The sequence below is a fragment of the Pseudomonas syringae group sp. 26L6 genome, from assembly GCF_032587815.1.
In the GTDB taxonomy this organism is placed as follows: domain Bacteria; phylum Pseudomonadota; class Gammaproteobacteria; order Pseudomonadales; family Pseudomonadaceae; genus Aquipseudomonas; species Aquipseudomonas amygdali.
This window is the reverse complement of sequence record NZ_JAWHPJ010000053.1, coordinates 40,437-271,122: the sequence shown is the minus strand read 5'-3', so window position 1 is coordinate 271,122 and position 230,686 is coordinate 40,437. Positions and strand designations below refer to the sequence as shown.

The following is a 230,686-nucleotide window of genomic DNA, read 5'->3' as shown; positions in this document are numbered from 1 at the left end:
CATTCTGGGCGGGCGGCCGATTCAATAACTGACTGGCCGAGACCAGACCGACATGGCGCTCTTCATCCCAGAAGTGCTGACGCCCTTCCAGTTGCAAAATATCATCCGGCTGCAAGTCGCGCATGCGCTCGATATGGGCCAGAGGGAAGGCATAGGCTTCTCCGCCCACTTCCACCACCAGGCTACGCACTACTGAAAGCGTCAGCGGCATTTCAATCCTGAAACGACTGCCCTCGCCCGTCCACTGCTGCAGCTCGACACTGCCGTGCATCTGGCGAACCATATGCTGCACAGCATCAAGCCCGACACCACGACCGGAAATTTGCGTGACCTTGTCGCGCATGCTGAAACCCGGCAGAAACAGAAAACTCAGCAGTTCCTCCTCGCTCAACTGCGCGGCGGTTTCTGCTGGCGAAAGCTTGCGTTCAACAATGCTCTGGCGCAAACGCTCCAGGTCTACGCCGCCACCGTCGTCACTCAACTCAACGACCAGCAAACCAGCCTGATGCGATGCCTGCAGACGAATCAGACCTTCAGGGTCCTTGCCCGACGCCGCGCGTTTTTCGGGCGACTCGATGCCGTGGTCCACCGCGTTGCGCAACAGATGGGTCAGCGGCGCATCAAGCTTTTCCAGTACATCGCGGTCGACCTGGGTCTTCTCCCCTTCGATCTGCAGACGTACCTGTTTACCCAACTCACGCCCCAGATCGCGGACCATGCGCGCCTGACCGTTCAGCACATCGGCGAAGGGCCGCATGCGGCAGGCCAGTGCGGTGTCATACAGCAGCTGCGCGCGCTGCGCCGACTGCCAGCCAAACTCATCCAGCTCTGCGGTTTGCTGGACCAGCACCTGTTGCGCCTGGGACAACAGGTTGCGTGCATCTTCCAGGGCTTTTTGCACATCAGCCGGGGGGCCTTCTTCGCCAAAGCTCGCACCCAGCACTTCAAGCGCGCGGTCGCTGCTGCTTTGCAAGCGTTTGAGGCGCTGCATACCGGCCAACAGCGGCTTGAGTCGCTGGGTCTCGACCAGCGATTTGCTGGACATGTCCAGCAGCCCGTTCAAACGCTCGGCAGTGACCCGCAATACACGCTCGCCGCCCTCGGCCACTCGACGTTCACGCAAGGGGGTAAAAGGTGCTTCCGGTTCCGGAGCCGGAGCCGGCTTGGCGGCGGACCTGGATGGCGGACGCGGCTCTGCTGTCAGTGGATCAGGGACAGGGTTGATTACTGGCTCAGCCCCTTGGGCTGAAGACTCAAGCTGCTGCATCGCGCTGGCCAGCAATGCGTCCGAGGCCGGGTCAGGCAGCGGCGTATTGACCGTGCGCGCTGCGCCAGCACCGGAGGCCAGCAGCGCGTTGAGCCTTTCAACATAACTGTCGATATCGGGCTGACCGACGCTATTACCGCCTGGCGTAGCGATACGCATCAACAGGTCAGTGCCGGACAGCAGCGCATCAATGTGCTCGGCCTGCAGCAATAGACGGCCTTCTTGCGCGCTGACCAGACAGTCTTCCATCACATGCGCAACGCTCACCCCGAAATCGACGCCGACAATGCGCGCCGCGCCCTTGAGCGAATGTGCCGCCCGCATGCAGGCTTCCAGCTGATCCGCCTGGGTCGGGTTACGCTCAAGCGCCAGCAGGCCTGCACTCAATACCTGGGTCTGCGCATCGGCTTCCAGCGTGAACAGTTCAAACAGTGAGGCGTCACGCATTTGATCTGGCGTCATGTAAGGCTCCGGTGCACCGCCGACAACAACTCTTCTTCGTCCAGCCAACGCAGGCTTCGGCCTTTCCATTGCAGAACGCCGCGAGTAAAACGGGCGTTGGCATGAGTACCGGACGCAGAAGCAGCTTCCAGCTCACGCTCGTCAATGGCGTGAATGCCGTCTACCTCGTCCACCGGTACCACGACCGGGCCGCCTTCAGCGGCAACGATCAACATGCGTGGAACCACCCGCGCCGACTGGTCACTCGCTGCATTGCTGTCCAGCCCTAGCAGCTCGACCAGCGATATGCACGCTACCAGAGCACCCCGTACGTTGGCGACACCCAGCATCGCACGCGAGCGCTGGTGCGGCAGCGAATGGATGGTCTGGCTGGGGGCGACCTCCGAGAGGCAGCGGGAAGCCAGCCCCAGCCACTCTTCGCCAAGACGAAATACCAGGATGGAGCGGGTCTGTATGTCCCGCAGCAATACAGAGCCCTGAAACTGCTCATGCGATTCCTGGGCCAGTGCGTAGCGGTCCAGCAGACGAGTGGCCGCCGCAGAATAAACCGCGCAGTTGCGACAGTGGATGTGCTCTCCAAGCAACGGGCAGGAACGATCACCGTGAATACCGATACGGTTCCAGCAGTCATCGATATCCAGGGCTTGGTCATGGGTAAGACTGGAAAAACCGGACACACCCGTCATCAATGGTTTCCTTGTTTATTCGCGCCACGTGCAGCGCGGTCCTGCAAGCGCCGGGCCCCGGCACTGTCGCCCTGGGCGGCCAGCAACGCAGCCAGTTGGGCCAGCGATTCGGAGTGCTGCGGTTGCAGGTACAACGCCTTGCGATAGAAACCCTGAGCCTGCGCCACGCTGCCTTCTACTTCGCTGAGCAGGCCCAGCCAGTAAAACACCTGTGCAACCGGCTCATGCTGTTGCAGATAGCGCTCGCAGGCAGCCCGCGCCTCGGCACTTTTGCCTTCGTTGGCCAGGCCGGCAATCCTGTCGAGCAGCGCCGAAACCTCGCTATTGCCAGTGACAGCAACCGGCTTGACGATGGGCGCAAACGCTGCGGACGTTCGTGCGACAGGTCGTGGCGCAGGCGCTCTGGCAGGTGCATCGGGGGCCGGGCGCGGTGCAACCGGGGCGGCTACCGGAGCCGGGGTCCAAGCCGGAGCCGGAGCTGTCGGTTCGATTGGCGCATGCCGGAAGGCAAATGATTGCGCAATACCGATCGAGCGCATGCCAATACCTGCCAGCAGGTTGCCCTCCGCCGGCCCGATGAACAGCAGGCCGTCTTCCCGGGTCAGTTGCTTGAGGACCTTGAACACATGTTGCTGGGTCTGCCGATCAAAATAGATCACCAGATTGCGGCAGAAAACGATGTCATAGGCGACCTGCGAAGCCAGTTTCGGATCGAGCAGGTTGCCAGCCTGAAAACTCACACAGGCGCGCACACTGTCGGCGATTTCAAACCCGTCAGCGACCGGGTTGAAATACCGCTCGCGAAAACCGGTGTCGCTGCCCCGGAACGAGTTCTTGCCATAGATGCCGTGCTCGGCCTTGGCAATCGAAACAGGGCTGATATCAATGGCATCAACCTTGAACTGCCTGGCATCGACTCCCGCATCGAATAACGCCATGGCAATCGAATAGGGTTCCTCGCCGGTCGAGCACGGCAGGCTGAGAATACGCAACGGGCGCACACCGGCAAGGCTGGCTATACGTTCACGGGCCAGCATGCCCAGTGTGACGAACGATTCCGGGTAGCGAAAAAACCAGGTTTCGGGAACGATCACCGCCTCGATCAGCGCCTGCTGTTCTTGAGGCGATGACACCAGAAGATGCCAGTACGCATCACTGTCGGGGCAATGGGCGGCCGTCGCACGCTGACGCAAGGCACGCTCGATGATCGCCTCGCCGACCGAGGTCACATCCAGCCCGATACGCTCCTTGAGAAAGCTGAAGAAGCGTGAATCGTCGACCTTCATGGCGCGTCCTCAAGCAGTTCAAGGTCGATTGGCGGCACCGGGTACAACAACTCGCGAACCGGCTCGCTCAACAGTTCCTGAACGTGAATCCATTGCAGCAGCCCCTGCTCATCCTCCCGAACCGGCCCCAGGTAAGGTGACAGGCGATTGTCCAGCCCGTACGCCTTGAACTGTGACACCGGGCAACGCAGCGTTTCGGTGGCCTGCTCCAGAATCAGCCCGAGTAATTGCGCCGGATGCGCGTCGTCGTGCCGATAATGCACCAGAACCATGCGGGTGCTGGTGCGCGAGCGCGCTGGCTGACCGGAGTTCAGCGCACTGATGTCAATCACCGGCACGATCTCGCCGCGATGGGCAAAGATCCCCGACACCCAGTGCGGAGCCTGGGCAATTGCCTTGAGTTTCACGCGAGGCAGGATCTCGGCAATCTCTGTCGCGTCCAGTGCATAGCGGTCTTCGCCGATGCAAAACAGCAGAAAGAGTTTGCTGGTGGTCAGTGGCGTGCCGTTGCGCCTCGGCGATTGATCCGTCATTGGAGTGTTCAGACCTTGAATCGCGAAACGCCACCGCGCAGCCCGACCGCGACCTGACTCAACTCGTCGATGGCGAAACTGGCTTGACGCAGAGACTCGACGGTCTGGCTGCTGGCATCCGCCAGTTGCACCAGCGCCTGATTGATCTGTTCGGCACCGGTAGCCTGAGCCTGCATACCTTCATTGACCATCAGCACACGTGGCGCCAACGCCTGTACCTGCTGAATGATCTGCGACAACTGCTCGCCGACCTGAGTGACCTCGAACATGCCACGGCGCACTTCTTCGGAAAACTTGTCCATGCCCATAACGCCTGCGGAAACCGCCGACTGGATTTCCCGCACCATTTGTTCAATGTCATAGGTGGCGACAGCGGTCTGGTCGGCGAGGCGCCGCACTTCGGTGGCGACCACCGCGAAACCACGGCCGTACTCACCCGCCTTCTCGGCCTCGATGGCTGCGTTAAGCGACAGCAGGTTGGTCTGGTCGGCCACCTTGACGATGGTAACGACGACCTGATTGATGTTGCCGGCCTTCTCGTTGAGGATCGCCAGCTTGGCGTTGACCAGGTTGGCAGCGCCCATTACCTGATGCATGGTGTCTTCCATGCGTGCCAGCCCCTGCTGGCCGGAACCGGCGAGAATCGACGCCTGATCTGCTGCCGAGGTGACTTCGGTCATGGTTCGCACCAGGTCGCGCGAGGTGGCAGCAATTTCCCGCGAGGTTGCGCCGATCTCGGTGGTGGTTGCCGCGGTCTCGGTAGCGGTGGCCTGCTGCTGACGGGAAGTCGCAGCGATTTCAGTGACAGAAGTCGTTACCTGCACCGAAGAACGCTGGGCCTGCGCAACCAGCGCAGTCAGCTCGGTCATCATGTCGTTGAAGCCGGTTTCGACCGCATTGAACTCGTCCTTGCGGGACAGGTTCAGGCGGGTGCTCAGATCTCCGGTACGCATGATGTCCAGAATCCGCACGATCAGTTGCATCGGTGCCATGATCGAACGCATCAGCAGCAACCCGCAGGCCGCAGCCGCCAGCACTGCCACCAGCAGCGACAGGATCATGCTGATCTTGGCAGCCAGCACGGCATTGACGATATTGGCGGTAGCCTGATCAGCCAACTGCTTGTTGGCGACAATCAGGTCGTTGAGCTGCTTGCGGCCCGTGAGCCAGACCGGGTTGACCTCGCCATAGAACTCGGCGCGCGCACCGGCATAATCGCCGCGATCATACTTGGCGTGGACCTCGGCAAGCATGCGCGAGTAGGCCTCGCGGCGTTTTTCAAAAAGCGCAAAACTGTCGCGGTCTGCGTTATCGAAAATGGACTTTTTGTAGCCGTCCATCTGCGCCTGCAGGTTCTCGTCAAAAGCCTGAAACTGGTCTTTTTCCTGCTTGGTCATCGCACGCGCTTCGCCTTCGGCAATCAGCTCCAGCGTACGGATATAACTTTCCCCCCACGCGCTACGCACCAGAGTGCTGTAGTAGACGCCAGGCAGCGCATCGAGACGGACCTCTTCCTCACTGGACTCGATGGACAACAGCCGTGAATAAGATACAACGACCATCAGCAGCATGATTGCGATGATGACGGCGAAACTCGCCAGAATCCGTTGGCGCAAAGTCCAGTTCTTCACAGTCAGCCCTCAAGAGTTCAACGACGGCATCGGGCCGTGTTCAAGAAGCGGACCGACGAGCGGTCCAAGCGGCGTGAGTATAGCCCAGCCGTCAACGGGTACACGGGGAATGAAAAACCAAATCATCGCACCTGCTCATTAACCCGCTTTCCTGCCTTCTTGTCGGCACTTGTCACCACTACTTGAACACAACACGTCAGGAACCTGTGCAGCCGATAAATAGTTAGCACTTGCCGGCCTGACCTCAAACGTAAGCTTTGTCGCCTGCTCACTCACGACAAGGCACTTCAATGCTGGACCAAACTTCGCCGGGCAAGGCACCTGCCGCCCCGCATGTGCAACTTATAAAAGATAAATCACCCCGATGGCTGCTTGACGCAGAACCGTCAACCCATGCAACTCTGCGCAAAACCTCCGGACGCCTCTTGCAATGGCTGACGAGCGCGCGCACGTCCAGCCTGGAGCAAGTCGATAAACTTCAGCAGCTCTATGCCGAGCATCGCCAGAATGAACAAAAGGTTCGTCCGACGCTTGATCGCCTCTCGACACTGGAAGACTTCGCGACCCCTCTTCTGACGGCGGCGATCAAGGACCGCTTCGGTCTGGACGTCGACGTCGCCCGGACCTGGCTGTTTCACGCCAGCCGGGCCAAGGTCGACCAGTCGTTCCTGGCGGCATCCCGAGACCCCATCACTCAAGCCAACATTGCCTTGAGGGCCGCCTGTCAGAGCCTGCTCAAGGCTGCGCTGCAGAATTTCGAAAAGTGGGAAACCGCGCCTGGCGCGATGGATTCGGACTCGGGCATAGAGGCTCAGGTGTTTTCCGCCTTTGAAATCATCGGTCAACAGATCGCCGGCCAGTCCTTGCCGATATCTGCGACCGGGTTCGCAGCGATGTGCCGCGAGCTGGACCTGGGCGGTAAATACCAGACCCACCTGGAGTCCGTCTTCAATGCACCTTCGACACCGGAAGAAACGGCGGACGCTGCGGCATCCAGGCTGCGCAAGGACTTCCTGAAACTTCAGTCATCGTCCATCCGGCTTCAACTGCAGATTGCCTCCCTGCAGGAACTTGTCAGCCCGCCATTGCAGGGCGCGTTACTGGATATTCTCGACGGCAAGCAAAACGTCCGGCTTGATAACAGGCCAGTCAACTGCAGCGTGCTGTGCCTGGGGGATGTCGAACTTGACGGCCCGTTCGTTATTGGCAAAGACCGCGACATGGCAACTCAGGCAGAAAAAATTGTCGTCTATATTCCAGACGATCCGGTTGCGCCATTGAAGGAATACGACTCGGTCGAGGCGTTTATAAACTCGTTGCGCGACCGGATGTTCATCGATGGATATCTGAATTTTTTCATGCGTTTCATACCGGCGCGCCATCGAAGTGCCTTGTTTGAAAAGCTGTCCGAGCGTCTGCACCCCAAAGTCAAGAAAGGGGGGTTCTTCGAGCGCCAGTGGCTGGAACGTGAAGCGGACCGAAACGCCCGGCTGGACCTGAGAGAGACTCCTCTGCAAGGCCCCTTGCCGGAGGCCCTGTACGATCGCAAACGTGCAGCGTTGAAGGACAATGCGCTGTTTCATGGCGTGCCAACGGCGGCGCAGGACCAGAAAACTGTCGACGAGCGTGTGCAGTACTTTAAGGACAAAGCCTTCGACGTCTTGAACATCGCCGCTTTTGTCGTTCCGGTATTGGGCGAAGTGATGATGGCCGTCACAGCCATTCAGTTGGCCCATGAAGTCTATGAGGGCATAGAAAGCTGGGCCAAGGACGAAAAACAGCAGGCGCTCGCCTACCTGTTCGACGTGGTGGAGAATATTGCCCTGATGTCGGCCCTTGGCGCTGCGGCGACGGGCTCAGCAGGCATACCTGCGATACAGGTGCCCGAGTTCGTAAACGGCCTCAAACCCGTGGAATTACCGAGTGGAATGACTCGTCTCTGGAAACCGGACCTGACACCCTTTAGCCATGACATCGTGCTGCCAAAGGGTCTGCTGCCCAACGCCACAGGCCTGTATACATGGCAAGGCAAGCAGTGGCTGCCACTTGAAGGACGCACCTATTCGGTGAGCCCTGCCCCGACCGGCGATGGTTATTTGATGGAGCACCCAAGCCGTCCGGACAGCTACCAGCCCGCCTTGCGCCACAACGGTGCTGGGGCCTGGTTGCATGAGCTTGATCGCCCGCTGGAGATGGAAGGCCTGACGTTGTTCCGACGGCTGGGATATTCCAGCGAAGCGTTCCCCGACAGCGCAGCCAGACGCATCATAAAAGTCAGCAACACACCTGAATCCGTGATGCGCCAGGCACTGGCCGAGCAGCGCCGCCCACCCGCATTGCTTGAAGACACAGCGCACCGCTTCAGGCTGGACCAGGAAATCGATCGTTTCATAGAGCAGATGGAAGCCAACGATGCAGACGCAGCAGCGCCTCTTCAACTTGAACTGCTGAGCCAAGACTCTGGCTGGCCGAACAATCGCGCGCTGGTGCTGGTGGATGCCCAAGGCAATACACTCCAGAAATTCGTCGCGGCGCAGCAGTCTGGCGCTGCTGCCCCCCTCGACATCCATATTCGTGCCGATCAGCCAGATGCCCTGCGCCAGGTCCTGGAAAAACTGAACAACATCGAAATCCGGACTCTGCTCAACGAAGAGTTCGGTGCGGGTCAGCCGGGCATCGCACCGCGGCTGATCGCTTTACGCGCACAATTGGTGGCGCGTGCCCGGACAACCAAAGCCTGGTTGTTCGAATCACGTTACCGCGCCCTGAAAGTCGCTGATACGGACGGCGCGCAAACCCTCCAGCAGGCGTTTTCCGGCCTGCCGCCGCTGATTGTCGAGGAATTGGCCAGCCACGCCTCGCCAGCCGAGCGGATACAACTCACTACAGAGCGCCGCGTACCCTTACGCATGGCCGAAGAAGCCAGTGCCTATTTGCAGCAAGTACGGCTGGCACGAGCCTATGAGGGCCTTTACCTGACCTCGGTATCCAGCGCAGATACCGATTGCCTTGCCCTGCACAGCCTTGAAGCCCTTGCGCAATGGCCTTCTCAGGTCAGGCTGGAGGTGCACAATCGCTTCTTTGGCGGCCAACTGCTCGACAGTATCGGGGCTCAGGAGGCTCCCGTTCGCAAGGTGCTGATCAAAGATGGCAATCGTTATGAGACACGTGACGCTGAAGATCAGCACCTGCACGGGCTGGACGATCTGTATTCATCCGTACTTCACGCCCTGCCCGATGCCGAGCGCAGCCAATTGGGTTTTGCCCATACCGGCCAGGGGCAGGCGCTGGAGGCTCTGCTTCAGGAAAACCCTCTGCCTCGCCAGACTCTCGCGCCACTGCTGAAAATGCAGGCGCTCAAACCCGGCTCCAAGTCTCCCATGCGTCTGGCCGATGGGCGCCTTGGTTATCCCTTGAGCGGTAACGGCAGAACCGACTGGCATATGACCGATGAAAGTCTGCTGGACAAGATCCGTTTGCTGGAACTGGAAGACGCGTTCCCCGAAGACATTCTCAGCCGCCTGCGCCACACAGGCAGGGATAATCGGGCTATCGATGAACGACTCAACAGCCTGCTGGGCGAGCAAATGATGCTGCGGGAAAGTCTTGACGCCTGGACCTTTGAAGTCGTGGCAATGCCCCCCATGAGTCAGGCGCATATCGATAGCCGGGCACGTATCAGCGAGGCGATCTGGAACCACTGGCGCATCAATAACCTGCCTGAAATCGGACGAACGCTTGAGCCACTGTACCTGCAGCAGGTATCCCTGACTGACTTCCCACGACACCTGCCAGATTTTGTATACGCGCGGGTGAGCGGACTCTATCTGGAGAATATCTCGATCGAACCCCGAGCGCGCCCAGGCGCAGAGCTTTCAACACCGGTAGCCACGGATCTGCCCAGACAGTTGACCAACAGCTTCGAACTTGGACACTTTCTGCAACGCTTCCCCCACACGCGCTCACTCATTCTGGTCGGCGAACCCGGCGCCGGTACGGATCCGCAGATATCGGCCTTCCTCAACCTGCCCCAGCAAGTGTCCAGTGTGCTGCCGCAACTTACTGAACTGGGACTGATAAACCAGAGCATTTTTCTGGATCAGGCGCAGATGGAGCACTTGCGCGATATGCCTGATCTCAGGTCGCTTAACCTCAGCGGCAACCGGCTGGTCAGCTTGCTGCCGATGGACCTTGGCTGGCTGCATCTTGACCGGTTGATACTGGAACGAGTCGGCATGCACCGCTGGCCTTCCTGGCTGACGGACATAATCCCGAACAATATTCGTGAGCTTTCGGTGGCTCATAACAACCTGACCGAACTGCCGGACTGGATCCTCGACAATCCCCTTAACCCCGAGCATCAGACCCTGATCGATTTGCGCGGCAACAGCCTGTCCAGGCATACGGTGATGCACGCACGCATCAATGAGGCTGTACCCGACTGTTCGTTTCGCTTCCTGATAGACACGCCGCTCGCTGTGCAAGCCGCTATAAACATGCAATTGCGCGAAGGTGCCGAATTATCTGCCGCGCTTGATCAGTGGACACATGCCTCAAATTCGCTGGCCATTACGAGTGAACGGACCATCGAAGCCCGCCGCGAGATCGGCAGGATACTGACTGATCACTGGCGAGCGTTCAGCCTGGGGCAAATCCACCGTCCACTGCGCCTGGAAAACCTTTCGCTGGCCGACTTTCCCCGCCAGCTGCCGGAGTTTTTCTATCGTCAGATACGCTATCTGCACCTGAGCAGAGTCACGGCCACGGGATCTGATCTGGACCAGCTGCTGCGCCGTATGACTGATCTGAGCTCACTGGTAATGAACAGGCATGTCGCACCGCTGCTGCAATTGCCTCCGGCGCTGCTTGAGCTTCCATCACTTCGTTCGCTATTGCTGATTGATCAGGGAATGGTCATCGAGCAAAAGCACATCGATTTCTTCAGCCGCATTCCGACGCTTGCAAGGCTGGAACTGGATGGCAACCGGATGGGTGCGATCAGCGATCTGTCTGCCCTTAACAATACCGCGCTCAACTGGCTATCACTCAATAACGTCGGATTAACCGAATGGCCGACCTGGGTGGATGACATGATTCCAGCACATCTGGGGACGCTCCTGCTGGAGGGCAATCTGATTACTGACTTGCCGGAGCATATTCTGGCCAATCCCGGCAGCGAATCTGCGCACACGGAAATAAGTTTGCTGAACAACCCGCTTTCCGAAGACAGCATGCGTCGAGCACATTTTTCAGAACGTTATGGACGCTCTTTCACCTTTGACATGGACCTGCCACCCGAACTCACAGCGATGGACTGGACGGAGCAGCATGATTCGGACTCATCGATATCAGACTACGAGTCAGAAGACAGTCGGGCATCGACTCCAGAGCCAGTGACTGCCGACCCCTGGCTGGACGACAGCAACCCGCTCAGCGCCACGCGGCGTGCGCTCTGGGAGCAACTGGAGATCAGCGACCACAACCGAAGGCTATTGGACCTGATCGGTTCGCTGCGCCACAGTGCCGACTATCGCAATACCGCCAGCCGGGCAGCACTGCAGGAACGCGTCTGGCGAGTACTCGGCGCGGTGAGTCAGGACCCTCAACTGGGAATGACCCTGAGTGCTATCGCCGAAGAACCACTCAGGCTGTTCCGTGACAACAACACTTGCCCGGACGGCATCCTGCTGGAGTTCAACCAGATGGAGGTGATGGTGTTCATTCGTCAGTCACTGCACGATGTTGTGCCGGAGCAGCGAGGTGCATTGCTGTACAGGCTGACAACCCGGCTTTATCGCCTGTCCGAACTGGATGCTGCTGCCCGAGAGCAGACCGGGGGCCGCGATGAAGCTGAAGTTCGTCTGGCGTATCGCATACACTGGGCAAGCGCGCTGGACCTGCCCGTACCACCGGAAGGCATGTTGTATCAGGCCCACGCCGCCATCAGGCCGGGTGAGTTCGAGACAGCCCTGCTTCGCGTGCAGTCCGGAGAACAAGGCGAACCATTCCTGCGCTTCGCCGAGCAGCAGGATTACTGGATCAACTATCTGCGCGAAACCCATGCCGGACGGTTCGATGCACTCGAACATCTTTACAGGACTGACCTGACCCGACTCACCGACGAATTCGAACAGCGCAACATCAGCCTGGACAATCCGGAATACGAAAGACGCATTCGGGAATTCGAAGCCAGCTTCAAGGCACAGCAAACAGTGCTGATAAGGGAGCTGACCAACGCCGAGGGGCTGGAGCATCATTGATGGCATGGGTCGCCTGACGCAAAGTGCGCCAGGCGGCCCGGCAGCGGACGTGGCAGCTTACTCGGCGCCCCGCACCTGTGCTTCCAGTTCGGCCTTGAGACCGGGCTCCAGTTTCAACTGCCGCGCCAGCTCATCGAGATAGGCGCGCTCCATGAAATGCTCTTCATCCACCAGCATGACACTGGCGATATACATTTCTGCTGCCATTTCAGGCGTGGTCGCAGCGCGAGCCACTTCTACCGGGTCCAGCGGTTTGTTCAGCTCGGCCTGAAGCCATTGCTGAAGCGCCTGATCGCTGTTCAATTTGCTGAACTCGCCCTCGATCAGTTCTCGCTCACGCTCATCTACATGACCATCGGCTTTTGCAGCGGCGACCAATGCACGCAGGATAGCCTGGCTGTGCTGCTCGGCTTCAGCCTCGGGCAAGCGATCAATGGTTTGCGGCTCACGCTGACCGACGAGGCCCTGACTGGACTGCCAGTTGTTATAGGCCTTATAGGCCAGTACGCCCAATGCCGCCAAGCCTCCGTAAGTCAGCACCTTACCGCCCATACCGCGCGAGCGTTTGCCGCGCAGAAGGCTCATGGCACCTGCAGCCAGCGCACCGCCACCGGCGCCGGACAGCAGACCGCCAAGACCGCTCTGAGAAGTCCCTTGGCCTTTACCGCCGCCGAGCAGACTGCCCAGACCATTGATCAATGAGTCGCTGCCCGAAGACTGCTTGGCGGATTTGCCGTTAGCCTTGTCCTGCAACATGCTTTGTCCGGATTTGAGCAACTGATCGAGTAAGCCACGCGTATTCACAGAAAGCCTCCTACAAGGTTTGTCAGATGAGTGATTGACCAACAAGTTGACAGGAAGTCACTGACTCAAGATTACCGGTGTGCTTCCGAATGTTACGATTCCCGGCCAGCCCCATTCATCCAATCATTCCCGATATCAGCGAAACACGTGCAACGCGCGGCTCTGATAAGGGGTCAATATCAGGGCAGCCGGTACGAAAAGCAGTTAAAAAGACTGCTCGTCCAGATCGATCAACCTTAAGTACACCCCTATGAACGCAAGACGCATGCCGTCAGGAGCTTGCCTGAAGTGATATCGCCCACTGGTTTCCCGACAGCTAACGGCACGGCTGCCGGGATTATCCGATCAAAGGACTGGAGCCAGACACCACTCGGCCCCATCGAGCATTGGCCGGTATCGCTGAAAAACACCCTGAATCTGATTCTGAATTCGCCGGAATCGATGTATCTGCTCTGGGGACCGGAGCTGGTGTTTTTCCATAATGATGCTTATACCCCCATCCTCGGCCCGCGTAAGGATAACGCCATCGGCGCACTTATTCCGGACCTCTGGGCTGATGTGTGGGATCAGGTCGCGCCACTGGTCATTGATGCATACGCCGGCAAGCCCTGCCATTACAAGGACATGCCACTGAGCATGGCGCGCTATGGTGAGGTCGAGCAGACATGGTGGTCATTCTCCTTCTCGCCGGTGATCGACGAGCAAGGGATGATCGTTGGCATGTTTTGCATCACCAACGAAACCACCGAGCATGTTCTCAGTCAGCAAGCGTTGCAGGACAGTGAGCGCGAACGCCTGAAACTGATCGAGGATCTGGTAAATCTGGAACGGCGGCAGACCGCCAGGCTGGCACAGCGGACCCTGGAGCTGGATACATTCTGGGAGATTTCCCCGGATCCGCTGGCGATACTCGATTTCAACGGCATTTTCCTGCGGGTGAACCCGGCCTGGACAGTACTGCTGGGCCACACTGAACAAGAGCTGCTGGGCAGCTCGATCATGAGCCTGCTGCATCCCGATGATGTGCGTAATACCGAGGATGCCCTGAAACACACCATCAATCATGTTTTGCCGCTGTTCGAGAATCGCTACCGGCATGTGGACGGGACCTATCAATGGTTCGGCTGGACCGCTGCGCCAGGCAATGGAATCATTTTTGCGCTGGGCAAGCACCTGACCCACGAGAAAGATCGCATCGAAGCATTGCGTATTGCCGAAGAAGCACTGATTCAAGCGCAGAAAATGGAAGCGGTCGGGCAGTTGACCGGCGGTTTGGCACATGACTTCAACAACCTGCTGATGGGCGTGACCGGCAACATGGAGTTGCTCCTGTCGAGGATCAGACAGGAGCGCTTCACGGAGCTGGATCGCTATATCAATGCAGCACTGGAGGGCTCAAGACGCGCAGCCTCCCTGACGCACCGCCTGCTGGCATTCTCGCGCCGTCAGACACTGGCCCCCAAGGCGACGGATATCGACCTTCTGGTGGCGGGCATGGATGAACTGATCCGGCGTACCGTGGGCCCTGCCATCGATATGCAGGTCATTGCTTCACGAGGGCTGTGGTCGACCCTGGTGGACCCGCATCAGTTGGAAAACTCGCTGCTCAATTTATGTATCAACGCCAAGGACGCCATGCCCGACGGCGGGCAGCTGCTGATTCAGACCGGCAACCGTCATCTGAATGCAGCCGCAGCGGCGAGGTATCAGTTGCCCGCAGGTCGTTACGTGGAGTTATGCGTCAGCGATACAGGCACGGGCATGGACAAAGATGTCATGGCACGGGCCTTCGATCCATTCTTCACCACCAAACCGTTAGGCATGGGGACGGGCTTGGGGCTGTCGATGATTTACGGCTTTGCACGGCAGTCCGGAGGCGGCGTCAACATCACCTCAAACGTTGGAGAGGGCTCGAAAGTCTGCATCCTGCTGCCGATGCATGAAGGTGAGCCTGAAGCGGTGGCACTTGAGGACAGCCCTCTACAAGTACCCGCACCTGGCATCAGCGATGAAACCATTCTGGTCGTTGATGACGAGCCCGCTGTGCGCCAGCTGATTGCCGAGTTGCTTGAAGACCTTGGCTATACCATTTTGCAGGCCGAGCGAGGTGCCGATGCTCTGACCATTCTGCAGTCCAAAGCGGCTATCGACCTGTTGATTACCGACGTCGGTCTGCCAGGCGGCATGAACGGTCGTCAGGTCGCAGACGCCGCCCGGGATGTTCGGCCCGACCTGAAAATACTGTTTGTGACCGGCTATGCTGAAAACGCGGCGCTGGCCCACGATACGCTTGAACCTGGCATGCATGTACTGCCCAAGCCTTTTGCCATAGCCGAACTGATCGGACGCGTCACCGAACTGCTGGAAGGCGAATAAAAATGAGCGCCCTGCGGCGCTCACTTATTGGCTGCTTCCTTGCGTAAATCGAACGGGCATCAATCCCGCAGATCAGACTCATGAATCGGCTGATCCCGGTGTGTGGCGCGTTGGTACTGTGCAGGCCAGGTCGCCAGACGCCCGCCCAGGTCTTCATCGGCACGCAGCGGCCAGTACGGATCACGCAGCAGCTCACGCGCAAGCAGGATGATATCGGCCTGCCCGGTACGCAGAATATGCTCTGCCTGGGCCGGATCAGTAATCATGCCTACCGTCCCTGTAGCGATTTCGGACTCTTTGCGAACCCGTTCGGCAAAACGCGTCTGGTAGCCGGGGCCAACCGGAATTTCTGCGTTGGCTGACGTGCCGCCCGACGACACATCGATCAGGTCGGTACCCAGCGCCTTCAGACGGCGCGCCAACTCTACCGTTTCATCAGCGTTCCAGCCGTCTTCCACCCAGTCGGTGGCGGACACGCGAACGAACAACGGCAGCTCTTCAGGCCACACTGCGCGCACCGCTTCGGTGACTTGCAGCGTCAGGCGAATGCGGTTCTCGAATGAACCACCGTATTGGTCAGTGCGCTGGTTGCTCAATGGCGACAGGAACTGATGCAGCAGATAACCGTGGGCCGCGTGAATTTCTACCACCTTGAAGCCTGCGGTCAGGGCGCGCCGTGCGGAATCGACAAACGCCTTGATCAGTTCCTGAATCTGCGTTTCGCTCAGTTGCACAGGCGCCGTGTGCTGCGGATCAAAAGCAATTGCCGAAGGCCCGACCGGAGTCCAGCCGCCTTCATTGAGGGAAATGCTGCCGTGCTTGCCAAGCCACGGGCGCCAGGTGCTGGCCTTGCGACCGGCGTGCGCCAGCTGGATGCCAGCCACCGCACCCTGAGCATTGATGAAGCGGGTAATGCGTTGCAGCGGCTCGATCTGTTCATCATTCCACAGCCCCAGGTCTTCGGGGGTTATGCGGCCGTCCGGCGTCACAGCCATCGCTTCAGTGATGACCAGGCCGGCGCCGCCAACTGCTCGGCTTCCCAGATGAACCAGATGCCAGTCGTTGGCCAGGCCGTCGACACTGGAATACTGGCACATCGGCGAGACTGCGATACGGTTGCGAAGGGTCAATTGGCGCAGGGTGTAGGGTTCAAGCAGCAGGCTCATGGCAACCTCTCGTAATGAAAAATCAGGTGTCCAGGCCCCGTTCATTCAATGAACAGGTTTTGCAGACAGTCTGTTGTCGACAACCCGGTAGCGAGAGGGGTTCCTGCTGATTGTCAGCGTGGCGCGATGTGCACCACCATCAACTGCACGGTTTCGTTGCCACGAAACTCGTTGAGGTCCAGTTTGTAGGCCAGTTCCACCCAGCGAATGTTGGGGTTGGGCCAGATGTCGCGGTCGACGCCGAACGCAATGCCATCGAGCTTGACGCTGCCGCACTCGGTCTTGAGCACCATCTTCAAGTGACGCTCGCCCACCACCCGCTGTTCAACAAGCTGGAATACGCCGTGGAACAAGGGCTCGGGGAAGTGCTGCCCCCAGGGACCGGCGTTGCGCAGTGCGCGGGCCAGTTCCAGATGGAATTCCTCGACGGCCAGCGAACCGTCAGACAGCAGACGTCCGGTCAGGTCCTGCTCGTCGAGCTGACGACGCACTTCAAGATCGAACGCTTCGGCAAATGCCGGGAAGTTCTCTTCAGGCAGCGAGAGACCTGCCGCCATGGCGTGGCCGCCGAACTTGCTGATCAGATGCGGATGACTGGCCGCCACAGCGTCCAGCGCATCGCGAATGTGAAACCCCGGCACCGAGCGAGCCGAGCCTTTGAGCACGCCCTCCCCGGCACTGGCGAACGCGATGGTAGGTCGGTGGTAGCGCTCCTTGAGGCGCGAGGCCAGGATACCGATGACACCCTGATGCCATTCGGCATCGAACAGGCACAGGCCGAACGGCATGGACTCCAGCGGCAGGTCCTTGAGCTGCGCGAGCGCTTCACGCTGCATGCCCTGCTCAATGGATTTGCGATCCTGGTTCAACTCGTCCAGTTGCACGGCCATTTCTCGCGCCAGTGTCGAGTCGTCGCAGAGCAGGCATTCAATGCCCAGGCTCATATCGTCCAGGCGCCCCGCCGCGTTCAAGCGTGGTCCGAGAATGAACCCCAGGTCAGTGGAGGTGATGCGCGAAGGTTCACGCCGTGCAACCTCAAGAATCGCGCGCAGCCCGGGCCGGGCACGGCCAGCACGAATACGCATCAGGCCTTGGTGCACCAGAATGCGGTTGTTGGCGTCCAGCGGCACGACATCGGCCACGCTGCCCAACGCGACCAAGTCCAGAAGCTCACCCAGGTTGGGCTGGGCACGCTGGTTGCTCTCGAACCAGCCGGTGTCACGCAAACGCGCACGCAAGGCCATCAACACATAGAAAATAACCCCGACACCGGCCAGCGATTTGCTGGGAAAGGTACAGCCTGGCTGGTTGGGGTTGACGATGGCGTCTGCCGCCGGAAGCTCGTGACCCGGCAAATGGTGGTCGGTGACCAGTACCTGCAAGCCTGCCGCCTTGGCAGCGGCCACACCCTCGACGCTCGAAATGCCGTTATCCACGGTGATCAATAGCTGAGGCTCGCGCTGCAACGCCACTTCGACGATTTCCGGCGTCAGGCCATAACCGTACTCAAAGCGGTTAGGCACCAGATAATCGACGTGCGCCGCGCCCAGCAGGCGCAGCCCCAGAACACCCACGGTGCTGGCAGTCGCACCGTCGGCATCGAAATCACCGACAATCAGCATACGCTGACCTTCGCGCAGCGCCGTTACCAGCAGATCTACCGCAGCATCGATTCCCTTGAGTTGCTGATAAGGGATCAACCGCGCCAGGCTTTTGTCCAGCTCGGCCTCGCAGGCCACGCCCCTTGCAGCATAAAGACGAGTGAGCAAGGGCGGCAGGTCGCCGAGAAACGGCAAGGTATCGGGCAATAGACGAGGTTCGATGCGCATGCGGGTCAGCTGATTCTCTTTGCAGTGTCGATGAATGTTTTTTCGATCGGAACCGGCGGCTGTCAGCCGCGTTCGCCCGCAAGCCATTGCAACTGGACTTCATGCTGGCCACGGTCGTCGGTGACGAACACCGTTCCTTCACTGATCATCACATCCCACTTGATGACCCGCGGCATATCCTTGGCCAGCACTTCCAGCACGTCCTGCGGGACGGCGGCAATATTGACGTTTTTCAGGTTCTTGATCGCCGGGATGACCTTGCCTTCCCAAACGCGCAAGCTGCCGTAGGCAAGCAGGCTGGTGCGTTCGGTGCGACGCGAGCACCAGGTCAGGCGGTCGGCATCCGGCTGTCCGACTTCAATCCAGTGCAGAACCCGATCATCCAGGCTTTTTTCCCACAGTGCGGGTTCGTCCACATCAGACAGGCCGCGACCGAACGACAATTGTTCGTTGTACCAGAAGGCATAGGCCAGCAGGCGCACGGTCATGCGTTCTTCAGTTTCCGAAGGATGGCGGGCAATGGTCTGTTTGACGCTCTCATACACTCCGCGATCGAGGTCGGTGAGGTTGAGTTCGAATTTGTAGGTCGTGGACGGCTGGGCCATGAACGGGCTTCTAGAGTCTGGAGGTAAGACGGCAAGTCTAACCGATGCCGGGCCTGTGAACGAACTTGCTCGCGCAGGGGATGCAATTGCTCCTGCTTGCGGGCTATACAAAAATCGATAGCCTGAAACAAAATTCTGATACAGATTGGCTTTATAGACGATCTGCTCCGAGTACCTGGATCCCGGCAAGGGACTGCCGAAGCACCTGAATGTGACGCCACAGGCGCAGCGCCACTCAAAGAGCTGCCACTCTACTCCAGTTTGCTGAATCTTTTTCGAGGATGAAACCAGCGAATGTCCCTTCCTGCCTCGTACTGCACAACGGCTCGATTGATGCTCGCCCTGTCGCTGGCTGCCCTGTCATGCGCCAGCCAGGCAAGGGAGACATTGACCTGGCTGATGCGCGACATACCACCTTCGACGATTTTTTCCGGGGTCATGCGCGGGCAAGGTGCCATTGATCAGCTCATGCCTTTGTTAACTGCGCGAATGCCCGAATACGATCACGTGCTAATGCGCGTCAATCGTGCCAGGGGCCTGCAGATGCTTAACGACGCCACGTCTCTGAGTTGTGATCCCACCATGCTGTGGACTGAGGAGCGAGCCAGAACCCTGCTCTTCTCCATACCGATCGGCGCCATATTCAGCAGCGGCCTGATTGTACGCAAGGAAGACATGTCGACGTTCGAGCCGTATGTCGAGGGCGGAAAAATCGACTTCGCGGCGCTCATGGCCAGCCGGGCGATCAAATTGGGCATAGTCGCCGAACGCAGCTATGGCGAACTGATCGACCATACGCTGCAAGGTGTCGACGAAGATGCGCTGGTGCTCCATTACGGTAACGATGCCACCGGCAGCCTTCTGCAAATGGAACGCCTGGGGCGCCTGCAAGCCTTTATCAGTTTCTGGCCGGAAGCACGCTATCAGGCCATGCAACAAGGTATCAGGCCGGATGAACTGGCCTTCTTGCCGATCAGGGGCAACCCCGCCTACCAATTCGTCTATATCAGTTGCAGCAACTCACCTGAAGGCAAAAAAGCCCTCGCACAGATCAACCGCGAGATGCGTACGTTGCGCGAAAGCAGCCTGATGGGCTTTTACGCGCAGTGGCTGGACCCCGAGCAACGGGCAAGCTACCTGGAAGACGTCAAAGCGCTGTTCGAGAAGAACTGACCACCTAAAAGAAACCCCGGGCAGAGGGGGACCTGCCCGGGGTAAACATGACCATGATGGTCAGTACGCCAACCTTCGATCACCGGAGCACAATGATCAAACCTGACGTAATGGATAGGAGTGCAACGAGCGCGTCAGGTTCCGAACTTGTTGACGCAAGCAAGACGACTGTTTAGCAACTGTTAAGCAAAAGACGGAGTGCCGATAAACGTTCGGCTGATTGCAGCATTACGCATCGCGGCAATGACGCAGGGTTCGATTCGACCTTCGGCGACCATCAAATCCCGGCGCAGGCCGTCTACCACATCGGTGAGCTGACGCTTGTCGCTCAGTTGATCAGCGCCGAATGTACGCTCGATCACACAGACGCCCGCTTTATCCTTAAGAGTCACCAGACGTTCGCCCCGAGTACCCGCCGGGCCAATAGTGGCCTGATAAGGAGCCAGCGCTTCGCTTAGCAGTAAGCTGATATTTTCCATCCGGATCACCACTCAACAGTTTGAATGCAAAGGTGCTAACCAATGACCGTCGGCGACAGCAGAAAGTTCTTTCTATCGCCTGATCACAGCACCGGTCTGTCATTTCGAGCATGCCTGTTGAATGTGACAAGGAAAAAACCGGAGGCCGATGGCGACAGGAAGTGGGCTTGTAGGAAAACTCAACATAATTACGCTACGCCTCCTACAAGGTGCCTATGCTATTGATCACTGCGTTAAACAACCCTGTCGTCTGTAATACCAGTCAGCCTTTTTGATGGAGCCACACCTTGAGCGATTCCACTGATCGCCCGTTGCGCGTCATCGTGGCTGATGACCACCCTATTTTTCTCATCGGCCTGCGTGTCGTACTGGAACAGGACAATCTGGCTACCGTTGTCGCCGAAGCCTGTAATCCGGATGAACTGCTACAGGTACTCGCGCGCCATCCCTGCGATGTGCTGGTGACTGATTTCATGATGCCGGTCGAACTGCAGAACGATGGCTTGCGTCTTGTGCAGCGCATACACCGGGATTTTCCGGCATTGCCGGTGATCGTTGTAACAACACTGAGCAATGCCGGACTTTTTCAGTCCATGCTGGACCTTAACGTGCGGGGCCTGTTGAGCAAGGCCAGTCTTGCCGGAGAACTGCCAGCTGCCATCAGGGGCGTGCAGCGCGGTGAGTTTTTTGTCGCTGATTCCGTGCGCAGGGTGCTGAGGGAAGCCCGTCAGTACGGCCCTGACGCGCTGTTGCCAGCAGAAAAGCTGTCGCCAAGAGAGCTGGAGGTGCTACGCCTGCTCTCGGCGGGTCATACTGTCGGCCAGATCGCTGCGCAGCTCAATCGCAGCAAACAGACTGTCAGCGCACAGAAAGTCGCAGCCATGCGCAAGCTCGGTCTGGCCAACGACGCCGCGCTGTTCATTTATTTGCAGGAAAGCGGCATGTCCTGAGGCCGGCCGTCTGTCAGCATGGCCTGCAGATGAGACTCGCGCTCGGCGGCCCAGCGCACCAACTCTGATGAAGGCATCGGACGCGCAATGAAATAACCCTGAATGGCCGGGTTGCCCAATGCCAGCAGGCTGTGAAAGTCGTCAATCGTTTCGACCCCCTCCACCACTACCGACATGGACAGCCGCTGTGCCATGAGCATGGCTCCAGCCACCACTGCAGACTTGCGCGCATCGTCGGCCATGCCACGTACAAACTCGGTCGGTATCTTCAACTCGCTGAAGGGCAACTGCAGGAGCCTGTCGATGTTCGAAGCGCCCATCCCAAAGTCATCAATAGACAATTTGCAGCCCTGCATGCATAACCTCAACAGGCCCTCCATCTGCCAGGTTTCCGGGCGGGCGGCATCCTGTTCGAGAATCTCCAGGGTCAGCGCAGTTGCCGGCACGCTGTGACGGGTGAGCGCCTGCATGATCTGCCCGGCGAAATCCGCCTGTTGCAGCACTTGCGGGTCGATATTGACCGCAACCGAGAGTACTTCGCCCTGCTCGCGCATGAACTGTGCAGAGAACTGCAGGGCCTGATCCAGCATACGCCAGGTCAACGCAACGGTCAGTTCCTCAGCTTCGATGGCGTCCATGAATCGTCCGGGAGCCAGCAAGCCATGTGTGGGGTGCTGCCAGCGGACCAGCGCCTCGACACCCAGCAACTTGCCCTGCAGATTCACCTTGGGTTGAAAATAGGCAATCCACTGTTCGGCAACAGACGCAACGTCTATGGGCATATTGTCTTTCGGATCAAACAACTCCACGGCAGACAGTGCCCCGAACGCACGCTTTACCGGTGACTGTGGTGCACTCCCGGCACGGCCTGGCCCGTACGCCTCAAGCAGGTCATGGAGTACAGCGGCCGAAGCAGGTTTTTGCACATACCCCAACACTTCCAAGCCTTGGCTGAGCGCCAGCTGCGCAACACCTTCCAGCACGCAGGCAGCTGAACTGCTGACGATGATCAGCGCCCTCGCCAACCCGTTTTCGGCCATAAAGCGGATCAGCTCAAGGCCGTCGGGGCCGTCCATCTGCAGGTCACAGATAGCAATGTCGACAGGACCACGGCTTTGCAGGGAAAGCCTCGCAACCTCAACGCTCTCGGCAGCCAGCACATCGAACACCTGATTGGCGTTGAGCATCTGGTGCAGAGCCATCAGCTGGAAAGGATGGTCTTCGAGAATCAGAACCTTGAGTGAGTGCACGGTCACGCCTACGGGAGTCAGAGCCAGCGGCTCAGGGGAACACTTACTGTAGCTCCTCCCGCACGCATGCCCCATAGGACATGTCCTAAACCCGGTAGCGATTAACGTTTTTTTTCAGCACGCATCAATCGCAAGCCGGTGCAATGTCGGGCACTGCCACCAATTGCAACTCGATATCAGCGCGCAGGCCGGTCATCGCAGCCTCCAGCGCCAGCCAGCGCTCAGGCACACTGGCCACACACTCAAGCCGCACACTTTCATCGAGCGCCGCGCACGCCTTGGCCAACGGCACTGCGTCAACCAGACTCGCCGCGCCCTTGAGCCGATGCAGGCAAGCGCTCAAGGCGTTCCAGTCATTTGCCAGCACCGCAGGCTCCAGCAAGGCGTGTTCATGCCTGAGGTTCTTCCACAACTCGCCCAACAACCGTTGCATCTGTTCCGGGTTGGCCCGGGTCATGTTTTGCAGCGTGCTGATGTCGAACGTCGGCTCACGTACCCGATCCGCCAGCTCCTGGGCCAGACGCGCCAGGGAAAGCGGTTTGATCAGCAGACCGTCCATCCCCGCCTGCTCACACCGTGCAGCCTCGTCACTCATTGCGTTAGCGGTACAGCCAATGACCGGGCAGCGCCGGCGCTGCTCTTTCTCTTCGATCTGTCGAATGGCTTCGGTCAATGCATAACCGCTGATACCCGGCATGTTGCAGTCGGTGATGACCGCATCGAACGGCTCTTCGCACCACCTCGACAGCGCAGCCTTGCCGTCTTCGACAGCCACCACCTGATGACCAAGAAACTCCAGCTGGCGGGTCAACACCAGCCGGTTGGCCGACATGTCATCGACCACCAACAAGCGAAGGCTGCGCGTATCCACAGGTGCATCCGGGACATCGCAGGAGGGCAAAACCGGCTCGCTCACCCTGACCAGCGGCAAATCGATGTTGACCAGCGTACCCTCGCCCGGCGAGCTGTGCAGGCTGATGTCGCCCTTCATCAACTCCACCAGTTGCCGGGTGATGCTCAGTCCCAGCCCGCTCCCGCCGTAATGGGCGGCAGTGTCATCGCTGGCCTGAATGAAGGGCTGGAATATCTGCTGTTGACGCTCTGGCTCGATACCTTCGCCACTGTCCTGGATAGCGATGCGTAGGCGAGATGAGTCATCCAGCGCCACCACCCTCAAGACGACCGACCCTTGCCGGGTGAATTTCAGGGCGTTGCCCAGGACGTTGTGCAGCACCTGACGCAGCCTCAGCGGGTCAAGCCAGTAATCGCCCTGAGCCTGTTCGGAAAATTCCAGCCGCAGTTCCAGGTCCTTTTCCCGGGCCTGCGCTGAAAAAAGCTCGATTACGCCCTCGAAAAGAGCCTGCAAGGATGTGACTGTCAATGACAACTGCATGCCGCCCGCTTCGATTCTGGCCAGATCAAGACTTTCGCCAATCAGTGCCACCAGCTCCGTAGCCGAGCGATGGGCGACCTGCAAGCCTTGCGACGGTGTATGCCCCTTGCGTAAAGCGTGTGCGCATTCCAGCTCCAGCAAACCGATGATTGCACCCATTGGGGTACGGATTTCATGACTCATGCTGGCCAGAAAGACACTCTTCGCCTCGTTGGCCTGAGCGGCCAGACGCATTGCTTCCTGGAGCTGCTGCTCAAGCCGCTTGCGCTCGGTGATATCGACCCAGCCGCCCAGCAACCCCTGCAGCTGTCCGTCGGCGGCGAAGAAAGGGACCGTCCATTGCCAGACGTCCATGCGTTTTCCGGACAGTTCAATGGTGCGGTCGGAAAAGACTGGCTGGTGATTTTCCAGCAAATTGAGGTAGTCGGTATGCATCTGCTCAGCCAATGCACGCGGTATCAGATTGACATCCGTAAGGCGTCGACCATTCATCTGCTCGAAACTGATGCCAAGGCTCTGCTCGTAGCTACGGTTGCAGGAAATCAGTCGTCCCTTGAGATCGCGAACATAAATCGGATTGGGGATACCATCGAACAAGGCGTGTTTGAAGGCCAGTTGGTCATTGAGCTGCCTTTCAGCCTTGAGGCGCTGGCGAATCTGCACCTTGAGGCGACTGCTCCAGACCAGTGACACCAGCCCGGTCAGTAAGGCCAGGGCCAGTACCCAGAATACCCACTGCGGTATCCGCCCCCAGAGCGAAGGCTGAGGCAGTGCCGAGCCCAGCCACTTCAAGCGGATAGAGCGCAACTCGGCCACCGGGAACTCTTCCAGCGCCTTATTCAGAATGCCCAGCAGTTCGGGCTGGGTCTTGATCACCGAAAACCTGTCGGGTGACCATTGGCCATCGACACTGCGGGCGACCTTCAGTTGCCCGGCCGGGAACAGGTAGGCACCTACTTCATTCTGAATGGTCGCGTCGGCAACACCGCTTTCCACCAGGGCTCGTGCCTGGTCGTAGGTGTCCACCAGACGCAGCTGGATCAAGGGGTGCTCGCGCCTGATCAGGTCCTCGAGCGCATGCCGGGCAGGCAGTGCCAGCACTTTACCGGCCAGACTGTCGAGCGATACTCGGGATGAGCGCTCGGAGCGCACCACGAACATCCAGCTGTTGCCTCCGAACGAATAGGTAAAGTCCAGAAACCGCCGACGCTCGGCATTTTCTGCAAGCGAGGTGTTCATCTCGGCAAGACCGGCACGCAGCACTTCAATGCTCTGCTGCGTGGAAGGCACTTCCTGATGGACAAACTGCAACCCGGTCATGCGTGAGATACGGGACAGCACATCTGCGTTCAGCCCCACCCATTGGCCATTCTTGTCTTTGTAGATGTACGGCGGATGCTGTGTGGTGGCGATGGTCACGCTCGGGTGCTTGAGCAGCCAGCGCCGCTCGGCACCGGTAAGGCGAATGCGTTGTCCCTCCACGTCAGCGCCCAGCCCCATCGTCCAGCGGCCGAGCACTTCACGACCGATCGACGGTTCAATACTGTCCAGCGCACGATTGATGAAGGTCAGCAAGCGCTGCTCATCGTCACGCACTGCAAAAGAAAACCCTACCGGAGGCAACCGGCTTTCGAACTTGATCTGCAATCCGAGATAAGGACGCAGGGCGGTGTAGGCCCGGACAATGACTTCGTTGCCGATAAAAGCGTCGACCTCGCCTTGGCTCAAGGCCTCTAGAGCACTGTAGAGGTTAGGCGCGATAATCAGCTCGCTGTCAGGATAAACGCGGTGAGCGACGTCCGAGTCGGCATAGCCATCAAGCAGCACAACCTTCTTGCCGGCCAGGCTTGGCGGCGGGCTCAGATCGTTGCCACGACCGACGACAACAGATCGGTCAGGCATGTATTCGGTTGAGAACGACAGCCCTTTCACGCCCCGCTCAAAGCCATTGGCGCTGGTCAGCAGGTCTATCTTGCCGTCGTGCAATGCCTCGATGGCCTCGTCACGCCTGGCAAACCCGGTCACCTGCACCGGAATGTTCAACTGGTCGCTGACCAACCCCAGATAGTCGGCACTGATGCCCTGATAACGGTTGCGGTCACTGGTGATATCAATCGGCTCGTAGTCGGCAATCGCAATGCCGACCCGAAGTACCTTGCGCTGATCTAGCCATGCACGATCCTGATCTGTGAGGGCCAGATCCGCTGAAGCCACGAAAGGGGCTGTCAGGGTAAACGGCAAGCTTTGCGCCGCATCGGCTGGCCCGACAAAAACCAGCGCCAACAACATGCATGCCATGCGCCATGCGCGGCCTCTCAATGTGCTGTCTGCCTCCCTGACTACGCTTTGCATGCTTGCCTGCTTCACTACAAATGACCCAACTCTATGGTTCGAAAACCAGCGAAGTTTGGCACGTAGAAACAGAAAGGCCCGCCAAGTGGCGGGCCTAAAGTTGTTACACGACGCTTCTGTCAGAGTGGTTTGCCGCGATTGCCATGCTGGCTGACAAATGCCTGTATGGCTTTCAGGTCATTTGGCAGCACAGTGCAGCGCTCGTCACGCTCGAACAAATCAGACAAATGTGCAGGTAGCTCAAGCGCTTTTCCTACACCGGCCTTCTCCACTGCCTCCGGAAACTTGACCGGATGCGCCGTACCCAGAATCACCATCGGCGTGTCCAGGCTGCGACGGCATTCGCGAGCAGCCTTCACCCCGATAGCGGTATGCGGATCAAGCAGTTCGCCGGTGCTGGCAAACACTTCAGCAATGGTCGTGCAGGTGTCCTCGTCGCTGACTGCCAGCGAATCGAACAGTTTGCGGGTTTCGGTCCAGCGCTCTTCTTCGACACTGAAACCGCCGCCCTGCCTGAACGTGCTCATCAACTCGGCAATGGCAGAACCGTTGCGACCGTGCATATCGAACAACAGGCGTTCGAAGTTCGACGACACCATGATGTCCATGGAAGGCGACAACGTAGCGTGCAGGGTTTCCTTGACGTACTGATTGCCGCTCATGAAACGGTGCAGAATATCGTTGCGGTTGGTGGCGACGATCAGTTGATTGACCGGCAGCCCCATGTTGCGTGCCAGGTAACCGGCAAAGATATCGCCGAAGTTGCCGGTCGGAACCGAGAACGATACCGAGCGCGCGGGACCGCCCAACTGCAGCGATGCATGGAAGTAGTAGACGATCTGGGCCATGATTCGCGCCCAGTTGATCGAGTTGACGGCGACCAGACGCGTGCCCTTCAGGAAGCCCTGATCGGCGAAGCTGGCCTTGACCATTTCCTGGCAGTCGTCGAAGTTGCCTTCTACTGCAATGTTGTGGATGTTGTCGCCAAAGATGGTGGTCATCTGCCGGCGCTGGACATCAGATACCCGATTGTTCGGGTGCAGAATGAAAATGTCGACGTTGTCACAGCGACGGCAGCCTTCGATGGCTGCAGAGCCGGTGTCACCCGAGGTAGCGCCGATGATCACCACACGCTCGCCACGCTTGGCCAGCACGTAGTCCAGCAAGCGGCCGAGCAATTGCAGCGCAAAGTCCTTGAACGCCAGGGTAGGACCGTGGAACAGCTCAAGTATCCACTCGTTGCCATTCAACTGACGCAACGGTGCTACCGCACTGTGGGCGAAGACACCGTAGGTCTCTTCAAGAATTTTCTTGAAATCGGCATCCGGGATGCTGCCAGCTACAAAGGGGCGCATCACCCGGAAGGCAAGTTCGTGATACGGCAAACCGGCCCAGGAAGCGATCTCTTCCTGAGTGAAGCGTGGCAGGTTTTCCGGCACATACAGACCGCCGTCGCTGGCCAGACCAGTCAACAGCACATCTTCGAAGTTCAGGGCCGGCGCCTGGCCGCGAGTACTGATATAGCGCATGGGATCAAACCTTTGGTTTGAGCTGAAAGCCTCAAGCTTCAAGCTCAAAACGACTGGCGTCTGACTTTGAGCTTGCAGCTGACGGCTCGCAGCTGATGTTAATTAAGATGTTCTACGCGAATACGAACCACCGGGCCAACCACGTCCTGAAGAGCTTCCAGGGCCTGAATGGCGTCATTGATGCGCTGCTCCACAACACGGTGTGTCAACAGGATCATCGGCACCAGACCATCGTGCTCCTCGACTTCCTTTTGCATGATCGACTCTATATTGATGCCGCGCTCGGACAGGATGCTCGCCACCTGGGCCAGCACGCCTGGGTGATCCTTTGCCTGGATGCGCAGGTAGTAGGCACTTTCACAGGCTTCGATCGGCAGAATCGGGTGCGCGGACAGCGAATCGGGCTGAAAGGCCAGATGCGGCACACGGTTTTCCGGATCGGATGTCATCGCCCGCACCACGTCCACCAGATCGGCCACCACGGAGGACGCCGTAGGCTCCATACCGGCACCGGCACCGTAGAACAGCGTCGAGCCGGACGCATCGCCATTGACCATCACCGCATTCATCACGCCGTTGACGTTGGCAATCAGGCGATCGGCCGGGATCAGCGTCGGGTGTACGCGTAGCTCGATGCCCTGGGCCGTGCTGCGTGCAACGCCCAGGTGCTTGATGCGATAGCCCAGCGCTTCAGCGTAGTTCACGTCGGCGGTGGTCAGTTTGGTGATGCCTTCGGTGTAGGCCTTGTCGAACTGCAACGGGATGCCGAAGGCAATGGAGGCCAGAATGGTCAGCTTGTGCGCTGCATCGATACCCTCAACGTCGAAGGTCGGATCGGCCTCGGCATAACCCAGCGCCTGGGCTTCGGCCAGAACATCCGGGAAGGTACGGCCCTTCTCGCGCATTTCGGTGAGGATGAAGTTTCCAGTGCCGTTGATAATGCCGGCCACCCAATTGATACGGTTTGCCGACAGCCCTTCGCGAATGGCTTTGATGACCGGGATGCCGCCAGCGACAGCTGCTTCAAAAGCAACGATTACGCCCTTTTCACGCGCTTTGGCGAAAATTTCGTTGCCGTGAACCGCGATCAGCGCCTTGTTGGCAGTCACTACGTGCTTGCCATGCTCGATGGCCTTGAGCACCAGATCACGGGCGATGCTGTAGCCACCGATCAATTCAACGACGATGTCGATTTCAGGGTTGGTCGCAACGGCAAACACATCACTGGTAGTAGGCGTACCGGCAATCTGGCAGTTGGGGTTTGGTGTACGAACCGCAATTTGCGCAACTTCGATTCCTCGCCCGGCACGGCGGGCGATCTCCTCGGCGTTACGCTGAAGTACATTGAAAGTACCGCCACCGACAGTACCCAGCCCACATATGCCTACTTTGACCGGTTTCACTGATGAACTCCCCGAAAAACAGCTGATGCTTGATCAGCCGTAAAATCCGCCGCATGTTGCCATGCGGCTACAAATGTGAAGAGGCGCCAAAAACACGGCCTCGTGTAGCGCATGCTCATATGAAGCATGCTGATGTGACAAAGCGTTATTTGGCGCCCATTGCCAGTTTGGCAACCTGAGCAGCAGGCTGATAGCCCGGAATCACCTGACCGTCGGCGAGGACAATCGCCGGGGTGCCGTTGACGCCGATCGACTGACCCAGCTCATATTGCTTGCTCACCGGATTGTCGCACTTGGCGGCCTTGATGTCCTTGCCGTCTACCATGCGGTCCATGGCGCTTTTGCGGTCCTTGGAACACCACACGGCCTGCAACTGCTCGTCACCCGGAGAACCCAGGCCTTGGCGCGGGAATGCCATGTAACGGACTTCAACGCCCATTTTGTTCAACTGCCCGACTTCTTCGTGCAGTTTGTGGCAATACGGGCAGGTAGTGTCGGTGAATACCGTGATGTGCGATTTGGTCTCGCCCACCGCCGGGTAGATCACCATTTCAGAAAGCGGAATGGCGTTGATGGTCTTGGCAATGGCCAGTCGCTCGGTCTTCTCGGTCAGGTTGACCGGCTTGCCGTTCTGCACCTGAAACAGGTAGCCCTGAACCACGAACTGGCCGTCGGCGCTGGCGTAAAGCACGCGACCGCCCTTGAGCTTCACTTCATAAAGGCCATTGAGCGGGCTCGGCGAGATGCTCTCGACCGGCAACTGCAATTCCAGCGAATCGAGGGTCTTGCGGATGGCCTGATCAGGGGCAGCATCAGCCAGGGCAGACATACTGAATGTGCCGGCCAGCAGTAAAGCGGCGGCAGCGAAAATCTGGGGCAAACGCATGGAAACTCCTATGACGACGGGCAGACTGGCGGCGGTCGAAAAAAGGGGCGCCAGCCTTGATATGCGAAACCGGCAAAGCCTACCACATAAGGCTCGCGGGGCCGACTCGGAGCGACGTAAGAAGCTTCGCAAAATACGTCGTGAGTCAACCGCGTGGATGATGCTTGGCATGCATTTCCTGCAACCGCGCCCGTGCCACATGGGTATAAATCTGGGTCGTCGAAAGATCGCTGTGTCCCAGCAACATCTGCACCACCCGCAAGTCAGCACCGTGATTAAGCAGATGGGTGGCGAAGGCATGGCGCAGGGTGTGCGGTGACAGGGATTTGCCGATGCCCGCAACCGTTGCCTGATGCTTGATGCGGTGCCAGAAGGTCTGCCGGGTCATCTGGTCGCCTCGGGTGCTGGGGAACAGTACGTCGCTGGGTTTCCCGCCCAGTAGCTCGTCGCGGGCACCGCGCAGGTAGCGCTCGACCCAGACGATGGCCTCTTCGCCCATAGGCACCAGCCGTTCCTTGCTGCCTTTGCCCATCACCCGCAGTACGCCCTGGCGCAGGTTGACCTGTTCCAGTGTCAGGCTGATCAGTTCGGTCACCCGCAGGCCGCAGGCATATAGCACTTCCAGCATGGCACGGTCACGCTCGCCGATAGCCTCACTCAGGTCGGGTGCTGCCAGCAGCGCTTCGACGTCGGCTTCGGAGAGTGACTTGGGCAATGGCTTGCCCAACTGAGGCATGTCGATCTGCAGGGTGGGATCGACGGAAATCAGCTTTTCGCGCAGCAGGTAGCGGTAGAAGCCACGTGCGCCGGACAGGAAACGCGCCGTGGAGCGCGGTTTGTAGGCATTTTCAACGCGCCACGCAAGATGATCGAGGATGACCTCGCGTCCGGCACTGGGCAGATCAACGTTGCGCTCCTGCAGCCAGCCATTGAACAACGCCAGGTCGCTGCGGTAGGAATCGCGAGTGTTATCGGACAGCCCCTTTTCAAGCCAGAGCGCATCCAGAAACCGGTCAATCAGCGGGTGGTCGATGGCAGCCATTTCAACTCAGTATGTGTGCGTGTACGCCAAAAACGAATTTTCAAACATCAGATAGCAAAAAGGCAGCCCGAAGGCTGCCTTTTTATGCATCGAAAAACTGTATCAGGACAGTTTTTCCTTGATGCGCGCTGCTTTACCGGACAGGTCACGCAGGTAGTACAGTTTGGCCTTGCGAACGTCACCGCGACGTTTCACAGCCATGCTGTCGATTTGCGGGCTGTAAGTCTGGAAAGTACGCTCAACGCCAACACCGTTGGAGATTTTACGAACAGTGAAAGCACTGTTCACGCCACGGTTACGCTTGGCGATTACAACGCCTTCGAATGCTTGCAGACGAGCGCGGTCGCCTTCCTTCACTTTAACCTGAACGACGATGGTGTCGCCTGGTGCAAAGGTAGGGATCTCTTTGGTCATCTGCTCTGCTTCGAGGGCAAGAATGATTTTGTTAGTCATGCTGGTGCTCCTAAGGTAATCCGTATGGATCGACCATCGATACGTTAACTATCGTCCCGCTCGCGGATGTATTCCGCCAGCAGCTTCTTCTCTTCTCCAGAAAGCGAGCGGCTTTCCAGAAGATCAGCGCGTCGTTCATAGGTCCGCCCAAGGGACTGCTGTAAACGCCAACGCCGGATGTGCGCGTGATTGCCACTTAGCAACACGTCGGGAACACGCTGATCCGCATACACCTCAGGTCGGGTGTAGTGCGGGCAATCCAGCAGACCGTCCGTGAAGGAATCTTCCTCCGCGGAGTCCACATGCCCTAAAGCTCCAGGCAGCAGCCGCGTAACCGCGTCAATCAGGACCATAGCCGGCAGCTCGCCACCGGAAAGAACATAGTCACCAATCGACCACTCTTCATCGACATGAGCATCAATAAAACGCTCGTCAATGCCTTCATAACGACCGGCGATGAGGATAATCGCTTCCTCCTGCGCCAGTTCGCGTACCGCAGACTGATTCAGCTGACGGCCTTGTGGCGACAGGTAAATAACCTTAGCCGCATCCCCTGCCGCTTGCCTGGCCTGAACCAGAGCATCTTCGAGGGGCTTGATCTTCATCACCATGCCAGGACCACCGCCAAATGGGCGATCATCCACAGTGTGATGGCGATCAGTGGTGTAATCCCGCGGATTCCAACAAGTCAGCTGCAACAGCCCTTGTTTCACCGCACGGCTGGTAATGCCGTATTCGCTGATGGCGGAAAACATCTCGGGAAACAGACTGATGACTTCTATGCGCAGGCTGGCCATGGCATTCAGAAGTCCGCGTCCCAATCCACCTTCATCTCGCCAGCAGCCATATCGATTGCCAACACACATTGCTCCGTATAGGGCAACAGGCGTTCACGATCATCCAGGCTACCCGCGCAGGGCTTTACAACCATTACATCGTTCGAACCGGTTTCGAGCAGGTGATCGATTTTCCCGAGCAGTTGCCCGAGTTGGTCGATGACCTTGAGGCCTTCAAGCTGGTACCAGTAGTACTCGCCATCGTCCAGATCAGGGAACAGGTTACGCGGCACGCAGATTTCGTAACCGGAGAGAAGACGAGCTTCTTCACGATCATCGAGACCTTTGAGCTTTGCTACCAGAAACTTGCTTTGCAAGCGTCCGCTGACCAGCTCCACCTGTTTCTCAACGCTGCCTTCGCGCCGAAGCGTCCAGGTTTTGTAGTCCAACAGGTTTCCAATCGGATCAGTAAAGGAAAAGACCTTCACTTCGCCGCGAACGCCATGAACCGAGTAAATCTTGCCAATGACGATCAGATCGTCGGCAGATGCAGGCGTCGCGTTCATAAGACTCAGGCCGCGGCCTTGGTCTTGTTGTGCTCTTTGAGCAGCTGGGCAACGCGCTCGGAAGTTTGTGCACCAACGCTCAACCAGTAGTTGACGCGTTCTTCGTTAACGGACAGACGGATTTCCTGACCACGGGCAACCGGGTTGAAGAAACCAACCTGTTCCTTGTGGGAACCGTCACGAGCGTTGCGGCTGTCGGTTACGGTCAAGTGGTAAAACGGGCGCTTTTTGGAGCCGCCAAGGGCAAGACGGATGGTTAGCATTGAACATCGTTCCTGTAGTCGGTGCTGCAAATCTAAGATGCACAGCGGGCATAGGTGCCCGAAAGGCCGCATATTCTAAGGAATATCCCGACTTTTGCAAATGTCTTTTTCCGGCGCCTATCGGCATGCCTTCCAGATTTGCGAGGGAGCTGTCGGTATGACAGCAGGTAAAAGCCCGCATAACGCGGGCTGACCGGGGGTCGCCCCCCGTGTGGGACGCGTGCAAAGAAGCTTGCACGCGACGCAATTACATTTTTGGCATGCCGCCGCCGGGGAGCATTCCGCCCATGCCGCGCATCATTTTTGCCATTCCGCCCTTGGCGGAGAACTTCTTCATCATCTTCTGCATCTGTTTATGCTGCTTGATCAGACGCCCGATGTCCTGCACCTGGGTACCCGAGCCCATTGCAATACGGCGCTTGCGCGAGCCGCTGATCAGGTCCGGGTCACGGCGTTCGCCAGGCGTCATCGAGTTGATGATGGCTTCCATCTGCTTGAACTGCTTCTCGGCCACGCCCTGGGCATTGCCCATCTGCGCAAGATTGACGCCGCCGATACTTGGCAGCTTGTCCATGAGACCGCCAAGGCCGCCCATGTTTTTCATCTGTTGCAGTTGATCGCGGAAGTCTTCGAGATCGAAGCCTTTGCCTTTCTTGAGCTTTTTCGCCAGTTTGTCGGCTTTATCCTTGTCGAGAGTCTGTTCAGCCTGCTCGATAAGGCTGAGCACATCGCCCATGCCAAGGATTCGCGAAGCGATACGATCTGGGTGGAACGGCTCCAGCGCCTCGCTCTTCTCACCCATACCGATGAACTTGATCGGCTTGCCGGTAATTGCACGCACCGACAGGGCCGCACCACCGCGAGCATCACCGTCGACCTTGGTGAGGATCACACCGGTCAGCGGCAGTGCATCACCGAAGGCCTTGGCGGTGTTGGCCGCATCCTGACCGGTCATGGCATCGACCACGAACAGCGTTTCAGCTGGCTTGGTCGCAGCATGCAGCGCCTGAATCTCGCCCATCATCTCGACGTCGACGTGCAGACGACCGGCGGTATCGACGATGACCACGTCAATGAACTTGAGCCTGGCTTCTTTAATGGCCGCCAGGGCGATGTCGACCGGCTTCTGGCTGATATCGGAGGCGAAGAACGTCACACCGATGTCGTTGGCCAGGGTTTCAAGCTGCTTGATGGCGGCAGGACGGTAGACGTCGACCGACACAACCATCACGGTCTTCTTCTTGCGCTCTTTAAGGAAGCGCGCCAGCTTGCCAGCGGTGGTGGTTTTACCCGCACCCTGCAGGCCCGCCATGAGGATGACCGCAGGCGGCGTGACATTGAGCACCAGATCTTCGTTGGCAGCGCCCATCAGGCTTTCGAGTTCGGCCTGGACGATCTTCACGAACGCCTGGCCTGGCGTCAGGCTGCGCGACACCTCGGTGCCGACGGCGCGTTCCTTGACGTTGTTGACGAAGTCTTTGACCACCGGCAAGGCGACGTCGGCTTCAAGCAACGCCATACGCACTTCGCGCAAGGTATCTTTGATGTTGTCCTCGTTCAGCTTGGCCTTGCCAGTAACATGGCGCAGCGTCTGCGAGAGGCGGTCAGTCAGGTTTTCAAACATGCGCGATCCTTTCAGGCTCTCGTCGAACCCCGGTTGATGCGGCCCGGCCCGTAATGCAGAAATGGCGCTCGGCGAGCCTGCGGCTTGAGCAGGTCGCGGATTATAGCGAAGACTCCGCCGCACGGACACCACGCAGTCTGCTTCTGTGGTCTTTCGTGATTTGCCGGTTATATGCCAAACTCAACGTCTTTTCAGGCCCGTCCATCAGGATCTATGTCCCCTTTGCCACCCAGCCTGCTTCCCAGCCTCGCCGCCGCCGTTCTGTACGCCGCTGCGACCGTCTATCAGAGCCTGCGCCTGAGCCAGGCCGTCAAGCCCGACAAGCGGCTGCTTTGCCTGCTCGGTACGCTGGCGGTGATCGCACACGCCATCGGTCTGTTTTCCCAACTGACGCATTCCGTCGGCCTGGGTCTGGACTTTTTCAACTCGGCCAGCCTGATCGCCGCGTCAGTGATCGTTGTGACCTTGATCGCCACGTCACGCATTCCGGTGGAAAACCTGCTGGTGCTGCTGTTCCCATTGGGAATGGTGACCGTGCTGCTCGCTCAGTTCGCCCCCAGCGGCACCGTACAGCCGATCATGGAAGAACCCGGCATCCTGAGCCATATACTGCTGTCGCTGCTGGCTTACGGAATGTTCACCATTGCCGTATTCCAGGCGTTGCTGTTGCTGTTGCAGGACTACCGACTCAAGCACAAGCACCCTTCCGGACTGATCAAGAACTTCCCGCCGCTGCAAACCATGGAAAGCCTTTTGTTCGGCTTCCTCTGGGCTGGCTGGACGCTGCTTTCGCTGTCGCTGATTTCCGGCTGGCTGTTCGTTGAAAACCTGTTTGCCCAGCATCTGGTGCACAAGACCCTGCTGGCTTGCCTGGCCTGGGTCGTATTCAGCGTACTGCTGTGGGGGCGCAACCGCCTTGGATGGCGAGGTCACAAAGCCATTCGCTGGACCCTGGGCGGCTTCTGCCTGCTGATGCTCGCCTACTTCGGCAGCAAGCTGGTACGCGAATTCATCCTGCACATCTGACGGGCCCTGATCATGGATAATCTGCCCCTTGGCCCACTGCTTGGCGTCCTCGCCCTCCTTATGCTCTGGGCTGGTCTGCTGACGTCAGTCGAAGCCGCGCACCACCAACTCAAGGCAATGCGCGCCGCCAGCCGTTCGGACAAGGCCGCGCCGCTTCCCGAGCTGGCGTTCAACCTGAACAGCCTGATCCTGGGCAATACGCTGATAAGGGTACTGATCACCGTAATCGCAACACTGATTGCTGCCAATTACTGGTTCTACAACGGCCCGACCGTGGCATGGCTGGGTACCGTGAGCGTCATGCTGGTGTTCGCCGAATACATACCGCGCCGCTTGGCGAACCGTCACCCTGTCTCGACACTGCTACTGGGCAATGGCGTATTGCGCATTCCAATGAAGATCGTCTGGCCGCTGGCCTACGTGTTCAACGTGCTCGCCAAGACGCTGCTGCGCCCGTTTTTGTCACGCCAAGTGCAGCAACAGGAGCAGAACTTTGAAGACGATGTGCAGAAAACCAACCGCCACGACATTGTTCACGAGCATTATCCGCGCGCCAGCGTGCTGTCGGGCATCCGCGCACTGGACAGCATAACGGTCAATGACATCCTGATACCGCGCAACGAGGTGGATGGCGTCAACCTTGATGATCCGATGGAGCTGATCATCGAGCGCCTGATCATTTCACGTCACACGCGCCTGCCGGTCTATCACAACGACATAAATCAGGTTCAAGGCGTCATCAATACACGCGACATCAGCCACCTGCTGCCCAAAGGTACACTGACCAAAGAGCAGTTGCTGGCAGTCTGCTACGAGCCTTATTTCGTTCCGGAAAGCACTCCGTTGCAGTTGCAGTTGCTGAATTTCCACAAACAGCAGCGCCGCCTCGGCGTGGTGGTTGATGAGTACGGGGAAGTGCTGGGTATCGTCACCCTTGAAGACATTCTTGAAGAAATCGTCGGCGAATTCGAAAGCGAGCAGCGGCTGGACAATCCCCACGTCAAGCAACAGGAAGACGGACGCCTTGAGGTAGAGGGTGCTGCATCCATTCGCGAACTCAATAAAAGCCTTGGCTGGCACCTGCCTTCGGATGGTCCGAAAACCGTTAACGGGTTGGTTACAGAAGCATTGGAAACCATTCCAGAGGCTCCGGTCTGCCTGAAAATAGGGCCTTACCGGCTGGAAATCCTCGAGACCGAAGACAATCGCGTCAAGCGCGTGGCCATGTGGCAGAACACCCTCGTTCGCACCTTCAAATAGATTTCTGCCTTCAAATAGATCCCGGCAACACCCTTGTCTCTCGACCCATTCGGGTTACTCTGCTCGACGCTTTACCCACAATCACAATAATGAATGCTAGCCGGAGCACGGTCCTTGCCGCCCGGCGAGTCGACAGCCAGGGAATCCGCATGACCAGCACCCCGCTCTCTCGCGAAAATAACACCGAGTCCGTAAAACCGGTGAATTCGGCAACCCGCGTCGCCACAGCCAGTTTTATCGGCACAGCTATCGAGTTCTACGACTTTTACGTTTACGCCACTGCCGCCGCGCTGGTGATAGGTCCGGTGTTTTTCCCGCAGACCTCAGGTACGGCGCAGATGCTGTCGTCATTTCTGACCTTCGGTATCGCCTTTCTCGCACGCCCGCTCGGGTCGGCGCTGTTCGGTCATTTTGGCGACCGGATCGGGCGTAAATCGACCCTGGTGGCGTCGCTGCTGCTGATGGGTATCTGCACCACGCTGATCGGCGTATTGCCCGGTTACGCGACTATCGGCGCGTGGGCACCGATTCTGCTATGTGTACTGCGCTTCGGTCAGGGGCTTGGCCTGGGCGGGGAATGGGGTGGCGCTGCGCTTCTGGCGACCGAGAACGCCCCGAAAGGCAAACGCGCCTGGTTCGGCATGTTTCCACAGTTGGGACCTTCAATCGGTTTTCTGGCCGCCAATGGCCTGTTTCTGGCACTGGCCATGACCCTGAGCGACGAGCAGTTTCGCGCGTGGGGCTGGCGAATCCCGTTTCTGCTCAGCGCCGTGCTGGTCATGGTCGGGCTGTATGTGCGCCTGAAGCTGGAAGAAACTCCCGTCTTCGCCAAGGCTATGGCCCGTCACCAACGCGTCAGCCTGCCGATCGTGGAAACCTTCAGCCAGCACTGGAGGCCAATGCTGCTTGGTGCAGCGTCGATGGTCGTCTGTTATGCGCTGTTTTATATCTCGACGGTGTTTTCATTGAGTTACGGCGTGGCCACGTTGGGCTATACCCGTGAAACGTTTCTGGGGCTGTTGTGCTTTGCGGTGCTGTTCATGGCGGCTGCCACGCCATTGGCTGCACTGGCAAGCGACCGCTTCGGGCGCAAGCCGGTACTGATTGTTGGCGGTGTGCTGGCGATTCTGTCAGGTTTCACCATGGAACCACTGTTAACCCACGGCAGCACTTGGGCTGTGGCGTTGTTTCTATGCATCGAGCTGTTTCTGATGGGCATTACGTTTGCCCCCATGGGCGCGCTGCTGCCAGAGCTGTTCCCGACACAGGTTCGCTACACAGGCGCATCGGCGGCGTACAACCTGGGCGGAATCGTCGGCGCCTCGGTTGCCCCCTTCTTCGCCCAGAAACTGGTGGCGATGGGCGGCTTGAGCTGGGTGGGCGGGTATGTATCTGCAGCTGCGCTGATCAGCGTGCTGGCGGTGTTGAGCCTGAAGGAAACTCGGGATAGGGATCTATAAGCCTCAAGCTGCAAGCAAGAGCACCACACTCCTGCTTGTAGCTTGCAGCTGCGCCCTTACAACTTTACGTCTACCGCTTGCGACGCTCGGGTCGCTTTGGCCCGCGCGGCTTCGATGGACTCGTCGCGAGCCAGGGCGACGCCCATGCGGCGTTGACCGTTGACTTCCGGTTTGCCGAACAGACGCAACGCGGTGTCAGGCTCGGCCAGCGCCGCGCCGAGGTTGGCGAAAGCGGTCTGAGTGGACTGGCCTTCGACCAGAATCACTGCGGAAGCAGATGGCCCGAACTGGCGGATCAACGGAATCGGCAGGCCGAGAATTGCGCGAGCGTGCAGGGCAAATTGCGACAAGTCCTGAGAAATCAGAGTGACCAGACCGGTGTCGTGCGGGCGCGGCGAGACTTCGCTGAACCACACTTGATCGCCCTTGATGAACAGCTCGACACCAAACATGCCACGACCACCCAATGCCTCGGTCACTGCCCTTGCAACACGCTCTGACTCCGCCAACGCTACCGGGCTCATGGCCTGCGGCTGCCAGGATTCCTGATAGTCGCCCTTCTCCTGGCGATGGCCAACCGGCGCGCAGAACGTGGTGCCACCGATGTGACGCACGGTCAGCAGGGTGATTTCGTAATCAAAGTCGATGAAACCCTCGACGATGACGCGGCCCTTGCCAGCGCGACCGCCTTCCTGCGCGTAATCCCAGGCTTTCTGCACGTCATCAGCGCTCTTGAGCAGGCTCTGCCCTTTGCCCGACGAACTCATGACCGGCTTGACCACGCAAGGGAAACCGAGGTCTTCGACAGCCTTGCTGTACGCCTCGAAGGTGTCGGCAAAGTGATAAGGCGAGGTCGGCAGTTTCAGCTCTTCGGCCGCCAGACGACGAATGCCTTCGCGGTTCATGGTCAGTTGCGCGGCGCGCGCGGTCGGAATCACGGTAAAGCCTTCGGCCTCAAGCTCAACCAGGGTTGCGGTGGCGATGGCTTCGATTTCCGGAACGATGAAATCCGGCTTCTCGGCCTCGATGACTGCACGCAACGCAGCACCGTCGAGCATGTTGATCACATGGCTGCGATGAGCAACCTGCATCGCGGGCGCGTTCTCATAACGGTCAACAGCGATCACTTCAACGCCAAGGCGCTGCAGCTCGATCACGACTTCCTTGCCCAGTTCGCCGCTGCCGCAGAACAGTACGCGAGTCGCGGTGAGCGACAGTGGAGTTCCGATTTGAGTCATCTCAGGTCCTCGTGAAGCAGATATCGAGGGCTGCCTGCCTTATGCAAGCAACCGCTGTGGAGAAAGGCGCGCAATTTACCACGAAGCCCCGGTAAATGGGCGCTCAGCCCGGACAAGCGTTGTTGCGCGCTCGCCAGGCCATGATCATCCAGACCAGGGTCACGCCGGCGAACTTCGATGCCAGCGCAGTGAGCACGACCGGTGCAGTCAGCGCGTCGATCATGCCGAAGAAGATAAAGGTATCCAGCGGGATGCTGAGTGCCGAGCTGATCCATAACCGGTCACGCAACGGGCGTCTGGTGATGCTGAACACCAGCCAGTCAATGCACTCGGAGACCGCGAACGCAGTGGCGCTGGCCAGGGCAATGGTCGGGTCGCTGGTGACATACGAAAGCACCAGCGCCACCAGCATGGCGATGATCGCGCCATGACCAAAGCGAATTTGCACCATATCGCGCAACACAAACACCAGCCCGCCCCAGGCAGACCAGATGATGTCCAGATGCGGCGCACTGGAGAAGGCGAAGTTGATCAGCACGACACTGCCGATGTAAGCGATCAGGAAAAGCATGGAGGGTTTGGGCCTGTGCAAGCGAGCGGCAATGATAGCAAACGCGGGCAAGGACCGTGCCCGGGCATAGGCGAAAGCGCTATTTCTGACGAAGATAATGCATCGACTGCACCGGCCTCTTCGCGAACAAGTTCGCTCCCACAACGCCCACGGATAACCTGTGGGAGCGAACTTGTTCGCGAAGGCTATATTCCAAACGCAGCAAATTCTTCTACTGCACCGGCCTCTTTACGAGCAAGTTCGCTCCTGTAAGGCCATGGGAACGTCAGCGTGCCCCGCCCACCGTCCACATCAACCCGCTGGCCCTGGCGCGCTCGTCGCACAGCCCCAGCACGACACGGCGCTCGTCGTTGCTCATCCGGCTCCACCGGGTGATCTCGTTCACGGTTCGCTGGCAACCGGTGCATATGTCCTGCTCATCGAGCGCACAAATGCTCACGCAGGGAGAACGGACCGGCTTTTCAATCGGGGTATCGGTGCTCATCACTCTTCCTGCACAACCAGGTCACGGGCGTAACGCTGGGCATTGTGTACGTAATGGGCGGCGCTGGCTTCCAGCATTTTCTTCTGCACGTCGGTGAGTTCGCGCACCACTTTGCCCGGAGACCCCATGACCAGCGACCCGTCGGGAATGACCTTGTTTTCTCCGATCAGCGAATTGGCGCCGATGATGCAGTATTTACCAATTTTCGCCCCGTTGAGGATGACCGCGTTGATGCCGATCAGGCTGTAATCGTCAACGCTGCAGCCATGCAACATCGCGTTATGCCCAATGGTCACACTCTTGCCGATGCTCAGGGGCGAGCCCATGTCGGTGTGCATTACTGTGCCATCCTGCACGTTACTGTTTTCGCCGATATGGATCAGCTCGTTGTCGCCACGCAACACCACGTTGAACCATACACTTGCTCCGGCTTCCAGCCTGACATTACCGATCAGCACCGCATTAGGAGCAACCCAGCTCTGCGGGTCGGTCTGAACACGGGATTCCCCCAGGCGATATTTCATGCAGCTTCCTCAGGCGGGTCGTACTCATGGGTACGGATTGTTATGAACAGCACTTCCTGTCGACAGCACTTCTGCAGCAAGCCACTCAGGTTCAGGTGGTCGAGCGTTCGGGCGGATGATGCAGACTGATTTTGGTGTCGTACAGCACATTGACCAGCTCGACGATCATGATCGCGGTAAGCCCCCAGATCTTGTAACCGCCGTAACGGTAACTGGGCACGTACCAACTGCGGCCTTCGTAATCGATGCGGTGCGTATGTTCACGGGTGTCCTGACGGAAGAACTCCAGCGGTACGCTGAACACCGCCGCGATCTCGCCGTCATTGGGCTGGTATTCGACAAAGTCAGGTATGACACCGACATACGGCGTGACTTTGATGCCATGTTTGGAGATGAGCGGGCTTAACGGGCCGACTACTTCGACCAGCCCGGGAGGCAGTCCGATTTCTTCCTCGGCCTCGCGCAGGGCAGTAAAAATCAGGTCCGGGTCGCCTGGATCGCGTCGTCCCCCCGGAAAAGCCACTTCGCCACCATGTGTCGACAGACCACTGGCACGCAAGGTCAAAATCAGCTCGGGTTGCTCACTGCGGGTGACAGGCACCAGAACAGCCGCCTCGGGGAATCGTCGATCCGAGTCGAGGGTTTCGGGCGTATGACTGACTACACGGCGAAGTAGCTCATCCAGCATGGGAAATCTCGATCTGTTGCCTGTCTGGCATCATGCACCAAAGCGAGGTTGCGCCCAACCCCTCGCAAGGCAACTCCTGTCACACAGAGGGTTGCCGAGCCGCAGCACGACAGGCCAAGATAGCGACTGCGTTCACTATCGACTGACCCCATGAAATTTTGCAGCCAGTGCGGCAACCCCGTTATCCAGCGTATTCCCGAAGGCGACAGCCGATTGCGGTATGTCTGCGAGCATTGTCACACCATTCATTACCAGAATCCGAACATCGTGGCGGGCTGTCTGGTGACGCTGGGCGACAAGGTCCTGCTGTGCCGCAGGGCCATAGAACCGCGCCTGGGCTTCTGGACACTGCCGGCAGGTTTTATGGAAAACGGCGAAACCATCGAACAGGCCGCGCGGCGCGAAACCATCGAGGAAGCCTGCGCCACTCTGACCGAGCTGCATCTGTACACGTTGATCGACGTTCCGCATATCAATCAGGTGCATGTGTTCTATCGGGCAGAAATGGCGACTGAGGCGTTTGCGGCAGGAATCGAGAGTCTTGAAGTGCAGTTATTCGACGAAGCCGACATTCCGTGGTCGGACCTGGCTTTCATGACAGTCGGACGTACCCTAGAATACTTCTTCGCGGATCGGCGTCGGCAGGTCTACCCGGTTCATACCAGCGCCCTTCCCCCGTCACGTCCGTTGCTGGACACCTGAAAGTCAGGGTCGCACACAATATCGGCGCTTTTTATAGAAAGAAGCACCTTCAGGGAAATCGTAATGCGCTGGTTGTTCGCCTTCTTTTGCATGTCATTCGTACCGCTTTCGCAGGCTGCGTTTACCCAGACCATCGTGCCCAAGGGCAGCGAACAGAAAATCATCAACAATAAAGTCATCAATACCGAGAGTATTGCCAGCAAGCCGATCGACAAGGTGCTGGTGCTCAAATCGGTTCGCCAGTTGCAACTGATCAGCGGTGGCGAGGCGCTGAAGACCTATCGAATCTCTCTGGGCAAGAACCCCAAGGGCACCAAATTGCAGGAAGGCGACCAACGCACGCCAGAAGGTTTCTACTGGCTCGACTGGCGCAAGCCCAGCAATAACTACAACCTGTCGATGCACATTTCCTACCCGAACATTTCGGACTCGGCACGGGCACGTCGCGAAGGCGTGAAACCGGGCAGCATGATCATGATTCACGGCACGCCGGTGGATGAAGAGTACCCGGAATGGTACTTCCACACGCTGGACTGGACCAACGGATGCATCGCGCTGAAGAACAACGACATGCGGGAGATATGGGATCTGGTGAAAGACGGGACGATGATCGAGATTCGGCCTTGATCATTGCAGCGAGCAGCCAAGATCAGACGCAGAGCGTCCAGAACGGCATGTCGACGCAGAGCATCGCACGATAGCTGTCAATCGTTTACATCGTGGGAGCGTCCGGGCGACGCGCCCAGCTTGCTCGCGAAGAGGCCAGTACAGCCCCTCAGAACTCTTCCAGCCGCCATACTTCGTAAGCAGGCGTTTCGTAGGGATGGCTCTGCTTAAGCGCCAACACTGCTTGCTGAATCAGATCATCAGCCACGACCAGCTCGACCTTCCATTCCTCCACCGATTCGACCACTCCGCTCTGCCCGACAAATGGCTGACTGCCATTCAGCGGGCGGAACTGGCCCTGGCCGAGCACTTGCCATGAACAGTGATCGTAAGCGCCGATTCGCCCTGCACCAGCAGCGAATACGGCGTTCTTGACCTCGTCCACATGGCTCGGCGGAACAAAGAAGGCGAGCTTGTACACGCGCCTTAGTTAACCCAGGCCCGCGCGTTGCGGAACATGCGCATCCAGGCAGCGTCCTCGTTCCAGTCCTCGGGACGCCATGAGTTCTGCACCGCGCGGAACACGCGTTCCGGGTGCGGCATCATGATCGTCACGCGACCGTCCAGGGTGGTCATGCCGCCGATACCGCGCGGCGAGCCGTTCGGGTTGGCCGGGTAGGTTTCAGTGACCTTGCCGTGGTTATCGACGAAGCGCAGTGCCACAGTACCGGACACATCCGCTTCAAGCAGCGCGTCGTCATTGCGGAACTCTGCGTGACCTTCACCGTGAGCGATGGCGATTGGCATGCGCGAACCGGCCATGCCTTGCAGGAAGATCGATGCCGACTCCTGAACCTGAACCATTGCCACGCGCGCTTCGAACTGCTCGGAGCGGTTACGCACGAAATGGGGCCAGAACTCGCTGCCCGGAATAAGCTCGTGCAGGTTGGACAGCATCTGGCAACCGTTACACACACCCAGCGTGAAGCTGTCGGCACGCTCGAAGAAGCCCTGGAACGCATCGCGGGCGCGGCTATTGAACAGTGCCGACTTGGCCCAGCCTTCACCGGCACCCAGCACGTCGCCATAGGAGAAGCCGCCACAGGCAACCATGCCCTTGAAGTCGTTCAAGTCGACACGACCGGCAAGGATGTCGCTCATGTGCACGTCAATCGCATTGAAGCCTGCGCGATCAAAGGCTGCCGCCATCTCGACCTGACCGTTGACACCCTGCTCGCGCAGCACGGCAACCTGAGGGCGGATGCCCGTCTTGATGTACGGCGCAGCGATGTCTTCGTTAACGTCGAAGCCCAGTTTGACGGTCAGGCCCGGATTGTCTTCTTCCAGCAGCGCATCGAATTCCTGATCAGCGCATTCAGCGTTATCGCGAAGGCGCTGGATCTGGTAGCTGGTCTCGGCCCACTGACGTTGCAGCAGACGGCGCTGGCCGCTGAAGACCGGCTCGCCATGGAAACTGATCGAGACTTCGTCGTTGTTGATCGGCTGACCGATCACCGCAACGCAATCTTCCAGACCGGCAGCGCTGAATTGCGCCAGCACCAGCGGAGTCGCGTCCTGACGCACCTGGATGACCGCTCCGAGCTCTTCGTTGAAGAGGATCGCGCTTAGCTCGGAAACGTTGTCGGCCACACCGTCGAGGTGCAGGTTCAGGCCGCAGTGACCGGCAAAGGCCATTTCCAGCGTGCTGACCAGCAGACCACCGTCGGAACGGTCGTGATAGGAGAGGATATGACCGTCTGAATTGAGGCCCTGAATCACGGCGAAGAAGGCTTTGAGGTCTTCAGCGTCATCGACGTCTGGTGCCACACGACCCAGTTTGCCGTGGGTCTGGGCGAGAATAGAAGCGCCCATGCGGTTCTGGCCACGGCCCAGATCGATCAGGATCAGGTCAGTGATGCCTTTATCCATGCGCAATTCAGGCGTCAGGGTCTGACGAATGTCGACCACTGGCGCAAAGCCGGTCACGATCAGCGACAGCGGCGAAGTCACGCTCTTCTCAGTGCCTTCATCGCTCCAGCGGGTTTTCATGGACATCGAGTCCTTGCCCACCGGAATGGTAATACCCAGCTCCGGACACAGCTCCATGCCCACCGCTTTCACGGTGTCATAAAGACGCGCGTCTTCTCCGGGATGACCGGCAGCCGACATCCAGTTGGCCGACAGTTTGATGTCAGACAGCTTTTCAATACGTGAGGCCGCAATGTTGGTCAGCGTTTCGCCGATCGCCATGCGGCCCGAAGCCGGAGCATCCAGAAGAGCCAGCGGCGTGCGCTCGCCCATCGCCATGGCTTCGCCCGTGTTGACGTCGAAGCTGGTCGCGGTCACGGCGCAGTCAGCCACAGGCACCTGCCACGGGCCGACCATCTGATCGCGAGCGACCAGACCGGTAATGCTGCGGTCACCAATGGTGATCAGGAAGCTTTTGCTGGCAACTGCCGGGTGACGCAGTACGCGTTGCACGCTTTCTTCGATATCCAGCGTGCTCGGGTCGAAGTCATCGCCGATCTCGGCTTCGCGCTCGACCGAACGGTGCATGCGCGGCGCCTTGCCCAGCAACACTTCCAGCGGCATGTCCACCGGGCTGTTGCCGAAATGGCTGTCAGTCACGGTCAATTGCGGCTCGGCAGTGGCCTCGCCGACAACCGCAAACGGGCAGCGCTCGCGTTCGCAGATGGCCTTGAAACGGTCGAAATCTTCGACGCCGACGGCCAGCACGTAACGCTCCTGGGATTCGTTGCTCCAGATTTCCAGCGGGGCCATGCCCGGCTCGTCGTTGGGCACGTTACGCAGTTCGAAACGCCCACCACGATCGCCATCGTTGACCAGTTCGGGGAAGGCGTTGGACAGGCCACCGGCACCGACGTCATGGATGAAGCTGATCGGGTTACGGGCGCCCAGCTGCCAGCAGCGGTCGATCACTTCCTGACAGCGACGCTCCATCTCAGGGTTTTCACGCTGAACCGAAGCGAAATCCAGGTCGGCAGAACTTGTACCGGTCGCCATCGAGGACGCCGCGCCGCCACCCAGGCCGATCAGCATTGCCGGGCCACCCAGCACGATCAGTTTGGAACCCACAGTGATCTCGCCCTTCTGGACGTGATCTTCGCGGATGTTGCCCATACCGCCAGCCAGCATGATCGGCTTGTGATAACCACGAACCTCATCGCCGTGCGGCGTGGTAATAGACTGCTCAAAGGTACGGAAGTAGCCGGTCAGCGCCGGACGGCCGAACTCGTTGTTGAACGCCGCGCCACCCAGCGGGCCTTCGATCATGATGTCCAGCGCGGTGACGATGCGCTCGGGCTTGCCGTATGGCACTTCCCAAGGTTGCACGAAACCGGGAATCTGCAGGTTGGACACGGTGAAACCGGTCAGACCTGCCTTGGGCTTGGCACCGCGACCGGTTGCACCTTCGTCGCGAATCTCGCCGCCGGAACCGGTCGCTGCGCCAGGAAACGGCGCAATGGCAGTCGGGTGGTTGTGAGTTTCGACCTTCATCAGAATATGCACCGGCTCCTGCACCGCGCCGTACTGGCGGGTTTCGGGGTCCGGGAAGAAGCGGCCGGCAACGTTGCCGACGATCACCGAAGCGTTGTCCTTGTAGGCGGACAGCACGCCTTCGCTGTGCATCTGATAGGTGTTCTTGATCATGCCGAACAGGCTTTTTTCCTGGCTCTGGCCGTCGATATCCCAACTGGCGTTGAAAATCTTGTGACGGCAGTGCTCGGAGTTTGCCTGGGCAAACATCATCAGCTCGATGTCGTGCGGGTTGCGCCCGAGACCGTTAAAGCTGGTGATCAGGTAATCGATTTCATCTTCAGCGAGGGCCAGGCCCAGCTCGACGTTGGCTTTTTCCAGCGCCGCGCGGCCGCCACCCAGAATGTCCACCGCGGTCAGCGGTTTGGGCTGGGCGTGGCTGAACAGGCTAGCGGCCTGCTCGTGATCGCCCAACACCAGTTGCGTCATGCGGTCGTGCAGGCTGTCGGCGATTGCCTGAGCCTGGGCCTCACTGAACTGACCTTCTACATAGAAGGCAATCCCGCGCTCGATGCGCTGGATTTTCGTCAGGCCGCAATTGCGGGCGATGTCGCTGGCCTTGCTCGACCAAGGTGAAATGGTGCCAAAACGCGGCAACACCAGAAACAGACGGCCGCTCGGCTCTTGAACCGGCACGCTGGGGCCGTATTTCAGGAGACGGTCGAGAACCTGCTGTTCTTCGCTGGTAAGAACGTCGTTGACGTCCGCGAAGTGGGCGAATTCGGCGTACAAGCCACTGACAGCTGAAACTTTTTGTTTCAGTTGTTCTAGTAATTTGCTGTGGCGGAAGGCAGAAAGGGCAGGAGCACCGCGCAGGATCAACATCTTCGGGACAGCCTCGAGAAGGGGGTGTGCTTTGAGGCCGCACATTCTAGCCTAAAGCGGGCCTTTGATCACCCAAAACGGCGGCATCGGGTGCGCCCGAATGTCGCTCCACGCAAAAAAAGCCTGAAAATGCCTGTAAAACCCCCTCGCCTATCAGACGCAGGCTTCACTGTCGAGATATGGCGCCCGGTGCGCTTTGCGTATACTGCACCGATGTTCTTCAGACCAGATTTCCGCCCACGTTGCGCCAAGTGGCTCATCGCAACCGGACTCTTCCTGATGCTCGGCGCCTGTGTGGAGAAACCCACCACACTGGAGCGAGTCAAGGAGGACGGCGTGCTGCGGGTGATCACCCGTAACAGCCCGGCGACTTATTTTCAGGATCGCAACGGCGAAACCGGCTTCGAATACGAGCTGGTCAAGCGTTTCGCCGATGATCTGGGCGTCGAACTGAAGATCGAAACGGCCGACAATCTGGACGATCTGTTCGACCAGATGAACAAACCGGGCGGCCCGGTCCTGGGTGCTGCGGGCCTGATCGAGACGCCGAAGCGCAAGCAACAGGCGCGTTTCTCGCACTCTTATCTGGAAGTGACCCCTCAGGTTGTCTACCGCAACGGCCAGTCGCGTCCCACCGACCCGGGCGACCTGGTGGGTAAACGTATCGTGGTCCTGAAAGGTAGCGCGCATGCCGAGCAGCTTGCGGCACTCAAGGCGCAGAATCCCGGCCTTGAATATGAAGAGTCGGACGCGGTCGAGGTCGTCGATCTCCTGCGTATGGTCGATGAAGGCCAGATTGACCTGACGCTGGTCGACTCCAACGAGCTGGCGATGAACCAGGTGTACTTTCCCAACGTGCGTGTAGCCTTCGACCTGGGCGAAGCCCGCGAACAACGCTGGGTGGTTGCACCGGGCGAAGACAACAGCCTGCTCAACGAAATCAACGCGTACCTCGACAAGGTCGAGAAGAATGGCACGCTGCAACGTCTGAAAGACCGTTACTACGGCCACGTCGATGTACTTGGCTACGTTGGCGCCTATACCTTTGCCCAGCATTTGCAGGAACGCCTGCCCAAATACGAGAAACACTTTCAGACATCGGCCAAGAAAGAACAGGTCGACTGGAGATTGCTGGCCGCCATCGGCTATCAGGAATCAATGTGGCAACCGGCCGTTACCTCGAAAACCGGTGTGCGCGGCCTGATGATGCTGACCCAGAACACCGCTCAGGCGATGGGCGTGACCAACAGGCTCGACGCGCGACAAAGCATTCAGGGCGGCGCAAAGTATTTTGCCTACGTAAAGGATCAGCTGGACGACTCGATTAAAGAGCCAGATCGCACTTGGCTAGCTCTCGCGTCCTACAACATTGGCAGCGGTCACCTCGAAGATGCGCGCAAATTGGCCCAGAACGAGGGGCTGAATCCTGATAAATGGCTGGACGTGAAAAAAATGCTGCCGCGTCTGGCGCAGAAGAAGTGGTACAGCAAAACGCGTTACGGCTACGCCCGAGGCGGCGAGCCGGTGCATTTCGTTGCCAACATTCGTCGTTATTACGACATTCTGACCTGGGTCACGCAGCCTCAGCTCGAGGGCAGCCAGGTCGCCGATGGCAACCTGCATGTTCCCGGTGTCGACAAGACCCAACCACCTGCGCCGCCTGCACCTGCTTCAGGCAGTAGCCCCGACAAGCCTGCGCTCTAGACGCCGCCCTGGTTTTTATCTGCATCCTTGGCAGCCCGGCGCATTCTGAAAAACTCGCTCAGCATTGCCCCGCATTCCTCGCTCAATACCCCGCCTTCAAACAGCACGCGGTGATTGAGAAAGCCCTGACTGAAGAATTGCCCCTGGCTTTGAACGATGCCTGCCTTGGGCTCAAGCGCGCCGTAAACCACGCGCGCCACCCGCGAATGCACGATCAACCCGGCGCACATGCTGCATGGTTCCAGCGTCACGTAAAGCGTACTGCCTGGCAGTCGATAATTGTCCAGCGCACTGGCGGCATCACGAATAGCGACCATTTCGGCATGCGCACTGGGGTCGCTTGCGCTGATCGGGCAATTGTAACCACGACCAATGATCTCGCCGTTCTGCACCACGACTGCACCGACTGGCACTTCGCCCAGCAATGCGCCTTGCGCGGCGAGCGCCAGTGCCTCGCGCATGAAGTCCTGATCCTTGCTGCGGTCGATGATTTGCGGCTGACGCATCACGACACCTCGATGGCGGCCATGAGACCAGTTTCCATGTGATCGATCACATGGCAGTGGAACATCCACACACCGGGGTTATCCGCCACCAGCGCAATCCGCGCCCGCTCGTTGCGGCCCAGCAAGAACGTGTCGGTAAAGTACGGGATGATCTTGCGCCGATTGGACGCGATCACCTTGAAACTCATGCCGTGCAAGTGAATCGGGTGTTGATACTGAGTCATGTTCTTCAATTCAAAGATGTAGCTCTTGCCCAACTTCAATTTGGCGATAGGCCGGTCGGCGCAAGTCTTGTCGGTAATGTCCCAGGCTTCGCCGTTGATCTGCCACAAGCTGGGCGGCTTGCCGTTGTCGGTGTTGACCGACATTGAGCCCACCCATTCGAAGTTGAAATTGATCTTCTCGGCGCTCTCCATATCCGGCTCGGCCACCGGATTGGCCGGCAGCTCAGGTGGCCATTGGCCGGGCGCGTCGTTATTGGCGACCGACCGAAACGTCCCCAGACGCACCGGGCCGTTACGCAATGAAATTTCCTCACCCGCAGGCGGTGCCTTGATTGCCAGACAGATGCGCATGCCCGGCCCCAGCCAGTACTCGTCGCCAAACGGCCGCGGCGTGACCGGGTTGCCATCCAGTGCATAAATCTGCACCTCGGCGTCCGGCAGGTTGAGGCGATAGGTGACGGTATTATCGAGGTTGAGCAAGCGCACGCGGGTAATCTGCCCAGCAGGCAATTCAATGACCGCCTGCGGAATACCATTCAATGTCGAAAGCCGACCCGCCGTACCTTCACGCGCCGCCTCACGCAGCACGCTGAACTCGGTAAACGCGCCAACTTCATCCACATGCCAGCTTTTCAGGCTGACCGTGCGCTCATGGGCGAAACCGGTGGGCTCGCGCTCTTCAACGATCAGCGGCCCGACCAACCCGCGGCCCAGCTCTTCGCTGCTGCTGACGTGCGGGTGATACCAATAGCTACCGGCATCCGGCACACGGAATTTGTAATCGAAATATTCGCCCGGCTTCACCGGCAACTGAGAAACGTATGGCACGCCGTCCATCTCCAGCGGCAAGCGGATGCCATGCCAGTGAATGGTCGTCTCGACCGGCAGCTGGTTGATGAAGCGCAAGCGCAACCACTCGCCCTGCCGCACCCGCAATTCGGTGCCCGGCGCAGAACCGCCAAACGCCCAGGCAGGTGTCTTGTGGCCAGAGACCAACTCTATATCCAGCGGTGCAGCGATCAGCACGAAGTCCGAACCCGCTTGCGACTCACGACGCCCCATCCAGTAACGCGAAGCACCACCCGCGCCAAGGCCGACTACAGCAAGACCGGCGATGCCTGTGAGGATCTGACGACGGGTAAAGGACATGAACGGCGGGACCTCGAAAACGACGACTGAGCGCATCTGCGAGCAAATGCGAGGGGCGAATACGATACACCTGCATTTGCGTAAAGATAAGGGTGGATACCACGAACTGAAGTTGAGGCGTAAAAAAGCCGGGCAAGGCAGTGACGCCCGCTCCGGCTTTTTGCATCAATTAACCGCGCTACGACTGACTAACCCGCTCCAGCCATTCGATATATGCCGGCTCTGCATCAGGCGGTACATTGGCGCGGTGACCCTGCAACTCTGCCTGCATGCCAAACCCTTTCCATATCAGCGGTGCGATGCGCGATGCCGGGCTGTTCGCCCGTTCCAGTTCGCTCAGCACTTGCAGGCTTCGTTGCTTGTGCTCGGCCACTGTATCCGACTTGTAATCGAAAGCCTTTCCCAACCCGGAGAGGTACATCAGTTTTGCGGTTTCTATCTCAGGCCACTGGAGCGCCATATTCAGGGGCCATTCGAGCATCGCGCGTTCGCCCCACATCGACGACTTGGGTAAATGGTCGTTCGCAAGCAACGTCAGCATGAATGATTGGCCCAACTGGGTCAGATACACCGGCAAGACCTCAGCGGTGGGCTGCCGGTAAAACACATCCAGTGGTTGCTCACGCGTGAGTCCGATACCGGCCAGCAAGCGCTGTTGAAGATCAAGTACCAGCGCGCCAAGTTCCGCTTTGCCTGCACTACCGTTTTCAACGGTTTGCCGGGTGCGGCTCGTGCAGTTCCACAGGCTCAGTGAAATCCGCCACTGGGCTTGATCGCCCTCACCCGAACACCCCACCTCGCCCGTGACGAAATACTTCGTCGTTGGCGGGACGATATCGAACAATGTGTTGCCGTCGACTTCAACCCCCGATACAACCGGCCCCGCACCCTCCGCGACCTGGACATAACAATTGGCTGCATAGTCATTCCAGTAGTGAACCGACTCAGCCATGTAAAGAGGGATGGCACGCGTATAGCGCCCGATATCATCCTCGCGCTGCGATTCGGCAGGTTCTGCTTTCTCCATGATTTTGGACAAGGCGAAGAAACCAATTTCTGGCGCACCTTCCGGTTTTTGCGCGAAGAGCCAGTCAGCATTGCGCAAACCGTAGTGCCAGACCGGCTTGGTAAGCGCCACGGTATTGATCGTCACGCTGGCAGGATCAATCGGAACACCTTTGTCTTCCTGCCTGCGCACGTCCTCGAAAGCGTGCGCAAACTGGTCAAGGTGACTTTTGATTGGCGCAAAGCCGAGGGCATACAAGCGCGTAAGCAAGGCCTCGCCTTCATCCACCCTGCCCAGCTCCTGATAGGCACGCAGCAAGTTGAGACCTGCCGTCGAATCATGTTTGTGCTCATCGTAAGCAGGCCCGACAAGCTCGACGATCAGCGGGATGTGGCCATTGTTGCCCAGATCCCCCGAGATCATCTGCAGCGCGCTTCGGTCGAACTGGCCACCTGCCAACACTTCTTCATACAGCACGCGCGCCTGCGCGACGTTGCGCTGTTGCAGGTAATGCCGCGCCATCCACAACTGCGCACGCCAACTGCCCGGCAACGCCGCTACTGTGTGAAGAGCAGCGAGATAGGCCGCCTCGCCGCCCCGCTCCTGCTGGATGCTCAGCCACCACATCACACCATTCTCTTGATTCGGATCGGCTTCAACCGCCTGCCATAGCGTTGCCTCTGCAACTGATTGCTCACCACGCTCGGCAAACACCTTGGCCAGATTGGTCAGAATGATTCCCGACACACCGACTTTCGCCATCCCGGCCCGCAGGGTGGCTTCAGCAGCATCAAGCTGAGCGTTGTGCATCAGCACGATACCGTTCACCACATGACTGCGCTCGGGATTAGCGTCGATCTCGACCAGTCGCTCGGCTGCTGGCATGAGGTCAGTCGCAAATCCATCGTTCAGGCCCGAAACAATGAGGTTGTAGAGCTCGTCAGCATCACCCCAGTGCTGCTTCAGATTGGGCAGGAACACCTTCTCGCGCCACTCGGCCCGAGTAATCTTTATCTCGCGTCCGTAACTGTCGTAGGCAGTGATCAACTCGCCGTCGTGGGCTTCTGGCGACGTCGTATCAGCAGGCGCGTTATCTGTTGAAGCTTGAGGTTTCTTGCCGCTGATAGCGGACAGAATGCGTTTGAACATGAGTGGAGTCGCCGCGGTTTAGGGTTAATGGGTACTGGCAGATCCAAGGCGAGGCTTGCCAGTGAATTCAACGCTGTACTGGAAGAGGCGATCAAGTCTGGTTTGGCCTGGAGCCACCGGAATCTGGTTTAACAATAGCTTGTCTCGATACCACTCAATTTGATGAACGGGCCCTCATGCTGAACGTTAGAGCCACCTTCAACCCGGCGAAACTCTACGACTTTCATCCCGCGCAGGTGGCGTCCATTGATCCAGAAACGCCGCAACCTTCTCTTCAATACGGCTCTCGATGGTCCGCAAACGAAGCAAGGGAATACCGCATTTATTCAGAATGCTGTTTTTCACAGCGTCTCGTTCAATCTGTAACGGATCGTCATGGTGACCTCCGTCGACTTCAATCACGCCCAAGGGGGTCTTACCCACCTTGAAATAGAGCACGAAATCGCATCGCGCAGCATTTCTCATAAACTCCAGCTCTCTCTCCGTGAAGCTTGCGCGGGCCACCGCTGCCAGTTGCATCAGCCGGATCTCACGGTGGAACATGATCCCTCGGCGGGGTTCCTGAGCCAGTGCCTCACGAAGTATCTGCGCCACAATCTGCTCGGACTTGAATAACGAGTCATCGGGATTGAGCCTTTTATTGAGACGCTCAAGTGATCGGTCGTACTCTTTATAGAGCAGATCGAATGCCGAGATAACAGGCGCTCGATGGACCTGCCCGTCATCCGCGTAATATTCCATGTAGCGGATCAGCGCAGCGATATGGCCATTACTGGTTTTGAAAACGTTATCACCCGTGACCAGCGTGAACCTGCTTTTGGCTCTGGAAACCGCGACGTTGACCATACGTGCATCGTCGACGAAACTCAGGCGCTCCGGGCTTTTGTACTTGTCCAGCACGGTAGAAAAGACAATTTCGTCACACTCCCTGCCCTGAAATTTATGCACGGTGGCTCTGACAAAATCAGCTGGCAGGCAGGAACCTGAAAGCATCGCCTGATTCTTGAAGGGGGCAATGAACCCTCTGCCATCTTCTCCCTCCCAGAGGCTTTCCCCGTCGGCCTCAAGCACTGCCAATAAAGAGTCGAGCTCTCTGAGATTGGAATTGTTGCGCGTGTGGTTTCCCTTGGCAGTCACCAGCAGCGTCAACGGTTTTTCGCCATTGTCCATTGTCATCGGTACTAGCTGACTATCGTAAAACTGCTGATTACAGAACTGAATAATTCGGGGATGACACCGATAGTGCTCTTTGAGCAACGTCATCGGTATCGAGTTGCCGAACACACTGACGCATGAGTCCAAAAGGCTGTACTTCTCACAGTCATACCAGGGCGCGGGCGCTTCCAGCCCGAGTTTTTCCGGGATGTGTGCAAGTTGCTTCCTGTCCCCCACGATGATCAGATTTTTCGCACAACTGAGTGCCAGTACACCTGGGACGATGTCCTGTTGCGAGGCCTCGTCGATAATCACGTAATCGAGAACAGCCTTGCCGCCAAGGGAGTTGACGATTGAATGCGTACTGCTGCCAATGACCGGGTAGCGCTTCAGGAACGCATCAAGCCGCTTTCTGTAAGTAGTGTCGAAGGTATCGTCATCAGGGATATGACGATGCAGGTGGTGTTTCAGGTGAAGCATGGAAGAAGTGGTCAACTCCTCCAGCAGCGCCTTGAAGTTACCGAGTCGCAACGCTTCTTCATGGGCAGCCAACTCCGTCTTTTTATCTTGCAAGACCTTGTCGTAATAATGGAGCTGCAGGCTGTAGAAGGCAGACATGCGCTTGTCCCAATTATCGAAGGGTCGGGTGCGCAAAATTCTGAAATTGAACAAGAGCTCGATACGGTCCTTGATTCTGATGCGCTCGCTCGCAAGCTGCTCGAGGTAAGCCATCAAGTCCGTCGTCTTTTGTGGCGACAGTTTATATCTGTCCAGAGAAGGACCGGCCACACCGTTATCCCGCTGCCACTCAGTAAGGTAGCGACGCTCTATCTCCAGTTCGCTAATCTCGATCTGCAACTGCGCCACTGCGTTACGAGCGCCCAGGTAGCCTTTGAGCTGTTGCAGCACAGCCTGGATATGCTCAATGGCAGGCGCTGGTGAAGGATCTGTGGAAGGTCGAGAAGGACGGTTGGCAAAAAACTCTTTCTGATTGTCGTTCTTACCCAGCCTCGCGACCAGATAATCCAGGCCACACTTGCCTAGCTTTTCATAAACATTCTCGACCGCGGAATTGTTGTTGGACACCACCGCCACTGTTTTTCCCTGCAAAAGGATGTTGGCAATGATGTTCAGAATAGTCTGCGTCTTGCCCGTACCGGGAGGACCTTCAATCACGCTTACCTGTGAAAGGAACGCTTGCTCCACCGCCCTGAGCTGACTTTCGTTGAGGCCGAAAGGAAAGATGAAATTACCCGACGACTCCAGCTTTCCATGCTGCCCTTTGCAGTAAGCATGCAGCGCCGTGGCCGGAGACAACGAAAGAGTCCCCATTTGGCGGTCAATATTTTCGGCCATGCCCTTTTTATCACCGGCAGCGGCAGCGCTGACCCTGGCTGTGGCCACTGAGCGAAAATAAGTGAATGCAGGCTCATCAGTGATTGAGGTCGGGGAAAAGAACTCAACACTGTCCATGTTAAAAATGTATTTTTTCGATTTCCCAGGATATTGAACGAGGGCGTGTTTCTCACCGTATATCTCCACCCTAGCGACGGGATTGAATTCCGAGCTTCCTTTTCTCAGAAGAAGCATGTCCTTCAACTCCAGGGTAGGCACGACTCTGCAATCACCCAGCGGGCGGGAATAAGTTTTTTGAGAGGGGTAGTAGCACGTCAGGGTGAACTCGCCCTTGCCATCTGGCTTTATATCCCAGCCACTGATCTGCCGGGTTTTGTCCTCGCCACACACATAGATGGAAACCATAAATCCCTTAAACAGGCGTGATGACCGCCTGTACGCATCCGTGCCGTAAGAACCCGAATTCATTGATTCGGGTAGCCAGTGACATTCTGGCATTGCTAAACGGACCAATGCCAGCGCGACGTGTGGCGAGGGGCCGTTGATAGGTCACGCCACATGAACAAAGTGCTTGGCGATGTGCAAAGCTGCGAGAATTTACCGGGCCCAAAAAGCCAAAAGCCCGCAATTAAGCGGGCTCCAGGGCATTTTTTGCTAGATCGTGCCGGGAAGTGCCGGACGCGAGATCATTCCCACTCAATAGTAGCCGGCGGCTTGCTCGACACGTCATACGTCACGCGCGAAATCCCTTCGATTTCGTTGATGATCCGGCCACTCACCGTCTCCAGCAGCTCATAAGGCAGGTGCGCCCAGCGAGCGGTCATGAAGTCGATGGTTTCCACCGCACGCAATGCGACAACCCAGGCATAACGGCGGCCGTCGCCGACTACGCCAACCGATTTGACCGGCTGGAACACCACGAACGCCTGGCTGACTTTGTGATACCAGTCGGCCTTGCGCAGTTCTTCGATGAAGATGTGGTCGGCACGACGCAGTAGGTCGGCGTATTCCTTCTTCACTTCGCCGAGGATGCGCACGCCCAGGCCTGGGCCTGGGAATGGGTGGCGGTAGACCATGTCGTACGGCAGGCCGAGTTCGAGGCCCAGGCGGCGGACTTCGTCCTTGAACAGTTCGCGCAGTGGCTCGACCAGCTTGAGGTTCATTTCTTCCGGCAGGCCGCCCACGTTGTGGTGCGACTTGATGACGTGGGCTTTGCCGCTTTTCGCGCCAGCCGACTCGATCACGTCCGGGTAGATGGTACCTTGCGCCAGGTACTTGATGTTGTCCAGCTTGCAGGACTCGGCATCGAACACGTCGATGAAGGTGCGGCCGATGATCTTGCGCTTCTTCTCTGGATCGCTCTCGCCTTCCAGGTTGTTCAGGAACTGCTCTTCGGCGTTGGCGCGGATCACCTTGACGCCCATGTTCTCGGCGAACATGGCCATCACTTGCTCGCCTTCGTGCAGACGCAGCAGGCCGTTGTCGACGAATACGCAGGTCAGTTGATCGCCAATGGCCTTGTGCAGCAACGCGGCAACGACAGACGAGTCAACGCCGCCGGACAGGCCCAGCAGGACGTTGTCGGTGCCTACCTGGGCGCGAACCTGAGCGATAGCGTCTTCAGCAATCTTCGAAGGGGTCCACAGTGCTTCACAGCCGCAGATGTCGAGGATGAAGCGCGACAGGATGCGACCGCCCTGCTTGGTGTGGGTCACTTCCGGGTGGAACTGCACGCCGTAGTAACCGCGAGCGTCGTCAGCCATACCGGCAATCGGGCAGCTCGGGGTACTGGCCAGAATGTGGAAGTCTTCCGGCAGTTTGGTGACCTTGTCACCGTGACTCATCCATACGTCGAGGCCAAACAGGCCGTCGGCGTCGATATGGTCTTCGATACCATCGAGCAGACGGCTTTTGCCGACTACGTCAACGCGAGCGTAGCCGAACTCGCGCAGCTCGGAACCGGCAACCTTGCCGCCCAACTGCTCGGCCATGGTCTGCATGCCGTAACAGATACCGAACACCGGCACACCCAGGTCAAATACTGCTTGCGGGCAGCGTGGGCTGTTGGCTTCGTGTACGGACTCGGGGCCGCCGGCGAGGATCACGCCTTTTGGAGCGAATTCGCGAATCGCTTCGTCGTCCATGTCAAACGGATGCAGCTCGCAGTACACGCCGATTTCACGCACGCGGCGGGCGATCAGCTGGGTGTACTGGGAACCGAAGTCGAGGATCAGGATACGGTGGGCGTGAATGTCGAGGGCCATGACTCATTCTCGTCAAAAAACAGAAACGACACGGGGCTGCGTCAACAGCCCCGGCTATAAAAAGTGTTGGCCTGCATCGCGGCACACACCACGATGCAGTCCGGATCAACCAACGCGATAGTTCGGCGCTTCCTTGGTGATCTGCACGTCATGGACGTGGGACTCAGCCATGCCTGCGCCGGTAATGCGCACAAACTCGGGCTTGGTGCGCATCTGCTCGATGTCGGCACTGCCGGTGTAACCCATGGAGGAACGCAGACCGCCCATCAACTGATGGATGATGGCCGACAACGGACCTTTATAAGCCACACGGCCTTCGATACCTTCCGGCACCAGTTTCTCGGCACCTGCGGACGAGTCCTGGAAGTAGCGATCGGACGAGCCTTGCGCCTGGGACATTGCACCCAGCGAACCCATGCCGCGATAGGCCTTGTAGGAACGACCCTGGAACAGTTCGATCTCGCCTGGCGCTTCTTCAGTACCGGCGAACATCGAGCCCATCATCACGCAGGAGGCGCCAGCCACGATAGCCTTGGACAGGTCACCGGAGAAGCGGATACCGCCGTCGGCGATCATCGGCACGCCTGTACCTTCAAGGGCTGCGGAAACATTGGCGATGGCGCTGATCTGCGGCACGCCGACACCGGCAACGATGCGCGTGGTGCAGATGGAGCCAGGGCCGATACCGACCTTGACTGCATCGGCGCCTGCGGCAACCAGTGCCTTGGCTGCTTCGCCAGTGGCGATGTTGCCGCCGATGACCTGCACCTGAGGGAAGTTTTCCTTCACCCAGCGAACGCGGTCGATCACGCCTTTGGAGTGACCGTGAGCGGTGTCGACCACAACAACGTCAACGCCGGCAGCGACCAGCGCAGTGACGCGCTCGCCAGTGTCCTTGCCGGTGCCGACAGCAGCGCCGACGCGCAGGCGAGCCTGATCGTCCTTGCTGGCCAGCGGGTATGCCTTGGCTTTTTCGATGTCCTTGACGGTCATCATGCCCTTGAGCGCGAAATTGGCATCCACGATCAGGACTTTTTCCAGACGGTGCTTGTGCAGCAGCTCACGCACTTCGTTCTTGTCGGCGCCTTCACGCACGGTGACCAGACGTTCTTTAGGCGTCATCACTTCGCGGACAGGGACATCAAGACGGTTTTCGAAGCGTACGTCGCGGGACGTCACGATGCCGACCAGGTCGCCATTGTGCAGCACCGGTACGCCGGAAATGTTGTGCATGCGGGTAAGTTCGAACAGATCACGAACAGTGGCATCGGCTTCGATCGTGATCGGGTCTTTAACAACGCCGGCCTCGAACTTCTTGACCTTGCGCACTTCGGCAGCTTGCTGCTCGATGGTCATGTTCTTGTGGATGATACCGATACCGCCTTCCTGGGCCATGGCAATTGCCAGACGGGCCTCGGTGACTGTATCCATTGCAGCAGAGACCAAAGGTATATTCAGCTCGATGCCACGGGTCAAACGGGTTTTCAGACTGACTTCGTTGGGAAGTACCTCGGAATAACCGGGCACAAGGAGAATGTCGTCGAATGTAAGGGCTTCTTGACTGATACGCAGCATCGCGGGGGCTCCCGGGCGGGAAAATTGGAAGCGCGCCATTATACCCACAGACCCCGCCCGGCTCAATGTAAACCTCAGCCTATTATCAAAGCTGTTTATAGACGCACATTAACGCAGGAGACCGGGCGATCCAGACGTTCGGCGAAGTCATCCAGAAAGGTCTGGGTGAACGACGCATCCAGCCAGTTATTGAAGATGAAACCCAGGTTGGAAAACCCGCAGGCGTCCAGAAACAAAAAGCCGTTGATGTCATCTTCATGGCGGCATTCGGGGCAGGTGAAATTATCGGTGTGACCGGGCATCCAGTCCTCCAGGCTGTCGAACAGCGCCTCCCCCACTTCGCGACGACACTCCGGGCAACCGGCCTCTTCGGCAAAGTCGTTCAGCGGGGTATAGATGCAGCGCTTGGTGACGATTTCCAGACCATTGACTGTTTGCCCGAAAGGCAAGGCATCGGGGTGCTTTACTACCCTTCTCGCTCCGGGCGCCACGGCGTAGGCCATCTTGTTATAGGTGCGCCCGCATGTCGTCAGCTCCGGCTCGACCACATCGAGCTTGACCAGCCAGCGCAGAATCAGCCGCGCCCTGGCCTCGTGCCCGGGAAAGGTGGAAATTTGCGGGACGATGATGCTTTGGGTGTTCATAACGGAGCGTCGCTTAAAGCTGTTCGAGGCCGCAGCTTAATAGGCTGATGATTCTGGTCAAGGTGAAATCATGATCGAAGTGGCGATACGGACCCGTGCGCCAGACCGGCATTGCCATTATGATGCCGGACATGATCAAAGACCCTTTCGCAAGACTCGGCCTCGACCGGGAAGTCCTTACTGTCAGCCAGCTCAACGGCCGTGCGCGGGTGTTGCTGGAGGACGTGTTCAGCAGTATCTGGGTCGAAGGCGAGATATCCAACCTCTCTCGCCCGGCGTCTGGCCATGTGTACTTCACGCTCAAGGACTCTGGCGCGCAGGTGCGTTGCGCGCTGTTCCGGCAGAGCGCGGCACGAGTGCGTCAGGCGCTCAAGGACGGCTTGCAGGTCAAGGTGCGCGGCAAGGTCTCGCTGTTTGAAGGCCGCGGCGACTATCAGTTGATTCTCGACACGGTGGAACCTGCCGGTGATGGTGCGTTGCGCCTGGCATTCGATGCGTTGAAAGCCAAGCTCAGCGACGAAGGCCTGTTCAGCGCCGAGCGCAAGATCGCACTGCCGCTGCACCCGCAACGTATCGGGATTATCAGCTCTCCGACCGGTGCGGTGATCCGCGACATCATTAGTGTGTTCCGCCGCCGCGCACCGAGGGTCGAACTGACATTGATCCCCACCGCCGTTCAGGGGCGTGAGGCGATCAACCAGATTGTCCGCGCGCTGAAACTGGCCGACAGCAGAGGCTTCGATGCACTGATACTCGCCCGTGGCGGTGGATCGCTGGAGGACCTGTGGTGCTTCAACGAAGAAGCCGTCGCCCGCGCCATCGATGCTTGCGTGACGCCGATTGTCAGCGCCGTTGGCCATGAAACCGATGTGTCCATCAGTGATTTCGTGGCCGATGTGCGCGCACCGACGCCCTCCGCTGCCGCCGAACTGCTCGCCCCGGACTCCAGTGACCTGCATCGACGCGTCGACAGCCTGCACCGCGGACTGGTGAGCCGTATGCAGGATCGACTGATGCGCGAGCGCTTGCGTCTTGAGGGCATTTCGCGGCGTCTGCGTCACCCTGGCGAGCGCTTGCGTCAGCAGTCGCAACGGCTGGACGACCTGGACATGCGCCTGCGCCGCGCTTTCGAACAGAACATGCACCAACGTCAGGTGCGTCTCGCCCATATGCAGAGCCGTCTCGCTGCACAGCATCCGGGCCGAACCCTGGGTTTTCTGCGTCAGCGTCTGGATGCCTTGGCCGAGCGTCTGCCGCGAGCCATTCGTGAACAGATCAAGGCGCGCAAGCTGCAACTGCAAAGTCAGGTGCAGACCCTCAACGTGGTCAGCCCGCTCGCCACACTGGGACGCGGTTACAGCATCCTGCTCGACGAGCGCGGCCATGCGATCCGTAATGCCGCACAAACCCGAACGGGCCAACGACTCACCGCCAGGCTCGGCGAAGGCGAACTGCAAGTACGCGTCGAAGACAATCACCTCACGCCTGTGACCCTTTCTCTTCTGGACTGACTGCCTGATGCTACGTTTTATTGCCCCGCTGTTCGCCCTGCTCCTGTGTTTGCCCGCCCACGCCGACAGTTTCATCACCCGCGCACTCGACAAACCGGTGCCCGGTGGCGTTGCCGTAATTGATCTGGGCACTGGCACTCAGGCGCCGACTGCCACCTATCAAGGCAAACCGGTGCTGGTGGTCAAGGAACAGGGCACGCGATGGCTGGCCATCGTCGGCATCCCGTTGACGGTCAAGCCTGGCACTCAACAAGTGACCTCGGGCGGGCGCACGCTGAACTTCACGGTCGGCAGCAAGAAATACCCGGAACAGCACATCACGCTCAAGAACAAACGTCAGGTGAACCCAAACCCTGAAGACAACAAGCGTATCGAGGGCGAACTGGCTGAACAGCTACGCGCCTACCGCAGCTTCAGCCCCGGAACGCCGAGCAACCTGATTCTGGACAAGCCAGTCAACGGACCGCTATCGAGCAGGTTCGGCGTGCGCCGGTTCTTCAACGGCGAAGAGCGCAACCCGCACTCAGGGCTGGATTTCGCTGTACCGGCCGGCACGCCGATCAAATCTCCGGCTGCGGGCAAGGTCATCCTGACCGGTAATTACTTTTTCAATGGCAACACTGTATTCGTTGACCACGGCCAAGGCTTCATCAGCATGTTTTGCCACATGTCGAAAATCGATGTGAAAGTCGGTGATCTGGTCCCTCGTGGCGGCGTGGTCGGCAAGGTAGGTGCTACCGGTCGCGCAACCGGCCCGCACATGCACTGGAACGTCAGCCTCAACGATGCGCGCGTGGACCCGGCAATCTTCATCGGCGCGTTTCAGCCGTAACACTGTTCGTCAGCAAGCGCTAAGGCGCTTGCCAACGACAGCCGTTCTTTGCGCACATCGCTTTCGACCAACAATAACCAGCAAATAAACGCTCATAACCCGCTATAAAAAATCGATAACGGCGTATTTTCGAGAATTTATCCCAATCTTTTTCAAGTGCTTGCCATCATTCATTCCAATGGTTACGGTTGGCCTATGAAAACCTCTCAAACCCTAATTCTGTTGCGCCAACATCGGTGCCTCAGCCTGGTCAGTGCCCGACTGCCAGGCTAGATTGCTGTGCCTCGCCCCTGTGTTCGCAACCCCTGTGCTTTTTAGAACGGAAGGCCGACCCTAACCCGGCCCCGTGAATACAAAAGGATTTCCTGATGACCATGCTCAAAGACCCATCGAAGAAGTACCGCGCATTCCCGACCATCGATCTGCCTGACCGCACCTGGCCTTCGAAGACCATCGATGCAGCGCCGATCTGGTGCAGCTCCGACCTGCGCGACGGCAACCAGTCGTTGATCGAACCCATGGACGCGGCCAAGAAACTGCGCTTCTGGAAAACCCTGGTCAGCGTTGGCGTCAAGGAAATCGAGGCATCCTTTCCATCAGCTTCGCAGACTGACTTCGATTTCGTGCGTACCCTGATCGAAGACGGCCATATCCCGGATGACACCACCATTCAGGTGCTGACCCAGGCTCGCGAAGACCTGATCGCTCGCACGTTCGAATCGCTGCGTGGCGCGAAGAAAGCCATCGTCCACCTGTATAACGCGACCAGCCCGTCGTTCCGCCGCATTGTCTTCAATCAGGATAAGGCTGGCGTGAAAGAAATCGCGGTCAATGCGGCCAAGCTGTTCGTCAAATACGCTGCACAACAGCCTGAAACCCAGTGGACTTTCGAGTACTCGCCGGAAACCTTCAGCGCGACCGAGCTGGAATTTGCCAAGGAAGTCTGCGATGCCGTGATCGAGGTGTGGAACCCGACGCCCGAGAACAAGGTGATCCTCAACCTCCCGGCTACCGTGGAAGTGGCGACACCCAACATTTACGCTGACCAGATCGAATGGTTCGGCCGCAACATCACCCGCCGCGACAGCGTGCTGATCAGCCTGCACACCCATAACGACCGTGGTACAGGCGTCGCTGCTACCGAGCTTGGCCTGATGGCCGGTGCGGATCGCGTCGAAGGCTGCCTGTTCGGTAACGGCGAGCGGACCGGCAACGTCGATCTGGTCACCGTTGCATTGAACCTCTACACCCAGGGCATCGACCCGGAGCTGGACTTCTCGGATATCGACGGTGTGCGTAAGGTCGTCGAAGAGTGCAACCAGATTCCGGTTCATCCACGTCACCCATACGTTGGCGATCTGGTACACACCGCGTTCTCCGGTTCGCACCAGGACGCCATCCGCAAGGGCTTCACCCAGCAGAAGGACGGCGAGTTGTGGGAAGTGCCTTACCTGCCGATTGACCCCGCCGACATTGGCCGTAGCTACGAGGCGGTGATTCGCGTCAACAGCCAGTCAGGCAAAGGCGGCATCACTTACCTGCTGGAGCAGGAATATGGCATTTCCCTGCCGCGCCGTATGCAGATCGAGTTCAGCCAGGTAGTTCAGGGTGAAACCGATCGTCTGGGCCTGGAGATGTCCGCTCAGCAGATTCATTCGCTGTTGCGCCGTGAATACCTGCAAGCCAACACACCTTACGCGCTGATCAGCCACAAGTTGCAGGAGGAGAACGGCAACAGTGCGGTCGATGCCGAAGTGCATGTGGACGGTGAAACCCAGCATTGGCGCGGCAAGGGCAAAGGCGCTCTGGAAGCGCTGGTCGCCGGTCTGCCAGTTGCCGTGGAGATCATGGACTACAACGAGCACGCCATTGGCTCGGGCACCACGGCCAAGGCCGCTGCCTACATCGAACTGCGCGTGAATGGCGAGCGTGCCGTGCATGGCGTGGGTATTGATGAAAACATTACCACCGCCAGCTTCCGGGCACTGTTCAGCGCACTGAACCGCTCGTTGAGCCAGACACAAGCCAAGGCCGCCTGAGTCTACAGGCAGGATGGCGGACGCCAGTTCGCCATCCTCACCCAAACCGAGCGCGCGACTCCCCTCCTCGCCAGCCTCTTGCATTCCACGCATGACCCTGCCTGTTTCGGCATAATCTTTTTCATTTATGCTGTGGTAGCATGCTGCCTTTATTCCAGGACGGGCCAACATCCAACAGCAATTCATATGCTGACGATGCCCATCCGGACTTACCTGCCAGCTACATCTTTCCTATAAAACCAAGACGACTATTGCATTGATTTCCGGACGAAAAGAATGCTCGGGCAGACCCACCGTGCATTGAAATTACTATCGGCCTCGGTACGCTGAGCTGATCCAATCACATTTGGAGCGATTATGCCCAAGGCTTCCCATCAAGATTTGCGCCGCAGTTTCCGTGCGCTTACCTCATCGAACTCGTGCTTTCACACCGCCTCGGTATTCGACCCCATGTCAGCGCGAATCGCAGCGGATCTGGGCTTTGAAGTAGGCATCCTCGGCGGTTCTGTCGCATCGCTGCAAGTACTGGCAGCACCTGACTTCGCACTGATCACCCTGAGCGAGTTCGTTGAACAGGCCACGCGCATCGGCCGCGTTGCGCAACTGCCGGTTATCGCGGACGCAGACCATGGTTATGGCAATGCCCTTAACGTCATGCGTACCGTTGTTGAACTGGAACGCGCCGGCATCTCGGCGTTGACGATTGAAGATACCCTGCTGCCTGCGCAGTTCGGACGCAAATCCACTGACCTGATTTCCACGGCCGAAGGTGTTGGCAAGATCCGCGCAGCACTGGAGGCACGTGTCGACCCGGAGATGTCGATTTTCGCTCGCACCAACGCGGCGATCATCCCGGTTCAGGAAGCCATCAGTCGGGTTCAGCAGTATCAGGCTGCCGGGGCTGACGGCATTACCATCGTCGGCATTCGTGACTTTGATCACCTGGCGCAGATATCCGAAGGCGTGACCGTACCGCTGATGCTGGTGACCTACGGCAACCCTGAGCTGCACGACAATGCGCGTCTTGCCGAGATGGGTGTGAGAGTCTGCGTGCATGGCCACGCTGCGTACTTTGCCGCAATCAAAGCCACCTACGACTGCTTGCGCGAGCAACGCCAGATTCTGGGCAGCGAGTCGAACATGAGCGCTACCGAATTGACCCACACCTATACGCAGCCTGAAGACTACGTAGAGTGGGCACGCAAGTTCATGAATGTGAACGAGTAAGGGCTCTGGATGCTGTGACGCTTTGCGTCACAGATCTGCGCCAAGCTGCACACTCAAGATCGGACGCAGAGCGTCGCACGATAGTCAGGTTATCGTTCCGCACGCTCCAGCGTGGGAACGCCTGTCGTGACGCTCTGCGTCACAGATCTGCGCGCACCACATAGCCGGGAGCAGACCCGTAACGTAAGCACCGCGTGCCGACGCGGCGCGTCGGCACGACCATCATCCGTGCCAGGACATCAGGCAGTGGTATTCACGCCACCTTCAGTCTCCAGCTGCAACAACGATGCCTGCAAGGTCTGCAGGTTAGCGCTGGTGGACGCAATCTGACCCTGAATCGCCATGGCTTTCTGGGCCTTTTCTTCCGCTGTGCCATTACCGCTTTGAGCGGCAGCCAATTGCGCCTGCTGTTGAGCCAGTTGCTTCTGGGCGTCCTTAATCTGCTGCTTTATCTGTTCGATCGTCTGATTAAGAGCCGATTTGCTGGAGCCGCCAACGCTGCCCCCACCACCGGCCGCCCCGGCCTTACCGCCTTCGGTCGAGGCCTGATCAGAGGTCTTCTCGGTTTCAGTCGTGGTAGTTGCAGACTTGATTGCCTCTGCGTCGGTAGATTTAACCGCTAAGGTCAACGGGCTTGAATAGCTGTTCAATGTGGACGTATTGATGGTAATCATGGCGGTCTCCAGGTTGTCTGCACACACTATCGGCCGACTCGTAACATTCTGAAGTAATTTTATTGAATATTAAAAGAGTCAGCGTCCAACCCGGCTGGAAAGCGTGTGCGATAGGCTTGTAAGTCTGCCGCGCTTAACGTCGCCCTGAACACTCCATCCGCTTCGCCTGCGCCCAACAGGCTCTCGCCTTGAAAATCCAGAACCTGACTGTCACCGGTGTACGCAAAGCCCTTCCCGTCCGACCCTACCCGATTGACCGCGGCAACGTAGCACAGGTTTTCGATGGCCCTAGCGGGCAGCAGGCGGTTCCAGTGCAGACGTCGCGCGCCTGGCCAGTTGGCGGTGTACAGCAACAGGTCGGTACTTTCGGCGTCACGGCTCCAGACCGGAAAGCGCAGGTCGTAGCAGATCAGCGGGCGAATACGCCACCCATTGAGATCAAACATCACCTGACGCTCGCCCGGCGTGTAGTGTTCGTGTTCACCCGCCATACGAAACAAGTGACGCTTGTCATAATGCAGCAACTCACCATCCGGTCGCGCCCACAGCAGACGGTTGCGATAAGTGCCATCGGCAGCGCGAATGATGACGCTGCCGGTCACCACCGCATTGATCCGCTTAGCCTGCGCCAACAGCCAGGTCGATGTAGGACCTGCCTCAGGCTCAGCCAGGGCCTCGGACTCCATCGAGAACCCGGTGGTGAACATTTCAGGCAGGATCACCAGATCAGCGCCATGCGCCTGGCCCAGCAAGTGCTCGAAATGCTCCAGGTTGGCCTCGCGATCATGCCATGCCAGAGTGGTCTGAATCAGCGCAAGGTTCAGGTTTGGCAGTTCGCTTATATCGCGCATAGTTTCTCCGCCGCCTGACGCAATGTGTCCTCTTGCTTGGCGAAGCACAGGCGAATCAGACGCTGGCCTGCTGGAGGGCTCTGGTAGAACACAGAAATCGGAATGCTCGCCACACCATGTTCACGGGTCATCCACAGCGCCATGTCCACGTCATTCAGGTCAGGACGTATCTGCGAATAATCGACCAACTGGAAATAAGTACCGCCAACAGGCCGGAAGCTGAAACGCGATTCAGCCAGATGACCACAGAAAAAGTCGCGCTTGGCCTGATAGAAGCCTGGCAGCTCATCGACATGCTCAGGGTGCTCGGCCATGAAATCGGCCAGCGCATACTGCAATGGCGTGACACCACAGAAACTGACGTACTGATGCACCTTGCGCAGTTCGGAAGTCAGCGCGGGCGGCGCGACCACGTAACCGGTTTTCCAGCCTGTGACGTGATATGTCTTGCCGAACGAGCTGACGACGAAGGCGCGCTGATACAATGCCTCGTGATCAAGCACGCTGACATGGCGCGCGCCATCGAAGACCAGGTGTTCATAAACTTCATCGCTGAGCAGGTAGATATCACGATCGGCGATCAGCGCAGCCAGTCGATCAAGCTCTGCACGACTGATCAGGGCACCGCTCGGGTTGTGCGGGCTATTGATGACAATCATGCGTGTACGCGGGCTTAACGCATCGCTGAGCTTTTGCCAGTCGATGGAGAAGTCATCCAGCCCCAGTTGCACATGGACGCAGCGCCCACCGGCCAGCTCGACAGCGGGCTCGTAGCTGTCATAGCAAGGGTCGAAAATAATCACTTCGTCGCCAGCGCGAATAACGCTATGAATTGCGCAGAAAATTGCCTGCGTGGCACCCGGTGTGATCGTGATCTCGCTGTCCGGATTGACCGTACGGCCATAGCTGCGGGCGATCTTTGCCGCGACCTGCTGACGAAGCGCAGGCAGCCCGGTCATCGGTGAGTATTGGTTATGGCCTTGAGTGACATGCCGACAGACCGCATCGCGCAGCGCCTGCGGCCCATCAAAATCAGGAAAACCCTGGGACAGGTTGATAGCGCCGGTTTCGGCGGCCAGCTGTGACATGACGGTGAAGATAGTGGTGCCCACGTTGGGCAACTTGCTGTCGATCATGGAACCCTTTCCCTGCAATCTCCCGGCACCGGGCGGCACGGGGTCAGGCAGGATAGCCCATTAAACGGACACAAAAAAAGGCGCCGAAGCGCCTTTTTCCAGATGCTGACTCAGCGCTTGTCGCGGCGCTTCTTGTCGGCCTTCTTGTGGTGCGACATCATCCGACGCTTCTTGTTGACCTGACGGTCGGTGAGCGTGTTCTTGTTGCCTTCATACGGGTTCTCGCCGCCCTTGAACTCGATACGGATCGGCGTACCGACCAGTTTGAGCACACGCCGGTAAGTGTTTTCCAGGTAACGGACGTAGGACTTGGGTACTTTCTCGACCTGATTACCGTGGATCACGATCAGCGGCGGGTTGGCACCACCCAAGTGAGCGTAGCGCAGCTTGATGCGGCGGCTGCCGACCATCGGTGGCGCATGCTCGCTGACCGCATCTTCCAGAATCTGGGTCAGACGGCTGGTTGGCCAGCGCGTTACGGCAGACTTGAACGAGTTCTGTACCGACTGATACAGGTTGCCCACGCCCGTGCCGTGCATCGCAGAGATGAAGTGGATGTCTGCGAAGTCGACGAAGAACAACCGGCGTTCCAGTTCGATCTTCACAAAATCACGTTCGCCCGGCGTCATGCCATCCCACTTGTTCAGCGCAATGACCAGGGCACGCCCCGCTTCGAGGGCGAAGCCCAGCAGGTTCAGGTCGTGGTCGACCACACCTTCGCGGGCGTCCATGACAAAGATCACCACGTTGGCGTCCTTGATGGCCTGCAGCGTCTTGACCACCGAGAACTTTTCAACTTCCTCGTGGATCTTGCCGCGCTTGCGCACACCGGCAGTGTCGATCAGCGTGTACTTCTCTTCATTACGCTCGAAGGGAATGTAGATACTGTCGCGCGTGGTGCCTGGCTCGTCATAGACGATAACCCGGTCTTCACCCAGCATTCGGTTGACCAGCGTCGACTTGCCGACGTTGGGACGCCCGATGATGGCGATCTTGATGCCGTCTTTTTCGCTAGGACCAGGAATGCGCTTGGCTTCCTGACCTTCGGCAACTTCCTCGACCTCCTCGCCCTCTTCCAGCTCGTCTTCGTCCTTGGGGAACTCCCGAAGGGCGATTTCGAGCATCTGCGAGATGCCACGACCGTGAGCACCGGCCACCGGAATGGCGTCGCCCAGACCCATCGGGCTGAACTCGGCACGTGCCAGGTTTTCGTCGATGTTGTCGATCTTGTTGGCAACCACGTAGGAACGCTTGTTGCGCTTGCGCAGGTGCTCACCAATCATCTGATCAGCAGCGGTGTAGCCCGCACGGGCGTCCACCAGAAACAGCACCACATCGGCTTCTTCAATGGCCAGCAGCGACTGCTCGGCCATCTTTTCGTCCATGCCATGCTCGTCACCGGAGATACCGCCGGTGTCGATCAGAATATAGGAGCGCCCTTGCCACTTCGCCTCTCCGTATTGGCGATCACGGGTAAGACCGGACAGATCACCGACAATGGCGTCGCGAGTCCTGGTCAGGCGGTTGAACATGGTGGACTTGCCGACGTTCGGTCGACCCACCAGGGCGATTACGGGAACCATGCGGCTCTCCACTTCGTTATTTCAGAAAATACAAAAGCCGCTGCAGGGCAGCGGCCGGAGTTCGGGGCGACGCCACAAAGGCACCGCAGCCTTGCCGAAGCAAGGGCACCCGGGGCCATTGGCCCCGGGCATGGACACTTATTGCTTGATGGTCAGGGCTTCCAGTTTGCCGCTGTTGCCATACACGTAAATCATGTCCCCAACCACCAGCGGACGAGCACGCAGGCCGTCGCTGTCGATACGTTCGCGACCGACAAAACGACCGTCCACCTGGCTCAACAGGTGCAGGTAGCCTTCCATGTCACCGACCGCTACATAGCTGGAATACACTTCCGGCGCGCCGAGCTGGCGGCGAGCCAGTGATTCGTTGCTCCACAGTGCAGAGGACGAACGCTCGTCGATACCTTCAACAGTGCCGGAGGCCAGGGTTGCGTAAACGCTGCCAAAGCCCTGGGCAACGCCCGAGTAGCTCGAGGCATCACGCTGCCAGAGCACACGACCGCTTTCCAGGTCCAGACCGGCGACGCGACCCTGATAGGTAGCGACGTACAGTGTACCGCCGGACAGCAACAGGCCGCCGTCGATATCCACGACACGAGCCAGTTCCGAGCGACCTTGCGGGATGGCAACACGCTGCTCCCAGACAGGCACGCCGTTGGTAATGTCCAGCGCGACGACCTTACCGGTCGACAGACCCGCCACGGCGAGACGATTGGTTGCAAGTGGAGCACCGGTACCACGCAGGGTCAGCACCGCCGGAGTGCTTTCGTAAATCCAGAGCTGGGAACCGGTGGAGGCATCGAAACCAACAATACGGTCATCCTGAGTCTGAACCACTACCACAGAACCGTTGGTGGCAGGCGGGGCCAGCACTTCGCTGGTCACGCGGGCACGCCACTTTTCCTCACCGGAGGTGGCGTCCATGGCAATGACTTCACCCTTGAGGGTGCCGATCATTACCAGGCCATAGCCCACGCCGACTGCACCGGAAACCGGCAGATCGAGATCTTTCTTCCAGATCACATCACCGGTCAGACGATCCAGCGATACAACTTCGCCAGTGACGTCAGCCGCATAGATGCGGTCGCCATCAATGGCCGGCACGAGCATGTTGTAAGTCTTGCCCTGACCGTCGCCAATAGAACGGCTCCATTGCTTGTGCAGAACCACTTCTTCTTTGAAGTCGGTCAGCTCGGCCGGAGGCAATTCCTTTTTGCTGTTGCTGCTGCAACCCGCGGCCAGAATGGCCAGAGCCAGCAATGCTGCATGTTTCCAACGAATCACGTCACGCATCCCCTTTCGCCAGATCGTCGAGCTTCATTTGCAGGCCACCCACTGCTGCGTCTTCGGACAGAGCGGATTTGGCCTTTTGGTATGCAGCATATGCCTCGTCGGTACGACCCAGCTGTACCAGCAGGTCACCCTTGAGTTCTTCACGACTGGCGAGGAAAGCCTTGTCGGCATCGCCGTCGAGCAGCTTCAGCGCGTCATCGGTCTTGTTCTGCGCAGCCAGCACGCGTGCCAGACGCTGACGGGCAATCTCGCCCAGCGTGTCATTGGCAGGCTTGTCGGCCACGGTTTTCAGCTCGGCTGCAGCATCGTCCAGCTTACCGGCATCGACCGCCACCTTGGCGACGAACAGGCTACCGAACTGTGCATAGGTAGTGCCACCGAATTCGCTTTTCAGTTTGCCGGATATCTCGGCGACACGTGCGGTGTCTGCCTGGCCACTGGGCGTCAGTGCGGTTTCCAGCAATTGCTGATAAAGCATCGAGGCGCCTTGAGACTGGCTGGCCTGATACCTGTGCCAGAACTGCCAACCCAAGACCACGACCAACGCAAGCAGACCACCGGTCAACAGGGGTTTGCCGTTACGCTGCCACCAGTCCTTCATTACCGCCAGCTCTTCATCTTCGGTACCCGACACCCCAATACTCCTATTCGCTAAACGGCTGTTAAATCAGCTTCAACCCTGCACAACGCAGGAGGCCAGGTGCTCTGACAGAGCGTCCCAGGCAATATTTTGTTGTTCACCCTGACCGCGCAGGGGTTTGACGCCAATTACCTTTTTCGCCAGTTCTTCTTCACCGAGAATCAGCGCATACAGCGCACCGCTCTTGTCGGCTTTCTTGAACTGGCTTTTGAAGCTGCCGGCACCGGCGTTGACCTGCAAACGCAGGCTCGGCAACTGATCGCGCACCTGTTCGGTGAGAGCCAGCGCAGCCAACTCAGCTGCTTCGCCAAAGGCGCACAGGTAAACATCGACCTGACGGGCAATTTCTTCCGGGACCTGCCCGAGGGTTTCAAGCAACAGAACCAGACGCTCGATACCCATCGCGAAACCAACGCCGGTCGTCGGCTTGCCGCCCATCTGCTCGACCAGACCGTCATAACGACCGCCTGCACAGACCGTACCCTGGGCACCCAATTGGTCGGTGACCCACTCGAAAACGGTCTTACTGTAGTAATCCAGCCCGCGAACCAGCTTCGGGTTGATGACATAAGGAATGCCGGCTGCGTCCAGACGGGCCTTCAGGCCTTCGAAGTGAACGCGAGATTCGTCATCCAGATAATCTGCCAGCTTTGGCGCATCGACCAGCACAGCCTGGGTTTCAGGGTGTTTGGTGTCCAGCACGCGCAGCGGATTGGTTTTCAGACGACGCTGGCTGTCTTCGTCAAGTTGATCAAGACGTGCCGACAGAAACTCGACCAGCGCATCACGATAACGCGCACGCGCTTCGCTGGTGCCCAGGCTGTTGAGTTCAAGCTTGACCGCATTGCGAATGCCCAGCATGCCCCACAGGCGCCAGGTCATGACGATCAGTTCGGCATCGATGTCCGGACCGTCAAGATTGAAGACCTCGACACCAATCTGGTGAAACTGGCGATAACGGCCTTTCTGTGGACGCTCGTGACGAAACATCGGCCCGATGTACCACAGTTTCTGAACCTGACCGCCACCGGTGATGCCGTGCTCCAGGACCGCACGCACACAGGCCGCAGTGCCTTCCGGACGCAGGGTCAGGGAGTCGCCGTTGCGATCGGCGAAGGTGTACATTTCCTTCTCGACGATATCGGTCACTTCACCGATGGAGCGCTTGAACAGCTCGGTGAATTCGACGATAGGCATACGAATCTGCCGGTAACCGTAGTTATCCAGCAGACGTGAAACGGTGCCTTCGAAGTGGCGCCACAGCGGCGTCTGCTCGGGCAGGATGTCGTTCATGCCACGAATGGCTTGTAGAGACTTACTCACAGAAAATCCTTAGCAATCCTGGTTAGCCGCGCACGATGACAGATGCGTCGGCTTCGGCCTTTTCAGCCGCTTTCTCGCGAATCAAGCGTTCAAGCTCGTCCACGAGATTGTCGTTGGTCAGTTTCTGCGCAGGCTTGCCGTCGATGTAAATCAGGTTCGGCGTACCACCAGTCAGGCCGATATGCGCTTCCTTGGCCTCGCCCGGACCGTTGACTACACAACCGATCACTGCGACATCAAGCGGCACCAGCAAATCTTCAAGGCGACCTTCAAGCTCGTTCATGGTCTTGACCACATCGAAGTTCTGCCGCGAGCAGCTCGGGCAGGCGATGAAGTTGATACCACGGGAACGAAGGCGCAACGATTTGAGGATGTCGTACCCGACTTTCACTTCCTCGACCGGATCAGCAGCCAGCGAGATGCGGATAGTATCGCCAATTCCTTCGGCAAGCAGCATTCCAAGACCGACAGCCGATTTCACCGTGCCTGAACGCAAGCCGCCAGCTTCGGTAATACCCAGGTGCAGCGGCTGGACGATCTGTTTGGCCAGCAGGCGGTAGGCTGCGACGGCCATGAACACATCGGACGCCTTGACGCTGACCTTGAAGTCCTGAAAGTTCAGGCGCTCCAGGTGCTCGACGTGGCGCAACGCAGACTCCACCAACGCCTCTGGCGTCGGCTCGCCGTACTTCTTCTGCAGGTCTTTTTCTAGCGACCCGGCGTTGACGCCGATGCGGATCGGAATACCGCGATCACGCGCAGCATCGACCACGGCCCGCACCCGGTCTTCACGACCGATATTGCCCGGATTGATACGCAGGCAGTCGACACCCAGTTCAGCCACACGCAATGCGATGCGATAGTCGAAGTGGATGTCGGCGACCAATGGCACTTTGACCAGTTGCTTGATGCGACCAAAGGCTTCGGCAGCGTCCATGTCCGGTACAGAAACACGCACGATGTCGACACCGGCCGCTTCCAGACGGTTGATCTGGGCGACGGTGGCCGCAACATCGTTGGTATCGCTGTTGGTCATGCTCTGCACGGCAATCGGCGCATCACCGCCGACCGGTACGGAACCGACCCATATTTTTCGGGATTCGCGACGCTTGATTGGAGATTCGCCGTGCATGACTTATTGCCCTAGCTTCAGGCGAGCAGTTTCGCCGCTGGTAAAAGGTGCCACGTCTACAGGCTGACCGTTGTAGCTGACCTGCGCGCCGCGCGCGTAGCCCAGACGCAGGGTCAACGGCGGCTTGCCGCTGACGTCCAGGCTGTCGCCCTTGCGCTTGAGGCCGCTGACCAGCACCTTGCCGTTTCCGTCAGTAACCTGGGTCCAGCAATCGGCGACGAACTGCACAGTAACCTGACCGGCCCCGGCCATGACTGGCGCTGGCTGCTCGGCTGGTGCAGTCGGCATCGACGGTACGGTCGGCGCAGCGACAGGCGCTTGTGGAGCATTTGCTGGCGGCGTAGCGGTGGCCGGTGTCTGCGCAGGCGCATGACTCGTAACACCTGCAGTAGGAGCAGCAGGCGTCGCGCTCGGCGATTCACTGGCAGGCGCACCGGTGTTCAACGGCAGCGAAGTCTGTCCGGCAGTAGGCGTTTCGGCCACTGCGGGCTCTTCCGGCTCGTCCAGCGGGTGAATCTGAGTGGTGCCGTCGGCGCTTTCGACCTCGACGTGCTCCATGTTCAGCCCGGACTGGTCCCTGCCCCGCAGAGAAGCCTGATCCTGCCACCAGAAGAAACCGCCACCGACCAGAAGCACCAGCAACAACAGGCTGACGATACGCAGGATGTTGTGTGACAGCCTGACCGGCTCTTCGATACGGCCCAATGCGTGGACCGAACTGCCCTTGCCATCGGTGCCGGTGAACTGGTCGAACTGTTCGACCAGCACCGCCTGATCGAGGTCAAGCAGCTTGGCGTAGGCGCGTACATACCCCCGGGCAAACGTATGCCCAGGCAGCTTTTCAAAATGTCCGTTCTCCAGATTGCTCAGGGAGGTCACGGTGAGGTTCAGTCTCAAAGCCACATCTGGCAGCGACCAGCTCCTGCTCTCGCGGACCTGGCGCAGGGTTTCTCCAGGGTTCACGCGGGTGGTTGCTACAACTTCGGGATGCGCCGCTTTCATCATTGCTCCGACAGGTATTGCTGATATTCCGGCGTACCGGGATAGAGTCTTTTCAACAGCAGACCAAAACTGGCCGCCTTGTTACGATCATCATAGATCTTCGCCAGGCGTGTACCGAGCAATAGACTACGTGCATTTTGCTCGCTGAGTTGGCTAAAACGGTCGTAATAATCACGCGCCGGCACATATTGCTTGTCTTCGTAGGATATCTGCGCCATTTCCAGCAAGGACCTTGGCAACTGACGGTCCAGGCGCAACGCCTTGGTAAAATGCTCACGGGCCTGCTCGCGATTACCCAGCTTCAGCGAAGTCATGCCCAGGCTCTCAAAGACTCGCGACCGCTCAGGATACAGGTTGTCGGCAGCGGCCTGTTCAAAACGCTCGTAGGCTTCCTTGTAACGCTTTTGTTCGAACAGAAAACTGCCGTAATTATTGACGATGCGTGTTTCGTTGTTACTGGAAGCCAGCGCCTTGCGAAAGTACTGCTCTGCAAGCTCCGGCTCCATCTCGGTCTGGAACACCAGCGCCAGTGCGGCATTGGCCTGCGCGTCGGAACTGTCCAGCTCGAGCGCCTTTTTCAGCGGAACCTTGGCGCGCTCGGTCTGCCCCTGCTGAAAGTAACCCAGCCCAAGCTGCACGTACGCTCTGCGCGCTTCCTCGCGCCCCTGCGCCGTTGTCATCGGGTTGACGTTGCCGGTGGATACGCACGCCGTCAGCAACATGACAACACATAGCAACAGCGAGGCACGCACAGACATGGAGTCTCTCTCGATCAGGTTGGCAGTCAGGTTCGAGTCGCCGCAACCGGGGCCGTCTCGGCCTCGGCGCTCAACTCACGCACAGCAATGTAGCGTTCACTACGGCGTGTACGGTCCATCACCTGCCCGACCAGCTGGCCGCATGCTGCATCAATGTCTTCACCACGCGTGGTGCGCACAGTGACGTTATAACCAGCCTGATGCAACAGGTCCTGAAAACGACGGATCGCGTTATTGCTGGGACGCTCGTAACCGGAGTGCGGAAACGGATTGAACGGGATCAGGTTGATCTTGCAAGGCGTGTCCTTGAGCAGCTCGATCATCTCGACGGCGTGTTCAACCTTGTCGTTGATATCCTTGAGCATGGTGTATTCGATGGTGAGCACACGCTTTTCGCCCAGACTGGACATGTAACGGCGGCAGGAATCAAGGAGCATTTGCAGCGGGTATTTCTTGTTGATCGGCACCAGCTGATTACGCAGCGCATCGTTCGGCGCGTGCAGCGACAAGGCCAGGGAAACGTCGATATGCTTGGAAAGCTCATCGATCATTGGTACCACACCGGAGGTGGACAACGTCACCCGGCGCTTGGAGATGCCATACCCCAGGTCATCCATCATCAGATGCATGGCAGCAATAACATTGTCGAAGTTCAGCAGCGGCTCACCCATGCCCATCATCACCACGTTGGTGATGGCACGGTCGACGGTCGCCGGTACGCTGCCAAAGGATTTGTTGGCAATCCACACCTGACCGATGACTTCGGCGGCGGTGAGGTTGCTGTTGAAGCCTTGCTTGCCCGTGGAACAGAAGCTGCAATCCAGGGCACAGCCCGCCTGAGACGAAACACACAAGGTGCCACGCTTGCCCTGCGGAATGTAGACGGTCTCGACACAGCTGCCGGACTCTACGCGCACCACCCATTTACGGGTGCCGTCGCTGGAGATGTCCTCGCTGACCACTTCGGGACTGCGAACTTCGGCACAGGCCTTGAGCTTTTCGCGCAGGGCCTTGCTGACGTTCGTCATCGCGTCGAAATCGTCGACGCCGAAGTGGTGAATCCACTTCATGACCTGACCGGCACGGAAGCGCTTCTCCCCGATAGAGTCGAAGAATTTCTCCATTTCCTGTTGAGTCAGCCCCAGCAGGTTGGTTTTACCAGTCGATGCAATCATGAATTCACCCTTCACTCGTCAGTCAAAAATGACTTAGCGAGCGGTTACTTCGGTAGCTGCGAAGAAGTACGAGATTTCGCGAGCGGCGGCTGCTTCCGAATCGGAGCCATGAACAGCGTTGGCGTCGATGGAGTCAGCGAAATCAGCGCGGATGGTGCCGGCAGCAGCTTCTTTAGGGTTGGTAGCGCCCATCAGCTCACGGTTCAGAGCGATAGCGTTTTCGCCTTCCAGAACCTGAACGACAACCGGGCCGGAGATCATGAAAGCAACCAGGTCGCCGAAGAAACCGCGAGCGCTGTGCTCAGCGTAGAAACCTTCAGCTTCGGCCTTGGACAGTTGCTTCAGCTTGGAAGCGACAACGCGCAGACCGGCTTTTTCGAAACGAGTGGTGATCTCGCCGATTACGTTCTTGGCAACGGCGTCAGGCTTGATGATGGAGAAAGTACGTTGAACAGCCATGGTGAAACTCCAGAAGCAGTGATTGAAGCGAAAAATTAAACCCGCGAATTATACGCGGGTTCTGGTGTATTGCCTAACTGCGTACGTTACTGAACGTCAATCGGCCTCTTCGATCCATAACCCTTGGATCGCCTCGAGAACCTTTTCCCCACTACGGTCCGGGTGGTCATCGAACTCAGGCAAGGCCATGACCAGATTACGCAGCCTGGGAAAACTCACAGTCAGCGGATCGACATCCGGGTGGCTTTCAGCCAGCTGGATGGCGATTTCCTGCACATCAACCCATTTGAGACTCATGAGCAATCCTTGAATCAGTGTGGCGCTTCAGCGGCGTGGTTGAGCGAATACTTGGGTATTTCGACCGTGAGGTCTTCGTTGCCGACAATGGCCTGACAGGACAGACGCGATTGCGCTTCCAGGCCCCAGGCTTTGTCGAGCATGTCTTCTTCCAGCTCATCGGCTTCATTCAGCGAACCGAAACCTTCGCGAATGATGCAATGGCAGGTGGTACAGGCACACACGCCACCACAGGCGCTTTCAATCTCGATGTGGTGCTCGTGGGCAATATCGAGAATAGACGTGCCCGGCTCCACTTCTACAACCAGCCCGTCCGGACAATGCTCGGCGTGGGGCAGAAAAATCACCTGCGGCATCAGTTATTCCTCAATCTCATTCAAGTTGCGCCCGGCCAGTGCGGCTTTTACCGTCGAATCGAGGCGTCGGGCAGCAAATGCGTCGGTCACCTGCGACAGACGCTTGGTCTGCTGCTCGATGGCATAACCATCGGTGCCTTGCATCAATTCACGTAATTCGTTCATCTGCAGGTTGATGACCAGGCGCTCTTCTTCGTCGAGAAGACGCTCACCATCAGCCTCAAGGGCACCTTGAACCGCTTCGAGCAAGCGCTCGGCGTCAACCTGGTGCTCGCGCAGCACACGAGCGACCTTGTCGTCGCCGGCATACTCGAAGGAGTCCTTGAGCATGCGGGTGACTTCGTCATCGGTCAGCCCGTAGGAAGGCTTGACCTGAATGCTCGACTCGATACCCGAGCCCATTTCGCGCGCCGAAACGCTGAGCAGACCGTCAGCATCAACCTGGAAGGTGACACGAATCTTTGCCGCACCCGCGACCATCGGCGGAATGCCGCGCAATTCGAAACGTGCAAGGGAACGGCAGTCACTGATCAACTCGCGCTCGCCCTGCAGAACATGAATCTTCATGGCCGTCTGGCCATCCTTGTACGTGGTGAATTCCTGACCACGCGCTACAGGGATGGTGGTGTTGCGCGGAATGACCTTTTCCATCAGCCCGCCCATGGTTTCCAGCCCCAGCGAGAGCGGAATCACATCGAGCAATAGCAGTTCGCCACCGTCACGCTTGTTGCCTGCCAGCGTATCGGCCTGGATCGCAGCTCCTATGGCCACCACTTGATCCGGGTCAATCTGGGTCAATGGCTGACGACCGAACAGCTCGGCCACCGCTTCGCGTACGCGTGGAACTCGGGTCGAACCGCCGACCATGACCACCGCCTCGACTTCTTCAAGCTCGATACCGGTATCACGCACCGCACGACGACAGGCCTTGAGACTGCGCGCGACCATAGGCTCGATCAGCGCATTGAGCGCCTCGCGGGTCAGCGTGCCACGCCAGTCACCGTAGGCGACCTCGACAGACTCGACGTCAGTCAGCGCTTCCTTGGCCGAGCAGGCAGCCTGCAGCAGGCTGCGTTGCGCGGAAGGGTCGATATCGGCAGACAGACCGGCATCAGTGACAATCCAGTTGGCTATCGCATGATCGAAGTCATCGCCACCCAGAGCGGTATCCCCGCCAGTGGCCAGTACTTCAAACACACCGCCGGTCAGGCGCAGGATCGAGATGTCGAAGGTTCCGCCGCCCAGATCATAGATGGCAACCACGCCTTCGGCTTTCTGATCCAGACCATAGGCAACGGCAGCAGCCGTTGGCTCATTAAGCAGGCGCAACACATTGAGGCCGGCAAGTCTGGCGGCATCCTTGGTCGCCTGGCGCTGAGAGTCGTCGAAATAAGCAGGCACGGTAATCACCGCCCCCACCAGTTCGCCACCCAGCGTGGACTCGGCGCGTTCGCGCAGGACCTTGAGAATGTCGGCAGACACTTCAACAGGACTTTTCGGCCCCTGCACGGTGTCGATAAACGGCATGTGCGACTCACCGCCAACAAACCGGTACGGCAGTTGCTCGCCCAATTGCTTGACGTCAGTCAGCCCGCGCCCCATGAGGCGCTTGACTGACAGAACGGTATTGAACGGATCCTGGGAGGCGGCGATCTTCGCTGACTGCCCTACTTCGACACGATCAGCGTGATAGCGCACGGCAGACGGCAGAATGACCTGCCCCTCTGCATCGGCCAGCGGTTCAGACAGGCCGCTGCGCACTGCAGCAACCAGAGAATTGGTGGTGCCCAGGTCGATACCCACAGCCAGACGACGCTGGTGCGGTTGAGGACTCAGGCCGGGTTCGGCGATCTGCAGTAAAGCCATGCTGTTCAGAATAATCACTGGCGCGCGGCCGAAGCCGCGCGGGGTTAATCGTCGAGGCGCTCTTCTAACTGGCGCACTTCGTGAGAGAGCTTGTCGAGAAACTGCATACGCCGCATCAGCTTTTCAGCGTGCTCGCGTTGTGCAGCATCATTCCAACAGGCCGCGAAGCTCTGGTTCAGCTCGTCCTGAGCGACCTTGAGCTGGCGCTTGAAGTTCGCAACGCCGTCGAGATCAGCCTTGTCCTGCAAGTCCTCGAGGTGTTCGCGCAATTGCATCTGCTGCAGAAGGAACTCGGGATCGTGCACGGTGACCTCAAGCGGTACCTCGTTGCCATTCATTGCCAACAGGTAGCGCGCCCTTTTCGGCGGGCTTTTCAGGGTCTGATAAGCCTCGTTGAGACTGGCCGAACGCTCCAGCGCCACACGCTGCTCACGCTCTGGGGCATCCGCAAAACGATCCGGATGCACATTGCGCGCAAGCTCACGGTAACGAGTGCCCAACTGGTCAAGATCAAGCTGAAACTCGGGCTTGAGATCGAACAGGGCGAAGTGACAGGGAGTACCCACAATAAAAGCCTCAGACGTTGAAGCTTTCGCCACAGCCGCACTCACCGCGCGAGTTGGGGTTGTTGAACTTGAAGCCTTCATTCAACCCTTCACGCACGAAGTCGAGCTCGGTGCCATCCAGATAGACCAGACTTTTCGGGTCAATGATCACCTTGACGCCGTGCATTTCAAACACAGTGTCTTCGCCAGCCGCCTCATCGACGAACTCAAGCACATAGGCAAGACCTGAACAGCCTGTGGTGCGAACACCCAGACGAACGCCATCACCCTTGCCGCGTCCCTCAAGGGAACGTCGTACGTGGTTAGCGGCAGCTTCTGTCATGCTGATAGCCATCGGAACTCCTTAGCCTGTTGCATTAGCCTGTTGCAGTTGACTCTGTTGCAAGCTTCTCTTGAAAAGCCTGCCTGCTTACAGCAGACCTTTCTTCTGCTTGTAATCGCGAACGGCGGCCTTGATGGCGTCTTCAGCGAGTACCGAGCAGTGAATCTTGACCGGCGGCAGCGCCAGCTCTTCAGCCAGCTGAGTGTTCTTGATGGTCTCTGCTTCATCCAGAGTCTTGCCTTTCATCCACTCGGTCGCCAGCGAGCTGGAGGCAATGGCCGAACCGCAGCCGTAGGTCTTGAACTTGGCGTCTTCGATAACGCCCTGCTCGTTGACCTTGATCTGCAAACGCATTACGTCGCCGCACGCTGGAGCGCCGACCATGCCGGTGCCGACATCAGGATCTTCCGCGTTCATCTTGCCGACGTTACGTGGGTTCTCGTAGTGGTCGATGACCTTTTCGCTGTAAGCCATGATTCTATTCCTCTCACATCAGGGAGCCGCTCTGCAGGTCACGCGCAATTGCACATGACCTGTGTTGGAGGCGACTTTAAATTAGTGCGCCGCCCACTCGATCTTGGAGATGTCGACGCCGTCTTTGAACATGTCCCACAGCGGCGAAAGTGTGCGCAGCCGGGTGACAGCCTCGCAAACCTTCTGCGCGGCGTAATCAATTTCTTCTTCAGTGCTGAAACGGCCGAAGGTGAAACGAATCGAGCTGTGCGCCAGCTCATCGTTGCGACCCAGGGCACGCAGCACATACGAAGGCTCAAGCGAGGCCGAGGTACAGGCCGAACCGGACGATACCGCCAGATCCTTGAGCGCCATGATCAGCGACTCGCCTTCGACGTAGTTGAAGCTCAGGTTCAGGTTGTGCGGCACGCGTGCAGTCAGGCTGCCGTTGACGTACAGCTCTTCCAGATTTTCGACCTGCTTGAAGAAACGATCGCTGAGTGCCTTGATGCGCACGTTTTCAGCAGCCATTTCTTCCTTGGCAATGCGGAATGCTTCGCCCATACCGACGATCTGGTGGGTCGCTAGAGTACCGGAACGCATGCCACGCTCGTGACCGCCGCCGTGCATGGTCGCTTCAAGGCGAACACGCGGCTTGCGGCTGACGTAGAGCGCGCCGATACCTTTAGGACCATAGGTCTTGTGCGCCGAGAACGACATGAGGTCAACCTTGAGGCTGGCCAGATCGATTTCAACCTTGCCGGTCGACTGCGCGCCGTCAACGTGGAACAGCACGCCACGCGAACGGGTCAGTTCACCGATCGCAGCGATGTCGTTGATAGTGCCGATCTCATTGTTCACATGCATGACCGAAACCAGGATGGTGTCGTCGCGCAGTGCCGCTTCAATCATGGCAGGCGTGATCAGACCGTCTTCACCTGGCTCGATGTAGGTAACTTCGAAACCTTCGCGTTCAAGCTGGCGAGTGGTGTCGAGGACAGCCTTGTGTTCGACCTTCGACGTGATCAGGTGCTTGCCTTTGCTGGCGTAGAAATGCGCAACACCTTTAATAGCCAGGTTGTTGGATTCAGTGGCACCCGAGGTCCAGACGATTTCGCGCGGATCGGCGTTGACCAGATCAGCGACCTGACGACGAGCGTTCTCGACCGCTTCTTCGGCTTTCCAGCCAAAGACGTGGGAGCGCGAGGCCGGGTTGCCGAAGTTTCCTTCGACGGTCAGGCAATCGATCATTTTCTGCGCGACACGCGGATCGACCGGGGTCGTCGCGGAGTAGTCGAGGTAAATTGGCAATTTCATTGAAGCTCTCCTATCAGGCAGGCGCACCGCTCATTCATCTGCGTTCATTCGACGGCGGACGTTTCGATCTTACCCAGTTGCGACATGTGGTTATGACCACGGCGCATATCCTGGCGCTGAGCGACTTCTTGTACCTCACGGCGAGTGACAAGATCCGCCAAGCTGATACCGCTTAGAAATTCGTGAATCTGCTGGCTCAGGTCACACCACAAGTGGTGGGTCAGGCAGGTATCGCCAGCATGGCAATCGCCCAGACCCTGACACCGCGTGGCGTCGACCGATTCATTGACTGCATCGACGACTTGAGCAACCTGGATGCCTTTCATGTCGCGCGACAGCTGGTAACCACCACCTGGACCACGAACACTGGAAACCAGATTGCCGCGACGCAGCTTGGCGAACAGCTGCTCGAGGTAGGACAGGGAAATACCCTGCCGCTCGGAGATGTCGGCCAGAGACACTGGCCCGTTCTGCGCGTGCAACGCCAGGTCAAGCATGGCTGTTACAGCGTATCGGCCTTTAGTAGTCAGTCGCATGGCGTATACCGCAGAGGTTCGGAATGAGAGCGAGTATGCTATTCCCGAGTAAAAGAGTCAACTATTAGACCAAGTAAAACAGTCGGGATTAGCGAAAAGCGCGGGCTGTATCATAGCAAAGGTGCGGCGTAATGGCACGCGTCACGCCGCCGTGTCGCCTAGCCAACCTTGTCTTCGTGGCGATCCTTGACGCAGTCGAATACTTCATCACGCAGCTCGGGAAGGTCTTTGGCGCAATAATCACTGCCCAGCCTGCCGAGCGCATCGCACATGCCCTCAAGACGGCCGTCGACAGCCTGCAAATGGTCGAGCAACTGGCCAATGGCGCGAGCGATAGGGTCCGGCATGTCGGCGCTGACGCCGTACGCGTCGAAACCGAGCTTTTCAGCCATGACCTTGCGCCGGGCTTCGGTTTCATCGTCGGACTTGACGATGATGCGCCCCGGAATGCCCACGGCAGTTGCCCCCGCAGGCACCGCCTTGGTCACCACTGCGTTGGAACCAATCTTGGCACCGGCACCCACTGTGAACGGCCCGAGCACCTTGGCACCCGCCCCGACCACTACGCCATCTTCCAGCGTCGGGTGACGCTTGCCGGCATTCCAACTGGTACCGCCCAGGGTCACGCCCTGGTAAAGCGTTACGTCATTGCCGATCTCGGCGGTTTCGCCGATCACGATGCCCATGCCGTGGTCGATGAAAAAACGGCGACCGATGCGCGCCCCCGGGTGGATCTCGATACCGGTCATCCAGCGACCGAAGTTGGAGACCAGCCGCGCGAGCCACTTCCAGCCGTTGCGCCACAGAATGTGCGCAAAGCGGTGCAGCCAGATGGCATGCATGCCCGGATAACAGGTCAGCACCTCAAAGGCGTTGCGCGCAGCAGGGTCACGATGGAATACGCTTTGAATGTCTTCTCGCAGACGCTTGAACATTACTGATCCTTCCGCTTGTAGGGCTCACCGCGTGCGGCTTTCTGGGTTTCGGTGAGCACACCGCGCAGGATACTCAGTTCGGATCGCTCGACCTCGCTACGCCCGTATAGCCTGCGCAGTCGTGCCATCAGATGACGTGGTTTTTCCGGATCAAGGAAACCGATGGCCACAAGCGTGGCTTCAAGGTGCGTGTAAAAGCCTTCCATCTCATCCATCGTCGCCAGCTCGGCGTTATGCGCCGAGACTGCCTTGGGCGTTTCGCCCTGCTCTGAGTGTGCCGAAGCCGCCAGCCAGGCCATGCGCACTTCGTAGCTGAGCACCTGCACAGCCGCGGCGAGGTTCAGCGAGCTGAACCCGGGGTCCGACGGGATGTGCACATGGAAGTGGCAACGCTGCAGCTCTTCATTGGTCAGGCCGGCGTGCTCGCGACCGAAGACCAGCGCCACTTCCGCGCCCTCCCCGGCCTGCTCGATGACTTTTTCACCGGAAGCGCGCGGATCGAGCAACGGCCACGGCAAACTGCGATCACGCGCACTGGTACCGAGCACCAGACGACAGCCGACCAACGCGTCTTCAAGAGTCGCAACAACCTGCGCACCTTCAAGAATATCGGTGGCGCCTGACGCACGCGCATCGGCATCAGGCGAAGGAAAGATGCGCGGATCGACCAGCACCAGACGCGAAAGCCCCATGTTTTTCATGGCGCGAGCGGCCCCGCCGATATTTCCGGGATGGGTAGTGCCGACCAGGACAACACGAATGTTCTGCAACAAAGCGAACGCTCACTGACGCGAATTAGGGGGGCAAATCTTACAGAAACGGTTCGACTAACGCTATGAAGCTGTGCGGGCCGGAAGATCGGAACTGACCGCTTGCGACATGAAAAAATCCACACGAACCCGACAACCGTAACCACGCAAGGCTGGAAATAATTCGAATCAGCCCATAGAATGCCCGGCTCTCTTTAACAACCTTAGGTGAATTATCCATGCAGCCCATGCTGAATATCGCGCTGCGCGCCGCCCGCAGCGCCAGCGAATTGATTTTCCGCTCCATCGAGCGCCTGGATACCATCAAAGTTGACGAAAAAGAAGCCAAAGACTACGTCACAGAGATCGACCGAGCTGCCGAGCAAAGCATCATCACCGCTCTGCGCAAGGCCTACCCGACTCACGGCATTCTCGGCGAAGAAAGCGGCCTGCACGAAGGCAGCGGCGAAGGCACCGACTACCTGTGGATCATCGACCCACTGGACGGCACTACCAACTTCGTTCGCGGCATCCCGCACTTTGCGGTCAGCATCGCCTGCAAATATCGCGGTCGCCTTGAGCACGCTGTTGTTCTGGACCCGGTTCGCCAGGAAGAATTCACCGCCAGCCGTGGTCGCGGCGCTGCCCTGAACGGTCGCCGTCTGCGCGTCAGCCAGCGCAAGAGCCTGGAAGGCGCACTGCTGGGCACCGGCTTCCCGTTCCGTGACAACCAGATGGACAACATCGAAAACTACCTGGGCATGTTCCGCAGCCTGGTAGGCCAGACCGCCGGCATCCGTCGCGCAGGCGCTGCAAGCCTCGATCTGGCTTACGTAGCTGCCGGTCGTTTCGATGCGTTCTGGGAGTCGGGCCTGTCCGAATGGGACATGGCAGCAGGCGCTCTGCTGATTCAGGAAGCAGGCGGTCTGGTCAGCGATTTCACCGGCGGTCACGACTTCCTCGAGAAAGGCCATATCGTTGCCGGCAACACCAAATGCTTCAAGGCCGTACTGACCGCAATCGCACCGCACCTGCCGCCTTCGCTCAAACGCTAAGCTGCAGACGTAAAAAAACCGGCGAAAGCCGGTTTTTTTATGTCTTCTAAAGCTCAGCGGCTGGCGTTACTGCGCCTGACCCAATATCAGCTGACCATTCTTGTCGACCGGAATCTGGCTGCCCGGATCACGCTCCATACGAACCTGACCCACTTTCTCGTTCAACTTGTATTTGACGTTGTAGCCCACAACCTTGTCGCTCACATCGTTGACCGTCGTGCAGCGGTTCTGCGTAGTGGTGTAGGTATCACGCTCCTGCATGCCTTCCTGAACCTTGTTGCCCGCATAACCACCACCTACCGCACCCGCGACTGTAGCGATCTTCTTGCCGTTACCGCCACCGATCTGGTTACCCAGCAAACCACCGGCAACCGCGCCAATAACGCTACCTACGATCTGATGCTGGTCCTTGACCGGCGCCTGACGAGTAACGGTTACGTCCTTGCAAACTTCACGGGGGGTTTTGATCTGCTGGTTGATCGGCTCTACTGCCAATACATCCGCATACTCAGGACCACCCTTGACCAAGCTATAGGTGGCAACGGCGCCGCCAGCAGTCACGACAGCAGCACCTAACACAGCACCAACAAGCATAGACTTGTTCACTTGAACCTCCTGACCAATCGAAACGCAGCATGACTGCGCAATGCCTAGCCTTGGAGCATAAAAAAAGGCGCGAGTTCAGCACTCGCGCCTTTTTTATGATGGCCGGATCTACGGAAGATCGTCGGCCTTCTCGACGACCACTGGAGGAATCAGGTCCTCAGTGGTCAGGTTCAGCCAGATCAGCACCACGTTGGCGATGTAGATGGACGAGTAAGTACCCGCCAGAACACCGATGAACAACGCGATGGAGAAGCCTTCCAGGCTGTCGCCGCCAAACGCCCACAGTGCAACAATCGCCAACAGGGTTGAGACCGAAGTGGCAATGGTACGCAGCAGTGTCTGCGTGGTGGAGATGTTGATGTTCTCGATCAGCGAAGCCTTGCGCAGTAGGCGGAAGTTTTCGCGTACCCGGTCGAAGACCACAATGGTGTCGTTCAGCGAGTAACCGATGATCGCCAGCACCGCCGCCAGCACCGTCAGGTCGAAGGTGATCTGGAAGAACGACAGGATACCCATCGTCACCACCACGTCGTGGATCAGCGAGATGATCGCCCCGACGGCAAATTTCCACTGGAAGCGGAACGCCAGGTAGATCAGAACACCGCCCAACGCCATCAGCATGCCGAGGCCGCCCTGATCGCGCAGCTCTTCACCCACCTGCGGACCGACGAACTCGACACGCTTGACCACTGCCGGGTTATCGGCACCGGCCTTGCGCAGCGCTTCGGCCACCTGAGTGCCCAGTTGCGGGTCTTCACCCGGCATGCGCACCAGCAAGTCAGTGGTGGCACCAAAGCTCTGAACAACGGCTTCGTGATAGCCCGCCGAAACCAGCTCCTGGCGCACCTTGCCCAGATCGGCTGGACGCTCGTAGGTCAGCTCGATGAGCGTACCGCCGGTGAAGTCCAGACCAAAGTTGAGCCCTTTATGGAACCAGCTGAACAGCGCCAGTGCGGTAAGGAGCATCGTGATGGCGAACGCAACATTGCGAACGCCCATGAAGTTGATGGTACGTAACATGGCAGCCCCTTAAATCCACAACTTCTTGAAGTCACGACCGCCGTAGATCAGGTTGACCATAGCGCGGGTCACCATGATGGCCGTGAACATCGAGGTAAAGATCCCGAGCGACATGGTCACCGCAAACCCTTTGACCGGGCCGGTGCCCATCGCAAAGAGAATGCCGCCGACCAGCAGCGTCGTCAGGTTGGCGTCGAGGATCGCCGTGTAGGCACGATCGAAACCTTCGTTGATAGCGCGCTGGACCGTCATGCCATTGGCGATCTCTTCACGAATACGCGAGAAGATCAGCACGTTGGCATCCACCGCCATACCCATGGTCAACACGATACCGGCGATACCTGGCAGGGTCAGTGTTGCACCCAGCAAGGACATCAGTGCCAGCAGCATGACCATGTTCAAAGCCAGTGCGACGGTCGCGATCAGACCGAAGAAGCGGTAGATCGCCATGATGAACAGCGAGACGAACAGCATGCCCCACAGGGAAGCATCGATACCCTTGGTAATGTTGTCGGCACCCAGGCTCGGGCCAATGGTACGTTCTTCAGCGAAGTACATCGGTGCCGCCAGACCACCGGCACGCAACAGCAGCGCCAGCTCGGAAGACTCACCCTGACCGTTCAGACCGGTAATCCGGAACTGACTGCCCAGCGGCGACTGAATGGTCGCCAGACTGATGATTTTCTTTTCTTCCTTGAAGGTCTGCACCGGCACGTCTTTCTCGACGCCGTTGACCATCTGCTTGGTGTAAGTGGTGGTCGGACGCTGCTCGATGAAGATCACCGCCATGCTGCGACCGACATTACTGCGGGTTGCGCGGCTCATCAGCTCGCCACCGTGGCCATCAAGATTGATGTTCACCTGTGGACGGCCATGTTCGTCGAAGCTGGCCTTGGCGTCAGTCACCTGATCGCCGGTGATGATCAGACCACGCTCCACCGCCGCTGCCGGACGACCGCCTTCGCGGAATTCGAACATTTCGGTGGTGCCTTTCGAATCATCCGGGCCTGCACCCAGACGGAATTCGAGGTTGGCGGTCTTGCCCAGAATACGCTTGGCTTCGGCCGTGTCCTGCACACCCGGCAGCTCGACCACGATGCGGTTGGCACCCTGGCGCTGAACCAGCGGCTCGGCAACACCCAGCTCGTTGACCCGATTACGCACGGTAGTCAGGTTCTGCTTGATCGAGTATTCGCGAATCTCGGCCAGTTTGGCCGGGGTCAGCGCCATGCGCAGCACGGGAATACCGTTCAGCTCGGCAGGCGTGATTTCGAAATCGGTGAAGGTCTTGCGCACCAGTGCACGAGCCTGCTCGCGCTCTGCGTCATCGCTAAAGCCCAGCTGAATCACATTGCCCAGCTGCGGCAGGCTGCGATAACGCACTTTTTCCTTGCGCAACAGGGATTTGACTTCGCCTTCGTAGACTTTCAGACGTGCATCGATCGCCTTGTCCATGTCGACTTCCAGCAGGAAGTGCACACCACCGGACAGGTCGAGACCGAGTTTCATCGGGCTTGCACCCAGGTTACGCAACCAGGTCGGCGTGGTACGCGCCAGGTTCAGCGCAACGACATAGTCGTCACCCAGCGCCTTGCGCACGACATCCTTGGCTGGCAACTGGTCTTCCTGCTTGCTCAGACGCAACAAACCGCCCTTGCCATTCTCGGCCAGAGAAGAAGCCTTGACCGAGATGCCTGCATCGGCAAGCGCCTTGGCTGCACGATCCACGTCTGCCTGATTGACTTGCAGTGCAGTACTTGCACCGCTGATCTGGATGGCAGAATCATCAGGGTAGAGATTGGGTGCGGAATAAATAAAACCGACCACCAGCACCGCCAGGATCAGTATGTATTTCCACAGAGGGTATTTGTTCAGCATCACGCCGCCCGCTTAAAACGCGGGGCGCCTTGCGCGCCCCGTCGATGGGTAAAAAGTTACTGCTCAGATCGCTTTCAGGGTGCCTTTTGGCAGAGTGGCCGCGATGGCGCCCTTCTGGATTTTCAGCTCAACGGTGTCCGACACCTCGATCACTACGAAGTCGTCGGTCACTTTGTTGATCTTGCCCGCGATGCCGCCGCTGGTCACAACTTCATCGCCTTTCTGCAGGTTGCCCAGCAGGTTTTTCTGCTCTTTGGCGCGCTTGGCCTGTGGACGCCAGATCATCAGGTAGAAGATGACCAGGAAGCCGACCAGGAAAATCCACTCGAAACCACTGCCCGCAGGACCGGCAGCCGGTGCAGCAGCATCCGCAAAAGCGGGAGAGATGAAAAAGCTCATTTGTCGCTCCAGTTACATAATTAGTATAAAAAAGCAGGAAAAACTCGTTCTGTTTCAACCCAGAGGCGGCGTTGGAAGGCCGCGTTTGGCATAGAAGGCATCGACGAAGGCGGCCAATGTACCCTGTTGAATAGCCTCGCGCAAACCAGCCATAAGCAGCTGGTAGTGGCGCAAATTGTGGATCGTATTCAGCATGCTCCCCAGCATTTCTCCGCACTTGTCCAGGTGATGCAGATAAGCGCGCGAGAAGTTCTTGCAGGTGTAGCAGTCGCAGGTCGGATCCAGCGGCGAATTGTCGTGGCGATGGAACGCGTTACGAATTTTCAGCACACCGGCATCGGTAAACAAGTGGCCGTTGCGAGCGTTGCGGGTCGGCATCACACAGTCGAACATGTCAACGCCGCGGCGCACACCTTCGACCAGATCTTCCGGCTTGCCTACGCCCATCAAGTAACGAGGTTTGTCTGCTGGCATAAGGCCCGGCAGATAGTCCAGCACCTTGATCATCTCGTGCTTGGGTTCGCCTACCGACAGGCCGCCGATCGCCAGACCGTCAAAGCCGATCTCGTCCAGGCCTTCCAGCGAACGCTTGCGCAGGTTCTCGTGCATGCCACCCTGAACGATGCCGAACAGCGCAGCAGTGTTTTCGCCATGCGCAACCTTGGAGCGCTTGGCCCAACGCAACGACAGCTCCATGGAGACCCGCGCTACATCTTCGTCGGCCGGGTACGGCGTGCATTCGTCGAAGATCATCACGACGTCCGAGCCCAGATCACGCTGAACCTGCATCGACTCTTCCGGCCCCATGAACACCTTGGCACCATCAACCGGCGAGGCGAAGGTCACGCCCTCCTCCTTGATCTTGCGCATCGCGCCCAGGCTGAACACCTGAAAACCGCCGGAGTCGGTCAGAATCGGTCCCTTCCACTGCATGAAATCGTGCAGGTCACCGTGGCCCTTGATGACTTCAGTGCCCGGACGCAGCCACAGGTGAAACGTGTTGCCCAGAATCATCTGCGCACCAGTGGCCTCGATATCACGCGGCAGCATGCCCTTGACCGTCCCATAGGTGCCCACCGGCATGAACGCCGGGGTCTCGACTACACCACGCGGAAAGGTCAGGCGACCGCGACGGGCCTTGCCGTCGGTGGCCAACAACTCGAAAGACATACGACAGGTGCGACTCATGCGTGATCCTCTGGTGCCGATTCCTGTGGGGCCGTCGGCGCGGGATTGCGGGTGATGAACATCGCATCACCGTAACTGAAGAAGCGGTAGCCGTGCTCGATGGCCGCAGCGTAAGCCGCCATCGTCTCGGGATAACCGGCGAACGCCGAAACCAGCATCAACAGCGTGGATTCAGGCAAATGGAAATTGGTCACCAAGGCATCGACCACATGAAATGGCCGCCCCGGATAGATGAAGATGTCGGTGTCGCCGCTGAACGGTTTCAGTTCGCCATCACGCGCGGCACTCTCCAGCGAGCGGACGCTGGTGGTCCCGACGGCAATCACCCGCCCGCCTCGCGCACGGCATGCGGCCACGGCGTCGACCACGTCCTGGCCAACTTCCAGCCACTCGCTGTGCATGTGGTGATCTTCGATCTGCTCGACGCGCACCGGCTGGAACGTACCCGCGCCGACGTGCAGCGTGACGAACGCAGTCTCGACGCCCTTGGCGGCGATCGCCTCCAGCAGCGGCTGATCGAAATGCAGGCCGGCAGTTGGTGCAGCCACAGCGCCTGCACGCTGCGCGTAAACAGTCTGATAGCGCTCACGGTCCGCGCCCTCATCCGGGCGGTCTATATAAGGAGGCAACGGCATATGGCCGACACGCTCCAGCAACGGCAGAACCTCTTCGGCAAAGCGCAGCTCGAACAGCGCGTCATGCCGCGCAACCATCTCGGCCTCGCCACCGCCATCGATCAGAATCGACGAGCCAGGCTTGGGCGACTTGCTGGAACGCACATGCGCCAGCACACGATGGCTGTCCAGCACGCGCTCGACCAGAATCTCCAGCTTGCCGCCGGACGCCTTCTGCCCGAACAGCCGCGCGGGAATCACACGGGTATTGTTGAACACCATCAAATCGCCCGGGCGCAAATGCTCAAGCAAATCAGTGAATTGACGATGTGCCAGCGCGCCAGTCGGCCCGTCGAGGGTCAACAGACGACTACTACGACGCTCGGCCAGTGGATGGCGAGCAATCAGGGAATCGGGGAGTTCGAAGGTAAAGTCAGCGACGCGCATGATCGGGTTCGTTTAGCAGGGCCGGGAAGTTTATCCGGTTTGGCGGCATTAGTAAAAAACCTGCGTAAATCCCTGTTGACCAACGGAAAACTCATCCTTATACTTCGCCGCCATTGAGCCCTGATGGCGGAATTGGTAGACGCGGCGGATTCAAAATCCGTTTTCGAAAGAAGTGGGAGTTCGATTCTCCCTCGGGGCACCACCTTTAAAAAAGACCTTGAATTTCAAGGTCTTTTTTTCGTCTGGTGGAAAGTGGTCTGACATAATCCGCGATCTCCCCCTATTAACTGAGAATCAGGCTCGAAGCACGAAATAACACGTTCGGCCGCGTTGCTACTTTTTAGCGGCAGAGGGCACGCTGCCGTGGTATTTGTCAGTGTTGTTGTCGTTATCAAGATCGCGATCAGTTCCGCCGAAGGCCGCATCGGTGTGATGGTCGTTGTCCATATCCTTGTCATTGCCACCAAATGCAGCGTCAGTGACGTTGTCGTTATCCAGGTCCTTGTCGTTACCACCACACCTGGCATCGGTACTGTTTTCGTCGTCCATATCACAATCGTTTACAGCGTACGCAGGTAACGAAGTACCTACCATGGTCAACACAAGCAGAAGGCCGCCGATCTTTGCAGTCAGAGCGTTATACACACGCATCAAGGTGTGATCCGTCAGTCAGACCGTCTGACCGTACTTCGTTTACGAGACGCTCTGACACCGTCTAATCCCGAACGTTTGCGCAGTGCAGTTTTACAGTACCGAACTCTATGACCTGTTTTCTTGAAAATTAATCATTGGCAGAGCGATGAGTTTTTTATTGCTTAACGTACGGATCGATACATTATCTTCGTGGAGGCATGCCTTTAGACGACGCGACGCTTCTGGCTTGCCTGACCACCTTTGGCGCCTGTCGGGCGACCGTCTTGACGCCTTCGGCACCCAGCGACATTGCAACACCAACAGCTTCAATTTCCATCTGCAACGCACGCCGTGGATCGTCACTATTCAACTTGTCGCTCACTCGTCGGGCGAACGCCTCATCAAGCACCGACTTTTCCTGCTGATAGCGGCCTCCTTCAAGCGGTGAGACGTTCGGCAACTGATCAGCAAGACGTTTCTGCAGACGGCTTGTCGTGTGGGTCAGAACGTTCTCGGCGGTTTCACGCGTAACCTTGCCGGCTTCAGCTGCCATTGCAAGGGTGAATGAATATGTTCGCTCTACCGCACTGCGATCTTTGGCAAACCGGCTGTCCTCCGCCAAAATGGCTGCGCCGTTAGACCACGGGTCCATGACGATGGGCGAAGAGCCAGCGCTGGAATTATCCGTTTCAGCCCAGACGTGATCTTTTCCGGGCTGCTCGGCCAAATGAATCTTTTCGCGGGGACTACGCCCGCTTTCCTGAGCCAGGGCCCCGTAAGCGAAGCTTGCTATACGAGCATGTTCGCCACAGTTGCCAGCGCCAAACACCTGCCCTGACATGGCGACAAGAACATGCCAGTTCATCTCATCATTCCCGGGCATCGGCTCATGGCCAGCGCGCTCGGCATCTTTTCTCAAGCGCTTTGCAGCGACTGCGCGAGCGCCGCTTTGCAGGTGGGTACGTTGTGCATCCACATCAATGTTGCCCCTGCCGAAGGGCAACGCGCGGCGTGCTTCACGCACCGCTTCGTCTGCCGGAACCAGAGCCTTGATACTGTCTTCATCCAGTGGACGTCGGTCGAGCCGACGTAACAGCAGGTAACCGGGCAATGAAGATGGCGTGTCAGAAATGGCCTGCCCTGTAGAAGAAACGGGTGGCAAGCGTGTCTTGACTGATGAGTAAGGGTAGTTCGGTCGCACTTGAGTCGAACCGGCTTCAGGACGTTCTGTTTGTGAACTGCAAGAAGCGGGGTTCTGGGCCGATGATGATTGAACAGCCTTTTCAGTGGTTTCCACGCTAGGGCCTGGCGCGGGCAGGCTGTGACCAGCACTGTGAATTCTCATATGTTCCTCACTGATTGCGGGCGCTCATCGCACCCGAAAAAGCTCATTACGGCCAACACAGGAACGACCGATCTCAACGCTCTCGTCACTGTCAATCAATGCGCCTTGGCAATCCCGAACTGGTCCAGCACCGGGTCAACGTTATGATCGAACGCCTTCTGCGCCTTATGCTTCTTGACCGCATCAATGATCGCGGAGATACCAAAGCCCAGGGCCATGGCGCCGTCGATGGCCCAGCCGATAACCGGGATTGCAGCACCCAGCGCTGCGCCTGCGGCAAGCCCTGTGGCTTCACCGGCAACCAGACCGACAGCGCGGCCGATCATCTGTCCGCCCAGACGACCAAGGCCGGCGGACGCCTCGCGACCCATCATTTTCGCGCCGGTGTCTATGCCGCCCTTGATTGCCTCCGCGCCCAACCTGGAGCTGTCGATGATGCTCTGAGCCGCGCCCAGCTTGTCACCGCTGGCGAGCCTGTCAGACACTGACGCAAAGCCCATGACCGAGTTGAATGCCTTGCCTCCGATACCTTGCTCGGCGAGCTGCGCGGCCAGCGAAGGACCGCCCTCTTCATCGGTCTTGCCCTCCAGCAACTTGCGGCCTTTTTTGGAGTTCTGCAGCTCGGACAAGGTGCTGGCCGTGTAACTCTCACGCTCACCATTAACGAAATCAGCGGGCAGCACGCTTTCATACGCCGCTTTCTGGTTATCTGCGGTTTGCAGAGACTCACCAGCGTCAGACTTTTTCTGACCAAGCAGTTGTTTCAGAGCGCCCCCCTCGCTGAAGTTGCGAACGTAGGAATCGGCAATCTTCGTTTGCACTTCATCAGGCTGGTTGTTGAATACTTGCTGGGCAGTGGGCACCTGGGCATCGGGAAACAGGTCTTTTTGCAGTTGCAGTTGAGCCGACAGGCCGGTAATGGCGCCGCTGTAATCGGGGTTGGGGTTGTGTTTGTCGACGGCCTTGTCCGCGGTTGCCAGGTCGGTTTGCAAGGCTTTTCCGCTGTTGACGTTTTGAGCCTGCTCAGTCACGGCCTTCTGCAGTGCCGAATCGCTGCGAACCAGGCTGCGCTCCTGTTCGGGAATGCTTTTGTTGAGGTACTCCTGAACATCGGGATCGGCTTGCAACTGAGCGATTCGCTCGTTAAGGCCCGCCTCGGTCTTCTCGGTATTGCGCAAATCCCGCCCGGCTATCACGCTCTGCTGGGTCTGCTGCAACTTGATCATCACAGCGGCCTTCTGCGCGCCGGTGTAAGCCTTGGGCTTCTCGAAAACCTGAGCATTGAGTTTGCTGATATCGATACCGGATACCGAATTCAACGTCGCGGCGTCGCTGAGCATGCTGGCGAACTGGCCACCATTTTTGGGGGCGCTCTTCCTGATCCACTCGCTCATATTGGACGCATCGAACACCTGGTCGGGGCTATGTGCAGCCTTCTTGCGCCCGGTCAGACCGGCTTCATCCACCTGGCTGAGGAAGCCCGCCTGTGACCACATGTTGGACGACTGTTTGAGCGTACCTGACAACCCTGGGTTACTTTTAATCAGCGCTTTCAGACCCTCGGCGCTGACATTACCATCGACATCGGTTTTGTCCGGCGCCCCAACGGCATGATGAGGGTCGGCTGCCGTCGCCAACGGCATATTGGCGCGCATCACCGCTGCGCTGCGCACCATTTCAAGGGATTGAGGATCAGCGCCGGGGTTATCTTCCATGTACTTTGCCAAGTCCTTGTCGGCATTGTCGGCCGCCTTCTCCATATTTTTGGCGAACGCCTTGAGGTCTTTGTTGGTGATTTTGCCATCCGCATTACCGCCATCCTTGCCGACGTCCACCGCCGTCTTCAACGCAGGGTTGGCGTTGATGAACGCCATCGCCTTGTCAGCGTTGGGGCCGTGCTCTCTGGCCATCCAGGCGGCCGCAATCGGCCGGTTGAGTTCTTTGGCCGCCTGCTCGCGTTCTTCGGGCGGCAGATGGGCGACCATCGGATCCCAGCGCTTGAGGGCCTCGGGCGAAGAGTATTCGGAGTTGTCGAGAAACGCGGCATCGGTAGCGCTGGGAGCATTTGCCGGGCCGGAGGCAGACGCCGCAGGTGACGCGCTGGCTGTTGACAAGACCGATGTCATTGGGGACACCTGATCACTGTCCTGATCAACGCTGGAGGTGCTTTCGCTATTACTGCTGCGAGTCAGCAGACTCATCAGCGATGAGCCACTTTGCTCGGCATCAGAAAAGAAAGATGTATTGTCGTTGGCCTGGCCGAACTGCACAAAGGCCTGATCACCACCTGCGCTGCTCTGCGTGAGCGAGGCTTTGGCTAATGGCGTCTCAGCAGCCAGTTCGCCAGAGGTGGGTTGATTCACGATGCTGCCGAGGGCAGGACTGGGAGAACTGGATATACGCATGGTTGCCATCCAAGTGGTGAGGGATGGCAACTGTGTGGTTTTGCGTGCGAGTTGGTTCCAGACAGATATCCACTCAGGCGAACGGGTCAATCTGCTGCTTCAATTGCACCCGTGCCCGGGACAGTCGCGAGCGCACAGTGCCAATCGGAACGCCGAGCGTGTTCGCCGTATCCTGATAATTGCCATCCATCTCCAGCGACACTTCCAGGACCTTTTGCATGTTCGACGGCAAGCAATCAATGGCTGCGATGACGCGTGCCAATTGCCTGTGCCCGTCTACCTGATGAGTGATATCGCCATTCCATTCCAGCTCTGAATGAACGTCGTCTTCCCAGCTTTCCTGATAGGGCTGGCGATACATTTTGCGGAAGTGATTACGGATCAGGTTCAACGCAATACCACACAACCAGGTCTGCGGCTTGCTGGCATGTTGAAACTTGTGCTCGTTGCGCAGGGCCTCCAGAAATACGCATTGCAAGATGTCATCGACATCATCCGGGTTCATTACGCGCTTCTGAATGAACGCTCTGAGCATCTGTATCTGATCAGCCGTCAGTTGACGGATACCGGCAGACGAAGAGTCCTGGCGTGGCTGGGTTGCATCAAGGATCACTAGGTTCGGAAACATGGGCTTACCTTAATTTAATGGTGTGCAAGCCCTATAGCGATAACCGTGCCAGCCAAAATACTTATTTAAGTTACTGATTTATATAATTATTTTAAAATTTGTAATTCTTTGTAATACATTTTTTTGCGCAACGCCGTTTTTATCACTACAGCTTTTGGCACAAACGCGTCAGCCCCTTTTACAAGGGAACCGAATCCTGGCCAGGCCCCACTCAGCGGTCATGACCAGGCTCAGAACCGTCCTATGAAAATCGTCGCCCCGCCTATATTGCCAACCCACACGGTCACGCCGATTCGCGCCGTCACGCCCGCTGCGCGAGCGATTCCCGGGACCCTGTCGTCGGAAAAAGGCACGTCATCGCAACAGGTCTCGCGCTTCGCCGCAGCACTGGTGCGAAACAGCCGGATACTGCGCCAGCGCGAACTGATCGCAAGCAGAAATGCACTGCAATCACGGGCCGTCAAACTGGGTGAGCTCTATCAGTTGTTGATGAGCGCCAACGATACCGGTCTGGATAACGCCGCGAGGCTGCTGCGCAAAAAACTGCTGCAAGAGAACGGCACAGAACTGGAACAGGTTCTGGAATTTGCCGATGGCGATGCGGCCAAGGCCCACGTGGTGCTGCAAGCGGCACGCAAACAGGCTGAGGAAGATGGCGCTGAAGGCGAGTACGTGGCGCTCACCCAAACGCTGAAACAGTTGCGACGCAAGTTCGGACCACACGCCCGGGCAGGCATTAATACTGCCAGGGCGTTCGGGCGGCAGAACGTCGACAACAAACGCCGTGCCGCGTTGCGCAACCTTTATGGCGTAGCGGTTTCCGGACAACCAAACGTGACCGGCCTGATTGAAGCCTTGATCAACGAGCAGGAAGAGACCGGAGACTTCGACCTCAACCTGCGCGACATGCGCAGAGCCATTGCCGACGATCTCTCGGCGATTACCCCTTCGGCATCTCATGAACAGCTGCGCACGTTGATGCACGGGCTGACCACAGCACGGCACGTGACGACGTTGTTGCGCGGTTGTGAACACCTGCTTGGGCGCATGCGCAACAAGAACCCTGACCTGAAGGTGGATCCGCCAGCCTTTCTCAAACACTTGCTGACCCTGACGGCCAATGGAATGAACGTGAACCAGACCCTGCAACTGACTCAACACATCGGCGGTGCCAGGCTCAAGAACCAGCTGGCATTTCTCAATGGCTTGCGGCCGATGCTGATGCAATTGCCCATCCTGCTCTGGAAGGACATGAAAAGCCGCCAGGCTGCGCTGAATAACCTGCTCACCCTGATGGCAGAACTGACTCAACAGGAACAGAAGCAGCTTTTTGAGGGGCTTGCCGGATGAATCAAGTCATCAACTTTCTGAACATGATTGCCCTGTCGGCCATGCGCCGGTCAGAGCTGGTTGGCGCATTCTTCGTCATCGCCATTGTCTTCATGATGATCACCCCCCTGCCCACCGGGCTGGTTGATGTGTTGATCGCGGTGAACATCTGTATCTCGTGCCTGCTGATCATGCTGGCGATGCATTTGCCAAGACCGCTGGCATTCTCGACCTTTCCGGCCGTGCTGTTGCTGACCACCATGTTTCGTCTGGCGCTGTCGATTTCCACCACACGATTGATCCTGCTCAATCAGGACGCCGGGCACATTGTCGAAGCCTTCGGCCAGTTCGTGGTGGGTGGCAACCTGGCGGTGGGCCTGGTGATCTTTCTGATCCTGACAGTGGTCAACTTTCTGGTTATCACCAAAGGTTCGGAACGGGTCGCCGAGGTCGGCGCGCGGTTCACGCTGGACGCCATGCCCGGCAAGCAGATGTCCATCGACAGTGACTTGCGCGCCAACCTGATAACCGTCCAGGAGGCGCGCAAGCGCCGCGCCGAGCTGAACAAGGAAAGTCAGCTGTTCGGTGCCATGGACGGCGCGATGAAGTTCGTCAACGGTGATGCCATTGCCAGCCTGATCATCGTTGCCATCAATATGATCGGCGGTATTTCCATCGGCGTGTTGCAGCACAACATGAGCGCGGGCGATGCGTTGCAGCTGTACACCGTGCTGACCATCGGTGACGGCCTGATTGCACAGATCCCGGCGCTGCTGATCTCCGTAACCTGCGGCATGATCATCACCCGCGTACCCAATACCGAGGCTGGCGCGGAGGCCAACATTGGCCGTGAAATCGCCGAACAGATTACCAGCCAGCCCAAGGCATGGATCATCGCCGCAGTGGCCATGCTCGGCTTCGCGGCTTTGCCGGGTATGCCCACGGGGGTGTTCATCACCATCGCGATCATCTGCGGTGCCGGTGGCATGCTGCAGTTGCAACGGGCAAAACCCAAGCCCGACGAACAACGCGCCACTGCCGTCGCCCCGGAAATGAACGGCAAGGAAGACCTGCGTACCTTCTCACCCAGCCGGCAGTTCGTCCTGCAATTTCACCCTGGCCAGGACAGCGCACAGATCGAGGCACTGATCAGCGAAATACGTCGGCGACGCAACCGTCTGGTAGTGCAATACGGTCTGACCCTGCCGTCGTTCATCATTGAACATGCCGATCATCTTCCTCCGGACGAGTTTCGCTTCACCGTCTACGACGTCCCCATGCTCAAGGCGACATTTACCCAGTCCCATGTCGCCGTGGACGCCCGCCAACTGGGTGGTGAAAACCTCCCGGCGGCGATTCCGGGCAATACCGACCGCCAGGAAGATCAATGGGTGTGGTTGCCTGCCGAGCAATGCGGTGAGCTGAACCCGGTCAGCGCCATGACCCTGATCGTCGAACGCATGGAACGCGCATTGCAGTCCTGCGCGCCGCAGTTCATCGGCTTGCAGGAGACCAAAGCCATCCTCAGCTGGCTGGAATCCGAGCAGCCGGAGCTTGCACAAGAGATACAGCGAGTGCTCACGCTGACGCGCTTCTCGGCGGTTCTGCAACGTCTCGCGTCGGAGCGCGTACCGCTCAGAGCCATACGGCTGATCGCCGAGACCCTGATCGAGCATTGCCAGCATGAACGCGATACCAACGTGCTGACCGACTACGTGCGCATCGCGCTCAAATCGCAGATCTACCACCAGTATTGCGGTGCCGAAGGCCTGCAGGTGTGGCTGCTCACGCCGGAAAGCGAGGGCTTGCTGCGCGACGGTCTGCGCCAGACACAGACCGAAACGTTCTTCGCACTGAGTAACGAGATCAGCCAGATGCTCGTGCAACAAATGAATATCGCATTCCCGGTGCGCGCGCCCGAACAGGCGGTACTGCTGGTAGCGCAGGACCTGCGCAGCCCGCTGCGGACCTTGTTGAGGGAGGAGTTCTATCACGTTCCCGTACTGTCTTTCGCAGAAATCAGCAACGCGGCCAAGGTCAAGGTAATGGGTCGCTTCGACCTTGAAGACGATCTTGAGCCAATGGACAACGAGCACGCAGCTTGAGCCTTTCAGGCTTGAGCAAAGGGAGACTTTCAGATGTTTGAATTACGCGTACTGAACGGTCAGCACCAAGGCGCAGCCTTGCCACTGGTGGGCGAGCAATGGTCGATTGGCTCTGCCGCGCAACACGATCTGGCACTGGACGACGCGGGTGTGGAAAGCCTGCACTGCCGCCTGCAACGCTTGGACGACAGCTGGACACTGAACGCTGAAGAAGGCGCGGTGTGCGACGAAGAAGGTAACGCCCGGCCCGGTATTGACCTGACACTCAACACTGCATTCTTGCTGGGCTCAGTGTGGCTGTGCGTTTCGCCCGCAGGCGATGAGTGGCCTTCAGTGCCAGCGGTCATCCCGAAACAGCCACAGGCCGACCCCGAGCCCGCGCGCAATGATGTGCCGCTGAAAAAGGTCAAGTCGCGCTCGCAATTTCTCAACCGCACCACAGGGATCATCGCCGGCTTGCTGGTAGGTGTCATCGGCAGCGCCTGGAGCCTGACCCGTCCGCCCGCCATTGCAATGGACCAAGGCCCCGGCCACATGGCCTCGGTCACAGCAGAGGCACCGGTAGAGACATCTCCTACACCGGCAAAGATCATCAAACCCGCGGCCGATAAACGCATACGTCTGACCAGCGCGGATGCGGTCCGCCATCAGTTGGGCACCATGCTCAGCGACCGACTGCTGACCGATGTCAGCGTGGAAGAAACAGCCGAGGGACTGGTGCTTAACGGTGATCTCAAAGAGGAATCCCTGCTGGTCTATCAACGCATGCTGCAGCGTTTCAAGGACCGCTATGAATCGCCGGTGACGGTATTCGACAACGTCGCCAGTACACGCAGCGCCCTGCCCTTCGTGGTGGTTCAGATCATGACCGGCCCGCATGCGCACCTGGTGACTGCAGACGGCCGCCGTATCTATGTGGGTGACGAAGTGGATGGCCTGCGCCTGACGCGAATCGACAATCAGCGCCTGCAATTCGACGGCAATCGGCACATTGAGGTGAACTGGTGAATGCTGCACTGAGCCAGTGGAAAGACGCCCACGCAGCGCGCTTGCGTGACTACAGCGCCGTGCGCGTCAGTGGCCGGGTGAGTGCAGTGCGCGGGATTCTGCTGGAATGCAAGATTCCTGCGGCCAAGGTGGGCGATCTTTGCGAGGTGAGCAAAGCCGACGGCAGTTTTCTGCTGGCTGAAATCGTCGGTTTCACTCAGGAATGTACGCTGCTCAGTGCCCTGGGCGCACCCGACGGAATTCAGGTCGGTGCTCCGATCCGCCCGCTGGGCATTGCCCACCGGATTGGCGTTGACGACAGTTTGCTGGGCTGTGTTCTGGATGGCTTCGGACGTCCGCTGCTCGGTGATTGCCTCGGTGCTTTTGCCGGACAGGATGATCGTCGCGAAACACTGCCGGTGATCGCTGACGCCTTGCCGCCCACCCAGCGCCCGCGCATCACCAACGCCCTGCCCACCGGGGTACGCGCCATCGACAGCGCCATCCTTCTGGGCGAGGGTCAACGTGTGGGGCTGTTCGCCGGTGCTGGCTGTGGCAAGACCACACTGATGGCCGAACTGGCCCGCAACATGGGCTGCGATGTCATCGTCTTCGGGCTGATCGGCGAACGGGGCCGCGAGCTGCGCGAGTTTCTCGACCATGAACTGGACGAAACCCTACGCGCCCGCTCGGTGCTGGTCTGTGCCACCTCCGATCGTTCAAGCATGGAGCGCGCACGCGCAGCGTTCACCGCGACCGCTATCGCCGAGGCATTCCGCGCACGAGGCCAGAAAGTGCTGTTGCTGCTCGACTCCCTGACCCGGTTTGCCCGTGCGCAGCGGGAGATAGGGATTGCCTCGGGCGAACCGTTGGGGCGTGGCGGCCTGCCACCCTCGGTTTACACCTTGCTGCCACGCCTGGTCGAGCGCGCCGGCATGAGTGAGAACGGCTCGATCACCGCCCTCTATACCGTGCTGATCGAGCAGGACTCGATGAACGATCCGGTGGCGGATGAAGTGCGTTCACTGCTCGACGGGCACATCGTGCTGTCCCGCAAGCTGGCCGAGCGCGGGCATTACCCCGCAATTGACGTATCCGCCAGCATCAGCCGGATCCTCAGCAATGTTACCGGCCGCGAACACCAGCGAGCGAACAATCGTCTGCGCCAGCTACTGGCTGCCTACAAGCAAGTGGAAATGCTCCTGCGGCTGGGCGAATACCAGGCCGGTGCAGACCCGGTGACCGATTGCGCGGTGCAACTGAATGACGACATCAACGCCTTTCTGCGCCAGGACCTGCGTGAGCCGGTGCCCTTGCAGGAAACCCTGGACGGGTTGTTGCGGCTCACTTCCAGACTGCCGGAGTGACCATGGACGACACACTGGAAGACGACCCACAGCGCGCGGCACTGGAACAGGTGATCGGCTTGCTGACGCCGCTGCGCCAGCATCGTCAGGCGAGCGCTGAACGGGCTCATCGCCACGCGCAGGTGGAACTGAAATCGATGCTCGACCACTTATCAAAAACACGGGCATCGCTGGATCAGGAACGTGACAACCACAAGCGGCGTCGCGAGGGCCTGTCTCAGGAATACCTGGAAAAGGCCATCAGCCTGAACGATATCGACCGATGGCATGAGAAAGAAAAACACATGCTCGACCGCCTGGCCTGTATTCGGCAGGACGTGCAGCAACAGCAATTGCGGGTAGCCGAACAGCAGGCGTTGCTTGAGCAGAAGCGCCTGCAAGCCAAAGCGTCTCAGCGCGCGGTCGAGAAACTCGCCTGCATGGAGGAGACGCTCAACGAAGAAGGTTAAGTGACGATGACCGCACCGATCAAACACCCGGCCAAAGCGCCAACGGCACCACCCGTAGTGCATGCCACACCGCCTTCTGCGCCCGCGCAGCGCGCACCGGACAAGGCTGATGACAAGCCACCGGCTTTTGGCAGCACAACGCGTACCGACGTGCCGAAGGTCCGCTTCGCACAAAACCGTTCGGCGACAGAGACACCGGAGAGCGCCGACGGCCTGTTCTTTTCCCAACTGCTGATACCTCAGGTCGGCGAAGAGCCTGATCAGCAAGGCTTCGGCGGCAGCAGCATCGCCCTGCCCGTGCACGCCGAAAATGTACCCACCCCATTGATCGACGAGCTGGCGCAGCGCTTGCCCGAACAGCCCGCCGGCCCGCTGGCGTTTACCCTGCTGATGCCCAGCCTGGGGACAGTACGCGTCAATGCCGAAAAAACCGAACACCGTTGGAGCATCCAGCTGGGCTTCGCCCGTCGCGACGTTCTGAAACGTTTGCAGGGTCATACCGGCGCATGCCGTGATTCACTGTCGCGGGCACTCGGCCATGACGTTGAGCTGGACATGCATGAAGATCTTGCAGCATGAGCGCGCTGCGTCTGCGCAAGGTCGATGCCCTGCTGGCTCAGGCCACGCGTGAGCTGGGTGCCGGTCAGAGCCTGGGCTTCAGCGCTGCAGGTCAGGACGCCGAACTGACCCTGTTGCCACTGCTTGCCGACACAGGCGAACCGGCAGGTGCTGTCTGGCTGAGCACAGCCATCGGGCCCCTGTTGCTGAGCGACGCCGAAGCGCTGCTCAGCCTGCTGGGCGACATCCCCCTTACGCTCGGGGGCGAGCAACAAGCTTGGTACTGGCAGCTGTTCAATCAACGCCTGAGCCCGACTGTTGCCCGACTGCTGGCACCGATCGAACCCCTGCACAACAAACCGCAAGCACCCACCCTGGGCTGCCGGGTTCAGATACGGCGTGGTGATGAGCAGCTTCACGCGCACTTGCATGCCACGCCCGACACACTGCTCAGGCTGCTGCGATCAGCGTCCTGGCAAGCCCGCACGCGCACTGTGGATGAATCCTGGTCAGTGGCCAGCCCCCTGATCATCGGTGAAATGTCGCTGACCCTGGAACAAATCGCCTCGCTGCGCCCCGGTGACGTGGTGCTGCCCGCCCGCTGCCAGTTCGACAGCGCCGGACAAGGGTTCCTGAGCCTGGCAGGGCGGCAATGGGCGGCGCAGACCGACCAGCACGCGCAGCGTCTTTTTTTGCGGCTCAGTCATGAGGAGCACCGCCACCATGAGTACTGAAGATCTGTATCAGGAAGATGTCGAGATGCTCGACGACTATGAAGACCCGTCGACTGAACAGCACTGGTCCGAAGAAGAAGACGGCGAGCCATCCGGGTATGCGACGGCCGAACCGGACGATCACGCAGCGCAGGAAGAACAGGACGAGCCCCCGGCACTCGATTCGCTGGCACTGGACCTGACCCTGCGTTGCGGCGAGCTCAGGCTGACCCTCGCCGAACTGCGCCGGCTGGATGCCGGGACCATCCTTGAAGTCATCGGCATTTCGCCGGGGCACGCGACACTGTGCCATGGCGAACAGGTGGTGGCCGAGGGCGAGCTGGTGGATGTCGAGGGCCGGCTCGGTCTGCAGATTACCCGCCTGGTGACACGCTCATGATCATGGAGGGCGTAAACCCGATCATGCTGGCGCTGTTTCTTGGCTCGCTGTCACTGATCCCCTTTCTGTTGATTGTCTGCACCGCCTTTCTGAAAATCGCCATGACCCTGCTGATCACCCGCAACGCAATTGGCGTTCAGCAGGTGCCGCCGAACATGGCGTTGTACGGCATTGCCCTGGCCGCCACGATGTTCGTCATGGCCCCGGTGGCCCACGATATCCAGCAGCGCGTGCATGATCACCCGCTGGAAATGAGCAGCGCCGACAAGTTGCAGAGCAGCCTCAAGTTGGTAATCGAGCCGCTGCAACGCTTCATGACCCGCAACACCGACCCGGATGTCGTCGCCCATCTGCTGGAGAACACCCAGCGCATGTGGCCCAAGGAAATGGCCGATCAGGCCAACAAAAACGACCTGTTGCTGGCGATTCCGGCCTTTGTGTTATCGGAGTTGCAGGCCGGTTTCGAGATCGGCTTTCTGATCTACATCCCCTTCATCGTCATCGACCTGATTGTTTCCAACCTGTTGCTCGCACTGGGCATGCAGATGGTCTCGCCGATGACCCTGTCGTTGCCGCTCAAGCTGCTGCTGTTCGTGCTGGTGTCGGGCTGGTCCCGCCTGCTCGACAGTCTCTTCTATTCCTATATGTGAGGCGGCCATGGAAGCGTTGGCGTTGTTCAAGCAAGGCATGTTTCTGGTCGTCATCCTGACCGCTCCGCCGCTGGGTGTCGCTGTGCTGGTCGGGGTGCTCACCTCGCTGCTGCAGGCACTCATGCAGATTCAGGATCAGACGCTGCCCTTCGGCATCAAGCTCGGGGCGGTCGGGCTGACCTTGGCCATGACCGGCCGCTGGATCGGCGTCGAGCTGATTCAGTTCATCAATATGGCCTTCGACCTGATTGCACGGTCCGGGGTCAATCACTAAATGCCCTTCGACGCCCACGAAGCGTTCCAATTCATGCTGGGCATGGGTCTGGCGATGGCGCGCCTGCTGCCGTGCATGCTTCTGGTGCCAGCCTTCTGTTTCAAATACCTGAAAGGCGCGCTGCGCTATGCGGTAGTGGCCGTGCTGGCGATGGTCCCGGCCCCCGCAATCAGCCGCGCGCTGGGTTCCCTTGACGATAACTGGTTTGCCATCGGCGGCCTGATGATCAAAGAGGCGGTACTGGGCACGCTATTGGGGCTGTTGCTGTATGCGCCGTTCTGGATGTTTGCCTCGGTCGGCGCCCTGCTCGACAGTCAGCGCGGGGCGCTCAGCGGTGGCCAGTTGAACCCGGCCCTCGGTCCGGACGCCACACCGCTGGGCGAGTTGTTTCAGGAAACCCTGATCATGCTGGTGATTCTCACTGGCGGTCTTTCACTCATCACTCAGGTCATCTGGGACAGCTACAGCGTCTGGCCACCGACTGCCTGGCTGCCGGGCATGACCGCAGGCGGTCTGGACGTCTTTCTGGAACAGCTCAACCACACCATGCAACACATGCTGTTGTATGCCGCGCCCTTCATTGCCCTGCTGCTGTTGATCGAAGCCGCGTTTGCGATCATCGGCCTGTATGCACAGCAACTGAACGTATCGATTCTGGCCATGCCAGCCAAAAGCATGGCCGGCCTGGCCTTTCTGTTGATCTACCTGCCAACGCTGCTGGAGCTGGGCACCGGTCAACTGTTGAAGCTGGTTGATCTGAAGTCGCTGCTGGCGCTTCTGGTGCAAGTGCCGTGAGTGAAAAAACCGAAAAGGCTACCCCCAAACAGATACGTGACGCTCGCGAAAAAGGTCAGGTGGGGCAGAGTCAGGACCTTGGCAAACTGCTGGTACTGATGGTCGTCAGTGAAATCACCCTGGGCCTGGCCGATGACAGCGTCGACCGGTTGCAGGCCTTGCTCGCACTGTCTTTCAAAGGTATTGACCGGAGCTTCGCTGCATCCGTCGAGCTGATCGCCAGCGAAGGCCTTTCCGTGTTGCTCAGCTTCACGTTATGCAGCGTCGGCATGGCCATGTTGATGCGCCTGGTCAGCAGCTGGATGCAGATCGGCTTTCTGTTCGCGCCCAAGGCCTTGAAGCTGGACATCAACAAGATCAACCCCTTCTCGCATGCCAAGCAGATGTTTTCCGGGCAGAACATCCTCAACCTGCTGCTCAGTATCCTCAAGGCTGTTGCCATTGGCGCGACCTTGTACATGCAGGTCAAGCCCGCGCTGGGCGCTCTTATCCTGCTGGCCAACAGCGATCTGACGACGTACTGGCACGCATTGGTCGAACTCTTTCGCCATATTTTGCACGTGATTCTGGGGTTGCTGCTGGTCGTCGCCATGGTCGACTTCGCCATGCAGAAATACTTTCACGCCAAGAAGCTGCGCATGAGCCACGAGGACATCAAAAAAGAATACAAACAGTCCGAAGGCGATCCTCATGTCAAAGGCCATCGTCGACAACTGTCCCATGAAATCCTCAACCAGGAGCCCAGCGCCGCCCCCAATCCGGTGGAGGAAGCAGACATGCTGCTGGTCAACCCGACGCACTACGCGGTGGCGCTGTATTACCGGCCAGGCGAGACGCCTCTGCCGCTGATTCATTGCAAGGGTGAGGATGAAGAAGCCCTGGCGCTGATTGCTCGGGCCAAAAAGGCCGGTATCCCGGTGGTGCAGAGCATCTGGCTGACAAGAACGCTGTACCGCGCCAAGGTGGGCAAATACATCCCTCGCCCCACGCTGCAAGCTGTCGGGCACATCTACAAAGTGGTTCGCCAGCTGGATGAAATCACCGATGAAGTGATTCAGGTTGAGGTGGAGCTTTAAGCTGGGAGCTGCAAGCCGGAGCCTCCATCGCCAGCGCTGCACTCAACGTAGCTCAATCGGCATGATCCGTACACTTATCTGAAGGATGTCCTCACATACCTACCGACGCCGCAGCCGAGTGAAGTTGATCAACTGCTGCCGCATAAGCGGATGCCGTTTCAGTCATGCAAGACGGAGTTGCTGAACGCTCGCGGTTCAGGGAATGGCGTGAGGCGAAGAACGAGCGACGGCTCCCATTATCGGCATCACCCTGGGCAGCTCAACTGTTCAGGGTGAAGTTCAATGGAAAAGAGCGTGCTGTCCCTGGCCAGGTAACTATGCTCCTGGTGAAACTTGAACCTGCGCATCATAGCCAGCAACTGCGGTTCCTTGCAGGCCAGTTGGTCCAGACCAAGACGTATTCTCGCCTCCATGCTGGCCTTGCGTTCCTCGGAGAGGCTGCTAGCTGGCAAGTCGATCCTGTAGCGGTAGAAGATCGTGTCACCGTACCTCAAACCCACGTACTCAAGGGTGGTAATTGCATCCAGTTGCTTTGGCAGGGTCGCGTCCAACTGGGCGAGGCGCTCGACAAGCAGAGCCTGTTGGGCCACCTTCTCCTGCTCTGCCTTGAGCGAGAAATAGCGCCCAATCCCGGCAACCAGGAGCACCGCAGCGATACCCAGGTAGAAATTACGCGGGTTGCGCCGCTTCTTCGGCGCCAGCTTAATCAACATCTTGAATGACTCGTCCTGAGCATGAAAAAGCCCCTAACGAAACCAGGAGCTACGGGTAAAAACGACATAGTTTGACACAGTACCTCAGGGGGAGCACTCGGCTAATCCCCGGGCGGCGGGGGGGGGGTTATCAGGCGAGCACTGCGTGAGCTATCTGCCCAAGCCTGAACTGACTTTGACGCGCTGCGGCTCCGAATCGAGAAACCAGGAAAAACCTCTAAGTGCCAACCGGTTTCATCACGCAAGGTGTGATGCCCGGACGCTTAACGCTTACCTTGTAGCTTGCCTCTTTCAGTTGCCCCAAAAAAAGACCGCCTCCTCTGCAGGGGCGGTCTTCTTTCATGCTGGCCGAATTGCCTAAGCCAGGTGTTCCAGGCCTGCCAGCATCAACTCATGTCGCCGTATGTCATCCAGGTTGGTGACGGCATCCGGCGCGTCGCTTACGGCATGCCACACTACAAAATCACGCTGTACATCCAGAAACAGAAAGTAGTTACGGAACCGCTCGGCCTCTGAGAACCTCATTTGCAGCGCCTCTCTCAGTTGCTCGGGACGCAGCGCACGCCCTTCGATGTGCAGCGCGATGCCCCAGTCATGATGCTCACGCCTACTGACGAAGGACACTCCGTTTGCCACCGGCCAGACAGCAGGGCTCTGGGCAGCGACGTTGTAGTAGAACGCCGCTTTTTCCTTTACCTCAATCATTTCTAATCCTTTAACTTCACGACTGTGTAATCCCGCTCGTGGTCCTGGTCGTCCAGACCGTCGCGCATGTCCGGCGGCCACCAGATGACCAGTTCGCGGTTTGTGGAGTCCGGACGTTTGCAGGCAACTCCCGTACAGCCATGGGTGGCACACCCCGACAGGGTAGCGAACAGCACCAGCACAACTGCAATGCTACTGATCTTCATGGTTTCGCTCCCTTGAGCAGTGATGGCCGACTCTCTTTCGCCATTTTCGATATCTGTGGCTGGCGCACAGCGATATACACCTCGCTCTCTTCGCCCGGTTGCAGCCAGGCGTGAGGCCAGGCGGCAACGCCGATGACCCAGCGACCGCCGCAGCGGCTCTCGTCGATACGTACCGGTTTGTCGGTATTGTTGTGCGCCACGACAACCGCAACACCCCAATCCTTTCTGGCGTACCACTGCGAACGTTGACCGTCGAGCGTCAGTCCCGCGCCCGGATCACAAAGGCTATCGGTTTCAAATGGCAGTGTTTCGCCGGTACGCATACCCACGGGGGCAGTTCCATCGACCATCTGGGTGAAGACCTTCTGGACATCGCCTCGGGTCGGCAACTCTCCACCGTCGCGTCGCTCCTTGATCCTTTTCATCTGATCATCGACGTCATGCGGGTTGCCGTTTTGCACATAGCGAGCCGGGTTGACCTGATCACCAATCAGCCGCGGCGTCAGAATGAACAGACGTTCGCGCTGGCTCAGTTCACGGCTGCGGGACTGGAACAACAGCTTGCCGATGTAGGGAATGTCGCCCAGCAAGGGAATCTTGTGGACCTTGTCATTGGCTTCCAGCCCGTGGAAACCGCCGATCACCAGCGAACCATGTTCGGCGATGACGGCCTGGGTGCTGACGTTGCCTTTGCGCACACTGGGTTGCGTATCGTTGATATCGGAGATATCGATCTGGCCGTCTTCAATGTCGACAATCAGTTGCACCTGAGGCTTGCCATCGTGGTCCAGTGAACGCGGGATTACCTGCAGACTGGTCCCGGCGGTGATGGGCTCGATATTGGCGACGCGTTCTGACGTCGCCGTGATGTATTCAGTCCGGCTGAAGTCAATGACAGCCGGCTGATTCTCCAGGGTAAGAATGGATGGGTTGCCGATCACGGACGCTGAACCGTTGCCTTCCAGCGCATGCAACTCTGCAGAAAACTTGCCCGCGTTCTGAATGAACATCGTCGAACTGGTGCCCGCGTCGAACAGGTTGACGCCACCGCCGACGCTGCCTGCGTTGAAATTCCAGCGGCTGGAGAGCTCCGCCAGCTCGTTGCGATCAATGTCGAGGATCACCGCATCGATTTCGATCAGGTTGCGTGAGACGTCCAGTTCCTTGATGAGTTTCTCGTACATCGGCTTGCGCGACGGCAAGTCATAAATCAGTACCGCGTTGTTGCGCACATCGGCTGTTACACGAATGTTCGCGCGGCCACCGGAACGGCTTTTCCCGGATTTCTTGCTGCCGCTGCCATAGCTCAACACCCGATCAAGGCCCTGTTGCAAGGCGCCGGTATCGATGCCGCTGGAATCCAGAGGCAGGCTTTGAGTGTCCGCGCCGCCACCCGCGAGTCCGGCATTTGCGCCACCGTGCCCCAGCAGGTTGATGCCATTGATGGCTTCGCCGCGAGAACGCGTGTCGAGCAAATCCTGAAGAATGCTGGCGACACCCGCTACTGTCAGTTGTTGATCACGATAACGAATGGTCCGGTCCGACGCGTTGGCGTATTTGAGCGGAAACACAACAATGTCTTGCTTGTCGCCCTTTTCCGGCGTCTCGACTTTTTTGCTGTAGTCACGAACCAGTTCTACGTATTTTGCCGGGCCGCGAACCAGCACCACACCCTCGTTAGGTAGGACGCCCCAGCCAAAGCGTTTATCCAGCAGGCCTACATCGGTCAACGCCGTCTGCAAGTCATCTACCGCATCGGATGAGACTTCTACGCGCGCCGAGGTGTGTTCGCTGGACGGGCTGACGTAGAGCGTGTCGTTATAGACAAACCACTGGAAGTGGTATTCCTGACCAAGCCGGTCGAGAAACTCTTCCGGGCTCTGGGCACGAATCCGGCCATCGAGCGTTCCTGGAATGGACGGCATGTCCAGCGCCATGCCGAACTCTTTGGCAAAGTCAGCCAGCGCCGTGGTCAGTTCAGTCTGCCGGGCGTCGTAGGCGTAAGCCGTGTGTTTCCAGGCTTCGGGGGTGACCGCCCATGTAACAGGGGTCAACCCGATCAACAATAAAGGCAACCACATCAAGGCCTTGCGCATTTCAAACTCCCGGTTGCCGGTGATTGAGGGTCGTGCGCCCGGATATCGCGGGCGTCATGTCGCCAATGGTGGTCTGCATCAGGCTGAGCAAGGCCGCACGCTGATTGGCCAGGCTTTCAAGGCGATCGAGTAGATCGGCGAGGTTGCAGGGGTTGGGTATCCAGGTGACCAGGACCATGCAGCGGGTCTGCGGATCAATGGCGAAGGCGCCATCACAGGCACACGCAAGGCTGGCACCCCCGTGGCTGAGCAACGCCTCGATGCGTTGGGAGTCATTGGCATCGTAGGGATCGAGCAGCTCAATGCTGCAACGTACTCCATGACCAACCACTTCCAGGCGGACGTTGGCGTCGTCGACCCAGCAGTCCAGCGCAGTCGCTGGACGCTGATCACACCACTGGCCGACGACCTCAGCGAACTCACTGAAATCCATCGATGACATTTTTGGTCATTTTGTAGCCGGCTTGCTGGCACTGGTCAGCGATGTTGGAACTGACAGCGGCTTGCTGACTTGCCTCACCGAAGGCATCAATGTCATCGGCAGTGAAATGTCCGTTGCCACCCTCAAGCACGTCATCCACGTCGGACAAGGCGCGATTCAGCGTGCTGTCGAGGTTATTTTGCAGAGATTTGAAACTTATCATGTCCTTTTACTCCAGCAGGAAGGTTCAAACCTTGAGTGGAGCAAACGGCTGGAGCGGTTCCATTTTCGGCGCAAGAGCCTGTTTCAGGCAGACGAGTCACGGCCTGCCAGCCCGTTGCGCAGCGTCGCCCAATCGATGTCGAACGCGCCATTGGCATCGCTCAGAAGCAGGCGTTCGGTGGTCAGCGATGGGTCGCGCTTGAGCTGCCAGTATTGGGCAAACCGGCTGTCAGCCAGCCACTCGGCGACCGGCTCGGCCATGTCGGGATGAACGCTGAGGGTCGCCGCCGCTTCGTTGAGCTGACTGGCCGCGAGATTTTTCACCAGTGCCCTGGCGCGCTCGGCCAGCGTCGTGTCGTCAAGCAGGTGCCGAAGCGACTCGCTGAGCAATTCCTCTACGGCAGCCATTGCTTGCTGCTGTAACACTTCACGCTGCACCTGCAGTTCACCGAGGAACGCATTGGCGTTTTCCCAGAAACTGGCCAGCGCCTGCTGATGCACAAGGTCGGCCTTCTGTTGTTCGAGAACCAGCATTTGCTCTGCCTGGCGCTGCGCGTCGGCTAGAACATCGCGAGCCAGCAGGCTGTTGGCAATGTCTTCACGACGCAGCACAGGTTCAGGCAGAAGCGCAGTGGCAGTCAGCGTAATACTGCGTTTGGCGAGCATGGGGAATTCCTGATACAGAGCGAACCGGATCGAATTCAAACCGCCGTGACACGCCATAAAATGGCCTGCCACAACGTCTGAAGTTTATTCTCGGGTGCCTCGCACGGGGTGTCGGGAAGCTCATCTGGCGCCCAGGCCAGACGCAATCGCGACCAATACTCAGGCCCCAGCCAGGCCCCCAACAGCAAGCGAGGGTCTTCGTTGGCAAGTTCCAGCCAGACGCCGGGGCGCAGCGCTTTGGTCAGCGCCCAGCACCATTGCCCGTCAGCGCCATCGCTTTCATTTCGGCAAAAGCAGATGCGCCGGGCCAGATCCAGCGCCCGTTCACGCTGTAAAGGTGTCAGCACCAGCCAGCGCAACACCGGCTCAGCAGGCATCGGCGGTTGATCGGGTTCAATGCCGACACTCTGCAAAAATACGCTGTGACGACTGGCCATCAGCCCATCACAGTCACTGAGTGTCAGTCCGCAGTTCAAGGCAAAACGGCTTTGCCAGTCCGGATGCGCAAACTGCCAGGGGTTGCACCACCATTGAACCCAGTGGTCCTCGGCAATCAGCTCCATCAGGCACGCGCCGGTACGGTTGAGCGACTCCGCGCGCCGAACCCGATCTGCCGAAGCAGCGCGGCACGCCAGTCACTGCGCAGCAGCAGCGCAATAATCAGCAGCAATACAACAACACCGGCCGGTACCAGCCAAAGCATCAGGTGCCAGAACGGCAACTCTTCGCTGTCGAGCTTGAACGGTCCGAAGCTGGCCCATTGCGTCGTTTCCTGAAACTCGGTGGCCGGTACAAAAACGATGGAAAATTTCTTCGATTCTGCCGATTGCGCAGACATGCCGGGGATGCTGCTGGCGACCATCTGCTGAATACGCCCACGCACACTGTCCGGGTCCAGCGCAGCCGAGTGCTTGATGAATACGGCCGCGGAAGCAGGTTGCACCGGCTCGCCCGGAGCGATGCGCTCCGGCAGCACCACATGCACTCTGGCCACGATGACACCGTCTATCTGCGACAACGTGGCTTCAAGCTCCTGAGACAGGGCATAGATGTAGCGGGCACGCTCTTCGAGAGGAGTCGAGATGACCCCTTCTTTCTTGAAGATGTCGCCCAGACTAGCGCGCGACTGGCGTGGCAGGCCGGCAGCGTTAAGCACACGTACGGCGCGGTTCATGTCGCTGGTTGCGACCGTAACCACGACACCGGTCTTTTCAAGGCGCTTGCGCGCATCGATGTGCTGATCCGCAAGGCGTGCAACCACCTCGTTGGAGTCCTGCTCGGACAAGCCAGTGAAAAGATCGGTTTCATCACTGCACCCGCCAAGCAACAACATGCAAAACAACAGCAGCCCTGCGCTCAGAAATTTCACGAGAACCTCTACTGCAGGTTGGTCAGCTTGTCGATTGCCTGCGCAGTCTTGCTGACGACTTTGGTCGTGAGCGCTGTCTGCAGCGAGCATTGCGACAATGTGCGAGTCATCGCCGCGATATCCAGTGCCTCTCCGCTGCCCGAGGCCTTTTTCATGGAGCGCATGGCTTGCTGGGACATTTTTTCGGTTTCGCCCAGACCGCCGGAAATCGCGCTGGCGATATGCTCGGAAAGCGGTGCACCGCTTGAAACATTATCCGGGCGCGTTGCGGCGGTGAAGATATCGACATCCGCCTGGGGAGGTTCTGAAACGAGCCCTTGTGGCATATCCTGCCCAAGTTCCGGCGAGATGTTTTTAACATTACCAAGGTGGGAAACGGTCACTTGAGTTCTCCGTCAGGCGGGTATCAGTCAGGCAGCAGCCTGGTTTTTAGTGCTTTGCAGCAGCATGTTGACCAGCCGCAAGGCAACTTGAGCAGCGCTGGACTGCACGCCGGTCCCGGTCTGGCCAGCATCCTGAAGCGTCGCTTCCAGACCTTTCTGCAACAAGCCACCGAGTAACTGACCCAGGTCCTGATTCGGCTGTTCGCCGCCAGGCACAAGGGCAGTATTGGCGGTGCTCACAGGTGTTCCCAAGCCGCCACCGGCCAATACCGATTGCAGTCCCCGGTCTATCAGCTCACCGATCAACTGGCCAACATCACCATTGGAATTGCTGTTGCTGGCGGGGCCGGTGTTAGCGTCGATAAGCGGATCACCCAGTGAACCAGGCGAATTTTCCGTATTGCTCACAGGGCTGCCCAAGCCACCACCGCTGCTATCGCCCGCCAGACCGCCAGCTGCATTCTGTTGACTGCCCAATTGCTGGCCGATGATGTCGAGTGCCGAGCGGAACTGCGCTGTTTCGTCGCCGTCGAGGAAGTTATCTTCCTTGAGTTCGTTCACCCACGAACCCGAGTCCGGTTTGGGAAACTGTGCGGGGTTGTCGTCCATGAACTGCGCGATCTTTTTCAGCATCGGCATGTCGTCCTCGGAAAAACGAGTTCCGTCATCCTGCTTGGTCAGAAGATCATTCAGCATCGACTTGGCCAGGCCATTGAGCACCTGTGTCATCAAGTCGGGTTGTCCGGTATCCGAGGCGTTGTCGGCAGAAGCGCCAAAATTGTCGCCCAGCTTTTCGTGGATAAGCGTGTCCAGCGCAGCCTTGATGTCCTCGAGGCCGCCGCCAGCCTTGCCACTGGCGGCCATCGCTTTGCCGAGCAACTTGCCCAATGGCGAACTCTCGTCCAGTTGACCATTGTGAGTCAGCTCCTGGGCAAGCTGCGCAATCACTTCCTGAAGCGCCCGGCTGGATGTACTCGGCCCGGTTGTCTCGGTTTCAGGACGGATCAGAACGAGCGCCATCGCCGGGCTTTGCAGCGTGCTGCTGTTAAGACTGAGACTCTGCATCACAACCTCCTCAAAGTAGCAGCCCCCTCTGTGTGAAGGGGGCATTCAAGAAATCAGAACTGGACGACCGAGTTCCGGATCTTGCTCGCAACGATTTGGTTGGAAAGCGCTTCTTTCTTGTCTTCGAAGCCCGCCAGCATGCTCGTCTCACGCAGCAGGCCGTTCTCTTCGTTCGCAGTGCCGTCAAGCTCGGCGCTTTTTGCATCACCTTTACTGATGCTCGAGCGGGTAGCGTCGATACTGTCAGTGCTGCCCGTGTATTTTGTCATTGCAATGTTGCGGTCGGCGCTGCTCTTGACGCTGTTGATACCCTGCGCAGCGCCACCCACTGTGTTAACGACACCGCGACCCGCGTTAGTCAGAGAACTCATGATGCTCATAACGTGATACCCCTTGGTCTGTACCAGCGTAATTGCTTGGTACAGATAGGTGGTAACGACCCTTAAATCGGTTCCAGCGCTCTGCAAAAAATCAGATCTGCAACTCCTTGATACGTCGATAGAGCGTGCGGCGTGGCATGTCCAGCTCCAGGCTTGCCGCATCGATGCAATTACGGTGACGCTTGAGTGACTGTTGAATCAGGGCCTTTTCAATCGCCCTCAGCTGGGATTTGAGCCCACAGGCCAAGTGTTCTTCACTCTGCGGGTCGACACCCAACACCGGGAAACCCAATACATGGCGCTTTGCAGCAGCCTTGAGCTCACGGATATTGCCGGGCCAGTCATGCCCCAACAGCACTTGCTGAAGCAGCGGACAGACATCGGCCGAGGCGACGTCCAGTTCTTTGGCAGCCGCGGCCATAAAGCGCTTGAACAAGGGCAGAATGCGCTCAGGCTGTGTGCGCAAGGGTGGCAGTTGGAGCGTCAACACGTTAAGGCGAAAGTACAGATCCCGACGAAATTTCCCCTGCTCGACGGCATCATCCAGAGACGACTGGGCCGAAGCGATCACGCAGACATCCAGCTTGATCGTGGATGTCGAACCCAGTCGTTCCAGTGCTCGGGTTTCCAGCACCCTCAGCAGCTTGGCCTGCAGGCTGAGCGGCATGCTATCGATCTCATCCAGATACAGCGTTCCGCCTTGTGCCGCTTCGATGTAGCCGACTCTGGAGCGGTCAGCACCGGTGTACGCACCACTGACCACTCCAAACAGCTCACTCTCTGCCAGCGACTCCGGAATCGCAGCGCAATTCATCGCAACCAGGCGACCTTTACGGCCAGACATTGTGTGAATGCGCTGGGCAATCGTGTCTTTGCCAGTCCCGGTCTCGCCTGACAGCAACACATCGATACCGAGTTGCGAAATGCTTTCAGCGACGATCCCCAGATTTGGAACACGCTCCTCGTCCAGGTCGTCATCAAACCCCTCATCAAGATCCATCACATGACTCCCGAGACATCAGCTTTTTGGACTCCAGCCGTTGCTGCGATCTATGCAGCAACTCCCAACTCCTTCATGCGGTGGTAAAGCGTACGTCTAGGCAGTTCGAGCTCCTGAAGCACAGCGTCGACATTGTGTCGATGCCGTTTCAACGCATCCTGAATAAGCATCTTTTCGATCACGCGCATCTGCATGCGCAGACCTGTCACCGGATCGCGCGCATCCATTGGCTCGGCCCCCAGCAGCGGGAACCCCAATACAAACCGCTTGGCTGCGGATTTCAGTTCGCGCACGTTGCCCGGCCAGTCATGGCTGAGCAGGATCTGCACACGACCGTTGTCCAGTACAGGAACGGGACGTTGGAACTCAGCGGCAATCTCCTGGGTGAACTGGTCGAACAATGGCAGGATCTGTTCGCGACGTTTGCGCAAGGCTGGCAAGTGAAGCGTCAGCACGTTGAGCCGAAAAAACAGGTCGCGACGAAAAAGTCCTTGTTCCACCAGTTCATCCAGAGGGCGCTGGGCGGAAGCAATCACGCGCAGATCCAGTGGAATGAATTCGGTTGAGCCCAGCCGCTCGACCCCCCGGCTCTCCAGCACGCGAAGTAACTTGGCCTGGAGGCTAAGCGGCATACTGTCGATTTCATCGAGGTAAAGCGTGCCGCCGCTGGACGCTTCGATGTAGCCCTCGCGAGCGCGGCAGACACCGGTAAATGCGCCATTGACGACACCGAATAATTGGCTTTCTGCCAACGATTCGGGGATGGCGGCGCAGTTCATGCCGACAAAGGGCCCGGACCTGCTGGACAGCTCATGAATGCGATTGGCCAGGGTGTCTTTACCCGTCCCGGTTTCCCCGCACAGCAGTAAGTCCATATCCAGAAACGCGCTGTTCATTGCAATTTGATGACCAGCGGATAATGCAGTTACGTCCCAACACGCTCGGACGTCCTTATCAATGTCTGTGCTCATCGATCACTCTCACTGTGGGTGGCAAGCGGATTATTAATACCACGTCTTACAAGGCATACATATAGTAATTTAGTTCCCCATGAAATGAGAAAAACCTCACAAAGTTGAGAATTATTATCATAGTAATATCGTCATATGAAGCACAACCCCAGCATAGAGCCAGACTGTTGGGATGATTAGCTTAATCTATCGATACTGTAATCCGATCAAGCGCTTACTGCTCAAAAAAACGTTAAAACCCCCGGCTTCCGGGGAGTCAACCGCACTGCCCCGTCTTGGACCCTGGCAAAAAACCATGTAAGCACACGGTTTATTATTAAAAAAAATTTCACAGAAAAGTCACTCAACTCATAAAAATAAATTTAACGTTATAGGCCGTTTTACAAGCGCTCATTTAATAACGGGCTGAAAGAAATTAAAACGGGAAACACATACTCAAGCCGTCCCCTTTCAAGGAAAGTAAACGTAACAAACTACCCGACCAAAATGAAAAGTTCGACAGTGAAACTTAACTTACTGATGGGGAACGGAAGATGTTACACGTAACGCTCGACAGGGTGACTCATGGGTTTTCATACATTCGGTTTTCCGAACGCCGCTCACCCTTGGCATGGAGGGTTACAAAATCCTCCCGGTTTTTGGGCTCGAAACGAGATAGCTTTTTGCCACCCACCCATTCGGCTATCCGAACGGGTGGGTTTCATAGCATGCGGGCTCAAAATCTGATCGAAGAGATAGTTAACTGAAAGGATTCAGTGTAGGACAATCCGTCAATCGCAAGCTGTCGCCACGCCAAAGGCGATGACCATAACGAACGGTGATACCTCGTCATCACGGAAGAATGTTTCTAAATGTGTGTAAGCACTTGCGTACAAAACTTTACAAAAGTTCAGCAAAAATAGTCGGCGAGCGTAAAAAGTTCATGGCTACCTGCCGCGAACGAGAACAAAAACAAGGACGTATCAGCGTTGAAATATTGCGTCTTAACGGCGAGTCACACCGAAACGCCAACAAGAAAAAGCACCAAATAAGGGCATTTTTCAGGTGATTTTGCTAGACATCCGGCTTTAAAACCGCAGGTTATTAGCGTGAACCGCTGGCATAGACCACGATACGCGGGCCGCTTGGCAGCTCGCGCGGACCCGTACGATCCTCGATATCATCACGTCTGCGAGGCGACGAGCGGTCATCTACGTAGCGTCCGGCGTGTACCACGCTAGGTACCGATAATGCCTCCCTTGCCGGTGTCCGCGGGGTCATCGGCGGCTCTTTATGCTCGACAGCCGGTACCAAGGGTGGTGTTTGCGGCGCAGAAGACTGCTCTGCTACCCGCATGGGTTCCACTGGGTTGGGCACAGGTGCCCGTTCAGCTACCTCAACCGGCTGCGCTGGCCTGGGCACCGGCGTTCGCTCGACCACCCTCACCGGCTGTGCCGTCTGGGGTAATGCCAAGTGTTCGACCACAGGCTTATCAATGCGCTGAGGGGTGCCCATAGTCACAGGAGATTCCCCGGTTATTCGCGCGATACCGGCTGTCAGCACTTGCTTCTGAGTCTTGGGCAACAGCAACCGCCCTGGTCCATCTGGCGTTTTTTTGCGCAGAAACGCCGAGTTGAGTCTCAGCAACTGGCCCTCATCCACACCCGCAGTGGCTGCAAGCTGGGTCAGGTCTACTGCATGGTTGAGTTCGACCACGTCGAAATATGGCGTATTGGCGACAGGGGTGAGTTTTACACCATAGGTAGCGGCGTTGCGCACGATCAGCGAGAGCGCCAGCAGCCTGGGCACGTAATCCTGGGTTTCCTTGGGCAAATTCAGGTGCCAGTAATCAACAGGCAGTCCGCGCCGCCGATTGGCCTCGATCGCCCGGCCGACAGTGCCTTCGCCCGAGTTGTAGGCCGCCAGTGCCAGCAGCCAGTCATTATTGAACTGATCATGCAGGCGGGTCAGGTAATCCATCGCTGCCTTGCTGGAGGCCACCACGTCACGGCGAGCGTCGTACGTAGCGCTTTGATAAAGATTGAAGCTGCGCCCGGTAGAAGGCATGAATTGCCACAGGCCAGCCGCCGCAGCCGGTGAATTGGCCATCGGGTTGTAGGAGCTTTCGATCATTGGCAACAGCGCCAGCTCCAACGGCATGTTGCGCTCGTCCAGGCGCTCGACAATAAAATGCAGATAGGGGCTGGCCCGGACACTTGCCCCACTGATAAACCCACGATTGCTCAGCAGCCAATCGCGCTGGCGAGCGATACGCTCATTCATACCCTGGCCATCGGCCAGCCTGCTGCGTTGCGCAACGCGCTGCCACACGTCCTCGCCGTTATAGACGGGCAAATCGGAAATTTTCTCTGCCGCCCGCGCACCTTCCTGATCATCTCCCCCCCAGTAGACCAGGCCCGTAACCAGACGCGGATTGCGTTCCTGCCGGGGTGCTGAATAGTCCACAGACTGACAACCCACACACAGCGAGCCCAGTGCGAGCACAGCAATTTGAATAGCGCGAGCCAGCAAGCGGGGGCTCGATACGATGGAGGCAACGGCGGGCATGGGGAGAATGTCCTGAACGTGTCCATCCTACGTGGCACGTTCACCGTTACGGTTCCCTTTTGAAACCGATATCAGCCGCGCAATGCATCTTGCTGAATCATTTCAGCCATAAGTATTTGCGATGGAACCCGCCGTTATCAGGTGCCACTCAGCCAATGAAGGAATTTTCAAGCTTTGCATCAGGCTGCCATCAGTGGCACATGGACAGGGATATTCACCGTGCATTCATCATCGATCCACCGCAACACCGGAGGCATCATTCAGCCGACAGTCCCGGCAAACACGAACGCTGCAACTGATCTACAGCAAAAAACCGAACAACCCAAACAACGCTCCTCGCACTCACTGAGCAGTGTCGGCAAGCGAGCGCTGAAGAACGTCAGCAAACTGTTCCAGAAATCCAAGGCACCGCAGCAGAAAGCGGCCACGCCTCCCACCGTAAAAAACGTCAAGCCTTCACAGCCCACTTCAAATGCGAAGACAGCCAAAAATAAAGCGCCTGTATCTCAGTTATCGAGCAATAGTCTTGATGACCTGGACGATACGCGCCAGCCAGTGACGCGTGCGGGGCATAGCGGCGCCAGCACTTCCGGCACCAAAGCCCAAGACCCGGACGAGCCGGCTACTATCCAGAGTTCTCGGCAATCGATGATGACGCGCAGCAACGGAGGCCGTTTCGAGCTGAAAGACGAAAAACTGGTTCGCAACTCAGAGCCACAAGGCAGCATTCAACTGGACGCCAAGGGAAAGCCTGATTTCTCCACGTTCAATACTCCCGGCCTGGCTCCATTGCTGGATTCCATTCTCGCCACCCCCAGGCAAACCTACCTGGCCCATCAAAGCAAAGACGGCGTTCACGGCCATCAGTTGCTACAGGCCAACGGGCACCTGCTGCACCTGGCGCAGGACGACAGTTCGCTAGCCTTGATCCGCAGCAGCAAAGAAGCACTGCATATAGAAGGAAAGAAACCGCCAGCGGTGAAACTGGAGCGTGAAGACGGCAACATTCACATCGACACCGCCAGCGGACGCAAGACTCAAGAGTTACCCGGCAAGGCGCACATCGCTCACATCACCGGCGTGCTTCTCAGGCACGACGGCGAGCGTATGCGTGTGCATGAAGACCGGCTCTATCAGTTCGACCCGCTCAGTGCTCGCTGGAAAGCGCCTGAAGGCACGGAGGACATTGCTTTCAATAGTCTGGCCACAGGCGGCAACGGCTCGGTCTATGCGAAAAGCGACGATGTGGTAGTCGACCTCACGAGCCCTTTCATGCCGCACATCGAAGTCAAGGATCTGCAGTCATTTTCGGTGGCACCGGACAACAGAGCGGCATTGCTCAGCGGCAAGGAGACTCAGGCGATCCTGCTCACAGACATGAGCCCGGTGATTGGCGATCTGACCGAGAAGAAAACAAAAGCGCTTGAACTCGACGGCGGCAAGGCGCAAGCAGCTGCGGTCGGCCTGAGCGACAACAAGCTGTTCATAGCAGACACCCAAGGCAGACTTTACAGCGCGGACCGTAGTGCATTTGAAAGCAATGACCCGCAATTGAAGCTGACGCCCGATCAGGCAAACTTTCAACTGGCAGGCCTGCCGCTGGGTGGCCACGACAGCGTCACCGGATTCATCAATGGGGATGACGGCCGTGTGCATGCATTGATCAAAAACCGCCAGGGCGAGATTCACTCCCACGCGCTCAATGAGCAGGATTCAAAACTGGAAAGCGGCTGGAACCTGACCAATGCTCTGGTACTGAGCAACAATCGCGGGCTGAGCATGCCCCCGGCACCCACCGCCGCTGACCGGCTCAACCTTGATCGTGCGGGTCTGGTTGGCCTGAGCGAAGGACGCATTCAGCGCTGGGACGCGACGCCCGAATGCTGGAAAGACGCCGGTATAAAAGATATTGAGCGCCTGCAACGCGGTGCCGACAGCAACGCCTATGTGCTCAAGGGCGGCAAACTGCACGCGCTCAAGGTGACTCCTGAACACCCCAACATGGCCTTTGACCACAACACAGCGCTGGCCCAGACCGCGCGCTCGACAACAGTCGAGATGGGCAAGGAAATCGAAGGCCTCGACGACCGAGTGATCACAGCCTTTGCAATGGTCAGCAACAAATGCTTCGTCGCCCTTGATGACCAGAACAAGCTGACCGCCCACAGCAAGGATCACAAACCCTTCACTCTCGATATCCCCGGCCTGGAGGGCGATATCAAGAGCCTTGCTCTGGATGAAAAACAGAACCTTCATGCGCTCACCAGTACCGGCGGGCTTTATTGCCTGCCCAAGGAAGCTTGGCAATCGACAAAGCTGGGGGATCAGATGCGCGCCCGCTGGACGCCGGTTGCCCTACCTGGGGGTCAGCCGGTCAAGGCACTTTTCGCCAATGACGACAACGTGCTCAGCGCCCAGATCGAAGACGCCGAGGGCCAGGGTCTGATGCGGCTCAGTGCAGGCAAATGGCAAGCTTTCGAGCAGCGCCCGGTAGAAGAAAACGGTTTGAATGACGTGCACTCGCGAATCACGGGATCGAACAAGACCTGGCGAATTCCAAAAACCGGGCTGACGCTCAGAATGGACATCAATGCATTCGGGCGCAGCGGTGTGGAGAAATCCAAAAAAGCCAGCACCCGCGAATTCATACGCGCCAACGTCTACAAAAACACCGCAGAAGTGCCCCGCTGGATGAAGAACGTTGGCAACAGTATTCAACATCGCCACCACGGTCGTCTGGGTCTGAATGAGGTTTATGAAACCGAGTCCATGCTGTTCAAGCAGTTGGAGCTGATCAATGAGTCCGGCGGCAGGCCACCAGCCCCGGGCAAGGATTTGAAAGCGCGCATTGCCGCACTGGAATCAAAACTGGGGCCTCAAGGCGCTACGCTGGTCAAGGAACTGGAAACCCTGCGCGAAGAGCTGGAAAATCACAGCTATACGGCGCTGATGTCTATCGGCCAAAGCTATGGCAAGGTGAAAAACCTCAGGCAACAAGATGGCATTCTCAACCAGCACGGTGAGTTGGCCAAGCCGTCGGTGCGCACTCAGTTCGGCAAGAAACTCGCTGAGCTGGGCACAAAGCTCAACTTCAAAAGCTCTGGACATGACCTGGTCAAGGAGCTTCAGGACGCCTTGACTCAAGTTGCTCCGTCTGCTGAAAACCCCACCAAAAAGTTACTCGGCGCGCTGAAGTATCAAGGGCTGAAACTCAGCCACCAGAAAGCCGATGTACCCTTGGGGCAGCGCCGCGATGCCAGTGAGGAGCATGGCCTGAGTAAAGCGCGTCTGGCGCTGGATCTGGTCACGCTGAAAAGCCTCGGCGCGCTGCTCGACGAGGTCGAACAGCTACCGCCGCAAGCCGACATAGATCCGTTACAAAACAAACTGGCGACGCTACGTGATGTGACTTACGGCGAAAACCCGGTCAAGGTGGTTACAGACATGGGCTTTACCGATAACAAAGCGCTGGAAAGCGGTTATGAAGCGGTCAAGACATTCCTCAAATCGTTCAAAAAAGCTGACCATGCCGTGAGCGTCAACATGCGCGCAGCCACAGGCAGCAAGGACCAGGCGGAGCTGGCCGGGAAATTCAAAAGCATGCTCAAGCAACTGGAGCATGGCGACGACGAAATCGGGCTGCAACGCAGTTACGGACTGAACCTTACCACCCCGTTCATCATTCTTGCCGACAAGTCCACAGGACTATGGCCAACGGCAGGCACCACCGGCAACCGTAACTACATACTCAATGCCGAGCGTTGCGAGGGCGGCGTTACCCTGTATCTGATCAGCGAAGGTGCGGGAAACGTAAGCGGTGGCTTCGGTGCCGGCAAAGACTACTGGCCGGGCTTTTTTGACGAAAACCATCCTGCTCGTAGTGTCGACGTCGGTAACAACCGCACGTTGACCCCCAACTTTCGCCTGGGCGTGGACGTGACAGCCACCGTCGCCGCCAGCCAACGTGCCGGCGTGGTCTTCAACGTTCCGGATGAAGACATCGACGCATTCGTCGACGACCTGTTTGAAGGCAAGCTGAATCCATTGCAGGTGCTTAAGAAGGCAGTAGACCATGAGACCTACGAGGCTCGGCGATTCAACTTCGACCTCACGGCGGGCGGAACTGCCGATCTACGCGCAGGGATAAATCTGACCGAAAACAGAGACCCGGATGCCGATCCCAATAGCGATTCGTTCTCTGCGGTGGTACGCGGCGGATTTGCGGCGAACATCACCGTTAACCTGATGACCTACACCGATTACTCGTTGACCCAGAAAAACGACAAGACCGAGTTGCGCGAAGGCGGCAAGAACCGCCCGCGTTTTCTCAACAACGCAACGCTTGGCGGGCAGCTTCGAGGTCAGATCGGCGGCACCCACACGGCCCCCACAGGCACACCGGCCTCCGCCCCGGGACCGACGCCCGCGTCACAGACAGCCGCCAACAATCTGGGAGTAGCGGTCAATTTCAGCGTAGAGAACAGGACTGTCAAACGGGTCAAGTTTCGCTATAACGTCGCCAAGCCGATAACCACCGAAGGTTTGGGCAAGCTGTCTAAAAGCCTCGGCGAGGCATTCAAGGACAGCACGACCAAAGCAAAACTGGCCGAACTGGCCGACCCGCTGAATGCGCGTTACGCAGGCAAGAAACCGGATGAGGTTATTCAGGCGCACCTCGACGGCCTTGAAGAACTGTTTGCCGACACTCAATGGCAGAACGACAAGCAGTACAAAGCGCTTCGTGGTCTGAAACGCGGGGCGGTCGAGCATCGGGCATCAGTCAATAAGCACAGCGTGATGGATAACGCACGTTTTGAGACCAGCAAAACCAACCTCTCCGGCCTGAGCAGTGAAAGCATACTCACCAAAATCATGGGCTCAGTGCGTGAAGCGAGCGCCCCCGGCAATGCGGCCAGGGTTGCCGAGTTCATGCGCCAGGATCCGAAGCTCCGCGCCATGCTCAAGGATATGGAGGGCAGCATCGGGACGCTGGCGCGCGTAAGGCTGGAACCGAAGGACTCGCTGGTCGATAAAATCGACGAAGGTAGCCTGGACGGCACCATGACCCAAAGCGACCTCTCCGCCCTTCTGGGAGACCGCAACCAGATGCGCATCAAGCGCCTGGTGGTATTCCACACCGCGACTCAGGCTGAAAACTTCACCTCACCCACCCCCTTGGTCAGCTATAACAGCGGAGCGAATATGAGCGTCACTAAAACGCTGGGGCGCGTCAACTTCATTTATGGCGCAGACCAGGACAAACCGATTGGTTACACCTTTGACGGCGAGTTGTCGCGGCCATCGGCGTCGCTCAAGGAAGCGGCGAGCAAGTTGAAGCAAGAAGGGTTTGAACTGAAAAGCTGAAAACGCAAACAGTGGAAAAAAGCGCCGCTTTTACGCGGCGCTTTTTTATTCAAGCCTGTAGAAATGCGCGAGCCTCACGAGCCTGGGAAATGAAGCCGCGAGTCACGTCGCAGAACGCCGGCTCATCGAGCGATGCCAGTTCACGCTGGGCGCATAGACGTACATCGCCCTGATCGACAGCAAACCAGCAACCGTGCAAACGGGCGACGTCGAAGTTCAGGCTCAACAGGCGCTGTAGATCAGTGGAACGCTCCGGACAACGGCCTACTCGGCAATGAAAGACGACCATTTCGCTGTGCTCGGGCAATTCGATGACCGCCGCTTCGTTGTTCTGGCCGTCGTAAAGGGCGCATACGCCATTCTGCAAGGCCAGTGATGTACCGAGCTGGACGCCCAGAGCGTTGATGAAGCGGGCAAAATCGGGTGTCGGGTTTCTCATCGTTATAGTCCTTTAACGTTAAAGCAGTCTGAATCAGCCGGACAGCAGACAGGTACGGACTGTGCCCGGCGTTGGAATCAACGCGGAGCGAGCAAGCCTTCTTCGAGCGCCCGCAACTGCTCGTCGTCAAGCGGAACGGAGGGTGCCGGCCGCTGCACTGTGGGGCTGGATGGCGGCGTTGGGGCCGTGTTCCGGAGCTCGTCGACGGACCCGCGAGCTTCAGGCGGTTTTGCTGGCGTAAGCGCAGCGCGTGCTGACGACACGCCGTTCAGCGCACCGTCTGCCAACACTCGAACCGTGTCCACGGCCATCTGGGTTGGCAGCTGCAACGCGCCTCGTCCCATGTGATAAGCGCTTTCCATAGCCCTTGGAATACCGCTCAACGTGCTCGGCTGGAAGGTATGTGGCAGCGATGCCCTGTTCGGATGGCGGATGTTGTTCAAGGCTGTTTCGGTACGATCCAGCATCGGCGTTGCGCCCCCCATCCCCGCATCCTTCAACGCCTTGGCTTCGGCGGTGACAGACTGGTTGGCGTACAGCGTGGACAGGTAGGAAATCGAGCCCGTTGCGGCCAGAGCCATATTGCGCAGGATATTCCCCGCACTGAGCGTACCGCGCGCGCCTTCCGGCTGGGCTGTCACAGGCGGCAGTGCCGAGGTCAGCGCCGAGCTCTGAATACCCGATATTGCCTTGCTATAGAACGTGGTACGTACCGAGGCTTCGCGCAGGTCCATACCTTTGGCCAGATCCTTTTTCAGCTCTGTCTCGGCTCGGTCTGGCGTGAATACCGGAATTTTGCGCCCTGCGGGATCGACATACGTCGACTTCAACTGCAAAAGCGTTTGCGAACTGGCAGACACCGCCCCGCCAAAGCCGGATGCCAAGGCTCTTGCACTCAGCGTCTGACCATTGATCTGGTGTAAATCGTTGAGCATCTGGCGCACGGCCTGTGAACCACCAAAGGCACTGTAAGCCATCATTTCACCCACTGGATGGGTGGACGAACCCTGGACCTTCTTCTGATTCAGCACTGCGCGTTCGCCCTTGACGAACGCCTTGTCCTGAGCGATTTCCTCGGGCGTTTTTCTGATCAGCTCACCGTGCTCGCTTTTCAGTTCGAAGGGGTCAGGAATCACCGAATTGGTATCGATAGCCTTGAGTGGCACCATGTTCAGCCGTTCGTTCAGGCCAGTCTTCTGCAAAGTAGCCTGAAACACCGGTTTCACTACGCTGTTGACTGTCTCGTGGGCAATGCCCGCGACCATTCCGGTTATCGCCGCCTTGAGCATGCTGGCGTCGCTGCTGGTCTCAGGCACCTCCTCTCGCAGCTTGTCACTGGTGGACAAACGCACATAACCCAGGTGCGTCATTGACGACAGGAACTGTGGAACCGCAGCCGCGACAATCGGCCCGGCACCTTTCCAGCCGCCAACCGAGTTGCGGGCAGTGACAAGATCACTGACGACGGTGTCCAGTTGTGTGTGTGCGGCGACCGAAGCAAGGCGTTTGGCCTCTGGCGATTTGACGAAATCGGCGTGCAGGCCGACCAGAGTGGTTTTCGCATCAACCAGCGCCTGTCTGTTAGCGTGCAAAGCGTCCTTGGCGCCCTCTTCGGCACTTTGCAGGCTCACATCCAGTGCAGCGATGTGATCATCCAGCGACACGATGCCTTTGCTGAGCCCTTCGCCGATTGCCTTGCTCGCACGACCGGCGTACTCGCCAAGGGCTGTCTGACTGACGGCAAGAGTCGCCCGATCCTCGTTGGCATGCGGGCCTGTCTTGGTGGGCGTAGCGTCATGCATCAACTGAAAGTGCTCCAGTTGATCGGCGACCGATTGCGCGAAGCCCTTGATCAGTTGACCGACTTCGGCTTTGTCGGGGGCCTGACCCGGCTGGGTAAACTTGTCCAGCAGTTGTTGCAAGTCCGAACCATGAAACTGCTTCAGTTGATAGCGCTCAGGGGAGAGACGCTCGGCCATGACTTCAAAAGGCAGCTTTTCAGCTTGTAGCAAGCTGCCAATCAATAACGCGGCACGCGAGCTGATCATCGGCGCGCCGCTGACCGGAGCTGTCGCCTGCTCAGCCTTGAAGGCCTGCAAAAGCTGCGTGTGTCGCGCCGCAACATTCAGCCGCGCGGCACCGGTAGCCGAGCTTTCGGCTGCGTGCGGCCCTGCCTGATTGGGAGTCAGCGGCGGATTCATGCCTGGCGTCACTGCATTCGGGTGAGCGGTCTGGGCGGGAATCGCATCGGGCTGCTGGTTTATCCGGGCGAGCTCGATGCCGCCCGATCCACCGATTCGCGGAGTGTTCATTGAAACCTCCCTGAGGCCGATAGGCTCTCGCGTTTGGCTGCCGTGGCAACAGGCTGCTCAACCGGGGCACCTGCTGTTTTGACCTGCCCGATGAACCCATGCTCGCGCCACTCGTTCGCCAAATCAGCGAACGACTTCATCAACAGCAGCACGCCTTCGGCAGAGGCTCGCTCCAGGCTCACGGAACCCATGAGCAATACCCGACTGGTCTGAGCATTCCAGGAGAAAACCGGGCTATGGGCACCCGAGAACATATGAAAATTAATGTCCATCAACGCCAGCAATGCAGCGTCACGATTGCGTGTCGGCAACGCTCCCATGTCGCCGTAAATCAAAACAGCACGGCCCTCATCGCGATCCTGATACTGAAGTGTGAAGTCCACTTCGCTGATTTTGAAATTGGCAGACTCGTAAAAACGTTCAGGCGTGGAAATAAGGCTGAGCGCGCAGATTTCATTTATCAGGGTGTGGTACGGGTCATTATTGGTCATTTCACGGCCTCTGAGTGCGATATGAGACCACACCGTTTTTCTGTCGGTGTGTTCCGCACTGAGTCGAAGGTAAAGGCGTTTTGGTTCCGTGTGCTCGTCAAGCGCACCAGGGATGGCGTATTGAAAACATCGCCATCAATAGCGGCGAAACGGGAACCGCTCACCTCGCTTTGCCACTCACTTCGAGCAACATCTGGCGAATTCCTCGTCGACCTATAGAACTGACAGGGACGCGGCGACCGACGCTGGTAAATCCGGAAGACGACGCTGGTTCATATGTCCACCCCATCGAGGTAAAACATCATGAGCATCGGTATCACCCCCACACCCTACCAACCCACGTCAGCCGCGCTGGACTTCTCGGCGCTGAGTGAAAAAAGCCCGCAGACAAACACCTTCCACGATGAGAACGCCCCACAGGCCGTAGACGCTGGTGCCATGCTGTTCAACAGCGCCGCACCGAAAAACGTCAGTTTCGGGCAACCTGACAACAGCGTGCAGAGCCCGCAGGATGCCAACAACACAGCAAACCCCGAGTCCAACCTCATCAAGCTGTTCAGTGCATTGATTGTTTCACTGCTGCAGATGCTCATGAACCTTAATAAAAAACAGGACACAGATCAGGACTCGAGCGAGTGGCAGGACCCTTTTCAGAACAATGGCGGGCTCGGTACGCCTTCAACCGATAGCGGGGACAGCGGTGACGGCAGTACGCTAGCCGCAACGGGCGATGGCGGCGGCGATACACCCACTGCAACAGGTGATGGCGGTGGCGATACGCCGACTGCAACAGGCGGTGACGGCGGCGACAGCCCTGCACCCACTGCAACAGGTGGCAACACGCCTTCTGTCGAAGGCAGCAGCGAGAACGATGATGGCGTAACACCGCAAATCACACCGCAACTGGCCAACCCCAACCATACCTCAGGCACGGGTCCGGTTTCGGATACAGCGGGCGCCAACGACCAGGCAGGCAAGGTCATTGTGGTGAAAGACACCATCAAAGTCGCTGCCAACACAGTCTATGACGCACACGGCGCAACCTTCACCGCCGACAAGTCGATGGGTAACGGAGACCAGAGCGAAAACCAGAAGCCTTTGTTCGAACTGGCAGAAGGCGCCACCTTGAAAAACGCTAACCTGGGTGAGAACGAAGTGGATGGCATACACGTGAAAGCCAAGGACGCCCAGCAAGTCACCATCGATAACGTGCACGCCGAAAACGTCGGGGAGGACATGATCACCGTCAAGGGCGAGGGAGGCGCAAAGGTGACCAATCTGCAAATCAAAAACAGCAGTGCTGAAAACGCAGACGATAAGGTTGTCCAACTTAACGCGAACACTCATTTGAACATCGCTGGTTTCGAAGCCAACAATTTCGGAACGCTGGTTCGCACCAATGGTGAAAAGCAGTTTGATGACATGAATATCAAGCTGGACGGTGTAGACGCTAATCACGGCAAGTTCGCACTGGTAAAAAGCGACAGCGAAGACCTGCAGCTGGAGACCAGCAACATCGCCATGACCGATGTCAAACATGCCTATGATAAAACCAAGGCCTCGACCCAACACACAGAGCTTTGAATCCCAACCGGACAGCTGGAAAAAAGGGGTGGCCTCACTCGTTGAACCCACCCCTTTTTACCGTCTAATTGCAACTTACAGTTTGCTTACGACCGCCCAGGCTGAAACGGTGTTTCACTTGGAGACGCCGCAATACCACCCTCTTCGATATCCGCTTCACGAGCGGGACGATGACGCAGGTTATTGACCGTGTTGCGCAAGCTGGCACCGGTATTGACGAGCGCTTCCCCGCCTTTGTCTTTGACGGTTTTCGCCAGTTTTACGCTCTGGTCGGCGACATAGCCTGTCGTACTGGACGCAGTCGACTTCACCGTGTCCTGTATGAACGACTCGGCTTTTTTAACCGCAGGGTCAGTCGCCAGTGCAGCGGTGGTCCAGCCTGCGAAAACGCCTGCCGAACCCGCCAGGTTGGTCAACTGACTGACCGCAGCACTGGTCGCCGGATGGGTAATGTTTTTCGTCGCCATCTCCTGCAACTTGCCTACCCCTGCGAAACCGCCCGCCAAGGCAACACCGTTTTGTACCAGACTGGTTGCCGAGACCAGACTTCTCACCGCCTTGAGCCCGTCAGTCGCGATGTCCAGTGGCAGGCCGGCCATCCGCTTGCCAGCGTTAAGCGCCGCACCTGAGTAGCTGGCCGACTTGATCGCGTTGTAAGCATCGAGCCAGTCGGTTTCTTCATTCAGATCAGCCTTGGGCTCTTTATCCTTCAGGCCGAGCACGAATGCACCACCACGCAGGTGATCGCGCGACTGCACACTGAGCATGCGGTTGCCAAAGCCTGCGTTGGCAGCCAGACCACCCGCCGTCGACACGCTGATGTCAACAGCACTCTGGACTGCCGGTCTGGACGCCAGTGCCGGCGCCAATACCGTGCGTACTGCGTTGCGCGCCGAGTACGTTTGCACCGCAATCCCCATGTCCACAACCTGCCTGCCAAGCCCTGGCGAGTGGCGTTTCACGGAAGTAGCCATCGCATCATGGAGCCTGTCCGGCGAGGTGCTCAGATAATGCAGATCACCCGTCGCGCGATCCATCATCTTGGTGCCCACCTGGTCCATCGCTCCCGACAGCGCCCCGGAAATAAAAGGGGTTAGCGGCTTGAGTGGAGCAGGTAGCCAATCGCCCTTGTTAATCGCCGGTTGCATGTACTGAAGCACCGAAGCCGCGGCAAATGGCGTGGCCCGTAACGCGCTTGATGCGGTAGTCGCCAATCGGTCGAACTTTTCCGCCTTGGCAAATGTTTCTCCGATGCTTGCACGGGTTTCGCCCTGCTCGCTCAAACGCCTGGCGCGTGCATCGATCAGCGCATCGATCTGCTCGTTATGAGCATGAATGGCAGCGTGGTCCTCCAATGAGTCGGTCAACGGCAATTTGTGTGCAGCGAACACATGATCCTTCAGGTAATCAGTAATCGCATGCAGATTGTCCTGCGCACCGGAGCTGACGGACCGCACAGAACTGGAAGCAAGAGACGCGTCAGACGCGGTTCGAAAGCTCTCCATCTCAATACCAGGCGGTTGTGGGGCGGATCGGTTGATGTGCATGGAAATTCCCTCTCGGTCTACGGAGTTTGAACAGCAAAACGCTGAGGCGGGCTTGTCCGGAACGAGTAGTTGCGCGAAAGCAATGCAGCGAAGTGTCGATCAAACAACGCCAGAAACAGCGAAACGTCCGGCTACCCGCCAATTGAACAGGATCGACAAAGGCTGTGTGGTCCCGGATCCGTTGACGGTTCCAGTGCATGACCTGTGCATGCCGAACTCAAAGGCTCCAGCCGAAACAGCACAGCAAACCGTGTTGAAGATTACGCACCTGGAAATTAAGCGGGCTTTAAGGCAAGCGGCGTAAGTTCGCGGCATAGCGTGTTCAATGAACATGCACAGCCTTTTTCCAACCCAGCAAGGGAGTGCCGTAATGACGGGTCTTTTCGAAAAAAAATGGCGGTGCATCAGCAGAACAGTGACCTATGTTGGCTGGTCGCTGTTCTGGCTTCTGCTCTGGGACCTGGCCGTGACCATGGATGTCATGCTGATCGAAGGCAAGGGCATCGATTTCCCGCTGATGCCTCTCACGCTGCTTTGCTCGGCATTGATCGTGCTGATCAGCTTTCGCAACACAAGTGCCTACAACCGCTGGTGGGAAGCGCGTACGTTGTGGGGCGCGATGGTCAATAGCTCACGCAGCTATGGCCGCCAGGTGATTACCTTGATTGAAGGTAATACCGATGATCGCAACAACCCGGTGAAAGAAGTGCTGTTTCATCGCCACGTGGCCTACCTGCGGGCACTGCGGGCCCATCTCAAAGGCGATGTCGGCACCGCAAAACTCGACGGACTGTTGTCGGACGCCGAAATTCGTCGGGCCTCTGATAGCAATAACTTTCCCAATGACATTCTGAACGGCTCGGCGGCCATCATCTCCGAAGAGTTTGCAGCGGGACGCATCGACAGCATTCGTCTGGCGCGACTGGAGTCGACCATGGTCGAACTGTCCAACTGCCAGGGCGGCATGGAACGCATCGCCAACACACCTCTGCCCTACCCGTACGTCTATTTTCCGAGGCTGTTCAGCACCTTGTTCTGCGTCATCATGCCACTGAGCATGGTAACCACCCTGGGCTGGTTCACCCCGGCGATATCCACAGTAGTCGGCTGCCTCCTACTGGCAATGGACCGTATCGGCACCGACCTGCAAGCGCCCTTCGGCAGCAGTCAGCACCGGATTCGCATGGAAGACTTGTGCAACACCATCGAAAAAAACCTGCGTTCGATGTTTAGTGCGCCGGAAAAGCAGCTGCTGTGGACAGGCTCGCAAAGCGAGGACGGTGATGCTTGGAAAGCGCATCGGCTGGCCGTTTGAGGGGCGGATATAAGCGCTAGCGGCCAACCCTGCAAATTTTCACAGCCCAAGGAGGTTTAGAGGCGTAGCGTCGATGATCATCCCGTCGGCAGGTGTGAGGCCGTAGCCTGGGATGAGCGGCACATCATTGACTGCCAAAGCCGAGCTGACAGGAACGACGGCCTTCACCCCGTGCTCTGGCGAAGGTCAGGGTGCCAAGCCATAAGCTTCTGACGCGGGGCCGCCGCCCTTGCCGTGAAGCGGGGCAAGGCATGCTGCAAGTTCGCTTTTGCGAAACGGCTTTGTGAGCCGCGGAAGATCCGGATCAAGGCCCTCACGTTCGGCATACCCGGAGACCAGAAGAACCGCGGTTCCAGGCCTTGAGGAGCGGACCACTCGGGCCAGATCGGTCCCGTTGATACCCGGCATGAGGTGGTCAGTGATCAGCAGATCAAATGCCTGCCCGTTGGCTATCAGTTGCATGGCCTCTTCACCTGACCCGGCCTCGATCACGCGGTAACCCAGCTCGGCCAGCATGTAACAGGTGCTTGCCCGTACCAGTTCCTCATCGTCGACCAGCAGCGCGATCCCGCGCGTCAATTGCGGCTCTGACGCCTCGACAATGTGCAAAGCCGCTGCTGGCACGGTCATGCTGCGCGGCAACCACAGCTCCACTTTCGTCCCGAAACCTGGCGAACTCTGAATCGTGAGAGCACCGTTCAATTGTGATGCCAGCCCATGCACCATCGAAAGACCCAGACCAGTCCCTTTGCCGACACCCTTTGTGGAGAAGAATGGCTCCACCGCTCGGCCAAGCGTGACAGCATCCATGCCAGTGCCCGTATCTGCGACGGTTAAACAGAGGTATTCGCCTTTCGGCAGCTTCGAACGATGCCCATCGCCGACCAGCACCGTGCCGGCAGATATGCACAGCGTGCCGCCCCCGATCATCGCGTCACGCGCGTTCACGGAAAGGTTGAGAACAGCCATCTCCAGCTGGTTTTGATCGGCAATGGCAGCGGGCAGATTTTCTGGAGCGTCGACGACAACTTTGATTTTCGGCCCGGCCGTTCTGGCCACCAGATCGCCCATATCGCTCAGCAATTTGGCCACATCGACCGGAACCGTCTGCAAAGGCTGACGGCGCGCGAAAGCTAGCAGTCTCTGTACCAGCGTCTTGGCACGCTCCGCCGATTGCATTGCGCCCGAGATGAGACGTTGCTCTCGATCGCCACCCACGCCACGTCGCAGGAGCAGATCGAGCGTACCCACAATGGGCGTGAGAAGGTTATTGAAGTCATGCGCAACGCCGCCGGTAAGCTGCCCCATTGCTTCCATCTTCTGGCTCTGGCGCAGCGTCTGCTGGACCTCCTCGCGCTCGGCGATGGCCTGGACAATTCGCCTTTCAAGGGTGTCGTTAAGCTCCCTCAACTCCTCCTCGGCGGCCTTGCGAGCAGTGATTTCGATTGCGGTGCCGGTGACGCGCAAACAGACACCGGCTGCATTGAACACCCCGCGCCCCTTTGCCGCGATCCAGCGAACGACGCCGTCCTCTCGGCCAACCGTGCGGTAGTCGACCTCGTAGAGCGCGCGACGCTCTGGATCTGCGGCCGCCAGGAAGGCGTCGATCGTCGCATCACGATCCTCAGGGTGCAAACCATCATAAAAATCTTGCAACGTGACTTTCACGTTAGCCGAGATGCCGAACATCGCCTTGGTTTGTGAAGGCCAAACCAGCGTGTCATGAACCAAATCCACGTCCCAGAAACCCACATCGGCGTGGTCGACGGCAAGACGCAATCTCGACTCGCTGATACGGATCGCGGAATCCGTTCGTGCACGGTGAACAATCAGTCCGACCGTATGAGCCACGAAGTTGATGATCTCAATATCCGCTGGCAATGGCTCACGCAGCTCACGGTGGTACAGGACGAACGCACCGAGCAGTGCGCCCTGCGCCGAACGGATAGGAACCGACCAGCAGACGAGCAGCCCATGTCCGACGGCCAGATCACGAAACTCGCTCCAGCGTGGGTCGATCATGATGTCGGCCACTGCCATTAATGCGCTCTGATAGCACAGGAACGGGGCGACAGCAATGGCTTTGAGAGCGTCAGTGTAAGCGTCAGGCAGACTCGGGCCGGCACAATGCTCCACGTGCTCCATGTCTTCATCCAGGAGCACGATGCTCCCCACGAATCCCGACGTTGACAGCGCTTCCACTTCGCGGACGATTGCATCCAGGGTAACGTTCAGGGTTGTTACTTCTACAGCCAGCTCCAGGATTCGATTCTGAGTGGTCCTTAGTGCCGCCCCGCGATTGCGTGCCTGGGTCAGGCGCGCATTCTCGATTGCGATGGTTGCCAGTCGCGCCAGACTTTCCAACAGTTTGATCGTATCGGGATCATGATCGCGAACATCGGACCAGTAAGCGCCAAGCGCCGAGAACGGAACAGGTCTACCGATGGGCACCATCACGAGGCTTCGGACAAAGGTCGGCGCGTAAGCGTCCTGCGGGATGCGTGGATCGAGCCAAACGTCACGGATCGCAACCGTCTCACCATGACGCATCGTCCAACCAGATACACAATGGTCAATCAGGAAGCTCTGTCCTTGCCAAAGGGGAGAGACCGCATCTTCGGCTACATAAGAACAGCGGCCTTCATTTTCAATGACGACCGCAATGCCCTCCGCGCCTACCGCAGCGCGCGCCGTGTCCCTCAACACAGCGACGACCTCCTCCACCGAGGCCGCACAGGTCAGTCTCTCGCTGGCACTCAGCATATGAGACAGGCGGTCATCACCGATCAGATCCTTGGGGACATTAAGCAAACGGATCTCCCAACGGCCGCAGAATCCTGTTCCGCGGCGTGGTTCAAATTGAAGGAGTAAAAGAGAGACTGAAGCGCGCCTCTCTTTTCACAATTGTCGAATTTCAGTCTCTCAGAAAAACGATTATCAAGCATCACCGCTGCGGTATTTTGCGACCGGTAGCACTTAGCCATGATTTTTTTCCCCGCGAAGGGCAGCTTTGGGCCGGCTGTGTTGAAAAAACTGGTTTTCTCAAACGGGCTGATCATTGGTCGACGACTTATTCAACAGAATCGGTAAAAACTGTCTTTCGCAGGCGCGATCTTGTTGCACAAAGAGTCTTGCAATGGCGGCACCGATGCCTTGAGCCGCGCCGGTAACGACTGCGGTCCTGGAAACCAGTTTATTTTCCATAAATGATGACATCTCCATGGTGAGGCTTATTCAGACCGCATGAGAATGAGGCCATGCCCTATGCCATGCTCACGCTTGGCAAAGAGGCTAAAACATAAGCGGGGCGGCTCAAAACACAAACCCCTGCCCTAACTCATGCTCCATCCATTCAAGAAATCTTCTGACTCTGGGGAAGCCGGAATGGGCCTTGGGAAAGACCAGATGATGCGCTGCAACCGGTGCAGTCAATTCTTGAGGCGCAACTTCGATCAGTTCGCCAGTGCCCAGATACTTTTGCGCCAGCAAGGTGCTTTCCAGCGCAAAACCCAAGCCGTGACTGGCGGCTTCCAGCGTCATGTACGAACGGTCGAAACTCAGCGCATAAGGCTTTTCCGGGCGAGCCAGTCCATGCCGGGCAAACCATTCGGGCCATTTGAGCAACGTGGCTTCGGAGAGAATCAATTCGCGGTCGAGCAAGTCCGCTGCGCTGTGCACCGGGCGACGCGCCAGCAGTTGCGGAGACGCCAGCACAGCGAACTTCTCGTCACGCAGGGTGCGCACTTCGTAGCTCGGCCAGTTTGGCCTGCCATGACGGATATCGACATCGATTTTGTCCCGGCTGAAATGCAGCGACTCATAAGAGCACGACAGGTTGATCTGGATATCCGGGTGGCTTACCCGAAACGCCTCCAGCCTCGGCATTAGCCAGAGCAGCCCGAAACTGGGCGCGGAATGCAGGCGCAAGCAATCGAGACTGACATCGCTTGCCGCACGTTCGGTCGCGACGGCAAGGCTGTGCAACACCCCCGAGACATCTTTCAGATACTGCTCGCCGACCGGCGTGAGCGTGACACCGCGCGCGGCCCGGACGAACAATTGCCGTCCGATCAAAGCCTCCAGTCTGGCCAGTTGGTGACTGACTGCCGAGGGTGTCAGGTCCAGGACCTCGGCTGCTCTGGCCAGATTGCCGAAGCGGGCAGTCTGTTCGAAGGCCTGAAGCGCTTTCAGCGGTGGCAGGCTCAGAGGTGCATCGTCATCAGGCTGCATGAACACTCCGATGTGTCCGATTATTCGAGTTTCATGCATTCAACCACTGGTACTGCGGATTGACGAGAGGTGAATTTTTTTCAGCACCCAGTGATTTTTGCGGCATTGCTCAGAACCGGCACCGGGAACACTCTGAAGTCATCGATCACCCGAATTGAACCCAACAACAATAATCAGAGGTAAACCTCATGCTTCTTCAAGGCAAAATCGCAGTCATCACCGGCGCGGCGTCGGAGCGCGGTATCGGTCGCGCAACCGCGGTCACGTTCGCCCGCCATGGTGCACGCGTGGTCATTATCGATCTGGACGAATCCGCTGCACGAGATGCCGCTGCCGCGTTGGGTGAAGGCCACTTGGGCCTGGCAGCCAACGTCGCCGATGAAAAACAGGTTCACGAAGCCGTCAGCAAAATCATCGCGCACTACGGTCGCATTGACATTCTGGTGAATAACGCGGGTATCACACAGCCCATCAAGACTCTGGACATCCGCCCTGGCGATTACGACAAGGTGCTCGACGTCAGCCTGCGCGGCACTCTGCTCATGTCGCAAGCGGTGATCCCGACCATGCGCGCCCAATCCTCGGGCAGCATCGTCTGCATGTCTTCGGTTTCCGCCCAGCGTGGCGGGGGCATTTTCGGTGGCCCTCACTACAGCGCAGCGAAAGCAGGCGTGCTGGGGCTGGGCAAGGCGATGGCACGTGAATTCGGGCCGGATCAGGTGCGTGTCAATTCCATCGCCCCCGGCCTGATTCATACCGATATCACCGGCGGTCTGATGCAGGATGAGCGACGCCACGCGATCATCGACGGCATTCCGCTAGGCCGCCTGGGCGCAGCGCAGGACGTGGCCAACGCCGCGCTGTTTCTGGCCAGCGACCTGTCGTCCTATCTCACCGGTATCACGCTGGATGTGAACGGCGGCATGCTGATTCACTGACCGCGTGTGGACGGGCTGGCAAACAGCCCGTGTTTGTTCTGGATCGACGATACGCCGGGCGAATGCCTGGCGGTCTATAAAAACAAGAGATCAGACCATTATGATAACCACCATGACCCTCGACGCGGTGTCGACCACGCGCGCCAATGCCTACCGCAAGACCGCCTGGCGACTGATGCCGTTCCTGATGCTGTGCTACCTGTGCGCGTACCTGGACCGTGTCAATGTCGGCTTCGCCAAGCTGCAGATGATGAACGACCTGTCGTTCAGCGAGACCGTCTACGGCCTCGGTGCCGGCATGTTCTTCATCGGCTATTTCCTCTGCGAAGTGCCCAGCAACCTGATCCTTCATCGCGTCGGGGCAAGACGCTGGATCGCCCGCATCATGATCTCCTGGGGCATCATTTCCGCCCTCTTCGCCTTTGTCGAAACCGCCTGGCAGTTCTATGCCCTGCGCTTTCTGCTCGGCGTGGCGGAAGCCGGTCTGGCACCGGGCCTGCTGCTGTACCTGACGTACTGGTTCCCCTCTTATCGCCGCGCGCGCATGACCGTGCTCTGGTTCATCGCCATCCCGCTGTCCGGCATGATCGGCGGTCCGCTGTCGGGCTACATCATGACCCGCTTCGCAGGCGTTCATGGCTGGGCCGGCTGGCAATGGATGTTCGTCCTTGAAGCGATCCCGACGGTGATCGTCGGCTTGTTGGTACTGAGCTATCTGAAGGATGGCGTGCATCAGGCGACATGGCTGTCTGCTGAAGAAAAGGAATTGGTCAACAAGGAACTGCAAGAGGACAACAGCCAGAAAGTAGTACACGCGTCGGTAGGCGCCTTCATTCGCGACAAGCGTCTGTGGCTGCTGGCGTGCATCTACTTTTGCGTGGTGATGGGCCAGTACGCGATCACCTTCTGGCTGCCGACGCTGATTCGCAACGCAGGCGTTTCCGACCCGCTGCACATCGGCCTGATGACCAGCCTTCCCTACCTGTGCGCAATCGTCGTGATGCTGCTGATGGGGCGCAGCGGCGACAAGCATCGAGAACGCCGCTGGCACCTGGTAGGCCCGATGATCGCAGGCGCTCTGGGGTTAAGCCTGGCAGCGCTGTTCGGCGGCAATCTGCTGCTGTCGGTGCTCAGCCTGTGCATCGCCGCTGCGGGCATTCTTTCGGCGTCCTCCATGTTCTGGATGCTGCCTACCACGCTGCTGGGCGGAGTATCGGCGGCCGCCGGGATTGCCGGGATCAACAGCTTCGCCAATCTCGCGGGCTTCTGTTCGCCCTACCTGATCGGCTGGATCACCACCACGACCGGCTCAAGCGCCATCGGCATGTACCTGATTACCGGCGTGCTGTTCATCGGCGCCTATCTGGTGCTGCGCATCCCTGCCGCCTCGGTCAATCGTTGAGTCAACGGAGTAATCACCATGACAGCCACTACTTTATCTGCGCCTTCAACCTCGCTGGCGCAGCGTGCCCATAACATTCGCCGGCACGCATTACGCATGGGCCAGGTTCAGGGCCAGGGTTATGTCGGACAGGCACTGGGCGCTGCGGACCTGCTCGCCGTGTCCTATTTTCACGCGCTGAACTATCGGCCTGAAGACCCTGAATGGGAGCAGCGCGACCGCTTTTATCTGTCGATCGGCCACTATGCCATTGCGCTGTACGCGGCATTGATAGAGGCGGAAATCGTCCCGCTCGATGAACTGGAAACCTACGGCTCGGATGACAGCCGTTTGCCCATGTCCGGGATGGCGACTTACACCCCCGGAATGGAAATAACCGGCGGTTCGCTAGGTCATGGTCTGGGCATTGCGGTAGGTGCCTGCCTGGGGCTGAAGCGCAAGGCCTCAAGATCTTTCGTTTACAACCTGCTGTCGGACGGCGAGCTGAACGAAGGCTCGACCTGGGAAGCGGCCATGTCCGCCTCGCACTGGAAACTGGACAACCTGATCGCGATCGTCGATGTGAATAACCAGCAGGCCGATGGCCACTCCAGTGAAGTGCTAGCTTTCGAACCCATCGTGGATCGCTGGCAGGCGTTTGGCTGGTTTACCCAGCGCGTCGACGGCAACGACTTGAACGCACTGGTCGCAGCCTTCGACGCGGCCCGCCAACACGTCGGCGCTCAGCCCAGGGTCATCATCTGCGACACGAAAATGGGCAAGGGCGTGGCGTTTCTGGAAACCCGTGAAAAGACCCACTTCATCCGCGTGGATGAGCACGAATGGGACGTCGCACTGAACAACCTCGACGAGGGGAAAACCGTATGAGCTCTGCCAATAACACCTCGGCTCCGTCCGTTGCCCCGAAGAAAAAACTCACTACCTCGGCGATGATCGCGTCCATCGCCTCCGAGGGTCAGGCCACCCGCCCGGCTCCGTTCGGTCATGCATTGGCGGCGCTCGCGGAGCAACGTCAGGATATCGTCGGGCTGTCGGCTGACCTGTCGAAATACACCGACCTGCATATCTTCGCCAAAGCGCACCCTGAACGTTTCTACCAAATGGGCATGGCCGAACAGTTGCTGATGAGCGCGGCTGCGGGCATGGCTCGGGAAGGCTTCGTACCGTTTGCGACCACTTATGCGGTGTTCGCCTCGCGTCGCGCCTACGACTTCATCTGTATGGCGATTGCCGAGGACAACCTCAACGTCAAAATCGTCTGCGGCCTGCCGGGCCTGACCACCGGCTACGGCCCCAGCCATCAGGCCACCGATGACCTGGCGATCTTTCGCGCCATGCCCAACCTGATGATCGTCGACCCCTGCGACGCGCTGGAAATAGAACAGGCGGTCCCTGCGATCGCAGCGCATCAGGGCCCGGTGTACATGCGCCTGCTGCGCGGTAACGTGCCCTTGGTGCTGGACGAATACGGTTACACATTCGAGATCGGCAAAGCCAAGACCCTGCGCACCGGCAACGACGTGCTGATCATCTCCACCGGCCTGATGACCATGCGTGCCCTGGAGGCGGCCAAGGCACTCCAGGCCGACGGTATCGATGTTGCGGTGCTGCACGTGCCGACCATCAAGCCGCTGGACGAGCAGACCATTCTGGCGGAAGCCAGAAAACCGGGCCGTCTGGTGGTGACCGCCGAAAACCACTCGATTATCGGCGGGCTGGGCGAAGCAGTGGCGACGGTGTTGCTGCGCAATGGCGTTACACCGACCTTCAGGCAGATCGCCCTGCCGGACGCTTTTCTCGACGCTGGAGCGCTGCCTACACTGCATGATCGTTATGGCATTTCCACGCCCGCCGTCTGTACGCAAATCAAGGCGTGGCTTTAAGCACTGACAGGCGCAGGGGCTTATTTCCCTGCGCCTCGGGAGCACGTATTGAACGCCGATGAATTACTGGACCCGGCCTATCGTTGGTTCATGGACGAGCCGTCGAGCAACTGGACGCTGCACACCCTTGCCGACATCAGGGCTCGCGTCAGCGCCTCATGGGCAACCGCCGCCACCAAGCGCGGCGAGCAACACTGGACTTCCTCCGATTCGGACAACGGCGTCAGGTTATGTCTTTATCGTCCGGACCTTTCGCTCTCTCACTCTGGACTCCCCGTCATCCTGTATATCCACGGTGGCGGCTTTGTTCTGGGCAGCCCGGAGATGGCCGATGATTACCTCGCAGAGCTAGCCGTCGAGCTCAAGGCAATCATCGTCGCTGTCGATTATCGGCTCGCCCCCGAGCATCCATTCCCGATCCCGCTGGAAGACTGTTACGCAGCGCTGGAGTGGATATTCAACCACGGGCCGACGCTGAGCATGAACACCGGTAACCTGGTGATCATGGGCCACAGCGCCGGCGGCGGGCTTGCTGCCGCGCTCGCTCTGCTGGCAAGAAACAAAGGGCTGCGGACAATCGCCGGTCTGGTGCTGATCTACCCCATGCTCGATCACCGCACTGGCGCGCCTGACGCTCCGCCAGCCAACCCGACTACCGGCACTTTCAGCTGGTCGCGCCAGGCCAATCATTTTTGCTGGGAAAGCCTGCGCGGTGCCTACGCACTGGACGATGATCGCAAGACCCTGTTCTCGCCCGCACTGGCCACCGACCTGAGCGATCTGCCGCCCACTTTCATCTGCGTTGGCGCACTCGATCTGTTTCTTGAAGAGGACCTGGCATTCGCACTGACCCTGTCGCGTTCGGGAGTGCCTGTTGAAATGCACGTCTATCCAGGCGTGCCGCATATGTTCGATCAGTTGCCAGGCGAGCAGACCGGGCAGGCGACGCAAGATATTGCCCGCGCCGTGCGCAGGATGATTGCCGCAGGGTTATGCGACTAGAATGACGCGCATGTTGCGGTGACGATCGCGAGTGCCATTTCAATGATGCGCTGAATGTGCTTGGCTGAGAGGCTCCCGCAGGGTCACGGCCTCGCCTCTGCTCAGGAATGCACACCTTACGACTGGAAAAGGGACACGCCTTGATGCTCGCCACGAAACTTCACCTGCTGTGCGGCAAGATCGCATCCGGTAAATCGACACTGGCAAAATCAATCGCGACCGAGCATTCAGCGATCCTGCTCAGTGAAGATCAATGGCTCTCTCGGCTCTACCCTGACGAGATCAAATCAGTGGCGGACTACGTGCGTCTGGCCCATCGGATTCGCGACATCATCGGCCCTCTGGTCATCGACATGCTGAAGTCCGGCATGTGCGTGGTTCTGGATTTCCCAGCCAATACGCTTGCAGACCGCCAATGGCTTCGCAGCCTGGCTGAAGACGCTCAGGTTAAGCATCGACTGCACTATCTCGATGTGGAAGATGATATTTGCCTTGCCAGACTGCATGCTCGTAACGAAACAGCAGAGCATGAATTTGCGGCTACAGATGCGGAGTTCAGGCTGATCACGCGCTACTTCCAGACTCCACACACTGACGAGGGGCTGGATATTCTGGTTCACCGCCTGTAATTCATCAGAGGGCGCGTGGCGATGTCCTTCCAAGAGTCTGATTTCTGATGCTCCCGCAACAGGCACCCTGCGTAGCCGGTCGGCAAAGATCGGGACAAACGGATGCCTTAACGCCACTCCACAACGAAGCCTGCCATATGAACCTTCGGCCGATATGACGCTCACTTTATAGGTTGCCTTGTCTCATTGCCGAAAGGAACTCGCATGCTTTCAACCTCGCCATCGATCCCTCTTGCCAGTCCTGTCGAGCGTGAACTTAGTCTGCGCGCGGTCATTACCGGGGTCGTGCTCGGTATCCTGTTGACACCTTCCAATGTGTACGCCGGTTTGAAGATCGGCTGGTCGTTCAACATGTCGATCATTGCGCTGTTGATCGGTTATGCGATCTGGCAAGGGCTGTCGAAGCGCGCCTCCGGGCAGCTGCCGTGGACGCTGCATGAGAGCAACATCAATCAGACGGTCGCCTCGGCCGCTGCGTCGATCATTTCCGGCGGGCTGGTCGCGCCGATTCCGGCTTATACCTTGCTGACAGGCCAGCAATTGGACGCCATCCCGATGATCGCTTGGGTCTTTTCGGTGAGCTTTCTGGGGATCTGGATTGCCTGGTACTTGCGTCCATCACTGCTCAACGACAAGTCGCTGAAGTTTCCCGAAGGCATGGCCACTCTGGAAACCCTGCTACACATCTACAACCATGGGCGCGAAGCCGCAATACGCTTGAAGGTGCTGCTCAGCACCGCGTTGCTGTCTGCGCTGGCCAAGTGGGTCGACACGTTCATATGGGCCTTCCCGCGCTGGTCGCCGAGCGCTCACCTGGAGCGTCTGACCTTTACCGCCGACCCTTCGCTGCTGCTGGTGGGGTTTGGCGCAATTATCGGCATTCGCGTCGGCATTACCCTGCTGCTCGGTGCTCTGCTGGCCTGGGGCGGCGTGGGGCCGTGGCTGCTGGAACAGGGGCTGGTGATATTACCGGCCGACAGCAGCGGCCCGCAGTTCGCAGCACTGGTGGAATGGTTGCTGTGGCCGGGTGTAAGCCTGATGGTCTGCTCGACCCTGGCTTCACTGGCGATTCGTTTGTGGGCACTGCACAAATCCACCAGAGCCAGTGGCGGGACGACGTGGTCAATGCCAAAGGCAGGGCCTGCCGCCGGTTTCGTACTGGCGATCATATTGGTCGTTAGCCTGCAGGCGCTGTTGTTCGGCATTAACCTGTGGATGGCGTTGCTGACCATTCCCCTGGCAATCTGCCTGGCGGCCGTGGCGGCTCGAGTGGTCGGTGCCACCGGCATTCCTCCCATTGGGGCAATCGGGCAGTTATCCCAACTGAGCTTCGGCATCGTCGCGCCCGGGCAGGTGCCGATCAACTTGATGAGCGCCAACACGGCCGGAGGTTCTGCCGGGCAATGCACGGACCTGATGAACGACTTCAAGGTCGGCCGGGCGATTGGTGCCACGCCGCGTAAACAGTTGATCGCCCAGACACTGGGGATTTTCGTCGGCAGCATCGTCGGCGTCCTGGCTTACATGGCGCTGATCCCGGACCCGCAATCGATGCTGCTTACCGAGGAATGGCCCGCCCCGGCGGTGGCCACCTGGAAAGCCGTCGCGCAAACGCTGACCCACGGCCTGGATTCATTGTCAGCGAGTATCCGCTGGGCAATTTTCATCGGCGGGCTGGCGGGGTTGTTGCTGGGCATCCTCGACAGCACGTTACCCGCCCATCGCACCCGGTACATGCCGAGCGCCGCCGCCCTGGGCCTGGCTTTTGTCCTGCCAGCCTCAGTATCTCTGATGATGGCCCTTGGCGCGGTGCTTACCTGGCTGGTGAACTGTCGCTGGCCGTCCCTTACAGAACGCTTCGCCATTACCGCAGCGGCAGGCCTGATTGCCGGAGAGAGCATCACCGGTGTCGGGGCGTCGCTGTGGCAGATGGTTGGAAACGTAGGGTAATCGACGCGTGTATGAGCAGATATTCCAGCTGGTATCATCCACGCATCTGCAAGCGAGTTGAAGAGCATGAATCGTCGTAAAAAAATACAGCAGCTACTGAAAGCCCACGCAAAAAAGGCCAGCGCAAAACTGGCCCCGCAGAGCAAGGCCAAATACATCAGCAAGGCCGACCGCTTGAAGCTGGCGGCCGAAGCGGATCAGGATTCGGTAAGCCTGTCCGAAGGCTGACCAGCAACGTACGCGCCTTGGCGACGCAGAGCGTGCGGAACGATAACCGCAACTATCGTGCGGCGCTCTGCGTCGCATGCCTTTCTGGACGCTCTGCGTCCTCTTGCGACGCAGAGCGTCGAGAACTGCGTTCCCACGCTGGAGCATGGGAACGAGAGGTGTCCGGGAGAACACTTCTCGTGACTATGCGCGGCGCCAGCGCCTCAGGCATGGCGGTTACTTGGCGAAAGAATATTCCCCACCCTGCTCCAAAGCCTTGCGGTACGCAGGCCTGCTCTGCAGTCTTTCAACCCACGCCGTCACATTCGGGTACGGCTGCAGCATTTCCTGAGCCTTGGCGAATTCGCCAATGAAGCTCATCTGAATATCCGCGCCACTCAGATCTTCTCCCAACAGATAAGGCGTCAACCCCAGAGAGTCGTTCAGGTAACCCAGATAATTGGCCAGCTCTGACTGGATTCGCGGATGCAGCGGTGCGCCAGCGTCACCCAGACGTCCTACGTACAGGTTGAGCATCAGCGGGAGAATGGCCGAGCCTTCCGCGAAATGCAGCCATTGCACGTACTCATCGTAGGTAGCGCTGGCAGGGTCCGGTTGTAGTCGGCCATCGCCATGACGGCGGATCAGGTAATCGACAATGGCACCTGACTCGATGACAACATGAGGGCCATCTTCAATAACCGGTGATTTGCCCAGCGGATGGACAGCCTTGAGTTCAGGCGGCGCAAGATTGCTTTTCGGGTCGCGCTGATAACGCTTGATCTCGTAGGGCAGGTCGAGCTCTTCAAGCAGCCACAAAATGCGCTGCGAACGTGAGTTGTTCAGGTGGTGGACAGTGATCATGTCGGGCTCCGCGGGGTGAAAGTGTCTAGAAAAGACTGCGCTGCCACCGGGGAGTGCCCTGAAATGCTGTTACTTCGACGAGCGTGCCGGAAAGACTGCGCTGATGAGCTAGGCACCGATGAAAATTTCAGGCGCCTCTGTCACTGGAGCCGGCCGCTGGCTCGCCACGAAGTTCTCGCTCCACTGCGGCTTTATCAATGACCGACCAGACGCTGACAATCTTGCCGTCGCTGAATGTGTAGAACACGTTTTCAGAAAAGGTAATACGCTGGCCATGCGCATCCAGCCCCAGAAATCGCCCCTGCGGCGAGCAGTTGAATATCAGGCGGGCAGCAACCTGTGACGCCTCAACCACCAGCAAGTCGATGTTGAAACGCAGGTCAGGGATAATCCTGACGTCGTTTTCCAGCATCGCCCGGTAGCCGACCACGCTGATCCGCTCGCCGTTGTATTGCACATCGTCGTCGACGAAATCGCCGAGATCCTGCCAGCGGCGTTCGTTAAGACAGGCGATGTAAGCTCGATATTGCTCGGCCAGATTCATGGTGCGCCCTCCTGTTCAAAAAATACTTGAAGCAGCCTTTTTAAGGGGATGCTTCAAAAGATATGCGCTTCTGCGCATCTGAATGCGCTCAGGCCAACGCCTCGGCCGGACCAAAAAACTCATAATGGCTCTGCCGGTCCGGAACACCCAGCTCGTGCAGCGCGCGCTTGATGAACACCATGAACGGCTTCGGACCAAGAAAGTAGGCCTCGACATCCGTGTCCTCCGGCAACCATTGCTGCAGATGCTCCGTCGAAGCAAGCCCCGTCACGGTATTTGCCGGTACATCACCGGCCGTAGCTTCGCTGTAAACCACGTGCGCCGCAAACTGCGCATATCGCTCGCGCCAGCCATCAATGACCGCCTGGAACGCCTGCACGCTGGCATTACGCGCGTAGTGGATAAACACGACGTGTCGGCCACCTGCCTGCAACGCCGCTTCCGCAATGGCCAGCGTCGGGGTGATGCCGACACCGCCGCTGATCAGTACCAGCGGTTTGCTGCCTTCGATAAGCACGAACTCGCCAGAGGGCGGGAACAATTCTACGGTGTCGTCCACTGCGACCTGATCGTGCAGGTAGCCGGACGCAACGCCCCCCTGCTCTCGCTTGACGCTGATGCGATAGCTCACACCGTTGGCAGGCGCAGAGAGCGAGTAATTTCTACGAATTTCTCCGCCTTCGGTGTTCAACCGGATACCGATGCACTGACCGGGCTTGTGCGCGATGACCGGTTTACCATCAACAGGCTGCAGGTAGAACGACATGATCTCGCTGCTTTCCGGCACCTTGCGAACAACCTTGAACAGCCGTCCGCCACGCCAGCCACCCGGTGCTGCGGCGATGCTTTCATACACATCGCGCTCGGCATTGATCAGCATGTCAGCCAGTTGCTGATACGCCGCAGCCCATGCATCGATCACTGCATCCGTTGCGATCTCTGCGCCCAGCACCTCGCGAATGGCGCGCAGCAGGCAGGCACCGACAATCGGATAATGCTCCGGCAGTATCTGTAGCGCGACATGTTTGTTGACGATCTGCGCCGCCAGCGACCCGAGGTTTTCGAGGCGATCAATATTGCGCGCGTACATCAACACCGCATTGGCCAGCGCCCGTGGCTGTGCGCCATTTGCCTGGTTGGCCTGATTGAACAGCGGACGAACCTGAGGATAGTCATTGAGCATGATGCGATAGAAATGAGTGGTCAGTGCCTCCCCGCCTGTTTCAAGGATCGGTACGGTGGCTTTAATGATGTCGCGATGAGCAGTGCTGAGCATAATCAATTCCAGAGTGAGCAGTTTCGTTACTGGAGTCAGAGCAACGCGCGTGCCAGATAAAAACTGCTTTGGCATCAATGAATAGCAGATTTTTAAGTCAAAAAGACCTAGTCTTATTGACCAATATCAAGAAAATTTTGGTCATTATGACCAGATCAAGTTAATCGTTTCAGCCATCCTCGCACGCAGAACGCATTCAAGAATTCAATCCCGACCGGGTTTGTAGGGAACTAGCGCGCAACACATCGCCCTAAGCCTGACATCTACGTACTGGCGCGACGCTGGTTTCAAACGAAGGACTTCAGATTCATGTCTTCAAGTAGCACCTCAGCAGCGGCCGATCCGCAAGGTCGGCAAAGCGCTTCACCGAATCGACTCATTTTTATATCCGTGCTCGTGGCCACCATGGGTGCGCTGGCGTTCGGCTATGACACCGGCATCATCGCCGGTGCATTGCCTTTCATGACGCTACCCACCGATCAGGGCGGGCTGGGCCTGGATGCCTACAGCGAAGGAATGATCACCGCCTCACTGATCGTCGGCGCTGCGTTTGGCTCGCTTGCCAGCGGCTACATCTCCGACCGTTTCGGACGCCGTCTGACCTTGCGCCTGTTGTCGGTGCTGTTCATTGCTGGCGCACTGGGCACGGCCATTGCGCCTTCCATTCCGTTCATGGTCGCTGCGCGCTTCCTGCTGGGTATCGCGGTGGGTGGCGGCTCGGCTACGGTGCCGGTGTTCATTGCCGAAATCGCCGGACCGTCGCGGCGTGCGCGACTGGTCAGCCGTAACGAACTGATGATCGTCAGCGGCCAGTTGCTCGCCTACGTTCTAAGCGCGGTCATGGCCGCTCTGCTGCACACACCTGGCATCTGGCGCTACATGCTGGCCATCGCCATGGTGCCGGGAGTGTTGCTGCTGGTCGGTACATTCTTCGTACCGCCGTCGCCGCGCTGGCTGGCGTCCAAAGGCCGCTTCGATGAAGCGCAGGATGTGCTGGAGCAACTGCGCACCAACAAGCAGGATGCGCAGCGCGAAGTGGACGAGATGAAAGCGCAGGACGAGGAGGCTCGTCATCGCCCGAAAGCCAGGGAGTTGCTGCGTCAGGGCTGGGTCATCAAGTTGTTGCTGATCGGCATTGGCCTGGGCTTTACCGCGCAGCTCACAGGCGTTAACGCCTTTATGTACTACACCCCGATCATTCTCAAGAATACCGGCATGGGCACCAACGCCGCGCTGACCGCCACCATCGGCAACGGCGTGGTATCGGTTATCGCGACCCTGCTCGGCATTTGGGCGATTGGCCGTTATGGCCGTCGGCACTTGTTGATGACCGGACTGGTGATGGTCATCCTGATGCAGGCAGCGCTGGGTTGCGTGTTGCAATTCATGCCGCAGAACCTGACCCAGAGCTACACCGCCCTCGCCTGCATTCTGGTGTTCCTGCTGTTCATGCAGATGTGCATCTCGCCGGTCTACTGGCTGCTGATGTCGGAATTGTTCCCGATGCAGGTGCGCGGATTGCTGACCGGCACAGCGGTATCGATGCAATGGCTGTTCAACGCATCGGTGGCATTCACCTTCCCGATTGCAGTCGATACCATCGGCAACCCGACGTTCTTCATCTTTGCGGCCATCAACGTCGGCTCGTTGATATTTGTCTTCCTGTGCCTTCCGGAAACCAAAGGCAAATCGCTTGAGCAGATCGAGAAGCATCTGAAGAAGGAGCTGTAACGGCTGACCGGATGAGGCCATCAACGGCCTCATCTACCCTCCAGGCAGATCAGCGCACCAGCATCGACGCTGCCGCCGCTACCATGATTGCTGCCGCACCGCGAAACAGTTTTCTCTGGGCGCGCTCGCTCGACAATAAATGTCGAATGCGCAATGCGGCAAATATGAATACTGCACCGACGCCAAGCAACACCAGCACGGTCAACGGCACCAGAACCAGCCCCCACGTCTGCAAAGAAACCGTTTCGAGATTGATGACCAACGGTAAAAGCGCCAGATAAAAGGCAATGGTCTTGGGGTTGCCCAAGGTGATGGTCAATCCTGAAGCGGCCGCAGACAGCAACTCTTTTTTCTTTGCTGATTTTCCGATTTCTATGGCTTGATGGTCTGCGAACCAGAACTGCCAGGCCAGGTAGCACAGATAAATCGCGGCCCCCCAACGCACGACCTGAAACAACGCATTGAAGTGTTCGGCAATCATGGCAAGGCCAAATACTGCAAATGACAGATAGGTCAGATCCCCCAGGATGAGACCGGCCAGCAGGCAGAAGCCTGACAGCGCACCGCCACTGACACTGCGCGCAACCAGTGCAGCCATGCCAGGGCCGGGAATGGCTGCGGCAATGCCCAGCGCTGCCGAGTACGTAAGAACCTGAGTCAGATCCAGCATGTAGCACTCCTTGAAATGTAACAGCCAGCTTGAATACAGAGCCTGCTCAAGCTCCATGTTCAAAAATACTACGCGCTTGAAGCCGGAAAAAATCACCTGTTCTTACTGGCTGCGCGGCTGAAACCGGTATAAGTTTCCCCATCCAGGAGGAGTAACGGTATTTATGACCTCACCGACGTTAAGCTCGATTGATATGAGGATCCTCACGGCCCTGCAACAGGACGGCCGGATCACCAATCAGACCCTGGCCGATCAGATCGGCATGTCTGCCTCGCCCTGCTGGCGACGGGTCAAACAACTTGAAGAGCATCGCTATGTGCTGGGTTACAAAGCGGTGCTGGACCGTCGCAAGATCGGGCTGGGTGTCATGGTGTTCATTCGGGTCAGCATCGACTCTCACAGTGAAGCCGAGGCAAGAAAATTCGAGCAGGAAGTCATGCAACTGGAGAACGTCGTGGCGTGCTACAGCATCGGCGGAGATGCCGACTTTCTGCTTCAGGTGGTGGCACGCGACCTGGATTCGTTTGCCGACTTCGCCATGACGGTGGTCAGAAGGCTGCCCGGGATTAAAGAGATGCAGAGCATGTTCGTCTTGAAGGAGATAAAGCCTTTCGTCTCATTTCCGGTCAAACCTGCGGCCTGACCGCATCAGGCTTAGGCCCTGGATGGCAAGTTCGGGTCAGCAAACATGCATCACCTGTAAACATCAAACAATCGATCGTTTTCAATAAAGGAATAGTCATGTCCACGACCGAGCAAGCCACTGTGACTTTCGACAGTGCCATCCCGATCCTGCGGATGTTCGACGAACGCAAAGCGCGTGAGTTCTACCTCGACTTTCTCGGTTTCAGCGTCGAATTCGAGCATCGTTTCGAGGCCGATCTGCCGTTGTATCTGGGGATCAGCCGCAACGGGCTGCATTTGCACCTTTCTGAACATCACGGCGACGCCTGTCCGGGGGCTGCAGTGTTTATTCCCACTCAAAACATCGAGCAATTGCGCGATGAGCTGCTTGGCAAGCAGTACGGTTATGCACGACCCGGCATTGTTCAGCAGGGCTGGGGCCAGGTACTTGAAGTCTGCGATCCGTTCGGCAACCGCATCAGGTTCTGCCAGAGTTGAGGCAAACGCATTAACGTCAGCGGAGACCGATAAACCGGTTGTCCGGCTGACGCCACCACTGCCTGCACAATGGATATGCCGTGATCCATCGTTGTGCACATTGCCGCGTTCAAGCGCAAAGATGACGCATGACTGCGTCAAAAAACTTCGCTAACAGCCTTTAATCCCCTGCCAATCCGCCTTCGGTCAACCTTGGCCCATAACGTGCAAACGTGCCAGTTCATCTTGTATACATGAATGAACACCACTATGACCGCACTCGATATTTTCCAACTTCAGTCGGCGTTACGTTCAGGTCAAACAACCCTGACGGCACTTGTGCAAACCCTGACGGCGCACATTGATGCGGATGACCGGGCGGAAGTCTGGATTCATCGCGTGCCCGTGACGCAGCTTCTTGAAAGGGCGAAGACACTGGAAAGCATTGCCGCAGAAGCGGGCGATTCGGTGTATGAGCAACTGCCGCTGTTCGGCGTGCCGTTTGCGGTCAAGGACAATTTTGACGTGGCCGGAATGCCGACCACGGCTGCGTGCCCGGCTTTCGCCTACACGCCCAAGGAAAATGCTCACGTCGTCCAGCTACTGCTCGACAGTGGCGCGATACTGATGGGCAAGACCAATCTCGATCAATTCGCCACCGGTCTGGTGGGTGTCCGCTCGCCCTATGGGGCCGTGCGCAATGCCCACGACCCGGCCTACGTCAGCGGCGGTTCAAGCTCCGGCTCGGCGGTGGCCGTCGCGCGTGGCTACGTGAGTTTTGCACTCGGCACGGACACGGCAGGATCAGGCAGAGTACCCGCCGGTTTCAACGGTATCGTGGGGCTCAAGCCCAGCCTTGGCCTGTTCAGCAGCCGAGGCGTCGTGCCTGCCTGCCGCACGCTGGACTGCTCGTCGATATTTGCCGGGGATGTGCTACAAGCCTGGCAAGTGGCGCAGGTCATCGCGGCTTATGATCCGCTCGACCCGGCCAGTGTGGCCGTGCAGGCATTGGCGGTGCAGCGCAGGGCTCGGCGTGTCGCGGTGCCAAGGCACTGCGAGTTCTTCGGTGATGCTCAGGCGCAAACGGCTTACATCAAAACCCTGGAAGCCCTGCAAAGCGACCCGCTGGTGACTGTCGAACCCATCGACTTCGATGTCTTCGCCGAAGCGGCGGCCCTGCTGTACCAAGGCCCATGGGTGGCCGAGCGAAGGGCAGCGGTAGGCAAATTCTTCACCACCCATGCTGACGATGTTCACCAAGTGGTGCGCGGCATCCTGCAGAGCGCCGCTTCGTTTGATGCCGTGGACACATTCAATGCCCGCTATCGACTGGCGGAACTGACGCGAACAGCCCAGCAACTGCTGGCCGGGGTCGATGTGCTGGTGGTCCCGACGGCGCCCTGTATGCCGACCATTGATGCAGTGCTCGCCAATCCGGTCGAGCTCAATTCACAGCTCGGCTATTACACCAACTTCGTTAACCTGATGAATATGTGCGCCCTCGCCGTCCCGGCAGAGCGCCGTGCCGACGGTTTGCCTGCGGGCATCACGCTGATCGGCCCCGCCGGTGCCGACCAACGCCTGGCAGAAATAGCCGCAGCCTGGCAGCCACTCTTCGGCAAGGCAGACCAGAGCGAAGCCGTCGCGATGGCACCCCTGCCCCGCAACAGCCCTGTCGTGCAGGTCGCGGTTGTCGGCGCGCACCTCGTCGGCCAGCCGCTCAACTGGCAATTGCTCGAAGGCAGTGCCCGTCTGCTGCGTATCACAACCACCAGCGCAGATTACCGGTTGTATGCACTGGCCGGGACTTCGCCACCGAAGCCGGGCCTGGTGCGTGTGCCTGACCAGGGCGAGCGCATCGAAGTCGAGGTCTGGGAAATGCCGCTGAACCTGTTCGGGGCCTTCGTCGCCGCGATTCCCGCGCCATTGGGCATTGGTTCTCTGCAATTGGCCGACGGCCAGTGGGTCAAGGGTTTCATCTGTGAGCCAGCCGGCCTTGAGGGCGCGCTGGACATCACTGATTTCAAAGGCTGGCGCGCCTACCGCGCCGCGCACACATCTTCCATCACTCATTGATCAGGGGTAGCACGCATGTCGAACGTTGATCGTCGCAGTTTCATCAAGTTGGCAGGCATTATCGGCCTGAGCGCAGCACTGCCGTTTGGTCGTGCCTACTCAGCCGATGCGCCGCTGGTGGTGGGTTTCATCTACGTCGGCGCTCGCGACGACTTTGGTTACAACCAGGCCCACGCCCAAGCAGCGGCCATCATCAAGACGCTGCCCAACGTCAAAGTGATCGAGGAAGAAAACGTTCCGGAAACCGTGGCCGTGCAGAAGACAATGGAAGCCATGATCCGTCAGGACGGTGCGACACTGATTTTTCCGACCTCATTCGGCTACTTTGAGCCGCATGTGGTCAAGGTCGCGAAAAAGTACCCGGACGTGCGTTTCGCGCATTGCGGCGGCCTCTGGCAGAAAGGTAAGGACCCGATCAATGCGGGCAGCTTTTTCGGTTACATCGACGAAGCGCAATACCTGAACGGCGTGATTGCCGGGCACATGAGCAAGAGCAAAAAACTCGGTTTCGTCGCCGCCAAGCCTGTGCCTCAGGTACTGCGCAACCTGAATGCCTTTGCCATGGGCGCACGCTCGGTAGACCCGAGCATCGTGACCACGGTGATTTTTACCGGTGACTGGTCGTTGCCGGTCAAGGAAGCAGAAGCCGCCAACGGCCTGATCGACCAGGGCTGTGACGTGCTGACCTGCCATGTCGACGGCCCCAAGGTGATCGTCGAGACGGCTGAAAAGCGCGGTGTGATGACCTGTGGCTACCACGCCAGCCAGGCTGCGCTGGCGCCCAAGGGCTACCTGACCGGTGCCGAATGGAACTGGGAGACGCCTTATCGTGCTCACGTCGCGGCAGCCCAGAGCGGCGCGCCGATGATCAACTTCCTGCGTGGCGGGCTGAAGGAAGGCTTCGTCAAAACGTCCGCCTACGGGCCTGCGGTAACAGCCGACGCCAAACAGAAAGCGGATGCCATCAAGGCGCAGATGATGGCCGGTCAGTTCGTGATTTTCAAAGGCCCACTCAAGGACAACAAAGGCGCAGTGGTGATTGCCGATGGTGTGTCACAAGGCCAGACCGACATCGCCCTGGAGAGCATGAATTACCTGGTCGAAGGTGTACTTGGCCAGCTCTGAGGAATGTTCATGAGCCTATCCATTAGTCTGCGTCGCCTCGCCAGCGCGCTGTTGCCGGGGCTGCCTACGGTGTTGGCGGTGTTTTCCTCGTGCGTGCTGTTCGGGCTGTTTCTGGCGGTTCAGGGCAAACCTGCCTGGCAAGCCCTGCAACTGGTCGGCGAAGGCGCGTTTGGTTCATGGTTCGCCCTGGAAAATACCTTGCAGCGTGCAGCGCCATTGATGTTGACCGCACTCTGTGTGGCCCTGCCCGCCCGGGCCGGGCTGATCATTATTGGCGGCGAAGGCGCGCTGGTACTGGGCGGTCTGGCAGCGGCAGTGACACCCTTGTGGCTCGGCCCTTTGTCACCCGGGGTGATGCTCGTCTGCATGGCCCTGGCGGCGATGAGCGTCGGCGCGCTGTGGATCGGTCTGAGTGGCTGGATGCGCCAGCGTCGCGGAGTCAACGAAACGATCAGCAGTCTGCTGCTTTCCTACATCGCTCTGGCGCTGTTCCGGCAGTTGGTGGAAGGGCCGTTACGCGATCCGGCAAGCCTGAACAAGCCTTCGACTCCACCGCTGGACGATGCCTATATGCTCGGCACCATCAGCGACAGTTTCGAGGTGCATTGGGGGCTGGTGGCGGGCGTGGTCGCGTGTCTGCTGGCGTATGTGCTGGTGCGCCACAGCATCAAGGGTTTTGCCCTCGCCGTGGTCGGCGGCAACGTACGCACGGCGTTGATGATCGGTCTTCCGGTAGACCGCTTGATCCTGCTCAGTTGCCTGCTGGGCGGCGCGGCAGCGGGTCTGGCCGGCATGTTCGAGGTCACCGCAGTGCAAGGCAGCGCCAACGCCGCGCTGATTGCCGGCTACGGCACCAGTGGCATTCTGGTCGCCTTTGCCGCACGCCATCATCCGCTGGCCATTGTCGTTTGTGCCATTTTGCTGGGTGGTCTGGAAGCCAGTGGTGGGCTGCTGCAACGACGGCTTGGCCTGCCGGACGCCACCACGCTGATTCTTGAAGGTCTGCTGTTCACCAATCTGCTGCTCTGGGAAGCCCTGGGTGGGCGTATCGCCGCCTGGAAGATCAGGCTGACGACGTCGCCCGCGTCACTCGACAAGGGAGCACTGCAACATGGCTGATATCGACCTGACTACCTTTCTCCTCGCCCTGCTGGCCGGAGCTATCCGCGTCGGCACACCTTTTTTGTTCGTCAGCCTGGGCGAATGCCTGACCGAGAAAAGTGGCCGGATCAATCTGGGGCTGGAAGGCATTCTGGTTGCCGGCGCGATGTCCGGATACGCCGTGGCGTGCCTGAGCGGCTCGGCGTGGCTGGGCGTTGGCGCTGCCGCCGGGGTCGGCATTTTATTGGGGCTGCTGCACGGCCTGGCGTGCTCGTTACCTCGGGTCAACGACATCGCGTTCGGCATCGCGCTGATTCTGCTCGGCACCGGGCTGGCGTTTTTTCTAGGCAAGGCGTTTATCCAGCCGCAAGCGCCCATGCTGCCTTCATTGGCGCTGGGTGCCTGGAGCGACGAAGAACGGGTGCGTTCGGCGCTGAATATCAATGTGCTGTTCTTCGTCGGCGCAGCGCTGGCATTCGTACTGCACTGGGGGCTGCGCACCACACGCTGGGGGCTGATGCTGCGCCTGGTCGGCGACCACGCCGAAACCGCTCAGGCGCTGGGCTATCGACCGCTCAAGGTGCGCATTCTGGCGACAGCGGTCGGCGGCGGATTGGCCGGAATAGGCGGCGCTTACCTGTCGCTTTACTACCCCGGCAGCTGGAATGAAGGGCTGTCCAGCGGGCAAGGATTGATGGCCGTGGCGCTGGTGATCTTTGCCCGCTGGCGTCCACTGGCGTGCCTGTGGGCATCGTTGCTGTTCGGCGCTGCCGGAGCCATCGGCCCGGCCCTGCAAGCGGTCGGTATCAGCACCGGCTACTACCTGTTTGCCGCAGCACCTTATGCGCTGACGCTGGTGGTGATGTATGCCACTTGCCGCCGTGGTCGCACCCTGAACGGCGCACCTGGCGAGCTCAGCCTGACGCGATGAACTGATCTTTTCGAGGAGGCATGCACATGGCCAGTGGTCTTGGTGGTTTGAACAAGTCGCCCAATGGTGTGGTGATCGGCCTGGCGCAACTGGCGCTGCCTGATCCGCACACCCGTGAGGCGTTGTGGGCACAAACGCAGAAAGTGGTCAGCATGGTGGCCAAGGCGCGACGCAGCAATCCGGGCATGGACCTGATCGTGTTTCCCGAGTACTCGCTTCACGGCCTGTCGATGAGCACCGCGCCAGAGATCATGTGCAGCCTCGACGGGCCGGAAGTAATGGCGCTGCGCGAGGCGTGCCGGGAGCAGCACATATGGGGCTGTTTCTCGATCATGGAGGCCAACCCGCACGGCAATCCATTCAACAGCGGCCTGATCGTCGACGATCTCGGCGAGATTCGCCTGTATTACCGCAAGCTCCATCCGTGGGTGCCGGTCGAGCCCTGGGAACCTGGCGATCTGGGTATTCCGGTCTGCGATGGGCCGCGTGGCAGCAAGCTGGCGCTGATCATCTGTCACGACGGCATGTTTCCGGAAATGGCCCGCGAGTGCGCCTACAAGGGTGCCGACATCATGCTGCGCACCGCGGGTTACACCGCACCGATCCGTCACTCGTGGAAGATCACCAACCAGAGCAATGCCTTCACCAACCTGATGCAGACCGCAAGCGTCTGTATGTGTGGCTCCGACGGCACATTCGACTCCATGGGCGAGGCCATGTTCGTCGACTTCGACGGCACGATCATGGCTGAAGGCGGCGGTCGGGCCGACGAAATCGTCTGCTGCGAACTGCGCCCCGATCTGGTCCGTGAGGCCCGTGTGCACTGGGGCGTGGAGAACAACATCTATCAATTCGGCCATCGCGGCTATGTGGCGGTCAAGGGTGGCGCGCGCGACTGTCCTTACACCTACATGCATGATCTGACCACAGGCCAATACCGTCTGCCCTGGGAAAACGATGTCGTGCATACCGATGGCAGCTCGTGCGGGTTTGCGGCCCCCGAGCGCGACTTCAAACCTACCCCAGCAGTTGGGAGGAGTAATGCCATGAGTGAACGTCATATTGCATCGGCGCCCTACCCCTGGCCTTGGAACGGGCAATTGCATGCGCACAACACCGCGCTGATCGTCATCGACATGCAGACCGACTTCTGTGGCGTCGGCGGCTACGTCGACAGCATGGGTTACGACCTGGCGCTGACCCGTGCGCCCATCAAGCCGATCAAGGCACTGTTGGCGGTGATGCGCCCGCTCGGCTTCACCATTATTCATACCCGAGAAGGCCACCGCCCGGACCTCAGTGACTTGCCAGCCAACAAACGCTGGCGCTCGCAACGCATCGGCGCGGGAATCGGCGACCCAGGTCCCTGCGGCAAGATTCTGGTACGTGGCGAACCGGGCTGGGAAATCATCGACGAGCTGGCACCGCTGCCCGGCGAAATCATTATCGACAAACCCGGCAAAGGCTCCTTCTGCGCCACCGATCTGGAACTGATCCTGCGCACACGCGGCATCGACAACCTGATCCTGACCGGCATCACCACCGACGTCTGCGTGCACACCACCATGCGCGAAGCCAATGACCGCGGCTTCGAGTGCGTGCTGCTGGAGGACTGCTGCGGCGCGACCGATCCCGCCAACCATGCGGCGGCACTGAGCATGGTCAAAATGCAGGGCGGTGTATTCGGCGCAGTGGGACATTCCTCGATGTTTCGCGACCTGTTTGGAGCATGAACATGCACGCCCCGAGCCTTGAGACGATTGGTGCCAGCAAGCATTTCGGTACGTTTCGCGCACTCGACGAGGTGTCGTTCAAGGTCCGCGCCGGCACCGTCCACGCCCTGCTCGGCGAGAACGGCGCCGGCAAAAGCACGCTGGTCAAAGGCATCATCGGCTACAGCCCGCTGCAATCGGGCAGTATTCTGGTCAACAACCGCGAGCATGCGATCAGCACCCCGCGCGATTCTCATCAGTTGCATATCGGCATGGTGTATCAGCACTTCACCGTCGCGCCGGGCCTGAGCGTGGCTGAAAACCTGGTGCTCTCACGCGGTGATCTGCCGTGGCGTATCAACTGGACCCGCGAGCACGAGCGTCTCGAAGCCTTCATGGCAAAGATGCCTTTTCGTCTGGATATCCATCGGCCGGTCAGCAGCCTGGCCGCCGGTGAAAAACAGAAACTGGAAATCCTCAAGCAGTTGTATCTGCAGCGTCGGCTGATCATTCTCGATGAACCGACCTCGGTACTCACGCCGCAAGAGGCCGATGAAGTGCTGGGGCTGATGCAGTCGATGGCGCATCGCGGTGAACTCACCGTGCTGATGATCACCCACAAGTTTCGCGAGGTTAGCACCTATGCCGATGACGTTACTGTGCTGCGCAAAGGTCGCTGGGTAGGTACAGCGACAGTGGCCGATACCACCACGCAGCAGATGGCCGCCTGGATGATGGGCGAAGCGCAAGTGCGCAGCGTGAGCAACGATCGGCCGGTAATGGCAACCCGCACGCCTCAGTTGCAAGTGGAGGGGCTGGATGTACCCGGTGACAAAGGCACGCTGGCGGTGAAAAACCTTTCTCTGGCGGTGCATCCGGGAGAGATCGTCGGGGTTGCGGGTATTTCCGGTAACGGCCAGCGCGAACTCACCGAAGCCCTGCTCGGCCAGCGACCATTCAGTGCCGGACAGATATCGGTCGATGGCCAGCCCTACCATGCGCAGCGTGAACAAATGCAGCGCCTGCGCGTGTTCAGCCTGCCCGAGGAGCCCTTGCGCAACGCCTGTATCGGCAGCTTCAGCGTGGCCGACAATCTGGCCCTGCGCAACTTCGACCAGGCGCCGCTGTGCCGTCAGGGCTGGCGTCTTGATCGTCATGCAATAGGCGCACAGGCACGCACCCTGATCGAACAGTTCAAAGTCTCGCCCAACGACCCGAACCGCCCTATCGGCACCTTGTCGGGAGGCAATGTCCAGCGCGCTGTACTGGCGCGAGAACTGCCCCCTGACGTCGCGGTGCTGATCGTCGCCAATCCGGTATTCGGCCTGGACTTTGCCAGCGTCGCGCTTATCCACCAGCGCCTGATTGACGCACGTAACAGCGGCACAGCGGTCCTGCTGCTCAGTGAAGACCTCGACGAGCTGCTGAGCCTGGCAGACCGCATCGTGGTCATTCATGACGGCGAACTGGTTTTTGAAACCAGCGCAGCGGTCGCTGATCGAACCGAGCTGGGTCGACACATGGCCGGTGCCGAACAGCTGGCCGGAGAACCGGTATGATCAGCGTCAATGCGCGTCCGGACTGTTTCACGTTCGCCCCCTCCTGTGCCGCTGTGGTGATCATCGACATGCAGCGCGATTTCCTCGAGCCCGGCGGCTTTGGTGCCGCGCTGGGCAACGATGTCGTACCGTTGCAGGCCATCGTGCCATCGGTGCAACAACTGCTGGCGCTGGCCCGTGATCAGGGCATCACGGTGATACACACTCGTGAATCGCACAGCGCGGACCTTGCCGACTGCCCGCCCGCCAAGCTGGCCCACGGCTCGCCAGGTCTGCGCATCGGCGACTCTGGCCCGATGGGGCGTATCCTGATTCGCGGCGAACCCGGCAATCAGATTATCGACAGCCTGACGCCGCTCGCCTGCGAGTGGGTCATCGACAAACCCGGCAAGGGCATGTTCTTCGCCACCGACCTGCATCAGCGGCTGACCGACGCTGGCATCACGCATTTGATCTTCGCAGGCGTTACCACCGAAGTTTGCGTGCAGACCAGCATGCGCGAAGCCAGTGATCGGGGTTATCGCTGCCTGCTGATCGAGGATGCGACCGAAAGCTATTTCCCAACCTTCAAACAAGCCACTCTGGACATGATCACCGCACAAAACGCGATTGTCGGGCGTGCAGCGTCGCTGGCCGATCTGCAACAGGCCCTGCAAACAAGGAGTACATCCTGATGGACATCAATCTTGCGCACATCGTCGCCGAAGTGACCCACGCTTTCACTGATTACGAGCGCGCCCTGCTGGCCAACGAGCTGACCACACTGGATGCGTATTTCTGGAATTCCGAACAAACCGTTCGCTATGGCGTCGCGGAAAACCTGCACGGTGCCGAAGCCATCGCGCGCTATCGACGCCACTGTCAGCCAGTCGGGCCCGGTCGCACATTATTGCGCACCGTGGTGAGCACCTTCGGTGAAGACTTCGCCACCGTCAGCACCGAGTTTCACGATGGCGTTACTGAGCGTCTGGGACGGCAGATGCAAACCTGGGCACGCCTGGACGGCGGCTGGAAAGTCGTTGCGGCACATGTCAGCATTGACCTGAGCAGCCTGGAGCCACGCCCTTGAATTCCCCCAACACCACCAACGCGCTGGCAGAGGACGTCTATCGTCGGCTCAAGCAGGAGATCTTCGACTTCTATCTGCTGCCCTACGACCGCTTCACCGAAACGCAACTGGCAGACCGTTATCAGGTGTCACGCACGCCGGTGCGTGACGCGTTGTACCGGCTGCAGCGTGAGGGTTATCTGGATGTCGAGTTTCGACGGGGCTGGTCAGTCAAGCCGCTGGATTTCGACCAGATAGACCAGTTGTACGATCTGCGCATCGTGCTTGAATGTGCTGCGGTCGAGCGTATCTGTGCATCCCACGAGGTGCATCCGGAACTCAATGTGCTGCGCCAGCACTGGCTGATTGATCGCAGCCAGTGGCAGATAGACATGCAAGTGGTCGCCGACCTCGATGAGCAGTTTCACACCCAACTGGTGGCCGCCTCGGGCAATCTGGAAATGGCTCGTGTTCATCAGGAAGTGACCGAGCGCATTCGCATCGTGCGCAGGCTGGACTTCTTCAAAAGCGCCCGTATCGAACATACCTACCTGGAGCACGCCGCGATCCTCAATGCATTGCAGGCACGCAAACGGGACGAAGCGCTGCTGCTACTGCGCTCTCATGTGGAAATCAGCAAACTCGAAGTGCGCAAGCTGACGATATCGATGCTCAGTGATGCGCGGCGGCGGCATGAAGCATGAAGCATGAAGCATGAAGCATGAAGCATGAAGCATTGAAGATTATCAGCTGCTTCTGCCGAGTTTGCCGGTGAACGGGCGTCGGGAGATCGTTTCAAGATCAGATTGGCGATACCGCCAATTGTCAGAAACAGATGTCGAATACGGAGCTCAAGCTCGCCCAGAATAAGCGCGTTGGATTTCTGCGACCTGCTATACGCGTCGGGCGAAGAGCGCTTTCCATTCTTGCGAAAAGCGCCGGTCGTTTGCCACGTTCGGAACGTCGATGGTTTTCCCGGTCAATATGCCTAGTCCACATGAGTCGCGCTTGCCGGTAGTGATGTTATCCACAAGAGCTTCAGAAAAACCGGACGGCAGATTCGGGAAAATGCGATACGTGAGTTGGACAAAACGTCTTTTAGAGGAAAACAGCGTGCCCGTTGTTGTTCAGCTATTAACGCTATCGTCAGCACTTTCCGGAAATGGAAGCCCACAATGACACGAGCCGTATTATTGGTGCTGTTGATCCTCTCGGTTGCATGGCTGGCGCAAAGTGGTGATGGCGACGAAATGCACTGCCCTGACAAAGATGCGAATTTTTTTGCTGAATCCATCAACGCGTATTTTGACAAACATCCACCAAAAGCCGGTAAAGCCGTGACCATTCCTGACGGTGCCCGTTACGACAATCGTACCCACTGGTGGATAGTTCCGGTCGACGTCGGCCAGGAAAGATTACAGGCGCTGTTGAGTTGCGACGGCCATCTAGAACTGTCCGGGCGTAAAACATGAACAACATTGCGCTGGATATCACCTGCCTGACGCCACTGCCTTACCATCGATAGGTCGTTGATTATCTGAAAACCAGCGAACCTGCAGTGCGGAGCTGGGCCTAGTCGCTCGGTGTCAGGCAGGAATGTGCCGAGGACGTGAAGGTCGGAAGCTCTGGAGGAGGTCATGAGGTCTGTTGCGGTCTGCAGTGTCTGTCAGCTGTGAGTGACAAGCCGGTCAAGTGCATCAATTGCCGAGCTGCACCATTCGGTCACATCATCGAATTTGTACTCCACTGCCAAGGCGTCGGTGATTTCAACTTCAAGTTCTGCCTCCGCCCCGGAGTTGTCAAACAAGTAAGCTCGACTTGACGCTTGAATGGCCTCAGGAAGCAGTGCCAGACACCTATGATAACGAGCACGTATCGTTTCTGGCTTAACGTCGTGCCCTCCTTCGCCAACACGAATGGCAACCCGGTTGATATTGATTTCCGGGGCCTCGGTTGAAACGAAATACAAGTATGTGCGGTATCCCAACGACCTGGCTTTCTTGATGAAATCAACCTTGGAGCGGTCTGACATAACCGTTTCAAAAGTGAAGCTGGCGGCTTGTTCAAGCAATTGATGCCGGATGAAGTCAGCGACGACCGATGAGTGGTACGAATTTATCTGGATCGAGTCGATCATCAGGGATTGACCGACAACAGTGAAATGCTCAGCCTGAGCCCCCAGCTGTTCTCTGACGATCAACGGATGAGAAGTAAAAAAGTCTTGAAACGCTTGCTGATCGAGGCTCACGGAGAAAGGCGAGAGGTCTATGAAACCGTTCTCTCCCGCCTCACGTTCCAGGTCGTCAGCATTAACGTATATATAGATTAAATCAGGATCAAGAAGACGCTTAATGGTGCTTTTGCCAGAGCCGTTTGGCCCTGCAAATACACGGAGTCTAGGAACCGGCACTGGCGGACGCCCCAGAGCCGATTTTGAAGCAAACTCCAGCCTTCACGCTGCGACGGGGTTTGGAAGCACAAACAATTTGCTCGGTACCGTCTGCTCGTTCGGCAACGATAAATCCGCCCTTGGAAAGCACAACGGTACGACCAGCTGCCTTGGCTTTTTCGTAAGCCATCCGTGTCGCAAGAGAAGCCTGAGCCGGGATCTGAGCTTCAAGCTTTTGAGTGGCCTCTTCAGACAATGCTTTGTTGACGGCTTTAGGCATGAATCCTCCTGGTCCTTCTGCTTAGGTGAGCGTGAACGACTTCATAGTAGCCCGAAAAAATGCTTTTCGACACGAGACAGATTAAACCTTGTTTAGCAGATGTGGCGCAAACGAGAGACCTCTCTGCGCCAATTCCTTTCGTACAAGCAGCCATTTTACCGATGCGGACAACCCCGTTTCACACCAGCCAATGCCACAACAACAGCGTACCTATCAGCCCCACGGTCGCAAACGCCCGGCAGTGCACTGGATATCGTCGTCACGCGCGCAATAAATCATTTTAGTCATGTGGGTATAGTGCCTGTGCAACAAGGCTTGGTGCTTGCGGTCCAACTCACTGCACTTACTACCCGCCCGGCATCGCGTCACCCATCATCTGATCAGAGCCGCGATCAATTCAACGGATCACTCGACAGGACATCAGATGACCTCATCCAGCCAGCGCCTGGCCTTGCTTGAAGCAATTGTCGAGCAGTCATTCAATGCCGTTTTGATCACTGATGCCAATCTGACCAATGGCGGCCCGTTCATTGTGTATGTCAATCCGGCATTCTGCGCGATGACCGGCTACGCAGCAGAGGCATTGATAGGCCGTTCGCCAAGGATCCTGCAAGGACGCGACACCGATCGTCAGGTGATCGAGCGTATGCGCCAGTGCCTGAGCGAGAGCCTCTTTTTCGAAGGGTCGACAGTCAATTACCGCGCGGACGGAAGCCCCTATGTCGTCGAGTGGAAAATTTCCCCGGTGCGCGACGATGCGGGGGCGGTTTGCAACTTTGTATCGGTGCAGCAAAACATCAGCCCGCGCATTCGGGCGGAGCGCGAACAGCATTTGCTGGCTCAGGCGCTGAACGCCGCGCTTGATCCGATCATGATTACCGATTGCAACGCCACTATCGTTTTTGCCAATGAGGCTTTTCAGAACATCACCGGTTACAGCGCGCCGGAAATCATCGGCGAAAACCCGCGAGTGCTCAGCTCTGGTAAACATGATGAGATGTTTTATGCGCAATTCAATGAAGCGCTGGCCAGTGGTACGCCCTTTCGTACGACCTTCATCAACAAGCGCAAGGATGGCTCTCTGTTCTATGCAGAACACAGCATTTCCCCGCTGTGTAACCTGGAGGGAACCATCACGCATTACGTCAGCATCAGCCAGGATGTAACCACTCGGCTGGGCCGTGAACAGAAGTTGCTGGAGATTGCTCACAGCGACCCGCTGACCGGGCTGAACAACCGAAGGGCGGCGGAACACACCCTTGAGCGGCTCATCGATACCGCGCGAATATCGGGCAAGCCGTTCACTCTTATCATCGGCGACATCGATCATTTCAAATCGGTCAATGACCGATATGGCCACCCTGCTGGCGACAGGGTATTGACCAGCGTTGCAGTCATCCTTAAACAACGGATCCGCCTGCAGGATGTCGCGGCTCGATGGGGAGGAGAAGAGTTTCTGATATTCGTGCCCGATAGCTCACTGGATCATGCCGCTGAATTGGCCGATCGCATTCGCGAGGGCGTTGAGGGTCTGTTGATACCGAATACAGGCTCAGTGACTATTTCTCTGGGAGTTGCGCAACTCAGCCCGGGAGAAACAGCGGCAAGCCTGATTCAGCGTGCAGACAAAGCGCTCTATCAGGCCAAGCGCCGGGGCCGCAACCGTGTCGATATCGCACAGGCAGACGACACGATTTATTGAGGTTGGCTACGAGCGGAGTCTTCAGGAATACCGTACGGCGCTATTGGTATCTCACCGTGACGGAGGCTTTACGGCCGACTACCACCAACAAGAGCGGGTATTCTCAGCACCTTGTTGGCAGCGGTGATGTAAATCCAGTGCTGTGAACCGGTAGAACAGAATGCAAGATTGCCGGTGTCTTTCGCCGCGACCTTTATTTTCCCCAGCAACTCGCCGCTGGCAGAGAACACCTGAATACCCTCTTTGCTGCTGCTCCAGACGTTGCCCTGCGCGTCGACCTTGAGTCCGTCAGGGATGCCGGGGGCAATCTCGGCAAACACCTTGCCGTTACTCAGCGCCCCGTCGCGCACCTGATACACCCGGATGCTGTGTGCCAGTTTCGGATTCTTGAAATCATGCGCCAGTTGCGAGTCGGCGACATACAGCAAGCTTTGATCGGGTGAAAACGCAAGACCGTTCGGCGAATGAAGTCCCGGGGTATTCAACCTTACCAGTTGGTTTTGTTCCGGATCGTAGCGGTATACATACTCGCCGCCCTGCTCCGGTTTGCCGCCATAACTTTCAGCTTTGTTCAACACGCCGAAGGTTGGATCACTGAACCAGATACCACCGCGCTTATCGACCACGACGTCATTCGGGCTGTTCAAACGCTTGCCCTCGTACCTGTCGACCACTGTGCGCCATTGACCATCCGCCTCCTGTCGCACTATTGCGCGTTCGCCATGGGATGCGGCGATGACTCGGCCTTCGGCATCCAGAGCATGCCCGTTCTGATAATGGGCGGGGTCGAGCCATACAGTGACGCCGTCATGCTCTTTCCAGCTCATGACCTTGTTCGCCTTCACATCACTCCAGATCAACCGACCGTCGGTCAAACACAAAGGGCCTTCCGCCCACTGCGCATCGGCGGTAAGCACTTGTGCCTGCGCGCCGGGCTGGATGAGTGCAGCAAACCGCGGATTACTGGCAACCACCGTGACTGGCGACGCGTCTGAAGCCATCACTGCGCCTGAAGCGAGAAGCGCGCCCGCCAACACGAGCGAAGTGGTTTTCCTGCCTGGATGACGGAAGACTCGATTCATGCATTTCGCCCCAATTGATCAGTAGGCACATCGGCCAGAAGAACGTTTGGCAGCAGCATCCGGCTTGAGTTTCACGATGAGCTGAACGTTGGGCTGATCACCCACGGTACGAGTCAGATGCCCGACCCTGTTGTCGCCAGGCCTTGCTTTGGAGCTGCTGTCGGCATTGAACTGCATTTCCCCGGGGCCCTGAACCAATACCGTGCCATCGGTGGTTTCCACCGACCACTGACCCTGTAAGGTGATCACCCACTGAGGGCCCGGCGCATGGTGCCAACTGCCGACGTAACCCGGCGGCAGTACCGCGTAGGCAATACTTTCTACTTCGTCGGGCGATACTCCGATCCACTGAGGCTCGGCAGGTGGCGCGTAACTTTTGAATTCCAGCCCCTCGATACGGCAATGCTCGACATGGGTGGCCCCTGTCTCGTCAGCCCAGACAGTGGCGTACTTGACGGGGGGCTGAAGCTTGCCGTTGCTGGTGGTACTTTCTTGAGAGTTTGCGGGTACAGACAGTACCGCCGCATTGACGCTACTGCTTGCCGCACAAACGGCAGCAAAGGTCAGTGCAAATGCAAAGAGCGTTTTCATGGGTAAATCCTTGTTCGCGAGAACACTGGGTGGGAAGACAACGTCGCTGTGCCACTACCAATCACTAGGCCAGTCGCGTAATAACGCGCGATCAAACAATCACTCATCGAAACCGGACCTGCCCTGACAGGCCCGGACGTTAAATCAGAGTTTCGGTAACTGACCGATGCGCGCCATCATTTCGGTAACGATCTGCAGGTCCAGCAGAAACTGTCCGGTCGTCTTGAACTCGTTGTCCGTGTGGCCGGTATATTTAACTTCGGGCCTCGCCAGACCGAACTGCACGCCATTGGGCAGTTCATGTACCGACGTCGCGCCAGCCGAGGTGCCGAACGCGTGTTCCATACCCAGATTTTCGCTGGCAACCGCAAGCAGCGCCCTGACCCATTCGCCCTCTGGATTGCGGTACATCGGCTTGGCAATGGAATAGTCGAACGCAGGCTTGATGCCGGTTTTCACGCTCCACGCTGCAAGTTTTTCGGAGATTTCGGATTTGAGCTCTTCCGGAGACCTGCCCTTGGGCACGCGCAAGTTGACCGCAAGTTTGAACGCTGTTTCATCCATCGCGACATAGGTAAGAGAAGCGGTCAGCGGCCCCATGAACTCGTCGGAGAAACCAACGCCCAACTTGTTGCCCAGATAATCAAGGCCCCAGTTGTCGGCTGCATAGCGAGCAGCGTCAGTAATCTGGTTATGTTTGAGCGCGACCTTGCCTTGAAGGCTGTTGATGAAGTCAAGCATCCTCGCAACCGGGTTGACTCCAGACTGGGGCGCCGATGAGTGCGCGGAAACACCCGTCACTGTCAGCTTGACGTCATTGCCGTCGACGCTGGCATCGACCGCGAAATTGCCGCCATTGTTTTTCACGTAATCCGCACCGGCCTGTTGCAGGCTGGCAGCCAGTTGCGCAGGCTTGTCGGTTAACAGAGTAGCGACCGATTTCGATGGAATCTGGTTGGTGGCCGCACCTCCGGTCATCGAAACGATTTCAGCACCCTCGCCGTCAGCGTTGCGTCGCGCGAAACTGGCCATGACCGTCCCATAACCTTTTTCCGCGATGACAACCGGGTAGCTGCCATCCAGCGCCAGGTTGTAACCAGGCGTTGGGTTGCGTTCAAAATAGTAGGGGATTGCGTCACCCGTGGTCTCTTCAGTTGTATCGATCAGCAACTTGAAGTTTCTGGCCAGCGGCAGCTTTTCTTCCTTGATGACCTTCATGGCATAGAGCGCCACGACAATGCCATTCTTATCGTCTTCGGTGCCACGCCCATACAGGCGATCACCAATCAATGTAACCTTGAACGGATCGAGCCGCGTGCCGTCCGGCAACACCCAGTTTTCCGGCGTGACCGGTACAACATCGGCATGGACGTGAATGCCCACGACTTCATCGCCCACCCCGTCGAGCGAGACTTCATAAACACGGTTATCGACGTTGCGAAACTTCAGATCGAAGCGTTCGGCAAGGCCTTTGATCGCGTTGGCGATCTTGATGAACTCCGGGTTTTCATGCTGGGCAACGCCGTCAACACGGGCGGTTGGAATGGCGACCAGCTCACGCAATGTGTCGGTTGCCGCATTGCCATACTTCAACCGGGTATACAGACCGAGCAGGCGATTAATGTCGTTCCGTTGTGCGTCGGAAAGTGTTTTGTTGTCGAGAAAGGCGTTGATGGCCGGGCCAAAATCAGCAGCTTTTACACCATCAGTGCTGGACAGACTTTTCAGAAACTGCCTGAAATCCGTGACCGATTTCTCATCGAAAGTCTTGAGAATGATCGTGCTCTGTTGTGCAGTGACGTTGGCATTCGCCACGCTGGTGAAGGACGAAAGGCTGGCCATTATCAACGCGGTTGCGGCCAGTTGCTTGAGTGACAGGTTCATTGTTCAGGGCATTCCTTGGCAGGTAAAGCACGCAAAAATTCTGACCACTTGATCAGTAAGATTTCAAACTTACACCATGAGCAATGATGCGAGAATCCCCGCTTTGAAATGAGGCAATGCCTTAAAGGGCTCGAATGATCAATGTGCCCTGAAACACACGTGATCAGTACGACCTGACCGAGTTGCAATCACCCATCCGATTACCTATATTCCGGCGTGGCGCCATCTACGCCACCTACCGCGGAAAGGGCTGCGCCCAGGATTCTGATTCGATATTCCGTCACTACGACTCCCGACCTTCAAGCGGACAAGGTTTTTGCAAGGAGATCGTATGCCCAGCAATAAAACGTCCTCGTCCCATCACGGCCGTATCAACCTCGAACAGCAGCGCAAGCGTGCCAAAGAGCTTCTGCTGCGGATGAAAGACGGCACTGCACCTGATCAGCTCATCCTGCTCGACAAGACGGCGCCGACCTTATCGGATGCCCAATGGCTGATCGCGAGGCAATTGGGCTTCAGCAGCTGGCCCAGGCTAAAGGCCCATGTCGATGCAGTCGACTTCGCAGCCCGGAATCCGGATTTCGAAGCAAGCGACGAAGCGCAAACCGTGCATTGGCGATGCGGCAGCGACATTGCCCATACGCTCAAGCTCGCGGGCTTCAAAGGCTCGTTCAAGATGCTGACAGACCCTTTGTGCATGGGTCCGGTTCAGGCTGTGCCTGAAAAGGCATATCAGGCAGCGCGCAGCCACTACATCAGCCAAGCATTCGGGCTGAGCCTTACGGATGTCACACGCCGGTTTGATGATGAATACACCGACCTGCAGCAGATGAGCAGTGCCGATCACAGCGTGCTGTGGTGCGAGGCAGATGCCTACGATCAGCTTTTCCTGATCAGGACGCTGTCAACCCTTGAGCAACTGCCTGCCAGGCTTGAAATTATTCAGGTGAGCCAGATTCCCGGCGTCCAGCGCTTCATCGGCATTGGCCAACTGGCGCCCGACCTGCTTGCCTGGCTGTGGCCGCAGCGCAAGGCGGTGACCAAAGAAATGCTGCATCTGGCCCGCCAGACATGGGCGGCTTACTGCAACGCCTCGCCGGTTGCCCTCGCCGAACTGGCCCACACCGCGCAACCATCATTGCCCTGCCTTGCCCCGGCCCTGTTACGTCAGCTACAGGAATTACCAGGCGTCGAAGACGGCCTGTCACTCACCGAGCGCCTGTCGTTGCAGTGCATCAGCGAAGCCGGGTCAATGACCTTCGGCCAAGTGTTTGCTGAGCTGACGGACAAGCGCGAGCCTTTACCGTTTCTAGGCGACATGATGTTTCACGCGATGATGCGCCCCTTGATTGATTCTCCGACCGCGCTACTGATCGAATCAGACCCCCAACTTGAATGGCCTCGCCGCTCGCTCAGGCTAACCCCGCTGGGACAGCAAGTATTGGCCGCAAAAGCCTATTGGCCCAACTACTGCCATCAAGCGCGCTGGGTTGGCGGCGTCTGTATTCAGCCCGGACAACCTCACTGGATGATAGATAACCACTTGCGCCCCCTATGGCGCGCCTGACTCTCAGGAACGCACTGACGGCCAGTTGTAACGCTGATGATGCTGATCGGTCGCGAAAATATCCAAGGGGTGCCTGCACCCGAACCGGACACAGGCACGGCGTATCAGATCACGCCACAGGCTGCACGATCACCGCCACCGCCCAAGGGTGCAGGGTGGTCGGAATGGTTGTCGCCGCCCGCATGAACCATCAGCGCATGGCCTTTGATTTCGGAGATTTTCTTCAACCGTGGTGCCAGTACCGGATAGTTTGCAGTGCCGTCGGCGTTAACGTACAACGCAGGCAGATCGCCTAGATGGCCATCGGCGTAAGGCCCCAGATGCTTGCCGGTCTTGGCCGGGTCAAAGTGGCCGCCTGCGGCCAGCGCAGCGACCTTCTTGCCGTCCTTCGTACCGGCTTCGCAGCTGCCGTTTTCATGTACGTGAAAACCGTGAATGCCCGCAGGCAAGTCTTTCAGATTCGGGGTAAACAGCAAGCCGTACTGTGTTTCGCTCACCGTCACGTTGCCAATAGGTTTGGGCGCGCCGTCAGCGCTGACCAGATTGATGGGAACGTCCAGCGATGCAGCCTGGACACTGAGGGAGAAAACGCCAAGCAGGCCTAGCCAAAGATGAGGTTTCATGATTTCAATGCGTCCCTGATCTGGTAATCGGATTGAACGTCGCGACGGGCAGCGTGAAGCGGCATGCCACGCAACGTCCTTGATGTCACAGAGGGTGTGACCACAGACCAACGCACTTGATGCAAAAAGATGACCGAGGAAAGTTATGCAAAACGTCTCGACTGGCCTGCCATTACGAAAGTTGGCAGACCAGCGACATTGACTTGCGCTCAGCTATGGGCGCAGGGGCGCCACTCAGATATCCAGGCAGATCTTGCCGAAATGCTGATTGGTTTCCTGGTAACGGAACGCCTCGACAATGTCGGTCATCGGGAAGGAGCGATCCATGACCGGACGCATGCCATTGGCATCAATGGCGCGGATCATGTCCTGCTGCTGGGTGCGGCTACCCACCAATACACCCTGCATGCGCAGTTGCTTGACCAGTGCCGGGACGAATTCCAGCTGACCGGCGACACCGCTCAGAATGCCGATGACCGAGATATGTCCAGCGACCCGAGCAGCTGTCATGGAGTGCTGCAATGTCGAGGGGCCGCCCACGTCGATGATGTGATCAACACCACGGCCGCCAGTCAGCTTGCGGGCCGTCTCGCCCCAGTTGCTGTCCTTGCGGTAGTTGATCAGGTGGTCGGCGCCCATGGCTTTCAGACGCTCCAGCTTTTCATCACTCGACGACGTCGCGATAACGGTCGCACCCACCATCTTGGCGAACTGCAACGCGAAAATCGATACACCGCCAGTGCCCTGCACCAGAACGGTATCACCGGCTTTCAACGCATCATCGACCATCAGCGCGCGCCACGCGGTCAAGCCAGCGGTGGTCAGGGTGGACGCTTCGGCATGGGTATAACCCAGTGGCGCGTGGGTGAATGAGGTGGCACGGGCAGTCACTTGCTCGCGGGCATAACCGTCGATGCCGTCGCCCGGCACAGTGACGAAACCCTCAACCAGCGGCTCGCCGCTGATCCACTCAGGGAAGAACGTGCTGACGACAGAGTCGCCGACAGCGAACTCGCTGACGCCCTCGCCTACTGCGGTTACCACGCCTGCGCCATCGGCCATGGGAATGCGTTTTTCAATCGGTGCCCACATGCCGGTGACGACTGCGAAGTCGTGATAGTTGAGCGAATTTGCGTGCAGACGCACAGTAATCTCACCGGCTTTCGGTGCCAGCACTTCGCTTTCGCCAACGCTGACCTGATCGTAGCCGCCGCCAGCCTGCACGTAGATGGTTGTATTGCTCATGGTCAATCTCCTATCAATTCAACATTACGCAAAATGACGAAATGTGTGAGTAACGCTAAAGGGTCATAGTTCTTTCTTGAGCCGATCGGCAAACCGGTCGATGGCTAGCTCGTCGCGGCGAAAATAAGTCCATTTGCCGATCCTTGTCGCCTGAACCAGCCCGGCGCGTTGCAGAATCGCCAGGTGCGCAGACGCGGTGGAAGCCGACAGACTGGCCTTGGCCTGAATGTGCGAGACGCACACGCCTATCGCCGGATCACCGTGGTCCTGTGGAGGGAAATGGGCTTGCGGGTTTTTCAGCCACTCCATGATCAACATGCGAGTGTCATTGCCGACCGCTTTGATTTGCTCAAGAATCATGGGGCACAACATTACGCTTTTTTACGAAATGTTCAACCCCTGATTTATGCCCGTACATCTGAACGCATGTTTTCATTACAGCTTCACACCGGCCTGACAAATGAAGCAATCTGTCGACTCCAACAAAACCGACTGCACGGCTGAGAGCACTCAGACTCATGATGAACCTTAAATACAGCGCATTCACCGCCCTGCTGCTGGGCATGACAGGCATGGCTCAGGCTCAGGAATCCACCTCGCATCTGGACAAGGTTCTGCAAGCCGGCCAGTTGGCAGTCTGCACGACTGGCGATTACAAGCCCTATACCCTGCTGCGCGAAGACGGTGAATATGAAGGCATCGATATCACCATGGCACGCTCGCTGGCCAAGAGCCTGGGAGTTAACGTGCGGTGGGTGCCTACCACCTGGAAAAACCTGATGCCGGACATGGTTGCCGGCAAATGCGACATAGGCATGGGCGGCATCTCGGTCAGCCTGGAACGCCAGAAGAAAGCCTTCTTCAGCAATACGCTTGATGTCGATGGCAAGATTCCCCTGGTGCGCTGTGAAGACAAGGCCATGTACGAGACGGTCGAGCAGATCAATCAGCCCTCGGTGCGCTTGATAGAACCTGCTGGCGGCACCAATGAAGCCTTCGCGCGCGCTCATCTGCCGAAGGCGTCTCTGGCATTTCACGACAACAAGACCATCTTCCAGGAACTGCTGGACAAGAAGGCTGACGTGATGATCACCGATGCCTCCGAAGCGCTTTATCAGCAGAAACGTATGCCTGGCTTGTGTGCGGTCAACCCGACCGCGTACATGCAATACGGCGAAAAGGCTTACCTGTTGCCCCGCGATGATGTGACCTGGAAAAGCTACGTTGACCAATGGCTGCACTTGAGCAAGGCCACTGGCGAGTATCAGCAGGCGCTCGGGGAATGGCTGGCAGTGCCTACGCAACTGTAAAAAGTATCATTTAGCCACCATCCCTAAAGCTTGAGTTCGGGACGCCGATAGTTGATGGCCAGCGATGCATTCGCAAGGTCCTGATTCAGCAGGCGAACAAACCCTACAGGGGAACTCCCATGTCTCAAACTCAAGCGCCTCATGGCGGTTTCACTATAAAACAACGATTGATGGCCTCTACCTTCGCCATCATCGTTGCGTTTATCGCGTTGTCGTTTTTCATGATCCATACACTCAAGACATCCACTGAGAATGTCGACGCTCTGTACAACCGGGATTTTCTGGCCACCGAGGCCGTGAACAATATCGACGGTGCACTGACCCGTGTGGACATCAATATCCTGCGCATGATCGCCATCGGCAATCCGGAGCAGACTGCGGGCTGGAAAAACGAGAACGAGGCCGCTTTTGCCAAGCTTGATGAGCTGACCGTTCTGCTCGGCAAGGACACCGCTGAAACGCTGGATGTCACGCTGACCCAGCAGTTGCAGCGCGACTACACTAAGTTACGTGATGGTATGCGGCACCAGACGAGCGTTATCCAGACGGGTGATATCGCCGCCGCCACCAACATCAATCGCACCGAGGTCAAACCCTTCGCCGAGCAGGTCTTCAAAACCCTGCAAACCCTGCGCGAACAAGGCAAACAAAAGGCAGGCGAGCGCTTTGAGGCTCAGGAAGCAAGTGCTACCCGGACCAACAACCTGTCCATCACCGCCACACTTTTGATTGCGGTGCTGGGTGTCGTGGTGACACTACTGACCATACGCAGCATTCTGGCAGCCATAGGTGGCGAACCGGATACGGTGGCCACCATTACCCGCACCATCGCCAGAGGCGATCTGAGCAGTACTATCAAGGTCAATACCAATGACAACACCAGCGTCGCCGCTGCCGTGGTTGCCATGCAGACTCAACTGCGGGACACCCTGCAACAGATTTCAAACTCAGCGACCCAGCTGGCTGCCGCTGCTGAAGAGATGACCGCCATCACTGAAGACGGGGTTCAGGGCATCCAGCGACAGAACAACGAGATTGACCAGGCCGCGACTGCCGTCAATGAAATGACCAGTGCGGTAGAAGAAGTGGCGCGTAATGCCGAACACACCGCACGCTCTTCAAGCAACGCGACCAGCGCAGCACAAGCAGGTCTGGGCCTGGTTAAGAAGACCGTCAGCGCAATCAATACCATGAGCACCGACGTACAGAAAACAGCCGTGCTGATTGGCGAGCTGGCTGATCAGTCGCGCGACATCGGCAAGGTTCTGGATGTGATCCGTGGTCTCGCCGAGCAAACCAACCTGCTGGCCCTCAACGCTGCTATTGAGGCAGCCCGGGCGGGTGAAGCCGGGCGCGGATTTGCTGTGGTGGCGGATGAAGTGCGTGCCTTGGCGCACCGCACTCAGCAATCAACCAGCGAAATCGAGCGCCTGGTCAGCAATATTCAGAACGGCACTGACCGGGCGGTGAGTTCCATGCGCGGCAACACTGAACTGGCCAGCGACACGCTCAGTATCGCCGAGGGTGCCAATGATTCTCTGAGCGTCATCAGTACAGCGGTCAGTGAAATCAACGACCTCAATCTGGTTATCGCCAGCGCCGCACAACAACAGGCACACGTTGCGCGGGAAGTGGACCGCAATCTGGTGAACATTCGTGACCTGTCTGCGCAATCTTCATCAGGTGCACAGCAGACCAGCAGCGCGAGCCGTGAATTGTCGACGCTGGCTCTGGACCTGAACAATATCGTCGGGCGCTTCCGTCTGTCCTGATGCGAGACACACTCTGTGCGCTGCAACAGCGCGCAGAGTGCGCAAATTCCGGACCTGGCCGGGCCTATATCCGCGTCTTCGTACATATTCTGTTGCAAGCCCTTTGCGCCTGAAATAGCGTGGTGTTCTGGACGAACAAGGACTACACGCATGAAGCCCGGCAAACCTATCACACGCGCATTCTGTGTCGAGTTGCAGCAAGAGCTGTCAATCGCGGCTGCCCGACGCGAATACTTCTCTCAGGAGCCGCCACGCAAACGCTTCGAGTTTCTCTGCTCAAATGAGGCTTGCAGGGCAATGGGGGCAAAGGTGACCGGGGTTCGCTATGACGTGAAACCACAGGACAACCCGACCTTCGTTGCTGCGCACTTCCGTGCCAACCCGCACTACGATCACCATCCGGGGTGTGAATGGGTGGACGAGAGCGCCGAAGAAAAGCCGGATGTTCATGTCGAAGAAACAGATGCTCAGACGCGTCTGCGCCAGGCCAAGCGCAAGCTGGATGACTACATCGACATATTCGACCCGACGCTCAAAGCACCCGCCAAAGAGAAGTCCGGGGAAGAAAAAGCCGGTGCAGGCAATCTGCAGCCCGTCGTCAGCCAGCCTTTGACCGAACCGGCGTCACCCAAGGCCGCCCGCTACAGCGAAACCCGCACCAACAACCTGGAGCGCCTGGTAGACAGCTATCGACAGGCCAAGGCCGAGTTGTCACTGGACGATTTCAAGCTGTTGAAACTGAGAATTCCCGGTCAGGGCGAAGTGTCGCTACGCGGGTATTTCCGCCATATCAAGTACGCGCAAACGGGTGACAACGACCGTGTGCTATTCGGTGGAGGGTTGATTGAGCAACGTTACGGGCTGGGGTTCAAGTTCAGGTTTTTTGACCGTATCGACGGCAAACTGGTAACGCTTTACGTATCGCCCGCGCAAATGCAGGCCTACCGTTCAAGCCGCTATATCAGTGAGCTATTAAGCCACGCGGATGACGTGAAGTTCTTCACGGTATATGCACTGGGAACGGTTACGCCAAGCCCATCGGGCAAGAGCTATGGCCTGGAGGTCGATGACTTGCGGCATCTGGCGATTGTGCTGGGCCCAGCGAAAGACCTGATCCAGGAATGGAAAGCCGCTGCACCTTGAGCATGCGTCCAGTGACCGTTCCAGCGCATGGCGCTGGAACGATACAGGTCAAGCTATCAGGCTTTGACGATCCAGCCGGCTGGCGCCTCGATGTCACCGGATTGCACGCCGGTCAATTCCTTGTACAGACGCTGAGTGACCGGACCGACTTCGGTCTGGCTGTAGAACACATGCAGCTTGTCCTTGTAGGAAATCCCGCCAATCGGGGTGATCACCGCAGCCGTACCGCAAGCGCCCGCTTCCTTGAAGGTGTCGAGCTGGTCGATGAATACATCGCCCTCCTCGACCGTCAGGCCAAGACGGGATTTTGCCAGTTCGATCAACGACAGGCGGGTGATGCCCGGCAGCACCGACGGTGATTTCGGCGTCAGGAACACATCATCATTGGTGATGGCAAAGAAGTTTGCCGAACCCACTTCCTCGATCTTGGAATGGGTCTGCGGGTCGAGATAGATGCAATCGGCGAAACTGTGTTTCTTGGCTTCAGAGCCGGGCATCAGGCTGGCGGCATAGTTGCCACCAACCTTGGCAGCCCCGGTGCCATTGGGCGCAGCGCGGTCATACCCGGAAATCACGAAATTGTTTGGCTTCAGGCCGCCCTTGAAATAGGCGCCCACCGGGATGCAGAAGATCGAAAAGATGAACTCCGGGGCCGTACGCACGCCGATGTTGTCACCCACACCAATCACGAACGGGCGCAGATACAACGCGCCGCCTGAACCGTATGGCGGGATGAAACGTTCGTTGGCCTTGACGACCTGTTTGCAGGCCTCGATGAACACATCAGTCGGTACATGAGGCATCAACAGACGAGAACAACTGCGCTGCATGCGCTGCGCGTTCTGATCGGGACGGAAAAGATTGATCGAGCCATCCTTGCAGCGATAGGCCTTGAGACCTTCGAAGCACTGCTGACCATAATGCAGCGCGGTCGAACCCTCGCTGATATGCAGCGTGTTGTCCTCGGTCAGCGACCCCTGATCCCAGGCGCCGTCGCGCCAATGAGAAAGGTAGCGCTTGTCAGTCTTGATGTAATCGAAACCCAGAGTGTCCCAGTTGATGCTTTCTTGACTCATAACGCCCTCTATCATTTTAGCGACTGCCTGGACGAGTCAGGCCAATGCCTTATTCTGCCAGATCATTCAGGCCCTGAGGCTCGAAATAAATGCAAACCGACAAGGCATTTCTGACGCACGTCCACACCCAGTCATCAACTGAGTCCTAACCAATGGCCGACTGCGTTGCCGATGCCTGACGCTGGCGAACGTAGCCGAGAAAGGCATCCATGTCAGAACTGCACAACGTTCGCGCTACGGCCTTGACCTCCTCCATCGGCCAGTCCCACCAGGCAGTTTGTAACAACAGGTCGCGAACATCCTCTTCAAAACGCCAGCGGATGAACTTGCAGGGGTTGCCCCCCACAACCGAATAGGGGGCCACATCCCTGACAACCATCGCACCAGCGGCAACGATTGCACCGTGGCCGATGTTAACGCCCGAAACAATGACAGCGTTGGCGCATATCCAGCAGTCACTGCCAATCACGACATCGCCTTTGCTGGGAGCGTAATCCTTGATATCCGCCACTTGCTCGGCCATCGCCGGAAACGGATAAGTCGTGATCCAGTCGGTGCGGTGTTCGCCGCCCAGCAGGATCTTCACCCCCTCGGCAATCGAGGTGTAAGCACCTACCCTCAGTATTGCGTCATCACCAAAATCGACAATCTCCGGCACCCCGTAAGTACCCACCCCTACCACCGCACGCGGATACTTCAACCTGATTTTTTCGGCATGCCGTTCCAGCTTGTCCATTTTGCGCAGTTGCCTGCGCACTTTCCTTGCCTTCAGAAGCTCGATGATTTTCATGGTTACCTTGAATAAATTCCATTTCAAACAGCCTCACCGCGCTACCGGTAGCTGAAAATTAAACGCTTGCAACGCCGCCAGGTTGTACGATCGGCATATTTAAACGGGATAGAGAGCAGTAGTTTCCAGGCGTATCGCTTATCCGCGACCGCAGCGTATTTCAATGCCTTGTTGACGACTTGAGTGCGGCCACTCTGATATTCGGGATGCTCACGGTAGGGCTCGATACTTTTGAGATCAGCCTCAAGCAGCACCTTGTACTTGCGTGAAAGGTTGTTGGGGTGACGTCGATAGCGTGTCACGACTTCGGGGATCACATGCATTTCATAGCCCAGGCGGGCAATTCTCAGCGTGGCCTGGAAATCCTGAACCTTTATCTCCGGATCGTAGCCGTTCGCGTCGCGCATGGCCTGCATCCGATACAGGGCCACCGGCGCCCCGACAACGACCGCACCGCGCAACACGTCGTCGAATGTCAGCCGTTCGATATAGTCGCGCGATTGGCATTTGATCGTGTTGCCGTCGCAGTCCATGTAGCTGATCAGTGCGCCTACGCAGCCGACTTCGGGGTGCTCGTCGAGATACTGCGCACGGATACGCAGCGAAAACGGGAGCATGATGTCATCGAGGTCCGGTGTGGACAGATAGACGCCTTTCGCATGTCGCAGGCCATGATTGAGAGCGGCACTGACCCCCTGGTTGGCTTGGCGATAGAGCTGGAACGGGTAACGCGCTTGCAATGACTCAAGCATCGTGATGCTGTTGTCGGTCGAACCATCGTCAACGATGATGACTTCAAAATTACCGTAGTCCTGAGCAAAGATGCTCTGAAGGGCAGCTTCAAGGAAGCGCTCGGCGTTATAGCAAGGGGCGACAATCGAGACCAGGGGTTGAGGCGTGAGTCTCTGACTTTCTGAGGGCATCATGGGGTAATAGCCATAATCATTATCGGCCCTGACGGGCTCGGGGAACGGGTTATCCATAACAGGCGTTCGAAAAGCCGCACATCATGCGGTAAACAGCCCGTTTTTTCTATGGAAGGTCACAAACGCCCTATAACGAGGCATATCCGACCGCAAAAAATGCTGCCACCGCCGAACATTCATCAAGTGTAGATTGTATCCGAAAAAAAACCCCGTTCTTCGCAGAACGGGGTTTCGGTTTGTGCATCAGGTGAAAATCAGAAGGCGTAGGTCACCAACAATTCTTTTGTCACCTGAAAGTCCACCGACATCATCACGCTCAAGGCAGTGATGGTGAAGATAGAAAACACGAACAGCTTGCGAGCCCAGACAGTATCGTCAACGGCTTTGTAACCCTTCCAGGCCATGTACAACCAGTACATCCCCATGCCTGCTGCAACAGCCAGGTAGTTGAGGCCCGCATAACCACCTACGGTCAACATCAGGGTCGCCACGAGGAACGCCAGAATGTAGAGCATGATGTGGCGCTTGGTGACCAGAATGCCGCGCTTGACCGGCAGTACCGGAATTTTCGCCGCACGATAGTCGTTGAAACGGAAGATGGCGATCGCATACGAATGCGGCATCTGCCACAGGCTGAACATCACCAGTAGCGTCAGGGCCGCGAAGTCGAAGCTGTTGGTCACTGCGCAGTAGCCGATCACTGGAGGCATGGCCCCCGAGAGACTGCCCACCAGTGTGCCGTGAACCGATCTGCGTTTCAGGTACAGGCTGTAAAGGCCGACATAGATCACAAACCCGATGACCGCAAACAAGGCAGCCAACGGGTTGGCCTCGGTGTACAGCAGGGCAACGCCCGCAACGCCGAGTATGGTTGCGTAGAGCAGCGCCAGTTTCAATGAAACCAGGCCCTGCACCAGGACCCGGTTACGGGTCCTTTCCATACGCTGATCGATATCGCGATCGATGCAGTTATTGAACACGCAACCAGACGCAACGACCAGGGAAGTACCGATTACTGCAGCGAGGAACACGCCGAAGTCGATATTTCCCTTGGAAGCCAGAAAAAAGCCACCTGCCACCGAAAGCACGTTACCGAAAATGATCCCCGGCTTGGTGATTTGGATAAAGTGCTTCAGTGACATCTGGTATTCCTCAATGCGCCATCATTTCGCGGTGGACGCTGAAAATGATCCACAGCGACAGGCCAACCAGCAGGACGATAACCATCGTGGTAAAGGCGAAGGCCATCACGTTGTTGCGCTGCACGCTCGTGAAATCCAGGTGCAGGAAGTAATGCAGGTGCACCAGGATCTGGATGATCGCGAAGACCAGAACGATTGCAATCGTCATGTCCTTCGGCAGCGACGGCGACATCACCAGGGCAAACGGAATGGCGGTCAGGATGATCGACAGTACGAAACCGATGATGTACGACTTCACTGAGCCGTGACTATTGTCTTCAGCGGAGTGATGCGAATTTGACATTACAAAGCTCCCATCAGATAGACAACGGTGAACACGCCGATCCAGACAACGTCCAGGAAGTGCCAGAACAGGCTGAGGCAGCTCAGGCGAGTCTTGTTGGTGTTGGTCAGGCCCTTTTTCTGGACCTGGAACATCATGATCGCCATCCAGATCAGACCGCTGGTCACGTGTGCGCCGTGCAGGCCTACCAGCGCGAAGAACGCTGACAGGAAGCCGCTGCGGCTCGGACCGTAGCCTTCGTGGATCAGGTGATGGAATTCATAGATTTCCATACCGATAAACGCAGCACCACACAGGAAGGTCAGGGCCAGCCAGCCAAGAACCTGGCTTTTCTTGCCCTTGTACAGCGCCAGCATGGCGAAGCCGTAGGTGATACTACTGACCAGCAGGAACGCGGTTTCCACAGCCACGAATGGCAGCAGGAAGATGTCCTGGCCCGACGGGCCACCCGCGACACTGTTGACCATCACGGCGTACACCGCGAAGAACGAAGCGAACAACACGCAGTCAGTCATCAGGTACAGCCAGAAGCCGTAGACCGTCATGCCACCGCTGTCGTGGTGATCGTCATGCCCATGATCATGGTCGTGACCGTGATCGTGGGCTCCGGAGTTGATTGCAATATTTGACATTGTTTAAACCTGTTCCAGCGAGGACTTGACAGGAGTGTATGCACCGTTGGCCGCCAGGACCTTGTGATGCTCACCTTCAATACGCGCTACATCTTCAGCCGGCACCATATAACCCTGGTCGTCACGGACAGCGTGAGCAACGAAGACTGCAATGGTCGCCACCAGGCTTGCGCCTACCAGCCACCAGATGTGCCAGATGAATGCGAAGCCGAAGACCGTCAGCAACATACCCATGTACAGGCCTGTTGCAGTGTTGTTAGGCATGTGGATCGCCGAGTAGCGGGCAGGAACCTTGTAAGCGGTGCCGGCACGTTTTGCATCGGTGAACGCGTCGATGTCGTCAGCTTTTGGCAGTTCGGCAAAGTTGTAGAACGGCGGTGGCGAAGAAGTGGACCATTCCAGGGTATGGCCATTCCATGGGTCACCGGTCAGATCGCGGTTGTTGTCGCGGTCACGGATACTCACGAACAGCTGGATCAGCTGCGAAGCGATACCCATGGCGATCAGCACGGCACCGAACAGCGCGACGTCCAGGTAGATGTTCCACTCTGGCATGTCGGTAGCGTTCAGACGACGGGTCATGCCCAGGAAGCCCAGCGCGTAAAGCGGCATGAACGCGACGAAGAAGCCGACGATCCAGAACCAGAACGCTGCCTTGCCCCACTTCTCGTTCAGGGTGAAGCCGAACGCTTTAGGGAACCAGAACGCGAAGCCGGCGATGTAACCGAATACCGCACCGCCGATGATGACGTTGTGGAAGTGAGCGATTACGAACAGGCTGTTGTGCAGTACGAAGTCAGCACCTGGAATCGCCAACAGAACGCCGGTCATACCGCCGATCGAGAAGGTGACCATGAAGCCCAGGGTCCAGAGTACTGGCGCGGTAAAGCGCAGACGCCCTTGATACATGGTGAACAGCCAGTTGAATAGCTTCACACCCGTCGGGATCGCGATAAGCATCGTCGCCAGGCCGAAGAAGGCGTTGACGTTGGCACCCGCACCCATCGTGAAGAAGTGGTGCAGCCAGACCATGAAGCCCAGGATACAGATCGCACCGGAGGCGAAGATCATCGACTTGTGGCCGAACAGACGCTTGCCGGAGAACGTGGAGATGACTTCCGAGAAAACGCCGAAAGCCGGCAGGATCAGGATGTACACCTCAGGGTGACCCCACGCCCAGAACAGGTTCACGTACATCATGGGGTTGCCGCCCATTTCGTTCGTGAAAATGTGGAAGTCCAGGTAGCGGTCAAGGGTCAGGAACGCCAGGGTAGCGGTCAGGATCGGGAACGAAGCCACGATCAGGATGTTTGCCCAGGTGCAGGTCCAGGTGAAGATCGGCATGTCCATCAGTTTCATGCCAGGGGTACGCATCTTCAGAACGGTCACGAGGAAGTTGACCCCCGTCAGCGTCGTACCTAACCCGGATAACTGTAGCGCCCAGATGTAGTAGTCAACCCCTACGCCAGGACTGTATTGCAACCCGGAAAGAGGTGGATACGCTACCCAGCCGGTCTTGGCGAATTCACCGACACCCAGGGAGATGTTGATCAGCAGCATACCTGCGACCAGCAGCCAGAAGCTCAGGGAGTTCAGGAACGGGAACGCCACGTCGCGAGCGCCGATCTGCAGAGGCAGAACAATGTTCATCAGACCCGTGAAGAACGGCATCGCCATGAAGATGATCATGATCACACCGTGAGCGGTGAAGATCTGGTCATAGTGCTCAGGCGGAAGGAACCCTTCGGAACCGTTCTGGGCCATCGCCAGTTGGGTACGCATCATGATGGCGTCGGCAAAACCGCGCAGCAGCATGACCATGGCAACGACGATGTACATCACGCCGATTTTCTTGTGGTCGACAGAGGTCAGCCATTCAGACCACAAGTACGTCCACTTGCGGAAATAGGTGATCAACCCGACAACCGCAATGCCGCCGAGCGCAATCATGGCAAGTGTCACCATGACTATCGGCTCGTGGAACGGCACCGCTTCCAGACTTAATTTGCCAAACATCGTTTACTCCTCTGCCCCAGCAGCTGAATTTTTGCCTTTTTCCGCACCAGCGTCACCGGCCACTTCCTTCTCACCAGCAACAACCTTCTTGCCTGGATTCATACCTTCATACTTGTCGATGACGATCTGGAACAGGTTCGGGGTGACCGAGGAAAAGAGTTCGACAGGGTTGCGTTCGCTCGGCTTGATCAACTCGGCGTATTCGGCCGTGCCAAGCTTTTTAGGTGAGCTCTTGACTTCGCTGACCCAGCTGTCGAAATCAGCCTGGCTGGTGGCGATAGCCTTGAACTTCATACCGGTAAAGCCCGCGCCACTGTAGTTGGCCGAAATACCGTTGAATTCGTGATTTTCGTTGGCAATCAGGTGCAGCTTGGTGTGCATGCCCGCCATTGCGTAGATCTGACCACCCAGACCAGGGATGAAGAAGGAGTTCATCACGCTGTCCGAGGTAACCTGGAAATTGATCGGGGTCTTGGCCGGGAACACGATCTTGTTGACCGTGGCGATGCCGTAGTCCGGATAGACGAATACCCACTTCCAGTCGACCGAGATCGCCTGAATGGTGATCGGCTTCACGTCCGACTCAAGCGGACGGTAAGGGTCCAGCGAGTGAGTAGAGACGTAAGTGATGTACCCCAGGAAGACCAGCAGCAGCATGGGTACGCCCCAGACTGCGATTTCGATCTTGGTGGAGTGGGACCAGTCCGGCGTGTACTTGGCGGCCTTGTTCGAAGCGCGATACTTCCATGCGAAGATCAGGGTCATCAGAATGACCGGGATCACGACAATCAGCATCAGCAACGTAGCGATTACGATCAGGTTCCGCTGCTCGATACCCACCTGCCCTTTTGGATCGAGCAGAGGTACGCCATCGCATCCACTGAGCAAAAGCATACAGAAAAGGGCCAAGAAGCCAAAAAACCTGGGGTACCTTTTTTTACTCATTTCACGACCTCTAAAAGCAGCTTGCGCGGTGCAGTTGGGTTTCGACCGCCAACACTTCGCCCTGCCAGTGCCGGCTAATTTTTTTGAATTGAACAAGGGCCTGCCAGTACGCACAGCGGCATATCGACAAGTCCGGGTTTAGCTATGGATTCTTGTTTTTTGAGTTGCTGGAACTGCCCAAAATATCGGGCAGACGCTTTCGACGCGGCCATCATACGCCCTCAGAGGCAAGCGTTGCGCTGCCTGTTCAGAGTGCACAGGGGACGCTCCAAGCCTCAAAATGCTGATCGTTCAGCCAGGCTGGACGACAAGTGGTGGGGATTGTAGATACGTAAATTTTTAATGACTATGCCTAATTTTGTAACAGTTATTCTCTCAATTCGTAACAATCACCCTCCAAAGACGTCATTTCACCCAAAAAAAGCCCCGTAATCACGGGGCTTTTTTCTCGAAAGCCCCTGTATTTAGTAAGGTTTGCGGCGGTTACGAATGATGCACGCCGGTACCAGAACTGCAGTCAGAACAAACGCTGCCAGCGCCCATTGCGCGAGTGATAATCCGAGGACCGGCGGATACGGCGTCGTACAGAAACCGCTGACCTGAAACCCTGTTGGGAACAGTGTAGCCAATGGCAGGCCATCAACGATCGGTTGCAGGACGTCGATACCGCAACTGTCGGACGGATGGGCAAGTATCCATACATGCCGACCGGCCGCGGCAATTCCGCCCAATGCGCTGAGGGTGACCAGCGTTTCACACACCGTAACGCCGCGACGTCCGGACATGGCAGCGCCGATGAACGCAAAAATGGCGATGAACAGCAGTGCGTAGCGCTGCAGGATGCATAGCGGGCAAGGCGCCTCGCCCAGCACGATCTGCATGTACAGGGCACCGCCGATCAGAGCCAGGCAGATAATCCCCAGCAAAACCAGAAAGCGCTTTTCGCGTCTCAGGTACAACGTGTTGTCGCTCATTCACATACCTTACTGAACTGATGAGGTGGTTGGTCAACGCCCTGCAATGTAAGGGCGAAGCCTGAAACAGGAGTGCACGGCCCGACCGTACCGAAGCGTGTGCGATGATCATCTGTCTGATTCTGCAACTCAAGCGCTCGCCAGCTATACGGGCACATTTGCCCGCTGGATGGTCTGAGCAGTGCCTATGCGATCAACCAGGCGGTCTTCGCCAAGGGCTGGATGAAAAACGCTTCTATATATAGAGGGTGCGTCACTATGTCGCACCACCTCTTCTATATATAGCTGCGGTATTTTGCCGCAGGGCATGCTGATGTCAAAGCACAGTCGCGTACGAACCTGCGACGCTGACTGTCGGAATGCGCAGAGCGACAGTGTGCCGCATCTCGCCCGGTTTGACTGGACCGGAGCCAGACTGCCACTATTCACGCTTGCACTGGCAGCTTATGCCGGCTGCCGTTACGTGTTGAAACAACTTTCAAGGACCAGCGAGCGGCGCGGCCAGCCGTCCGTTAAAAATCCTCAAGCCTGCTCGTCGCAGGTCGATAACCTGTCATAGAAAGTTGTTTGCCGCTTCCAGGCGACGAAACACCTACAGCCAGAAGGTTCATATGTCCAAGAACGTCCGAGCAGATTCACTTTCGCTGCTCCTCTTCACGTTGCGCAGCGGCAAGCTGATGGCGATCAACCTGCTCAAGGTCAGTGAGATCATTCCCTGCCCTCCCCTGACCCATCTTCCCGAATCGCACCCGCACGTCAAAGGTATCGCCACGTTGCGCGGCTCATCACTGTCGGTCATTGACCTGAGTCGTGCAATCGGTGAGCGCCCTCTGGCCGATCCCGACGGTGGCTGCCTGATCGTTACCGACGTCAGCCGCTCCAAACAGGGCCTGCACGTTCAGGCCGTGAGCAAGATTGTGCACTGCCTGACCACCGATATCCGTCCTCCACCCTATGGGTCGAGCAGCAAATCGTTCATCACCGGGGTCACTCAGGTCGATGGCGTGCTGGTACAGGTTCTGGATATCGAAAAAGTGATTCACGGTATTGCTCCGGCGCAAATCGTCGTGCAGTCGACGGAGCTGGCCAAAGAGGATGCCGAAATGCTCAGCAAGGCGCGAATTCTGGTCGTCGATGACAGCCAGGTTGCCCTGCAGCAGTCGATCATCACCTTGCGCAATCTGGGCATCGAATGCCACACGGCGCGCAGTGCCAAGGAAGCCATCGACGTTCTGCTGGATCTTCAAGGTACTGATCGGCAGATCAACGTGGTGGTTTCCGACATCGAGATGTCGGAGATGGATGGCTACGCGCTCACCCGTACTCTTCGCGACACGCCCGACTTCAGCGATCTGTATATCCTCTTGCACACCTCGCTCGACAGCGCGATGAACAGCGAGAAGTCGCAGATCGCCGGGGCCAACGCTGTGCTGACCAAGTTCTCGTCACCCGAGCTGACCAAATGCCTGATCGAGGCCGCACGTACGGTGGTCGCCCAAGGGCTCTGATCCCGGAGCGCGCACCGACGCAACGTCCGAACCTGACCGATGCATCTGCCGGACATTACTGGCTGATGCGTCGGAATCTCGCGTTACCAGTACCATCCGCGGTCTGGCCGCCGCGCGTCCTGCCGCGACCTTTCACCCTTGAGCAAGCCCCAGAGGTTCACCGCCTGCTGACATTGGGTCATGCCAGCGCGACAGGCAGCGTGCCGGATTATCCGCACTGGCGAGCCGCCTTCGAACAAGACCCTGAATTCGACACGTCGCGGTGCTTTCTGGCCATGCTCGACGAAACGGTGGTGGGCGTGATCGTCTGCTGGACCAGCGCATTCATCAAAGACCTGGTCGTGCATCCCGATGTGCGACATAGCGGGATCGGTTTCGCTCTGCTCAACCACCTGTTCGCCCATTTGAGTAAGTGTGGCGAAGCAGCGGTCGATCTTCACGTCATGGAAAACAACCTCAAGGCACGGCGTCTTTACGAGAAATCAGGGATGTCCTACCTGAAACGTTTCGATATCCCCGAAGCCTGACGGGCCCGTTGACTCAACCAGCGACTGGCGCACAACTTGCTTCCTGAGCTGCATCAGCCGGGAGAGTGACCAATTGTTGTCGCTCGGCGCGCAGCTCTGAAAGGGTCATCGAGACAATGGACACCAAGTTTTCCTGTGTGGGTTGCGGCGGTTGCTGCACCGACCACCACGTGCCTCTCACGCTCGGCGAAGCCGCGCAATGGGCGGCAGACGGCGGCAACGTGATTGTCTTGACCGAAGCGTTTCTAAGCAATGGCTATGGTGTGTCCGAGACCCAACTGACCCATGCCAGCCGTCGCTCGACGCAGGTGAACAGCGGCAGCACCACAGCCTTTGTGGCGATCACCTTCGCGGCCTACAACGTTGGGCGTTGCCGGAATCTTGACGAGAAAAACCTGTGTCGCATTTACGAGCGCAGGCCGCTGGTGTGCCGGATCTATCCGATGGAGATCAATCCGCACATTCCCTTGCGCCCCGAAACCAAGGGCTGCCCGCCAGAGTCCTGGGAGCAGGGCCCCGACCTGATCGTTGGCGACAGGCTGGTTGATACGCAATTGATGGACTTGATCGAACAATCCCGTCAGGCCGATCGGGATGAGATAGAGACCAAACAGTTGATCTGTCAGAAACTGGGCATACGCACCACCGCCCTCAAGGGCAACGGCTTCGTCGCGTATCTGCCGGACATGAACGCATTTGCGACCGCCATCGCGGAAGTCGCAAACCGTGCGCAGGATATGCAACCCAATGGCGCGCACTGGGAATTTCATGTGGCGGGACAGCAGGTTCTAGACACCCTGCAACAGGAGGGTGCCGACGTTACGGATCGGGAGCCGGTTTCCTACCTGTTCATACCCTTGCAGGCAGCCTGAACAGGATTACTCACGCGATCAGCGCTTGCCCATCGATCTGCGAGTGCCCGCCGGGGCTACGCCAGGGGTTTTGTGATGGCCATGCTTGTTGGCTTTCTGATGCCATGCGGGTTCCTTTTTGGCCTGGGCAAACTCCGAAGGCTTGAACGGAAAGCTGAAAGGCGCAATGACAGCCTTCTTTTCAGTGTCTGCGTTGGAGTCGGCTGCGGCGTCTTGAACAGTGGGTTGTTCAGGAGTGGTCATGGTGTCACCAGAAAGTCGAATTGGCCGGGCACATGCCCGCGGTCGCGCAGCATACATCAATCGCCGCGCAACCGCCCGAGCCTCCTGTCGCCGTCATTTGTAGAACAGATCGACCATGATCTCGGCATTGAACGGCCCCGGCCTTGGTGTGTTGGTATTCCAGAGCAATTGCGCATTGAAGTCAGCACTGGCAGCGTTGGTTTCGCCCAGCAGTTCCGCCAGATGGAACGGCTCGTTGTAACGTAACGGCTGGCCATTGACGGCACTGGCAATGCGAATTCCCAGTGAGTCGTTGCCAGAGGGAACGAGCAGTTCGCCCGACAGACTGCCTGTCACCGGCCTGAAACGCGCATCAATGCTGAAAGGCGAATCGCACGTGCGGCTGGTCAGCAGAGAAAATGTCTGTGTGGCGATCACCTTGCCAATAGTCACCTCGTGTATGGCAACGTCGCCGAACTCCACGGTTTCCGGGAGCACCTGCAGGTCGGCGTCGCAGGCCACGAACCGCAGCCCCCGCAGGTTGTTGATCACGTAACTGAGGCTGCGTCCCGGCACCCGGCTGGAGTCCGTCGCACCACCCAGTTGAAAAAACCGGTAATCCAGCAGATCACTGGCCACCCCAGAGGGTGGTGTTGCGCCGAACTTCTGAATAAACACGGAAAACGCCAGATTGAAGCGCACCTTTGGACAATTTTCGATATTGCTATCGCCTTCATGGCAGACAGGCAGGTAACTCCCGGTACTGACCCGTCCACTGCCTTGCAGGTAATCGGTACCCTGAAGTGTCATGCCAGCGCGGATACCCTGACCGATCAAACGATTGTCCGGATTCAGGTAGATGAAAATTTCTTCCTCGACAGACTGCGAGCCCTCCTTGGCACATTCGACCTGAACATTCACAGGCTCGGAACGCCACACTACCTCCCCGTTGGGAATCGACTCCGGGATCGCCACCGTACTACCCAGATCATCGTGAATTTCGGTTTCGCCCGTCCCCTGGGTGGTACAGACCAACGCGAAGACGGAAGTCGGATTCAGCATCAGCAACACCACAGTGGAGCGCAGCCAGCGTCTGGCAGACAGTAGTTTCATATCAGCATTCGTCCTGAAAGGAATTGTTCTCCAGCAGGCGGGCTGTAAAGACCGCATGCCCCTTGAGCGGTGTGCAATAAGTTCGCTGACCGCCGTAGTCGGTCAGCGCTTTGTATGAAAAACGGCGGGTTGCAGAAGGCAGAACGCTCGCTGGCACAACCATTTCAGAATGGGCACCCGGTGCCAGCAACAGGTACTCGCTGATTTGAACAGCGTCGATGCGCAACGCTTGCAGGGAAGCGTGATAAGGCATTGGGTTACTAACCGTCAGTACGGAAACGCCTGCCTCGTCATGAGTCAGTGTCCACAGCAACTTTGCGCCCGTGTCAGCCGGATTCCCCTCTAGACCAATGGGCCGGTAAAACACATTGATGCGCTGGCGCACGGCAACATTCAGCTGGCGAACGCCTTCCTGCCGTCGGGGCACCTCAAGCACATACAAATGCAGCAGTGACTCGCGCCCCTGTGGCATGCCTGTACCCTGATACAACACGCGCAGGGCCTGCCTGCCACCCACCGGCAGACGTGAAAGCGGTGGCGTGACCACGAACGGCAGCGTACTGCGCCGGGCCTGGGGAGTGTCGTCGTCATCGCGGGCATCACTTATCCATGCCTGAAAAAGTGCCTCGGAATCACCTCGGTTGCGCACCTCAATACTGGCTTCGTGATATTGGCCATCAAAGACCAGCCGTGTGCCGCTCAGCGAAATCGCCCCTTGTGCGCCAACGCTGCCCATTAGCAGCAGCACCGCCAACATTGCCGGGCATGAATCAGCAAGGGCGCTCATTGGCATGTCACCCTGATCCGCTCGTAGGCACGGGTCGGATCTCTGGGCGGCAGCGAGAATGCTGCCTGACAACTTTGATCAGACCAGCGAACCCGCAAGCTGCCGACATCATGCTCACTGAGAACCAACGCCTGACTGCCAGGGTCGACCACCGCCAGTGCCCTGCCCTGTTCATCTTCGACACTGGCACCCAGCGGTATTTTGCTACCGTCGGCGCGCACCAGTTCAAACTGGACCCGGCGGCCCACAACGGCTTTGAAGCGCACCAACGGTATCGCTCCCCGGCGCGGTACGAGCTGGGTGATGGCATTTTCCAGGTCGACATCAGCACCCAACTGGCGGGTATCCAGGCTGACCCAATTGGTCCGGTAGGCCTGCGCATAGGGCAGAACCGCATAGCCGTTGCCTGCGGTTTCGACGTTACTGAAGGACTTCAACCGAGCCCCGCTGACGTCCGGGACCTGAACCAGGGCGAAGGTTTCACCCAGCGCCTGCCCCAGGTTCACACCTCCGGGGTGAGCCACCAGCGAACCCGCCGCAGACAGGCTGAATGCATCGTAGTCCTGGCCCTGGCTATAACCTGCCTCGAAGCGACCGAACCCGGTGGTGGTACTGATCTTCCCGGCACCGAAACTGCCGGAGCTGCTGTCATGCCCGGCCTGTACCGAATAAAACGTATCACGATCCCCCAGCACCTGGCCGTTGAGCCCGGTCTGAGCGTTGTACTCACCGGTGCTGTCGCGCACGGCATTGAAAGACAGTCGCGACGAACCGGGGCTCGATCCGAGTGGCAGGGTCACGCTCAAGGCAACACGATTGTCGGTGCTCGCTTCACCGTTTCGCCCGAAGTCCTCGTTGCGTTCAATGGACAGGCTGTAATTGACGGTCTGCCAGGCAGCGTTATAGGACAGATAAAGTTGCCGGGTCTTGCCGGGCAGATTCCAGTAGCGCTGCTCGGAAGCGGTCAGACTCAGCGATGCGGCGTGGCTCGACACTATCTGGGTAACACTTAGCTCAAGCCGATCCCGAGCCAGGCCAGTGGACAGCGCATGTCTCTGCGGGTCGGTATCGCTGATGTGCTGGCTCAGGGTCCGGTACGCTTCAGTGGAATAGCGGTAACCTGCCACGGCCAGAGTGGTGTCGGTAACGTCCAGCGTGTTGGCATAGCGCACCCGTATGCTCTGGCCGCTGCGCGACTGTTGAGCAACCTGACTGACAGACCGGGTGATATCCAGCGACACTGCGCCCAGCCCGGTATTGATCCCGGCACCTATATTCGCGGCCTGATAATCTTCGGCCAGCTGCAGCCCCCCAAACCCGGTAATCCGCTCGGAAAGCCCATAGATCAGGGCTGTGCTGGCAAAGTCGGGAGAGGCTTGAACATCATTACTGTTATCGACCTGCCCGACGGCCAGGCTGTAGCGCAAGGATCCCCAGGGGACCATGATCGGCAGCGATGCGTAGGCCTGGGTAAAAGTCCGTACGCGCCCATCGGCCTCAATGACCGACACCGACAAATCACCATTGGAACCACTGGGGTAGATATCGGCAATTTCGAAAGGCCCCGGTGAAACACTGCCGCTGTACAGCAGAAAACCGTTCTGACGAACTTCCACCGTCGCGTTGGTCTCGGCAACCCCGCGGATGACCGGGGCATAGGCGCGCTCGCTGTCGGACAGCATGCCATCGTCAGAAGCCAGTGCTGCGCCCTTGAAGCGAACACTGTCGAAAACCTGCGAGTCGCTGAAGGTCTCCCCCACCGTGAACTGGCTTTTCAGGAAAGTGATGTCACGCTGCGCGAAAGTACGATTGCTGCGATAACGCCAGGGCCGATCACTGCCGCCGACCAGCGAGGACTCATTGCGCAATCGCCAGGCCCCGAGGTTCAGGCCATTTCGCATCCCGAGATAATACTGGTCCGTTTCCAGACCCTTGTTACGGCGTCTGCTGCCATTGGCGTTGTAATTGATAAAACCTGCCGTCTCACCCTGATCCCAAAGCTCCGGTGAAACATAACCGCGAGCGCCCCGCGACATAACGGCTTGCGGCACACTGATTGTGAGTCGCAGCGCACCGGGCTGATAGTCGACGCGCGCAAACTCGACACGCGCAGGCAAATCGAAACAGCCCTGAGCAGCGCCTTCATCTGAAGGCAGGCGACTCAGGTCCAGACCGAAGCTCTGTAGCATTTCAAGCGACAGACAGGGTTCAATCAGGCCTGACACCCGATTTTTTGAAAAGGCGATATCTCGCCTGCCGCTCAGTTTGCGATTGACGTAAATATCAACCCGATAAGTGCCGGGCAGTACGCTGTTGGTACGCAGAAACTCCTGGAGGTCAGGCGGCTGATCGCTTCCCTGGATAAATGCCGTATTGAATTTGACTGTCCCGTCAGCCCGAGTACCGCCAGGCGAGGCTGCGAACGCGCTGAGCGAAAACATCAACGTCAACCCCAGGCCGATACCCAGCGGACAGTGTCGTGGGTGAGGCAGAGCGAACTGTGCAATGACTCCCTTGTGATCTTTTTTGCGCCATTCCATAGCGGTCTTCACTCTACTTCGGCTGTCGCGCGCGCCGCGCAATCCTTTACACAGACGCAGGTCTGCCGGGCCGGTTTGTCACGCAGGCCCAACGGTTTGAACAGTTAACGCTGATGTGTGATGCGGCAGGTTACCGAGGCAAGGCCTTGTGGGCATGACCCGGTTCTTTATCGGCCAGTGTCACTTGATAAGGCACTTGCCCGCCGTAATCATTGATACTCACGAAACTCACCAGCAACGGCGCACTTCCCGGTGTGTGCAGCAACGGGATACGCAGTTGTTGATGGGGGGCAAGCATCTGACTGTCGAGACGGGCAAGTTCACTATCGTGTTGGCGTATGGAAATCCTCAGCATGGACACGTGATAGGGCCCTGGATTTTCCACCTGCACACCCGCGTTATCGATTGATTGCCAGTTCAGCTGTTCAGGTGCCTGCTGCGGATCGCCCTGCAAACCGTCAGGCCGAAAGAACACTTTTATGCGCTGACGTATCGCAATCTGCAGTGTGTTCTCGGCAGCAGTCTGGGGGATTTCCTGCACATTGAGCCATAACACTGATTCACGATCAGTGGGCATGTCTGCACCGGAATGAATGATGCGCAACAGTTGCTTGCCACCTCCGGCCATGCGCGTCAGCGCAGGCGTGACGATAAAAGGCAAATACGCTGGGGTGTCGTTGTTATCAGTCTTGTTGGTCGCCACTGTCGGAGATTCAAGCCAGGACTGCAGGAGAATCTCTCCCCCGCCACTGTTATGAACACCCAGACTGACCTCTTTTTCATTACCCTGATAAATGACGCGCGTCGTATTCAATACGATGCCCGCCTGAACAGAGGACGCACAGCACACTAGCGCAACAAGCATCGTGTAGCGAAAAAAAACAGGAAACATACTGGCGTTCGCCTTGAATTCGATAAGGGACAGGGCGAGCCGTGCCCGCCCTGTCCGACACGGTTACTCGTAATCCATCACGAACGGCAGGAAGCCGTCGGCATTACCCGGATTGGTCGGCGTGCCGTTAAGCACATAGACCGCGCCAAAATTTATTTCAGCAGTCGCGCCGCCGGCACCATCCTTGATGAGCGTGGTGTCGACGGTTTCAGCACCGCTCAGGTCCATCAGAACGCTGGAGGTATTGAGCAGGCCGATACCAACACCATCTGCCGCGCCGGTGGTGCGCAGAAGTTTGGCATCGTTATTGTCCAGGCCGCTGCCGTTACGGGCAGTAAGGCGCATCTTGACCATGCTGTATTGATCTGCACCCGCGCTACAGTTGACCAGCAGCTGAATAGGCGCAGCCGTTTCGAATCGACTTTCACTCGATACACCAATATCGGAGAAGGAAACGTTACCCAGGTCGACATTGATTTCGCCAGGGTTGGTGCCCGTACTGACGCCTGTGCCCGGTCCCACATCGCAGGAGATATTGGTCAGTGTGCCATTGAAGACCATTTTTCCGTTGTTCGCTGCACTGACGTTACCCGCCATGCCAACGCCCATTACGCCCAGAACTGCCAATGTAAGAGAAAGCTTTTTCATGCTAACGACCTTCCTTGTGTTATGTCGTGTGTGCCCGCTATCGGACGGTGAGCACTATAGATCCAGGTCTATTTCGATGCTGTCAGCTGGATAACTTTTAACCCGCAGACAACACAACACGACACGCAGGACAGGTCTGTAGGAATAACCAGGCGTCTTGCGCAAGTAGGCTAATTACGGCTGTTAAACAGTGTGGCGCCGATGTTTTAAACCGCGGCGCTTTCAGTTTTGAAAGGGCTGACCGGACACGGGACCGTCACTTAAGCGTGGGTGACAGTCCGGTCGAAAAAATAATACAGATCTGTATTTATTGATAGCTCAACGTGATGACTCCAGCGCGGGCCTGCAGGGCCTCGCCGTCGGTCTCGGCGACCGGAAGTACCTGATACTGCGCGACAAAGGGCACCGCCTGATCACCACATGCATTGTGTTCAGTGCTCACCTGCATATTGATGCCCGGTGCAACTTGCAAAATACGCGCATGAGCAACAGGCGCATTCACATTAATGTCGGAAATCACGCAACTGCTGTTGACGATACTGCCATGCAACGTCAATGCGCCGTCCTTTGCCCATGAAAAAGCAGGCGCAGCCAGCAAGGGAATCGACACCATGACGGCCCCCAAACCTTGACGAAGAAACAAACACCTCAACATAAATTTCCAGGTCGATTTTTTACTGTTCATGGCGTTCTCCACTTATAGGCTCATACAGTGAGTTAAGTTGATGGGAGAATTAACTGCCAGAAGCCGGCCTAGGAAAATGTAGGAAAACTCTTAGGACTTTATAAACATCTGGACAAATATCTCTTCAACATAGATATCGTCCGTTAGCGGATTTTCTTGACTGCACGCTATGCGCGGTGGAGGCTTCCTGACAAACCTGACAGCTAAAAGTCATTCTGCTGACCGGGTTTGCAGGCTATAAGGAAGCCCTAAAAAAATATTACTCCCGTACCGACATTTGGCGTTTTCTTCATATGCGCAGACAGACCCTGACCGTCACCGCTGTAGTCCTGCTGATAGCCTGCGCGGCCATTGCCGGATGGAAACTGACACGCCCCGCTACACTCCCGAAAAGCTCCGTGACTGCGGTGCCTGTGAAGGTGATCACGGTCAGCATTGAGGACGTACCACGTTTCGTCACAGGTATCGGTTCGGTGCTGTCACTGCAAAGTGTGGTGATCCGTCCTCAGGTAGATGGCGTACTGACGCGCGTGCTGGTCAAGGAAGGTCAACAGGTCAAGGCCGGCGAGTTGCTGGCGACGCTGGAGGATCGATCGATCCGCGCCTCGCTGGAGCAGGCACGCGCGCAGCTGGCGCAGAGCAAGGCGCAGCTTGATGTCGCGCAACTGGACCTGAAGCGCTATCGCCAACTCACTCAGGACAATGGCATTTCGCGCCAGACATTCGATCAGCAGCAGGCACTGGTCAGGCAACTCGAAGCCACGGCGAAAGGCAACGAAGCAAGCATCAACGCCTCACAGGTGCAGCTCTCCTACACCCAGATTCGCTCGCCGGTCACGGGAAGGGTCGGCATCCGCAATGTCGATGAAGGCAACTTCCTGCGCGTCAGCGATGCTACCGGGCTGTTTTCGGTGACACAGATCGACCCGATTGCGGTGGAATTCTCCCTGCCTCAGCAGATGTTACCGACCCTGCAGGGGCTGATTGCCGAGCGTAGCGCTGCGACCGTCAAGGCGTATCAGGGCGACGGTGCGGCCAACGGACTGCTTTTGGGTGAAGGCACGCTTTCGCTGATCGACAATCAGGTTTCGGCAACCACCGGCACGATCCGCGCCAAGGCTCAATTCAAAAACCCCGGCGAACAACTGTGGCCCGGGCAACTGGTCACGGTGAAGATCCAGACCGGTGTCGAACTCAACTCGCTCAAGGTACCGCCACAAGTGGTACAGCGCGGGATCGATCAGCACTTTGTTTATCGACTGACTGCTGATAAAAAAGTGGAAGTGGTACCGGTCAAGGTGCTTTATCAGGACAGCGAGCAGACGTTGATCAGCGGGCCAAACGCCGGAGATGTACTGGTCAGCGACGGCCAGTCGCGGCTGCGGCCGGGGGCAACTGTCGAAGTGGTCAGCGCACCCGCCCCGGATGTGGCAAGCGCGCAAGTGGAGCACGCACAATGAGTGGCCGAGGCTCGGTATCGGCGTGGTGCATCGACCACCCGGTGGCCACCTTGTTATTGACCTTCGCACTGGTACTGCTAGGGGTCATTGCCTTTCCACGACTGCCGATTGCGCCGTTGCCGGAAGCGGAGTTCCCGACCATACAGGTTACCGCGCAGCTGCCCGGTGCCAGCCCGGAAACCATGGCGTCTTCGGTTGCCACACCGCTGGAAGTGCAGTTCAGCGCGATCCCCGGCATGACCCAGATGACCTCCAGCAGCGCGCTGGGGTCCACCAACCTGACGCTGCAATTCACCCTCAACAAAAGCATCGACACTGCCGCCCAGGAAGTCCAGGCCGCCATCAACACTGCGGCGGGACGCCTGCCAGCCGACATGCCGAGCCTGCCGACCTGGCGCAAGGTCAACCCGGCTGACAGTCCGGTGCTGATCCTCAGTGTCAGCTCCAGCCTGATGCCCGGCACGGAGCTGAGCGATGTCACCGAAACCATCCTGGCGCGCCAGCTCAGCCAGATCGAAGGCGTGGGCCAGGTGTTCATCACCGGCCAGCAAAGGCCAGCGATTCGTGTGCAGGCCGCCCCCGAAAAACTGGCCGCGCTGGGGCTGACCCTGGCCGACATTCGCCTGGCGGTGCAACAGACCAGCCTTAACCTGGCCAAAGGTGCCTTATACGGCAAGGACAGCATTTCGACACTGTCGTCCAACGACCAGTTATTCAAGCCGCAGGACTACGCGCAACTGATCGTTTCCTACAAGAACGGCGCCCCCGTCCAGCTCAAGGATGTGGCGCGGGTGGTCGCGGGTTCGGAAAACGCCTACGTCAAGGCCTGGTCCGGCGACCAGCAAGGCGTCAACATCGCTATTTTTCGTCAGCCGGGCGCCAACATTGTCGACACCGTGGACCGCATTCAGCGTGAACTGCCAAGGCTGCAGGAAATGCTCCCGGCCACCGTTGAGGTCTCGGTACTCAACGACCGGACCCGCACCATTCGTGCCTCGCTGCACGAAGTGGAACTGACCCTGATGATCGCAGTGCTGCTGGTGGTGGCGGTCATGGCGCTGTTTCTGCGCCAGCTGTCGGCCACGCTGATCGTCAGCGCGGTGCTCGGGGTATCGCTGATCGCCAGCTTTGCGATGATGTACCTGTTCGGCTTCAGCCTGAACAACCTGACATTGGTAGCCATCGTGGTCGCGGTCGGGTTCGTGGTGGACGACGCTATCGTGGTGGTGGAGAACATCCATCGCCACCTTGAAGCCGGACAAGGCATGCGCGAGGCTGCCATAAAAGGCTCGGGGGAAATCGGTTTTACCGTGGTGTCGATCAGTTTCTCGCTGGTGGCGGCGTTCATCCCGCTGTTGTTCATGGGCGGCGTGGTCGGGCGGCTGTTCAAGGAATTCGCCCTGACCGCCACGGCGACCATTCTGATTTCGGTGGTCGTCTCCCTGACCCTGGCGCCGACCCTTGCGGCATTGTTCATGCGCGCCCCCACGCACAACCCGCATCAGAAGCCGGGCTTCGGTGAACGTTTGCTGGCTTCCTACGAGCGAGGCTTGCGTAAGGCGCTGGCCCATCAGCGACTGATGCTCGGCGTGTTCGGCCTGACCCTGGCGCTTGCGGTGGTCGGCTACATCCTCATACCCAAGGGCTTCTTTCCGGTTCAGGACACTGCTTTTGCACTCGGCACCACCGAGGCCGCTGCCGACATTTCCTACCCGGACATGGTGGAAAAACACCTGCAACTGGCAAAAATCGTCGGTGCAGACCCGGCAGTGCTGGCGTTCTCGCATTCAGTCGGTGTGTCAGGCAGCAACCAGACCATCGCCAACGGTCGCTTCTGGATCTCGCTCAAGCCGCGCTCTGAACGCGATGTGTCGGTCAGTGAGTTCATTGACCGCCTGCGCCCCAAACTGGCAAAGGTCCCCGGCATCGTTCTGTATCTGCGCGCCGGGCAGGACATCAACCTGAGTTCCGGGCCGAGCCGCAGTCAGTATCAGTACGTGCTCAAGAGCAACGACGGCGAATTGCTCAACACCTGGACGCAACGGCTGACTGAAAAGCTGCGTAGCAATCCGGCGTTTCGCGATATGTCCAACGACTTGCAACTGGGCGGCAGCGTCACCCATATCGATATTGATCGCAGTGCTGCCGCGCGATTCGGCCTGACCACCGCCGACGTCGATCAGGCGCTGTACGATGCGTTCGGCCAGCGGCAGATCAGCGAATACCAGACCGAAGTCAACCAGTACAAAGTGATCCTCGAACTGGATGCCCAGCAGCGTGGCAAGGCCGAAAGCCTGGCTTACTTCTACCTGCGCTCACCGCTGACCAATGAAATGGTGCCGCTGTCGGCACTGGCCAAAGTCAGTGCGCCACGCATGGGCCCGCTGTCGATCAGCCACGACGGTATGTTCCCGGCTGCCAACCTGTCATTCAACCTGGCGTCCGGAGTCGCACTGGGCGACGCGGTAAGCATGCTCGATCAGGCCAAGAAAGAGATCGGCATGCCCGCCTCGATCATCGGCAGTTTTCAGGGTGCGGCGCAGGCATTCCAGAGTTCGCTGGCCAACCAGCCGTGGCTGATTCTCGCCGCGCTGGTGGCGGTGTACATCATTCTGGGTGTGCTTTATGAAAGCTTCGTGCACCCGCTGACCATTATCTCCACCCTGCCCTCGGCAGGTATCGGCGCGCTGTTGCTGCTATGGATGATGGGGCAGGACTTCTCGATCATGGCCCTGATCGGCATCGTGCTGCTGATCGGCATCGTCAAGAAGAACGGCATTCTGCTGGTGGACTTTGCCCTGCAAGCGCAGCGTGAGCAGGGCCTGTCGCCACAGGAGGCCATTTATGAGGCCTGCATTACCCGCTTCCGACCGATTATCATGACCACCCTTGCCGCCCTGCTCGGCGCACTGCCGCTGATGCTGGGTTTCGGGGTCGGTGCCGAACTGCGTCAACCGCTGGGTATCGCAGTGGTCGGCGGCCTGCTGGTGAGCCAGATGCTGACCCTGTTCACTACGCCGGTCATTTACCTGCAACTGGAGCAGCTGTTTCATAAACGCCACCCGGCGCCCGCCGCACCCGCGCTGGCCCTTCACAAGTGAGAGTCACCCGATGCGCGTGCTGATTATCGAAGACGAAGAGAAAACCGCAGACTACCTGCGTCGCGGCCTGACCGAACAGGGCTACGCCGTCGACGTGGCGCGCGATGGCATCGAAGGTCTGCACCTGGCGCTGGAGAACGACCACGCGATCATCATTCTTGATGTGATGTTGCCCGGCCTGGACGGCTTTGGCGTGTTGCGTGCGTTACGTGCGCGCAAGCAGACGCCCGTCATCATGCTGACCGCTCGCGAGCAGGTCGATGACCGCATTCGCGGCCTGCGCGAAGGTGCCGATGACTATCTCGGCAAACCGTTTTCCTTTCTGGAACTGGTCGCCCGCCTGCAGGCCCTGACCCGCCGCAGCGGCGGCCACGAACCGGTGCAGATCACCATCGCCGACCTGTGGATCGACCTGATCAGCCGCAAGGCGACCCGCGCCGGAATGCGTCTGGACCTGACCGCCAAGGAGTTTTCGCTGCTCAGCGTGCTGGCCAGACGCCAGGGCGACATCCTCTCCAAGACATCAATCGCCGAGATGGTCTGGGACATCAACTTCGACAGTGATACCAACGTGGTCGAAGTCGCGATCAAACGCTTGCGGGCCAAGCTGGACGGTCCTCACGAACACAAACTGCTGCACACCATTCGTGGCATGGGCTACGTGCTGGAGAACCGCAGTGCGGGTTGATTCGATCGCCCTGCGCCTCAGCGGGCTGTTCGCGCTGGTGGCACTGGTGGTATTCCTGCTGATCGGCTGGGCCTTGTACCTGCAGGTCGATAAGAGCCTGGACCTGTTGCCGCGTGCCGAAGTCGATGCGCGCTACAGTGTTCTGGAATCGGCTGTCGGACGTTTCGGCAACCCGGAGCACTGGGGCAAGATCAAGGCAAAACTGGAGTTGCTCAGCGAGGAAGACAAGCGCTTGCGTTTCTGGGTAGTCAGCGACAACCCGCTGTACGAATTCGGCAACCCGGACGCGAACATTCGTCGTTTCGCGCAAGGCGCACCGGGTATGCATGACCTGAAGCTGGCCGATCACCCGTTCGCATTCAAGGTGCTAGTCAGCGAATTCCCGGCCAAGGAACAGCGCCCGGCACTGCGTTTTCTGACCGCCATCGATACCGAGACATTCTGGCATACCCAACACTCGCTGCTGGTCGCGCTGATCAGCCTGGCCACGCTGGGTATTTTGCTGGCTTCGGTGCTTGGTTACTGGGTCGCGCGTATTGGCCTGCGTCCTTTGACCAGCCTATCGCAGGAAGTCCAGAAGCTCGCCCCGCCACGGCTGTCCGGACGCTTGCAGCTGTCGCCGCTGCCACCGGAGCTTGAACAGTTCGTAGCCTCGTTCAACTCCACGCTGGAACGGGTCGAGCAGGCCTACTCCAGGCTCGAGTCGTTCAATGCCGATGTGGCGCACGAGCTTCGCTCACCGCTGACCAACCTGATCGGCCAAACCCAGGTGGCGCTGACCCGCGGCCGCTCTGCCGAGCATTATTTCGAGGTGTTGCAATCAAACCTCGAAGAGCTTGAGCGTTTGCGCTCGATTATTAATGACATGCTGTTTCTGGCCAGCGCGGATCAGGGCACCAAGGTCAAAGCACAGACCTGCGCGTCACTGGCAGACGAAGTCGCCACCACGCTGGATTACCTGGATTTCATTCTGGAAGATGCCCACGTACAAGTCCGGGTTCAGGGCGACGCCAGCGCGCCGATTGAAAAGCCCCACTTGCGCCGCGCGTTGATCAACCTGCTGCACAACGCCGTGCAACATACCGACGCCGGTCAGGTCATTGAGGTAACTATCGAGTCGCGCGATGCCGATGTGAGTATCAGCGTGACCAATCCTGGCGTGCAGATAGCCCCGGAACATTTGCCCAGGCTGTTCGAGCGTTTTTATCGGGTCGATGCCTCACGCAGCAACAGCGGCGCCAATCATGGCCTGGGGCTGGCCATCGTCAAGGCCATTGCATTGATGCACGGCGGCACCGTGTTCGTAAACAGCGATAACGGTGTCAATACGTTCGGCATACAGCTGCCTCGCTGATCCCTTCAAGAAATAAATTACTCCCCCTGTTTTTTACAGTCGTCCGTGTGCGTCTGTTCGCATCATTTTAAATACACTTGCTTTATTCACATTCCATTCATATGAGGCTATAAGGAGCGTGCTATACACCCAGCATTAAAATCATAAAAATAATGATAACTGTCTTAACCATTTATCAAGATTCATTCGTCTGCAGGTAGAACAACCAATGATGTTGTTTGCGTCATCTCGGCAAGACCGGCTCAAATGGACCCGACCGGAACTCATGCTGATCTTTGGCAGTTCACTGTCAATGTTCGCCATACTGGGGATTGTGGCGTCTTTACTGGCCCGAGAGCGTGACGACGCAGCGCAGACTGCAGCGCGTGCGGCGGCCAATATCGTGCAATTGATTGATGCCGACGTCATGCATAACGCAGAGCTCTACGACTCTTCCCTGCAAGGCATGATCAGCGCATGGCAGCGTCCGGACCTTCAGGACCTGTCACCTGAACTGCGACAACTTGTCCTGTTTGATCGCTCCACTGCGGCGTCTTTCAAAGGCGATCTGGTATTGCTCGATAACAAGGGCGCCATCCTGGCTGACTCACTGTCCGTCATCCCTCGAAACGACAACTTCTCCGACCGCTCCTATTTCAAAGACCACAAGGCGGACCCTTCGCTGGGTCTGCACGTCAGTGCACCGTACAAAAGCCGTTGGGGTTACAAGGACTGGTGCATCAGTTTCAGCCGTCGCATGTCAGGCCCCAATGGAGAGTTCACCGGAATGGTAAGTGCGGCCATGCGACTGGTGTATTTCAAACACTTGTTCATGAGCCAGAATCTGGGTGTCGGCAGCAGTATCAACCTGATCAATACCGCAGGCATCCTGATCGTCCGCTACCCCGATCTGGAGGGCGAAGACCTGATCGGCAAGGACTACAGCCACAGCCCCAACTTTCAGCGCATTCTTCAAGAAGGAGATGGCAGCTTTGCTGCCATGTCGACGCAGTTGAACGCTCGTCGGCTGTATACGTTTTCCCGGGTCGGCAATCTGCCGCTGGTTGTCGTGATTGGTCAGTCCGAGGATGAGGTGTATGCCGTATGGCGGCGCAACGCCTGGCTGGTCGGCTCCGCTACCAGCGTACTGTGTCTCGGAATCCTGTGGCTGACATGGCTGCTGTGTCGCGAGTTACGACGACGCCATCGCGCTGAGGATGCACTGGCCAGCCTGGCTGCAACGGACGGTTTGACAGGGCTCGATAATCGTCGCCAGCTTGACGAAGCCATGGAAACCGAATGGGCGCGGGCACAGCGCTCAGGCAAACAGCTGTCTTTACTGATGATCGACGTAGACCATTTCAAGGCATTCAACGAGCGTCATGGTCATCAAGGCGGTGACGAAGCACTGCGCCTGATTGCACAAACCATCTCCTTCAATATCCGTCGCCCCGGCGACCGGGTTGCACGCTATGGCGGCGAGGAGTTTGTGGTAGTGCTGCCGGAAACCGACTTGCCGGGAGCCATGATGATTGCCGAACAGATCCGCAAGGCAGCTGAATCACTGCCGCTGTTTCCGGGTGCACAACAGCCCATAACCGTGAGTATCGGTGTCGTTTCAGAGATGGTGCGTCAGGGAGACAAACTGGAGGCGTTTTTCGGAATAGCCGACAAGGCGCTTTATCAGGCCAAACACAAGGGTCGTAACCGTGTAGAGCATCGCAGTTCGGTTGCCAGAGAGATGACCGACCAGCTTTGATGAGCTACCCACGGACATAAAAAAACGCCAGACTGGCTGGCGTTTTCGGCTACCGCTGCAACATCGAATTACGATGCGGCGTGGGCTGCACGTGCTGCGTCACGCAGTGCTTTTACTTTGTCGTGGTTGGCCAGAACGCCAGCCTGCTGCTTTTCAATCAGCGCGATAACGTTAGGGGAAACGTTCTTGGCACGGGCTTTTTCCAGCGCTTCGCGATAGGCCTTCTTGGCGACGTCTTCGCCTTTTTCGACTTCTTCCAGTACAGCCTTGTCGTCATCCGAAGTCACCATCGACTTCAGGTTGACCCATGCACGATGTAGTGCGCCAGACACGCTGGAAGAATCTTCAGGCTTGCCACCCAGTGCGGTCACTTCAGCTTGCAGTTCACGAACGGCTGCAGCCACCTCAGTGGAGCGATTGGCAAGGAACGACTTTACCTGAGCGCTTTTTGCGTGTTCTGCGCTGGTACGGAAACCTTCTTCACCGTCTTTGCTGGTTTCGATCAGGTCATTCAGGATAGAGATCGTTTCTTTGTTGATATCAGTCATTTGATAATTTCCTAATGGCAGGTTGATACGAAAGTGTTCGATGTATAGGTAATTGCAGACACCGTGCCAGTTTTTGATATGAGAATAATTGTTTAAAATCAATTAGTTACGAAATTTTCACAATTGGCTGTTCGTGACTTCTGCATGATCTGTCGTTTGGCCTGCATGCAGAATGCACGTATCGTGATGTTCGACATGTATTGATGGGAGGCTTGCAGGTGAACCCGGAGAAACTCAGGTTATTGGTGACGCAGGAAATGCCATTTGGCAAATATAAAGGACGGCTGATCGCCGATTTGCCAGGTCATTATCTGAACTGGTTCGCGCGAGAAGGCTTTCCGAAAGGTGAACTGGGAGGTTTGCTGGCATTGATGCAGGAAATCGATCACAACGGCCTTGGCGCGCTATTGGACCCATTGCGCACACGTCCGCGTCAGTCGTTCAAGGGCAAGGAATAAACAAAGAGGCGGTCCGGGGAGAAAAAAACGGTGCTCCGGACCAGGGAGCACCGAAAAGCCATACAACCAACAACAACTTCCTTGCCGGAGTCAGCCGCAAAGGCGGCTGACTCCGAAATCCTGAAAATCAGTCAAACAACGCCATTGCCTGCGCAGTGGCTTCCTGTATGCGGCCCCAATCGCCATTCTTGACCCAGGCGTTATCAATCATCCAGGTCCCGCCCACGCACATGACGTTGGACAAGGCCATGTAGCTCTTCAGGTTCTGCTCGTTGACGCCGCCAGTCGGGCAGAAACGCACCTCATTGAAAGGTCCGCCCAGGGCTTTGATTGCCGCCACACCGCCGCTGATCTCGGCCGGAAACAGCTTGAAGCGGCGATAGCCCATGGCATAACCGATCATGATTTCCGAAGCACTGCTGACGCCCGGCAAAAGGGGCAACGGGCTGTCGACTGCGGCTTGCAGCAGGTCTTGCGTGCTGCCAGGGGTCACAATGAACTGCGAACCTGCCGCCTCGGCGTCCGCCAGCATCTTGCGGTCCAGAATGGTGCCGGCGCCCACACACAGCTCCGGGCGCTGCTCACGCAGAATACGGATGGCGCTTAGACCGAACGCCGAGCGAAGCGTAACTTCCAGTGCAGTCATGCCGCCAGCGGCCAGAGCATCGGCCAGAGGCAGCACATCCTGGTCACGGGCAATGGTGATGACAGGCAGAATCTTTGCCTTGGCGCAGAGTTCGTCAATCTGGGCAATCTTGTTCGCCATGCTGATGAGCGGCTGATTATTTTCGTTCTGTGTCATGGCGACGTTTCCTTTGCTTATGGGCACCAGTAAATCTCGAGAGACGGGTTGAGAAACGCACGCACCGGCATCTCGGCGAGGTCATCGCCCGCCAGCGCGGTGCGCAGGGTGTCGAGTTTGGCCTGACCGGACACCGACAGGATCGGCGAACGTGCCGACGCCAACAGGCGGCGGGTCAGGGTCAGGCGCTGATGCGGCACGCTCGGTGCGAGCATCGGCAGGCAGCGGCGCTCACCTTGCAGATCAAGGGCTTCTTTCAGGTTCGGGCTACCAGGGAACAGCGACGCGGTATGCCCGTCGTCGCCCATGCCCAAAATCAATACATCAATCGGTGGCAGCTCGGCCAGCGCCTGATCGGCAGCCAGCGCTGCCTCCTCGACACTGCCCGCCACGCTGTACAACCCCAGAAACTTCGCCTTCGCCACAGGACCCTGCATCAAGTGGCGCTGCAGCAGGCCCGCATTGCTGTCGGCATGCTCGGTCGGCACGAAACGCTCGTCAGCCAGGCTAATGACTACTTTCGACCAGTCCAGCGGCTGCACGGCCAGGCTCTGGAAAAAGGCCACCGGACTGCGACCACCGGACACCACCAGGGTCGCCAGACCGTTTTCGCCAATTGCCTGCTTCAGGCGCTCGGCGGCGTTGGCAGCCAGCGCATCAGCCAGTTGCTGCGGTGTGTCGAAATCACGTGCTACCAGCCCTGCTGGCAGCTCAAGGTCACATATCGCCATACCAGGATCTCCCGTCACGAGTAATCAGGGCAATGGAGCTCATTGGCCCCCAGGTTCCGGCCGGATAAGGCTTGGGCGCATCGCCCGCCTTCTTCCAGCCAGCGATCAACTGATCGCACCATTGCCAGGCGTACTCGATTTCATCTTTGCGGACAAACAGGTTCTGATTGCCACGCATGACTTCCAGCAACAACCGCTCATAAGCGTCGGGGACACGAGCGCTGCGGTAGGTGTCGGAAAAATTCAGTTGCAAGGGCCCGCTGCGCAGCTGCATGCCTTTGTCCAGCCCCTGGTCCTTGGTCATCACCTGCAAGGAAATACCTTCGTCGGGCTGCAGGCGAATGATCAGGCGGTTGCTGATCTGCAAACGTTGTTCAGGCGCGAAGATGTAGTGCGGCGGCTCTTTGAAATGGATCACGATCTGCGACATTTTCTGCGGCATGCGCTTGCCGGTACGCAGATAAAACGGCGTACCCGACCAGCGCCAGTTGCGGATATCGGCACGCAGCGCGACGAAGGTTTCAGTATCGCTCTGGGTGTTGGAGTTCTCTTCCTCCAGATAACCCGGCACCGCCTTGCCTTCGCTGTAGCCAGCGGTGTACTGGCCACGCACCACCTGGGTCGCCAGACGCTCGGGCGTGAACGGTGCCAGCGCCTTGAGCACCTTGACCTTCTCGTCGCGAATACTGTCTGCCGACAGATCGCTGGGCGGGTCCATGGCGATCAGGCAAAGCAGTTGCAGCAAGTGGTTCTGAATCATGTCGCGCAATTGACCGGCCTGATCGAAGTAGCCCCAACGGCCCTCGATACCGACCTTCTCGGCAACCGTGATTTCCACATGAGAAATATGGTTCTGGTTCCACTGGGTTTCGAACAGGCTGTTGGCGAAACGCAGGGCAATAAGGTTCTGTACCGTGTCCTTGCCCAGATAGTGGTCGATACGATAGACGCGGTTTTCCGGGAAGAACTGCGCCACCGCATCGTTAACCCGGCGCGAAGAAGCCAGGTCGTGGCCAATGGGTTTTTCCAGGACGGCGCGAGTTCGCTCGGCCAGATTGACCGAAGCGAGGTTCTCGCAGATTGCGCCGTAGACCGAGGCCGGGGTGGCGAAATAGGCGATCAGGGTTTCCGCAGTGCCGACGCGTTCGGCAAGCGCGACGTAGTCCTCAGCCTTGAGGAAGTCGACATGCAGGTAGCTGAGGCGCGCCAGAAACCGGCCCAGGTTGTCGGGCTCGAGTTCGGCCTCGGGAATGAAGCGGCGCATGGATTTTTCGATATACGCCAGATGCGACTGTTCGTCGCCGGGTTCACGCGCCAGGGCAAGAATTTTTGTGTCTTCGTGCAGCAGTCCAGCGCGATCAAGCTGATAAAGAGCCGGGAACAGCTTGCGTACCGCCAGGTCCCCCAGGGCACCAAACAGGGCAAATGTGCACGGTTCAACCGTAATCAAGGGCATAATTTTGGTTCTTTTATCAAGTTAGGCTACAAATACCTTTTTTAAAGGCGTTACTCAAGGCCATATGTAGTAATAACCACAACATTCTGCCTAAAAGCATATTCCAGTGGTGATCAACACAGGCCCTCAGTACGATAGGCCACCTTTGCTACAGGCTAAAGAGCTAAAAAAAGCTCAGGCCAAAACCGTTGGTGAATCAGCCCCCGACAAGGACTTTGAATGGACCGCGTAAGAAACCTCCTGGAGCAAATCCAGGGCCGACTCGATGAGTTGAACAAGGCCGAGCGCAAGGTGGCCGAAGTGATCCTGCTCAACCCGCAGATGGCAACGCGGCTGAGCATTGCAGCGCTTGCCCAGGCCGCCAAGGTCAGCGAACCGACGGTCAACCGCTTCTGCCGTTCGTTCAGCGTCAGCGGTTATCCGGAGCTCAAACTGCAACTGGCCCAGAGCCTGGCAAGCGGCGCAGCCTATGTCAGCCGCGCTGTGGAAGCCGACGACAATCCCGAGGCCTATACCCAGAAGATTTTCGGTAGCGCCATTGCTTCGCTCGACAGCGCATGCCAGCAACTGGACCCGGCGCTGATCAGCAAGTCCGTGGACATGCTGATCCAGGCACGGCAGATCCACTTTTTCGGGCTGGGTGCCTCGGCGCCGGTGGCGCTTGATGCGCAGCACAAATTCTTCCGTTTCAACCTGGCGGTCACGGCGCATGCCGATGTGCTGATGCAACGGATGATTGCGTCGGTGGCCCATACCGGCGAATTGTTCGTGATCATTTCCTACACCGGGCGCACGCGCGAGCTGGTGGAAGTGGCCCGCATCGCCCGTGCAAATGGCGCTTCGGTGCTGGGCCTGACCGCCGCTGGCTCGCCACTGGCGCAGGCCAGCACTGTGAGCCTGAACATTCCATTGCCGGAAGACACCGACATCTACATGCCGATGACCTCGCGGATCATCCAGCTCACCGTTCTCGATGTGTTGGCCACCGGCATGACCCTGCGCCGCGGCGTCGACTTCCAGCCGCACCTGCGCAAGATCAAGGAAAGCCTGAATGACAGCCGCTATCCGATCGAGGATCAGGGCTGACTGGGTGTCGTTGACTATCGTTCACTCTGCGTAGTAATGCCTTTCGTGACGCTCTGCGTCACACAGCGGTTCTGTGACTTCAGGTGAATTGGTGTTCGGCTCAGATTCTCGTTCCCACGCTCCGCGTGGTAATGCCTTTCGTGACGCTCTGCGTCACACAGTTCTGCGATTCAGCGAGATTCAGGCTCGACTTGAGTCATCTTTTCGCCCCTCGGCGAGTTACTTTGATGGGGCCAAAGTAACCAAATCCCCTCGCTCCTGTTTCCGGCCCGACTTCGTCGGGTTCCTTCGCCCTGGCGCTGATCCGGGGGTCGCCGCAACGGGCCATCCTTGGCCCGATGCGGCTTGCTCGGCGTCCTGCCTCGCATCCCCCGGATCAGCGCCAGGACTCAGCCGTCACTAACGTCGCACTCTGCGTTGTCTGTGTCATCGTGGTTGAAAAGCGCTTAGAGCAGTTTGTTAAAGGCACGATTCAGATATCACTATCTGTGACATCAAATGGATTGGTGTTCGACTCAGATTCTCGTTCCCACGCTCCGCGTGGTAATGCCTTTCGTGACGCTCTGCGTCACACAGTTCTGCGATTTAGTGAGATTTCGGCTCGACTCGATTACCTTTTCGCCCCTCGGCGAGTTACTTTGATGGGGCCAAAGTAACCAAATCCCCTCGCTCCTGTTTCCGGCCCGACTTCGTCGGGTTCCTTCGCCCTGTCACTGATCCGGGGGTCGCCGCAACGGGCCATCCTTGGCCCGATGCGGCTTGCTCGGCGTCCTGCCTCGCATCCCCCGGATCAGCGCCAGGACTCAGCCGTCACTAACGTCGCACTCTGCGTTGTCTGTGTCATCGTGGTTGAAAAGCGCTTAGAGCAGTTTGGTTAAAGGCACGATTCAGATATCACTATCGTGCCGACGCTCCGCGTCGGCATGCAGTTCGTGACGCTCCGCGTCACACAGCGGTTTTGTGATCTCAGGTGGACCCGTGCAGAGCGCGACGGGAAGACGATACAACTCACCCCGCCAGGCTGGCTTGCAGTTTGAGCTGCACCTGTTCTCCAGGCTGCAGGCTGAAGGCGTCGCCGGAAGCCGAAGCGGCTTCCACGCGCACAAAGCCTGCGGTCTCGCTGCCACACACCCCCAGTAGCGGTCTGTTGCCGGGGTGCCAGACCACGGTATTGACGCTGTCACCGGTGTCGATGTTCAGTCTGCGCTGCCAGGTCGAGTCCTGCAGTTGCAGGGCTCCCGCATGTTCGAAAACTCGCTGGCAGCCGCCTGCCACACGCAATTCGCCATGTTGCTGGCAGACCTGTCGGCTGAGTTCGTCATAACCCTGCGCCCCATCAAGGCCCTCAAGCGCGACTTCAGCCACATCGCCAATCCGCCAGTACGCATGCAGCGCATGACTGAAATGACACGGCTCACTGTCCTCGTGGCGGGTGCTCAGACGCAACTCCATGCCCTGCCCCAGTTCGGCATGCAGATCGACCTGCCAGTCCCACAGTTGCAAGCGCCAGTGCAGGCTGACGCCCTTTTCGCTCTCGCTGCTGTCGATCAGTTTCCAGTCCAGCAAGCGCCCCCAGCCGTGTGCCGGCCAGCCGCTTTCACCGGGGTGTCGGCCGTACCAGGGCCAGCACACTGGCACGCCACCCCGAATCGCCCCCACCTGCGGCCATTGTGCAGCGCACCAGAGCCACGGTTTCTGGCCTTGCGGCTGAAAATGCAGCAACTGCGCGCCCTGGCGACTGAAGACCGCCTGACACTGCGGATGATCGATAACCAGTACATCGCGCAGCTGGTGACGCTCCCACTCGAAAGTGGGTCTGGCACGTCGGGATCGGAAGAAGCGTTGCAATGGATGTTCAGGCAGTTGCGCGTCGAGAGAGGTCATCGCCAATCGCGTCCCTGAAAAATAAAAGGATCAAGCCAAAAAAAACGGGCAGCCAGGCTGCCCGCAAAGCACACACGACCTTTGATCGCGTTACGCGTCAATCAGTAATCAGAACTTCGACTGGATCTTGATGCCCGCCACAATTGCGTCATCAACCTGATCTACACCGCCAGGGTGCTTGACGTACTGCAGGTTGGGACGCACGGTCAGCCAGTTGGTGACGTGGAAGCCGTAGTAGATTTCCGAGTTGTACTCAGTGCTCTGGACCGGCAGGTAGCCAGGGTTGTCGTAGTCGTTGATGCCGCTGATCTGGTTGGCCAGACGCACGCGATCCTGCACATCGTCGTTGACGTGAATACGGGCGATACCGATACCGATGTCATCTTTCGGACGCGAGTTGAACGGACCTTTGTACGTGAAACCGATCTGCTGGTAGTTATCGACGAAGTTGGTGGCCTTGTCATGCACGGTAGCATTGGCAAAAATGCTCAGGCCGCGCGATGCATCGCCATCGTGAGTAGTCAGCTGTTGCTGAGCAACAACCCACCAGCCGTGCTTGCTGTCATGCGACTTGAACGCAGCGCCGGTAGCTGCCTGTGGCTGACCGTTAACGTCTTCATAGACATCGTCGGCGTTGGGCGTGCTCTTGTAGAAGCCGACACGGTATTCACCGGGCAACGAATTGACGGTCGGGGTCCAGACCAGTTCAACCGGCAGGATCATACCTTTGGTGCCGCTGCCGCTGAGTTTGAAGCCGTTGCCGGTTTCGAGGTTGGACGGGTTCTGCTCGTAGACGCCGACCTGTGCGTACACTTCCGGCGTGATGTTGTACTTCACGCGCAAGGCCCACTGGCTGATTGGCCAGTTGTACCAGGTGTTCACATAGTTACCGACCTGCGAGCCGCAGAACGACAGGTTCTGGAAATCGCAAGGGAAGCTGTTGAAGTCTTCGCCCGGTCCGAAACGACCAGCCTTGACGTCCAGCGCGCCGTCAAAGTACTTCTGCTTGATCCACATTTGCGTCAGACGCCAGGTCTGGCCGCGACCCCAGACTTCCTGGGAGGAACTGAGGGTACCGGCACGAGGGTCGCCGATCCGGTCGTTGGAGATGTTGCGCCCGCTACGTTCGGTGATTGCCAGCTTGAACTCTGCGTCCTGCCAGCCGAAAGCCTTCTGCAAATCGACTTTCATGCCCAGCGCGAACTGGTCGCTGTAGCGGCCGGTCTTGTCGTCGTTGTAACCGCCCTTGATGTTGCTGGCCATCTCGGAAACGTATTCCAGCGAGAAGTCATAGCCCTTGTCGAGCAGTTCGGTACGCTTGCCGTTCCAGTCGCCAGTCATCCACGGTGAATCGGCAGAAAATGCGTCGGCCGCATGAACGCTGCCTGCCAGCCCCATCGCACCCAACACCGACAGCGTGCTTACCAACTGGAACCGGGAAAGCGATTTACCTTTGTTGATCTTCTTCATCCCATCAATCCTCGTTTTATTGTTATTAGCTTTGGTAGACGTTTTGCTTCATTCACTGCTTCGTTTTCGCCGGTCGGCCGCTTCATTGTGGCAGTAGACAGCCGGCCAGCGATGCTCGGTGCTGAATCAATTTATCACTTGCGGCTCAACTGGAACATTGTTTGCCCGTTCAGCCAAAGGTGGTGTTCCCAGAACCCCAAGACGCTCACCGCTCTGAGCATCGAAAATCAGCACCCTGGAAGGGTCGAACTGCAGGGTCAGACTTTCGCCCACCTGCGGTGCGACATCCGGCGCAAGGCGACAGCAGACCTTGCTCTGATTGAGCGTGACGAACACCAGCGTGTCCGGCCCGGTAGGCTCGGTCACCTGGACCTCGGCACGGATGGTCGGCATGCCATTCGACTCAGCGCCAGCAAGCATAATCTGTTCCGGCCGGATACCGAGAATGATTTCTCGATCTTCCAGCCCGGCATCGGATACGCCGACCGGCAGCTCGCAACGCGCCTGACCACTGTCGAGCAGCGCAATCAATTGGCCATCCTTGCGTTGCAGACGCAGCGGGATGAAGTTCATCGGCGGCGAACCGATGAAACTGGCGACGAACAGGTTGGCCGGATCGGTGTAAATCTGCTTGGGCGTACCGAATTGCTGAACGATACCGTCCTTCATGACCGCGACCTTGTCGCCCAGCGTCATGGCCTCGATCTGATCATGGGTCACATAGACGGTGGTGGTTTTAAGGCGCTGGTGCATCAGTTTCATTTCGGTACGCATCTCGACGCGCAACTTGGCGTCGAGGTTGGACAACGGCTCATCGAACAGGTAGATCTTCGGCCGCCGCGCCAAGGCACGACCCATCGCGACACGCTGCTGCTGGCCACCGGACATCTGGCCCGGCTTGCGATTGAGCAAGTGCTCGATCTGCAACAGCTTGGCTACGCGAGCCACTTCCGCGTCGATGTCGGCTTGCGGCATCTTGCGGATTTTCAAACCGAACGCGATATTTTCACGCACGCTCATGGTCGGATAAAGGGCATAGGACTGAAAGACCATCGCGATGTCGCGGTCCTTGGGGCTGGTGCTGCTGACGTCCTGGCCATCGATGAGAATCTCACCGCCGCTGATGCTTTCCAGACCGGCAATGCAGTTCATCAAGGTGGATTTGCCACAGCCGGAAGGGCCGACCAGAATCAGAAACTCGCCATCCTTGATCGACAGGTCGATGTTCTTGAGCGTGTCCGGCAAGTTGCTGCCGTAGGTCTTGTTGACGTTGCGTAATTCGAGAGTCGCCATGATTACCCCTTGACCGCGCCGGCCGTGAGCCCACGCAGGAAATACTTGCCAGCCAGTACGTAGACCAGCAGTGTCGGCAGGCCGGCAATCATCGCCGCCGCCATGTCAACGTTGTATTCCTTGGCACCTGTGCTGGTGTTGACCAGATTGTTCAGGGCCACGGTGATCGGCTGAGACTCACCACTGGAGAACACAACGCCAAACAGGAAATCGTTCCATATCTGTGTGAACTGCCAGATAAGGCAGACCATCACGATGGGCGTGGACATCGGCAGAATGATGCGCCCGAAGATGGTGAAAAACCCGGCACCGTCCAGCCGTGCAGCCTTGACCAGCGCATCAGGAATGCTGACGTAGTAGTTACGGAAGAATAGCGTGGTGAACGCCAGCCCGTAGACCACATGCACAAACACCAGCCCGGTGGTCGTACTGGCCAGGCCCATTTTGCCCAGCGTAAAGGAAGCCGGCAGCAGAACAGTCTGAAACGGCAGGAAGCAACCAAACAGCAACAGACCGAAGAACAGCTGCGAACCCTTGAAGCGCCACATCGACAATACATAGCCATTGAGCGCGCCAATGGCGGTGGAAATAATGACTGCCGGAACGGTTATTTTTATCGAGTTCCAAAAATAACCATCTACCAGGTCCCAGGCCTTTATCCAGCCAATTGCGGTGATCACACTTGGCCAGCTCAGCAGGTTGCCGGTGCCGATGTCTTCGGGGGTCTTGAAGCTGGTGAACAGCATCACCACCAGCGGTACCAGATAAATCAGACAGGCCAGTATCAGCACGGCGTAAATCAGAATACGACTGAAGCTGATGCCCGGTTTGCCAACATGACTAGTCATGGCGTTTGGTCCTCAGCTCGGAATACAGGTACGGCACCAGAATCGCCAGGATCGCGCCGAGCATCAGAATCGCACTGGCCGAGCCCATGCCCATCTGGCCGCGGCTAAAGGTGAAGGAGTACATGAACATCGCAGGCAGGTCGGATGAGTAACCGGGGCCACCGGCAGTCATAGCAGCCACCAGATCGAAGCTCTTGATGGCAATGTGCGCAAGGATCATCACGGCACTGAAAAACACCGGACGCAGGCTTGGCAACACAACGCGCCAGTAGATCATCGGCAAACTCGCGCCATCCATCTGCGCAGCGCGAATGATCGATTGATCGACGCCACGCAGGCCCGCCAGAAACAACGCCATGACAAAGCCGGAAGACTGCCACACCGCAGCAATGACCAGGCAGTAAACAACGCGGTCCGGGTCGATCAGCCAGTCGAGACGAAAACCTTCCCAGCCCCAGTCACGCAGCATCTTGTCCAGGCCCAGGCCAGGGTTGAGCAGCCACTTCCACGCCGTACCGGTGACGATCATCGACAGTGCCATCGGGTACAGGTAAATGGTGCGGATCATGCCCTCACGACGGATCCGCTGGTCCAGCAGGACGGCCAGCAGAACACCGATCACCAGGCTGATGGCAATGAACATCCCGCCAAACACCGCAAGGTTCTTGCTTGCCACCCACCAGCGATCGTTGTCCATCAGGCGTGCGTATTGCGCCAGACCGACCCATTTGTAGGACGGCAGAAACGTCGAGTTGGTAAACGAAAGCGCGAATGTCCAGAGGATGTAGCCATAGAAACCCACCAGCACGATGAACATGCTGGGTGCCAGCACCAGTTTTGGTAGCCAGCGTTGCAGCGCATCCATTGGCGAGGCTTTGCTGATCGCAGCGACAGAGCTCATCGGGAGTATCCCATCCGGTGTATCGAATCCAGGCCGCAGCCGCGGGTGAAATCAACAAATGATTTCAGCACCACGAACTGCGGGCACAGGCGGTTCAGAGAGAGTTACTGGGCCGATTTGACCGCAGTGGCCAGCTTCTTGGCTGTCGCTGCAGGATCAGCTGCCGGGTCGTTGATGTAGTTGGTGACTACATCAAAGAAAGCACCCTGCACCGCCAGCGTAGTGGCCATGTTGTGCGCCATGCTCGGTTGCAGGCCACCGGTCTTCGAATCGGCCAGGAAATCCTTGGCAGCGGTTTGCGCACACGAGTCGAAACCGTACTTGCTCATGTCGGACAGCATGTCCTCACGAACCGGGATCGAGCCCTTGTTGATGCTGAAGACTTTCTGGAAGTCCTCGCCCATCGCGACCTTGGCCAGATCCTGCTGTGCGGCAGTGGTGCCCTTGTCTTTCTGCTTGAACACCGCCAGCGAGTCGATGTTGTAGGTAAACGCCTTGTCGGTGCCAGGGAAGGCTACGCACTGGTAATCCTTGCCGGCGACCTTCTTGGCTGCGGTCCATTCACTCTTGGCCCAGTCACCCATGATCTGCATGCCGGCCTTACCGTTGATAACCTTGGCAGCTTCCAGGTTCCAGTCCTGGCCCTTGCCATCGGCATCCATGTAGGTCGCGACTTTCTTGAGCTCCGTGAGGGACTTGACCATGCCTTCACCGGTCAACGCGTCCTTGTCCAGATCAACCAGGGCCTTCTTGTAGCCATCAGCGCCCATGACCGAGAGCACAACGGCTTCGAAGACAGTGCTGTCCTGCCACGGCTGACCACCGTGGGCGAGCGGGATGAAACCGGCTTTTTTCAGCTTGTCGCCCGCAGCGTAAAATTCTTCGAGCGTGGTGGGTGCCTTATCGATACCGGCTTTCTTGAAGACTTCAGGGTTGATCCACAGCCAATTGACGCGGTGAATATTCACCGGCACTGCTACGTAATCACCGTCGTACTTCACGGTGTCGGAGACCTTCTTGTCCAGCAGCGAGTCCCATTTTTCGGCCTTGGCGACGTCTTTCAACGCGTCCGTATCAAGCAGACCGGTAGAGGCCCATTCCTGAATGTCAGGCCCTTTGATCTGGGCAACACCTGGCGGGTTACCGGCAACCGCACGGCTCTTGAGCACGGTCATGGCGGTGGAACCGCCACCGCCGGCGATGGCGCCGTCCTTCCAGACAAAGCCGTCTTTTTCGACCTGCGCCTTCAGAACATCGACCGCAGCCTTTTCGCCACCCGACGTCCACCAGTGCACAACTTCTACAGTGCCTTTGGATTCAGCGGCAGTAGCGCTCAGAGGGAACAACGAAGCGAGAGAGATGACAACAGCGAGACGTGACATGGAATTCATCGAATTGACCTTTCTTGTTGTTATGCATGAGCAAGTCTGATGCTTGCGCTTCGTGGGAGTCTAACCAAGCCTGAAGCGCCGACAGTAACGAAGGGACGCGCAATTGTCACAGGATGGTGACAATTGAAATCCCGGTGCAATCGCTAGCTAAAAGCCACTGTGCAGCGCGTCATTCCGCAGTTCTCGGCAAGTACAACGTTACCCGCAACCCACCCTCACGCAGGTTCTGCAGGCTGACTTCGCCACCGTGACTGTGGGCAATGTTGCGCGCGATACCCAGGCCCAGACCGTAGCCCTGCTGCTGATTGCCTGCCAGACGGAAATGCGGTTCGAAAACGTGTTCGAGACGTTGTTCGGGCACACCAGGCCCTTCGTCATCGACATGCAGGACGAAAGCCGTGGCGTTATCCTCGACTTTCAGATGAGCGCGATGGCCATATTTAAGGGCATTGTCGATCAGGTTGCCCATGCAGCGCCGCAGCGCCAACGGCTTGCCGGGATAGGCAGCCTGAGCCTCGCCTTGCTGGGTGACACGTCCGTCGCCTTCAACATTCAGCCAGGGCTCGACCAGGCAATCAAGCAGTGCATTGAGGTCCACCGGCTCGATGTTTTCATGAATATCGGTATCTTTGACGCACTGCAGCGCGCCTTTGACCAGCAATTCCAGTTCGTCCAGATCGCGGCTGAATTTACGCTGCATGTGCTCATCTTCCAGCAGCTCGACACGCAACCGCAGCCGGGTGATGGGCGTGCGCAGATCATGCGAGATGGCACTGAACAACTGACCCCGTTCGGTCAGGTAGCGGCTGATACGGGTGCGCATGGCGTTGAACGCACGGCTGACCTCGATCACCTCGCTGCCGCCGCCCTCGACCACCGGCTCGACGTCCGCGCCCAGTGACATGTCCCGTGCGGCCCGCGCCAGGCGTTTGAGCGGCCGGCTCTGCCAATGCACCAGCAAACCGATGAACAACAGCAAAAACATGCTGGTCAGGACGATGAATGAAACCTGCTGAAGGGGCAGCTCCTGCTCCTCCAGCGAGGTGTAGGGCTCAGGCAGCAGAGAGGCAATGTAAAACCATTCACCGGGCGCCATTTCGATTTGCGTAACCAGCACCGGCGGGTTCACCGGTTCAAGTGTCAGCGCGTAATGCGCCCAGGAACGCGGCAGTTCATCGAGCTTCAGGCCGCTGTTGAAAATACGCAGCTCATCGGGCCGCGCAAACCATACGGTGATGTCCGGCCCATTGCCCAGACGCTGGCGCAATACCTCGCCCACCACGTCCAGCACCGCCTGCTTGCGAGGCGTGGGCTGCATGATTTGCATATCCAGCGGGTGATCGTTGAGCGAGACGACGAAACGGGTCCCGCCCATACTGCGCAGTTGATCCAGCACCATGGGCCGGTAGGCCAGCGGCAATGAGCGAAAGTAACTGACACTGGCCGCCATCGAGTACGCGAGGCTGCGCGCGCTGGTCACCAGCCCTTCGGTCTGTGTGGCGCGCAACTGTGACAGCCAGATCACACTGGACAGTGTCTGAGCCAGCAGAACCGCCAGTAACGTCAACAGCAGCATGCGCCCCAGCAATGAGCGCGGCAGTGGCAGGCCGGTTCTTTTCGCTCCTGCCACCGGCGAGTTAATAGCCGTTGCCCGCTTGCGAGTTGACGTTCGCGGCCAGCAGATAACCACTGCCGCGAATGGTGCGGATCAGGCGCGGCGACTTGCCAGTATCGCGCAGACGCTGACGCAGCCGACTGACCGCCATGTCGACGATCCGCTCCAGCGGCATCAGCTCACGCCCGCGTGTGGCATTGCCGATAGTGTCGCGGTCGAGAATCTGCTGGGGGTTGTCGAGAAACAGCTTGAGCAGCGCAAAGTCGGCACCGGACAGAATCACTTCTTCGCCGTCATTGTGAAACAACCTGTGACTGACCATGTCCAGCCGCCACTCATCGAACAGAATGACATCGCCGCCAGGACGCTCCTGACCGAACTGGGCGCGCCTCAACAGTGCCTTGATACGCGCTTGCAGCTCACGCGGGCTGAACGGCTTGCCCAGATAATCATCAGCGCCCAATTCCAGGCCGATGACCCGATCGGCTTCGTCCGAACTGGCGGTCAACATGATGATCGGCACATGCGGCTGGCGCGGATGCTGACGGATCCATTTGCACAGACTGAAACCGTCTTCATCGGGCAGCATCACATCAAGGATCAGCAAATCACTGGGTTCTTCGTTGAAGGCGCGGCGAAAATCAGCGCCATCACCCACCGTGCGCACCTGAAAACCGGCACGACTCAGGTAGGTGTCCAGCAACTCGCGAATCTCCTGATCGTCATCCACCAGCAGGATCGATTTACTGACTGAACTCAAGTTGAGGCGTCCTTGTTTGACGGTGAATCTTTGTTGTTATGGGATGCTGCTCAGATCTGCGAACCGAAGGCCTGTTGCAGAGCGACGCCTGAGCCCATCAGGCCAGGGTACTCGGCGGTCACCAGCCAGACCGGCAGGTTCTTGAAATAGTCGCTCATCACGCCCTTCTCGGCCATGGCGCGCTTGAAACCGCTGTTGATGAAGAACTCAGTGAAGCGCGGCACCACGCCGCCGACAATGTACACGCCGCCCAGGCTGCCCAGGGTCAGCACATTGTTGCCCACCACCCTGCCTAGAAACACACAGAACTGCTCCAGCACGGCTGCGGCTACCGGGTCGCCCGCCAGCGCTGCCGAGGTGACAGCCGCAGGCGACTTGAGCACTGGCTCGATATCGTCCAGGGCGCAACTGACCTGATAGAGCAACAGCAAGCCCGCGCCACTGAGTACCACTTCAGCGCTGACATGCTCATGCTCAGCCATCAGGCGTGTCCATAACAGGGCCTCGCGTGCCGTGCCGATTGGCAGGTCAGCATGCCCGCCCTCGCCCGGCAGCGCCAGCCAGCGACTGCCGTCAAGCTTGATCAGCGTACCGATGCCCAGCCCGGTACCCGGCCCGACCACCACACGCGGCCGATCCGGCTTGCCAGCGCCAGGGCAAACCGTCAGGTATTCATCTTCCTTGAGCCGGGTCATGCCCAGCGCCATGGCGGTGAAGTCGTTGATCAGCAGCAGGTGATCGACTTTCAGGTCAGCGCAAAATGCCTCACGGCTCAACCGCCAGTGACTATTGGTGAACTGGAAAAAATCGCCATCCACCGGTCCGGCAACGGCCAGGCATACGTGGCTGATATCACCGCGCTGCAATTCAAGGTCCTGCAGATAGACTTCGATGGCCTTTTCCGGGCCGGCGTAGTCAATGGTCGGGAATACCCGGACAGAATGCAGCGTGTCGTCTTCCCAAATGGCAAAACGTGCATTGGTACCGCCTATATCACCGACCAGGGCCAACTTCACTTGAGCGTCTCCAGACTAGAAGTAAAGGCGCTGGCACCCTGCTCTGCGGAGCTGAAGGCCATGCGCATGAATCCAAAGAGCTCGCGACCACAGCCGACACTGTTGTCGATCTGGTTGATGGCCGGTTCTCTGGCGGCCAATTCTGACGCTTCGACCAGAACTTGTAACGTGCCTTTTACGCCATCCACACGGATCACATCACCATCGCGCACCAGTGCCAACGGGCCACCATCAAACGCTTCAGGGCAGACATGAATGGCCGCCGGGATTTTTCCCGATGCGCCCGACATACGTCCGTCGGTGACCAGCGCCACCTTGAAACCACGGTCCTGCAGAACACCCAGAAACGGCGTCATCTTGTGCAACTCGGGCATGCCGTTGCAGCGCGGACCCTGGAAGCGCATCACGGCGACGAAATCGCACTCCAGTTCACCGGCCTTGAACGCATCGGCCAGCTCCTTCTGATCCTGAAAGACCTTGGCTGGCGCTTCGACGATCTGATGCTCCGGGGCCACGGCAGAGACTTTCATCACCCCGCGGCCCAGGTTGCCCTCCATGACCCGCAAACCACCTTCCGGCGAGAACGGACGGGCGACCGGACGCAAAATGTTTTCATCAAGGCTTTCAAGCGGTCCTTCGCGCCAGACCAGCTTGCCATCCTCCAGGAATGGCTCTTTGGTGTAGCGGCTCAAGCCGTAACCGGCCACGGTATTGACGTTTTCGTGCAACAGACCGGCAGCCAGCAACTCACGGATCAGGAACGACATGCCGCCCGCCGCCTGGAAGTGGTTGATATCGGCTTTGCCGTTGGGGTAGACGTGACTCAGGGTTGGCACCACTTCCGACAGGTCGGCCATGTCCTGCCAGGTCAGTTGAATGCCCGCGGCCTGGGCAATCGCCGGCATGTGCAGCGTGTGGTTGGTCGAGCCACCTGTCGCGTGCAGGGCAACGATGGAGTTGACCAGCGAGCGCTCGTCGACGATTTCGCCGATCGGCATGAAGCTGCCGCTCTGCTTGGTCAGACGCGTCACCTGGTGAGCCGCTTCGGCGGTCAGTGCATCGCGCAGTGGCGTGTAGGGATTGACGAACGAGGCACCGGGAAGGTGCATGCCCATGACTTCCATCAGCAGCTGGTTGGTGTTGGCAGTGCCGTAGAAGGTGCAGGTTCCCGGACCGTGATAGGACTTCATTTCCGAGTCGAGCAACTCTTCACGGCTGGCCTTGCCTTCCGCGTAACGCTGCCGTACGTCGGCTTTTTCCTTGTTGGAGATACCTGAAACCATCGGTCCGCCCGGCACGAAGATGGTCGGCAGATGACCAAAACGCAGTGCGCCCATCATCAAGCCAGGGACGATCTTGTCGCAGATACCCAGCATCATCGCGGCGTCGAACATATTGTGTGACAACGCAACTGCCGTGGACATGGCAATCACTTCGCGACTGGCAATCGCCAGCTCCATACCCGGCTCACCCTGAGTCACGCCATCGCACATGGCAGGCACGCCGCCGGCAAACTGACCGACCGAACCAATGTCACGTAAAGCCTGTTTGATCTGGGCAGGAAAGTGTTCGTAGGGTTGATGCGCCGAGAGCATCTCGTTGTAGGAGGAGACGATTGCCACGTTGGCGGCGTTCATCAGACGCAGGCTTTGCTTGTCTTCCGGCCCGCAGGCAGCGACGCCGTGAGCAAAGTTGGCACATTGAAGCTTGCCGCGCATCGGGCCATCGCTCGCTGCGCCGCGAATCAATTGAAGGTAGCGCTGACGGGTATCGCGACTGCGGGCGATGAGTCGCTCGGTTACTTCAAGGACGCGGGGATGCATGTGATGAACTCCAGGCTAACGTCTAAGGTCACCCGTAAAGACGGTTCCGGTTTTCGAGCAGTGACGGGCGGGGAGCAGAACCCTGATCTCGATCAACCGGGAGGGCCTTTCAGGCTTGTAGTTGTAGATAAAACAAAATATTGCCACTAAAAAGGCTTGTTTTCTATTTCTATGAGAATAATCTTGTAATTCCAACAACAAATTCAGAAGGACGGCTGTATGACTCTTCGTATCGCAATCAACGGTTTTGGCCGCATCGGCCGCAACGTCCTACGCGCACTGTATACCCAAGGCTACCGCCAGGACCTGCAGGTCGTCGCCATCAACGATCTTGGCGACAGCGAAATGAACGCACACCTGCTGCGCTTCGACACCGTACACGGCCCTTTCAGCGGCACGGTCGAGTGCGACAAGGATAGCCTGACCGTCAATGGTGACCGTATTTCGGTCAGTGCCATTCGCAATCCGGCCGAGCTGCCGTGGAAGGCGCAGGACATTGATGTAGTGTTCGAGTGCACCGGCCTGTTCACCAGCCGTGACAAGGCCGCAGCGCACCTTACTGCCGGTGCCCGCAAGGTCATTATCTCCGCACCGGCCAGCGGTGCCGATGCCACCATCGTCTATGGTGTCAACCACGACACGCTGCGTCAGTCGCACCAGATCATCTCCAGTGCATCCTGCACCACCAATTGCCTGGCCCCGGTCGCCCAGGTACTGCACCGTGAACTGGGGATCGAAAATGGCCTGATGACCACCATCCATGCCTACACCAACGACCAGAACCTGATCGATGTCTATCACACCGATCCGTACCGCGCCCGCTCGGCGACGCAGTCGATGATCCCGAGCAAGACCGGCGCTGCCGAAGCAGTGGGCCTGGTACTGCCGGAGCTGGCAGGCAAACTCACCGGCATGGCGGTACGCGTACCGGTCATTAACGTTTCGCTGGTCGACCTGACCGTGACCCTGAAGCGTGAAACCACGGTCGATGAAGTCAACGCGCTGCTGAAAGAAGCCAGTCAGCATTCCAAAGTGCTGGGCTACAACGCCCTGCCGCTGGTTTCCCACGACTTCAATCACAACCCGTTGTCGTCGATTTTCGACGCCAATCACACCAAGGTCAGTGGCAGGTTGCTCAAGGTACTGTCGTGGTACGACAACGAATGGGCGTTCTCCAATCGTATGCTCGACAACTGCCTGGCACTGCACAACGCCGAGTAAATTCAGCGTCGCAGTGGGCAGCAGCGTAAGATAATTATTTACAGATGCAGGCTTGACCCGACCAAAAGATGAGAAGCATTATCATTTGCTCACATCTCTGGTCGGGCCTCTCTGTGTCGCAGTCACGCTTCAACGATGTCTTTCTGGCCCAGCGCCCGGTTCTGCTACGCACCCTGCAACGCATGGTCGGCACCAAAACGCTGCCGAAGACCTGCTTCAGGAAACCTGGCTGCGCGTCAGCCGTGCATTGACCGAACACCCCGTCGACCACCTTGAACCCTTCGTCTTTCAGACCGCCCGCAACCTGGCGCTGGATCATTTGCGTGCGCGGCGTATTCATGGCCGGACCATGCTCGAAGATGTCTCACCCGACCAACTCGAAAGCGTCGTAGCCCAGATAGGCTCGCCTGAGGATGCTGCGCATGCCAAGCGCCTGCTTGAAAACCTGAGTGCCAGCCTGAGTACGTTGAGCCCGCGTCAGCAGAAAATCTTTACCCTCAGCCGCCTCGATGGCCGCAGTTATCTGGAAATCGCCGAGCAGCTTCAGGTCTCCGCCAGTACTGTCCAGAAAGAACTGAAACTGATCATGGCCATCTGCGTAGGCGTCCTCTCAAGACTTGACCCGCCCTGAACCCTGCCGCACGCTGCCAGACTCTTATCGATACAGTTTCAGGATTGCCGAGGAACACTGTGGCCCCGAGAACCGAACGCCCGCACGCGATTGCGCAGGACGTGTTGAGCAATGCTGCAATGGATCAGGCACTGACCTGGCTGGTCGAACTGGAAGGCGCAGACGCCACCAGGCTTGCCCGTTTTCAGGAATGGCTGAACGCCGATCCGGAACACGCACGCGCCTTCGATAAGGCCCGGACACTCTGGAATTCACAGCCGGTTCAGCACGCCGCCGAAAGCATCGCGCAACCCCGCAAGCCATCGGCGTGGCAACGTGTCCGTGCGCAATGGAAACCTCTCGCCACTGCAGCGGTGTTGCTGTTGGGGCTGTTCAGTTTCAGCAATCTGCCGCTGCGCCTGCAGGCCGATCACCTGACGATAATCGGTGAGCGCCAGCGCCTGGAACTGGCAGACGGCTCGAAAGTGCTGCTCAACACCGACTCGGCGTTCTCCAGTCAGATCGGTGAACAGCGGCGCTCTGCTCGCCTGCTGCAAGGCGAGGCATTCTTCGATGTCAGTTCCAGAGCGGGCGTGCCACTGGAAATCGAAGCCGGACCAGTGCGCATGAGTGCCAACAGCACCGAATTTTCCGTGCGTTATCTTAACGGCGTTGCCCAGGTGCAAGTGCAGCGCGGCGCTGTCGACGTGCGTGCCACACGCGGCGACTCCAGCGTCAGCCTGGGGGCCGGAGAAAGCGTTCGCGTGGGGCCTGCTGGCTTCGGGCATCGTGAAAAGCTTGACCCGCTCAGGGATTTCGCCTGGGTGCAAGGTCGACTGATCTTCGATAACCGCCCGCTGAGCGAAGTGCTGACCGAGCTGCGTCGTTACTATCCCGGCTGGATCATCAGCACCAACCCGCAACTGGATCGTGTGGCAGTGACCGGCAACTATCGCCTAGACAACCCGCTCGACGTGGTGCGGTCGCTGGCACAGATCACCTCGGCAAGCCTTCACGAAATGCCTGCGCTAGTGATTCTCAACTGAAGCAAAGTTTTTTTACTCGATAGCGACTGCCCGTTCGTCTAGTTATAGCAAATGCAACTGATTCTCATTTTGAAACGGTTTGTAAACACTATAACGAGCAACACCCCAGGGAGCGCTACCGATGTCATCCACGTTCACGCCTGCCGCCCAACCACACGTACGGCTCACGCTATCTCTGCTGACACTTGCAGTGCTGGGCGCCAGTCTACAGACGGTCAACGCCAGTGCTGCCAGTGAAAGCACCCAGGCGGCACGTTCGGCAGGCACCTACAACTTCTCGATTGGTCAGCAATCGCTGGTGTCGGCACTCAATGAATTCAGCCGCATCACCGGCTGGCAGGTGGGCGTGTCATCGGATCTCGCGCAAAATGTCACCTCCCAGGGTGCCCGCGGCAACCTGAGACCTGCGCAGGCGCTGGACACCCTGCTGGCCGGCAGCTCGCTGAGCTATCGCAATCTGGGCAACAACAATGTAGTGCTGGAAAGGCGCACCGCAACCGCCGGCGTCTTGGCCCTCGATCAGATCACCGTCAGCGCCACGCGTCAGGCACAGGATGTCGCCACGGTACCAAGCACCGTCAGCGTGCATTCCCGTGAAGAACTGGACCGCAGCAACGTCAACACCATCCGTGATCTGGTGCGCTACGAGCCGGGGGTTTCGGTGGGCGGCGCAGGCCAGCGCGCAGGCACAACCGGCTATAACATCCGCGGCATTGACGGCAACCGGATACTGACTCAGGTCGACGGCGTGGAAGTCCCCGACAGCTTTTTCACCGGTCCTTATGCGCAGACCCATCGTAACTATGTCGACCCGGAGATCGTCAAGCGCGTGGAAATCCTCCGCGGTCCGGCCTCGGCCCTGTACGGCAGCAGCGCAATCGGTGGGGTGGTCAGTTATTACACGCTGGACCCGGATGACATCATCAAGCCCGGCAAGGATGTCGGCGCACGCCTCAAGACCGGTTACAGCTCGGCAGACGAAAGCTGGTTGAACTCGGCCACTGTCGCAGGCCGTCAGGGCGAGTTTGACGGCTTGCTGCACGTGAGCCAGCGCAATGGTCATGAGACCGAATCCTATGGCGAAACAGGTGGCACAGGCCTGAGCCGCACCGAAGCCAACCCTGAGGATGCGCGCAGCACCAACGTGCTGGCCAAGCTGGGCTGGAATTATACCGACGGTTCGCGTCTGGCTCTGGCCTACGAAAAATACAAGGACGACCGCGACAGCAACCTGAAAAGCGCAGTCGGTGGGCCGTTCACCAACGGCAGCGGGCTGGGCATGTATCAATCGCGCGAGGGTAACGACACCATCACCCGCGAGCGCTTCGGGGTCGAAAACAGCTTCGCCGTCGATAGCCTGCTGGTCGACAACCTCAAGTGGAGCCTGAATTACCAGACCGCAAAGACTGATCAAAGCACCCGGGAGCGGTACTTTCCGTTCTCCCGAGATGTCATTCGTGATCGCGACACGCACTATCAGGAAAAGCAGTGGGTATTCGATGCCCAACTGGACAAGGCATTCTCTATCGCCAGCACGGACCATGTGCTGACCTACGGTACGACGGTAAAGCAGCAGAAAGTCACCGGGCTGCGCAGCGGCAGCGGGACCTGTGCACGCGTATTCGGCTCCTGCCGCGTGGTCGGTGCAGACAGCCCGAGCGACCGTCTGGCCGCGACGAGCGATTTCCCGGACCCGACCATCACCAGCTATGCGCTGTTCGCCCAGGATCAGATCAGCTGGAACGACTGGACCTTCATGCCCGGCGTGCGTTATGACCACACCACACTCGACCCGAAGTTCACGCCAGAATTTCTCAGGTCGGTCAGCCTCGCCGACCCCGGTCAGGGCAACGACGAAACGCGGACATGGCATCGCTTGTCGCCCAAGTTCGGTGTGACTTATGCACTCAGCGACGCCTACACCTGGTACGGCCAGTATGCCGAAGGTTTCCGCACACCGTCGGCCAAGTCACTTTATGGACGCTTCGAAAACCCGACGGCAGGCTACGTGGTTGAGCCCAATCCGAACCTGGAGCCGGAAACCAGCAAAAGCTATGAAACCGGTTTACGCGGTCGCTTCGAATCCGGCTCGTTTGACATCGCGGTGTTCTACAACAAATACCGTGACTTCATCAACGAGGACGCCATCACCCCCGGTTACAGCGAACTCACGTTCCAGTCCAACAACATCAAGCACGCAACCATGAAGGGCGCGGAATTCAAAGGGCGCATCAATCTCGACAGCATCGGTGCGCCAAACGGTCTCTACAGCCAGGCATCGGTTGCCTACGTGCAGGGCCGCAACAACGATACAGGCGAGCCAATCAACAGCGTCAACCCGCTGACCGGTGTGATCGGCCTGGGCTATGACCAGAATGACTACGGCGGCCTGCTGAGCTGGACGCTGGTCAAGCGCAAGAATCGCGTGGATGACAGCAATTTCCACACGCCGGACGGCACCTCCAGTCAATTCAAGACCCCGGGCTACGGCATTCTGGACCTGAGCGGCTACTACAAGGTCAGCAACGATGTGACCGTCAATGCGGGTCTGTACAACCTGACCGACAAGAAATACTGGCGCTGGGATGATGTGCGCGGCTACGACGGCGTGGGCGAAGCTGGTGTGACGGCGCCCGCTAATCTGGATCGCCTGACCCAGCCGGGACGCAACTTCAGCGTCAACGTGGTGTGGGACATCTGAACCCGAAAGTAGCGTAAAACCCGTCGCCGAGTAAATCGGCGGCAGGCTTTTTTTTACGCTTTCGGGTGCAGCTATTCGTCTATTCAACAAGCCCCCTTTTTCAGCAAGGAAGAACTCGATGACCCTTGATCAGAACCGACCGACTCTGCGTTCGCAACGCCTGAGCCAGATCACCCACGCGCCACACGAACAGCTCGACAAGGCGGTCAAGGCACATGCGCCGTTTGAAACCCTGGCCAGCTACGCTCGCTTCGTGGTTGCTCAATACCTTTTTCAGACGGAATTGCAAAGCCTGTACAACGAGCCCGCGCTAGGGGCGATCATCAACGACCTGCCGGCCCGCTGCCGCGCAGAACAGGCCGGAGCGGATCTTGCCGACCTGAACATGGACCTTCCCCTGCCGGTGGCTGGCGCAATACAAACGCCGAGCACCGCAGAAGCGCTCGGCTGGCTATTTGTCTCCGAAGGTTCCAAGCTGGGTGCTGCATTCCTGATCAAACGTGCCGAAGCCTTGAACCTGAGCCACAGCTTTGGCGCCCGGCACCTGAGCGAGCCTGCCGGAGGCCGCGCAGCAGGCTGGAAGACCTTTGTCAGGACGCTTGACGGGCTGTCGCTGACCGTCGAGCAGGAAGCAGCACTTGATCGAGGTGCCATTGCCGCATTCGAGCGTTTCAATGTCCTGCTGCAACACGCCTACGCCGATGCCCCGGTTGCAGACATGGCACAGGCATGAAAAAACGCCCGGTGCTGTTAAGCTGGCCGGGCTCCCCGAACCTGCCTGTAGAGACCATGACGTACAAACCACCCGGCTCAAGACTCTCGCGCCTTTTATACGGCATCCTCGCCTATGTCGCCCTCGGCATCGGCATTGTCGCGATCTTCATTCCCGGCTTGCCGACCACCGAGTTCATTCTGCTGGCGGCCTGGGCGGCGACACGCAGCTCGCCGCGCCTGAATGCCTGGCTGGAAAACCATCGTGTGTTCGGGCCGATTCTGCACAACTGGCGCAACGGCAGACTGGTCGCCCGCAAGGCCAAGATCAGCGCCACCATCAGCATGCTGGTCTGCGCCGTGGTGATGTTGAGCCTGATCGGCCACGCCTGGTGGCTGTACCTGGCGCTCACCGGCATGGCGCTGGGTAATCTGTGGATATGGTCGAGGCCGGAACCGGGCAAGATCGATCGTTGAACGCCGGCATGATGCGAGCGGCACCCTGCACGAGGCTGAACCGTACGGTCGCGAGGAGTGTCAGACTGAGCACACTCACCACTTGATGGAGTCACTTCATGTATGAGCCAGGCCATCTGCACCTCACCCACGTGGCGCTTCAACCGTCGGATATCAGCTATGACATCCACTTGCGCTACAACGTGGTGGAAGATCCCAAGCAAGGCACGTCCATGCACTTCACCATGCAAGGCGAAATCAACGGCAAGCCGTTCGAAGAGCAATTCCAGCTGCCCCGTGACCTAGCGTTCAACTTCGCACATGACGCCAGTCGCATCGCGATCAGGCACGGCTTGCCCAACTCGGCCGCACTGCCCATCGCCCAGCACAAGGACTACGACCGAATGTTCGCGGACATTCGCGACAAACTCCACGCCAAGTCAGGCGACCCGGTCAAGCCGGAGCATCTGGAGTAAGCGCCAGGCTCCTCTTGGCAACGGAAGCACGAGGTCCGGAGAACACTCTCGTGCCCATGCTCCGCGTGGGTATGCCGTTCCGGACGCTCTGCGTCCTCTCCTGAATAAACAGCATGGCGTAAATCCATGACGCAGAGCGTCAAGAACGGCATTCCCACGCTGGAGCGTGAGGAACGATAGATGTACGGCAGAACACCAGCGTGCAGTAGCGTGAGGAACGACGCTCCGCAGAACACCATCGTGCCCATGCTCCGCGTGGGTATGCCGTTCCGGACGCTCTGCGTCCTCTCCTGAATAAACAGCGTGGCGTAAATCCATGACGCAGAGCGTCAAGAACGGCATTCCCACGCTGGAGCGTGAGGAACGATAG

At 58.2% G+C, this 230,686-nt stretch carries 202 protein-coding genes, 1 tRNA gene and 5 pseudogenes (1 of these 208 running past the window's edge); 76 read left to right on the top strand and 132 right to left on the bottom strand.

The window, feature by feature from the left end; all coding sequences use genetic code 11:
* The 5 genes in view from RYA97_RS21460 to RYA97_RS21440 are tightly spaced (at most 8 nt apart) and all read right to left on the bottom strand, a layout consistent with a single transcriptional unit that may run on beyond the window.
* Positions 1 to 1,729 carry the 5' portion of a hybrid sensor histidine kinase/response regulator gene (locus RYA97_RS21460; RefSeq protein WP_005778386.1) on the bottom strand. The gene continues 653 nt to the left of window position 1, outside the view, so the window shows 1,729 of its 2,382 coding nt (coding positions 1–1,729); the start codon lies at positions 1,727 to 1,729; its stop codon lies off the left edge, out of view.
* Positions 1,726 to 2,415, bottom strand: a complete 690-nt coding sequence (locus tag RYA97_RS21455; protein ID WP_005743400.1) for a chemotaxis protein CheW — start codon at positions 2,413 to 2,415, stop codon at positions 1,726 to 1,728. The genes RYA97_RS21460 and RYA97_RS21455 overlap by 4 nt, the downstream gene beginning before the upstream one ends.
* Positions 2,415 to 3,701 (bottom strand): CheR family methyltransferase, encoded by a 1,287-nt coding sequence (locus tag RYA97_RS21450; protein ID WP_004666044.1) that lies wholly within the window; start codon positions 3,699 to 3,701, stop codon positions 2,415 to 2,417. The genes RYA97_RS21455 and RYA97_RS21450 overlap by 1 nt, the downstream gene beginning before the upstream one ends.
* Positions 3,698 to 4,234 (bottom strand): chemotaxis protein CheW, encoded by a 537-nt coding sequence (locus tag RYA97_RS21445; protein ID WP_005743398.1) that lies wholly within the window; start codon positions 4,232 to 4,234, stop codon positions 3,698 to 3,700. Before RYA97_RS21445 ends, RYA97_RS21450 begins: the two co-directional genes overlap by 4 nt.
* An 8-nt stretch (positions 4,235 to 4,242) precedes the next feature.
* The gene (locus RYA97_RS21440; RefSeq protein ID WP_004657990.1) at positions 4,243 to 5,865 is read right to left on the bottom strand and encodes a methyl-accepting chemotaxis protein; all 1,623 of its coding nucleotides are present in this window, start codon (positions 5,863 to 5,865) and stop codon (positions 4,243 to 4,245) included.
* A gap of 290 nt (positions 5,866 to 6,155) precedes the next feature.
* Between RYA97_RS21440 and RYA97_RS21435 the strand changes: the two genes are divergently transcribed.
* Positions 6,156 to 12,125 (top strand): NEL-type E3 ubiquitin ligase domain-containing protein, encoded by a 5,970-nt coding sequence (locus RYA97_RS21435; RefSeq protein WP_005778381.1) that lies wholly within the window; start codon positions 6,156 to 6,158, stop codon positions 12,123 to 12,125.
* 57 nt (positions 12,126 to 12,182) lie between these two features.
* Here RYA97_RS21435 and RYA97_RS21430 read toward each other — a convergent pair whose 3' ends face one another.
* Positions 12,183 to 12,929, bottom strand: a complete 747-nt coding sequence (locus RYA97_RS21430; RefSeq protein WP_005743394.1) for a tellurite resistance TerB family protein — start codon at positions 12,927 to 12,929, stop codon at positions 12,183 to 12,185.
* Positions 12,930 to 13,217: 288 nt separating this feature from the next.
* Here RYA97_RS21430 and RYA97_RS21425 point away from each other — a divergent pair, with 288 nt between their 5' ends.
* On the top strand, positions 13,218 to 15,305 hold the full coding sequence (locus tag RYA97_RS21425) for a PAS domain-containing sensor histidine kinase (RefSeq protein WP_016980984.1): 2,088 nt from the start codon (positions 13,218 to 13,220) through the stop codon (positions 15,303 to 15,305).
* Between the two features lie 59 nt (positions 15,306 to 15,364).
* On the opposite strand, the gene RYA97_RS21420 is transcribed toward RYA97_RS21425, so the two are convergent.
* From RYA97_RS21420 to RYA97_RS21410, 3 genes are all read right to left on the bottom strand, one after another.
* Entirely contained in the window at positions 15,365 to 16,471 is a 1,107-nt protein-coding gene (locus RYA97_RS21420) for an NADH:flavin oxidoreductase/NADH oxidase (protein ID WP_004656368.1), read from the bottom strand.
* A 113-nt stretch (positions 16,472 to 16,584) separates the two neighbouring features.
* Positions 16,585 to 18,300, bottom strand: a complete 1,716-nt coding sequence (recJ, locus tag RYA97_RS21415) for a single-stranded-DNA-specific exonuclease RecJ (protein ID WP_010201542.1) — start codon at positions 18,298 to 18,300, stop codon at positions 16,585 to 16,587.
* A gap of 62 nt (positions 18,301 to 18,362) precedes the next feature.
* Entirely contained in the window at positions 18,363 to 18,905 is a 543-nt protein-coding gene (locus RYA97_RS21410; RefSeq protein ID WP_002554774.1) for a YaeQ family protein, read from the bottom strand.
* A 333-nt stretch (positions 18,906 to 19,238) separates the two neighbouring features.
* Here RYA97_RS21410 and RYA97_RS21405 point away from each other — a divergent pair, with 333 nt between their 5' ends.
* On the top strand, positions 19,239 to 20,078 hold the full coding sequence (locus tag RYA97_RS21405) for a TIGR02285 family protein (protein WP_032637608.1): 840 nt from the start codon (positions 19,239 to 19,241) through the stop codon (positions 20,076 to 20,078).
* Between the two features lie 182 nt (positions 20,079 to 20,260).
* Here RYA97_RS21405 and RYA97_RS21400 read toward each other — a convergent pair whose 3' ends face one another.
* A complete protein-coding gene (locus RYA97_RS21400; protein WP_004656356.1) occupies positions 20,261 to 20,557 on the bottom strand; it encodes a DUF3509 domain-containing protein in 297 nt (98 codons plus the stop codon).
* A gap of 287 nt (positions 20,558 to 20,844) precedes the next feature.
* On the opposite strand from RYA97_RS21400, the gene RYA97_RS21395 reads away from it, so the two are divergent.
* Positions 20,845 to 21,507, top strand: a complete 663-nt coding sequence (locus RYA97_RS21395; RefSeq protein ID WP_010201545.1) for a response regulator transcription factor — start codon at positions 20,845 to 20,847, stop codon at positions 21,505 to 21,507.
* Here the strand turns inward: RYA97_RS21395 and RYA97_RS21390 are convergent.
* From RYA97_RS21390 to ffh, 11 genes are all read right to left on the bottom strand, one after another.
* Positions 21,480 to 22,709, bottom strand: a complete 1,230-nt coding sequence (locus RYA97_RS21390) for an EAL domain-containing protein (RefSeq protein ID WP_230848561.1) — start codon at positions 22,707 to 22,709, stop codon at positions 21,480 to 21,482. The two genes, RYA97_RS21395 and RYA97_RS21390, sit on opposite strands and share 28 nt — an antisense overlap.
* A 172-nt stretch (positions 22,710 to 22,881) precedes the next feature.
* Positions 22,882 to 26,439, bottom strand: coding sequence for an ATP-binding protein (locus RYA97_RS21385; protein WP_005778365.1), 3,558 nt, complete (start codon positions 26,437 to 26,439; stop codon positions 22,882 to 22,884).
* Between the two features lie 182 nt (positions 26,440 to 26,621).
* Entirely contained in the window at positions 26,622 to 28,031 is a 1,410-nt protein-coding gene (gene thrC / locus RYA97_RS21380; protein ID WP_010201549.1) for a threonine synthase, read from the bottom strand.
* A 98-nt stretch (positions 28,032 to 28,129) separates the two neighbouring features.
* Entirely contained in the window at positions 28,130 to 29,434 is a 1,305-nt protein-coding gene (locus RYA97_RS21375) for a homoserine dehydrogenase (protein WP_005743381.1), read from the bottom strand.
* 145 nt (positions 29,435 to 29,579) lie between these two features.
* Complete coding sequence (gene dsbC, locus RYA97_RS21370) at positions 29,580 to 30,320, bottom strand: bifunctional protein-disulfide isomerase/oxidoreductase DsbC (RefSeq protein WP_002552526.1); 741 nt, start codon at positions 30,318 to 30,320, stop codon at positions 29,580 to 29,582.
* 145 nt (positions 30,321 to 30,465) lie between these two features.
* A complete protein-coding gene (xerD, locus tag RYA97_RS21365) occupies positions 30,466 to 31,362 on the bottom strand; it encodes a site-specific tyrosine recombinase XerD (RefSeq protein ID WP_005778358.1) in 897 nt (298 codons plus the stop codon).
* A 102-nt stretch (positions 31,363 to 31,464) separates the two neighbouring features.
* Complete coding sequence (gene rplS / locus RYA97_RS21360; RefSeq protein WP_002552524.1) at positions 31,465 to 31,815, bottom strand: 50S ribosomal protein L19; 351 nt, start codon at positions 31,813 to 31,815, stop codon at positions 31,465 to 31,467.
* A 44-nt stretch (positions 31,816 to 31,859) separates the two neighbouring features.
* Positions 31,860 to 32,612, bottom strand: a complete 753-nt coding sequence (trmD, locus tag RYA97_RS21355; protein WP_002552523.1) for a tRNA (guanosine(37)-N1)-methyltransferase TrmD — start codon at positions 32,610 to 32,612, stop codon at positions 31,860 to 31,862.
* Between the two features lie 5 nt (positions 32,613 to 32,617).
* On the bottom strand, positions 32,618 to 33,157 hold the full coding sequence (rimM, locus tag RYA97_RS21350) for a ribosome maturation factor RimM (RefSeq protein ID WP_002552522.1): 540 nt from the start codon (positions 33,155 to 33,157) through the stop codon (positions 32,618 to 32,620).
* A 5-nt stretch (positions 33,158 to 33,162) separates the two neighbouring features.
* Complete coding sequence (gene rpsP, locus RYA97_RS21345; RefSeq protein WP_002552521.1) at positions 33,163 to 33,420, bottom strand: 30S ribosomal protein S16; 258 nt, start codon at positions 33,418 to 33,420, stop codon at positions 33,163 to 33,165.
* Between the two features lie 247 nt (positions 33,421 to 33,667).
* Entirely contained in the window at positions 33,668 to 35,044 is a 1,377-nt protein-coding gene (gene ffh, locus RYA97_RS21340) for a signal recognition particle protein (protein ID WP_005778356.1), read from the bottom strand.
* A 213-nt stretch (positions 35,045 to 35,257) separates the two neighbouring features.
* Between ffh and RYA97_RS21335 the strand changes: the two genes are divergently transcribed.
* The 3 genes from RYA97_RS21335 to RYA97_RS21325 all read left to right on the top strand — a co-directional run bounded on the left by RYA97_RS21335 (position 35,258) and on the right by RYA97_RS21325 (position 38,790).
* Positions 35,258 to 36,070, top strand: a complete 813-nt coding sequence (locus RYA97_RS21335; protein WP_002552519.1) for an inner membrane protein YpjD — start codon at positions 35,258 to 35,260, stop codon at positions 36,068 to 36,070.
* A 12-nt stretch (positions 36,071 to 36,082) separates the two neighbouring features.
* Positions 36,083 to 37,330 carry a CNNM domain-containing protein gene (locus tag RYA97_RS21330; RefSeq protein ID WP_002552518.1) on the top strand — a complete coding sequence of 416 codons (1,248 nt, stop codon included), beginning with the start codon at positions 36,083 to 36,085 and terminating at the stop codon, positions 37,328 to 37,330.
* Positions 37,331 to 37,479: 149 nt separating this feature from the next.
* Entirely contained in the window at positions 37,480 to 38,790 is a 1,311-nt protein-coding gene (locus RYA97_RS21325) for an MFS transporter (RefSeq protein ID WP_005778351.1), read from the top strand.
* A gap of 56 nt (positions 38,791 to 38,846) precedes the next feature.
* Here the strand turns inward: RYA97_RS21325 and purT are convergent, their stop codons facing one another.
* The 5 genes from purT to RYA97_RS21300 all read right to left on the bottom strand — a co-directional run bounded on the left by purT (position 38,847) and on the right by RYA97_RS21300 (position 42,295).
* On the bottom strand, positions 38,847 to 40,028 hold the full coding sequence (gene purT / locus RYA97_RS21320; protein ID WP_005778349.1) for a formate-dependent phosphoribosylglycinamide formyltransferase: 1,182 nt from the start codon (positions 40,026 to 40,028) through the stop codon (positions 38,847 to 38,849).
* A 103-nt stretch (positions 40,029 to 40,131) separates the two neighbouring features.
* On the bottom strand, positions 40,132 to 40,599 hold the full coding sequence (locus tag RYA97_RS21315) for a preQ0 transporter (protein ID WP_004666056.1): 468 nt from the start codon (positions 40,597 to 40,599) through the stop codon (positions 40,132 to 40,134).
* A 265-nt stretch (positions 40,600 to 40,864) separates the two neighbouring features.
* Positions 40,865 to 41,083 (bottom strand): DUF1289 domain-containing protein, encoded by a 219-nt coding sequence (locus RYA97_RS21310; protein WP_004656331.1) that lies wholly within the window; start codon positions 41,081 to 41,083, stop codon positions 40,865 to 40,867.
* Positions 41,083 to 41,607 carry a gamma carbonic anhydrase family protein gene (locus tag RYA97_RS21305; RefSeq protein ID WP_004656329.1) on the bottom strand — a complete coding sequence of 175 codons (525 nt, stop codon included), beginning with the start codon at positions 41,605 to 41,607 and terminating at the stop codon, positions 41,083 to 41,085. Before RYA97_RS21305 ends, RYA97_RS21310 begins: the two co-directional genes overlap by 1 nt.
* 91 nt (positions 41,608 to 41,698) lie before the next feature.
* Positions 41,699 to 42,295, bottom strand: coding sequence for a CoA pyrophosphatase (locus tag RYA97_RS21300; RefSeq protein ID WP_005732461.1), 597 nt, complete (start codon positions 42,293 to 42,295; stop codon positions 41,699 to 41,701).
* Between the two features lie 150 nt (positions 42,296 to 42,445).
* Here RYA97_RS21300 and RYA97_RS21295 point away from each other — a divergent pair, with 150 nt between their 5' ends.
* Both RYA97_RS21295 and RYA97_RS21290 read left to right on the top strand, forming a co-directional pair.
* On the top strand, positions 42,446 to 42,997 hold the full coding sequence (locus RYA97_RS21295) for an NUDIX hydrolase (RefSeq protein WP_002552512.1): 552 nt from the start codon (positions 42,446 to 42,448) through the stop codon (positions 42,995 to 42,997).
* Positions 42,998 to 43,201: 204 nt separating this feature from the next.
* Positions 43,202 to 43,624, top strand: a pseudogene (locus RYA97_RS21290) (L,D-transpeptidase family protein); the annotation flags it as partial.
* Between the two features lie 148 nt (positions 43,625 to 43,772).
* Here the strand turns inward: RYA97_RS21290 and RYA97_RS21285 are convergent.
* Positions 43,773 to 44,084 (bottom strand): YqfO family protein, encoded by a 312-nt coding sequence (locus tag RYA97_RS21285; RefSeq protein WP_005778343.1) that lies wholly within the window; start codon positions 44,082 to 44,084, stop codon positions 43,773 to 43,775.
* Positions 44,085 to 44,089: 5 nt separating this feature from the next.
* Positions 44,090 to 47,986 (bottom strand): phosphoribosylformylglycinamidine synthase, encoded by a 3,897-nt coding sequence (gene purL, locus RYA97_RS21280; RefSeq protein WP_057405430.1) that lies wholly within the window; start codon positions 47,984 to 47,986, stop codon positions 44,090 to 44,092.
* A 213-nt stretch (positions 47,987 to 48,199) separates the two neighbouring features.
* Here purL and mltF point away from each other — a divergent pair, with 213 nt between their 5' ends.
* The gene (gene mltF, locus RYA97_RS21275) at positions 48,200 to 49,690 is read left to right on the top strand and encodes a membrane-bound lytic murein transglycosylase MltF (RefSeq protein ID WP_002552508.1); all 1,491 of its coding nucleotides are present in this window, start codon (positions 48,200 to 48,202) and stop codon (positions 49,688 to 49,690) included.
* Here the strand turns inward: mltF and tadA are convergent.
* The 7 genes from tadA to RYA97_RS21240 all read right to left on the bottom strand — a co-directional run bounded on the left by tadA (position 49,687) and on the right by RYA97_RS21240 (position 60,718).
* Positions 49,687 to 50,196: a tRNA adenosine(34) deaminase TadA gene (gene tadA / locus RYA97_RS21270; protein ID WP_005743371.1), complete on the bottom strand. Its 510-nt coding sequence runs from the start codon at positions 50,194 to 50,196 to the stop codon at positions 49,687 to 49,689. The genes mltF and tadA overlap by 4 nt on opposite strands.
* Positions 50,196 to 51,569 (bottom strand): multicopper oxidase family protein, encoded by a 1,374-nt coding sequence (locus RYA97_RS21265; RefSeq protein ID WP_117139820.1) that lies wholly within the window; start codon positions 51,567 to 51,569, stop codon positions 50,196 to 50,198. The genes tadA and RYA97_RS21265 overlap by 1 nt, the downstream gene beginning before the upstream one ends.
* A gap of 178 nt (positions 51,570 to 51,747) precedes the next feature.
* On the bottom strand, positions 51,748 to 53,724 hold the full coding sequence (locus tag RYA97_RS21260) for a tetratricopeptide repeat protein (protein ID WP_117139808.1): 1,977 nt from the start codon (positions 53,722 to 53,724) through the stop codon (positions 51,748 to 51,750).
* A gap of 198 nt (positions 53,725 to 53,922) precedes the next feature.
* Positions 53,923 to 56,640 carry an AAA domain-containing protein gene (locus tag RYA97_RS21255; protein WP_016980989.1) on the bottom strand — a complete coding sequence of 906 codons (2,718 nt, stop codon included), beginning with the start codon at positions 56,638 to 56,640 and terminating at the stop codon, positions 53,923 to 53,925.
* Positions 56,641 to 56,921: 281 nt separating this feature from the next.
* The gene (guaA, locus tag RYA97_RS21250) at positions 56,922 to 58,499 is read right to left on the bottom strand and encodes a glutamine-hydrolyzing GMP synthase (protein WP_004656303.1); all 1,578 of its coding nucleotides are present in this window, start codon (positions 58,497 to 58,499) and stop codon (positions 56,922 to 56,924) included.
* Positions 58,500 to 58,604: 105 nt separating this feature from the next.
* Positions 58,605 to 60,074 (bottom strand): IMP dehydrogenase, encoded by a 1,470-nt coding sequence (guaB, locus tag RYA97_RS21245; protein ID WP_004666065.1) that lies wholly within the window; start codon positions 60,072 to 60,074, stop codon positions 58,605 to 58,607.
* 95 nt (positions 60,075 to 60,169) lie between these two features.
* The gene (locus RYA97_RS21240; RefSeq protein ID WP_005778322.1) at positions 60,170 to 60,718 is read right to left on the bottom strand and encodes a hypothetical protein; all 549 of its coding nucleotides are present in this window, start codon (positions 60,716 to 60,718) and stop codon (positions 60,170 to 60,172) included.
* Between the two features lie 131 nt (positions 60,719 to 60,849).
* Between RYA97_RS21240 and xseA the strand changes: the two genes are divergently transcribed.
* From xseA to RYA97_RS21220, 4 genes are all read left to right on the top strand, one after another.
* A complete protein-coding gene (gene xseA, locus RYA97_RS21235; protein ID WP_005778320.1) occupies positions 60,850 to 62,229 on the top strand; it encodes an exodeoxyribonuclease VII large subunit in 1,380 nt (459 codons plus the stop codon).
* 7 nt (positions 62,230 to 62,236) lie between these two features.
* Positions 62,237 to 63,061 (top strand): M23 family metallopeptidase, encoded by an 825-nt coding sequence (locus tag RYA97_RS21230; RefSeq protein ID WP_005734171.1) that lies wholly within the window; start codon positions 62,237 to 62,239, stop codon positions 63,059 to 63,061.
* Between the two features lie 368 nt (positions 63,062 to 63,429).
* Positions 63,430 to 65,100, top strand: a complete 1,671-nt coding sequence (gene leuA / locus RYA97_RS21225; RefSeq protein ID WP_004667426.1) for a 2-isopropylmalate synthase — start codon at positions 63,430 to 63,432, stop codon at positions 65,098 to 65,100.
* Positions 65,101 to 65,457: 357 nt separating this feature from the next.
* Positions 65,458 to 66,327: an oxaloacetate decarboxylase gene (locus tag RYA97_RS21220; protein WP_002552494.1), complete on the top strand. Its 870-nt coding sequence runs from the start codon at positions 65,458 to 65,460 to the stop codon at positions 66,325 to 66,327.
* Between the two features lie 239 nt (positions 66,328 to 66,566).
* On the opposite strand, the gene RYA97_RS21215 is transcribed toward RYA97_RS21220, so the two are convergent.
* From RYA97_RS21215 to trmJ, 22 genes are all read right to left on the bottom strand, one after another.
* The gene (locus RYA97_RS21215) at positions 66,567 to 67,001 is read right to left on the bottom strand and encodes a hypothetical protein (RefSeq protein WP_002552493.1); all 435 of its coding nucleotides are present in this window, start codon (positions 66,999 to 67,001) and stop codon (positions 66,567 to 66,569) included.
* A gap of 59 nt (positions 67,002 to 67,060) precedes the next feature.
* Complete coding sequence (locus tag RYA97_RS21210) at positions 67,061 to 67,852, bottom strand: amidohydrolase (RefSeq protein WP_005778317.1); 792 nt, start codon at positions 67,850 to 67,852, stop codon at positions 67,061 to 67,063.
* Positions 67,840 to 68,988: a pyridoxal phosphate-dependent aminotransferase gene (locus tag RYA97_RS21205; RefSeq protein WP_005778315.1), complete on the bottom strand. Its 1,149-nt coding sequence runs from the start codon at positions 68,986 to 68,988 to the stop codon at positions 67,840 to 67,842. The genes RYA97_RS21210 and RYA97_RS21205 overlap by 13 nt, the downstream gene beginning before the upstream one ends.
* Positions 68,989 to 69,098: 110 nt before the next feature.
* Positions 69,099 to 70,571, bottom strand: a complete 1,473-nt coding sequence (gene der, locus RYA97_RS21200; RefSeq protein ID WP_004666071.1) for a ribosome biogenesis GTPase Der — start codon at positions 70,569 to 70,571, stop codon at positions 69,099 to 69,101.
* Positions 70,572 to 70,709: 138 nt separating this feature from the next.
* Positions 70,710 to 71,864, bottom strand: coding sequence for an outer membrane protein assembly factor BamB (bamB, locus tag RYA97_RS21195; RefSeq protein WP_010201601.1), 1,155 nt, complete (start codon positions 71,862 to 71,864; stop codon positions 70,710 to 70,712).
* Positions 71,857 to 72,498: a YfgM family protein gene (locus RYA97_RS21190; RefSeq protein WP_002552488.1), complete on the bottom strand. Its 642-nt coding sequence runs from the start codon at positions 72,496 to 72,498 to the stop codon at positions 71,857 to 71,859. The genes bamB and RYA97_RS21190 overlap by 8 nt, the downstream gene beginning before the upstream one ends.
* Before the next feature lie 39 nt (positions 72,499 to 72,537).
* Complete coding sequence (hisS, locus tag RYA97_RS21185; protein ID WP_005778312.1) at positions 72,538 to 73,827, bottom strand: histidine--tRNA ligase; 1,290 nt, start codon at positions 73,825 to 73,827, stop codon at positions 72,538 to 72,540.
* 22 nt (positions 73,828 to 73,849) lie between these two features.
* Complete coding sequence (gene ispG, locus RYA97_RS21180; RefSeq protein WP_004656273.1) at positions 73,850 to 74,959, bottom strand: flavodoxin-dependent (E)-4-hydroxy-3-methylbut-2-enyl-diphosphate synthase; 1,110 nt, start codon at positions 74,957 to 74,959, stop codon at positions 73,850 to 73,852.
* Positions 74,960 to 74,962: 3 nt separating this feature from the next.
* Positions 74,963 to 75,961, bottom strand: coding sequence for a helix-turn-helix domain-containing protein (locus tag RYA97_RS21175; protein ID WP_117139809.1), 999 nt, complete (start codon positions 75,959 to 75,961; stop codon positions 74,963 to 74,965).
* Entirely contained in the window at positions 75,961 to 76,719 is a 759-nt protein-coding gene (pilW, locus tag RYA97_RS21170) for a type IV pilus biogenesis/stability protein PilW (RefSeq protein WP_002552484.1), read from the bottom strand. The genes RYA97_RS21175 and pilW overlap by 1 nt, the downstream gene beginning before the upstream one ends.
* Before the next feature lie 26 nt (positions 76,720 to 76,745).
* A complete protein-coding gene (rlmN, locus tag RYA97_RS21165) occupies positions 76,746 to 77,894 on the bottom strand; it encodes a 23S rRNA (adenine(2503)-C(2))-methyltransferase RlmN (RefSeq protein ID WP_117139810.1) in 1,149 nt (382 codons plus the stop codon).
* A gap of 33 nt (positions 77,895 to 77,927) precedes the next feature.
* A complete protein-coding gene (gene ndk / locus RYA97_RS21160) occupies positions 77,928 to 78,353 on the bottom strand; it encodes a nucleoside-diphosphate kinase (protein ID WP_002552482.1) in 426 nt (141 codons plus the stop codon).
* Between the two features lie 96 nt (positions 78,354 to 78,449).
* The gene (iscX, locus tag RYA97_RS21155; RefSeq protein ID WP_002552481.1) at positions 78,450 to 78,650 is read right to left on the bottom strand and encodes a Fe-S cluster assembly protein IscX; all 201 of its coding nucleotides are present in this window, start codon (positions 78,648 to 78,650) and stop codon (positions 78,450 to 78,452) included.
* Between the two features lie 14 nt (positions 78,651 to 78,664).
* Entirely contained in the window at positions 78,665 to 79,006 is a 342-nt protein-coding gene (gene fdx, locus RYA97_RS21150; RefSeq protein ID WP_003433456.1) for an ISC system 2Fe-2S type ferredoxin, read from the bottom strand.
* 3 nt (positions 79,007 to 79,009) lie between these two features.
* A complete protein-coding gene (gene hscA / locus RYA97_RS21145) occupies positions 79,010 to 80,872 on the bottom strand; it encodes a Fe-S protein assembly chaperone HscA (protein ID WP_005743353.1) in 1,863 nt (620 codons plus the stop codon).
* Positions 80,873 to 80,916: 44 nt separating this feature from the next.
* Positions 80,917 to 81,438, bottom strand: a complete 522-nt coding sequence (hscB, locus tag RYA97_RS21140) for a co-chaperone HscB (RefSeq protein WP_117139811.1) — start codon at positions 81,436 to 81,438, stop codon at positions 80,917 to 80,919.
* Positions 81,439 to 81,448: 10 nt separating this feature from the next.
* Entirely contained in the window at positions 81,449 to 81,772 is a 324-nt protein-coding gene (iscA, locus tag RYA97_RS21135) for an iron-sulfur cluster assembly protein IscA (protein WP_002552477.1), read from the bottom strand.
* 75 nt (positions 81,773 to 81,847) lie between these two features.
* Positions 81,848 to 82,234 carry a Fe-S cluster assembly scaffold IscU gene (gene iscU / locus RYA97_RS21130; protein WP_002552476.1) on the bottom strand — a complete coding sequence of 129 codons (387 nt, stop codon included), beginning with the start codon at positions 82,232 to 82,234 and terminating at the stop codon, positions 81,848 to 81,850.
* Positions 82,235 to 82,315: 81 nt separating this feature from the next.
* A complete protein-coding gene (locus RYA97_RS21125) occupies positions 82,316 to 83,530 on the bottom strand; it encodes an IscS subfamily cysteine desulfurase (protein ID WP_005743351.1) in 1,215 nt (404 codons plus the stop codon).
* Positions 83,531 to 83,574: 44 nt separating this feature from the next.
* Entirely contained in the window at positions 83,575 to 84,066 is a 492-nt protein-coding gene (iscR, locus tag RYA97_RS21120; RefSeq protein ID WP_002552474.1) for a Fe-S cluster assembly transcriptional regulator IscR, read from the bottom strand.
* Between the two features lie 158 nt (positions 84,067 to 84,224).
* The gene (gene cysE, locus RYA97_RS21115) at positions 84,225 to 85,001 is read right to left on the bottom strand and encodes a serine O-acetyltransferase (protein WP_004656256.1); all 777 of its coding nucleotides are present in this window, start codon (positions 84,999 to 85,001) and stop codon (positions 84,225 to 84,227) included.
* Positions 85,001 to 85,774: a tRNA (cytosine(32)/uridine(32)-2'-O)-methyltransferase TrmJ gene (gene trmJ, locus RYA97_RS21110; protein WP_005743350.1), complete on the bottom strand. Its 774-nt coding sequence runs from the start codon at positions 85,772 to 85,774 to the stop codon at positions 85,001 to 85,003. The genes cysE and trmJ overlap by 1 nt, the downstream gene beginning before the upstream one ends.
* 215 nt (positions 85,775 to 85,989) lie before the next feature.
* Here trmJ and suhB point away from each other — a divergent pair, with 215 nt between their 5' ends.
* Entirely contained in the window at positions 85,990 to 86,805 is an 816-nt protein-coding gene (suhB, locus tag RYA97_RS21105; protein WP_002552472.1) for an inositol-phosphate phosphatase, read from the top strand.
* 66 nt (positions 86,806 to 86,871) lie between these two features.
* Here suhB and RYA97_RS21100 read toward each other — a convergent pair whose 3' ends face one another.
* The 6 genes from RYA97_RS21100 to queA form a co-directional block, all read right to left on the bottom strand.
* Complete coding sequence (locus RYA97_RS21100; protein WP_002552471.1) at positions 86,872 to 87,411, bottom strand: glycine zipper 2TM domain-containing protein; 540 nt, start codon at positions 87,409 to 87,411, stop codon at positions 86,872 to 86,874.
* 108 nt (positions 87,412 to 87,519) lie between these two features.
* A complete protein-coding gene (gene secF, locus RYA97_RS21095) occupies positions 87,520 to 88,431 on the bottom strand; it encodes a protein translocase subunit SecF (RefSeq protein ID WP_004666079.1) in 912 nt (303 codons plus the stop codon).
* Positions 88,432 to 88,440: 9 nt separating this feature from the next.
* Positions 88,441 to 90,309 (bottom strand): protein translocase subunit SecD, encoded by a 1,869-nt coding sequence (secD, locus tag RYA97_RS21090; RefSeq protein WP_004666080.1) that lies wholly within the window; start codon positions 90,307 to 90,309, stop codon positions 88,441 to 88,443.
* A 63-nt stretch (positions 90,310 to 90,372) separates the two neighbouring features.
* Positions 90,373 to 90,708: a preprotein translocase subunit YajC gene (yajC, locus tag RYA97_RS21085; protein ID WP_002552468.1), complete on the bottom strand. Its 336-nt coding sequence runs from the start codon at positions 90,706 to 90,708 to the stop codon at positions 90,373 to 90,375.
* A 54-nt stretch (positions 90,709 to 90,762) separates the two neighbouring features.
* Positions 90,763 to 91,878: a tRNA guanosine(34) transglycosylase Tgt gene (gene tgt / locus RYA97_RS21080; RefSeq protein WP_117139821.1), complete on the bottom strand. Its 1,116-nt coding sequence runs from the start codon at positions 91,876 to 91,878 to the stop codon at positions 90,763 to 90,765.
* 14 nt (positions 91,879 to 91,892) lie between these two features.
* A complete protein-coding gene (gene queA, locus RYA97_RS21075) occupies positions 91,893 to 92,957 on the bottom strand; it encodes a tRNA preQ1(34) S-adenosylmethionine ribosyltransferase-isomerase QueA (RefSeq protein WP_004418793.1) in 1,065 nt (354 codons plus the stop codon).
* A gap of 117 nt (positions 92,958 to 93,074) precedes the next feature.
* On the opposite strand from queA, the gene RYA97_RS21070 reads away from it, so the two are divergent.
* Positions 93,075 to 93,159: transfer RNA gene (locus RYA97_RS21070), tRNA-Leu, on the top strand.
* A gap of 131 nt (positions 93,160 to 93,290) precedes the next feature.
* Here the strand turns inward: RYA97_RS21070 and RYA97_RS21065 are convergent.
* The 4 genes from RYA97_RS21065 to RYA97_RS21050 form a co-directional block, all read right to left on the bottom strand.
* Positions 93,291 to 93,506, bottom strand: a complete 216-nt coding sequence (locus RYA97_RS21065) for a hypothetical protein (protein ID WP_371911674.1) — start codon at positions 93,504 to 93,506, stop codon at positions 93,291 to 93,293.
* Positions 93,507 to 93,792: 286 nt separating this feature from the next.
* A complete protein-coding gene (locus RYA97_RS21060; RefSeq protein ID WP_225694434.1) occupies positions 93,793 to 94,887 on the bottom strand; it encodes a type III effector in 1,095 nt (364 codons plus the stop codon).
* Positions 94,888 to 95,030: 143 nt separating this feature from the next.
* Positions 95,031 to 97,340, bottom strand: coding sequence for a type III effector HrpK domain-containing protein (locus tag RYA97_RS21055; protein WP_005778291.1), 2,310 nt, complete (start codon positions 97,338 to 97,340; stop codon positions 95,031 to 95,033).
* Between the two features lie 73 nt (positions 97,341 to 97,413).
* Positions 97,414 to 97,968, bottom strand: a complete 555-nt coding sequence (locus RYA97_RS21050; RefSeq protein ID WP_005735147.1) for an RNA polymerase sigma factor — start codon at positions 97,966 to 97,968, stop codon at positions 97,414 to 97,416.
* A 243-nt stretch (positions 97,969 to 98,211) separates the two neighbouring features.
* Between RYA97_RS21050 and sctW the strand changes: the two genes are divergently transcribed.
* The 13 genes and pseudogenes from sctW to RYA97_RS20985 all read left to right on the top strand — a co-directional run.
* Positions 98,212 to 99,318: a type III secretion system gatekeeper subunit SctW gene (gene sctW, locus RYA97_RS21045; protein ID WP_117139813.1), complete on the top strand. Its 1,107-nt coding sequence runs from the start codon at positions 98,212 to 98,214 to the stop codon at positions 99,316 to 99,318.
* Positions 99,315 to 101,402, top strand: coding sequence for a type III secretion system export apparatus subunit SctV (gene sctV / locus RYA97_RS21040; protein WP_054076889.1), 2,088 nt, complete (start codon positions 99,315 to 99,317; stop codon positions 101,400 to 101,402). The genes sctW and sctV overlap by 4 nt, the downstream gene beginning before the upstream one ends.
* A 33-nt stretch (positions 101,403 to 101,435) precedes the next feature.
* Positions 101,436 to 102,410, top strand: a complete 975-nt coding sequence (sctD, locus tag RYA97_RS21035; protein WP_005778284.1) for a type III secretion system inner membrane ring subunit SctD — start codon at positions 101,436 to 101,438, stop codon at positions 102,408 to 102,410.
* Complete coding sequence (locus tag RYA97_RS21030) at positions 102,407 to 103,756, top strand: FliI/YscN family ATPase (protein ID WP_005778282.1); 1,350 nt, start codon at positions 102,407 to 102,409, stop codon at positions 103,754 to 103,756. Before sctD ends, RYA97_RS21030 begins: the two co-directional genes overlap by 4 nt.
* Before the next feature lie 2 nt (positions 103,757 to 103,758).
* Positions 103,759 to 104,205 carry a YscO family type III secretion system apparatus protein gene (locus tag RYA97_RS21025; protein WP_117139814.1) on the top strand — a complete coding sequence of 149 codons (447 nt, stop codon included), beginning with the start codon at positions 103,759 to 103,761 and terminating at the stop codon, positions 104,203 to 104,205.
* Between the two features lie 6 nt (positions 104,206 to 104,211).
* Positions 104,212 to 104,784, top strand: coding sequence for a type III secretion system HrpP C-terminal domain-containing protein (locus RYA97_RS21020; RefSeq protein WP_054076886.1), 573 nt, complete (start codon positions 104,212 to 104,214; stop codon positions 104,782 to 104,784).
* A complete protein-coding gene (locus RYA97_RS21015) occupies positions 104,781 to 105,497 on the top strand; it encodes a type III secretion system protein (protein ID WP_117139816.1) in 717 nt (238 codons plus the stop codon). Before RYA97_RS21020 ends, RYA97_RS21015 begins: the two co-directional genes overlap by 4 nt.
* The gene (locus RYA97_RS21010) at positions 105,487 to 105,876 is read left to right on the top strand and encodes a FliM/FliN family flagellar motor switch protein (RefSeq protein ID WP_117139817.1); all 390 of its coding nucleotides are present in this window, start codon (positions 105,487 to 105,489) and stop codon (positions 105,874 to 105,876) included. Before RYA97_RS21015 ends, RYA97_RS21010 begins: the two co-directional genes overlap by 11 nt.
* Positions 105,873 to 106,526, top strand: a complete 654-nt coding sequence (gene sctR / locus RYA97_RS21005) for a type III secretion system export apparatus subunit SctR (RefSeq protein ID WP_005743314.1) — start codon at positions 105,873 to 105,875, stop codon at positions 106,524 to 106,526. The genes RYA97_RS21010 and sctR overlap by 4 nt, the downstream gene beginning before the upstream one ends.
* A 7-nt stretch (positions 106,527 to 106,533) precedes the next feature.
* Positions 106,534 to 106,800 carry a type III secretion system export apparatus subunit SctS gene (gene sctS, locus RYA97_RS21000; protein ID WP_002552413.1) on the top strand — a complete coding sequence of 89 codons (267 nt, stop codon included), beginning with the start codon at positions 106,534 to 106,536 and terminating at the stop codon, positions 106,798 to 106,800.
* Positions 106,801 to 107,595, top strand: coding sequence for a type III secretion system export apparatus subunit SctT (gene sctT, locus RYA97_RS20995; protein ID WP_117139818.1), 795 nt, complete (start codon positions 106,801 to 106,803; stop codon positions 107,593 to 107,595).
* Positions 107,592 to 108,671: a type III secretion system export apparatus subunit SctU gene (gene sctU / locus RYA97_RS20990; protein WP_054076883.1), complete on the top strand. Its 1,080-nt coding sequence runs from the start codon at positions 107,592 to 107,594 to the stop codon at positions 108,669 to 108,671. The genes sctT and sctU overlap by 4 nt, the downstream gene beginning before the upstream one ends.
* 51 nt (positions 108,672 to 108,722) lie before the next feature.
* A pseudogene (locus RYA97_RS20985) lies at positions 108,723 to 108,827 on the top strand (transposase domain-containing protein); the annotation flags it as partial.
* 89 nt (positions 108,828 to 108,916) lie between these two features.
* On the opposite strand, the gene RYA97_RS20980 reads toward RYA97_RS20985, so the two are convergent.
* The 15 genes from RYA97_RS20980 to RYA97_RS20910 form a co-directional block, all read right to left on the bottom strand.
* Positions 108,917 to 109,384, bottom strand: coding sequence for a hypothetical protein (locus RYA97_RS20980; RefSeq protein WP_005772415.1), 468 nt, complete (start codon positions 109,382 to 109,384; stop codon positions 108,917 to 108,919).
* A 357-nt stretch (positions 109,385 to 109,741) separates the two neighbouring features.
* A complete protein-coding gene (locus tag RYA97_RS20975; RefSeq protein WP_002552410.1) occupies positions 109,742 to 110,089 on the bottom strand; it encodes a hypothetical protein in 348 nt (115 codons plus the stop codon).
* 2 nt (positions 110,090 to 110,091) lie between these two features.
* Complete coding sequence (gene hrpT, locus RYA97_RS20970) at positions 110,092 to 110,295, bottom strand: HrpT family type III secretion system protein (RefSeq protein ID WP_002552409.1); 204 nt, start codon at positions 110,293 to 110,295, stop codon at positions 110,092 to 110,094.
* Positions 110,292 to 112,391: a type III secretion system outer membrane ring subunit SctC gene (gene sctC / locus RYA97_RS20965; RefSeq protein WP_005778267.1), complete on the bottom strand. Its 2,100-nt coding sequence runs from the start codon at positions 112,389 to 112,391 to the stop codon at positions 110,292 to 110,294. The genes hrpT and sctC overlap by 4 nt, the downstream gene beginning before the upstream one ends.
* A 1-nt stretch (position 112,392) precedes the next feature.
* Positions 112,393 to 112,824, bottom strand: a complete 432-nt coding sequence (locus tag RYA97_RS20960; RefSeq protein ID WP_005778265.1) for a type III secretion system protein HrpG — start codon at positions 112,822 to 112,824, stop codon at positions 112,393 to 112,395.
* Positions 112,811 to 113,035 (bottom strand): type III secretion protein, encoded by a 225-nt coding sequence (locus RYA97_RS20955; RefSeq protein ID WP_002552406.1) that lies wholly within the window; start codon positions 113,033 to 113,035, stop codon positions 112,811 to 112,813. The genes RYA97_RS20960 and RYA97_RS20955 overlap by 14 nt, the downstream gene beginning before the upstream one ends.
* An 83-nt stretch (positions 113,036 to 113,118) precedes the next feature.
* A complete protein-coding gene (gene sctL / locus RYA97_RS20950; protein ID WP_005778263.1) occupies positions 113,119 to 113,700 on the bottom strand; it encodes a type III secretion system stator protein SctL in 582 nt (193 codons plus the stop codon).
* Between the two features lie 35 nt (positions 113,701 to 113,735).
* The gene (locus RYA97_RS20945) at positions 113,736 to 114,263 is read right to left on the bottom strand and encodes a hypothetical protein (protein ID WP_010201825.1); all 528 of its coding nucleotides are present in this window, start codon (positions 114,261 to 114,263) and stop codon (positions 113,736 to 113,738) included.
* Positions 114,263 to 115,069 (bottom strand): type III secretion system inner membrane ring lipoprotein SctJ, encoded by an 807-nt coding sequence (sctJ, locus tag RYA97_RS20940; RefSeq protein ID WP_010201826.1) that lies wholly within the window; start codon positions 115,067 to 115,069, stop codon positions 114,263 to 114,265. The genes RYA97_RS20945 and sctJ overlap by 1 nt, the downstream gene beginning before the upstream one ends.
* Positions 115,070 to 115,077: 8 nt before the next feature.
* Positions 115,078 to 115,452, bottom strand: coding sequence for a type III secretion system inner rod subunit SctI (gene sctI, locus RYA97_RS20935; protein WP_016980445.1), 375 nt, complete (start codon positions 115,450 to 115,452; stop codon positions 115,078 to 115,080).
* A gap of 27 nt (positions 115,453 to 115,479) precedes the next feature.
* Entirely contained in the window at positions 115,480 to 116,517 is a 1,038-nt protein-coding gene (hrpZ, locus tag RYA97_RS20930; protein ID WP_117140308.1) for a type III secretion system effector HrpZ, read from the bottom strand.
* Positions 116,518 to 116,570: 53 nt separating this feature from the next.
* Positions 116,571 to 116,897 carry a membrane protein gene (locus RYA97_RS20925; protein WP_016980446.1) on the bottom strand — a complete coding sequence of 109 codons (327 nt, stop codon included), beginning with the start codon at positions 116,895 to 116,897 and terminating at the stop codon, positions 116,571 to 116,573.
* A 91-nt stretch (positions 116,898 to 116,988) separates the two neighbouring features.
* Complete coding sequence (locus RYA97_RS20920) at positions 116,989 to 117,897, bottom strand: sigma 54-interacting transcriptional regulator (protein ID WP_005743301.1); 909 nt, start codon at positions 117,895 to 117,897, stop codon at positions 116,989 to 116,991.
* Between the two features lie 50 nt (positions 117,898 to 117,947).
* Complete coding sequence (locus RYA97_RS20915; RefSeq protein WP_046832674.1) at positions 117,948 to 118,868, bottom strand: sigma-54-dependent Fis family transcriptional regulator; 921 nt, start codon at positions 118,866 to 118,868, stop codon at positions 117,948 to 117,950.
* A 1,083-nt stretch (positions 118,869 to 119,951) separates the two neighbouring features.
* Positions 119,952 to 121,415 (bottom strand): transglycosylase SLT domain-containing protein, encoded by a 1,464-nt coding sequence (locus RYA97_RS20910; protein WP_016980448.1) that lies wholly within the window; start codon positions 121,413 to 121,415, stop codon positions 119,952 to 119,954.
* 219 nt (positions 121,416 to 121,634) lie between these two features.
* Here RYA97_RS20910 and RYA97_RS20905 point away from each other — a divergent pair, with 219 nt between their 5' ends.
* Positions 121,635 to 126,779 carry an AvrE-family type 3 secretion system effector gene (locus RYA97_RS20905; RefSeq protein WP_117140309.1) on the top strand — a complete coding sequence of 1,715 codons (5,145 nt, stop codon included), beginning with the start codon at positions 121,635 to 121,637 and terminating at the stop codon, positions 126,777 to 126,779.
* Between the two features lie 49 nt (positions 126,780 to 126,828).
* On the opposite strand, the gene RYA97_RS20900 is transcribed toward RYA97_RS20905, so the two are convergent.
* The 3 genes from RYA97_RS20900 to RYA97_RS20890 form a co-directional block, all read right to left on the bottom strand.
* On the bottom strand, positions 126,829 to 127,218 hold the full coding sequence (locus RYA97_RS20900) for a type III secretion system chaperone (RefSeq protein WP_002552395.1): 390 nt from the start codon (positions 127,216 to 127,218) through the stop codon (positions 126,829 to 126,831).
* Between the two features lie 77 nt (positions 127,219 to 127,295).
* Positions 127,296 to 129,530, bottom strand: coding sequence for a restriction endonuclease (locus RYA97_RS20895; protein WP_117140307.1), 2,235 nt, complete (start codon positions 129,528 to 129,530; stop codon positions 127,296 to 127,298).
* Positions 129,527 to 130,021 (bottom strand): CesT family type III secretion system chaperone, encoded by a 495-nt coding sequence (locus RYA97_RS20890; protein ID WP_117140306.1) that lies wholly within the window; start codon positions 130,019 to 130,021, stop codon positions 129,527 to 129,529. The genes RYA97_RS20895 and RYA97_RS20890 overlap by 4 nt, the downstream gene beginning before the upstream one ends.
* A 303-nt stretch (positions 130,022 to 130,324) precedes the next feature.
* On the opposite strand from RYA97_RS20890, the gene RYA97_RS20885 reads away from it, so the two are divergent.
* The gene (locus RYA97_RS20885; RefSeq protein WP_117140305.1) at positions 130,325 to 131,605 is read left to right on the top strand and encodes a pectate lyase; all 1,281 of its coding nucleotides are present in this window, start codon (positions 130,325 to 130,327) and stop codon (positions 131,603 to 131,605) included.
* Between the two features lie 86 nt (positions 131,606 to 131,691).
* On the opposite strand, the gene RYA97_RS20880 is transcribed toward RYA97_RS20885, so the two are convergent.
* Positions 131,692 to 133,062 (bottom strand): type III effector, encoded by a 1,371-nt coding sequence (locus tag RYA97_RS20880; protein ID WP_316886469.1) that lies wholly within the window; start codon positions 133,060 to 133,062, stop codon positions 131,692 to 131,694.
* A 460-nt stretch (positions 133,063 to 133,522) separates the two neighbouring features.
* On the opposite strand from RYA97_RS20880, the gene RYA97_RS20875 reads away from it, so the two are divergent.
* Positions 133,523 to 134,467, top strand: a complete 945-nt coding sequence (locus tag RYA97_RS20875; RefSeq protein WP_316886468.1) for a bestrophin family protein — start codon at positions 133,523 to 133,525, stop codon at positions 134,465 to 134,467.
* A 186-nt stretch (positions 134,468 to 134,653) separates the two neighbouring features.
* Here RYA97_RS20875 and RYA97_RS20870 read toward each other — a convergent pair whose 3' ends face one another.
* The 3 genes from RYA97_RS20870 to RYA97_RS20860 all read right to left on the bottom strand — a co-directional run bounded on the left by RYA97_RS20870 (position 134,654) and on the right by RYA97_RS20860 (position 138,697).
* The gene (locus RYA97_RS20870) at positions 134,654 to 137,173 is read right to left on the bottom strand and encodes an ATP-binding protein (RefSeq protein WP_410478512.1); all 2,520 of its coding nucleotides are present in this window, start codon (positions 137,171 to 137,173) and stop codon (positions 134,654 to 134,656) included.
* 336 nt (positions 137,174 to 137,509) lie between these two features.
* Complete coding sequence (locus RYA97_RS20865; protein WP_316886467.1) at positions 137,510 to 137,671, bottom strand: hypothetical protein; 162 nt, start codon at positions 137,669 to 137,671, stop codon at positions 137,510 to 137,512.
* 108 nt (positions 137,672 to 137,779) lie between these two features.
* Entirely contained in the window at positions 137,780 to 138,697 is a 918-nt protein-coding gene (locus tag RYA97_RS20860; protein WP_005735171.1) for a LysR substrate-binding domain-containing protein, read from the bottom strand.
* 188 nt (positions 138,698 to 138,885) lie between these two features.
* Between RYA97_RS20860 and RYA97_RS20855 the strand changes: the two genes are divergently transcribed.
* The 8 genes from RYA97_RS20855 (at position 138,886) to RYA97_RS20820 (ending at position 146,729) form a co-directional block, all read left to right on the top strand.
* Complete coding sequence (locus tag RYA97_RS20855) at positions 138,886 to 139,635, top strand: SDR family NAD(P)-dependent oxidoreductase (protein ID WP_004656170.1); 750 nt, start codon at positions 138,886 to 138,888, stop codon at positions 139,633 to 139,635.
* A gap of 100 nt (positions 139,636 to 139,735) precedes the next feature.
* On the top strand, positions 139,736 to 141,037 hold the full coding sequence (locus tag RYA97_RS20850; protein WP_005778230.1) for an MFS transporter: 1,302 nt from the start codon (positions 139,736 to 139,738) through the stop codon (positions 141,035 to 141,037).
* Positions 141,038 to 141,055: 18 nt separating this feature from the next.
* A complete protein-coding gene (locus tag RYA97_RS20845) occupies positions 141,056 to 141,904 on the top strand; it encodes a transketolase (RefSeq protein WP_005743283.1) in 849 nt (282 codons plus the stop codon).
* Entirely contained in the window at positions 141,901 to 142,920 is a 1,020-nt protein-coding gene (locus tag RYA97_RS20840) for a transketolase family protein (protein ID WP_005743282.1), read from the top strand. The genes RYA97_RS20845 and RYA97_RS20840 overlap by 4 nt, the downstream gene beginning before the upstream one ends.
* A gap of 48 nt (positions 142,921 to 142,968) precedes the next feature.
* Entirely contained in the window at positions 142,969 to 143,922 is a 954-nt protein-coding gene (locus RYA97_RS20835) for an alpha/beta hydrolase (RefSeq protein WP_010201869.1), read from the top strand.
* A gap of 143 nt (positions 143,923 to 144,065) precedes the next feature.
* Complete coding sequence (locus RYA97_RS20830) at positions 144,066 to 144,551, top strand: AAA family ATPase (RefSeq protein WP_005743279.1); 486 nt, start codon at positions 144,066 to 144,068, stop codon at positions 144,549 to 144,551.
* Between the two features lie 204 nt (positions 144,552 to 144,755).
* Positions 144,756 to 146,501: an OPT family oligopeptide transporter gene (locus RYA97_RS20825; RefSeq protein WP_057405395.1), complete on the top strand. Its 1,746-nt coding sequence runs from the start codon at positions 144,756 to 144,758 to the stop codon at positions 146,499 to 146,501.
* Positions 146,502 to 146,567: 66 nt separating this feature from the next.
* Positions 146,568 to 146,729 carry a DUF2986 domain-containing protein gene (locus RYA97_RS20820; RefSeq protein WP_004656149.1) on the top strand — a complete coding sequence of 54 codons (162 nt, stop codon included), beginning with the start codon at positions 146,568 to 146,570 and terminating at the stop codon, positions 146,727 to 146,729.
* A gap of 216 nt (positions 146,730 to 146,945) precedes the next feature.
* Here the strand turns inward: RYA97_RS20820 and RYA97_RS20815 are convergent, their stop codons facing one another.
* From RYA97_RS20815 to hmpA, 3 genes are all read right to left on the bottom strand, one after another.
* Positions 146,946 to 147,572 carry a glutathione S-transferase family protein gene (locus tag RYA97_RS20815; RefSeq protein ID WP_057405394.1) on the bottom strand — a complete coding sequence of 209 codons (627 nt, stop codon included), beginning with the start codon at positions 147,570 to 147,572 and terminating at the stop codon, positions 146,946 to 146,948.
* Between the two features lie 127 nt (positions 147,573 to 147,699).
* Positions 147,700 to 148,116, bottom strand: coding sequence for an ester cyclase (locus RYA97_RS20810; RefSeq protein WP_057405393.1), 417 nt, complete (start codon positions 148,114 to 148,116; stop codon positions 147,700 to 147,702).
* Positions 148,117 to 148,204: 88 nt separating this feature from the next.
* On the bottom strand, positions 148,205 to 149,392 hold the full coding sequence (hmpA, locus tag RYA97_RS20805) for an NO-inducible flavohemoprotein (protein WP_057405392.1): 1,188 nt from the start codon (positions 149,390 to 149,392) through the stop codon (positions 148,205 to 148,207).
* A 309-nt stretch (positions 149,393 to 149,701) separates the two neighbouring features.
* Between hmpA and RYA97_RS20800 the strand changes: the two genes are divergently transcribed.
* Positions 149,702 to 151,123 (top strand): sugar porter family MFS transporter, encoded by a 1,422-nt coding sequence (locus RYA97_RS20800; protein WP_002552378.1) that lies wholly within the window; start codon positions 149,702 to 149,704, stop codon positions 151,121 to 151,123.
* Positions 151,124 to 151,172: 49 nt separating this feature from the next.
* On the opposite strand, the gene RYA97_RS20795 is transcribed toward RYA97_RS20800, so the two are convergent.
* Positions 151,173 to 151,793, bottom strand: a complete 621-nt coding sequence (locus RYA97_RS20795; protein WP_016980452.1) for a LysE family translocator — start codon at positions 151,791 to 151,793, stop codon at positions 151,173 to 151,175.
* Between the two features lie 163 nt (positions 151,794 to 151,956).
* On the opposite strand from RYA97_RS20795, the gene RYA97_RS20790 reads away from it, so the two are divergent.
* The 12 genes and pseudogenes from RYA97_RS20790 to RYA97_RS20735 all read left to right on the top strand — a co-directional run bounded on the left by RYA97_RS20790 (position 151,957) and on the right by RYA97_RS20735 (position 163,150).
* Positions 151,957 to 152,436 (top strand): Lrp/AsnC family transcriptional regulator, encoded by a 480-nt coding sequence (locus tag RYA97_RS20790; RefSeq protein ID WP_005778217.1) that lies wholly within the window; start codon positions 151,957 to 151,959, stop codon positions 152,434 to 152,436.
* A 98-nt stretch (positions 152,437 to 152,534) separates the two neighbouring features.
* Entirely contained in the window at positions 152,535 to 152,915 is a 381-nt protein-coding gene (locus RYA97_RS20785) for a glyoxalase superfamily protein (RefSeq protein ID WP_005778215.1), read from the top strand.
* 249 nt (positions 152,916 to 153,164) lie between these two features.
* Complete coding sequence (gene atzF / locus RYA97_RS20780; protein ID WP_005778213.1) at positions 153,165 to 154,970, top strand: allophanate hydrolase; 1,806 nt, start codon at positions 153,165 to 153,167, stop codon at positions 154,968 to 154,970.
* A gap of 15 nt (positions 154,971 to 154,985) precedes the next feature.
* The gene (locus RYA97_RS20775) at positions 154,986 to 156,095 is read left to right on the top strand and encodes a BMP family ABC transporter substrate-binding protein (protein WP_005778210.1); all 1,110 of its coding nucleotides are present in this window, start codon (positions 154,986 to 154,988) and stop codon (positions 156,093 to 156,095) included.
* Between the two features lie 9 nt (positions 156,096 to 156,104).
* Positions 156,105 to 157,214: an ABC transporter permease gene (locus RYA97_RS20770; RefSeq protein ID WP_005778208.1), complete on the top strand. Its 1,110-nt coding sequence runs from the start codon at positions 156,105 to 156,107 to the stop codon at positions 157,212 to 157,214.
* Positions 157,207 to 158,127: an ABC transporter permease gene (locus RYA97_RS20765; RefSeq protein ID WP_005745872.1), complete on the top strand. Its 921-nt coding sequence runs from the start codon at positions 157,207 to 157,209 to the stop codon at positions 158,125 to 158,127. Before RYA97_RS20770 ends, RYA97_RS20765 begins: the two co-directional genes overlap by 8 nt.
* A gap of 26 nt (positions 158,128 to 158,153) precedes the next feature.
* Positions 158,154 to 159,155 (top strand): annotated as a pseudogene (locus tag RYA97_RS20760) (formamidase); the annotation flags it as partial.
* An 18-nt stretch (positions 159,156 to 159,173) separates the two neighbouring features.
* Positions 159,174 to 159,860 carry a cysteine hydrolase family protein gene (locus tag RYA97_RS20755; protein WP_057405470.1) on the top strand — a complete coding sequence of 229 codons (687 nt, stop codon included), beginning with the start codon at positions 159,174 to 159,176 and terminating at the stop codon, positions 159,858 to 159,860.
* A gap of 2 nt (positions 159,861 to 159,862) precedes the next feature.
* Positions 159,863 to 161,398 carry an ABC transporter ATP-binding protein gene (locus tag RYA97_RS20750; RefSeq protein ID WP_057405391.1) on the top strand — a complete coding sequence of 512 codons (1,536 nt, stop codon included), beginning with the start codon at positions 159,863 to 159,865 and terminating at the stop codon, positions 161,396 to 161,398.
* A complete protein-coding gene (locus RYA97_RS20745; protein ID WP_316893031.1) occupies positions 161,395 to 162,072 on the top strand; it encodes an isochorismatase family cysteine hydrolase in 678 nt (225 codons plus the stop codon). The genes RYA97_RS20750 and RYA97_RS20745 overlap by 4 nt, the downstream gene beginning before the upstream one ends.
* Complete coding sequence (hpxZ, locus tag RYA97_RS20740; protein WP_002552365.1) at positions 162,072 to 162,467, top strand: oxalurate catabolism protein HpxZ; 396 nt, start codon at positions 162,072 to 162,074, stop codon at positions 162,465 to 162,467. Before RYA97_RS20745 ends, hpxZ begins: the two co-directional genes overlap by 1 nt.
* A complete protein-coding gene (locus tag RYA97_RS20735) occupies positions 162,464 to 163,150 on the top strand; it encodes a GntR family transcriptional regulator (RefSeq protein ID WP_002552364.1) in 687 nt (228 codons plus the stop codon). The genes hpxZ and RYA97_RS20735 overlap by 4 nt, the downstream gene beginning before the upstream one ends.
* Before the next feature lie 71 nt (positions 163,151 to 163,221).
* Here the strand turns inward: RYA97_RS20735 and RYA97_RS20730 are convergent.
* Positions 163,222 to 163,558 (bottom strand): annotated as a pseudogene (locus RYA97_RS20730) (hypothetical protein); the annotation flags it as partial.
* A gap of 63 nt (positions 163,559 to 163,621) precedes the next feature.
* On the opposite strand from RYA97_RS20730, the gene RYA97_RS20725 reads away from it, so the two are divergent.
* Positions 163,622 to 163,918, top strand: coding sequence for a hypothetical protein (locus tag RYA97_RS20725; protein ID WP_005745865.1), 297 nt, complete (start codon positions 163,622 to 163,624; stop codon positions 163,916 to 163,918).
* 194 nt (positions 163,919 to 164,112) lie between these two features.
* Here RYA97_RS20725 and RYA97_RS20720 read toward each other — a convergent pair whose 3' ends face one another.
* Positions 164,113 to 164,856 carry a hypothetical protein gene (locus RYA97_RS20720; RefSeq protein ID WP_005745864.1) on the bottom strand — a complete coding sequence of 248 codons (744 nt, stop codon included), beginning with the start codon at positions 164,854 to 164,856 and terminating at the stop codon, positions 164,113 to 164,115.
* On the bottom strand, positions 164,843 to 165,115 hold the full coding sequence (locus RYA97_RS20715) for a hypothetical protein (RefSeq protein WP_005745863.1): 273 nt from the start codon (positions 165,113 to 165,115) through the stop codon (positions 164,843 to 164,845). Before RYA97_RS20715 ends, RYA97_RS20720 begins: the two co-directional genes overlap by 14 nt.
* 424 nt (positions 165,116 to 165,539) lie before the next feature.
* Between RYA97_RS20715 and RYA97_RS20710 the strand changes: the two genes are divergently transcribed.
* The gene (locus RYA97_RS20710; RefSeq protein ID WP_316893028.1) at positions 165,540 to 166,817 is read left to right on the top strand and encodes a diguanylate cyclase; all 1,278 of its coding nucleotides are present in this window, start codon (positions 165,540 to 165,542) and stop codon (positions 166,815 to 166,817) included.
* 68 nt (positions 166,818 to 166,885) lie between these two features.
* Here the strand turns inward: RYA97_RS20710 and RYA97_RS20705 are convergent, their stop codons facing one another.
* The 3 genes from RYA97_RS20705 to RYA97_RS20695 all read right to left on the bottom strand — a co-directional run bounded on the left by RYA97_RS20705 (position 166,886) and on the right by RYA97_RS20695 (position 170,374).
* A complete protein-coding gene (locus RYA97_RS20705; protein ID WP_316893026.1) occupies positions 166,886 to 167,899 on the bottom strand; it encodes an SMP-30/gluconolactonase/LRE family protein in 1,014 nt (337 codons plus the stop codon).
* 18 nt (positions 167,900 to 167,917) lie between these two features.
* Complete coding sequence (locus tag RYA97_RS20700; RefSeq protein WP_002552358.1) at positions 167,918 to 168,490, bottom strand: hypothetical protein; 573 nt, start codon at positions 168,488 to 168,490, stop codon at positions 167,918 to 167,920.
* Positions 168,491 to 168,634: 144 nt separating this feature from the next.
* The gene (locus RYA97_RS20695; RefSeq protein ID WP_316893024.1) at positions 168,635 to 170,374 is read right to left on the bottom strand and encodes a dipeptidase; all 1,740 of its coding nucleotides are present in this window, start codon (positions 170,372 to 170,374) and stop codon (positions 168,635 to 168,637) included.
* Positions 170,375 to 170,705: 331 nt separating this feature from the next.
* Here RYA97_RS20695 and RYA97_RS20690 point away from each other — a divergent pair, with 331 nt between their 5' ends.
* Positions 170,706 to 171,941 carry a DUF1835 domain-containing protein gene (locus tag RYA97_RS20690; RefSeq protein WP_316893022.1) on the top strand — a complete coding sequence of 412 codons (1,236 nt, stop codon included), beginning with the start codon at positions 170,706 to 170,708 and terminating at the stop codon, positions 171,939 to 171,941.
* 104 nt (positions 171,942 to 172,045) lie between these two features.
* Here the strand turns inward: RYA97_RS20690 and sodC are convergent, their stop codons facing one another.
* From sodC to RYA97_RS20675, 3 genes are all read right to left on the bottom strand, one after another.
* Positions 172,046 to 172,564, bottom strand: a complete 519-nt coding sequence (sodC, locus tag RYA97_RS20685; protein ID WP_005745855.1) for a superoxide dismutase family protein — start codon at positions 172,562 to 172,564, stop codon at positions 172,046 to 172,048.
* 234 nt (positions 172,565 to 172,798) lie between these two features.
* Positions 172,799 to 173,809, bottom strand: coding sequence for a zinc-dependent alcohol dehydrogenase family protein (locus RYA97_RS20680; protein WP_005745854.1), 1,011 nt, complete (start codon positions 173,807 to 173,809; stop codon positions 172,799 to 172,801).
* Positions 173,810 to 173,872: 63 nt separating this feature from the next.
* Positions 173,873 to 174,181 (bottom strand): ArsR/SmtB family transcription factor, encoded by a 309-nt coding sequence (locus RYA97_RS20675; RefSeq protein WP_016980457.1) that lies wholly within the window; start codon positions 174,179 to 174,181, stop codon positions 173,873 to 173,875.
* A 146-nt stretch (positions 174,182 to 174,327) separates the two neighbouring features.
* Between RYA97_RS20675 and RYA97_RS20670 the strand changes: the two genes are divergently transcribed.
* From RYA97_RS20670 to RYA97_RS20660, 3 genes are all read left to right on the top strand, one after another.
* Positions 174,328 to 175,119 (top strand): transporter substrate-binding domain-containing protein, encoded by a 792-nt coding sequence (locus tag RYA97_RS20670; protein WP_002552352.1) that lies wholly within the window; start codon positions 174,328 to 174,330, stop codon positions 175,117 to 175,119.
* A gap of 119 nt (positions 175,120 to 175,238) precedes the next feature.
* Entirely contained in the window at positions 175,239 to 176,891 is a 1,653-nt protein-coding gene (locus tag RYA97_RS20665) for a methyl-accepting chemotaxis protein (protein ID WP_080164742.1), read from the top strand.
* Positions 176,892 to 177,041: 150 nt separating this feature from the next.
* Complete coding sequence (locus RYA97_RS20660) at positions 177,042 to 178,034, top strand: hypothetical protein (protein WP_005745851.1); 993 nt, start codon at positions 177,042 to 177,044, stop codon at positions 178,032 to 178,034.
* 56 nt (positions 178,035 to 178,090) lie between these two features.
* Here RYA97_RS20660 and RYA97_RS20655 read toward each other — a convergent pair whose 3' ends face one another.
* From RYA97_RS20655 to RYA97_RS20615, 9 genes are all read right to left on the bottom strand, one after another.
* Positions 178,091 to 179,110 (bottom strand): branched-chain amino acid aminotransferase, encoded by a 1,020-nt coding sequence (locus RYA97_RS20655; RefSeq protein ID WP_002552349.1) that lies wholly within the window; start codon positions 179,108 to 179,110, stop codon positions 178,091 to 178,093.
* 145 nt (positions 179,111 to 179,255) lie between these two features.
* The gene (locus RYA97_RS20650; protein WP_005745850.1) at positions 179,256 to 179,900 is read right to left on the bottom strand and encodes a CatB-related O-acetyltransferase; all 645 of its coding nucleotides are present in this window, start codon (positions 179,898 to 179,900) and stop codon (positions 179,256 to 179,258) included.
* A 41-nt stretch (positions 179,901 to 179,941) separates the two neighbouring features.
* Entirely contained in the window at positions 179,942 to 180,826 is an 885-nt protein-coding gene (locus tag RYA97_RS20645; RefSeq protein ID WP_005745849.1) for a glycosyltransferase family 2 protein, read from the bottom strand.
* A 254-nt stretch (positions 180,827 to 181,080) separates the two neighbouring features.
* Positions 181,081 to 181,968: a heme o synthase gene (cyoE, locus tag RYA97_RS20640; RefSeq protein WP_002552346.1), complete on the bottom strand. Its 888-nt coding sequence runs from the start codon at positions 181,966 to 181,968 to the stop codon at positions 181,081 to 181,083.
* Between the two features lie 10 nt (positions 181,969 to 181,978).
* Positions 181,979 to 182,311, bottom strand: a complete 333-nt coding sequence (cyoD, locus tag RYA97_RS20635) for a cytochrome o ubiquinol oxidase subunit IV (protein ID WP_002552345.1) — start codon at positions 182,309 to 182,311, stop codon at positions 181,979 to 181,981.
* On the bottom strand, positions 182,311 to 182,943 hold the full coding sequence (locus RYA97_RS20630; RefSeq protein ID WP_002552344.1) for a cytochrome o ubiquinol oxidase subunit III: 633 nt from the start codon (positions 182,941 to 182,943) through the stop codon (positions 182,311 to 182,313). The genes cyoD and RYA97_RS20630 overlap by 1 nt, the downstream gene beginning before the upstream one ends.
* Before the next feature lie 3 nt (positions 182,944 to 182,946).
* A complete protein-coding gene (gene cyoB / locus RYA97_RS20625; RefSeq protein WP_004656083.1) occupies positions 182,947 to 184,959 on the bottom strand; it encodes a cytochrome o ubiquinol oxidase subunit I in 2,013 nt (670 codons plus the stop codon).
* Positions 184,960 to 184,962: 3 nt separating this feature from the next.
* On the bottom strand, positions 184,963 to 185,904 hold the full coding sequence (gene cyoA, locus RYA97_RS20620; protein WP_004656081.1) for a ubiquinol oxidase subunit II: 942 nt from the start codon (positions 185,902 to 185,904) through the stop codon (positions 184,963 to 184,965).
* 464 nt (positions 185,905 to 186,368) lie between these two features.
* Complete coding sequence (locus RYA97_RS20615) at positions 186,369 to 186,878, bottom strand: disulfide bond formation protein B (RefSeq protein WP_004666118.1); 510 nt, start codon at positions 186,876 to 186,878, stop codon at positions 186,369 to 186,371.
* A gap of 611 nt (positions 186,879 to 187,489) precedes the next feature.
* On the opposite strand from RYA97_RS20615, the gene RYA97_RS20610 reads away from it, so the two are divergent.
* From RYA97_RS20610 to RYA97_RS20600, 3 genes are all read left to right on the top strand, one after another.
* Positions 187,490 to 188,386, top strand: a complete 897-nt coding sequence (locus RYA97_RS20610; protein WP_004656074.1) for a chemotaxis protein — start codon at positions 187,490 to 187,492, stop codon at positions 188,384 to 188,386.
* 65 nt (positions 188,387 to 188,451) lie between these two features.
* A complete protein-coding gene (locus RYA97_RS20605; RefSeq protein ID WP_316893160.1) occupies positions 188,452 to 188,913 on the top strand; it encodes a GNAT family N-acetyltransferase in 462 nt (153 codons plus the stop codon).
* A gap of 116 nt (positions 188,914 to 189,029) precedes the next feature.
* Positions 189,030 to 189,785, top strand: a complete 756-nt coding sequence (locus tag RYA97_RS20600) for a YkgJ family cysteine cluster protein (RefSeq protein WP_005745844.1) — start codon at positions 189,030 to 189,032, stop codon at positions 189,783 to 189,785.
* 18 nt (positions 189,786 to 189,803) lie between these two features.
* Here the strand turns inward: RYA97_RS20600 and RYA97_RS20595 are convergent, their stop codons facing one another.
* The 7 genes from RYA97_RS20595 to RYA97_RS20565 all read right to left on the bottom strand — a co-directional run bounded on the left by RYA97_RS20595 (position 189,804) and on the right by RYA97_RS20565 (position 196,672).
* On the bottom strand, positions 189,804 to 190,028 hold the full coding sequence (locus RYA97_RS20595; RefSeq protein WP_004656067.1) for a hypothetical protein: 225 nt from the start codon (positions 190,026 to 190,028) through the stop codon (positions 189,804 to 189,806).
* Positions 190,029 to 190,121: 93 nt separating this feature from the next.
* The gene (locus RYA97_RS20590) at positions 190,122 to 191,120 is read right to left on the bottom strand and encodes a fimbrial protein (RefSeq protein ID WP_005778174.1); all 999 of its coding nucleotides are present in this window, start codon (positions 191,118 to 191,120) and stop codon (positions 190,122 to 190,124) included.
* Between the two features lies 1 nt (position 191,121).
* A complete protein-coding gene (locus RYA97_RS20585) occupies positions 191,122 to 191,907 on the bottom strand; it encodes a molecular chaperone (RefSeq protein WP_010201905.1) in 786 nt (261 codons plus the stop codon).
* Positions 191,904 to 194,375 carry a fimbria/pilus outer membrane usher protein gene (locus RYA97_RS20580; protein WP_029240805.1) on the bottom strand — a complete coding sequence of 824 codons (2,472 nt, stop codon included), beginning with the start codon at positions 194,373 to 194,375 and terminating at the stop codon, positions 191,904 to 191,906. The genes RYA97_RS20585 and RYA97_RS20580 overlap by 4 nt, the downstream gene beginning before the upstream one ends.
* Positions 194,376 to 194,577: 202 nt before the next feature.
* Positions 194,578 to 195,339: a molecular chaperone gene (locus tag RYA97_RS20575; protein WP_002552335.1), complete on the bottom strand. Its 762-nt coding sequence runs from the start codon at positions 195,337 to 195,339 to the stop codon at positions 194,578 to 194,580.
* Between the two features lie 63 nt (positions 195,340 to 195,402).
* Positions 195,403 to 195,987: a fimbrial protein gene (locus tag RYA97_RS20570; RefSeq protein ID WP_004656053.1), complete on the bottom strand. Its 585-nt coding sequence runs from the start codon at positions 195,985 to 195,987 to the stop codon at positions 195,403 to 195,405.
* 307 nt (positions 195,988 to 196,294) lie between these two features.
* Entirely contained in the window at positions 196,295 to 196,672 is a 378-nt protein-coding gene (locus RYA97_RS20565) for a hypothetical protein (protein ID WP_005778170.1), read from the bottom strand.
* 293 nt (positions 196,673 to 196,965) lie between these two features.
* On the opposite strand from RYA97_RS20565, the gene RYA97_RS20560 reads away from it, so the two are divergent.
* The 5 genes from RYA97_RS20560 (at position 196,966) to RYA97_RS20540 (ending at position 205,013) form a co-directional block, all read left to right on the top strand.
* On the top strand, positions 196,966 to 198,132 hold the full coding sequence (locus RYA97_RS20560; RefSeq protein WP_117140276.1) for an efflux RND transporter periplasmic adaptor subunit: 1,167 nt from the start codon (positions 196,966 to 196,968) through the stop codon (positions 198,130 to 198,132).
* On the top strand, positions 198,129 to 201,233 hold the full coding sequence (locus RYA97_RS20555) for a multidrug efflux RND transporter permease subunit (RefSeq protein ID WP_005778166.1): 3,105 nt from the start codon (positions 198,129 to 198,131) through the stop codon (positions 201,231 to 201,233). The genes RYA97_RS20560 and RYA97_RS20555 overlap by 4 nt, the downstream gene beginning before the upstream one ends.
* A 10-nt stretch (positions 201,234 to 201,243) precedes the next feature.
* On the top strand, positions 201,244 to 201,921 hold the full coding sequence (locus RYA97_RS20550) for a heavy metal response regulator transcription factor (protein ID WP_002552331.1): 678 nt from the start codon (positions 201,244 to 201,246) through the stop codon (positions 201,919 to 201,921).
* Positions 201,911 to 203,275, top strand: a complete 1,365-nt coding sequence (locus tag RYA97_RS20545) for a heavy metal sensor histidine kinase (protein ID WP_005778164.1) — start codon at positions 201,911 to 201,913, stop codon at positions 203,273 to 203,275. Before RYA97_RS20550 ends, RYA97_RS20545 begins: the two co-directional genes overlap by 11 nt.
* 208 nt (positions 203,276 to 203,483) lie before the next feature.
* On the top strand, positions 203,484 to 205,013 hold the full coding sequence (locus RYA97_RS20540) for a sensor domain-containing diguanylate cyclase (protein ID WP_054078334.1): 1,530 nt from the start codon (positions 203,484 to 203,486) through the stop codon (positions 205,011 to 205,013).
* Between the two features lie 68 nt (positions 205,014 to 205,081).
* On the opposite strand, the gene RYA97_RS20535 is transcribed toward RYA97_RS20540, so the two are convergent.
* Positions 205,082 to 205,561, bottom strand: a complete 480-nt coding sequence (locus RYA97_RS20535) for a PA2169 family four-helix-bundle protein (protein ID WP_002552329.1) — start codon at positions 205,559 to 205,561, stop codon at positions 205,082 to 205,084.
* A gap of 218 nt (positions 205,562 to 205,779) precedes the next feature.
* Here RYA97_RS20535 and RYA97_RS20530 point away from each other — a divergent pair, with 218 nt between their 5' ends.
* Entirely contained in the window at positions 205,780 to 206,019 is a 240-nt protein-coding gene (locus tag RYA97_RS20530; RefSeq protein ID WP_316893017.1) for a DUF3820 family protein, read from the top strand.
* A 127-nt stretch (positions 206,020 to 206,146) separates the two neighbouring features.
* Here RYA97_RS20530 and RYA97_RS20525 read toward each other — a convergent pair whose 3' ends face one another.
* Genes RYA97_RS20525 through zwf form a run of 3 tightly spaced genes read right to left on the bottom strand, consistent with a single transcriptional unit; the run spans position 206,147 to position 209,008 of the window.
* Positions 206,147 to 206,821 (bottom strand): bifunctional 4-hydroxy-2-oxoglutarate aldolase/2-dehydro-3-deoxy-phosphogluconate aldolase, encoded by a 675-nt coding sequence (locus RYA97_RS20525; RefSeq protein WP_005745831.1) that lies wholly within the window; start codon positions 206,819 to 206,821, stop codon positions 206,147 to 206,149.
* A 17-nt stretch (positions 206,822 to 206,838) separates the two neighbouring features.
* Positions 206,839 to 207,552, bottom strand: a complete 714-nt coding sequence (pgl, locus tag RYA97_RS20520; RefSeq protein ID WP_005745830.1) for a 6-phosphogluconolactonase — start codon at positions 207,550 to 207,552, stop codon at positions 206,839 to 206,841.
* Positions 207,539 to 209,008 (bottom strand): glucose-6-phosphate dehydrogenase, encoded by a 1,470-nt coding sequence (gene zwf, locus RYA97_RS20515; RefSeq protein ID WP_004656035.1) that lies wholly within the window; start codon positions 209,006 to 209,008, stop codon positions 207,539 to 207,541. The genes pgl and zwf overlap by 14 nt, the downstream gene beginning before the upstream one ends.
* A gap of 219 nt (positions 209,009 to 209,227) precedes the next feature.
* Between zwf and RYA97_RS20510 the strand changes: the two genes are divergently transcribed.
* On the top strand, positions 209,228 to 210,094 hold the full coding sequence (locus RYA97_RS20510) for a MurR/RpiR family transcriptional regulator (protein WP_002552324.1): 867 nt from the start codon (positions 209,228 to 209,230) through the stop codon (positions 210,092 to 210,094).
* Positions 210,095 to 211,102: 1,008 nt separating this feature from the next.
* Here the strand turns inward: RYA97_RS20510 and RYA97_RS20505 are convergent.
* The 10 genes from RYA97_RS20505 to edd all read right to left on the bottom strand — a co-directional run bounded on the left by RYA97_RS20505 (position 211,103) and on the right by edd (position 223,095).
* Positions 211,103 to 211,978, bottom strand: a complete 876-nt coding sequence (locus tag RYA97_RS20505; protein ID WP_117140734.1) for a D-hexose-6-phosphate mutarotase — start codon at positions 211,976 to 211,978, stop codon at positions 211,103 to 211,105.
* Positions 211,979 to 212,086: 108 nt separating this feature from the next.
* Positions 212,087 to 213,448: a carbohydrate porin gene (locus tag RYA97_RS20500; protein ID WP_004656031.1), complete on the bottom strand. Its 1,362-nt coding sequence runs from the start codon at positions 213,446 to 213,448 to the stop codon at positions 212,087 to 212,089.
* A 126-nt stretch (positions 213,449 to 213,574) separates the two neighbouring features.
* Positions 213,575 to 214,741, bottom strand: coding sequence for an ABC transporter ATP-binding protein (locus RYA97_RS20495; protein ID WP_004656029.1), 1,167 nt, complete (start codon positions 214,739 to 214,741; stop codon positions 213,575 to 213,577).
* 2 nt (positions 214,742 to 214,743) lie between these two features.
* On the bottom strand, positions 214,744 to 215,589 hold the full coding sequence (locus RYA97_RS20490; protein WP_004656028.1) for a carbohydrate ABC transporter permease: 846 nt from the start codon (positions 215,587 to 215,589) through the stop codon (positions 214,744 to 214,746).
* Positions 215,582 to 216,490 (bottom strand): carbohydrate ABC transporter permease, encoded by a 909-nt coding sequence (locus tag RYA97_RS20485; protein WP_004666129.1) that lies wholly within the window; start codon positions 216,488 to 216,490, stop codon positions 215,582 to 215,584. The genes RYA97_RS20490 and RYA97_RS20485 overlap by 8 nt, the downstream gene beginning before the upstream one ends.
* A 104-nt stretch (positions 216,491 to 216,594) precedes the next feature.
* Positions 216,595 to 217,881, bottom strand: a complete 1,287-nt coding sequence (locus RYA97_RS20480; RefSeq protein ID WP_005745826.1) for an ABC transporter substrate-binding protein — start codon at positions 217,879 to 217,881, stop codon at positions 216,595 to 216,597.
* Between the two features lie 169 nt (positions 217,882 to 218,050).
* On the bottom strand, positions 218,051 to 219,457 hold the full coding sequence (locus RYA97_RS20475; protein WP_004666131.1) for an ATP-binding protein: 1,407 nt from the start codon (positions 219,455 to 219,457) through the stop codon (positions 218,051 to 218,053).
* 61 nt (positions 219,458 to 219,518) lie between these two features.
* Positions 219,519 to 220,256 (bottom strand): response regulator, encoded by a 738-nt coding sequence (locus RYA97_RS20470; protein WP_004656016.1) that lies wholly within the window; start codon positions 220,254 to 220,256, stop codon positions 219,519 to 219,521.
* Between the two features lie 50 nt (positions 220,257 to 220,306).
* On the bottom strand, positions 220,307 to 221,272 hold the full coding sequence (locus tag RYA97_RS20465) for a glucokinase (protein ID WP_004656014.1): 966 nt from the start codon (positions 221,270 to 221,272) through the stop codon (positions 220,307 to 220,309).
* Entirely contained in the window at positions 221,269 to 223,095 is a 1,827-nt protein-coding gene (edd, locus tag RYA97_RS20460; protein WP_004656012.1) for a phosphogluconate dehydratase, read from the bottom strand. Before edd ends, RYA97_RS20465 begins: the two co-directional genes overlap by 4 nt.
* Before the next feature lie 219 nt (positions 223,096 to 223,314).
* Here edd and gap point away from each other — a divergent pair, with 219 nt between their 5' ends.
* The 7 genes and pseudogenes from gap (at position 223,315) to RYA97_RS20425 (ending at position 230,316) form a co-directional block, all read left to right on the top strand.
* Positions 223,315 to 224,316 carry a type I glyceraldehyde-3-phosphate dehydrogenase gene (gene gap / locus RYA97_RS20455; protein ID WP_005778146.1) on the top strand — a complete coding sequence of 334 codons (1,002 nt, stop codon included), beginning with the start codon at positions 223,315 to 223,317 and terminating at the stop codon, positions 224,314 to 224,316.
* 113 nt (positions 224,317 to 224,429) lie between these two features.
* Positions 224,430 to 224,947, top strand: a pseudogene (locus RYA97_RS20450) (RNA polymerase sigma factor).
* Between the two features lie 59 nt (positions 224,948 to 225,006).
* On the top strand, positions 225,007 to 225,972 hold the full coding sequence (locus RYA97_RS20445) for a FecR family protein (protein ID WP_005778143.1): 966 nt from the start codon (positions 225,007 to 225,009) through the stop codon (positions 225,970 to 225,972).
* Between the two features lie 121 nt (positions 225,973 to 226,093).
* Entirely contained in the window at positions 226,094 to 228,673 is a 2,580-nt protein-coding gene (locus RYA97_RS20440) for a TonB-dependent receptor (protein WP_316893012.1), read from the top strand.
* Between the two features lie 118 nt (positions 228,674 to 228,791).
* A complete protein-coding gene (locus tag RYA97_RS20435) occupies positions 228,792 to 229,406 on the top strand; it encodes a biliverdin-producing heme oxygenase (RefSeq protein WP_005778138.1) in 615 nt (204 codons plus the stop codon).
* Entirely contained in the window at positions 229,403 to 229,861 is a 459-nt protein-coding gene (locus RYA97_RS20430) for a YbaN family protein (RefSeq protein WP_005778136.1), read from the top strand. Before RYA97_RS20435 ends, RYA97_RS20430 begins: the two co-directional genes overlap by 4 nt.
* Positions 229,862 to 229,959: 98 nt before the next feature.
* Positions 229,960 to 230,316: a DUF5064 family protein gene (locus RYA97_RS20425; RefSeq protein ID WP_005778135.1), complete on the top strand. Its 357-nt coding sequence runs from the start codon at positions 229,960 to 229,962 to the stop codon at positions 230,314 to 230,316.
* Positions 230,317 to 230,686 lie beyond the last annotated feature (370 nt).

Coding starts and splice junctions, on each gene's coding strand:
- RYA97_RS20755 (WP_057405470.1), top strand. CDS start 159,174: ATGAGTGAACGTCATATTGCATCGGCGCCCTACCCCTGGCCTTGGAAC.
- RYA97_RS20765 (WP_005745872.1), top strand. CDS start 157,207: ATGGCTGATATCGACCTGACTACCTTTCTCCTCGCCCTGCTGGCCGGA.
- sctD (WP_005778284.1), top strand. CDS start 101,436: ATGTTTGAATTACGCGTACTGAACGGTCAGCACCAAGGCGCAGCCTTG.
- RYA97_RS20475 (WP_004666131.1), bottom strand. CDS start 219,457: ATGCTGCTGTTGACGTTACTGGCGGTTCTGCTGGCTCAGACACTGTCC.
- cyoE (WP_002552346.1), bottom strand. CDS start 181,968: ATGTCACTGAAGCACTTTATCCAAATCACCAAGCCGGGGATCATTTTC.
- RYA97_RS20425 (WP_005778135.1), top strand. CDS start 229,960: ATGTATGAGCCAGGCCATCTGCACCTCACCCACGTGGCGCTTCAACCG.
- RYA97_RS20775 (WP_005778210.1), top strand. CDS start 154,986: ATGTCGAACGTTGATCGTCGCAGTTTCATCAAGTTGGCAGGCATTATC.
- sctS (WP_002552413.1), top strand. CDS start 106,534: ATGGAAGCGTTGGCGTTGTTCAAGCAAGGCATGTTTCTGGTCGTCATC.
- RYA97_RS20690 (WP_316893022.1), top strand. CDS start 170,706: ATGCCCAGCAATAAAACGTCCTCGTCCCATCACGGCCGTATCAACCTC.
- RYA97_RS20645 (WP_005745849.1), bottom strand. CDS start 180,826: ATGATGCCCTCAGAAAGTCAGAGACTCACGCCTCAACCCCTGGTCTCG.
- RYA97_RS20910 (WP_016980448.1), bottom strand. CDS start 121,415: ATGCCCGCCGTTGCCTCCATCGTATCGAGCCCCCGCTTGCTGGCTCGC.
- RYA97_RS21330 (WP_002552518.1), top strand. CDS start 36,083: ATGGATAATCTGCCCCTTGGCCCACTGCTTGGCGTCCTCGCCCTCCTT.
- RYA97_RS21385 (WP_005778365.1), bottom strand. CDS start 26,439: ATGTTGTTGGCGCTGGTTTTTGTCGGGCCAGCCGATGCGGCGCAAAGC.
- RYA97_RS20430 (WP_005778136.1), top strand. CDS start 229,403: ATGAAAAAACGCCCGGTGCTGTTAAGCTGGCCGGGCTCCCCGAACCTG.
- RYA97_RS21260 (WP_117139808.1), bottom strand. CDS start 53,724: ATGTTCAAACGCATTCTGTCCGCTATCAGCGGCAAGAAACCTCAAGCT.
- RYA97_RS20855 (WP_004656170.1), top strand. CDS start 138,886: ATGCTTCTTCAAGGCAAAATCGCAGTCATCACCGGCGCGGCGTCGGAG.
- RYA97_RS20790 (WP_005778217.1), top strand. CDS start 151,957: ATGACCTCACCGACGTTAAGCTCGATTGATATGAGGATCCTCACGGCC.
- RYA97_RS21065 (WP_371911674.1), bottom strand. CDS start 93,506: ATGGACGACGAAAACAGTACCGATGCCAGGTGTGGTGGTAACGACAAG.
- RYA97_RS21205 (WP_005778315.1), bottom strand. CDS start 68,988: ATGATCGACAGCAAGTTGCCCAACGTGGGCACCACTATCTTCACCGTC.
- RYA97_RS20500 (WP_004656031.1), bottom strand. CDS start 213,448: ATGAAGAAGATCAACAAAGGTAAATCGCTTTCCCGGTTCCAGTTGGTA.
- RYA97_RS21175 (WP_117139809.1), bottom strand. CDS start 75,961: ATGAAAGCGGCGCATCCCGAAGTTGTAGCAACCACCCGCGTGAACCCT.
- RYA97_RS20865 (WP_316886467.1), bottom strand. CDS start 137,671: ATGGAAAATAAACTGGTTTCCAGGACCGCAGTCGTTACCGGCGCGGCT.
- RYA97_RS20540 (WP_054078334.1), top strand. CDS start 203,484: ATGATGTTGTTTGCGTCATCTCGGCAAGACCGGCTCAAATGGACCCGA.
- RYA97_RS20650 (WP_005745850.1), bottom strand. CDS start 179,900: ATGAAAATCATCGAGCTTCTGAAGGCAAGGAAAGTGCGCAGGCAACTG.
- RYA97_RS20610 (WP_004656074.1), top strand. CDS start 187,490: ATGTCCAAGAACGTCCGAGCAGATTCACTTTCGCTGCTCCTCTTCACG.
- gap (WP_005778146.1), top strand. CDS start 223,315: ATGACTCTTCGTATCGCAATCAACGGTTTTGGCCGCATCGGCCGCAAC.
- RYA97_RS20895 (WP_117140307.1), bottom strand. CDS start 129,530: ATGAACACTCCGCGAATCGGTGGATCGGGCGGCATCGAGCTCGCCCGG.
- RYA97_RS20595 (WP_004656067.1), bottom strand. CDS start 190,028: ATGACCACTCCTGAACAACCCACTGTTCAAGACGCCGCAGCCGACTCC.
- mltF (WP_002552508.1), top strand. CDS start 48,200: ATGTTCTTCAGACCAGATTTCCGCCCACGTTGCGCCAAGTGGCTCATC.
- RYA97_RS21295 (WP_002552512.1), top strand. CDS start 42,446: ATGAAATTTTGCAGCCAGTGCGGCAACCCCGTTATCCAGCGTATTCCC.
- recJ (WP_010201542.1), bottom strand. CDS start 18,300: ATGCGCATCGAACCTCGTCTATTGCCCGATACCTTGCCGTTTCTCGGC.
- leuA (WP_004667426.1), top strand. CDS start 63,430: ATGACCATGCTCAAAGACCCATCGAAGAAGTACCGCGCATTCCCGACC.
- RYA97_RS20655 (WP_002552349.1), bottom strand. CDS start 179,110: ATGAGTCAAGAAAGCATCAACTGGGACACTCTGGGTTTCGATTACATC.
- hpxZ (WP_002552365.1), top strand. CDS start 162,072: ATGGACATCAATCTTGCGCACATCGTCGCCGAAGTGACCCACGCTTTC.
- RYA97_RS21215 (WP_002552493.1), bottom strand. CDS start 67,001: ATGATTACCATCAATACGTCCACATTGAACAGCTATTCAAGCCCGTTG.
- RYA97_RS20675 (WP_016980457.1), bottom strand. CDS start 174,181: ATGTTGTGCCCCATGATTCTTGAGCAAATCAAAGCGGTCGGCAATGAC.
- RYA97_RS20875 (WP_316886468.1), top strand. CDS start 133,523: ATGACGGGTCTTTTCGAAAAAAAATGGCGGTGCATCAGCAGAACAGTG.
- secF (WP_004666079.1), bottom strand. CDS start 88,431: ATGTTACGTACCATCAACTTCATGGGCGTTCGCAATGTTGCGTTCGCC.
- RYA97_RS21025 (WP_117139814.1), top strand. CDS start 103,759: ATGGACGACACACTGGAAGACGACCCACAGCGCGCGGCACTGGAACAG.
- RYA97_RS21125 (WP_005743351.1), bottom strand. CDS start 83,530: ATGAAATTGCCAATTTACCTCGACTACTCCGCGACGACCCCGGTCGAT.
- hscA (WP_005743353.1), bottom strand. CDS start 80,872: ATGGCTTTACTGCAGATCGCCGAACCCGGCCTGAGTCCTCAACCGCAC.
- RYA97_RS21255 (WP_016980989.1), bottom strand. CDS start 56,640: ATGGTTTCCATCTATGTGTGTGGCGAGGACAAAACCCGGCAGATCAGT.
- RYA97_RS20535 (WP_002552329.1), bottom strand. CDS start 205,561: ATGACTGATATCAACAAAGAAACGATCTCTATCCTGAATGACCTGATC.
- sctR (WP_005743314.1), top strand. CDS start 105,873: ATGATCATGGAGGGCGTAAACCCGATCATGCTGGCGCTGTTTCTTGGC.
- RYA97_RS20825 (WP_057405395.1), top strand. CDS start 144,756: ATGCTTTCAACCTCGCCATCGATCCCTCTTGCCAGTCCTGTCGAGCGT.
- RYA97_RS21265 (WP_117139820.1), bottom strand. CDS start 51,569: ATGTCCTTTACCCGTCGTCAGATCCTCACAGGCATCGCCGGTCTTGCT.
- RYA97_RS21240 (WP_005778322.1), bottom strand. CDS start 60,718: ATGAACACCCAAAGCATCATCGTCCCGCAAATTTCCACCTTTCCCGGG.
- pilW (WP_002552484.1), bottom strand. CDS start 76,719: ATGTCTGTGCGTGCCTCGCTGTTGCTATGTGTTGTCATGTTGCTGACG.
- RYA97_RS20885 (WP_117140305.1), top strand. CDS start 130,325: ATGAGCATCGGTATCACCCCCACACCCTACCAACCCACGTCAGCCGCG.
- cyoA (WP_004656081.1), bottom strand. CDS start 185,904: ATGAGTAAAAAAAGGTACCCCAGGTTTTTTGGCTTCTTGGCCCTTTTC.
- RYA97_RS20860 (WP_005735171.1), bottom strand. CDS start 138,697: ATGCAGCCTGATGACGATGCACCTCTGAGCCTGCCACCGCTGAAAGCG.
- RYA97_RS20715 (WP_005745863.1), bottom strand. CDS start 165,115: ATGCCTAAAGCCGTCAACAAAGCATTGTCTGAAGAGGCCACTCAAAAG.
- hrpZ (WP_117140308.1), bottom strand. CDS start 116,517: ATGCAGAGTCTCAGTCTTAACAGCAGCACGCTGCAAAGCCCGGCGATG.
- sctV (WP_054076889.1), top strand. CDS start 99,315: ATGAATCAAGTCATCAACTTTCTGAACATGATTGCCCTGTCGGCCATG.
- RYA97_RS20575 (WP_002552335.1), bottom strand. CDS start 195,339: ATGTTTCCTGTTTTTTTTCGCTACACGATGCTTGTTGCGCTAGTGTGC.
- RYA97_RS20830 (WP_005743279.1), top strand. CDS start 144,066: ATGCTCGCCACGAAACTTCACCTGCTGTGCGGCAAGATCGCATCCGGT.
- RYA97_RS20660 (WP_005745851.1), top strand. CDS start 177,042: ATGAAGCCCGGCAAACCTATCACACGCGCATTCTGTGTCGAGTTGCAG.
- RYA97_RS20725 (WP_005745865.1), top strand. CDS start 163,622: ATGACACGAGCCGTATTATTGGTGCTGTTGATCCTCTCGGTTGCATGG.
- rlmN (WP_117139810.1), bottom strand. CDS start 77,894: ATGATTGCATCGACTGGTAAAACCAACCTGCTGGGGCTGACTCAACAG.
- yajC (WP_002552468.1), bottom strand. CDS start 90,708: ATGAGCTTTTTCATCTCTCCCGCTTTTGCGGATGCTGCTGCACCGGCT.
- RYA97_RS20600 (WP_005745844.1), top strand. CDS start 189,030: ATGGACACCAAGTTTTCCTGTGTGGGTTGCGGCGGTTGCTGCACCGAC.
- RYA97_RS20490 (WP_004656028.1), bottom strand. CDS start 215,589: ATGACTAGTCATGTTGGCAAACCGGGCATCAGCTTCAGTCGTATTCTG.
- RYA97_RS20920 (WP_005743301.1), bottom strand. CDS start 117,897: ATGGATCTTGATGAGGGGTTTGATGACGACCTGGACGAGGAGCGTGTT.
- RYA97_RS20560 (WP_117140276.1), top strand. CDS start 196,966: ATGCGCAGACAGACCCTGACCGTCACCGCTGTAGTCCTGCTGATAGCC.
- RYA97_RS21450 (WP_004666044.1), bottom strand. CDS start 3,701: ATGAAGGTCGACGATTCACGCTTCTTCAGCTTTCTCAAGGAGCGTATC.
- RYA97_RS20745 (WP_316893031.1), top strand. CDS start 161,395: ATGATCAGCGTCAATGCGCGTCCGGACTGTTTCACGTTCGCCCCCTCC.
- RYA97_RS21445 (WP_005743398.1), bottom strand. CDS start 4,234: ATGACGGATCAATCGCCGAGGCGCAACGGCACGCCACTGACCACCAGC.
- RYA97_RS20505 (WP_117140734.1), bottom strand. CDS start 211,978: ATGACCTCTCTCGACGCGCAACTGCCTGAACATCCATTGCAACGCTTC.
- RYA97_RS21405 (WP_032637608.1), top strand. CDS start 19,239: ATGCTCGCCCTGTCGCTGGCTGCCCTGTCATGCGCCAGCCAGGCAAGG.
- thrC (WP_010201549.1), bottom strand. CDS start 28,031: ATGCGCTATATCAGTACTCGCGGCCAGGCGCCGGCCCTGAACTTCGAA.
- RYA97_RS20975 (WP_002552410.1), bottom strand. CDS start 110,089: ATGATTGAGGTAAAGGAAAAAGCGGCGTTCTACTACAACGTCGCTGCC.
- RYA97_RS21420 (WP_004656368.1), bottom strand. CDS start 16,471: ATGAGCCTGCTGCTTGAACCCTACACCCTGCGCCAATTGACCCTTCGC.
- RYA97_RS21315 (WP_004666056.1), bottom strand. CDS start 40,599: ATGCTTTTCCTGATCGCTTACATCGGCAGTGTCGTGCTGATCAACTTC.
- iscU (WP_002552476.1), bottom strand. CDS start 82,234: ATGGCTTACAGCGAAAAGGTCATCGACCACTACGAGAACCCACGTAAC.
- RYA97_RS20605 (WP_316893160.1), top strand. CDS start 188,452: ATGCGTCGGAATCTCGCGTTACCAGTACCATCCGCGGTCTGGCCGCCG.
- iscA (WP_002552477.1), bottom strand. CDS start 81,772: ATGGCTATCAGCATGACAGAAGCTGCCGCTAACCACGTACGACGTTCC.
- rplS (WP_002552524.1), bottom strand. CDS start 31,815: ATGACTAACAAAATCATTCTTGCCCTCGAAGCAGAGCAGATGACCAAA.
- hmpA (WP_057405392.1), bottom strand. CDS start 149,392: ATGCTCAGCACTGCTCATCGCGACATCATTAAAGCCACCGTACCGATC.
- xerD (WP_005778358.1), bottom strand. CDS start 31,362: ATGGCTGCCATCGACCACCCGCTGATTGACCGGTTTCTGGATGCGCTC.
- RYA97_RS20555 (WP_005778166.1), top strand. CDS start 198,129: ATGAGTGGCCGAGGCTCGGTATCGGCGTGGTGCATCGACCACCCGGTG.
- ndk (WP_002552482.1), bottom strand. CDS start 78,353: ATGGCTGTTCAACGTACTTTCTCCATCATCAAGCCTGACGCCGTTGCC.
- RYA97_RS20925 (WP_016980446.1), bottom strand. CDS start 116,897: ATGAGCATCATGAGTTCTCTGACTAACGCGGGTCGCGGTGTCGTTAAC.
- RYA97_RS21050 (WP_005735147.1), bottom strand. CDS start 97,968: ATGTTTCCGAACCTAGTGATCCTTGATGCAACCCAGCCACGCCAGGAC.
- RYA97_RS20800 (WP_002552378.1), top strand. CDS start 149,702: ATGTCTTCAAGTAGCACCTCAGCAGCGGCCGATCCGCAAGGTCGGCAA.
- RYA97_RS21015 (WP_117139816.1), top strand. CDS start 104,781: ATGAGCGCGCTGCGTCTGCGCAAGGTCGATGCCCTGCTGGCTCAGGCC.
- RYA97_RS21410 (WP_002554774.1), bottom strand. CDS start 18,905: ATGGCCCAGCCGTCCACGACCTACAAATTCGAACTCAACCTCACCGAC.
- cyoB (WP_004656083.1), bottom strand. CDS start 184,959: ATGTTTGGCAAATTAAGTCTGGAAGCGGTGCCGTTCCACGAGCCGATA.
- RYA97_RS21055 (WP_005778291.1), bottom strand. CDS start 97,340: ATGCGTATATCCAGTTCTCCCAGTCCTGCCCTCGGCAGCATCGTGAAT.
- RYA97_RS20840 (WP_005743282.1), top strand. CDS start 141,901: ATGAGCTCTGCCAATAACACCTCGGCTCCGTCCGTTGCCCCGAAGAAA.
- RYA97_RS20750 (WP_057405391.1), top strand. CDS start 159,863: ATGCACGCCCCGAGCCTTGAGACGATTGGTGCCAGCAAGCATTTCGGT.
- RYA97_RS20705 (WP_316893026.1), bottom strand. CDS start 167,899: ATGAATCGAGTCTTCCGTCATCCAGGCAGGAAAACCACTTCGCTCGTG.
- RYA97_RS21325 (WP_005778351.1), top strand. CDS start 37,480: ATGACCAGCACCCCGCTCTCTCGCGAAAATAACACCGAGTCCGTAAAA.
- RYA97_RS21230 (WP_005734171.1), top strand. CDS start 62,237: ATGCTACGTTTTATTGCCCCGCTGTTCGCCCTGCTCCTGTGTTTGCCC.
- queA (WP_004418793.1), bottom strand. CDS start 92,957: ATGCGCGTCGCTGACTTTACCTTCGAACTCCCCGATTCCCTGATTGCT.
- RYA97_RS20890 (WP_117140306.1), bottom strand. CDS start 130,021: ATGACCAATAATGACCCGTACCACACCCTGATAAATGAAATCTGCGCG.
- RYA97_RS20570 (WP_004656053.1), bottom strand. CDS start 195,987: ATGAAAAAGCTTTCTCTTACATTGGCAGTTCTGGGCGTAATGGGCGTT.
- iscR (WP_002552474.1), bottom strand. CDS start 84,066: ATGCGACTGACTACTAAAGGCCGATACGCTGTAACAGCCATGCTTGAC.
- RYA97_RS21305 (WP_004656329.1), bottom strand. CDS start 41,607: ATGAAATATCGCCTGGGGGAATCCCGTGTTCAGACCGACCCGCAGAGC.
- RYA97_RS20485 (WP_004666129.1), bottom strand. CDS start 216,490: ATGAGCTCTGTCGCTGCGATCAGCAAAGCCTCGCCAATGGATGCGCTG.
- RYA97_RS20770 (WP_005778208.1), top strand. CDS start 156,105: ATGAGCCTATCCATTAGTCTGCGTCGCCTCGCCAGCGCGCTGTTGCCG.
- RYA97_RS20700 (WP_002552358.1), bottom strand. CDS start 168,490: ATGAAAACGCTCTTTGCATTTGCACTGACCTTTGCTGCCGTTTGTGCG.
- RYA97_RS21220 (WP_002552494.1), top strand. CDS start 65,458: ATGCCCAAGGCTTCCCATCAAGATTTGCGCCGCAGTTTCCGTGCGCTT.
- RYA97_RS21435 (WP_005778381.1), top strand. CDS start 6,156: ATGCTGGACCAAACTTCGCCGGGCAAGGCACCTGCCGCCCCGCATGTG.
- tadA (WP_005743371.1), bottom strand. CDS start 50,196: ATGCGTCAGCCGCAAATCATCGACCGCAGCAAGGATCAGGACTTCATG.
- RYA97_RS20495 (WP_004656029.1), bottom strand. CDS start 214,741: ATGGCGACTCTCGAATTACGCAACGTCAACAAGACCTACGGCAGCAAC.
- sctW (WP_117139813.1), top strand. CDS start 98,212: ATGAAAATCGTCGCCCCGCCTATATTGCCAACCCACACGGTCACGCCG.
- RYA97_RS20480 (WP_005745826.1), bottom strand. CDS start 217,881: ATGAATTCCATGTCACGTCTCGCTGTTGTCATCTCTCTCGCTTCGTTG.
- rpsP (WP_002552521.1), bottom strand. CDS start 33,420: ATGCTAACCATCCGTCTTGCCCTTGGCGGCTCCAAAAAGCGCCCGTTT.
- atzF (WP_005778213.1), top strand. CDS start 153,165: ATGACCGCACTCGATATTTTCCAACTTCAGTCGGCGTTACGTTCAGGT.
- fdx (WP_003433456.1), bottom strand. CDS start 79,006: ATGCCGCAGGTGATTTTTCTGCCCCACGCCGAGCATTGTCCGGACGGG.
- pgl (WP_005745830.1), bottom strand. CDS start 207,552: ATGGCGATATGTGACCTTGAGCTGCCAGCAGGGCTGGTAGCACGTGAT.
- RYA97_RS21455 (WP_005743400.1), bottom strand. CDS start 2,415: ATGACGGGTGTGTCCGGTTTTTCCAGTCTTACCCATGACCAAGCCCTG.
- ffh (WP_005778356.1), bottom strand. CDS start 35,044: ATGTTTGAAAACCTGACTGACCGCCTCTCGCAGACGCTGCGCCATGTT.
- sodC (WP_005745855.1), bottom strand. CDS start 172,564: ATGAAACCTCATCTTTGGCTAGGCCTGCTTGGCGTTTTCTCCCTCAGT.
- trmD (WP_002552523.1), bottom strand. CDS start 32,612: ATGGCCAGCCTGCGCATAGAAGTCATCAGTCTGTTTCCCGAGATGTTT.
- RYA97_RS20810 (WP_057405393.1), bottom strand. CDS start 148,116: ATGAATCTGGCCGAGCAATATCGAGCTTACATCGCCTGTCTTAACGAA.
- RYA97_RS21310 (WP_004656331.1), bottom strand. CDS start 41,083: ATGAGCACCGATACCCCGATTGAAAAGCCGGTCCGTTCTCCCTGCGTG.
- RYA97_RS20550 (WP_002552331.1), top strand. CDS start 201,244: ATGCGCGTGCTGATTATCGAAGACGAAGAGAAAACCGCAGACTACCTG.
- RYA97_RS21400 (WP_004656356.1), bottom strand. CDS start 20,557: ATGGAAAATATCAGCTTACTGCTAAGCGAAGCGCTGGCTCCTTATCAG.
- guaA (WP_004656303.1), bottom strand. CDS start 58,499: ATGGCCCTCGACATTCACGCCCACCGTATCCTGATCCTCGACTTCGGT.
- RYA97_RS21010 (WP_117139817.1), top strand. CDS start 105,487: ATGAGTACTGAAGATCTGTATCAGGAAGATGTCGAGATGCTCGACGAC.
- RYA97_RS20710 (WP_316893028.1), top strand. CDS start 165,540: ATGACCTCATCCAGCCAGCGCCTGGCCTTGCTTGAAGCAATTGTCGAG.
- sctL (WP_005778263.1), bottom strand. CDS start 113,700: ATGCTCGCCAAACGCAGTATTACGCTGACTGCCACTGCGCTTCTGCCT.
- RYA97_RS20665 (WP_080164742.1), top strand. CDS start 175,239: ATGTCTCAAACTCAAGCGCCTCATGGCGGTTTCACTATAAAACAACGA.
- iscX (WP_002552481.1), bottom strand. CDS start 78,650: ATGAGTCTCAAATGGGTTGATGTGCAGGAAATCGCCATCCAGCTGGCT.
- RYA97_RS20815 (WP_057405394.1), bottom strand. CDS start 147,572: ATGATCACTGTCCACCACCTGAACAACTCACGTTCGCAGCGCATTTTG.
- RYA97_RS20955 (WP_002552406.1), bottom strand. CDS start 113,035: ATGATAAGTTTCAAATCTCTGCAAAATAACCTCGACAGCACGCTGAAT.
- RYA97_RS20850 (WP_005778230.1), top strand. CDS start 139,736: ATGATAACCACCATGACCCTCGACGCGGTGTCGACCACGCGCGCCAAT.
- der (WP_004666071.1), bottom strand. CDS start 70,571: ATGGTTCCCGTAATCGCCCTGGTGGGTCGACCGAACGTCGGCAAGTCC.
- sctT (WP_117139818.1), top strand. CDS start 106,801: ATGCCCTTCGACGCCCACGAAGCGTTCCAATTCATGCTGGGCATGGGT.
- RYA97_RS20670 (WP_002552352.1), top strand. CDS start 174,328: ATGATGAACCTTAAATACAGCGCATTCACCGCCCTGCTGCTGGGCATG.
- RYA97_RS21300 (WP_005732461.1), bottom strand. CDS start 42,295: ATGCTGGATGAGCTACTTCGCCGTGTAGTCAGTCATACGCCCGAAACC.
- hrpT (WP_002552409.1), bottom strand. CDS start 110,295: ATGAAGATCAGTAGCATTGCAGTTGTGCTGGTGCTGTTCGCTACCCTG.
- RYA97_RS20915 (WP_046832674.1), bottom strand. CDS start 118,868: ATGAGCACAGACATTGATAAGGACGTCCGAGCGTGTTGGGACGTAACT.
- RYA97_RS20795 (WP_016980452.1), bottom strand. CDS start 151,793: ATGCTGGATCTGACTCAGGTTCTTACGTACTCGGCAGCGCTGGGCATT.
- RYA97_RS20680 (WP_005745854.1), bottom strand. CDS start 173,809: ATGAGCAATACAACCATCTACGTGCAGGCTGGCGGCGGCTACGATCAG.
- zwf (WP_004656035.1), bottom strand. CDS start 209,008: ATGCCCTTGATTACGGTTGAACCGTGCACATTTGCCCTGTTTGGTGCC.
- bamB (WP_010201601.1), bottom strand. CDS start 71,864: ATGCGTGACGTGATTCGTTGGAAACATGCAGCATTGCTGGCTCTGGCC.
- dsbC (WP_002552526.1), bottom strand. CDS start 30,320: ATGCGTTTGCCCCAGATTTTCGCTGCCGCCGCTTTACTGCTGGCCGGC.
- RYA97_RS21210 (WP_005778317.1), bottom strand. CDS start 67,852: ATGCGCGATATAAGCGAACTGCCAAACCTGAACCTTGCGCTGATTCAG.
- rimM (WP_002552522.1), bottom strand. CDS start 33,157: ATGAACGCGACGCCTGCATCTGCCGACGATCTGATCGTCATTGGCAAG.
- cysE (WP_004656256.1), bottom strand. CDS start 85,001: ATGTTCAAGCGTCTGCGAGAAGACATTCAAAGCGTATTCCATCGTGAC.
- guaB (WP_004666065.1), bottom strand. CDS start 60,074: ATGCTGCGTATCAGTCAAGAAGCCCTTACATTCGACGACATTCTCCTT.
- sctC (WP_005778267.1), bottom strand. CDS start 112,391: ATGCGCAAGGCCTTGATGTGGTTGCCTTTATTGTTGATCGGGTTGACC.
- secD (WP_004666080.1), bottom strand. CDS start 90,309: ATGCTGAACAAATACCCTCTGTGGAAATACATACTGATCCTGGCGGTG.
- RYA97_RS21335 (WP_002552519.1), top strand. CDS start 35,258: ATGTCCCCTTTGCCACCCAGCCTGCTTCCCAGCCTCGCCGCCGCCGTT.
- purT (WP_005778349.1), bottom strand. CDS start 40,028: ATGACTCAAATCGGAACTCCACTGTCGCTCACCGCGACTCGCGTACTG.
- RYA97_RS20565 (WP_005778170.1), bottom strand. CDS start 196,672: ATGAACAGTAAAAAATCGACCTGGAAATTTATGTTGAGGTGTTTGTTT.
- RYA97_RS20440 (WP_316893012.1), top strand. CDS start 226,094: ATGTCATCCACGTTCACGCCTGCCGCCCAACCACACGTACGGCTCACG.
- RYA97_RS20845 (WP_005743283.1), top strand. CDS start 141,056: ATGACAGCCACTACTTTATCTGCGCCTTCAACCTCGCTGGCGCAGCGT.
- RYA97_RS20980 (WP_005772415.1), bottom strand. CDS start 109,384: ATGTTGATTAAGCTGGCGCCGAAGAAGCGGCGCAACCCGCGTAATTTC.
- RYA97_RS20525 (WP_005745831.1), bottom strand. CDS start 206,821: ATGACACAGAACGAAAATAATCAGCCGCTCATCAGCATGGCGAACAAG.
- RYA97_RS20945 (WP_010201825.1), bottom strand. CDS start 114,263: ATGGAGCTGATTGCCGAGGACCACTGGGTTCAATGGTGGTGCAACCCC.
- RYA97_RS20785 (WP_005778215.1), top strand. CDS start 152,535: ATGTCCACGACCGAGCAAGCCACTGTGACTTTCGACAGTGCCATCCCG.
- RYA97_RS20590 (WP_005778174.1), bottom strand. CDS start 191,120: ATGAAACTACTGTCTGCCAGACGCTGGCTGCGCTCCACTGTGGTGTTG.
- RYA97_RS20820 (WP_004656149.1), top strand. CDS start 146,568: ATGAATCGTCGTAAAAAAATACAGCAGCTACTGAAAGCCCACGCAAAA.
- RYA97_RS20435 (WP_005778138.1), top strand. CDS start 228,792: ATGACCCTTGATCAGAACCGACCGACTCTGCGTTCGCAACGCCTGAGC.
- cyoD (WP_002552345.1), bottom strand. CDS start 182,311: ATGTCAAATTCGCATCACTCCGCTGAAGACAATAGTCACGGCTCAGTG.
- suhB (WP_002552472.1), top strand. CDS start 85,990: ATGCAGCCCATGCTGAATATCGCGCTGCGCGCCGCCCGCAGCGCCAGC.
- RYA97_RS21020 (WP_054076886.1), top strand. CDS start 104,212: ATGACCGCACCGATCAAACACCCGGCCAAAGCGCCAACGGCACCACCC.
- edd (WP_004656012.1), bottom strand. CDS start 223,095: ATGCATCCCCGCGTCCTTGAAGTAACCGAGCGACTCATCGCCCGCAGT.
- RYA97_RS20615 (WP_004666118.1), bottom strand. CDS start 186,878: ATGAGCGACAACACGTTGTACCTGAGACGCGAAAAGCGCTTTCTGGTT.
- RYA97_RS20960 (WP_005778265.1), bottom strand. CDS start 112,824: ATGGATTTCAGTGAGTTCGCTGAGGTCGTCGGCCAGTGGTGTGATCAG.
- RYA97_RS21390 (WP_230848561.1), bottom strand. CDS start 22,709: ATGGCTCTGCACCAGATGCTCAACGCCAATCAGGTGTTCGATGTGCTG.
- RYA97_RS20585 (WP_010201905.1), bottom strand. CDS start 191,907: ATGAGCGCCCTTGCTGATTCATGCCCGGCAATGTTGGCGGTGCTGCTG.
- RYA97_RS20695 (WP_316893024.1), bottom strand. CDS start 170,374: ATGAACCTGTCACTCAAGCAACTGGCCGCAACCGCGTTGATAATGGCC.
- purL (WP_057405430.1), bottom strand. CDS start 47,986: ATGTTGATCCTGCGCGGTGCTCCTGCCCTTTCTGCCTTCCGCCACAGC.
- RYA97_RS20510 (WP_002552324.1), top strand. CDS start 209,228: ATGGACCGCGTAAGAAACCTCCTGGAGCAAATCCAGGGCCGACTCGAT.
- tgt (WP_117139821.1), bottom strand. CDS start 91,878: ATGTCTTTCGAGTTGTTGGCCACCGACGGCAAGGCCCGTCGCGGTCGC.
- ispG (WP_004656273.1), bottom strand. CDS start 74,959: ATGCACGGCGAATCTCCAATCAAGCGTCGCGAATCCCGAAAAATATGG.
- xseA (WP_005778320.1), top strand. CDS start 60,850: ATGATCAAAGACCCTTTCGCAAGACTCGGCCTCGACCGGGAAGTCCTT.
- RYA97_RS20630 (WP_002552344.1), bottom strand. CDS start 182,943: ATGTCAAATATTGCAATCAACTCCGGAGCCCACGATCACGGTCACGAC.
- RYA97_RS20900 (WP_002552395.1), bottom strand. CDS start 127,218: ATGAGAAACCCGACACCCGATTTTGCCCGCTTCATCAACGCTCTGGGC.